This is a genomic window from Serratia sp. CMO1, from assembly GCF_015689115.1.
Classification (GTDB): Bacteria; Pseudomonadota; Gammaproteobacteria; order Enterobacterales; family Enterobacteriaceae; genus Serratia; species Serratia marcescens.
The window spans coordinates 1-230,686 of sequence record NZ_CP065032.1; the positions used below are offsets into that span (position 1 = coordinate 1).

Sequence of the window (230,686 nt, forward strand, 5' to 3'; positions counted from 1 at the left end):
GTGTCACTTTCGCTTTGGCAGCAGTGTCTTGCCCGATTGCAGGATGAGTTACCTGCCACAGAATTTAGTATGTGGATTCGCCCATTGCAGGCGGAACTGAGTGACAACACCCTGGCGCTGTACGCGCCTAACCGTTTTGTGCTGGATTGGGTTCGCGATAAGTACTTAAACAACATCAATGGTCTGCTGAATGATTTCTGCGGCACGGACGCGCCTTTGCTGCGTTTTGAAGTCGGCAGCAAGCCAATCACGCAGGTGATCAGCCAGACCGTGACCGCCAGCGTCAGCAGCGCCCCTGCGGCTCCGGCGGCGCGCACGGCCGCGCCTTCGCGCCCGAGCTGGGACAACGCGGCGGCGCAACCCGAGCTCTCTTATCGCTCCAACGTCAACCCCAAACACACCTTCGACAACTTCGTCGAGGGTAAGTCCAACCAACTGGCGCGCGCGGCGGCTCGCCAGGTGGCGGACAATCCGGGCGGCGCCTACAACCCTTTGTTCCTGTATGGCGGCACCGGCCTGGGTAAAACTCACCTGCTGCACGCGGTCGGCAACGGTATCATGGCGCGCAAGGCCAACGCCAAAGTGGTCTACATGCACTCGGAACGCTTTGTGCAGGACATGGTCAAAGCGTTGCAGAACAATGCCATCGAAGAGTTTAAGCGCTACTACCGTTCGGTCGACGCGTTGCTGATCGATGACATCCAATTCTTTGCCAACAAGGAGCGTTCGCAGGAAGAGTTCTTCCATACCTTTAACGCCCTGTTGGAAGGCAATCAGCAGATCATCCTGACTTCGGATCGCTACCCTAAAGAGATCAACGGGGTGGAAGATCGTCTGAAGTCCCGCTTCGGCTGGGGGCTGACGGTGGCGATCGAGCCGCCGGAGCTGGAAACCCGCGTGGCGATCCTGATGAAAAAGGCCGACGAAAACGACATTCGCCTGCCGGGCGAAGTGGCGTTCTTCATCGCCAAGCGCCTGCGTTCCAACGTGCGTGAGCTCGAAGGGGCGCTGAACCGCGTGATCGCCAACGCCAACTTTACCGGCCGGGCCATCACCATCGATTTCGTGCGCGAAGCGCTGCGCGATCTGCTGGCGCTGCAGGAAAAGCTGGTCACCATCGACAATATCCAAAAGACGGTGGCGGAGTATTACAAGATTAAAGTCGCGGATTTGCTGTCCAAGCGGCGTTCGCGATCCGTTGCCCGCCCGCGCCAGATGGCGATGGCGCTGGCGAAGGAACTCACCAACCACAGCCTGCCGGAAATCGGCGATGCGTTTGGTGGCCGCGACCATACCACGGTGTTGCACGCCTGCCGGAAGATCGAGCAGTTGCGTGAGGAAAGTCACGACATCAAAGAAGATTTCTCCAATTTAATCAGAACATTATCTTCATAGCGCTATGAAATTTATCGTTGAACGTGAGCATCTGCTAAAACCGCTGCAACAGGTGAGCAGCCCGCTGGGCGGCCGCCCGACCTTGCCGATCCTGGGCAACCTGCTGCTGCAGGTGACGGAAGGCTCCCTGCTGCTGACCGGCACCGATCTGGAGATGGAGATGGTGGCGCGCGTCGCCCTGTCCCAGCCGCACGAGCCGGGCGCGACCACCGTGCCCGCGCGCAAATTCTTTGATATCTGCCGTGGCCTGCCGGAAGGGGCGGAGATTGCCGTCACGCTGGAGAGCGAGCGCATGCTGGTGCGGTCCGGCCGCAGCCGCTTCTCGCTGTCCACGCTGCCCGCGTCGGACTTCCCGAACCTGGACGACTGGCAGAGCGAGGTGGAATTCACCTTGCCGCAGGCGACGCTGAAGCGCCTGATCGAAGCCACCCAGTTCTCGATGGCCCACCAGGACGTGCGTTACTACTTGAACGGCATGCTGTTTGAAACCGAAGGCGAAGAGCTGCGCACCGTCGCGACCGACGGCCACCGCCTGGCGGTGTGCTCGATGCCGATCGGCCAGCAGCTGCCGTCGCATTCGGTGATCGTGCCGCGTAAAGGGGTGATGGAGCTGGTGCGCTTGCTGGACGGCGGCGATTCGTTGTTGCAGCTGCAGATCGGCAGCAACAACATTCGCGCCCACGTCGGCGATTTCATCTTCACGTCCAAGCTGGTTGACGGCCGTTTCCCGGACTATCGCCGCGTCTTGCCGAAGAACCCGGACAAAACGCTGGAAGCCGGCTGCGATCTGCTCAAGCAGGCGTTCGCCCGCGCGGCCATTCTCTCGAACGAGAAATTCCGCGGCGTGCGGCTGTACGTCAGCCAGAACCAGCTGAAGATCACCGCCAACAACCCGGAGCAGGAAGAGGCGGAAGAGATCCTCGACGTCAGCTACGACGGCGCGGAGATGGAGATCGGCTTCAACGTCAGCTACGTGCTGGACGTGTTGAACGCGCTCAAGTGTGAAGACGTGCGCCTGCTGTTGACCGACTCGGTCTCCAGCGTGCAGATCGAAGACGGCGCCAGCCAGGCGGCGGCCTACGTTGTCATGCCAATGCGGTTGTAGTCTCGTTACCTTGAATTACAGCACCGTCATCGGTAAAGAGATTGCATGGCTCTGACGCGTTTATTGATTAAAGACTTCCGCAATATCGAGGCGGCGGATTTGGCGCTGGCGCCGGGATTCAACTTCCTGGTCGGCGCCAACGGCAGCGGCAAGACCAGCGTGCTGGAGGCGGTGTATACGCTCGGCCATGGCCGAGCCTTTCGCAGCCTGCAGGCCGGTCGGGTCATTCGCCACGACCAACCGGAGTTCGTGCTGCACGGCCGCATCGAAGGCGCGGAGCGCGAGCTGTCGGTAGGATTGAGCAAGAGCCGTCAGGGTGACAGCAAAGTACGCATCGATGGCAGCGACGGCCACAAGGTGGCCGAGCTGGCGCAGCTGCTGCCCATGCAGCTGATCACCCCCGAAGGTTTTACCCTGCTGAACGGCGGGCCGAAATTCCGGCGCGCTTTCCTGGACTGGGGCTGTTTTCATAACGAACCCGGTTTTTTCACCGCCTGGAGCAACCTGAAACGGTTACTGAAGCAGCGCAATGCCGCGCTGCGCCAGGTGAGTCGCTATGCGCAGATCCGCGCCTGGGATCAGGAACTGATCCCGCTCGCGGAGCGCATCAGCGAATGGCGGGCGGAATACAGCGACGCGATCGCCGCGGATATCACCGCGACCTGCGCGCAGTTTCTGCCTGAATTCGCCCTGAGCTTCTCCTTCCAGCGCGGCTGGGATAAAGAGAGCGATTACGGCGAGCTGCTGGAGCGCCAGTTTGAGCGCGACAGGGCGTTGACCTATACCGCGGTGGGGCCGCATAAAGCGGACTTTCGCATTCGTGCCGACGGCACGCCGGTAGAGGATTTGTTATCGCGCGGTCAGCTTAAGCTGCTGATGTGCGCGTTGCGCTTGGCGCAGGGTGAGTTTCTCACCCGGCAGAGCGGGCGGCGTTGCCTGTATCTGATTGATGATTTTGCCTCCGAGCTGGACACCGGCCGTCGCCGGTTGCTGGCCGATCGCCTGAAAGCCACCCAGGCCCAGGTTTTTGTCAGCGCGGTCAGCGCTGAGCAAGTGACCGACATGGCCGGTGAAAAGGGCAAGATGTTCCGCGTGGAACAGGGTAAAATAGAGGTTCAACCACAGGACTAAACTGAGCGAGAAACGTTGATGTCGAATTCTTATGACTCCTCAAGTATCAAGGTATTAAAAGGGCTGGATGCGGTGCGCAAGCGCCCGGGCATGTATATCGGCGATACCGATGACGGCACCGGTCTGCACCACATGGTATTCGAGGTTGTGGACAACGCTATCGACGAAGCGCTCGCGGGCCACTGTAGCGACATTCAGGTCACCATCCATGCCGACAACTCGGTATCGGTGCAGGATGACGGCCGCGGCATTCCGACCGGCATTCACCCGGAAGAAGGGGTTTCAGCCGCAGAGGTCATCATGACCGTGCTGCACGCCGGCGGTAAATTCGACGACAACTCCTATAAAGTTTCCGGCGGCCTGCACGGCGTGGGCGTCTCGGTGGTTAACGCCCTGTCGGAGAAACTGGAGCTGGTGATCCGCCGCGAAGGCAAAGTGCACGAACAAACTTACAGCCACGGCGAGCCGCAGGCGCCGCTGACCGTGGTGGGCGAAACCGAGCAGACCGGCACTATGGTGCGCTTCTGGCCAAGCCACCAGACCTTTACCAATGTGACCGATTTCGAGTACGACATTCTGGCCAAGCGCCTGCGCGAGCTGTCCTTCCTCAACTCCGGCGTGTCTATCCGCCTGAAGGACAAGCGCACTGACCGTGAAGACCACTTCCATTACGAAGGCGGCATCAAGGCGTTTGTCGAGTACCTGAACAAGAACAAAACGCCGATCCACCCGAACGTGTTCTACTTCTCCACCGTGAAAGACGACATCGGCGTGGAAGTGGCGCTGCAGTGGAACGACGGTTTCCAGGAAAACATCTACTGCTTCACCAACAACATTCCGCAGCGCGACGGCGGCACGCACCTGGTCGGTTTCCGTACCGCGATGACCCGTACGCTGAACAGCTACATGGAGAAGGAAGGCTACAGCAAGAAGGCCAAGGTCAGCGCCACCGGCGATGACGCGCGTGAAGGCCTGATCGCCGTGGTGTCGGTGAAGGTGCCGGATCCCAAGTTCTCCTCTCAGACCAAGGACAAGCTGGTCTCTTCCGAGGTGAAAACCGCGGTTGAAACGCTGATGAACGAGAAGCTGGTGGATTACCTGATGGAAAATCCGGGCGACGCGAAAATCGTGGTCGGCAAAATCATCGACGCGGCGCGCGCGCGCGAAGCGGCGCGTAAAGCGCGTGAGATGACCCGCCGCAAAGGCGCGCTGGATCTGGCCGGCCTGCCGGGCAAGCTGGCGGACTGCCAGGAACGCGATCCGGCGCTGTCCGAACTGTACCTGGTGGAAGGGGACTCCGCGGGCGGCTCTGCCAAGCAGGGGCGCAACCGCAAGAACCAGGCTATCTTGCCGCTGAAGGGGAAAATCCTCAACGTCGAGAAGGCGCGTTTCGACAAAATGCTCTCTTCACAGGAAGTGGCGACTCTGATCACCGCGCTGGGCTGCGGCATCGGCCGTGACGAGTACAGCCCGGACAAGCTGCGTTACCACAGCATCATCATCATGACCGATGCCGACGTCGACGGTTCGCACATCCGTACGCTGCTGTTGACCTTCTTCTACCGCCAAATGCCGGAAATCATCGAGCGTGGCCACGTGTTCATCGCACAGCCGCCGCTGTACAAGGTGAAGAAAGGCAAGCAGGAGCAGTACATCAAAGATGACGAGGCGATGGATCAGTACCAGATCGCCATCGCGATGGACGGCGCCACGCTGCATACCAACGCCAGCGCACCGGCGCTCGGCGGCGAGCAGTTGGAAAAACTGGTGGCCGAGCACTATGGCGTGCAGAAGCTAATCGGCCGCATGGAGCGCCGCTACCCGCGCGCGCTGTTGAACAGCCTGATCTATCAGCCGACGCTGAACGAAGGCGATCTCAGCGATGAAGCCAAGGTGAAGACCTGGATCGCGTCGCTGGTGCAGGCGCTGAACGACAAAGAGCAGCACGGCAGCAGCTATGATTTCGTGATCTTCGAGAACCGTGAGCGCCAGATGTTCGAGCCGGCGCTGCGCATCCGCACCCACGGCGTGGATACCGACTACAAGCTGGACTTCGACTTCATCCACGGCGGCGAATACCGCAAGATCTGCCAGCTGGGCGAGCAGCTGCGCGGGCTGATCGAAGAGGGCGCGTTCATCGAGCGCGGCGAACGCCGTCAGCCGGTAGACAGCTTCGAGCAGGCGCTGGAGTGGCTGGTGAAAGAGTCGCGCCGCGGCCTGTCGGTGCAGCGTTATAAAGGTCTGGGCGAGATGAACCCTGAGCAACTGTGGGAAACCACCATGGATCCGGAAAGTCGCCGCATGCTGCGCGTGACCGTCAAGGACGCCATCGCTGCCGATCAGCTGTTCACCACGCTGATGGGCGATGCGGTTGAACCGCGTCGCGCCTTTATCGAAGAAAACGCCCTGAAAGCGGCGAACATCGATATCTGATGCGTTAATGGTTGTAAAAATCCGCGCCGGGCGACCCGCGCGGATTTTTTTTGCGCCTTTTTTGGCGCTGACAGCCGTGGCTGAAACGCGTTAGCATGGGAAAAAACCACTGGGAGAAGCGTTGAATGGCTATTGAACTGATTGCGATCGACATGGACGGCACGTTGCTGGATCCGCAGCACCAAATCACGCCGGCGGTAAAGCAGGCTATCGCGGCGGCGCGGCGCAAAGGGGTGCACGTGGTGCTGGCCACCGGGCGGCCATATGTTGGCGTGCAGGACTATCTGCGCCAGTTGGACATTCAGGGCCCTGGCGATTTCTGTATCACCTATAACGGCGCGCTGGTGCTGCGTGCGGCTGACGGCGCCTGCATTCTGCAAGAAACGCTGGGCTTTGAGGATTATCTGCACTTTGAGCAGATGGCGCGCGAGTTCGGCGTTCACTACCAGGCGTTTGATTTCGATACCCTGTATACCCCGAACAAGGATATCGGCAAGTACACCATACACGAAGCGGAAATGACCGGCATTCCGCTGAAATACCGCAGCGTGGAAGAGATGGATCGCCAGATGCGTTTCCCTAAAGTGATGATGATCGACGAGCCGGAGCTGTTGGACCGCGCTATCGCGCGCATCCCGGCGGAAACGCGCGAGCGTTATACCATCCTGAAAAGCGCGCCTTATTTCCTCGAGATCCTGCACAAGAACGTCGATAAGGGCGCCGGGGTGAGAATGCTGGCCGAGCATTTGGGCGTGGCGCGGGAAAACATCATGACGCTGGGGGATCAGGCCAACGATACGGCGATGATCGAATATGCCGGCGTCGGCGTTGCGATGGGCAACGCCATTCCCGAACTGAAAGCGGTGGCGCAGTTTGTCACCAGCGCCAATACCGAAGACGGCGTGGCGCGCGCTATCGAGAAGTTCGTGCTCAACGCCTGATAACGCGGGGCGCTGCGGCGCCTCTTTATACTTTCGCCAACACCCCTTTGGCGATCTGCAGATCCTGAATCGCCAGCCCGGTGAGATCGGCGATGGTGATGTGATGCGGCTCGCGTCGCACCCGTCCGCCCTGCGCCAATGCGGCGCCCATTTCGACGATCGGCGTTGAAATCAGCTTGTGCTGCCGATAAGCCGTTGCGATCTCGCCATAGTCTGTACACTGAGCCAGCGCATCGACCAGCAGCGCGTCCGCGCGGGCCACCAGCTCGGTCGCCAGCTCCTGCTTACCGGGCGCGTCGGCGCCCACCGCGGTAATGTGCGTGCCGGGCCGAATATCCGCCGCCTGCAAAATCGGTTCGCGGCTGGGCGTGGTGGTGACGATCAGCTGACAGTGCGCCGCCAGCTCCGCCGCATTCTGCGTGACCCGCACCCGAAAACCCTCGGCCTCGACATCGCGTCGATACGCCGCCAGCGCCTGTTCGTTGCGGCCCCACACCCATACCTCGCGGCAATCGGTCACCGGTTTCAGACATTGCAGCTGCAGCCGCGCCTGCAGGCCGGTGCCGACCATGCCTATCGCCTGAATATGCGGCGGCGCGCACAGATCGGCGGCGATGCGGCCGGCCAGTGCGGTGCGCAGCGCGGTCAGCCAACCCTCATCCTGCAACAGTGCGCGGGGCTCGCCGGTTTGGGCGGAGAACGCCATCATCAGCCCTTGATTGCTCGGCAGGCCTTGTTCGGCATTGCGATAGAAACCGGTAGAGATCTTGACCACGAACAGTTCGTCGCCTTCCAACCAGGCGGATTTGATACAGCAGTCGCCGGCGGCCTGCTCGAACAGGAAATGCTGCGCCGGCGGCTGTTGCACCCGCTGTTGCGAGTAGGCGATAAAACCCTGCTTCAGCAGCGGCGTTATGGCCTCGGCGTCGAACGCGGCGAGAATTTGCTGCCGATTAAGGATGCGCATCGGCGATGGCCTTGAGGTATTTCTCCAGCACGATGTTTTTACCGCACAGCACCACCGCCACCTTTTTACCTCGGTATTCCGGCGCCAGTTTGATCGCCGCCGCCAGCGCTACGCCTGCTGCGCCTTCGATAATCCAGCGATCGCTGGCGGCGATCCGGCGCATCGCGTGTTTAATCTCCGCCTCGCTGACCAGCACTTTGCGGTCAATCAGCTGCTGGCACAGCGGGAAGGTCACGGCGCCCGGCTCGACGCCGCCGGCGGTGCCGTCGGACAGGGTTTCTTGTTCTTCCACCGGGAAGATATGGCCGGCTTCCAACGCGCTGTACAGGCTGGTGGCGTTTTCCGGCCAGCAGGCGATAAGCTGCGTGTTTGGCGACAGTTGCCGCAGAACGGTGCCGATGCCGGCGATATAGCCACCGCCACCGACCGCCACGAACACCGCGTCAAGATCGGCGAGTTGTTCAACCAGCTCCATGCCGCAGGTGCCCTGGCCGGCGATCACCTGTTCGTCGTTATACGGCGAGATATAGGTTTTCCCCTGTTCGCGTGCGGCCAGTTCCCCCGCCAGTTCGGCGTTCAGCGCATCACCCGGCACCAATTCCACGATGCCGCCCAGCGCCCGGATGGTGTCGAGCTTGATGCTCGCCGCCGTCTCCGGCGCATAAACCGTGACGCCAACGCCCATACGCTGCCCCGCCAGAGCGACCGCCTGGCCGTGGTTGCCGGTTGAGGCGGCGATCACGCCGCGCCGGCGTTGCTCGTTATCCAACAGCCGCAGCTTGTTGCTGGCGCCGCGAAATTTAAAGGAACCGGTGTGCTGCAGGTGGTCGCATTTCAGATACAGCTCGCAGCCCAATTGCTGAGAAAGCAGCACGCTGCGCTCCAGCGGCGTGACCCGCACCTGAGGGCGCAGTTGCTGATGAGCGGAAACAATGGCATCGAAGAGGGTGTTCATACCGGCTCCAGAAGATTTGTTTGGACTAAAAATCCAGTTTGTACTTTTTTGTATTAATTGTAAACCCCGCAGCCTGACCCTCGGGCACACCGATCAGAAAACGGCAACGGTCGGAAGGAACATTGCGTTTTCGGTGAAAATAATCATAAACCGGTCGTCTAGTGGCACGATTTTTTATTTATTTGCGTTAAGTAAGGCGCCGCCGCTGCCTTATTCTTATAAGGAAGATGAGAATGAAAAAATAGCGTTTTCATAACCCACCCTATTACATTGGCGCCGTTGAGTTTCGCCGGCAGGAATACAATTGCCTAGTCGGCCGCTTATTTCCTGCCGACGCTGTCGATCGGTTTAAATGATAAGACGCTGAAAAATAATTGCGTGATTTCGAACCGAAAAATTCCTCCCGCCTCACCCTCACAGGCCATATGAAACGCTGCGGGCGATCCGGTAAGATGACGGCTCAGCGCCAGCATGTGCAGGAGAGCCGCCATGAGCCATCGGGAAAAACAACTGACTTTCGACCCACGCGGGCATCAGTTAACCAATATCAACGTCTGGACGCCGGACAGCCAATGGCTGGCTTATGACGTGCGTCCGCGCGGCGCCTCTTTCACCGGCCTCAGCATCGAGCGTGTCAACGTCGCCAGCGGCGCGGTGGAGGTGATTTATCGCGCCCAGCACGGCGCCCACGTCGGTGTGGTCACGGTCAGCCCCGATGCGCCGGCGCGCTATGCCTTTATTCACGGACCTGAGCACCCGGACAGCGCCTGGCAGTATGATTTTCACCACCGCCGCGGGGTGATCGTCAGCGAACCGGATCGCGAGTTGGCCATCACCCTCGACGCGCTGGATATCACCGCGCCCTATACGCCCGGCGCGCTGCGCGGCGGCAGCCATGTGCACGTTTTCAGTCCGGACGGCAGCCGCCTCAGCTTTACCTACAACGATCACGTGATGCATGAACGCGATCCGGCGCGCGATCTGCGCAACGTCGGCGTGGCCGTGCCGCTGCACGGGGTTAACCCGCCAAAACAGCACCCGCGCGAGTACGACGGCAGCCACTATTGCGTGTTGGTCAGCGAGACGGTGCCGCAGCCGCGGCCGGGCAGCGATCAGATTAATCGCGCTTACGAAGAAGGCTGGATCGGCCGCGAAGGCTACCGTAAGGCCGACGGCAGCCGGCAGCGCTGGGCGCTGGCATTTATCGGCGATACGTTGTCCGCCGCCGGAGAGAAGCTGTCTGAGGTGTTTATCGTCGATCTGCCGGAGAACGACGTCGACTACGCCCGGGCGGGCGCTCTGCCGCTGCAGGGGACGGAAAGCGAGCTGCCGGCGCCGCCGCTTGGCGTCAGGCAGCGGCGGGTAACCTTTACCGGGGATCGCCGTTTTCCTGGTGTGGCTGGTGCGCCGCGCCACTGGCTGCGCAGTTCGCCGGACGGCAGCCAGATAGCTTTTCTGATGAAGGACGACGGCGGCGTGGTGCAACTGTGGACGGTGTCGCCGAACGGCGGTGAGCCGCGCCAGGTCAGCCGTGGCGAGCATGACATCCAGTCGGCGTTCAGCTGGCACCCCCAGGGCGGGACGATAGCCTTGGTGTGCGACAACAGCGTGATGCTGTGCGAGGTGGCCAGCGGCCGCCTGCAGCGATTGACGCCGCGCAGCGTGCAGCCGCCGTCGGGGGATGCCGTGGTGTTTTCGCCGGATGGCAAGAAAGTGGCGTTTATGCGCGAGATAGCGGGGTTCAACCAGATCTTTGTGGTTGAGGCGTAAGGCGGGCCTGATGACCCGCTGCGTGTGCGATTAGTGCGTGGCGGTGCTGTCGTCGCCCTGACCGGGATTGCCGGTCGCCGCCAGATTCTGCTGCTCGCTGCGCAGGATACGCGCTTTTGGCGAGTCTGTGGTGGCGTCGTTGCCGGAGCGCAGATAGTCGTAAGGCAGCAGCACGGTATCCATCACCGCGGAGAACGGCAGATCCAGCGCCACCAGCGGCATCATCGCCCAGCTGGTGTTGTCGTCCTTCAGCATGTCCACGCTGGCGCGGGTGCCGGGATAGTAACCCTGATTCGGGCCGGTATGGCTCATTACGCTGGAGCAACCGCTGGTCGCCAACAACATGCAGCCCGTCGCTATCGCTTTCATCGTCGTCATTAATCCATCCTGCAGGGTTGCTGTTCCCCTAAATTAAGCTGATTTATAACATCCTGTTGCTGCTTTAAAAGAAGCAAAATCCCGCTCTGTGGCGGCTCTCTCACTTTAGTGTAAGTGGTAAAAAAAACTTTTACCTTATTGATGCAAATTTTTTTTGATCCTCGCCTGTTGAATTGATGAAAGCAACCCCCATTTTATCATCAGAGCCGAATTGAGAATTCGCCGTAAGGGAATTCTGGCTTAATTAGCCTGTCCAGAGTGGAAGGCGTATTTATTTCAACCTCGCTGAAGTGCCTTAGGAGGCTGTTTTATGCGTAATTTTGATCTTTCCCCGCTATACCGTTCCGCCATTGGTTTCGATCGCCTGTTCAACGCGCTGGAGGCTGGCCAGAGTCAGGGCAACGGCGGTTATCCCCCTTATAATGTCGAACTGGTGGATGAAAATCATTATCGGATCGCCATCGCGGTAGCCGGGTTTGCCGAGCAGGAGCTGGAGATCACCACGCAGGATAATCTGCTGATCGTGCGCGGGGCGCACAACAATGAACCGGCAGAAAAAACCTATTTATACCAGGGCATCGCCGAGCGTAATTTCGAGCGTAAATTCCAGCTGGCCGAACATATTCAAATTAAAGGCGCCAAACTGGAGAATGGCCTGTTGTATATCGACATGCAACGCATCGTGCCGGAAACATTAAAACCGCGCCGCATCGAAATTAAATAAATTTCCGTTTCGCCGGCAGGTACGCTGCCGGTAAATATGAAGTCATGATTAGCCTGCCGTCAGGGGGCTGAATAAACACATCTCGCTTAATGAAAGGAGTTGTTCCTATGCGTAATTACGATTTATCCCCGCTTCTGCGTCAGTGGATTGGTTTTGATAAATTGGCCAGTTCAATGGGCGGCCAGGAACCTCAGGGGTTCCCGCCGTATAACATCGAGAAAAGTGATGACAATCACTACCGCATTTCTCTGGCGCTGGCCGGTTTCCGGCAAAGCGAACTGAATATCGAAGTGGAAGGGCCGCGGTTGACCGTCAGCGGTAAACCCACGCCGCCGGAAAAACAGGTTGAATACCTGCATCAAGGTCTGGTGTGCAAAGAGTTCCAGCTGACTTTCACCCTGGCGGAGCATCTGCAGGTGTCCGAAGCCAAATTTGAAAACGGCCTGTTGCACATCGATCTGGTGCGTCAGGTGCCGGAAGCCTTGCAGCCGCAGCGTATCGCCATCGGTGCGACGCCGGAGCTGGAAGCGAAATAACCGACTGAAAAGCGGTCATCATCATGCGAGGGAGATCCCAACGGATCTCCCTCGCTGCGTTATGTGGCGCGTGCCACAGTCCCCCCTTCGGCCCGATGCCATAATCCTTGTTAATTGTGTGTCTTTGGCCGCAAATCCCGTGTTCAACTTTTTTGGCAAGGATGTGACCTATGAGCGATATCGCCCTGACCGTCAGCATGTTGGCGTTGGCGGCCGTCATTGGGCTGTGGATGGGGAACTGGAAGCTGTATGGCGTCGGGCTGGGCATCGGCGGCGTGCTGTTCGGCGGTATCCTGGTTGGCCACTTTGCCCAGAGCGGGCAAATCAGCCTGAACGGGGACATGCTGCACTTTATCCAGGAGTTTGGCCTGATCCTGTTCGTCTACACCATCGGCATCCAGGTCGGCCCCGGTTTCTTCTCTTCGCTGCGCGTCTCCGGTCTGCGGCTCAACGCCTTCGCGGTGCTGCTGGTGGTGACCGGCGGCATAGTGGCGGCGGCGGTACACAAGCTGTTCGACGTGCCGCTGCCGATCATCCTCGGCGTGTTCTCCGGCGCGGTCACCAACACCCCGGCGCTGGGCGCCGGTCAACAAATCCTGACCGATCTCGGTTCCGATCCGGCGCTGGTGGACGGCATGGGGATGGGCTACGCCATGGCCTATCCGTTCGGCATATGCGGCATCCTGCTGGTGATGTGGCTGATCCGGCTGTTTTTCCGCATCAACATCGAGCGTGAGGCGCAGGCGTTTGAAAGCCGTCTGGGCAATCAGCGCGAGCTGCTGCACGCCATCAACGTGGCGGTGCGCAACCCCAATCTGCAGGGCATGGCGATCAAAAGCGTGCCGCTGCTCAACGGTGAAGCGATCGTCTGTTCGCGCCTCAAGCGCGGGGAGCTGCTGATGGTGCCGGCGCCGCACGAGCGGCTGGAGCTTGGCGACTACCTGCACCTGGTGGGCAAACGCGAAGATCTGGAGAACGCTCGGTTGGTGATCGGCGAAGAGGTGGATGCCTCGCTGTCGACGCGCGGCACTGCGCTGCAGGTGGTGAGGGCGGTGGTGACCAACGAGCAGGTGCTGGGCAAGAAAATCCGCGATCTGAATCTGAAGCAAAAGTATGACGTGGTGATTTCACGCCTCAACCGCGCCGGCGTGGAGCTGGTGGCCGGCAGCAACGTGACGCTGCAGTTTGGCGACATTCTCAACCTGGTCGGCCGGCCGGAGGCCATCGACGCGGTGACGGCGATTGTCGGCAACGCCCAACAAAAACTGCAGCAGGTGCAGATGCTGCCGGTCTTTATCGGTATTGGTCTCGGGGTATTGCTCGGTTCCATTCCGCTGTTCGTGCCCGGCTTCCCGGCGGCATTGCGGCTGGGGCTGGCCGGCGGGCCGCTGGTGGCGGCGCTGATCCTGGGGCGCATCGGCAGCATCGGCAAGCTGTACTGGTTTATGCCGCCGAGCGCCAACCTGGCGCTGCGCGAACTGGGCATCGTGCTGTTTCTGGCGGTGGTCGGATTGAAGTCGGGCGGCAACTTCATCGATACGTTGCTGCACGGCGAGGGGCTGACGTGGGTCGGGTACGGCGCCTTGATCACCGCCATTCCGCTGCTGAGCGTCGGCATTCTGGCGCGCACGGTGGGCAAGATGAACTATCTGACGCTGTCCGGCATGCTGGCGGGATCGATGACCGATCCGCCGGCGCTGGCCTTCGCCAACGGTCTGCATCCCACCAGCGGCGCCGCCGCGCTGTCTTACGCCACCGTATATCCGTTGGCGATGTTCCTGCGCATCATGTCGCCGCAGCTGCTGGCGGTGCTGTTCTGGACGCTGTAATCCAAAAAAGGGCGCCGTGGTGGCGCCCCGATGGGTTGAGCTCAGTTCGCTTCCTGATGCGCGCGTTCGATCTCTTCCGCCAGGATCGCCACGCCGCGCTCGATTTTCTCCGGATCGGGCACGTAGTTCATGCGCATGCACTGGTGAGTGTGCGGCCAGTCGTGCTCCAGCCCCGGGAAGAAGTAGTGGCCCGGCACCATCAGCACGCCGCGCTTTTTCAGGCGCTGATACAGCACTTCGGTGGTGATCGGCAGATCCTTGAACCACAGCCAGAGGAAGATAGCCCCTTCCGGTTTGTGGATCAGGCAGCGCTCCGGCGACAGGTAGCGGCGAATAATCTCGATGGTGTGCTCGACGCGCTGTTTGTAGAACGGGCGAATCACCTCGTTCGACAGTCGCAGCAGATCGCCGCGCGCGATCATTTCCGTCGCCATCGCCGGCCCCATGCTGCCCGGCGACAGGCTGATGATGCCGTTCATGTTGGTCAACGCGGTGATCACCTTCTCGTCGGCGATCACGATGCCGCAGCGCGAGCCCGGCAGGCCGAGTTTGGACAGGCTCATGCACAGAATGGTGTTCGGGTTCCACAGCGGCGTGGCGTCGCTGAAGATAATACCGGGGAACGGCACGCCGTAGGCGTTATCGATCACCAGCGGAATATCGCGTTGCTGCGCCAGCAGGTCGAGCTTCATCAGCTCTTCGTCGGTGATCACGTTGCCGGTCGGGTTGGTCGGCCGTGAAACGCAGATCATGCCGATGTCGTCGCCAAGGGTGAGGTGTTCGAAATCAACGTGATATTTGAACTGGCCGTCCGGCAGCAGCTCGATGTTCGGTTTGGCGGAGACGAACAGCCCTTCGTCCAGCCCGGCGTCGGCATAGCCGATATATTCCGGCGCCAATGGGAACAGCACGCGGCGGCGCGAACCGTCGGCGTAGCGGCCGGCGAACAGGTTGAACAAGTAGAAAAACGCGCTTTGGCTGCCGTTAGTCAGTGCAATATTCTGTGGCGAAATCTCCCAGCCAAGCTCGTCGCGCAGCAGATTGGCCAGCGCTTTCAGCAGCGCGTCCTTGCCTTGCGGGCCGTCGTAGTTGCACAACGCTTCGGTCAGTTTGCCCTGGTCGAGCATCTCCTGGCACAGCTGTTTGAAGTAGGCTTCCATCTCTGGGATCTGCGCCGGGTTGCCGCCGCCGAGCATGATGGCACCGGGGGTGCGCAGGCCTTCGTTCAGGTCGTCCATCAAACGGGTAATGCCCGCATAACGGGTAAATTTTTCGCCGAAAAGTGAGAAAGTCATAGGTGTAGCAGTACTGTTTCTTAGCAGGTAATCCCCCACCATACCGCCAGACAAATCCCGCTGCAATGCGGCCGACAAATCGACCAATGGGCAAAAGCTTCGCTCATTGGCCTATTGTTAGCATATTACGCTGGATTATTGTGACCGTTCGCCGGCCCATACCACCATCACCTTATCGTCGCCGAGCCGACGGCTGAAAGCATAGTAGGCGGCGTGCGGCTGCGGGTTTTGCACGCCGCCGCCGATCGCCGGGTGGCGAGCGCGGAACTGCCCCAACCGTTGCCAGTGGGCCAGCAGCGGGGCTTTTTCCCCCTGCAGATCAGGCCAGTTCATGTCGGAGCGGGTGCCCTGCAGCGGATCGGAGCCGGTTGGGCCGAGCGGGCGGCCGCTTTCATCGCCGTAGTAAATCTGCACCGCGCCCGGCGCCAGCAACAGCAGGTTCGCCGCCCGCTGTTGGCGCACCTGCGAGCCTTTGGCGTCGCTGGCGAAGAACAGCCGGGTGTCGTGTGAAGAGAGGTAGCTCAGCACGTTGAAGTCCTGCAGCCGTTCGGCCATCTGCCGGTAGGTGGCGTCGATATCGGCGAAGCAGCCCAGCGCCTGCGACGCCTGGTCCTGGAAATCGAAGTTGATCATCGCGTCGAAACCGTTTTGGTAATAATCGCTTTTCATCACCCCGTGGCCCCAGGCCTCGCCGGTCATCCAAAACGGCGCATCATCCAGCGCCTGCTGCGGATGCTCCGCTTTCCACGCCGCCAATGCCGCCGTGGCGCGCTGTTTCAACAGCGCCAGCGTCGGTTTTTCCACGTGCTTGGCGGTGTCGACGCGGAAACCGTCGATGCCGTAATCGCGCACCCACTGGCTGAGCCAGACGGTCAGGTAATCGCGGGTGGCGGCGCCGGGCATGTCGCGCGCGGCGGTGTCGGGTTTGTGGCGATAGAACAGCGGCAGGCCGCTGGCGCCGGGCGCTTCGGTTTTGATGTCCGGCAGGAAGGCCAGCGACATAGTCAAATCGTCATAGCCCGGCGCGTCATAGTCGCCGATGTCGGTGCGGATCCAATTTTTCCCCCACCATGGGCGCCAGCCCGCCTTGTCGCTGAAGTTGATGTAGTCGTTGAAGCTGTGCCAGTTTTGCCCTGGCCCGGGGCGCCAGTCGCCCCAGTTTTTCCCCAGGGTTTTCTCCACCTCCGCGCCTTGCAGATACAGCGAGCCGAAGTGGAACGTCTGCATATCCGCCAGCGTGGCGTAGCCGACGTGGTTCACCACCACGTCGAACAGAATGCGAATACCGCGGCGATGCGCCTGCTCGACCAGCGTGCGCAGCTCCTGTTCGGTGCCCATGTTGGCGTCGAGGCGCGTCCAGTCCAGCGCGTAATAGCCGTGATAGGCGTAATGCGGGAAATCGCCTTGGGTACCGCCGCCGACCCAGCCGTGGATCTGCTCCAGCGGCGAGCTGATCCACAAGGCGTTGACGCCGAGCTGCTGCAGATAATCCAGCTTCTGCGTCAGGCCGGCCAGATCGCCGCCGTGAAAGGTGCCTATTTCCTGCAGGCCGTCGCTGCGGCGCCCGTAGCTGTGGTCATTGGCCGGATTGCCGTTCTCAAAGCGATCGGTCAGCACGAAGTAGACCGTGGCGTTATGCCAACTGAACGCCGCCGGTTTCGCCGTGGCGGCGGATTCCAGCAGCAACAGGCCGCCGCTGGCGGCGGCGGGCTGCAGCGTGATTTTCCCCTGGCTCACCTGCGCCGTTTGACCGGAATAGAAATCGCGCAGCGTTTCGCCTTCGGCGAAGGTGGAGGCGACGTCGACCGTGACCGGCTTGCCGTCCCAGCGCGGGCAACTGCGCACGGCAACGGCGGCGTTTTCCGGCGCGCGGCTCAGGCTGAGCTGCAGCGTCGGCGTGCCGCTGCGCGTGTCGATGCGCACCTGATAGTCGCCTGCGCGGAACTGCCGCCAGCTGACCTGCGGATGGGCGCCGCAGGGCTGCAGTGACAGCGCCTGGTTAAGTTTTACCGCCTCGGCCGGCTGCCAGCAGTGGTTATCCTGATACAGGCGCAGCGGCAACTGGCCCTTGGGCAGCGCGGCCTGGCTGGCGAACAGCCCGGCGGCCGTTTCGTCGAAGGCCGGGAATCCCGGCAACGTCCAGCCGGCCAGCGCCGAAGGCGACAGCAGCATCAACAAGGGCAGGGGTAACAGTTTCATGGCTCTCCTTACGCGCGGCAGGAAGCGTTTTTTCCGCTGGGTAGCGCCAGTGTGGCAAACGGCGGAAAAATGGCCTCCTCCCTGAGAGGGTTTTTCGGGGAGGAGAGGAAGGGCGGAGCGTTTTCGGATTGATTCGGCTTGGCTTTGCGCGCGCGCTGCGGCAGATTAAACGATGAACATCAAAGGAGGTTAGCGATGACGGACAAAAACTGGCGAGAAGAGATCGTTCAGGCAATTCAGGATGCCGAATTGCAGCACTTCGCCGAAGAACATCAGCTGCAGGCGCTGTTCGCGCCGCAGCAGGAAGAGCAACACGGCCGGTTATCCGCAGACCACCGGCCGCGCTGAGTTATTTCCGCAACAGCTGCGGGTTGACGCAGTTTTCTTTCACCGTGCCGGTCAACGCGGCGATCAAATTATCCACCGCGCAGGCGGCCATGCCGTAGCGCGTTTCATGGGTGGCGGAACCGATGTGCGGCAGCGCCACCACGTTCGGCATGCTGAGCAGCGGCGAATTGGCCGGCAGCGGCTCTTTCTCGAACACGTCCAACCCGGCGGCGTGGATCACGCCGTTTTGCAGCGCTTCGATCAGCGCCTGCTCATCCACCACCGGCCCGCGGCCGGCGTTGATCAGAATGCCGCTTTTCTTCATCTTCGCCAGCTGATCGCGGCCGATCATGTGGAAGGTTTGTTCGGTCAGCGGCAGCGTGATGCAAACGAAATCCGATTCGGCCAGCAGGGTATCCAGATCGCAGCGGCGCGCGTTGAAGCGCTGTTCCGCCTCTTCGTGCGTGCGGCGGGCGTTGTAGAGCACCGGCATGCCGAAGCCGAAGTGCGCGCGCTGCGCCAGCGCCAGGCCGATGCGCCCCATGCCGAGGATGCCGATGGTTTTGTGGTGCACGTCGACGCCGAACCAGTCCGGCCCGATGCTGCCGCGCCATTCGCCGGCTTTCACCCGCTCCGCCACTTCCACCACCCGGCGCGCGGTCGCCAGCACCAGGCTCATGATGGTGTCGGCGACGGTTTCGGTCAGCACCGTCGGGGTATGCATCAGCAGCACGTTATGGGCGTTGAGCGCCTCGACGTCGAAGTTGTCGTAGCCGACGGAAACGGTCGAGGCCGCGCGCAGTTTGGGCGCCTGCTGCAGGAAGGCTTCGTCAATTTTACCGCCGGAACCGATGATCCCTTCGGCCTGCTGCAGCGCCTGGCGCAGTTCGTCGCGGTTCTCCGGCTGCAGGCCGTTGAAGGCGTGCACGGTGAAGTGCTGTTCCAGACGTTCACGCAGATCGGCGGGCAGGCTTTTGTACAATACGATAGAAGGCTTCATCACGTACTCCAGCTGAGCCAAAGGGGGCATGGCGCCCCCCCCGGTTGGGTTAACAGAGAAAAAGTATAACCGGATCAAGCCAATTGCGGCTGGATCTCGTTGCGGGCGGGCTTGACGATCAGCGTCAGCACCACCGCCACCACCAGTGCGATGGCCATAAACATGTAAGAGGCCGCCGGGCTGCCGGTGGCGCCATTCAGATAGCCGACGAACCACGAACCGAAGAACGAACCCAGCGCGCCCATGCTGTTGATCAGCGCCATGGCGCCGCCGGCGACGTTTTTCGGCAGCATTTCCGGAATGATGGCGAAGAACGGCCCATAAGGGGCATACATCGCAGCGCCGGCGACCACCAGCAGGCCGTAGGAGATCCAGAAGTGGTTGGCGCCGACGGCGTAAGATCCGAAGAACGCCAGAGCGCCGATCAGCAGCAGCGGCCAGACGAACAGCTTGCGGTTTTGCATTTTGTCCGACGCCCAGGAGACGACGACCATGGCGATGGTTGCCGCCAGGTAAGGCACCGCCGACAGCCAGCCGGCTTCCACCATGCCCATCTGCATGCCGCTGCGCAGGATGGAAGGCAGCCACAGCACGAAGCCATACACGCCGATGCTCCAGGCGAAGTACTGCACGCACAACAGGATCACGTTGCGTGAGCGGAAGGCTTCGCCGTAGTTGCGCACGGCCTTGATGCCTTTCTGCTCTTCGTCCAGCTGCTGTTGCAGCGCCTGTTTCTCATCGGCGCTCAACCAACCGGCCTGCGCCGGTTTGTCTTTCGCCAGCACCCACCAGCAGAACGCCCAGATAACCGCCGGAATGCCCTCGATGATAAACATTTCGCGCCAGCCGAAGGCGTGGATCAGGTAGCCTGACACCACCGACATCCACAGCACCGTCACCGGGTTGCCGAGGATCAGGAAGGTATTGGCGCGTGACCGTTCCGATTTGGTGAACCAGTTGCTGATGTAGATCAGCATCGCCGGCATCACCGCCGCTTCCACCACGCCGAGAATAAAGCGGATGGCGGCCAGCATCGGGATATTGCTGACCACGCCGGTCAGCGAGGCGCAACCGCCCCACATGATCAGGCACCAGAAGATCAATTTTTTGACGCTGCGGCGTTCGGCGTAGATGGCGCCGGGAATTTGGAAGAAGAAATAACCGAGGAAAAACAGCGCGCCCAACAGCGAGGCCATGCCCTTGGTGATGCCGAGATCTTCATTGATGCCGGCGGCGGAGGCGAAGCTGAAGTTGGCGCGATCGAGATAGGCCAGGCTGTAGGTGATAAACACGATGGGCATGATGTACCACCAGCGTTTGGCCGCGACAGTCGCTTTGTTCATGTTCAGTATCCTTCAGTGGTGTTGCATCCCCTTCGCACGGCACGCTGGGCGTGAAAGACGAAGGGGCAGATGCTCTCCCGACGCGTCCCGGTTGTAGGGCCAGAGGCTGACGTCATGCGGAGAAGTCGTTTTTTTTATTGTTATTCGGCCAGCGCCGCACGGGTCGGCAGGCCTTCGCTGTCGCCGATGGCCTGGATCGCCAGCGAGCCGATTTTGTTGCCGCGCTGCACCGCCTGTATCAGCGTTTTGCCTTCCAGCAGGGCGCTGAGGGTGCCGACGGCAAAGCCGTCCCCGGCGCCGACGGTATCCACTACGTTGTCGACCTTGACTGCGGCTACCGCCGCCTTATCGCCGGCGGCGGTTTTAAACCAGGCGCCATCCGGGCCGGTTTTGATGATCACCGCCTGCACGCCGCGTTCCAGATAGAAATCGGCGATGCCTTCCGGCGTCGATTGGCCGGTGAGGATCTGCCCTTCTTTCAGCCCCGGCAGCACCCAGTCGGCGGCGAACGCCAGCTGGTTCAGCTGCTCGATCATCACCTCGCGGCTGGGCCACAGCACCGGGCGCAGATTGGGATCGAACGAAATGGTTTTGCCCATGGCGCGCATCTCGCGCGCCGCATGGTGGCACAGCGCCAGCGATTCGCCGGACAGCGCCGCCGCCACGCCGCTCAGGTGCAGGTGGCGCGCGGAACCGAAATACTCGCGGTTAAAATCGGCAATCGACAGGTGGCTGGCCGCCGAGCCCTTGCGGAAGTATTCCACGCTGGGATCGGTACCATCGGTGGTTTTGGATTTCACCTGAAAACCGGTGGGGTAGTGGCCGTCGACCGTCACCTGCCGGTAATTGATGCCTTCTTTTTTCAGCTGCTGCAGGGTGAAGCGGCCGAACGAATCGTTGCCGACGCGGCTGACCCAGCCGACGTTCATGCCCAGACGCGCCAGGCCGATCGCCACGTTCAGTTCGGCGCCGGCGATGCGTTTGGTGAAGGTTTCCACCTCCGCCAAGTCGCCGGTCTGCGCCGCTACGAACATCGCCATGGCTTCACCCAGCGTGACCACATCCAGGGGCGCCTGCTGCGCCGTCGTTGCCGTTAACGTTGTCATCATGGGGTTACTCCGCACGCAAGATATTGACGTAATGGCGGGTGACGGCTTCCAGGTCATCGCCCTGCAACGGGAATTCGATACCGCGCGGCACATCGTGCGGCAGGCGGGCCAGCAGGTCGCGCCAGCTGCCGTCGGTATCGTCCAGCGCGATGGCGCGCCAGCCGCGCGGGCCTTGGGTGGCGGCTTTGACGTGCACGTAACCGACGTGGCGGGCCAGGCGTTCGGCGGCGGCGAAGGCGTCTTGCCCCACCCACAGCCAGTTGGCCATATCGAAGGTCATGCTGACCGGCAGGTGGCTATCTTCCGCGGCGTGGAAAAAGGCGTTCAGCATCGACAAAATGCCGCAGTCCGGCGTTTGGTCGTTCTCGACCACCAGCTTGACCGGGTGTTGCTCCAGCGCCACTTTCAGCTCGGTAAAATCGAAGCCGGGGCGGAAATGGCCGAGGGACAGCTTCAGCTGGCGCGCATTCAGCGTCTGCGCTTCCGCCAGCAGCGCCGGCAGGTTGGGGTTCAGCGTATGTTGCGGGGTGAACAGCGCCTCAGGGGCGGAGTAGACGGCGAACAGCTGCTGGCGATCGATCTCTTGCGCCAGCGCCGGCAGGCTGTCCAGCTCGCCGGCGGTGAACAGTTCGCGGCGGATCTCCACTCCGTCGGCACCCGCGCCGGCGATGAGGGGCAACAGCGCGCGCTGGCCGCCGTGTTGTTTGACGGTATCGGTGCCGTAGGCGCCGGTGACCACGATGATTTCTGTTTTCATTTTGACTCCTGAGGCGGCATTGTCGCCGCCGCTGCTGTTACCGGTACGTTAAATGGAACCGGTTCCAGCGAAAAGCGGCAGAGTGTAAAAATATGATCGCAATCACGAAGCTGAGCAAAAAACAGCCGGCGAGGGCGGGGCGGTCAACGGCCCCGGAAAAGGCGGGTTAGCGGGTGGTGGAGCCTCGGACGATCAGCTCGCCGGAGAACATCTGCTCGCCGCTGGGGGCGGCCAGGCCCTGAATACGTTGCACCAGCCGCTCCAGCGCCGCGTGCCCCATTTGGTAGGTGGGCTGTTTCAGCGTGGTGATGCCGACGCCTGCCAGTTCCGCCCACTCCAGCTCGTCGAAGCCCAGCAGGCCGATGTCGTTGCCCCACTGGATGCCGAGCCGACGCATGGCGCGCGCCACCTGCAGCGTCAGGGCGCCGTTGGCGGAGATCACCGCCTTGCGCATGCCGCGGTGGCGGCCGCTGAAATCGCTCAGCACCTGCTCCAGTTTCTGCCGATCGTTGAGCGGCGTTTCGGCCTGCTCCGCCAACAGCGCGGGGTGCTGCGCCATGGTATGCCTGAAGGCGTGCAGGCGTTCCAGGCGGGTATTGACCGTACCGAGCGGCTCGCTGAGGAACAGGATCGCTTCGAAACCTTGTTGCAACAGGTGTTCGGTGGCGACGGTGGCGGCTTCGCGGTTGTTCAGGCCCACCACATCGCAGGCGAAGTCGGGGATTTTGCGGTCGATCAGCACCATCGGCAGCATCGACTGTTGCAGCGTGGATAACGCTTCCTCGCGCATGCCGACCGCGTTGACCACAATGCCTTCCACCCGGTAACTGCTGAGCAGCTGCAGGTAGTGCTGTTCCTGATTGACTTCGTTGTTGGTGTTACACACCAGCAGGGTAAAACCGTGTTGACGGCAGGCGGCCTCGATGCCGCGCATCACGTCCACTGAATAGGGGTTGGTGATATCGGCGAGGATCAGGCCGATCAGGCGGGTCTGGCCGCCCTTCAGGCTACGCGCCATCTGGCTTGGCCGGTAGTCGAGTTGCTGGATAGCCTGTTCGATGCGCTGTTTGAGATCGTCGGAAAGCAGGTGCTGTTCACCATTCAGATAGCGCGACACGCTGGTCTTGCCGGTTTTGGCGATGCTGGCCACATCGCTGATGGTGGCGCGTCCTGAGGCGCGCGTTGCCTTGCCTGTGCTCACAGCCGATCCCTCCTGCGGTTAATTGCCAAGGAGACTACCATACCCGATGTGCGAGCGGGAATATTGAAGGATAAGGAGAAAGTCGGGAGGAAGCGGCGGGGCGCAGGTGGCGCCCCGCACGGGATTACTGCAGCGGGCTGAGGGTGATCTCGACGCGGCGGTTTTGCGCCTTGCCTTCCGCGGTGCTGTTGGAGGCGATCGGGTTGTCCGGGCCGGCGCCGGTGGTGCGGATACGGTTCGCCGCCACGCCCTGGGTGATCAGCGCGCTGGCTACGCCGTCGGCGCGCTGCTGCGACAGGTTCATGTTGAGCGAGCGGGAACCGGTGCTGTCGGTGTAGCCGACCACGTTGACCGCGGTTTTCGGATACTCTTTCAGCACCATGGCGACGCCGGTCAGGGTGTTGGCGCCCGCCGGTTTCAACGTGGCGCTGCTGCTGTCGAAGGTCACGTTGTTCGGCATGTTCAGCACGATGTTGTCGCCCTGACGGGTGACGCTGACGCCGGTGCCTTTCATCTTGTCGCGCAGCTTGGCTTCCTGCACGTCCATGTAATAGCCTGCGCCGCCGCCGAGGGCTGCGCCGGCCGCTGCGCCGATCAGCGCGCCCTTGCCGCGATCTTTCTTGGAAGAGGACAGCACGCCGACGCCGGCGCCCAGTGCGGCGCCGAGGCCCGCGCCGATGCCGGATTTGCCGACTTCGGATTCGCCGGTGTAAGGGTTGGTGGTACAGGCTGACAGCGTGAGCGCGACGCTCACTGCGCCGGCAATAATTGCAATGCGTTTTTTCATGTTCTTGTCCTTAATGGCATCAATTCTGTACGCGCCGGCCCAACACGGGGGCGCAAAAAGTAGGCGACGCAGGTGGGGCCCGCATCACCGCGCTACTATGACGCGTTGGCTCGCCGGCAGTTCCGGAGAAAAACGTGACAAATGATGAGCGCGGGTAAGTGCTGGGGGAGTTATGCGACAAAACGCCGGGCGGCGCCATGCAGCGGATTCCTAATTGCGCGCCGCCAGGGCGCGAATGCGCCTTTTTTAACCGTAACCGGTTGAATTCTCGATTGCCGGCCAGTTCATGATCAGCGTATAGGCCTGGGTTTCGTCGTTAAACAGGCGTTGCGTTACCTGAAAACCGTGCTTGTGGTAAAACGCGCAGGCGCGCAGGTTTTGCTGATACACCTCCAGGCTGAGCCGACGGTAGCGCTGCTGTACGTGCGTCATCAATGCCTGGGCGACGCCGCGGCCGTGAAACGCCCGATCGACAAACAGCGCGCCGATGAACTGCTCGTCCAGCACGCTGATAAAGCCGACGATTTCGTCGTCATGCCAGCAGGCCCAGCTTTGCGCGCGCGGCAGATAGTTTTCCCGCACCAACGCGGCGCTCTCACGCCAGTATTTTTCCGCCACGAACGGATGGGCGGCGATGGTGCTGGGCAGCCACAGCGCCATCAGCCGTTCGATATCCTCCGGGCCACAGGGGCGGATCACCGTGGCTTTGGGTAACACATGCACCCCGTGAGATGATCGTTCACCAGCCCGCTGGCCTGCATGAAGGCGTAACAGATGGTGGAGCCGATAAACTTGAAGCCGCGCTTTTTCAGCGCCTTGGACATGGCGTCGGACTGCTCGGTTTTGGCCGGCACCTGATTCAGCGCTTGCCAGCGGTTAAGCTGCGGCCGGCCGCCGACGAAGTCCCAAATGAAGGTAACGAAATTCTCCCCGGCCGCCTCCATCGCCAGATAGGCCTTGGCGTTGGTGATGATGGCTTCTATCTTGCCGCGGTGGCGGATGATGCCGCTGTCCTGCAGCAGGTTTTCCACGTCTTGTTCGGTCATGGCGGCGACACGCCGCGGATCGAAATCGTGGAAAGCGCGGCGGTAGTTCTCGCGCTTTTTCAGGACGGTGATCCAGGAAAGGCCGGCTTGCTGCCCCTCGAGGCACAACATTTCAAACAGCTCGCGCGCGTCGGTGGTGGGCGCGCCCCATTCCTTGTCGTGATACTCGAGATACAACGGATCGGCCGTCACCCAACCGCAACGTTCGTCTGCCATCCTGAATGTCCTTATGCTGTGTTTATGAACAGTAATCATCGCTCGAAGCGCCGAACTTGGCAAGCCTCTGATTGTTTTGTCATCGGCCCGCTTGACGTGACGAAAAAGCCGACAATAGTTACTACATGGCCGGTGGAAAACTGACCAACGATAAAAACGACATGGCCTTCATTTGCAGGCTCTCAGGAGTCGATCCATGCCTCTAAAAATAACGTGCATGCCCCGCCCGGCGGCGCTTGCAGTGGCGTTACTTTGCAGTGTGACCCTTCCGGCTCAGGCGTACGATCAACTCTACGTCTTTGGCGACAGCCTGAGCGATACCGGCAACAACGGCCGGTTCACCTATGACGGCAGCCAGCACCTGCTGTACGACGAAGCATTGGCGCAACGCATCGGGGCGGCGCTGGTGGCTTCGGACAACGGCGGTGAGAACTACGCCGCCGGCGGCGCGGTGGCGGTGCCGGGCCTGAACCCGGCCGACAACACCCAGGAGCAGGTGCAGCGTTACCTGAACCGGGTCAATGGCCAGGCCGACGGCGACGGTTTGTATATTCATTGGATCGGCGGAAACGACCTGGCGGCGGCAGCGCTGAATGCCGCTACCGCGCCCGGCGTGGCCTATAACAGCGCCGCGGCGGCGGCGGCGCAAGTGCATTCGCTGCTGAACGCCGGCGCCGGCACGGTGATCGTGCCGACGGTGCCGAACATCGGCTCCACGCCGCAGCTGATGGAATTGATCATTCAACAGGCGCTGTCACCGGTGCAGGGGGCGGCGATCCAGGCGGCCTATGCCACGCTTAGTTCGGTGGCGACGCCGGACAACGCTTCACGCACGCAGGCGATCCACGCGGCGTTGACCGCTGCGGCGAAGCAGGGCAGCGCCATTCCTCAGGTGCAGCAGGCGATCGCCGCGCAGCTTATCGCGGCGTATGACGGCCTGAGCGCGCAGGCCGCTCAACTGACCGATTTCTATAATCAAAGCGAAGACCGTTTGCTGGCGCAGGGGAGCGGCAATATCGTGCGGGTGGACGTCAACAAGCTGTTCGCCGAAGCGATCGCCAATCCGGCGCAGTTCGGCTTCGCCAACACCGCCGGCATGGCTTGTCCGCCGGGCGTTTCCTCGGCGGTCTGCCGTTCCGACATGCCCGGCTTCGACGCCGGCCAGTCCTATCTGTTCTCCGACCATTTCCACCCCAGCCCCCAGGCGCACCTGCTGATTGCGGATTATATCCAGGCGGTATTGGATGGTCCGGCGCAGGTGGTGGCGCTGAATCAGGCGACGGCGGCGATGGCGCGCGACAGCCGCGCCACGCTCGACAGCCGCTTCCAGCAGCTGCGCAACGGCGACAACCCGCAGGGTTCGCTGGGGGTGTTCGGCGGTTACGCCGGCCAGCACTACGACTATGCCGATAACCGGGCCGCGGGGGAAGGCAACGCCACCACCCACAACCTGACCGTCGGCGTGGACTATCAGCTGACCGACAGCTGGTTGATCGGCGCGTTGATCGCCGGTTCCAACGACGATCAGCATCCTTCCAGCCGCTTTGATTACAAGGCGCGCGGGCTGCTGCTGTCGGCTTTCAGTTCACTGGCGATCTTCGAGCACGGCTGGGTCAACGCCGATCTGCACTATGCGACGATGGATTATGACGACATCCGCCGCAGCATGCGGCTGGGGCCGCTGACGCGCACCGAAACCGGTTCGACCACCGGCAGGCAGTGGGGCGCGCGCGTGACCGCCGGCTATGACTTCCCGATCGCCTCTTACCTGACTACCGGGCCGGTGGCGCAGTTCGCCTGGGACTACAGCCGCGTTTCCGGCTACAGCGAAGACAGCGATGACAGCACCGCCATGCGCTTCAACGATCAAACCTACCACTCGCAGATCGGTGCGTTGGGTTGGCGGCTGGATACGCAATTCGGCGTGTTTAACCCTTATGCGGAGGTGAGTTATCAGCACCAGTTCGGTGACGACGTCTACCGCGCCGGCGGCGGCCTGAAATCGACGCAAACCTCGTTCACCCGCGACAGTGCGGGCCAGGACAAAAATTGGGTGGATGTCACGTTGGGGGCCAACATGCCGTTGACGGACCGGGTATCGGCCTTCGCCACCGTCTCGCAAACCGGCGGGCTGAGCAGCGGTGAGCAGTTTATGTATAACGTCGGCGTCAGTGCGCGTTTTTGAATTGGCCATCGGCGCGCTCAAGATAAGCCATAAGGTCTGATAAGGGATTTATGCGGAAGGCGGCCTGGGGAAATTATGCGGGCCGCAATGAGGTTGGCGGAAAGACAAAAAAAAACTGATCCTATGAAAGGATCAGGTAGCCACTTGGCCAACACCAGGGAAAATTTTATTTATTATTGTATAACCAAAGATTAACTGTCAATTTGTTTCTGTGGCCCGTTAGTGTCGTATTTCATCCCTGGCCGTTCCTCCCATGCCCTGCGCGTCGGCACGCCGCGCGATATCACCTTATTTTTCACGATAATAAGAAATAATCCGGCACTTGATCACATTATCTCTCGATGAGGGGAGTTTTTTAGTTGATAAAATTAACAAAAATAACATCGGCGCAACTTTATCTCGTGGGAAATATAAGGATATGCGCACGTAAATCAGCATAAATTTAATCGGTGAAGGGGGAAATAGCGTTCAGCCAATTGATTATTTAAACGGCGGTGAGTGATGTTTTTGTTAAATGCTTCTAATGTGTGTGCCGGGTGTGTTTTTCTGGACGGCGAGGGGACCGGCAGACGCGTTGTTTTTCCCGCTGTGCCCGATGCGTGAAAATCCAGCGTTTCTCACCCCGATTCGCACTTGTTGCCGGATTCTGGCTGTATATCTTACGGTCAAAGGGTATACTGGCGCATTCCATCTAAATCCACTTGTATCGCGTGCGAATTCAACATGCAAAAGTTTGATACCAAGACCTTCCAGGGCCTGATCCTGACACTGCAGGATTATTGGGCGCGCCAGGGCTGCACCATCGTTCAACCATTGGACATGGAAGTCGGCGCGGGAACCTCACACCCGATGACGTGCCTGCGCGCACTGGGGCCGGAGCCGATGGCCGCCGCCTATGTGCAGCCATCTCGCCGCCCGACCGACGGCCGCTACGGTGAAAACCCGAACCGTCTGCAGCACTACTACCAGTTCCAGGTGGTGATTAAGCCATCGCCGGACAACATTCAGGAACTCTACCTGGGCTCGTTGAAAGAGCTGGGTCTGGCTCCGACCATCCACGACATTCGCTTCGTGGAAGACAACTGGGAAAACCCGACGCTCGGCGCCTGGGGCCTGGGTTGGGAAGTGTGGCTGAACGGCATGGAAGTGACGCAGTTCACTTACTTCCAGCAGGTCGGCGGCCTGGAGTGCAAGCCGGTGACCGGCGAGATCACCTACGGTCTGGAGCGTCTGGCGATGTACATCCAGGGCGTGGACAGCGTGTACGATCTGGTGTGGAGCAACGGCCCGTTGGGCGTCACCACCTACGGCGACGTGTTCCATCAGAATGAAGTGGAGCAGTCCACCTACAACTTCGAATACGCCGACGTCGACTTCCTGTTCTCCTGCTTCGAGCAGTACGAGAAAGAAGCCCAATCGCTGCTGGCGCTGGAAAAACCGCTGCCGCTGCCGGCCTACGAACGCATCCTGAAGGCGGGCCATACCTTCAACCTGCTGGACGCGCGCAAGGCGATTTCGGTAACCGAGCGTCAACGCTACATTCTGCGCATCCGCACGCTGACCAAAGCCGTTGCCGAAGCCTACTACGCTTCCCGCGAAGCGCTGGGCTTCCCGATGTGCAACAAGAAGAACGAGAACTAAGAGGCAGCCATGACTCAACAGACTTTCCTGGTGGAAATCGGCACGGAAGAGCTGCCGCCGAAGGCTCTTCGTTCCCTGGCGGAATCTTTCGCCGCCAACTTCACCGCCGAACTGGACAACGCCGGCCTGGAACACGGTGAAGTGAACTGGTTCGCCGCACCGCGCCGCCTGGCGCTGAAAGTGGCCAACCTGAGCGCGGCGCAGGCCGATCGCGAAATTGAAAAACGCGGCCCGGCGATCGCCCAGGCGTTCGACGCCGAAGGCAAGCCGAGCAAAGCGGCCGAAGGCTGGGCGCGCGGCTGCGGCATCACCGTCGATCAGGCTGAACGCCTGGTGACCGACAAGGGCGAGTGGTTGATGTACCGCGCCCACGTCAAAGGCCAGTCGGCGCAACAACTGCTGGCCGGCATGGTCAGCACCGCGCTGGCTAAACTGCCGATCCCGAAACTGATGCGTTGGGGCGACTCTGACGTGCAGTTCGTGCGTCCGGTGCACACCGTTACGATGCTGCTGGGCGCCGATCTGATCCCGGGCACCGTGCTGGGCATCGACTCTGCGCGCACCGTGCGCGGCCACCGCTTCATGGGCGAAGCCGAGTTCACCCTCGATAACGCCGACCAATACCCGCAGATCCTGCTGGAGCGCGGCAAAGTGGTCGCCGACTACGAAGCGCGTAAAGCCCTCATCAAACGCGACGCCGAACTGGCGGCGCAGAAGATTGGCGGCAAGGCCGATCTGAGCGACAGCCTGTTGGAAGAAGTGGCCTCGCTGGTGGAATGGCCAGTGGTGCTGACCGCCAAATTCGAAGAAAAATTCCTGGCGGTGCCGGCGGAAGCGCTGGTGTACACCATGAAGGGCGACCAGAAGTATTTCCCGGTGTACGACGCCGCGGGCAAACTGCTGCCGAACTTTATCTTTGTGGCCAACATCGAGTCGAAAGACCCGCAGCAGATCATTTCCGGCAACGAGAAGGTGGTGCGTCCGCGCCTGGCCGATGCCGAGTTCTTCTTCAACACCGATCGCAAGAAACGCCTGGAAGACAATCTGCCGCGCCTGGAAACCGTGCTGTTCCAACAGCAGCTGGGCACCCTGCGCGACAAGACCGATCGCATTCAGGCGCTGGCGGGCTGGATTGCCGGCCAGATCGGCGCCGACGTCAACCACGCCACCCGCGCGGGCCTGCTGTCGAAGTGCGACCTGATGACCAACATGGTGTTCGAATTCACCGACACCCAGGGCGTGATGGGCATGCATTACGCGCGCCACGACGGTGAGGCGGAAGACGTCGCCGTTGCGCTGAACGAGCAGTATCAGCCGCGCTACGCCGGTGATGCGCTGCCGCAGTCGCTGGTGGCCTGCTCGCTGGCGATCGCCGACAAGATGGATACCCTGGCAGGCATTTTCGGCATCGGGCAGCATCCGAAAGGCGATAAAGACCCGTTCGCGCTGCGCCGCGCCGCGCTGGGCGTGTTGCGCATCATCGTCGAGAAAAACCTGCCGCTGGATCTGCAGACCCTGACCGAAGAGGCCGTGCGCCTGTACGGCAGCAAGCTGACCAACGCCAAGGTGGTCGACGAGGTGGTGGAATTCATGCTGGGCCGCTTCCGCGCCTGGTATCAGGAAGAAGGCCACGCCGTCGATACCATTCAGGCGGTGCTGGCGCGCCGTCCGACCAAACCGGCCGACTTCGACGCGCGCGTCAAGGCGGTATCCCACTTCCGCACGCTGGACGAGGCGGCGGCATTGGCTGCGGCCAACAAACGCGTCTCCAACATTCTGGCCAAGTCTACCGAAACGCTGAACGACAGCGTGCGCGCCTCGGTGCTGAAGGATGCGGCGGAGATCCAGCTGGCGACTCACCTGGTGGTGCTGCGCGACAAGTTGCAGCCGTACTTCGCGGCGGGCAACTACCAGGAAGCGCTGGTGGAACTGGCCGCGCTGCGTGAGCCGGTGGATGCGTTCTTCGACAACGTGATGGTGATGGCGGACGATGCGGAAGTGCGCGTTAACCGTCTGACGCTGCTGAGCAAATTGCGTGAGCTGTTCCTGCAGGTGGCGGATATCTCCGTGCTGCAGTAAGCGGTTCTTTGCTGTGAAAAGGCGCCTGCGGGCGCCTTTTTTATTTCCGAAGCTGGGCTGTGAAGGTAAGCTCGCCCGGCGGCTTGGGGTGACTGACTTGGGAGAATTGCAGCCTCCGCTCGCCGACGGCAATGAACCTCAGTGCGTTTTGCGCACGATGTTCAACCGCCACCGGCCGAGACAATGTTCACCGCAAACGGAATCGCGTATCGGAACGCCGCCAGTTGATCTATTCTTATAGGCGCACGGAGTGCGGAAAAAGGGGCGGAGTCCAATGAAAAAGCAGGTTTATAACAGGAGTTATGTCACATGGCGGTAGGGATCCAGAGCAGAGGTTTCGCGCGTTGGTTGGCACCGGTATTGGCATTGTTGGTGGTCATGCAATTGACCGCCTGCGGCGATAAAGAGCCGGAACAGCGCAAAGCATTTATCGATTACTTACAGAATACCGTGATGCGCAGCGGGGCGAATATCCCCACGCTGAGCGAAGACCAGAAGCAGAAGTTCGGCAACTATGCCGGCGATTACGCGATTTTGGTCGGCTTTTCACAGCAGCTGTCCAAGTCGGTCGGCGCCAGCCTGACCCCGGCGCTGGATCAGATTAACCAGATCCGCACCGCACATGACTATCTGAACAAACGCGATGCGCTGCAGCAATCGGTCGGGGCGTTGAACCTGCTGGGCCAGCAGATCCAGTCCGCCAAGTCGCAGGCGGATACCGCCCGCGCGGCGTTGAAACAGCCCGACGATCTGAAGGCGGTGTACAACCAGGCCTATGACAAAATCGTCACCGCGCCGGCCAACGCCCTGATGCCGGCGATCCCGACCACCGCCAGCTTTGTGCAGGATCTGGTGCAGGTTGGCGATTTCCTGCAGAGCCAGGGCAATCAGGTCAGCTTCAACAACAACGGCGTGCAGTTCCGCACTGCGCAGCAGGTGGCGCAGTACAACACCATGATGTCGAATCTGGTGGCCAAACAGCAGAACCTGGTGAATGCGCAGAAAGCCATTCAAAGCGTGACGCAATAACGCGCCTACGACGATCTACAGGCCGGCATTGCCGGCCTGCTTTATTTCCCCTCAGCGTTTCCAATAGCTTGCTGGTTTATTGCGCAGGCTTCTGTACTACACTTCAATTAATCCATTCATTCGGCAATGTAGTTTTCTTTCATTCATCACTTCGCTAGTTCCCGGCGGGATGAGTGCTCACATGGAAGATCAAACAGAGCGTCGCGATCGGGCGCTGCAGCCAAAAATAAATTGTGATGTTTATCACATTTTAAAAACAAATAACCAAGTTAAAAATGTGATCATTATCACTTTATTGTCGATTTTTGGGCGGTTTTTTTCTCACTGTTCTTTTTTTACACGTCATAAGTGTGATCTTTATCACTATAAATGAGGGTTTGTTGGGGTGTTGTGTGTGACTTGTATCACAAAAAATTCGTGAAGTTCGCGTGACAAAAACAGCGTGATAGAGTCCGTTTCGCATACAGCGGCAACACGGCTGGATCGTCACAACAATAATCACGCGCTCTATTGTCAGCGCGTAACAATAGGGGTGTGTTTTATGTTTTCACCAGACATCAAGGTTAAAGTGCAAAACTTTGGCCGCTTCCTGAGCAACATGGTGATGCCCAACATCGGCGCCTTTATCGCCTGGGGGATTATCACCGCGCTATTCATTCCAACCGGCTGGCTGCCGAATGAAACCTTAGCCAAGCTGGTCGGCCCGATGATCACCTATCTGCTGCCGCTGCTGATCGGCTACACCGGCGGGCGGCTGGTGGGCGGCGAGCGCGGCGGCGTGGTCGGCGCCATCACCACCATGGGCGTCATCGTCGGCGCCGACATGCCGATGTTCCTCGGCTCGATGATCGCCGGCCCGCTGGGTGGCTGGGCTATCAAGCATTTCGACCGCTGGGTGGACGGCAAGATCAAAAGCGGCTTTGAAATGCTGGTGAACAACTTCTCCGCTGGCATCATCGGCATGCTGCTGGCAATCCTGGCTTTCCTGGGCATCGGGCCGCTGGTGGAGGTGCTCTCCAAGCTGCTGGCGGCGGGCGTGCACGTGATGGTGAAGAACAACCTGTTGCCACTGGCGTCCATCTTCGTTGAACCGGCGAAAATCCTGTTCCTGAACAACGCCATCAACCACGGCATCTTCTCGCCGCTGGGTATCCAGCAGGCCACGGAAGTCGGTAAGTCGGTATTCTTCCTGATTGAAGCCAACCCAGGCCCGGGCATGGGCGTGCTGATGGCCTACATGTTCTTCGGCCGCGGCAGCGCCAAGCAATCCGCCGGCGGTGCGGCGATCATTCACTTCCTGGGCGGCATTCACGAAATCTACTTCCCTTACGTGCTGATGAATCCACGTCTGCTGCTGGCGGTGATCCTGGGCGGCATGACCGGCGTATTCACCCTGACGATGCTGAACGGCGGCCTGGTTTCTCCGGCTTCCCCGGGTTCGATCCTGGCGGTGCTGGCGATGACTCCGAAAGGCGCCTACTTCGCCAACATTGCGGCGGTGTGCGCAGCCTTTGCCGTCTCCTTCGTGGTGTCTGCTTTCCTGCTGAAAACCTCCAAAGTGAAAGAGGATGACGATCTGGAAGCCGCGACCCGCCGCATGCAAGAGATGAAATCGCAGTCCAAAGGCGGCGCAGCGGCGCCAGCGTCGGTCGACGGCGATCTGAGCACCGTGCGCAAAATCATCGTCGCCTGCGATGCGGGCATGGGTTCCAGCGCCATGGGCGCCGGGGTGTTGCGCAAGAAAGTGGCGGACGCCGGGCTGAAGAACATCTCGGTGACCAACAGCGCCATCAACAGCCTGCCGGACGATGTGGATCTGGTCATCACGCACCGCGATCTGACCGAGCGCGCGATGCGCCACGCGCCGCAGGCCCAGCACATCTCGCTGACCAACTTCCTCGACAGCAAGCTGTACAGTGATCTGGTCGAGCGTTTGCTGGCGGCCAACCAAACCAGCGACAACCAGCAGAAGGTGCTGGATGACAGCGTCAAAACCGGTGAGCCGAACCTGTTCAAGCTGAGCGAAAGCAACGTGTTCCTCAACCTGCAGGCCAGTGACAAAGAGCAGGCGATCCGCTTCGCCGGCGAGCAGCTGGTGAAGGGCGGCTACGTTGAGCCGGAATACGTGCCGGCGATGCTGGAGCGCGAAAAGCTCACGTCCACCTACCTGGGCGAGTCGATCGCCGTGCCGCACGGCACCATCGAGGCTAAAGACCGGGTGCTGCGCACCGGCGTGGTGTTCTGCCAGTACCCGCAGGGCGTGCGCTTCGGCGATGAAGAGGACGAAGTGGCGCGCCTGGTGATCGGCATCGCCGCGCGCAACAACGAGCATATTCAGGTGATCACCAGCCTGACCAACGCGCTGGATGACGAGAGCGTGATCGAGCGGCTGGCGAATACCACCAGCGTCCAGGAAGTGCTGGACCTGCTCGGCGGCAAAAAAGCCGGATAACAGAATCATTTTAAAGGGTGCAGCTTGCTGCACCCTTCGACATTAAGAAGGTAGAGTTATGAAAGCATTACATTTTGGCGCAGGGAACATCGGCCGCGGTTTTATCGGCAAGCTGCTGGCGGACGCGGGCGTTGAGCTGACCTTCGCCGACGTCAATCAAACGGTGCTGGATCTGCTGAACAGCCGAAAAAGCTACTCGGTGCACGTGGTGGGCGAGCAAGAGCGCGTGGAGAACGTCACCAACGTCAGCGCCGTCAACAGCGGCGGCGAAGCCGCGGTGGCGCTGATCGCCGAGGCGGATCTGGTGACCACCGCCGTGGGTCCGCAAATTCTCGCCAAAATCGCCGGCACGATCGCCAAAGGACTGGTGCTGCGTCATCAGCAGGGCAATGTGCAGCCGCTGAACATCATCGCCTGCGAGAACATGGTGCGCGGCACCAGCCAGCTGAAGCAGCACGTGTTCGCCGCGCTGCCGCAGGACGAGCAGACATGGGTTGAGCAGCATGTCGGCTTCGTCGATTCGGCGGTCGATCGCATCGTGCCGCCGGCGGACAGCAGCGATCCGCTGGAAGTGACGGTGGAAACCTTCAGCGAATGGATCGTCGATCAGACGCAGTTTAAAGGCCAGCCTCCGGCGATCGCCGGCATGGAGCTGACCGACAACCTGATGGCCTTCGTCGAGCGCAAGCTGTTCACCCTCAACACCGGCCACGCGATCACCGCCTACCTCGGCCAACGGGCCGGGCTGCAAACCATTCGCGACGCCATTCTCGATCCGGCGATCCGCCGGGTGGTGAAAGGGGCGATGGAAGAGAGCGGCGCGGTGCTGATCAAACGCTACGGCTTCGACGCCGACAAGCACGCCGCCTACATCAACAAAATTCTCGGCCGCTTCGAAAACCCGTATCTGCACGATGACGTCGAGCGCGTGGGGCGCCAGCCGCTGCGCAAACTGAGCGCCGGCGATCGCCTGATCAAACCGCTGCTGGGCACGCTGGAATACGGCCTGCCGCATGCCAACCTGATCCAGGGCATCGCCGCCGCCATGAGTTACCGCAGCGAACAGGATCCGCAGGCGTTGGAGTTGGCGGAATTGCTGAATACGCTCGGGCCGAAAGCCGCGCTGGCGCAAATTTCCGGCCTGCCGGCGGAAAGCGAGGTTGTAGAAGAGGCCGTTGCTGTGTATAACGCCATGCACAAGTAGAATCGTGATGATGAACACCCGAGCGCAGCTTGCTGCGCTCCTGGAACCCGAGTTCGGCATCGACGGCCCTCCCCACGCCTTTCGAAAAGCGACGATGGAAGAAGCACAGGCATTTGAAAACCAGGTTCTGGAAAAGCTGAACGCGGGCAAAACGGTGCGCAGCTTCCTGATCGCGGCGGTAGAGCTGCTGGCGGAAGCGCTCAACGTGCTGGTGGTGCAGGTATTCCGCAAGGATGACTACGCGGTGAAATATGCCGTCGAACCGCTATTGTCCGGCAGCGGCCCTCTGGGGGAGCTGTCGGTGCGCCTGAAGCTGATGTACGGCCTGGGGGTGATTTCCCGCCACGAATATGAAGACGCCGAACTGCTGATGGCGATGCGCGAAGAGCTGAACCACGACGGGTCGGAATACCGCTTCGTCGACGACGAAATACTCGGGCCGTTCGGCGAGCTGCACTGTGTGGCCGCGCTGCCGCCGGTGCCGACTTTCCTGCAGCCGGGCGAGGCGGATGAAGCGCTGATTGCCATGCAGCGCCAGCGCTATCAGCAGATGGTGCGCTCCACCATGGTGCTGTCCATTACCGATCTGATCGCCGGCATCGGCGCCAAGCAACCCTCCCGGCTCTCTCCTCTCGGCCGCGGCTAGGCAAAGGCCGCGCGCCACTCGTCGAACAACAACCACAGCGCGGTGGCGGCCATCAGCCCGGACATCGCGCCGTTGAACACCCGCAGCTTCCAGGTGACCCGCAGCGCGTTGCGCAAGCGGTCGCCCAGCACCGCCCACAGCAGCACGCAAGGCAAGTTCAGCAGCGCGAAACCGGCGATGACCGACAGCGTATGGACAAAGGTGGCGCCTTCGCGCGGGGTGAACAGGATCGCTACGTTGATCACCATCAGCCAGGCCTTGGGGTTGACCGCCTGAAACAGCGCGCCGTTGAGCAGGCTCATCGGCTGCGCCTGCTCTTTGGCGTCCGGCGAGGCCGCCTGGAACAGTTTCCATGACAGCCACAGCAGATAAGCGCAGCCGATCACCGCCAGCGGCAGGCGGATGACGCCGGCCCAGCTCAGCGCCAGCGCCAGCAGCGGGATAATGATCGCCAGCTGTACCGCACAACCGACGCAGATGCCAAACAGCATCGGCAGGGTGCGTCGCAGGCCGAAGTTGACGCCCGACGAGGCCAGCAGCAGGTTGTTGGGGCCGGGGGTGATCGACATGACGGTGACGTAGCTGACAAAGGCAGAGTCCAGCATGGCAGGTTCCTTGAAAATGACGGTGATGACGAGAGATCAGCATAATCGCTGCAATGGGATGGTGACAGAACCACAAATCGGATATTGTCATGGTTACAGTTGTACAGAATGTAAACTGTACCCATTGACTGGAGAGAAACTGTGACCCTGCTCGATGAAACCCCGGATACCCGTTACCTGCAGCTGGCGGACACGTTGGCCGAAGCCATTCGCCGCGGCACGCTGCAGCCCGGCGACCGCTTGCCTTCGGTGCGGCGCTGTGCGCAAACCCATCGCGTCAGCATCAATACCGTGGTGTCGGCTTACCGCACGCTGGAGGATCGCGGGTTGATCGAGGCGCGACCGCAGTCGGGGTTTTATGTCCGCAGCACGCTGCCGGCGCTGAAGATGGCCTCGGCGCCCTGCGGGCGCATCGAACCGCCGGCGGACGACGTGCTGGCGCTGATCGACACCGTGTTTGCCGCCCAGCAAAACCCGGCCTTCACCAACATTGCGTTGGCTTGCCCGCAGACCAGCGACTTTTATCCCGGCGGCAAGTTGGGGCGCATGCTGTCCTCTCAGCTGCGCCGCCAGCCGGATCTGATCGGGCAGTATCCGTTGCCGCCCGGCAGCCTGCGGCTGCGTCAGCAGATCGCCCGCCGCTCGATGACGCTGGGCATGCTGCTGGAGCCGGGCGACGTGGTGCTGACCCACGGCTGCATGGAAGCGCTGCAGCTGGCGCTGCGCGTCACCACCAAACCGGGCGACTGCGTCGGGCTGGAGTCGCCGACCTATTTCTACCTGCTGCCGCTGCTGGCCAGCCTGGGGCTGAAAGCGTTGGAAATCCCTACCGATCCGCAGTTGGGACTGTCGTTGGACGCGCTGGAGCTGCTGTTGAACGAGAAGCGGCTGAATGCGGTGATCGCCATGCCGACGGTGCAAAACCCGCTGGGCTGCACCATGCCGCTGGCGGCGAAAAAGCGGCTGGCGCGGCTGATGAACGATCATCAGGTGCCGTTGATTGAAGATGGGCTGTATGCCGAGATCCAGTTCGGCGGCGCGCTGTCGCCGGCGGTGAAGGCGTTCGATCGCGACGGCTGGGTGCTGTTTTGCTCCAGCTTTACCAAAACGCTGGCGCCGGATTTTCGCGTCGGCTGGGTCTGCGGCGGCCGCTTCCACGAGGCGTTGCGCAAGCTGAAGGCGGTGTCGTCGATGTCAGAGTCGCAGCTGCTGTCGGAAACGCTGGCGACCTTCCTGGAGAGCGGCGGTTACGATCACCATTTGCGCAACCTGCGCAAGCGCTATGCGGCGCAGGTCGACGAGGCGCGGGCGCTGATCGCCCGGCATTTCCCGCGCGGCACGCTGGCCACGCAGCCGGCGGGCGGCTTCGTGTTCTGGGTCGAATTCCCCCCTGGCGTGGACAGTGTGGCGCTGTTCCATCAGCTGCTGGAGGAGCAGATCTGTTTAACGCCGGGCACCCTGTATTCGCCCAGCGGGCGTTACCGCAACGCGCTGCGGCTCTCCTGCTGCTACCCGTTCAACGCGCGCTACACCCAGGCGTTGGCCCGGCTCGGCGCCAGGGCCTGCGAGATGAGCGGCTTGCCGCCCGGCATTGCGCAGGACGGGTAACGGCGCGCGCCTTTTGCTACAATGCCGGTATCATTGATTAGCGTGCCATTTTGGGCACAACGGGCCAGAGACCATGAAAGAGAAAGAAAAGGCAGAGATCAAGCGCCTGAGCGACCTGCTGGACGCCTTGAACCACAAAGACGCCACCGTGATCCAACAGGGCAACCCTGAGTTGATCGCGCAACACACCAAAGAGAAAGAGAAACTGGCGACGGAGATCGAGCGCCTGAAAAACGTGCGCGGCGAGAAGCTGAGCGCCGAAGCGCAGAAGCTGAGCAAGCTGCCGTTCAGCCGCGAGATCACCAAGAAAGAGCAGGCCGATATGGGCGCGCTGAAGAAAAGCGCGCGCGGGTTGATCGTGGTGCACCCGATGACCGCGCTGGGCCGCGAGATGGGCCTGAAAGCGGTCACCGGCTACGCCAAGAAAGCGTTCTGAACCCCTGGGCGTCAGACCTTGGTGGTGTAATACGCCTTGGTCTGATAGGGCACGGTGACCGTGTCCTGGCCCCGCAGCTCCTCTTCTTCCGCCACCAGTTGGCGCAACCGATCGATAACCTGCTCCTGTTGCGGCTGCGGCAGCGCGGCGATAAAGCTGGTTGAACGCACGCGGTTGTAGATCACGTCCTCCACCGCGCCGCGGTGGCCCAGCATAAACACCTGCTCCTGCAGCGGTTCAAAGCCTTTGAACGGGAAGAACTTGCGCCATTCGCCGGTATAGAAACGCGGCGCATCGCCTTCGTGGCTATCGACGATCTGATTCAGTTTGCGCACCCAGCCGACGCGCGCATCGCGCATGTTCCACACCAGACCGAGTTTGCCGCCGGGCTTGAGAATGCGCTGGATTTCCGCCAGCGCCTGCGGCGTGGCGAACCAATGGAAGGACTGGGCACAGACCACGGCATCGACCGACTCGTCCGGCAACGGGATCGCGTCGGCGGTGCCCGCCAGCGTTTTCACCTGCGGCAGCGCCGCCGACAGTTTTTCCAGCATTTGCGGCACCGGTTCGACGGCGATCACCTGCGCGCCGGTTTCCAGCAGGCGCGGGGTGAACTTGCCGGTGCCGGCGCCGAGATCGATGACCGTCATGCCGGCGTGCAGGCCGATGACGTCACGCAGCCAGACGGCGATTTCCGGCGGGTAATCCGGCCGGCCTTTCACATAGCGATCGGCATTGGCCTGATAGCCTTCGGCGGCGGCGTGATGAATCGAATGGGTCGGGGTGGTCATATACCTGGCTCCTGGCTGAAAAAACGTGCGGCTACAGTATAGGCGGAAGAATAGGGTTAACGCGGCACCCGGCGCACGTTTTTCATCTTTCCGCCGCCGTTTTCAACGGCCGAGCAGGCGGCGGTTGAAATCTTCGAGGCGCCCTTCGGCAAGCCGCGTGAGCATGGTCTTGCTCCAGCTGGCGGAGAGGCCGGCCACCGCCAACAGACGGCGATACTGTTCCGCGTCGAACGGCATGTGCCAGGCGATGGCGATGGCTTCGGCGACCGACACGTCGCTGTTGCGCGCCGCCAGCGCCAGCGGACGATCGCCGCTGACCGCGCCCGGCGACACCACCCGATACAGCCAGCCGCAGCGGCCGCTTTGCTGCATCAGCAGCGAAATGTCCTCGATGGCGAAGTGATAATTGAGCTTGAAGCACGGCGAGCGCGGCTGGGTGACCTGGATCAGCGCCTCGCCCCAGCGGAAGATGTCGCCCATAAACACGTTGTGTTCGGTCAGCCCTTCGGTGGAGATATTCTCGCCGAAGGCCGGGGCGCAAAACTGCTCCGCCTGCGCCGGAAACTGCTCGCGCCAATGGGCGTAATGCTCGCGCGGGTAGTGGCACAGCGCGCGATCCGGCCCGCCGTGATAGCTTTTCTCCGCCTGTTCGTCGCCTTCCAGCCCGAGCGGCGTGAGCCGGACAGCGCCATCCACCTGGCGTTTGGCGATGGCGCTGGGGCGCCCGCCCTCATAGGGTTGAATGCTGCCGATGTAAACGTCTGGGTGATGCATGTGCGCCTCCGTGTCTCGCGTCGAGGGCTCAGCATAGCCTGAGTTGTTCTCGTACACTACCCGGCGTTTACCTGTACGGAAGGATGTGTTTTTCCTGTCTATATTTAGGCTTTTATCGTCGAGAAAAAACCATGCGTTTCATTGTATTGAGGCATGCGGAGTCAGAATGGAACCGCTCGGGGATTATTCAGGGGCGAAGTGACAGTCCGCTGACAGAAGAGGGGCGACGTCAAATCGCTGGGCTTGGCGCTCGCTTGCAAATGTTATCGGTCACTTCGTTGATCAGTTCACCGACTGGTCGGGCTTTTACGACAGCGGAGACGTTGGCTGAGCGATGTGGCTGCACTGTGCAAATGGATGAGCGTTTGCAGGAGCAAGATTTTGGCCGACTGGAAGGATTATCTTATGCGCAGGCCATGCGCGATTATCCTGAAGCGACGCAGTGCCTCTTTGCCGGTAAGGCAGAGGCGTCGGCGCCGGGAGGGGAGAATGCTTATGAGGTTGCCTGGCGCCTGATGGCTTGTCTGTCCGATCTGGCTGTCGATGGACAAAATCAAACGCTTGGTGTTGTTACGCACGGCCATGCTCTGCAGGCACTGATTTGGTGGCTTAAAGGGGCCGACCCGCAGGAGGACCTTCGCAGATACGGTCATCGCAATTGCGGCTATGCAATGCTTGATGTGACCGCCTCTGGTTTTAATTTGTTGAATTGGGGAGTCGCGACCCACCTGTTGCCAAAAAGATAGGGCGAGGAACGGATATTCCTCGCCTGAGGGCGTCAGAAGGTGGTCCAGTTCTCTTCCGCTGCGGCGTTGGCGGCCGGCGCTTTCGGCGCGGCGGCTTTGGCGGCGAGGGGCTCGGTCTGCTCCGCCAAACGGAACACCGAGACGCTCTGCAGCAGCATATCGGCCTGTTCTTCCAGCGAATCGGCGGCGGCGGCGGACTCTTCCACCAGCGCGGCGTTCTGCTGGGTGGTGTGGTCCATTTCGACGATCGCCTGGCCAATCTGGGCGATGCCGCGCGTCTGCTCATCGGAGGCGGCGGCGATCTCGGCCATGATGTCGCGCACGTGGGTGACCGAACGGACGATCTGTTCCATGGTATTGCCGGTGCTTTCCACCAACTCAGTGCCGGTTTTCACCCGGCTGACCGATTCGGCGATCAGCCCTTCTATTTCCTTGGCCGCCTGGGCGCTGCGGCTCGCCAGGCTGCGCACTTCACTGGCGACCACCGAGAAGCCGCGGCCCTGTTCGCCGGCGCGCGCCGCTTCCACCGCGGCGTTGAGCGCCAGGATGTTGGTCTGGAAGGCAATGCCGTTAATCAGGGTAGTAATTTCGGCGATACGCTGCGAACTGCTGGAGATATCGCGCATGGTGCTGACCACGTTTTCCACCAGCTTACCGCCCTGCTGTGCGGTCTGCGAGGCGTCGGTGGCCAGCTGGTTGGCGTGATGAGCATTGTCGGCGTTTTGTTTCACCGTGGCGGTCAGCTGTTCCATGCTGGCCGCGGTTTCCTCGACCGCCGCCGCCTGCTGTTCGGTGCGGGAGGAGAGATCGGTGTTGCCGGCGGCGATTTCCGCCGAGGCGGTGGAGACCTGGCTGACCCCCATCTGGATCTTCTCAATCATGGTGCGCAGGTTTTGGCTCATCGCCGCCACCGCGTTCAGCAGTTGCCCCAGCTCGTCGCGGCGGGTGCTGGTCTGCGCCTGGCGCAGGTCGCCGCCGGCGATGCGTTCCGCCATGGCCAGCGTGCTGTGCAGCGGACGGGTGATCTGCAGGGTGATGCGCCAGGCGATAAGCACCCCGGCGATGATGGCGATCAGGGTGGTGACGCCCATCTGCAGCTGCGCCAGATTGATGTTGTTGCGCGTCTGCACCAGTTCGTCCTGCATAAAGGCGTTCACCAGCGTGCCGATCGCTTGCGCGCGTTCGCCGAGCTGCCGGCTGATTTGCTGTTCGTGCTCATAGGCCGGCAGGTAGGCTGCGATGCGGTTTTTGTAATCGTCCAGCGCGGCCAGCAGCGGTTGCAGCTGCGGGCGCTGCGCGTCGCTGACCCGGCGGCTCAGGGCGTTGGCCGCGTCGCGCGCGTCGTCGATGGCCGCCATCAGCGGCGCTTCGGTTTCCTTGTTCAGGCTCAGCAGCAGACCGCGCGCGCCGTAGCGCACCTGGGTCAGCTTCTGGTTAAGCTGGATGAAGGCCAGCTGCAGATCGCCGTTGGTGAGCTGACGCTCCACCTGGCTCAGGCTGGCCTGCACTTCCGACATGTTCCAGCTCTGGCGCACCGCGTCTTTTGCCGTGACCGCCTGCTCAAAGACTTTTTGCTGCTGTTGATATTCCCCGATCAGCGTCACCAGACGCTGCAGATCCTTGCGGCTTTGGGCGTCCCAGTCCAGCGCCTGCCCCTGGTCTATCAGCTTGACGGCGTTTTCAATATTGGCGCGGTTGTTCTGCAGATACTCCGGCTGGTAGGTCTGGCCGTACATGGCGCGGTTGTATTTGGCCTGGTTGATCTCCTCGTTCAGCCGGTTGCTGAAGTCGATGCGATCGGCGCGGGATTCGATGATATGCAGATATTGCGCCCCGGTGCCGGCGATGACGACCGCCAACAGCAACAACAGCGCGAAGCCGAGACCGAGCTTTTTACCTACGGTGAGATGAGTGAACTTTCCTGCCAATGCTTGCAATGCCGCCATAGCGTTTTTCCTTCTCCGGGCGAACGTCAATTGAACAAACCATCGGCAAGAAGTGGTCAAACTTTAGCGGATTTCAGGCAAAAAAATACCCGCCGGTGGCGGGCATCTTTATCAACGGGGGCGAGTTACTTCTTCGCGGCGAAGCGTGCGGCGGCTTCATCCCAGTTGACCACGTTCCAGAACGCCTTGATGTAGTCAGGGCGTTTGTTCTGATATTTCAGGTAGTAAGCGTGTTCCCACACGTCCAGGCCGATGATTGGGAAACCGGAAGCGCCGGCGACGGCTTCGCCCATCAGCGGGCTGTCCTGGTTGGCGGTAGACACTACGGCCAGCTTGCCGTCTTTCAGCACCAGCCAGGCCCAACCGGAACCGAAGCGGGTGGCTGCGGCTTTCTCGAACTCTTCCTGGAATTTCTCAACGCTGCCGAAATCGCGCTCGATGGCCGCTTTCAGATCGCCGCCCAGCGTGGTGCCGGTTTTCAGGTTTTTCCAGAAGAAGCTGTGGTTGGCGTGACCGCCGGCGTTGTTGCGCATGAAGGTGCGTTTGTCGGCAGGCACTTTGTCCAGATCCTGGATCAGTTCTTCAACGCTGTATTTGGCCAGCTCAGGGTAGGCTTCCAGCACGGTGTTGGCGTTGTTGACGTAGGTCTGGTGGTGTTTGGTGTGATGGATTTCCATCGTCTGCTTGTCAAAATGCGGTTCCAGTGCGTCGTAAGCGTACGGCAGGGATGGCAGTGAATAACTCATAATCATCATCTCCAGTGGTGTATGGGCGGCGCAAAGGGCGAGCACCGCGTAAGCAGTCGGATCATTATAGTTAATTAAATGATATTGAAAATGATTATCAATGCCCTGTGAATTGTGTGGTTAATGAGCAAATCGTTGCGTTAACATGTTGATAGAAGAGGGCGCTGGGTGGCCGGTTCAAACCGTCGCCCCGGCGCGTTGGTTACTCTCTATACTGTAGGGAGCGCCAACGTCGAAATGTATCGAAATGTGCCAATGCGTTCACTGAATGAGCACGAGTGTGTAACAACCACAAGCACGCTGTGGTAATATGGCCGGCGTTCGTAGCAAGCATAACAACAGTGACATTCGCGTTTGCCGCGCTAGCGGGCAGGCGCATTTGAACAATGTGACAATCGAGAGTAAAGGAGACCCCCATGCAGGTCAGCAGAAGGCAGTTCTTTAAGATCTGCGCTGGCGGTATGGCAGGAACGACGGTGGCCGCGCTGGGCTTTGCCCCCGAAGTGGCGTTGGCGGAAACCCGGCAGTACAAACTGCTGCGCGCCCGCGAGACCCGTAATACCTGTACGTATTGTTCCGTCGGCTGTGGGCTGTTGATGTACAGCCTTGGTGATGGCGCCAAAAACGCCAAAGAAAGCATTTTCCATATCGAAGGGGATCCGGATCACCCGGTAAACCGCGGCGCGCTTTGCCCGAAAGGCGCCGGCCTGGTTGACTTCATCCACAGCGAAAGCCGCCTCAAGTACCCGGAATACCGGGCGCCGGGGTCGGACAAATGGCAGCGCATCAGCTGGGACGACGCCTTTACCCGCATCGCCAAGCTGGTGAAAGAAGACCGTGACGCCAACTTCATCAAAACCAACGATCAGGGCGTTACCGTCAACCGTTGGCTGACCACCGGCATGCTGTGTGCTTCGGCCGCCAGCAACGAAACCGGTTTTCTGTCGCAAAAATTTAGTCGCGCTCTCGGCATGCTTGCCGTAGACAACCAGGCGCGTGTCTGACACGGACCAACGGTAGCAAGTCTTGCTCCAACATTTGGTCGCGGTGCGATGACCAACCACTGGGTTGATATCAAGAACGCGAATTTGATTATCGTCATGGGCGGTAATGCGGCGGAAGCGCATCCGGTGGGGTTCCGCTGGGCGATGGAAGCCAAAATACACAACAATGCCAAGCTGATCGTGATCGATCCGCGCTTTACCCGAACCGCATCGGTGGCGGACTTCTACACGCCGATCCGCTCCGGGACCGACATCGCTTTCCTGTCGGGCGTGTTGCTGTATCTGATGACCAACAACAAATTTAACCGCGAATACGTCGAGGCCTACACCAACGCCAGCCTGCTGGTGCGGGAAGACTTTGCCTTCGAAGACGGCTTGTTCAGCGGCTACGACGCGGAAAACCGCAAGTACGACAAAACCACCTGGAACTACCAGTTCGACGAGAACGGCTTCGCCAAGCGCGACGTCACGCTGCAGGATCCGCGCTGCGTGTGGAACCTGCTGAAGCAGCACGTGAGCCGCTACACGCCTGACGTGGTGAGCAACATCTGCGGCACGCCGAAGGACGATTTCCTCAAGGTGTGCGAATACATCGCCGAAACCTGCGTGGCGGATAAGACCGCTTCGTTCCTGTACGCCCTGGGCTGGACTCAGCACTCGGTCGGCGCACAGAACATCCGCACCATGGCGATGATCCAGCTGCTGCTCGGCAACATGGGCATGGCGGGCGGCGGCGTCAACGCGCTGCGCGGCCACTCCAACATCCAGGGTCTGACCGATCTCGGCCTGCTGTCGCAGAGCCTGCCGGGCTACCTGACGCTGCCGTCGGAGAAACAGACCGATCTCGACACCTACCTGAAGGCTAACACGCCGAAGGCGCTGCTGCCGGGCCAGGTGAACTACTGGGGCAACTACCCGAAATTCTTCGTCAGCATGATGAAGACCTTCTACGGCGACAAGGCGCAGAAGGACAACAGCTGGGGCTTTGACTGGTTGCCGAAGTGGGACAAAGGCTACGACGTGCTGCAGTACTTCGAGATGATGGCGCAGGGCAAGGTCAACGGCTACTTCTGCCAGGGCTTTAACCCGGTAGCGTCGTTCCCGAACAAAAACAAGGTGGTGGCTTCACTGTCCAAGCTGAAGTTCCTGGTGACCATCGATCCGTTGAACACCGAGACCTCCAACTTCTGGCAGAACCACGGCGAGTTCAACGAAGTGGATCCGTCGCAGATCCAGACCGAAGTGTTCCGCCTGCCGTCCACCTGCTTCGCCGAAGAGAACGGCTCGATCGTCAACTCCGGCCGCTGGCTGCAGTGGCACTGGAAAGGCGCGGACGCCCCGGGTGAAGCGCTGAACGACGGCGAGATCCTGGCGGGCATCTTCAGCCGCCTGCGCGAGATGTATGCGCGCGACGGTGGCGCGGTGCCTGAGCAGGTGCTGAACATGACCTGGGACTACCTGACGCCGGACAACCCGGCGCCGGAAGAGGTGGCGCAGGAGAACAACGGCAAGGCGCTGGCGGATCTGCTGGATGCCGACGGCAAAGTGCTGGTGAAAAAAGGCGAACTGCTCAGCTCGTTCGCGCAATTGCGCGACGACGGCACCACCGCCAGCGGCTGCTGGATCTTCGCCGGCAGCTGGACGCCGGCCGGCAACCAGATGGCGCGGCGCGACAACGCCGATCCGTCCGGCCTCGGCAATACGCTGGGCTGGGCCTGGGCATGGCCGCTCAACCGCCGCATTCTGTACAACCGCGCCTCGGCGGATCCGCAGGGCAAACCGTGGGATCCGAAACGCCAGCTGCTGGAGTGGGACGGCGCCAAGTGGGTTGGGGCCGATATCCCGGACTACAGCACCGCCGCGCCGGGCAGCGACGTCGGGCCGTTCATCATGCAGCCGGAAGGCATGGGCCGCCTGTTCGCCACCGACAAGATGGCGGAAGGGCCGTTCCCTGAACACTACGAGCCGTTCGAAACGCCGCTCGGCACCAACCCGCTGCACCCGAACGTGGTGTCCAACCCGGCGGCGCGCGTGTTCAAGGACGATCTGGCGGCGATGGGCAAATCCGACAAGTTCCCTTACGTCGGCACCACCTATCGTCTGACCGAGCACTTCCACTACTGGACCAAGCACGCGCGGCTGAACGCCATCGCCCAGCCGGAGCAGTTCGTGGAGATCGGCGAAAAGCTGGCGGAGAAGAAGGGCATCAAGCAGGGCGATACCGTGAAAGTCAGCTCCAACCGCGGCTACATCAAGGCCAAGGCGGTGGTGACCAAGCGTATTCGCACGCTGCAGGTGCACGGCCAGGAAGTCGACACCATCGGCATCCCGATCCACTGGGGTTACGAAGGGGTGGCGAAGAAAGGCTTTATCGCCAACACGCTGACGCCGTTCGTCGGCGACGCCAATACGCAAACGCCGGAGTTCAAGGCGTTCCTGGTCAACGTGGAAAAGGTGTAACGGAGACGAATTATGGCCATGCAATCTCAAGACATCATTCGTAAATCCGCCACCAATGGTTTCACGCCGGCGCCGCGCGCCCGTGACCACCAGGAAGAAGTGGCCAAACTGATCGATGTCACCACCTGTATCGGCTGCAAGGCCTGTCAGGTGGCCTGTTCCGAATGGAACGACATCCGCGACGAAGTGGGGCACAACGTCGGGGTGTACGATAACCCCGCCGATCTGACCGCCAAGTCGTGGACGGTGATGCGCTTCTCCGAGGTGGAGGAAAACGGCAAGCTGGAATGGCTGATCCGCAAGGACGGCTGCATGCACTGCGCCGATCCGGGCTGCCTGAAGGCCTGCCCGTCGGAAGGCGCGATCATTCAGTACGCCAACGGCATCGTCGACTTCCAGTCCGAGCACTGCATCGGCTGCGGCTACTGCATCGCCGGCTGCCCGTTCGACGTGCCGCGCATGAACAAGGATGACAACCGGGTGTACCAGTGCACCCTGTGCGTCGACCGCGTGGACGTCGGCCAGGAACCGGCCTGCGTGAAAACCTGCCCGACCGGCGCCATTCACTTCGGCACCAAGGAAGCGATGAAGCAGGTGGCGGCGGATCGCGTCAGCGAGCTGAATACCCGCGGCTACCAGAACGCCGGTCTGTACGATCCGGCGGGGGTGGGCGGCACGCACGTGATGTACGTGTTGCACCACGCCGACAAACCGCAGCTGTACCACGGTTTGCCGGACAACCCGAGCATCAGCCCGGCGGTGACCTTCTGGAAGGGCGTGTGGAAACCCCTGGCGGCCATCGGCTTTGCCGCCACCTTCGCGGCCAGCGTGTTCCACTATGTCGGCGTCGGGCCTAACCGCGTCGAGGATGAGGACGAGCACGACGAGTCGCACGACGAGGAGACGCGCAAATGAGAAAGGAAAAGCCCATTCAGCGTTACAGCGCGCCGGAGCGCATCAACCACTGGATCGTGGCGTTCTGTTTCGTGTTCGCCGCCATCAGCGGGCTGGGGTTCTTCTTCCCCTCCTTCAACTGGCTGATGAACATCTTCGGGACGCCGCAGCTGGCGCGCATTCTGCACCCGTTTGTCGGGGTGATCATGTTTGCCGCGTTCCTGCTGATGTTCCTGCGCTACTGGAAGCATAACCTGATCAACCGGGAAGATATCGTCTGGGCCAAGAACATCCACAAAATCGCCATGAACGAGGAAGTGGGTGATACCGGGCGCTATAATTTCGGCCAGAAGTGCGTGTTCTGGGCGGCGATTATCAGCCTGGTGCTGCTGCTGGCCAGCGGCGTGGTGATCTGGCGGCCGTATTTTGCGCCGTCGTTCTCCATCCCGCTGATCCGCATCGCGCTGCTGGTGCATTCGCTGGCCGCGGTCGGCCTTATCATCGTGATTATGGTGCACATTTACGCCGCATTGTGGGTAAAAGGCACCATTACCGCGATGGTGGAAGGCTGGGTGCCGGCGGCCTGGGCCAAGAAACATCATCCGCGCTGGTACCGTGAGGTCCGCGAGAAACGACAGGAAGATAAACCCTGATGAGTATCCGCATCGTTCCTAAAGAGCAGTTAGGGGCACAGCGTGAGAAGTCCACAACGGCGGAGAACATCCCGCCGTTACTTTTCGCCAACCTGAAAAGCCTGTACAGCCGCCGCGCCGATCGTCTGCGTCAGCTGGCGGTCGACAATCCGCTGGGCGACTACCTGAACTTCGCCGCCGAGCTGGCGCAGGCGCAGCAGCATGCGCTGCACGATAACCCGCTGCAGCTCGATCTGAGCGAAGCGCTGGCGCAGGGCGCCGCCAGCGGCAAACCGCCGCTCGATCTGAGCGTGTTCCCGCGCAGCGAGCACTGGCGCAAGCTGCTGACGTCGCTGATCGCCGAGCTGCGCCCGCAGGCGCCGGAGCATATCCTGGCGGTGCTGGACAACCTGGAGAAGGCCTCGGCGCACGAGCTGGAGCTGATGGCCGACGCCTTGCTCAACCGCGAGTTCGGCAAGGTGGGCAGCGAAAAGGCGCCGTTCCTCTGGGCCGCGCTGTCGCTCTATTGGGCGCAGATGGCCAGCCTGATCCCTGGCAAGGCGCGCGCCGAATACGGCGAGCAGCGTCAGTTCTGCCCGGTGTGCGGCAGCATCCCGGTCTCCAGCATGGTGCACATCGGCACGGTCAACGGCCTGCGCTATCTGCACTGCAACCTGTGCGAAAGCGAATGGCACGTGGTGCGGGTGAAGTGCAGCAACTGCGAGCAGACCCGCGATCTCAACTACTGGTCGCTGGACAGCGAACAGGCGGCGGTGAAGGCGGAAAGCTGCGGCGACTGCGGCACTTACCTGAAAATCCTCTATCAGGAAAAAGACCCGCAGGTCGAAGCAGTGGCCGACGATCTGGCTTCGCTGGTGCTGGACGCTCGTATGGAAGAAGAAGGCTTCGGCCGCAGCAGCATCAATCCGTTCCTGTTCCCGGCGGAGTAACCGCCCGGCCCCGTTCGCGCGGGGCCGGACCAGCAATTTCAGCACGGGCTTCTGGCAATCGCCCGGGCGAGTTGCTACGTTTAGGCCATAACGCGCCAAGCGAAAGGAACCACGATGTTAAACACCCTGGCAAAACTGACCGCGGTCGCCGTGTTGGCGATCGGACTGGCGGCCTGCGACAACAAGGACGACACCAAACCGGCGGTGCCGCCACCCGACACCAAACCGACCGTGACGCAGCCCGCGCCACCGCCGCCGCCTGCGCCGGTAGAAACCCCGCCCGCGCCGCCGGGGCTGAACGTGTCGCTGCAGAAGGGCAAGATCACCTTCGAGCTGCCGCCGGGCTTTAGCGATCAAACGCTGAACAGCGGCATCATCAACGACAGCACCTCCACCATTCAGCGCTTTCTTGACGGCAAGTCGCGCCAGAGCGCGGTTTCGTCCGAAGTGATCCCGCCTGACGGCATGAAGATCAATACCAGCGACAAAATGCTGAAAGAGCTGACGCAGAGCGCCATCACGGTGCTGGCCGAGCGCTATCAGAATATCCAGACCACCAAAGAAGAGAACTTCAGCGTCGGCAAACAGAAGTTTCGCCGGGTGGATACCGAACAGACCGTCAACGGGCAAAAGGTGGTCTCCACCCTGGTGTTGACGGTGTTCAACAAACGGGTGGTAACGCTGCAAATGCTGTCGCCGGCCAAAACGCCGGAAGTGCATCAGGCGCTGGTGCAGCGGATTATCGATACCCTGGCGGTGAAGTAAGGACGCCGCGGCCAGGACGAAGCGGAGGAGACCGGATGAAGCTTATCGGCAGTTACACCAGCCCCTTTGTGCGCAAGATTTCCGTGATGCTGCTGGAGAAGGGGATTGCGTTCGAATTCGTCAACGATCCGCCGTATGAGCCCGGCAGCCGGGTGAAGGAGCTGAACCCGCTCGCCAAGGTGCCGGTGCTGATCGCCGATGACGGCGAGGTGTTTTACGACTCGCCGGTGGTGGCCGAATACCTCGAGCTGCTGGCGGTGGAGCCGGCGTTTTTGCCGGCCGAACGCGCCGCCGCGTTGCGCGTTCGGCAGGTGGCGGCGTTGGCGGACGGCGTGACCGAAGCGGCGGCGACCCTGTTTCGCGAAAGCCGGCGCGCGCCGGAAAAACAGGACGAAAACTGGATGCTGCGCCAGCGTGACAAGCTGACGCAGGGCCTGGACGCACTGGAGGCGCTGGCGCGGGAAAAAACGTGGCTCAATGCCGAGCGGCTGACGCTGGCGGATATCGCCACCGGCTGCGCGCTGGGCTACCTCAATTTCCGCCGCATCCTGCCCAACTGGTGCGTCGAGCGCCCAACGCTGGTCAAGCTGGCCGAACGCCTGTTCGCCCGCGAAAGTTTCGCCCGCACGGCGCCGCCTTGAGTTTTTTTCTCCCCGCCGCGGCGGGGTCTTGCTATGCCGATACGTCTAAATTGAAAACCGAGCGACCATGAGCACTGAATCCCACCTTCTTTACAGTCAACTGCCCGCCATCGACCGTCTGCTGCGTGAACCCGCGATTGAACCGCTGGTGGCGCAGCATGGCCAGACGCTGATCGGTGAACTGTTGCGCCGGCTGCAGGCCCAGGCGCGCGACGCGATCAAGCAACAGCAACGCTTGCCGGCCTGGTGCGGCGACTGGCCGCAGGCGCTGCGGGCCGAGCTGGCCCGGCAGCAACGCCCGGCGTTATTGCCGGTGTTCAACCTCAGCGGCACCGTGCTGCACACCAATCTCGGGCGCGCCCTGCTGGCGCAGCCGGTGAAAGATGCGGTGAGCGCGGTGATGGGGGAGGCGGTGACGCTGGAGTACGATCTGGACGGCGCCGGGCGCGGCCATCGCGATCGGGCGGTGGCGGATCTGCTGTGCCGGCTGACCGGCGCGGAGGACGCCTGCATCGTCAATAACAACGCGGCGGCGGTGCTGCTGATGCTGGCGGCGATCGCCCCCGGCAAAGAGGTGGTGGTGTCGCGCGGCGAGTTGGTGGAAATCGGCGGCGCGTTCCGCATTCCCGACGTGATGCGCCAGGCCGGCTGTCAATTGGTGGAGGTCGGCACCACCAACCGCACCCATCTGAAGGATTACCGCCAGGCCATCAATGAGCAGACTGGCCTGTTAATGAAAGTGCACACCAGCAACTACAGCATTCAGGGCTTTACCGCGGCGGTCGACGAGGCCGAACTGGCGCAGCTCGGAGCCGAACAGGGCGTGCCGACCGCCACCGATCTGGGCAGCGGTTCGCTGATCGATATGGCGCAGTACGGCCTGCCCGCCGAGCCGATGCCGCAGCGGCTGCTGGCCGCCGGCGTCGATCTGGTGACATTCTCCGGCGATAAGCTGCTGGGTGGCCCGCAGGCCGGCATCATCGTCGGCAAAAAGGCGCTGATCGCCCGTTTGCAGCAGCACCCGCTCAAACGCGCGCTGCGCGTCGGCAAGCTGACGCTGGCGGCTCTGGAGGCCACGCTGCGGCTCTATCTGCAGCCGGAAAAACTGGCAGAGCAACTGCCGACGCTGCGGTTGCTGACCCGCCCGCAGCAGGAGATGCAACAGGCGGCCGAGCGGCTGCTGGCGGCGCTGACGCCGCGGTTCACCGCCGATTTCGAGCTGCGCGCCGAACCTTGCTGGTCGCAGATTGGCAGCGGTTCGCTGCCGGTGGATCGCCTGCCCAGCTATGCGCTGACCTTCACGCCGCGCGACGGCCGCGGCGCCACGCTGGAGGCGCTGGCGGAACGTTGGCGCCGTCTGCCGCAGCCGGTGATCGGCCGCCTCGGCGACGGCCGGCTGTGGCTGGATCTGCGCTGTCTGGAACAGGAAGGGGCGCTGATCGACGCGCTGAGCGCATCATGATCATCGCCACCGCCGGCCATGTCGATCATGGCAAAACCACCCTGCTGCAGGCGATCTCCGGGATCAACGCGGATCGCCTGCCGGAAGAAAAGCGCCGCGGCATGACCATCGATCTGGGCTACGCCTACTGGCCGCAGCCGGACGGCCGGGTGCTGGGCTTTATCGACGTGCCCGGCCACGAGAAATTCCTCGCCAATATGCTGGCGGGCGTCGGCGGCATCGACCATGCGCTGCTGGTGGTGGCCTGCGACGACGGCGTGATGGCGCAGACCCGCGAGCATTTGGCGATCCTGCGCCTGAGCGGGCGCCCGGCGCTGACGGTGGCGCTGACCAAGGCCGACCGGGTGGAGGCGGCGCGTATCGATGAGGTGCGAGTTCAGGTGCGTGACGAGCTGGCGCGTCAGGGCTGGCCCGATGCGCCGCTGTTCGTGACCGCAGCGGCGGCGGGAGTGGGCATCGAGGCGCTGCGCGCGCATTTGCTGGCGTTGTCGCCCGGCGAGCATGCGCTGACGCGCCGTTTTCGCCTGGCGGTAGACCGCGCGTTCAGCGTCAAAGGGGCGGGGCTGGTGGTGACCGGCACCGCGCTCGGCGGCCGGGTGAAGGTGGGGGATACGCTGTGGCTGACCGGCGCCGATGCACCGGTGCGGGTGCGCGGCCTGCATGCCCAGAATCAGACCGTGGAACACGCGCAGGCCGGGCAGCGCATCGCGCTTAACATCAGTGGCGATGTCGATAAAGAGCGGATCGCGCGCGGCGATTGGCTGCTGGCGCAGCGCCCGCCCGAAGCGGCGGAACGCATTCTGGTGGCGCTGGAGACGGATCGGCCGATCCGCCATTGGCAGCCGCTGCATCTGCACCATGCCGCCAGCCACATCACCGGGCGTATTTCGTTGCTGAACGACGGGCTGGCGGAACTGATCCTCGATCGCCCGCTGTGGTTGGCACAGAACGATCGGCTGGTGCTGCGCGATATCGGCGCGCGGCAAACGCTGGGCGCGGCCCGGGTGCTGAAACTGAATGCGCCCAAGCGCGGTAAGCGTCAGCCGGACTATCTGGTATGGCTGCAGGCCTTGGCGCAGGCGCAAGACGATGCGCAGGCGCTGGCGCTTGAGTTGCCGCACGGCGCGCTGTCGCTGGCGGCGTTCGCCTGGGCGCGACAATTGACGGACGATGGCCTGAACGAGCTGTTGGCGAACGGCGATCTGCTGATCGTCGGTGACCGGGCGCTGGCGCAGGATCAGGTGCAACAGGCGGAAAGCCGCCTGCTGCAGGTGCTGACGGACTATCACCAACAGCACGCCGATCAGCTGGGCTTAGGGCGCGCCCGCCTGCGGCGCATGGCCCTGCCTCAGCAGCCGGAAACGCTGGTGTTTATGATGATCGATCGGCTGCTGCGGGCCGGCGCGCTGCGCAATACGCGCGGCTGGCTGCACCTGCCGGAACATGGCCTGGCGTTCAGCGCCGAAGAGGCGCCGCTGTGGGCGCGCATCGAACCGCTGTTCGGCGACGAGCCGTGGTGGGTGCGCGATCTGGCGAGCGAGCTGGGCGAAGAGGAGAGCCGGGTGCGCGCGCTGCTGCGCAAGGCGGCCCAGCTGGGCCATGTGACGGCGGTGGTGGTGGATCGCTACTACCTCAGCCGACGCATCGATCAGTTCGCGGCGCTGATCCGCGAGCTGGATGCGGAGCGCGGGGGCGCCAACGCCGCCGATTTCCGCGATCGGCTCGGCGTCGGGCGCAAGCTGGCGATCCAGGTGTTGGAGTTCTTCGATCGCAGCGGCTTTACCCGCCGCAAGGGCAACGAGCATCTGCTGCGCGACGGCGGGCTGTTCGGTAGCGAGTCCCCTACCCGATAAACCTGACGGCGGCTCGGCTGACGTCGGGCGTTTGGGCGGCGAGAAATGCCTGTAAGCGTTCGATCAGCGGCCGTTTTGCCGATTCTTCCGGCCAAACCAGATAGTAACCGTCGCCGGTGCGCACGGCGACGTCACAAGGCAGCACCAATAATCCCTCCTCAATCGTCCGCAGGCTCAGCGCCAGATCGCCGATCGAGACGCCGTGCCCGGCGATGGCCGCCGCGTTGCCCTGTTCCAGCGAATCAAATACCTGGCCGCGCATGAGATCGATCGGGGCCGCGATGCCGCTTTTCTGCAGCCAGCGCCGCCAGTCGCGCCGATCGGGCGACGGGTGGATCAGCGGGCAGGCGGCGAGATCCCGCTGGCCGTCGGCGAGCAGCGCGGGGGCGCAAATCGGGATCAGCCATTCGTCGAACAGCCTGGCGGCGGCGGTGTTGGCGCCAAAATGGCCGTTGCCGAGCAGGATGGCGCAGTCGTAGGGTTCGCTGAAAAAATCCACGCTGTCGATGTCCATCCAGACGCTGGCTGCCTGCACCTCGAACGCCTGCGCCGTTTGCCGGAACCGGCTCAGGCAGTCCAGCAGCCAGCGCAGGGTCAGGGTGGAGGGCGCCTTCAGCCGCAGCAGATCGCGGTGGCTTCTGAACAGCTCGCAGGCTTGCTCGATGCGGCCAAACCCTTGCTGCAGCTCGGCGGCGAAGATTTTCCCCTGCGGCGTGACCTCGATACGCGGGCCGTTGCGCTGGAACAGCCGGCAGCCGAAGTGCTGCTCCAGCGTTTTGATGTGCTTGCTGACGGCGCTCGGGGTGAGATGCAGCTCCTCGGCGGCCAGCGTGAACGAGCCGGTGCGGGCGGCGCTTTCGAAGGCGCGCAGGGCGTAAAGCGGCGGAAGGGAACTGGCCATCGCGGCGTCTCTAATAATGAGTCTGATTCACAGTAAACGACAGTATTACTCCTTTTTCAAGGCGGGGGCGGCGGCATGATAATGGCGCGACGCCAACTGACTGAATGTGAGTGAAATAAAGATGAACCTATCGTTGCTGGCGGCGTATTTCGCCGCCATTTTGTTGCTGATCGCCACGCCGGGGCCGGTGGTGATGGTGGTGGCCAACACCGCGGCGCGCTTTGGCGCCCGGCGCGCGCTGTTGACCGCGCTGGGCAGCAACGGAGCCTCCTTGTTGCTGATCGGCGTCGCCGCGCTGATTATCACCGGGCTGTTCGCCGTGGATATGCGCTTGCTGCAGTGGATAGGCCTGCTGGGTTGCCTGTTTATTGGCCGTATGGCGATCGTCTCGCTGTATGAGGATTTATCCGCGCGAGCCCCCGATGCGCAGCCCGTTGCGCCGCCGCAAAAACGCCCGGCGATCCTGAACGGTTTTCTGGTGGGCATCGCCAACCCCAAAGACATTATCTTCTTCGTCGCCTTTTTCCCGCAGTTCATCGCCGTCACCCCCTCGATCGGCGCCAGCCTGACGCTGCTGACCGCGCTGTGGGTGCTGGCGGACTTCGCCATTTTGCTGACCTATATCACCCTGCTGTCGGGAACGGCGCTGCAGCGCGCGCGGCGGGCGATCTCTGTCCTGTCTGCGTTGCTGTTGTTGGCGGTGGCGGTGGTGGGAGCGGGGTATGCACTGTGGGGGTTGCTCGGCTGAAGCCGCATAAAAAACGCCGGTCGGGAAACCGGACCGGCGTTTTATCGTCGCGTTTACGCCGCGCCGTTCGGCTGCGGCGTGGGGTCGCCGTTGCGGCGTTTGCCGAGGAACAGCGCCACCAGCGTCAGCCAGCACCGGCCGCTGATGAGGTTGAACAGGTTGAACAGCCCGCTGCCGCCCCAGACGTAGGCGACCTTGGCCAGCTCGATGCCGACGGTGAACACCATCATGCTCAGCATGCCCATCGTGGCCGACACCGTGCCTTTGCTGACATTGCTGGAGAACAGCGTCAGGCGGTACAGCCCGGCGTTGGCGAGGCCGATGCCGAAAGCGTACAGGCTCAGGCCGGCGGTCATCCACAGGTAGGCGTGGCTGGAGAACTGGGTCGCCAGCGCGGCGATCAGCAGCCCCAGCAGCATCGGGCCCGCGCCCAGCTTGATCAGGCGCTCCACGCTGTTTTTGCCGGTCAGACGCGCCAGCGTCAGGTTGCCGAGGATCAGCGCGCCGAACACCGGGATTTGCAGCAGGCCGTAATCCAGCGCCGACAGCGACTCGCCGCTGATCAGGATCACCGGCGACTGTGCGATCCAGGCCAGCAGCGGCAGGCTGGCGAAACCGATCGCCAGGGCGCCGCACAGGAAGCGGCGGTTGCCCAGCACCAGGCGGTAGTCGCGCCACCGGTTGGCGGCGGAAAACGCCTCACCCTGCAGCGTGGCGGTTTCCGGCATGGCTTTCCACAGGCCGTAGAAGGCGATGGCCGCCAGCGCCGCAAACAGCACGAACATGCTTTGCCACGGCGCGACGTGGATCAGCGCCGCGCCGGCCAGCGGCCCCAGCAGCGGGGCGATCAGCGCCACGTTGGCCATCAGGGCGGTGATCTTGATGCACACCGCCTCCTCGAACGACTCCTGGATCGTGGCGTAGCCGACCGCGCCGATAAAGCACAGGCCGATGCCCTGCAGGAAACGCATGGCGATAAACTGCTCGATGGTGGTGACCAGCAGGATCGCCAGGCAGGAGACGATAAAGAACGCCACCCCGGCCAGCATCACCGGACGACGGCCGCGGCGATCCGACAGCGGCCCGAGCAGCCACTGCAGGAAGATGCCGCCGGCCAGATAGGCGGTCATCGAGGTAGGCACCCACTCTTCGCCGGCGTTGAAATCCGCCACGACGGCCAGCATGCCCGGCTGAATCATATCGTTGCCGATATAGGTGGCGAACTCGAACAGCACCAGACAAAGAGGGAATAAAAGCGCCTGTCGGCCCAAACGTGCCGCAGGTGGTAATGTCGTTTTCATATTATTGTACTGATAGTAAAAGAGAAAAAGGAACTGCCAGGGCGGGAAGCGCAAACTGAGCGAGTTGTGGCGGCTATTTTGCCGCCAATTGTTCACCTTCGCAATCATAAGGTGTTGTTTAAGTGCATTCTGATATTTCGCTTTTGGGTTGTCGCCGAACGCCGTGCCCGATAACCTCTTCTTAACATATCAATATGACACAAGATCGGGCGAGCGTTTGAGCGAGAAAATCGGCTGGATAGACAACCTGCGGGCGATGGCGTGCATGATGGTGGTGATGATCCACGCCACCACCTATTACGTCACCAACGGCGCGGCGATAGGGCTGCACAACTGGGATATAGCCAACGTGCTGAACTCGCTGTCGCGCGTGTCGGTGCCGCTGTTCTTTATGATTTCCGGCTACCTGTTCTTCGGCGAAAAGAACGCCGGCCGGCGGCATTTCACCCGCATCGCCTGCTGCATTCTGTTCTACAGCGCCATCGCGCTGATCTACATCGCGGCCTTCACCAAGATCGGTTTCTGGCCGTCGCTGCGCGGCATTTTGCAAAAGCCGGTGTTCTATCATCTGTGGTTTTTCTACGCCATTGCAGTGATTTACCTGCTGTCGCCGCTGATCAGCGTCAAACCGGTGTCGCGCCGCTACCTGGCCGCCGCGCTGGTGGTGTTGGCGGCGATCGCCAACCCGAATACCGACAAGCTGACCTTCGGCAACGCGCATCTGCTGCCGGTTAACCTGTATATCTACGGCGATACCTTCTACTACCTGCTGTATGCGTTGGCCGGGCGGGCGATTGGCATGATGGAGACGCGCGGGCGCGCCGTGGGTTGGCTGGCGGCGTTGGGATTTGCGCTGTGCGTGGCGCTGATCGCACGTGGCACCAAACATCAGCTGTTCATCAACGGCAACTTCGCCGATACCTACTACATCTACAGCGGCCCGCTGGTGTTTATGGCGGCGGTGGCGCTGCTGGTGTGGGTGAAACACTGTCTGCCGCAGCCGATCGGCTGGCTGAGCGCGTTTTCCCGCCATTCGCTGGCGATTTACGGTTTTCACGCCCTGATCGTCAACGTGATGCGCAATCGGCACCTGGATTTCACCGGCCACCCGCTGCTGGATATCTTCTGGGTGTTCGGCGTGGCGCTGGGGCTCAGCCTGCTGCTGTCTGTCGGCCTGCAGCGGCTGGATACCCGCCGGCTGGTGTCATAGCGGCGAGCGCTGGCGCTGCTGGGCGCGGCGCAGCTGCCGCCCGGAGGAAAAACCGGCCGCCAGTGCGGCCTTCTCCAAGCCATATCCTTGCTGCAGGCGCTGTTGCGCCACCGCCAACCGCAGCTGTTCATGATATTCCCGTACGCTGATGCCGACGTGGCTGCGAAACAGCCGCGCCAGATGGCGGCTGCTGACGTGCGCCTTCTCCGCTATCTGCGGCACCGACCAGTCGGCCTCCGGCTCGGCGGCCATCACGTCCTGCGCGCGGTGCACCGCCGGGTGCAGGTGGTTGCGGTAACGCAGCCAGGGCGACAGCTGCGGATCGTCGCCGGCGCGGCGGAAATAGACCACCATGTCGCGGGCGACGTCGCGCGCCCGGCCGGAGCCGCAGTGGCGGTGGACCAGGTGCAGCGCCAAATCGATGCCGGTGGTGATGCCCGCGCTGGTGTAGACGCCGCGGTCTTCAACGAAGATGCGGTTCTCTTTCACCTGCGCCGCCGGCGCCTGCCGGCGGATACGCTCGATAACGTCGTGGTGGGTGGTGCACTGATAGCCGTCGAGCAACCCGGCCTGCGCCGCCAGCAGCGCGCCGGAACAGATGCACACCAGGGTGATGCGCTGCCGCTGCAGATCGGGCCGCAGCGTCGCCAGCCAGCGACGCGCCTGCTCGGCCTCTTCCCCGGCGAAATAGCGCTGCGAATCGCCGACCCCCGGCAGCACCAGGATAGCGCCGTCGTCCAGGCGTTCGGGCAACGGCTGCAGGCCGCTCAGTGTCATGCCGATGGAACAGACGATCTGCGGCGCCGGGCTGAGATAACGCAGGCTGAACTGCCCGGCGAGGCGCAGGGTTTCCGCCGGGCCGCTGACGTCCAGCGACAGCACGTTGGGCAACAGCAGAAAATAGACGGCCTGCGACATGATTACTCCTGTGCGAGTTGCGCCAGCGCCTCATCCACGCTGGCGATGCGGGCGAAACGATCGACCAGTACGGTTTCAGTATGCCGCTTCAACTGCGCGGGGGTAAAGACTTCGCCGTCGGGATGGCGCATCGGGAAGGTCAGCGTCGCCTCGGTGACGAAAGTCACCCGATAACCGAGATCGGACGCCACCCGGGTGGTGGTTTCGCAGCACTGTTCGGTGCGGATGCCGGAGACGATCAGGTGGGTGATGTCCCGCTCGCGCAGCCAGGCGTCGAGGCCGGATTCGGTCAGCGCATTGTGCACATGCTTATGCACGGTGACATCCGCCTGGTGGGTGAGGAACGGCAGGCGCTGCACGTGGCCTGAAGCCAGTGAGAACGGCCCCTGCGGCGAGACGTGCAGCACGTCGACCAGCGCCGCGCCGCGTTGTCGGCAGCCCGCGATCAGGCGGGTCAGAGCCTGTTGAAACGCCGGCAGATCGTCCTCCTGCCAGAATGGACGGTGCTGGAATGATTGCTGGACATCGATGATCAATAACGCGCTCTGTGACATTTTCGGCCCTCCGCCAGTGTGTGTAGCGACCATCTTGCGCCGCGCCTTACTCGGACAGAAGGCCAAAAACGGCCATCATGATGACAACAGCGGACCGACCTTAGGCTTTGCTCACCTGACCGGCCACCAGGCGCCCCCGATGGAAGGTGGCGCTGCGCGCCGGCAGACGGGCGACCGCCTCGGCGGAACAGCTGGCGTTGACCAGCACGAACTCGGCGGCGTCGCCGGCTTTCGGCCAGGCGCGCTGCCCCTTATCGTCCAGCGGCAGCACGCCGCCGGTGGAGATGGCCATGGCGCGCGACAGGTGATACTCGTCGGAGCCACGGTACAGCTGGGCGTACAGGTTGGCCTTCTCCAGGATGTCGCCGGTGCCGAACGGCGACCAGTGATCGATTACGCTGTCGGTGCCGGTCATCACGAACACCCCTTTCTCGCTGAGCTGCGGCAACGGCATCATCAGGCCGCCGATCGGCACCGTGGAGGCGATGGTGATCTGCTGCGCCGCCAGCCGGGTGGCGGTTTCCGCCAGTTCGCCCGGCGTCAGCGTGGTCAGGGCGAAAGCGTGGCTGATGGTGACCTTGCCGCGCAGCGCCGGGTTTTTCTCCACGGTGGCGATCATGTAGTTGATGGCGGCGACCCCGGCCGGGCTGGTTTCATGCAGGTGGATATCCACGCCTTTGCCGGTATCGAGGGCGATCTGGAACATGGCGTCGAGCGATTTCTCCATCGCGCCGTCGACGTTGGTCGGATCCAGCCCGCCGACGTACTGCACGCCCATCTGCATCGCTTCGCGCATCAGCGCGTCAACCTTGGAGTGCAACAGGCCGTGCTGCGGGAAGGCGACGATTTCACAGCTGAAGTCCGCCCGGTGGTTTTCCAGCGCGCGCTGCAGGTGCTCCAGGCTTTTCAGGCCGCTGACCGGATCGATATTGCAGTGGCTGCGCGCCACGGTGCTGCCTTTGGACTGCAGCAGGGCAATCAGGTTTTCCGCCCGCTGCTGCGAGGTGGGCAGCAGTTTCGGGATCAGCGTCTGCTCCAGCGCGATCATGTCCATGATGGTTTTGCCCTGGCGCGGGCGCGGCGCCTGCCACGGGCCGCTGTAGAAGGTTTTGTCCAGGTGGATGTGCATATCGCGGAACGCCGGCAGCAGCAGCTGGCCCTGCGCCTTATAGCGGGGCACGCCGGCGGGCAACGCGGCGTTGGCGGCGTGAATGGCGGCGATCTTGCCGTCTTTGATCTCCAGTGTGTACAGCGCGGTGCGGGTGCCGATCACCGTTTCGCCGTCGTATTCAAAGCCGTCTTCCAGCCGCACCTCACTCAGGCAGTAGTGGCGATCGGTCAGGGTCATCGGCGTTGGCGCACACGGCTCGCCGCCAGGCGAAGCGGCCTGCGCCATGCCGCCTGTCAGGCCGATCACCGCGCAGGCGGTGGTGAGTTTGCCGGTTTGGCTGAGGAAGGCTCTGCGGCCCGGTTGCTGAGGGTTTTCCACGTTCGGTTCCTTAATCCAGAGGTGAGGGGTGAAAACATCCTCCAATTTAGGAGAGGAACCGGCCGGTTGGCAGCGACATTTGCCACTGGTGACTATTCGATTTGGTAATGACCGGCGTGCGCCGGGGCAAGGATTTTCCTGGCTTGCTCTTTCGTAGCTTTAATGGCTACATTTGTAGCCATTAAAGCTACATGAGGTTAGCGTTATGCACGATCCGATGCTCGAGTTGCTGTTCAGCGAATACCGTAGAAAAGTGCTAAGCCTGCTGTTTATTGAGCCCGGGCGAGTGTTTCACGTGCGGGAAATTGCGCGGCGCACCGCAACTCAGGCCGGCACTTTACATAAAGAGTTGAGCAGGTTGGCGGAGAGCGGCATCTTGCTCAGGCAGCGGCAGGGCAACCAAATTTGCTATCAGGCCAACGCCGATTGCCTGATTTTCCCTGAGCTGGCGGCGATTTTCCGCAAGGTTTGCGGGCCGGCGGAGTGCTTAAGGCAGACATTGGCAGCGTTTGGCGAAGCTATTGAACGCGCTTTTATTTTTGGTTCTGTCGCCAGTGGCAAAGCGACGGCGGCCAGTGATATCGATGTTCTGATTGTCGGCAAACTGTCTTTTGCGGAGGTGATTCAGGCGGTTTACCCGCTGCAGGCAACGCTGGGTCGGGAAATTAACCCCAAACTGTACTCGCCAGAAGAGTGGCGAGCGGCTTTGGCCGAGAACTCCGCGTTTATACAGGACATTATGCAGAAACCCCAACTTTGGATTGCGGGAGACAAGGATGACGCTGGACAATCTGGTCGGGCTGGGACTGGAGGTGATAACGCCTGACGCGGGGGCGATTAAAAAATTACTGGCCGCCGCCGCTCGCAATCGACGCGATGCGGGTATCACTCAGCTCAGCAATGAGAGCCGTTTCGACACGGCATATAAAGCGGTCATGCAAATGGCGAATGCCGCTTTGCAAGCCAAAGGATACCGCACGCTGACCAGCAAACCCGGCCATCACCAGATCATGATCCAATCGTTGCCGCTCACCGTAGGGCTGCCGCGAGAGGAAATGATCTGCCTGGATGCATTGCGAAAACAGCGCAACGTGGCGGATTATTCCGGCGACTTGGTGACGGACGCGGCGGTACAGGCTTGCCTTGAGCAGACAGAAGCGCTGTGGGTACGGATTATCGACTGGCTGCAGCACGAACATCCGCAGATAGTGGCGTAAGCTGCCTTACTTCAGCCCGCAAAACACCGTTAGCCGCTGGGCCAGCGCCAGCGTGGCGGCAGGGGCGCCGTCGCGGTAGTAGAGCGCCAGTTCGAAGCTGTCTATCGGCGGCAATCCTTCGGCTCCGCCCAGCACCCGGTGCGTCGGCAAACGGCAGCCGGCCGGCAGCAGGGTGACGCCCAGCCCGGCGGCCGAAGCGGCGGTCAGCGCCGCCAGGCTGGCGCTGCTGTAGCCGATGCGCCAGCGTTTGCCGAGGTTGTCGAGCGCCTGGCACAGCTCGTCGCGGTACAGGCCGTTCAGTGGAAATACCGCCAGCGGCACCGGCGATTGCTCGATGGCCGGGAAGGCCAGGCTGTCCAGCCACAGCAGCGGTTCCGGCCGCGCGGCGCGCGGCGGTTGCCGGCGGCGCTGTTTCACCAGGATCAGATCCAGCTCTTCACGCGCGTAGGCGCTGTGCAGATCGGCGCTCAGGCCGCTGGCGACGTCCAGCCGCAGGTGCGGGTGCTCGCGGCTGAAGTCGGCCAGCAGTTCGGTGGTGGGCACGGCGAAATCCTCCGGCATGCCGATCCGCAGCACGCCGTCGCGCCAGATGCCGGTCAGCGCGTCATGGGCTTCTTCATTCAGCGCGATAATGCGGCGCGCGTAGCTCAACAGCTTGACGCCTTCTTCGGTCAGCAGCACCTGGTGCGAGGAACGCTCAAACAGCGGCTTGCCCAGCATCTCTTCCAGCCGGCGCACCTGCTGGCTGACGGTGGACTGCGACAAAAACACCCGCTCTGCGGCGCGGGTGAAGCTGTTGCTGTCGCACACGGCGACGAAGCTGAGCAGCAGCTGCGGATTGAACATCGGGTAGCGATTCATTTTCCCACTGTTGGCTATTTTATTATTTAATTTCCCAATACTAGCGGCGTTGCCTACAGTAACGCAACGCTGCGGCGATCGCACGGTGACGCCACACTCTTCATTTCGCAGTACCAGGAATATACCGTGTTAAATCATTCTGTTAATTCACCTTCTCCACGTCGCTGGTTCAATCCCCTGTTGCTGGCGCTGGTGTTGATCGGCCTGAACATGCGGCCGCTGTTGACTTCGATCGGCCCGTTACTGCCGACGTTGCGCCAGGCCACCGGGCTGAGTTTTGGCGGCGCGGCGCTGCTGACCACGCTGCCGGTGCTGATGATGGGGCTGATGGCGCTGGCGGGCGGCGCCATCAACCGACTGTTCAGCGAACGCAGCGCCGTGGCGTTGAGCCTGCTGGCGATCGGGCTGGGCGCGCTTTGGCGCGAACTGGCCCCCGGCAGCGTGCAACTGCTGATGAGCGCGGTGCTGGGCGGGCTCGGCATCGGGGTGATCCAGGCGGTGATGCCCGGCATCATCAAGCATCACTTCCTGAAAAGCATGGCGCTGGTGGCCGGGCTGTGGTCGGCGGCGCTGATGGGCGGCGGCGGGCTGGGGGCGGCGATCACCCCGTGGCTGATGAGCGCGGGGCACGACTGGCACAGCGCGCTGGCCTGGTGGGCGTTGCCGGCCCTGGTGGCGCTAGTGGCCTGGTGGCCGGTCAGTCGGGGGCTGTCTCGCCTGGGCGCGGCGGGAGAACACCGCGGCCCAAGCCTGCTGCGCAACCGGCGCGCCTGGCTGCTCGGCGCCTATTTCGGCCTGATCAACGGCGGCTATACCAGCCTGATCGCCTGGCTGCCGCCGTATTACATGCAGCTTGGCTGGCAGCCGCAGGCCAGCGGTTCGCTGCTGGCGCTGATGACCTTCGGCCAGGTATTGGGCGCGTTGCTGCTGCCGGCGCTGGCGCGCAATCATGACCGGCGGCCGCTGCTGCTGCTGGCCTTGATGATGCAACTGATCGGCTTTATCGGCCTGATTTACCTGCCGCAAACGCTGCCGTGGCTGTGGGTGTTGGTTTCCGGGCTGGGGCTGGGCGGCGCGTTCCCGCTGTGCCTGGTGCTGGCGCTCGATCACCTGCACCAGCCGGCGGCGGCAGGGCGGCTGGTGGCCTTTATGCAGGGCGTCGGTTTTCTGCTGGCGGGCGTCACGCCCTACCTCTCCGGCCTGCTGCGCGACTACAGCGGCGGCTTCGTGCTGGACTGGCAAATCCATGCGCTGCTGGTGGTGGTGCTGATCGCTATTACCTGGCGCTTCCACCCGCACAGCTACCGGCGGGCGTTCGCCGAATAATATTTCTGTCATTGCCGCTCCCTATAGTGACGTTGCTTTTACTTCTGGGCGATAACAACGAAAAGGGACAATGACATGCACAACACCAAAACCCGGCTGGCGCTGCTGGTCGGCTGCATGGCGATGAGCGCCAACCTGTGGGCCGAGGCGCAGCCGGTGCAGGCGACGCTGGCCGGGCATGCGCTGCTGCCGGTAAAATCCGCCGTTGCCACACCGAAGGACGCGCCGAGCGATCTGCAGCAGAGCGGCAAATACACCAGCGGCAAACGCGTCACCGAGCTGGGCAGCGTGGCGGGCAAATCCGCCGATCGCCTGACCGGGATCGGCCTGCCGATCAACGGCCAGCCGCTGCAGGGCCACTCCGGCATCAAACACATGCCCGACGGCACCTACTGGGTGCTGACCGACAACGGTTTCGGCAGCAAGGCCAACTCCCCGGACGCTATGCTGTACCTCAACCACTACAAGATCGATTTCAAAGACGGCACGGTTGCGCCGCTGAAGACAGTGTTCCTGCACGATCCGGATAAAAAGGTGCCGTTCCACATCATCAACGAGAGCACCGAGCAGCGCTATCTGACCGGCAGCGATTTCGATCCGGAAAGCTTCCAGTTTGCCGACGATGCCTTGTGGATCGGTGAAGAGTTTGGGCCTTACCTGATCAAGGCCGACCTGAACGGCAAAGTGCTGGCGGTGTTCGACACCCAGGTGGATGGCAAAGTAGTGAAATCGCCGGACAACCCGACGCTGACCCTGCCGGGCGCGCCGGACGGCAAGCAAAACTTCCAGGTGGCGCGTTCCAAGGGCTTTGAAGGCATGGCCGCCTCGCCGGACGGCAGCAAGCTGTACCCGCTGCTGGAAGGGGCGTTGTGGGACGGCGAGCAGTTCGAGAACGTCGGCGGCAAACGCTACCTGCGGGTGCTGGAGTTCGACGTCAAACGGCAGGCCTGGACCGGCCGCAGCTGGCAGTACGTGCTGGAAGACAACCAGAACGCCATCGGCGACTTCAACATGATCGACGCCACCCACGGGCTGGTGATCGAGCGCGACAACGGCGAAGGCACGCCGGACAAAGCCTGCGCCGCCGGTGCGCCGACCGACAACTGCTTCAGCCAGGTAGCCAAGTTTAAGCGAGTGTATAAAATCGCTTTCTCGGACGCCAACGTCGGTAAACCGGTCGAGAAACTGGGTTATATCGACCTGATGAACATTCAGGATCCGAACAAGCTGGCGCGCAAGCCGCTGAACGACGGCGTGCTGACCTTCCCGTTCTTCACTATCGAGAACGTGGACGTGGTGGACGCCAACCACATCATCGCCGGCAACGACAACAACTTCCCGTTTTCCTCCAGCCGCCAGCCCAATATGGCGGATGACAACGAGTTCATCCTGCTGGACGTGAAGGATTTTCTGAAGTAGCGCTCCCCGGCCGCCGAATCGCCGGCGGCCGCCATTTCCCGCTTAGCGCAGCGAACAAACTGCGCTATAATCAGCGCCTTGCTTCCCTCTTCTCCAAGGAAGATCCTCGTCCCCGGTGGGGCGGCCGGACTTCAAATCCGGTTGGGGCCGCCAGCGGTCCTGGGCAGGTTCGACTCCTGTCATCTTCCGCCATTCGAGTTCTTCTGAAATCTCCTCAAGTCCATAAATTCCTTGTTACCCCTAGAAAAATAAACCGTTATCATCCACGGATGTCAACCGACGTCAACTGGAATCAATACGATTCTGGGGGCATAATGGGGGGCATGGAATGGATGCTATTCTGGAGATGCCCCCAATGAAGCTAACAGCACGACAAGTAGACACAGCCAAGCCAAAAGGGAAGCCTTACAAGCTCTCTGATGGCGGCGGTCTGTATCTGGAAGTTGCACCCAATGGCTCTCGCTATTGGCGCATGAAATATCGCATCAACGGTAAAGAGAAGCGTCTTTCCTTTGGTGTTTACCCTATTATTTCGTTGGCGGTTGCACGAGACGAGAGAGAAAAAGCAAAGAGGGTACTCGCTGCCGGTGGTGATCCTGGGGAAGTAAAGAAAGCCGGGAAGTTGGCTCAGAAACTCTCTATAGAGAATACCTTCGAAGCGATCGCCAGAGAGTGGCATAAATCCAAGGCCGATCGTTGGTCACTGCGCTATCGTGATGAAATCATTGATACCTTCGAGAAGGACATTTTCCCCTTTATAGGGAAGCGGCCTATAACAGAAATCAAACCGATGGAACTACTGGAAACGTTGAAGCGTATGGAAAAGCGCGGTGCGTTGGAGAAGATGCGCAAAGTACGCCAGCGCTGTGGTGAAGTGTTCCGTTATGCGATTATCACCGGACGGGCCGAGTATAACCCAGCCCCCGATCTGGCCTCGGCGTTAACCCCACCGAAGAAACAACATTTCCCTTTCCTAACGGCTCAGGAGTTGCCTTATTTTCTCACTGATCTAGCGGGATACACCGGTAGTATCATTACCAAAACGGCTACCAGAATTATCATGCTGACGGGAGTAAGAACCCAGGAACTGAGATTTGCGCGCTGGCAGGATATCGATCTCGACAAAGGGATGTGGAACATACCGCCAGAAGTGATGAAAATGAAGCGACCACATGTCGTTCCATTATCAACGCAAGTGGTCGATCTCTTCACTTCTCTGAGGCCCATTACGGGGGCTTATCCCTTGGTATTCATTGGACGCAACGACCACCGTAAGCCCATCAGCAAAGAAAGCGTGAATCAGGTTATCGAGCTGTTGGGTTACAAGGGACGGCTAACGGGGCACGGTTTCCGCCACACAATGAGTACCATCTTGCATGAGCAAGGCTATAACTCGGCGTGGATTGAGACGCAGCTTGCCCACGTGGATAAGAATAGTATCCGTGGCACTTACAACCACGCTAAGTACCTGGATGGGCGACGCGAGATGCTGCAGTGGTATGCCGACTATATGGACAACTTAGAACACGGTGGGAATGTGGTTCATGGGGAGTTCGGGTGTCGTGCTTAACCCTAAATTTTCTGGTAAAAACCAGTGATGATAAGGGAAGACATTTGTGCCATTGAGTTTAACGAACGTTTATTTTCTAGTTCGAGATGGCTTCGGACTAGATACATAATCTAATATATTTCCTAGCAGTAAACCCACCTTCAATGTGAAGGTGGGTTTCTACATCTATAATATTTTTAATGTCGTAGGCTTTATCAAAGCCATGGTCATTTATTTTCTGCAAGTGGTAATATGCGAAGCCCCAGTTCTTCGAGAAATTTGTTATGCCGCTTGGTTGCGTCACAGATTTTATCTTCAATAGCTACAAGCTCGCTATTTATAACCTGCAAATCTATTTTCTCTTCTGTCTTAGTGGTACTGACGTAGCGCGAGATATTCAGATTGAAATCGTTTTTCTCTATTTCTTCCATCGATACACGACGCGCGTAACGCTCTTCTTCTTTACGGTATTGATAAGTATTTATTATTTTTTCGATATGCTCTGGCAGCAACTGGTTCTGCCGTTTACCTTTCTCAAAGTGTTCAGCTGCATTGATGAAAAGTACGTCATCGAATTTCTTACAACGCTTCAGTATCAGAATACATACTGGAATCCCGGTCGAGAAAAATAGATTCGCTGGTAGGCCAATTACTGTATCGATGTGACCATCTTTTAGTAACTTTGTGCGGATACGTTCTTCAGCGCCGCCACGGAAAAGTACTCCATGTGGCAGAATAATAGCCATTACGCCATCCTCGCTGAGGAAGTGGAAACCATGCAGCAGAAAAGCAAAGTCTGCAGCTGATTTAGGGGCTAGACCATAGTTTTTGAAACGGAAATCGTCAGCCAATGTTTCGGAGGGATCCCAGCGGTAACTGAATGGTGGATTAGCCACCACTGCATCAAATTGCATTTTTTTTGCTGGATTCATTTCATTGAGAATATCCCACTGATTAAGCAGGGTATCTCCATGAAAAATCTCGAACTCAGTATCTTTCACACCATGCAGCAGCATATTCATACGTGCTAGGTTATAGGTAGTGATGTTTTTTTCTTGACCATAAATTTTGCCAATAGCAATACGATTATTATATTGGTCACGTTGATTGCGCACATTTAGCAATAGAGAACCAGAACCACATGCAAAATCAAGAACTTGTCTAATTTTCTTTTTTTTACCTGTAGTTGGATCTTGGCTATCTAGTGTGACGATTGCAGAAAGTACATCTGATATTTGTTGCGGAGTATAAAACTCTCCTGCTTTTTTCCCTGAACCTGCGGCAAACTGGCCAATAAGATATTCATAGGCATCACCTAAAATATCAGTATCACTACTGAACTTTGCAATACCCTCGGCAATTTTCTGAATAATAGTGCAGAGTTTTTCATTGCGTTCTTTTTGCGTTCTTCCCAATTTATCTGAATACAGATTTATTTCAGAAAAGAGTCCTTGGAAATTACGTCCAAATGAGCGCTCTTCAATGTAGTCAAACCCCTTATTTAATGTTATAAGCAGATCAGGGTGCTGAGTTCGTGCCATTTCAGCAATACTGCTCCATAAGAATTGCGGCTCTATTACATAATGCACTTTTAGGCGCATCTGCTTTTCAAAATCAGCTATATCCTGCGTGTTTTCTTCATACCAAACCGCCAGTGGTGCCCGGCGATCATTTTCTTGTGGTTCGCTATAGTCTGAACCTAGTTCCTTCTTAGCTGCTTGCTCATAGTTATCTGATAGGTAACGTAAAAATAGAAAAGACAGCATGTAATCACGGAAGTCGTCGGCATTCATCGCTCCGCGTAAATTATCGGCGATATCCCAGAGGGTTTTACCTAGTTGGTTCAATTGTTCTTTGGTCATATAGAGCCTCTGAGTTAGAATTTAAAGTGATACTGTTGTATAAGGGCGTTAAAAATTTGTATAAAAATTTCTCTCTCAACCTCGCTCATCATCTCCGTTTGGAAATAATATGGTGTTTTATGAGAGTGTGTATTTATTAGATTCATGACATCATCAACCTGTACAATCCCTAATTTTCCCAAAACTCGCCCGGGAGCTCTATCTCCTTGAAATGAAGATATATTTTCAAGTAGCTGCCTTAAAATAGCAAAGTGATAAGTAAATGGTTGATTTTTTATGGCCTCGTCCAAGACTTGCAAAAGATGCAGGTGATAAAGGAAAACATTTTTACCCGGCTTACTCAGTACTAAACCATCACCTTCTTTTCTTAATATTCTTAGGTCAGTTAAGTTCTTATAACGCCCGTCATTTTTGAGTCTATCAGCTAAAATGGAAAACAAACCAATATGGTGAGTTGTTATTATAATTCTTTTATTTTTGTAGTGTTGACCGATCTGACTAAATAAAATGTTAGTGGTTATGAAAATATTATGTTCATCAAGGCTAGAAACAGGGTCATCGATGAAAATATGTGCATCTTGCTCATTTGACCAACCATCAACTTCCAATAATGCGAGAAAGAAGCACCATACAAAAATTCGTTCTTCACCTCGGGAAATTTTAATGGGATCATTCTCATGACCTTCTTTAAAAAAAGTAATAGACTCTATACCTTTCTCAAGATCAGTATAAGGATTTAACCGAAAGCAAAATTTTGGGTTGTATGGATTAAGTTCATTTTTAATAGCTTGTTCATTTTCATACAAAAAACTATGGAATCGATTTAAACTGCTAGGAAATATGTTTAGTTTGATATCTGAACCATCGTTTTCTTCATCATTATCCCATGAGAATAGGTCCTCACTATATGCATTATAGTAGACACCAGCATGCTTTCCATTGTTATTAGCCTTGGTGATGTTTTTATAGGCAACAGATAGCTGTGTCTTTCCTGTTCCATTAAATGCATAGATTAGAACAATGCTCTCATCTAATTGTGTGATTTCTTCTGCGATAGTATTCAAATTCATTATATTACCTCTTCCATCGTAGGGAAAAGTTGCTGCACTAGTCCTTTTTTATGAATCTTAAGGGTTTGTAGTTTTTGAACATATAGGGAAATCAATTCATCGAGAGCGGTAAGGCAATCAGCAATTTTTTGTTGTTCTAAAATAGATGGAAGTGCTACTACCATAGATTTAATAATCTGTAAATTAAGGCCGCCACGACCTTCACCCCCTGCGGATAGTCGTCTTAATTCGTCATATCTGTTATCTAAATTATGATATAGAAAATCACTAGAAAAAATTTCTGGATTAGGAAATATCGCAGCTATTGACTGATTGATACAAAGTTCTACCATGTTCATTGCAACAGTCCCACGAGTTTTTCCCTGTCCTGCCAATCCTATTAATACACACATACTCGGGATTATTTTAGTGCTTGAGTTTTGTAATCCTACCTCTGTGATCCGGCTTTGCACGTCATACACTCTCTTATAATTCAACTCTCCTGAGTTCATCCATTTTATACAACCATCCCAATAAGATTTTTCTGAAGTGCTCGGTGTACCGCCAGTAGTTACATTTGTAGAGATCTGCCCAATTTCCTTTTCCTCCCAATTTCCTTCGTTCAGAAACTCATGGAAGCGCAGTTTAGGCTCAGTTTCACCTTCTGCAGGAAAGAGCTGTTGCACTAGTCCCTTTTTATGAAGCTGAATAGCTTCTAGTTTTTTAGTATTTAAAGTGATCAATTCATCGAGAGCGGTAAGGCAATCAGCAATTTTTTGTTGTTCCTTTGGTGCAGGAAATGCGATAGGGAATTCCTTCATTGAAGAAATATCGCCCCTAGGCATTTTTACACCTTTTGCACCTTTCATGACGTAACTAATAAAGTCGTCATTTTTAAGGATGCCAGTTAAAAATCCGCTTATAACTTCATCTCTAGAGCGAATAACAATTACATCATTCGATGCAGCACCACTTTGATCAGCTAGCCAAACCTTTTTGAGGTATGGACGTATGTTGGAAATGAGAACATCACCTTTCTTATATTTTGTAAAGGATCCTGATGGTGGAAGTTTTGACGCAATAGTAACGCCAGAGAAATCAGGTAGCAAATTCTCAGTGCTTATATATGTATTTAAGGACAGTTCTCCTAATGGAGCCCTTTCCTTGACAAATTCTGCAACTCTTATGCTTCCAAGGGGTTCCCACTCCCATGCTTCACTTTTTTGAAACTCTGGAAACCTTAGTTGCGGCACCAAATTTTTTTTCTGTTGCTTATTCATACACGTTTAACCCCGAAATTTCGCGCCCTTCTGCCTGTTTTTGTAGGTATGGTACCAAATCTTCCATCAATGCTAGTTCGGCTATACGCCGGGCCTTCCAACCTAATCCGAGCGGTGCAAGCAGATCTGTCAGTTGTTCACCGTCAAAAATCATGCGATCAAGAATACCAGCGACAAATGCGTGCAGCGTTGTAGTCTGTAGTCCATGTTTATCCGCAAGTTGATGTAAAACCTCAGCTGCCTTTTGCGCCTTAAAGGTATGATAACCCTCGCGGATTTCCTTCTCGTTCAGAACGTTACCTATTTGTAAGCTATTTATATAGGCGATTATATCGTCACGTTCTTCAATTAAATTGGCACTGGCGCTGATCATATCGATCAGTTCTTGACGCGTCATCTTTTGCTTACCAGTTTTCTGTGTAGATTTGGCAATCAAAGCCATGATGTAGTCGTAGTCAATGACTGCAGAAGAAAACAGCACCAGATCAAACTCCAACTGGCGAACGGCCTCTTCGGCATCTTCATCTTTCCCTTGTTTACGCTTAAGGTCCATCGCGGTGTCGAGATAAATGGCCTTGAAACCACGTAAGGTGTCGGTGGGTAGTTTTTGCTCGATTGCGATTTTACTCTGTGTGTCCAGATCAGTATATTGATCCAATTGGGTTTTAAGCTTTTGTATCTCTTTAAAGTGGTTGATGAATTCAGCTTTAGCTGTGTCTCCTTTCAAGTTATGTACCTGTGATGGTTCACATGCCAATCCTTTAGACGTCATGAAGGTATACAATTCGTCGACTTTCTGGTTAAAGGCTTCTACCACTTTAGGGGCAGGGTCAACCAGCCAAATTTCCCGTGCTTGGCTTTTAGTTGCGTCTGAGAAAAGAGCAATAGCCGCATCAACCTCATGTTCCTGATAACGGAAATCGAGGATATTACCCCAGGGTTTGGTGTCATTAAGAACACGGTTTGTTCGTGAGAAAGCTTGAATCAACCCGTGGTGTTTTAGATTTTTATCTACATACAGTGTGTTCAGATATTTGGAGTCAAATCCAGTGAGAAGCATATCCACTACAATAGTGACGTCGATTTTATTTTTTCGTGGGTAGTCAGCATTGCTGTATTTCTGATCTTTGATGCGTTGTTGCACATCTTGATAGTAAAGATCAAACTCGTTGAAACTATGGTTGGTACCATACTGCTTGTTGTAATCAGCAATAATGGCCATCAATGCAGTTTTTTTCTTCTCTGGTTCGATCTGGTTGTCAGCTTTTTCATGTGGCAAATCATCTTGTAGTTGCTTGATATCAGCTACATTTTTGCTATTGCCTTCTTCATCTTTAGCGGCAACTTGCGCTGGCGGTGAGAAAACACAGGTGACGTTCAACGGTTCGTAATTCTCATCTTCTTTTTGTTTTTTCTCTTGGGTTTCCTTGAAAATATTATAATATTCAATTGCATGATTGATAGAGGATGTCGCTAAAATGGAATTAAAACGGCGCTGGTTAGTAGCATTATTGTGCTTATCCAGAATAGCTTTGACCACTGCTTCGGGGGGCGGAACTTCACCATTCCTTCGCTTTTTGTCACCTTCTTTACCAAAGTAGTCAATGTGAAAACTTAATACATTTTTATCTTCAATAGCGTGGGTGATGGTGTAAGCGTGTAATTTTTTTTCAAAGATATCTTCGGTGGTTTTCAAAGATCCAACATTGCCATCAATTTGCTGATAGCTAGCGTTGACATCAAAAATTGGTGTGCCAGTAAAGCCGAATAACTGTGCTTTGGGGAAAAATTCCTTAATCATCCTATGGTTTTCACCAAATTGTGAACGATGGCATTCGTCGAAAATAAACACCACACGTTTATCTCTTAAGGGCTCCAACCGTTCCTTGTAAGTTTGTTTACCTTGTTTTTTTTTCGATTGATTACGGTTGCTGTTTTCGTCGAGTGCTAAACCCAGTTTTTGTATAGTAGTGACTATGACTTTGTCGGTGTAATCCTCTGACAGCATGCGACGTACTAGTGCTTCGGTATTGGTGTTTTGTTCAACACAGCCTTCTTGGAATTTATTGAACTCTTCACGGGTTTGACGGTCGAGATCTTTACGATCTACAACAAATAGGCATTTCTCAATATCGGGATTGTCCTTTAAAAGCGTTGCTGTTTTAAAGGAGGTTAGGGTCTTACCACTACCAGTGGTATGCCAGATATAACCATTCCCTCTATTTTGATGGATGGTATCAACGATTGCTTTGACAGCATAAATTTGATAGGGGCGCATGATGAGCATTTTCTGTTCACTCTGAACCAGTACCATATATTTGCTGATCAACTGACCGAGGGTGCATTTGATGAGGAAGTCGTCGGCAAACTCATATAAGTGATTTATTTTTTCGTTATTTTTGTCTGCATGTTTGTAAATCGGTAAAAAACGCTCATCGGCATTAAAGCTGAAGTGTTCCTGGCGATTGTTAGCAAAGTAGCGGGTATCATTACCATTACTGATAATAAACAATTGCATGAAACAAAGTAGTGTATTGGTGTAACCATTGCCGGTATCATTTTTGTACTCAACGATCTGCTCCATAGCTCGACGCGGACTAATTTGTAATGATTTCAGTTCGATTTGTACCAAAGGCAAGCCGTTTATCAGTAGGATTACGTCGTATCGGTGGTTGCTATTATCGGTATTGATACGAAGTTGATTGATCACTTCAAAGTCGTTTTTGCACCAATCTCTGATATTGACCAGTGTGTATTCGAATGGAGTACCATCTTCACGGGTGAATTTACCTTTCTCTAGTAGAGCCTGTGCGGCAGCAAAAGTATCCGCAGTTATTATTTCATCACGCAAACGACTGAATTCTGCATCAGTCAAGCTGACCCGGTTCAACACTTCAAACTTCTGGCGGAAGTTCTGCTCAAGGCTGGCTCTATCATGGATGTCGTCACGATAAGTGTACTTTAGATCTTTAAGCTTGCCGATTAGGCCTCGTTCTATCTGTTGTTCTTTGGTCATGGGTTTAGCCTGATGAATTTGCCATTTAGCAGAGCATATCTGCAGTCTAATCTTCCGGAAATTATCCGGAGGTACACGTTCTGCGGTTTAGTGCTGATCATCCACAATTTCTAACATACCACTTACCTCACATTCGAACAGGCGGCAGAGCTTCTCCAGGGCCTCAATATCGATTTTTTGAGCGGTTTCCTTGTACATAAGTGCCACGGTGTTTCGGCTGAGGCCAGTTTCACGTAAAACATCTGATATCTTCATTTTGCGCTCACCCATCAGGCGAGCGAGATGGCAACGTATCATGGCCGAATTCCGCTATATACAGTAAGGAGAAATTATAGCTTTTTGAACTAAAAAATTGAACTTGATATGAAAAATTTTATGTTGGAAAGGAGTAAAAAAGAGTCTATCTGCTAAGGTGAGGTATAAGGTAAGACAGGAGGCTATGTTGGACAATATGGCGCTGATAATGTGATGGACCCACAGGGATAGTGCTGTCTGTTGGCAATAGTATCTGATTGTTGCTGACGCTGCGGTGCTTCTGGCGCATTGCCATCCCTCCGGCCACGCTGAGCCCAGTGTTGCCGACCGGCAAATAACCGGCAAGATTAAAGATGCACTGGCACTGGTTGAGGTCAGGATGCTGGATCACTGTATTGTCGGCGGCATGACGGTGTATTCGTTCGCTGAGCACGGCTTGTTATAGGGGGAGACCTGTGAGGCCGATAGCCTGGGATCACACGGTTATGTGTATCTCGCCATTTATCCTACACCCCAATCCACTGCATAAATTTTCGCCTTTTATACCTATCGATTTCCTCCTGTCATCTAGCTAACTACGAGATAATCCACATGCAGACCTTACCTGTCACCCTTAAACGGGCGGCTCAGCCCTGCCTATCACCCGTTGCCGTCTGGCAGGCCTTACTTACATATCTATTGGATCAGCATTACGGCTTGGCGCTTAATGATACCGAGTTCAGTGATGACGCCGTGATCCACGAACATATTGAAGCCGGTATCTCTCTGGCTGATGCGTTGAATTTCACGGTGGAAAAGTTCGACCTAGTTCGTATCGAACGCCGGGGGTTCTCCTGCAAGGAACAATCTCCCTTCATCACGGCTATCGATATTCTCCGTGCCCGTCGAGCCACCGGTCTGATGGCCCGAATGGGTTACCAGACAATCACCTCAGTTATCCGGGGAGGAAAGCAAACATGAGCCTGTCCGGATTACTGCTGACATGCTTATTACCCGCCCACCCAGATTGGCAGATTTTGTTTTTTGAGGGCAAGCTCGCACTCGATAGGCAATAAAGCTATTAGCCATCTAGGTTTTGCGAAACGCTTTCCGCAATTTCTTTCCTGAGCTTTATCCCCTTTTTATCTGTTGCATAATGCGTCTAACTGACTTGGTAGGCGTGTTTGCTTTTATGTAAGGATTACGATGATGCAAACTGAACCCGAAGTAATAGTTGAACATAGCGAGGTGATTTGTTCGACCAGTGTAGAGCGAATCGTTGCTGGTCGCGATAGTGCTCTGAAACGGATAGAGCAGTTGATCCATCAGCTCAGTGACATTTCTTCACTCACTTCTTCAATTGGTGGGGGGACTGCTGGCGAGTGGGCGATGAGACAGGGAAGTCGCTATGACTGCTGGTTAATGGAAGTGCCAGATAAAGCTATAAAGTTGATCACCCGAAATATCGATCGCAGTATCTGGCGTGATCTGATGATGAAATCTGGCATGCTAGCTCTCATGGATGCTGAAGCTCGCGAGCAGTGGTATAAAAATTTGGAAGAGGGCGACCTACCAGCCATTAATAAAGACAATATCCTCAGCACTTTTGAACAGCTACATCTGAATAAACAGGATGTATTTGAGCGCGGTGTTATCAATGTTTTCAGGGGACTATCATGGGAATATAAAACAAACAGCCCCTGTAAGTTTGGTAAGAAAATCATTGTCAACAATCTGGTAACGCATAACCGTTGGGGGTTCAGCTTAAGCTGGGGCTGGCGGCGGGACCAGTTAGTTGATTTGGAGCGAATGTTGTATCTGTTGGATGGTAAGCCCGTTCCTGACAATCGTGGGGATATCTCTGTGCGGTTAATGGAGTATATCCAGGATAACCCTCGTCAGCAGAGTTACGAGGATGAGCTGTTTGGTATCCGCTATTTTCAGAAAGGTACCGCGCATGTGATTTTCAAACGCTTGGATCTGGTGGAGAAAATGAACGATATCGTGGCGAAGCACTATCCAGGGATGTTAGCTCGAGAAGAGTATGCCCTCTATTCGTTTTGAGCAATAAGTGAGCCTGTTTACCAGATCAAAAATGGAGTAAAATCTGCAAGATCCATGAGTCATTTATTGCCTGTTTTTCATACAAAAATAAGCAAGCAAAAGCATTTGGGGGTGCTTGTGGGGGTTAATTAATTATCCATTTCAAATAACTCCTTTTATATCATGTTAATAAGTCTCTTATGCGACTCCTGTGATCGCCAATCCCTGACCATTTTCCTATGCTGAACGATACGGCTATCTTTAATGCAATGAGCAAGCTCGGCCGTGCGCGTCATTCGGAGGTCAACATGCGAAGTCTGGAAGATCACCTTGCCGCTTATGCCGCCTATCACCGCGATGCGCGCAATATCGCCACGCATTTTATCGGCATCCCCCTGATCGTCGTCAGCCTGCTGGCGCTGCTCTCCCGGCCGGTATGGGGCGCGGGGTGGCTGCCGTTTTCGCCGGCTTGCGCGGCGGTTATCGTTTCGGCCCTTTATTACCTGCGGTTGAATCTGCGCCTTGGCATTCTGATGCTGGCGTTGCTGCTGCTGTGCCTCGTGTTCGGCGCCTGGGTGGCGTCGCTGTCGACGGCGGCGTGGCTGAGCGTCGGCATCGGCGGCTTCGTCATCGGCTGGCTGTTTCAGTTTGTCGGGCACTTTTGGGAGGGGCGAAAACCGGCGTTTATGGACGACGTGACGGGCCTTATCATCGGCCCGCTGTTCGTGCTGGCGGAAGCCTGCTTCCTGGCCGGCGGGCTGCGCGAACTGCAGCGGAACATCGAACTGCGCGCGGGCAAAGTGCGCAATGGGAGGGGATGAGGTGGCGTTGATTCCCACGGTGACGGCATTTCCGCTGCAGCAGGCTTTTATCCCGCTGCTGGAGGCGCTGACGGCGGGGCTGCCGCGCCAATTCCCGGCGCTCATCCACAGCATTTACCTCTACGGCAGCGTCGCGCGCGGCGAAGCCCTTCCCGGCGTGTCCGATCTGGACATCACGCTGCTGCTCATCAAGCCGGCCGATAGCGGGGCGTTGCAGCGCCTTGAAGCGTGGCGGCAAGCCTTTCAGCTGGAGCAGCGGATCGTGAGCAAGGTCGACTTTGACATCGGCAGCGTTGATGAAGCGTTAGCGCCGGAGCATCACGATTCCTGGGGATTTTGGCTGAAGCATCACTGCCGATGCCGGTGGGGCGAAGACGTGTCCGCCGCTTTTTCGCTGTTTCGTCCCGATCGGCGCATCGCGCTGGCGGTCAATGCTGATTTACGGCCCGCGTTGGCGCGCTATCGGGAGCAACTGCTGCAGGCAAGGACGGTATCGGATGAGAGGCGCTTAAAGCGCGAAGCGGCCAGGAAGCTGATCCGCGCCACCAATATGTTGCGCGCCGAGGGGAGCCCGTTCTGGCCGATAACGCTAACCGACTATGCCGATCAGCTGTTGGCGCATTATGCAGAGCAGCGCGATGAAATGGACTATTGGTTAGCGCACGCGGCAGGGGAGGCGAATGACGCGGATTTTAGCGACAAAATGATGCAATTTCTTGACTGGATCGAAACACAGAAAAAAATAACGCCGGCTTGAGCCGGCGTTGTCGGCGATCGTTACCCGATCGCCGGGTAATCGGTGTAGCCTTCCCGGCTGCCGCCGAAGAATTTCTCTTTGATGGGGGCATTCAGCGCCAGCCCGTGTTGCAAACGGTGAGGCAGATCCGGGTTGGCGATGAACGGACGGCCGAAGCCGATCAGATCCGCCCAGCCTTTGGCCAGCGCTTCTTCAGCGCGTTCACGCGTGTATTTGCCCGAGTAAATCAGCGTGCCGCGGAAAATCAGGCGCAGTGATTCTTTGAACGCCGCCGGCATCACCGGGGCGTCATCCCAGTCCGCTTCGGCGATGTGAATGTAAGCGGCGCCGATATCGTTCAGCACGCTGGCCGCCGCCAGATAGGTGGCTTCCGGGGTGTCGTCCTGCGAGCCCATCAGGGTGGTCAGCGGCGCCAGACGCACGCCCAGTTTCTCTTTGCCGATGGCGTCCGCTACCGCCTGCGCCACTTCCCGCAGGAAACGCAGGCGATTTTGCAGTGAACCGCCGTATTCGTCGTCGCGCTGGTTTTCCCGCGAGTCGATAAACTGATTGATCAGATAGCCATTCGCGCCGTGCAGCTCTACGCCGTCGAAACCGGCGGCGATGGCGTTGCGGGCCGCCTGAGCGTAGTCATTGACGATCGCCGGAATTTCTTCCCGGGTTAAGGCGCGCGGTGCGGAGTGTTGCACCATTTCACCCACGCCATGTTCCGGCCCGCGGCCTTCGACATCCACGAACACTTTGACCCCGTCGGCCTGGATGGCGGAGGAGGAGACCGGCGCGGCGTGGCCAGGCTGTAGAATGGTATGCGACACGCGGCCGACGTGCCAAAGCTGCGCGAAGATCTTGCCGCCGGCCTGATGTACGGCGTCGGTGACTTTTTTCCAACCGGCGATGTGTTCCGGGGTGTAAATGCCGGGCGTCCAGGCATAACCCTGGCCTTGCTGGCTAATCTGCGTGCCTTCGCTGACGATCAGCCCGGCGCTGGCGCGCTGGGCATAATATTCAGCCATCATGTCGGTGGCGACGTCGCCGGCGCCGGCCCGAGAGCGGGTCATGGGCGGCATGACGATGCGATTGTTCAGCGATAAACCGTTTAAAGAATACGAGTCAAAAAGCATGGCGCTTCCCTCTGTGTGAATGGGGCCGTAGGGCATTGATGTTTTACTGAGGCCATTATATTTCGTCGTTTAATTCTAAAAACGCGCACAATAACAAAACACTTTTGCTCTGTGTTCAATAGTTGCGGTAGCCGCCGGCTTGCCGCAGGTGGCGGGAATGAACCCGATGTGCGCTCGGGCGACGGCGGCTATTGCCTGTCGGCGCGTGGTTGAGATAGAGTCGGCTGCTGTTTTTCCCCACGATTTTTAACAAAATCGCAAAAGTCTTTTAGCCTCCCGCCTGCTTATCTTTGGTGTGATCAATGTCATACTTTTGGCATCTTAACTTTCCCGCGCTTCGGCAGCGGTTAACCGGAGTTGTTGAATGAAAATTAACTTTCCCTTATTAGCCCTGGCGGTGGGGGCGTTCGGCATCGGCACGACCGAGTTTTCCCCGATGGGGTTGCTGCCGACCATCGCTAAAGGGGTGGACGTCTCCATCCCGATGGCCGGCATGTTGATCAGCGCCTACGCCGTCGGCGTGATGGTCGGCGCACCGCTGATGACGTTGCTGCTTTCTCACCGGGCACGCAGAAGCGCGCTGATCTTCCTGATGGCGATCTTTACTCTGGGTAACGTGCTGTCGGCGGTTGCGCCTGACTACACCACCCTGATGCTGTCGCGCATCATCACCAGCCTGAACCACGGCGCGTTCTTTGGCCTCGGATCGGTGGTGGCCGCCAGCGTGGTGCCGAAGGAGAAACAGGCCAGCGCCGTGGCGACCATGTTTATGGGCCTGACCATCGCCAATATCGGCGGGGTGCCCGCCGCGACCTGGCTGGGTGAAACCATCGGCTGGCGCATGTCGTTCCTGGCGACGGCCGGGTTGGGCGTGATCGCCATGCTGGGGCTGTGGTTCTCGTTGCCGCAAGGCAGCGCCGGCGCGCGCCCTGATGTGAAACGCGAGCTGTCGGTATTGGTGCGCCCGCAGGTGCTGTCCGCCTTGCTGACGACCGTGCTGGGCGCGGGCGCGATGTTCACGCTCTATACCTATATCTCGCCGGTGTTGCAGCACATCACCGATGCGACACCGCTGTTCGTGACGTCCATGCTGGTGTTGATCGGCGTCGGTTTCTCCATCGGCAACTACCTCGGCGGCAAGTTCGCCGACCGCTCCGAAAGCGCGACGCTGAAAGGTTTCCTGTTGCTGCTGGTGGTCATTATGCTGGTGATCCCGTTCCTGGCGCGCAGTGAAATCGGCGCTGCGGTCAGCATGGTGATTTGGGGCGCGGCGACCTTTGCCGTGGTGCCGCCGCTGCAGATGCGCGTGATGCGTGTCGCCAGCGAAGCGCCGGGCCTGTCGTCCTCGGTCAACATCGGCGCCTTTAACCTGGGCAATGCGCTGGGCGCCGCCGCCGGTGGCGCGGTAGTCTCCGCCGGGCTGGGATACAGCTTCGTGCCGGTGATGGGGGCGATTATTGCCGGATTGGCGCTGTTGCTGGTGCTGTTCACCCACCGTCAGGCCGAAAAAGTGGCCTACGCCAACGGTTAAACGATAACGTGCGGCGGGGTTCCCCGCCGCGCTCACTCAAAGCCGAGCAGGCTGAACGCATCGTCCTGCGGGGCGTAGCCGAGCAGGCGACGGGTCTCTTCCAGCGACAAACGCGTATAGCGGTTATTGGAAACCCCGTGCACCACCGCATATTGCACCCCGTCGACACGAATGCAGCGCTCCAGCAGATCGGCGGCGTCGCGATGGCTGAGAAACGCGCTCATGTCGCGGGCGCTGAGCCGATCGCCCGGGCTGAGGGTGGTGAAGTTGGCGATGCGCACCGACAGGGCGGAAAGCCCTTCCTGATGGGCGAAGTAGGCGGCGATGCCTTCGCCGAACGCCTTGCTGGCGCCGTACAGGTTTTTCGGTTTCGGCGCGTCATCCGGGCGGATTTGGTAATCGAGCGGATAGCCTTCCACTGCCTGTGCGCTGCTGGCGAACACCACCCGGCGGCAGCCGGCGTCTTTCGCCGCGCGGAAAATATTGAAAGTGCCGAGAATGTTGTTGTCCATCAACGAACCGCAAAAGTCGGCATCGGGGGAGGGATCGGCGGCCAGATGCAACACGGTGTCGATATTGGCGCAGGCCGCGCGGCAGGCGTCGAGATCGGCGATGTTGAAGCTGATGACTTCGTCGCCGAGCTGCAGATCGCGCAGCAGGCTGACATCCCTTTCCGCCAACCGCAGCGCGTAGCGATCGCCCATCGCCTGGCGAAACGCCGTGGCTACCCGGCCGCCGGCGCCGGTGATCAGAATCCGTCCCAACTCAGTCCGCAACGTCATGGTCGCTGTCATCCTTACAATCGATTACGCGTTGACCAGTAATAATCGCCCGCGTGACTTTTGTCCAGTCGTTTTAATTAGTCATTCTGATGTTTCTTTCACCATCGTCAATTGCGCATGGTGATTTTTGCGCGGGTGAATATCGTGGAATGTTAACGATGTGCAATCAAGTTTGGCGATCTATTTGCCTTATGGATTGCCGATTGTGACTAAAAAGCGGGGATTGACAGTGGATGGACGAGCGCTTTGCTTTCGCCTGACAGTGAATTATTAGGTTAGTTAATCTTATGTTTTTTCCTGAAGCGGGCGATATTCCGCCCCCTCTCTATTCCGCCTGCGCGATATATCACTGCTGTGCTGAAGCCGATAGAGGGCGACAGGCCTTATTTGATACCTCAGGTCGGTTTTGCCCGCCCGATCACAGTTCGGCAATTTGCCGACGCAAAGCCTTGCCCCGGCAAAATCCGCGGTGTTAACGTCATAACTCAACCGATTTAGGGTTGTTACTGCTACGGCAGGCAAAACCTAAACCTCGCGTTTCTGTTCCCCGATGGGGCAGAGGCCGCGAGGTTTAGGTTTTTTTTTGCGCCGAATTTCGCTCCTGCGCCAGGCCAGTGCGGGGCGGGGAGCGGCAGAACGCGAAGTCTAAGGATAACCGTATGAAATATGACACATTAGCCAGTGAGATTTTGGCCGGCGTCGGTGGCCGCGACAATGTGAAAAGCCTGGTGCATTGCGCTACCCGCCTGCGTTTCAAGCTGCGCGACGACAATCGCGCCAACGCGGCAGCGCTGAAGAAAAATCCGGGCGTCATCATGGTGGTGGAGAGCGGCGGCCAGTTCCAGGTGGTGGTGGGCAACCACGTGGCGGAGGTGTTCGACGCGGTCAATCGGGTCGGCGGATTGGCTGACGGTGCGTCGAACGGCAGCGATGCGGACGATAAAAAAGACAACCTGCTCAGCCGCTTTATCGATCTGGTGTCCGGCATTTTTACCCCGCTGCTCGGGGTGATGGCCGCTTCGGGGATCCTGAAAGGCTTCCTGGCGCTGAGCCTGGCCTGCGGCTGGCTGCTGGAGAGCGGCGGCTCCTTCAAAATGCTGTTCGCCGCCAGCGACTCGTTGTTCTACTTCTTCCCGATCATGCTCGGCTACACCGCCGGAAAAAAATTCGGCGGCAACCCCTTCGTCACCATGGCGATCGGCGGCGCGTTGACGCATCCGCTGATGATGGCGGCCTTCGAAGCGGCGCAGCAGCCGGGCGCGGTGCGCGAGTATTTCTTCGGCATTCCGCTGACCTTCATCAACTACAGCTCGTCGGTGATCCCGATCATCTTTGCGGCCTGGGTGTCCTGCCGCCTGGAGCCGTTGTTTAACCGGGTGATCCACAGCGCGCTGCGCAATTTCATCACGCCGCTGCTGTGCCTGGCGATCACCGTGCCGTTGACCTTCCTGCTGATCGGCCCGGCGGCAACCTGGCTCAGCCACCTGCTGGCCAACGGCTATCAAAGCATTTACGCCTTTAACCCGATCATCGCCGGCGCCTTTATGGGGGCGATGTGGCAGGTGTGCGTGATCTTCGGCCTGCACTGGGGATTGGTGCCGTTGATGATCAACAACCTGAGCGTGCTGGGGCGCGACACCATGGTGCCGCTGCTGTTGCCGGCGGTGATGGGGCAGGTCGGCGCCACGCTGGGCGTGATGCTGCGCACCCGCGACGCCAAACTGCGGGCGCTGTCCGCTTCGGCCATCGGCGCCGGGATTTTCGGCATCACCGAACCGGCGGTGTACGGCGTCACGCTGCCGAACAAACGCCCATTCATCTTCGGCTGCATCGGCGGCGCGCTGGGCGGTGCGGTGATCGGCTACTTTCATACCTCGGTCTACTCGTTCGGCCTGGTGAGCGTATTCACCTTCGCGCAAATCATTCCCAACGGCGGCATCGACGCCACGGTATGGGGCGCGATCGGCGGCACCCTGCTGTCGTTCGTGTTCGCCGCGCTGGCCAGCTACCTGTTCGGCGTCGCGCCGGCGGAAGAGACGGCGCAGCCTGAAGCCGCCGCGCCGCTTAACCGCAAACAGACCATCCTCAGCCCGATCGCCGGCGACATCGTGCCGCTGGATCAGGTGAACGACGCGACCTTCGCCAGCGGCCTGCTGGGGAAAGGGGTGGCGATCGCGCCGCAGCAGGGGCGCGTAGTGGCGCCGGTGAGCGGCAGCGTGGCGTCGCTGTTCAAAACCAAACACGCCATCGGCATCGAATCGGACGACGGCGCGGAGATTCTCATCCACGTCGGCATCGATACCGTGAAGCTCGACGGGGCGCATTTCACCGCCCACGTGCGGGAAGGCGAGCGGGTCGCCCCGGGCGATCTGCTGATCGAGTTCGACCAGGCGGCGATCCATGCTGCCGGCTATGACACCACCACGCCGATCATCATCAGCAACAGCGATGACTACGTGGACGTGTTGACCAGCGGCCTGTCTCCGGTGCAGGAACAGGCGCCGCTGCTGACTTTATTACGTTAATTGAGGAGCAAGCGATGAACGGCAAGTTTCCGCAACATTTTCTGTGGGGCGGCGCGGTAGCGGCGAACCAGGTAGAAGGCGCGTATCAGGCCGACGGCAAGGGGCTGTCGACCTCCGATCTGCAGCCGCAGGGCATCTTCGGCGCCATCACGCCGCGCGCGGCGGGCGACAGCGGCATCAAGGACGTGGCGATCGATTTCTATCATCGTTACCCGGAGGACATCGCGCTGTTCGCCGAGATGGGCTTCACCTGCCTGCGCACCTCGATCGCCTGGACGCGCATTTTCCCGCAGGGCGACGAAGAGACGCCGAACGAAGCCGGGCTGGCGTTTTACGATCGGCTGTTCGATGAGATGGCGAAATACGGCATTCAGCCGCTGATCACGCTGTCGCACTATGAAATGCCTTACGGCCTGGTGAAGCGCTACGGCGGCTGGGGCGATCGGCGCACCATCGATTTCTTCGAGCGCTACGCGCGCACCGTGTTTGAACGCTACAAGCACAAGGTCAAACACTGGCTGACCTTCAACGAGATCAACATGTCGCTGCACGCGCCTTTCACCGGCGTCGGCCTGCCGCCGGAGAGCGACAAGAGCGCCATCTATCAGGCGATCCACCATCAGTTGGTGGCCAGCGCCAAAGCGGTGAAGGCCTGCCACGAGATCGTGCCGGAGGGCAAAATCGGCAACATGCTGCTGGGCGGCATTCTGTATCCGCTGAGCTGCAAGCCGGAAGATCTGCTGGAAACCCAGCGGCAAAACCGCGACTGGCTGTTCTTCGGCGATGTGCAGGCGCGCGGCTATTACCCGGCCTATATGCAGCGCTTCTTCCGTGAAAACGGCATTCAGGTGGCGATCACCGAGGAAGATCGGCGAACGCTGCGCGAAACCATCGATTTCATCTCGTTCAGCTACTACATGAGCGGCTGCGTCACCGCCGACCCGGAGCAGCATGAGACGGCGCGCGGCAACATTCTCGATATGGTGCCGAACCCGCATCTGGCCAGCTCGGAGTGGGGATGGCAAATCGATCCGATCGGGCTGCGCTACCTGCTCAACGTGCTGTACGACCGCTATCAGAAGCCGCTGTTCATCGTCGAGAACGGGCTGGGCGCCAAAGATCGCGTCGAGGCCGACGGCAGCATCAACGACGACTACCGCATCAACTACCTCAATGACCACCTGGTGCAGGTGGCGGAAGCGATCGACGACGGCGTCGAGGTGATGGGTTACACCAGCTGGGGGCCGATCGATCTGGTCAGCGCTTCGAAGGCCGAAATGTCGAAGCGCTACGGCTTCATTCACGTCGACAGGGACGATGCCGGCAACGGCAGCCTCGAGCGCCGCCGCAAGAAGAGTTTCTACTGGTACCGCGATGTGATCCACAGCAACGGCGCCAGCCTGAAAGACCGACGCTAACCCTTCAGCCCGGCGGCAAGCGCCGGGCGTTAACTAACGTTATTCGCTGCTGTTCATGATGGGAAATTCTCTCCCAGGGAATGCTGTTGCCCGCAGTCAGCCGTTATGCGGAGAAATATAATAATGATGAAAAGCTTATTACCTCGTTCCATGACCCTGGCGGCGCTGGCGTTGCTCTGTAGCCAGGCGCAGGCGGAAACGCTGCAAACCGGCAAGGACGTCGAAGCCCCCACCGCCAAATGGGAAGGGGTGGCGCTCGGCTTTGAACCGCCGCAGCCCGGGCTGTTGGGGGATATGCTGGGGATCAGGCCGATCCTGGAGGATCATGGCTTCCACTATAACCTCGGCTACCTCAGCCAGCTGTCGTATAACGCTGGCGGCGGTTACAACCACGATAAACAGGCGTCGTATATCGACCAGTTTTCGCTGACCTTCAGCCAGGATTTGCAGGCGCTGACCGGCATTCCGGACGCGGCAATCGAAGGCAATATCGTCAACCGCAACCATGACAACAACCTGACCCGCGATCGGCTGCAGGATCCGCGCGTCGGCCTGACCGATCTGTCGCAGGAGAGCTTTGGCGGGCAGTCGATCACCCGGCTGGGCTGGTTGACCTTCAGCCGCTCCTTCCTCGATCGCCGGCTGCAGTGGCGCATCGGCATGATGAACAAGGTGCAGGATTTCGATCAGATTATCCCCTGCGATTTTCAGACGCTGACGCTGTGCGGCGGCAAGTCCGCCAACTCGTTGACCTGGTACAATTGGAACGTGCATTACTGGGGCACTACGCTGCAGTACAAACTGACCGACGGCCTGACGCTCAAGGGCGGGGTGATGGAACAGAACCCGAGCGCCCCCAGCCGCAGCCACGCCTGGAGTTGGTCCACCAAGGGCAGCAAAGGCTTCCTGTTGCCGATGGAGCTGGAGCTGAAAACCCACGCCGTCAACCAGTTGCCGGGGGTGTATAATCTGGGTGTGCTGTTCACCAACGCGCGCCAGCGCGATCTTTATGAAGGGGTGTCCGGCGGGCCGGGCGCCAGCGATCCGCAGGGCTATCGCAGCCACGATCGCACCTGGTTCCTGTATACCGGTTTCAACCAGCAGGTGACGCGCCATGCGGACGACGTCAACCGCGGTCTGAGCGTGTTTTACAGCCTGGGGCTGGGGGATCAGCGCAGCAACTACCTGCACTGGTCAACCTCGACCGGCATCCGCTATCGCGGTCTGTTCGATGCGCGGCCGGACGACTGGCTGGGGCTCGGCGTCTCGGTGGTGAAACTGAGCGACCGCTACAAAGACAATCAGCGTTATCTCAACCAGATGAGCGGCATCAGCGATTATCACGATCCGAATTACCGGCCGGTGCCGGGCCACTCGGTGACGGCGGAGCTCTATTATCGCGTTAACGTCACGCCGTGGCTGCAGCTGCAGCCGGGCCTGCAATACTGGCATCACCCGGCGGGCGTCAGCGAGACGCAGGACGCCTGGGTGACGGCGTTGAAAACGGTGGTGACCTTCTGATCAGGCCGCGTCGCTCTCGCGGTAGCGCCGGCGGGCGTGCTCAAACCAGCTGGCGGGCACGTTGTGCGGCGGCTGCTGCAACCTGAGCAGCCCCTGTTCAACGATATGGCTGGCCTGGCGCCACAGCGTCGGGTCGCCTTCGGTCAGCACCTCCAGCAGGCGCTGTTTCTCGATCAGGTAGGTCTGGGCGAAGTGGCTGTCGTAGTCCAGCAGCGAGCGGGTGTTATCGATAAGATCCGCCAGCTTGATGGTTTTGGCCTGCGGCGACGCGCCGGCGCTGTGGCGCCGATCGCGGTTTTTGCGCTCGAAGCGGTTGCCGTCCTCGGCGCGGCTGACGTTGGTCAACATCCGCACCAGTTCCGCCACTTTTGGCCCAAAGTGGCTGTCGATATCGCCGAGGGTGGTGGGCGTGTCTTCCACCGTGTCATGCAGCCAGGCGGCCGCCAGCATCTCTTCGGTGTGCGGCACGCTGCGCACCAGCTCCATGACCGCCTGCGGGTGGACGATGTATGGATCGTCGGTGTATTTGCGGCGCTGATCGATGGCCGCATGCGCCTTGGTGGCGTAGCGGCGCGCGCGTTCTGCAAGCGTATTCGTCATTTCCTTTCCCTCCGAGCATCCTCTGCATAAAAAAAAGGTAGCATATCTCACAAGAAATAGCTTGCGATTACATCGTGCACTATCTATATTCACAAGCATGAAAAGCACCGATACCGCACAACCCAACGCGAAGAACCTGCTGCAGCTCGATCAGCAGCTCTGTTTCGCGCTGTACTCCGCCAACCTAGCGCTGCACAAAGTCTACCGCAAGCTGTTGAATCAGCTCGAACTCACCTACCCGCAATACCTGGTGATGATGGTGCTGTGGGAGCGCGATCGGGTGACGGTATCGGACATCGGCGAGCGACTGTTCCTCGATTCCGCCACGCTGACGCCGCTGCTGAAGCGGCTGGAAACCGCCGGTCTGCTGGTGCGCTATCGCGCCACCGCCGACGAGCGGCAGGTGATCATTGCTCTCACCGAAGCCGGCCGCGCGCTGCGTGAGCGGGCGCAATCGGTGCCCGAGGCGGTGATGTGCGCCACCGACTGCAGCCTGGACGAGATCGTCTCGCTCAAACAGCAGTTGGAAAAGCTGCGCGGCAGCCTGATCGATCAGATTTGACCCGCCGCCGCCGGACGCAAGAACGGCAGGGGTGGTCTACACTGGTTAATAAGCGTCAAAAATAAGTAGTGCACGATTTAATCGCAAAAGATAAATATGTGACCGGCTTTACTTCGTGGAAGCCGTAGTCATCTCGCCAACCAGCAAGAAGGAATGAACGATGTCTATTGAGAAAGTGGTTTACCGCGCTCACGCCACCGCAACCGGCGGCCGCGACGGCCGTGCGACCTCCTCCGACGGCGTGTTGGACGTGAAACTGGGCGTGCCGAAAGAGATGGGCGGCGCCGGCGGCGAAGTCACCAACCCCGAGCAGCTGTTCGCCGCCGGTTACTCGGCCTGCTTCCTCGGCGCGTTGAAGTTTGTCGCGGCGAAAGAAAAGGTCAAAATCCCGGCCGAAGCCAAGATCGACGGCACCGTCGGCATCGGTGAAATCCCCAACGGTTTCGGCATCGAAGTGCAGCTGGATATCTCGCTGCCGGGCATCGAGCGCAGCGTGGCGGAAGATTTGGTGAAAAAGGCGCACGTGGTGTGCCCATACTCCAATGCCACCCGTGGAAATATCGATGTGACTCTGAACGTTAAGTAAGATTTTTGCCGAAATCTGGAAAAAATGGAGGGTTTATCCCTCCATTTTCTTGCGTGCCCTGCCTGAAAATCGCTCAAAAAAACGGTAAATTTTGTCCGTTTTGTGAGAATTCTCTTGATTATTACCCGCAAAATAACGCTTATTGCCGGTTGGCTGAACCAGAAGCCGCAATCAGTGTCTGACTGAGTCAGAACCGCTACACCGTCCCCGGAGCCACCGCGTTACATGAACAAAGTTAAATCGCTATCACAGCAGAATTTATCGTTATTGTTAGCGATCTATATCGGCATCTTTCTAAACCTGTCCGTTTTCTATCGCCGTTTTGATTCGCTGGCGCACGGCATTCAGGGAATTAAGCTTATTTCGGCGGTGACGGAAGTCATCGCTATCGTCCTGTTTACGTTCTTCATCATGCGGCTGGTATCGCTCGGCGGCCGGCTGTTTTATCGCATCGTCGCCTCGCTGCTGGTGTTGATTTCGGTTGCCGCCAGCTACTACATGACGTTTTTCAACGTGGTGATCGGCTACGGCATCGTGGTGTCGGTGATGACCACCGATATCGATCTGTCGAAAGAGGTGGTTGGCCTGCACTTCGTGCTGTGGATGGTGGCGCTCAGCGCCTTGCCGCTGCTGCTGATCTGGAAAAACAACCTGCGCTATACCCTGATAGAACAGCTGAAAACCCCTGGTCATCGCATCAAGCCGCTGCTGGTGTTGCTGGCGGTGGTGGCGCTGGTCTGGCTGCCGCTGCGCATGCTGGACGACGAGCAGAGCGTGCAAGAGAAGCTTTCCAACGTCGATTTGCCGAGCTACGGCGGCGTGGTGGCGCACTCGTATCTGCCGTCCAACTGGCTGTCGGCGCTGGGGCTGTTCGCCTATACCCGCTATGACGAAAGCCAGGACCAGAGCACGATGTTCGATCCGGGCAAACACTTCACTTATGTACCGCCGGCGGACATCGACGACACCTACGTGGTGTTTATCATCGGCGAGACCACGCGCTGGGATCACATGGGCATGCTGGGCTACGAGCGCGATACCACGCCGCGGCTGTCTAAAGAGAAGAATCTGGTGGCGTTCCGCGGCGAGTCGTGCGATACCGCCACCAAGCTGTCGCTGCGCTGCATGTTCGTGCGTGAAGGCGGCACCGAAGACAATCCGCAGCGCACGCTGAAAGAGCAGAACGTGTTCGCGGTGCTGAAGGATCTGGGCTTCTCTTCCGAGCTGTTCGCCATGCAGAGCGAGGTGTGGTTCTACAACAACACCGAGGTGAACAACTATTCGTTCCGCGAGATGATCGCGTCCGAGAAGCGCAACGACGGCAAGGCGGTCGACGATATGCTGCTGGTGGACGAAATGAAGGAGTCGCTGGCGCGCTATCCGAAGGGCAAGCACCTGGTGATCCTGCATACCAAAGGCTCGCACTACCTGTACTCGCAGCGCTATCCGCGCAGCTATGCGCGTTATCAGCCGGAGTGCATGGGGGTGGACGATTCCTGCACCAAGGCGCAGCTGATCAATGCGTTCGACAATACGGTGCTGTATACCGACAGCTTTATCAGTAATGTGATCGATCAGGTGCGCGACAAGAAGGCCATCGTGTTCTATGCCGCCGATCACGGCGAATCGATCGGCGAGAATACGCACCTGCACGGCACGCCGCGCGAAATGGCGCCGCCGGAGCAATTCCGCGTGCCGATGATCGTGTGGGCGTCGGACAAGTTCCTCGAAAACCCGCAACACCTCAGTGCCTTTGAGCAGTTGCAGGCGCAGCAGCGCATCGGCAAAACGCATCGCCACGTCGAGCTGTTTGACACCCTCCTTGGCTGCCTCGGATACACGTCTCCCGATGGCGGCATCGTGGACAAAAACAACTGGTGCCATCTGCCGCAGGATAAAACGGCACCTGCCCGCCTGTAACCTCTCCCGCCGGGTGCCTGCCTTGCGCACCCGGTAATTTCACCCAATACATTCTCTTCATCAATTATTCCGGTATGCGCATACGGTATACTTGCGCACTTCCCCTGCTAACCGGAGATTTCCATGACCCTGCGCGTGGCGTTTATCGACGATCATGACATTGTGCGTTCGGGCTTTGTGCAACTGCTGTCGCTGGAGGCCGATATTCAGGTGGTGGGCGAGTTCAGCAGCGCGGCGCAGGCGCGCGCCGGCCTGCCGGGGCTGGAAGCGGAAATCTGTATTTGCGACATTTCGATGCCGGACGGCAGCGGGCTGGATCTGCTGGCGGACATTCCTTCCGGCATCCGCGTGGTGATGCTGTCGATGCACGATAACCCGGCGCTGGTGGAAATGGCGCTGGAACGCGGCGCCAGCGGCTTTCTCTCCAAGCGCTGCAAGCCGGAAGATCTGATCACCGCGGTGCGCACCGTCGCCGGCGGCGGCGTCTACCTGATGCCGGAAATCGCGCAGCAGCTGGCGCGGGTGAGGGTCGATCCGTTGACCCGCCGCGAGCGCGAGATCGCGCTATTGCTGGCGCAGGGCCAGGAGGTGCGTGAGATCGCCGCCGCCTTGGGGCTGTCGCCGAAAACGGTGCATGTGCACCGCGCCAACCTGTTCGCCAAGCTGGGCATCAACAACAACGTCGAGCTGGCCAGACGGATGCTGAACCTGTGACGCAGCGCCTGATCACCCAGCTGGCGCTGTTTTTCATCTACGCCGCCAGCGCGTTTTGCCTGTGGGGCATCGGCACCGCGCTGATCGCCCCCCCCTGGCAGGCGCTGCTGCTGTTTCCGTTCGGCCTGCGCATGGGCATTTTGCTGCAGAGCCCGTACCGTTTCTGGCCGGGGATCCTGCTGGCCGACCTGCTGCTGATGGCATTGCTGGCGGATCAGTTCGGCTACGGCCCGGCGCTGTGGGCGTCGGTGGCGGTGCTGGTGTTGACGGTGTTGCTCAGCCTGCTGGCCTCGCCGTGGCTGTTGCGCCATCAGCAGAGCGACAGCGAATGGCGCTGGCCGCTGTTGCAGGGCGCGGTGGTCGCCATTGCCGCCTTGCTGCAGGCGCTGGTATGGCAGCTGGTGAGCGGCGAAGGCGCCCGCGCGCTGTTGCTCGGCCTGACCGGCGGTTTCACCATCGCGCCAACCTGCCTGCTGTTGTGGCACTATCTGGCGCGCCAAATCTGGGTGCCGCTGGAGCCGGGGCTGATCCACAAGCCGGTGGAGCTGCGTCTGGGCCACCTGGCCAGCTATCTGTTGCTGTTTGCGTTCAGCATCTGGCTGCAGCAGCAGGTTAACGCCGCCGAGCTGCGCCGTTTCGCGCCGTTCTGCCTGGCGATCCCCATCGTGTTCATGTCTTATCGCTATGGCTGGCAGGGCGCGCTGTTGGCGACGCTGCTCAACGGCGTGGCGCTGATGGTCAACGAGCCGCCGCAGCCGGAGTCGCACCGCGATCTGCTGCTGTCGCTGCTGGCCCAAAGCCTGACCGGGCTGCTGCTGGGCGCCGGCATTCAGCGCCAGCGCGAACTGAATCAACAGCTGCGGCTGCGGCTGGCGGAGAATCGGCAGCTGGCGCGGGCGCTGGTGACGGCGGAGGAGCAAACCCGGCGCGAGGTGGCGCGCGAGCTGCACGATGAAGTGGGGCAGACCATCACCGTGATCCGCACCCAGGCCAGCATCGTCAAACGTCTGGCGCCGGAACCGGCGGTGATCGGCTGCGCCGACGCCATTGATGCGTTGGCGCTGCGGGTTTATGACGGGGTACACGATGTGCTGACCCAGCTGTGGCCGGCGGCGCTGAACAACCTGCCGCTGTCGGCGGCGGTGGCGGCGATGCTGCGGGAGTCGCTGCCGCAGGACGCGTCGCTGGTGAGCAGCCTGCAGTGGCAGGTGCCGGACGAGCTGCTGGATGAAACGCTGAAAATTACGCTGTACCGGGTGTGTCAGGAAGGGGTGACCAATGTGTGCCGCCACGCCGGCGCCAGCCGCCTGGAGCTGGATGCGCGCCTGCAGCCGCGCAAAGGCGCCGCGCCGCAGATCGCCCTGACCATCCGCGACAACGGCGTGGGCTTCGATGCGGAAAACCATCAGCCGGGATACGGCCTGCGCGGCATGCAGGAGCGCATCAGCGCCCTCGGCGGCAGCCTGCGGTTCACCGCTGAGCGGGGCGCCTGTTTGAGTGTGATCTTGCCCACAGTTTCACCGGCGCAAACGCAAAACTAGGAAAAACTCCTAACCGCCTCGAGAATCCGGCGTAAGCCCCCTGCGCGCGCGAGGAGCATCATAGCGGCACTTTAATTCAATCCTCTGAGGTTCCACATGTGGTCTTTCCTTAAAAGCCGCCCGGATGCGCCGCAGGTCACCGATCAACGGCAGATCGACGCCAGCTACAAATACTGGCGCATTCAGCTGATGTGCACCATGTACATCGGTTATGCCGCGTTTTACTTCACGCGCAAAAGCTTCAACTTCATCATGCCGGCGATGCTGAGCGATCTGGGTCTGACGATGTCCGACGTCGGCATCCTCGGCACGCTGTTCTACATCACCTACGGCTGCTCGAAATTCATTTCCGGCATGATCAGCGATCGCTCCAACCCGCGTTACTTTATGGGGCTGGGCCTGATCATGACCGGGGTGCTGAATATCTTCTTCGGTCTCAGCTCATCGTTGCTGATGCTGGGCACGCTGTGGATCCTCAACGCCTTCTTCCAGGGCTGGGGCTGGCCGCCGTGCTCAAAAATCCTCACCAGCTGGTATTCGCGCTCCGAGCGCGGCAGCTGGTGGGCGATCTGGAACACCTCGCACAACGTCGGCGGCGCGCTGATCCCGTTGTTGGTCGGCTTTATCTCGCTGCACTTCAGCTGGCGTTACGGCATGATCATTCCCGGCATCATCGGCGTGGTGCTCGGCCTGCTGATGTGCTGGCGCCTGCGTGACAAGCCATCCACCCTGGGGCTGCCGAGCGTCGGCAAATGGCGCAACGACGCCATGGAGCTGGTGCAGGAATCGGAAGGCCAGGGGCTGAGCAACCGCGAGATCATCAAACGCTACGTGCTGACCAACAAGTACATCTGGCTGTTGGCGGTCTCTTACGTGCTGGTGTACATCGTGCGCACCGCGATCAACGACTGGGGCAACCTCTATCTGACGCAGGAAAAGGGCTATTCGCTGATGACCGCCAACTCGGCCATTTCGCTGTTTGAAGTGGGCGGCTTCATCGGTTCACTGGTGGCCGGTTGGGGCTCCGACAAGCTGTTCCGCGGCAACCGCGGCCCGATGAACCTGATTTTCGCCATCGGTATCTTCCTGTCGGTGGCGGCGCTGTGGCTGATGCCGGGCGTGACCTACCTGCTGCAGGCCTGCTGTTTCTTCGCCATCGGCTTCTTTATCTTCGGCCCGCAGATGCTGATCGGCATGGCGGCGGCGGAGTGCTCGCACAAGGATGCGGCGGGCGCCGCGACCGGTTTCGTCGGCCTGTTCGCCTACCTGGGCGCGGCGCTGTCCGGCTACCCGATCGCGCGGGTGATGGAGATCTGGCACTGGAACGGCTTCTTCGTGGTGATTTCCATCGCCGCCTGCCTGTCGGCGCTGTTCCTGCTGCCATTCCTGCGCGCGCAGACGCCGGCGCTGAAACCGGCCAACGCCTGAGTAAAATACGCTGCGCAGCCCCCGGCGCAGCGCATTATGGCGCTTTTATCACCACTTGAAGTGCAGGGGCAAAAAAGTGATTGACGCCTATAACCGCCAGCAGTAAGATGCGCCCCGCATCGGCGAGTAGCGCAGCTTGGTAGCGCAACTGGTTTGGGACCAGTGGGTCGGAGGTTCGAATCCTCTCTCGCCGACCACCATTCGAAAAACCTGCTTTTTTAAAGCAGGTTTTTTTTCGCCCGTCGTTTATGAGGATGAGCACCTCCGCAGGAGGTTCGAGCCTCGCGAAGCGAGACAACGTTGCTTTAGCAACGGCCCGCAGGGCGCGCATCAACGATGCGCGTAATCCTCTCTCGCCGACCACCATTCGAAAAACCTGCTTTTTTAAAGCAGGTTTTTTTTCGCCCGTCGTTTAGGCGGCTTTGCCTACGACGAAGTCAAAATGGATTTCGTCATAGGGGAAAATCACGCCTTGTTCACCTCTATCGACGATGCCACAGCCTAACAGCGACTGCAGATCGGTATGCACCGCTTTCACATCGCGCTTCACTCGGCGCGCGATTTCCCGAATGGAAAGTTCGCCGGCGCCGGTCATGGTATGCAAGATATGCATTTTCTTGGGTGATAAGGTTTTCCACAGACTCTCCCAATCCAGGAATGTGATGTATTGCCCTTGAGCGCTTTGATGACCTGTTGTGGCTTCCTTCAGTGCAAGTTTCATTTCTTCGACTGAAGCGAACCGAATAGTGACTGTGTTCATCATGACTCCTCTGTAAGCTGCATAACCTCGCGCCAGAAACTGTCGAGCAAGGCATCAATGGTCGTGAAATTAAGCGGCTCTTCTTTTCCATCGATATGTTTGTGATCGCCTTTACCCGCTTCATTGTCATAGCGCAGTCGACAAATGCCGTCTTTTACATAAGCAAATCGGTATTTATAACAGTGGCCGCTGGCCCTGACGGGCGGCACCACCCGCCAAATGACGAGCTGCGCAAATGCTGCAGGTGCCAGAGGTATCCTGTCTTGGTAGATTAGCTGCGAAGGCATGCCCTTTCCTTAAGTGTTGTTCACATTACCAACACAGTCAGGGTGTTGTCAATAATGACAACACCCTGACTGAAGAGTGTGGTGCAATACTGATAAATATTTATCTTTCCTTAATAGAAAATTCACTATCCTTATTTGTCATGCTTTCTTTTATTTATATTAAAATAAATTCACGCTTGCTGAATAAAACCCAGTTGATAGCGCTCTTGTTTTTGCGCCTTTTTTATTTATAGTCTGAATGTACGCGGTGGGAATGATTATTTCGCCACGTGGAAAGACGCTGTTGTTATTCATTGATTTTAACCTTCGCGGATTATTGCGGAATTTTTTCGCTTCGGCAATGCATCGCGACGATTAACTCTTTTATGTTTATCCTCTCGGAATAAAGGAATCAGTTATGCGCAAATTTAATAAACCGCTGTTGGCGCTGTTGATCGGCAGCACGCTGTGTTCCGCGGCGCAGGCCGCCGCGCCGGGCAAGCCGACCATCGCCTGGGGCAACACCAAGTTCGCCATTGTTGAAGTTGACCAGGCGGCTACCGCTTATAATAATTTGGTGAAGGTAAAAAATGCCGCCGATGTTTCGGTCTCCTGGAATTTATGGAATGGCGACACCGGCACGACGGCAAAAGTTTTATTAAATGGCAAAGAGGCGTGGAGTGGTCCTTCAACCGGATCTTCCGGTACGGCGAATTTTAAAGTGAATAAAGGCGGCCGTTATCAAATGCAGGTGGCATTGTGCAATGCCGACGGCTGCACCGCCAGTGACGCCACCGAAATTGTGGTGGCCGACACCGACGGCAGCCATTTGGCGCCGTTGAAAGAGCCGCTGCTGGAAAAGAATAAACCGTATAAACAGAACTCCGGCAAAGTGGTCGGTTCTTATTTCGTCGAGTGGGGCGTTTACGGGCGCAATTTCACCGTCGACAAGATCCCGGCGCAAAACCTGACCCACCTGCTGTACGGCTTTATCCCGATCTGCGGCGGCAATGGCATCAACGACAGCCTGAAAGAGATTGAAGGCAGCTTCCAGGCGTTACAGCGCTCCTGCCAGGGCCGCGAGGACTTCAAAGTCTCGATCCACGATCCGTTCGCCGCGCTGCAAAAAGCGCAGAAGGGCGTGACCGCCTGGGATGACCCCTACAAGGGCAACTTCGGCCAGCTGATGGCGCTGAAGCAGGCGCATCCTGACCTGAAAATCCTGCCGTCGATCGGCGGCTGGACGCTGTCCGACCCGTTCTTCTTCATGGGCGACAAGGTGAAGCGCGATCGCTTCGTCGGTTCGGTGAAAGAGTTCCTGCAGACCTGGAAGTTCTTCGACGGCGTGGATATCGACTGGGAGTTCCCGGGCGGCAAAGGCGCCAACCCTAACCTGGGCAGCCCGCAAGACGGGGAAACCTATGTGCTGCTGATGAAGGAGCTGCGGGCGATGCTGGATCAGCTGTCGGCGGAAACCGGCCGCAAGTATGAGCTGACCTCCGCCATCAGCGCCGGTAAGGACAAGATCGACAAGGTGGCTTACAACGTTGCGCAGAACTCGATGGATCACATCTTCCTGATGAGCTACGACTTCTATGGCGCCTTCGATCTGAAGAACCTGGGGCATCAGACCGCGCTGAATGCGCCGGCCTGGAAACCGGACACCGCCTACACCACGGTGAACGGCGTCAATGCGCTGCTGGCGCAGGGCGTCAAGCCGGGCAAAATCGTGGTCGGCACCGCCATGTATGGCCGCGGCTGGACCGGGGTGAACGGCTACCAGAACAATATTCCGTTCACCGGCACCGCCACCGGGCCGGTTAAAGGCACCTGGGAGAACGGTATCGTGGACTACCGCCAAATCGCCGGCCAGTTCATGAGCGGCGAGTGGCAGTATACCTACGACGCCACGGCGGAAGCGCCTTACGTGTTCAAACCTTCCACCGGCGATCTGATCACCTTCGACGATGCCCGCTCGGTGCAGGCCAAAGGCAAGTACGTGTTGGATAAGCAGCTGGGCGGCCTGTTCTCCTGGGAGATCGACGCGGATAACGGCGATATTCTCAACAGCATGAACGCCAGCCTGGGCAACAGCGCCGGCGTTCAATAATCGGTTGCAGTGCGTTGCCGGGGGATATCCTTTCGCCCCCGGCTTTTTCGCCGCCGAAAGTTTTTTTACGCCGCACAGATTGTGGGCCTGCCCGGAGCAAAACGCGCTCATCGGACTCACCCTTTTGGGTAATCCTTCAGCATTTCCTCCTGTCTTTAACGGCGATCACAAAAATAACCGTTCAGATATTCATCATTCAGCAACAAAGTTTTGGCGTTTTTTAACGGAGTTAAAAACCAGTAAGTTTGTGAGGGTCAGACCAATGCGCTAAAAATGGCCGCTTAGCATAAATTTTCATGCTGGAACTGTTAACAAAAGGTTTTTTTTATGTTTGTTTGCTGTTTCTCACAGTCTGCGTAAATCCCCACTGGTTATATTGACGACACCCCAAACAGTTGGCAACTTGATAGCCTCAGGGGTAAGAGCGAGAGTTGTTTGAGTGAATTCCACGCGCTCAGACGTCCCCGCCGCGATGCGTTCCATCCGGCATTCTCTCCTCGTACGCCTTCTGCCTTCGGGCGCCGATCGCACAGGCCACGCAATAAAAAATACAGGCCTGGCGGCAATTACACACATCACATCACACAATGGAGCACTAACGATGACACGTTCCTTGGGTAAATCGGGGATTCTGAAATTCGGTATTGGGCTGATCGCGCTGACCGTGGCGGCCAGCGTACAGGCCAAGACGTTGGTTTACTGTTCTGAAGGTTCCCCGGAAGGGTTCAACCCGCAGCTGTTTACCTCCGGCACCACCTATGACGCCAGCTCGGTACCGATCTACAACCGGCTGGTCGAATTCAAGACCGGCACCACCGAACTGCAGCCGGGCCTGGCTGAGAAGTGGGACGTCAGCGAAGACGGCAAAACCTACACCTTCCACCTGCGCAAAGGCGTGAAGTGGCAGAGCAGCAAAGACTTCAAACCGACGCGCGATTTCAACGCCGACGACGTGGTGTTCTCCTTTGAACGCCAGTTGGATGCGAACAACGCCTATCACAAAGTGTCCGGCGGCAGTTACGAATACTTTGAAGGCATGGACATGCCGAAGCTGATCGCCAAGATCGAAAAAGTGGACGACAACACCGTGCGCTTCGTGCTGAACCGCCCGGAGGCGCCGTTCCTGGCTGACCTGGGCATGGACTTCGCGTCCATTCTGTCCGCCGAATACGCTGACGTGATGATGAAAGCCGGCACGCCGGAGAAAGTCGATCTGAACCCGATCGGCACCGGCCCATTCCAGCTGCTGCAATACCAGAAAGACTCCAAGATCCTGTACAAGGCGTTCGACGGTTTCTGGGGCACCAAGCCGAAGATCGATCGCCTGGTGTTTTCCATCACGCCTGACGCCTCCGTGCGCTACGCCAAACTGCAGAAAAACGAATGCCAGGTGATGCCGTACCCGAATCCGGCCGACATCGCCCGCATGAAACAAGACAAAGCCATCAACCTGCTGGAGAAACCGGGGCTGAACGTGGGCTATCTGTCGTTCAACACCGAGAAAAAACCGCTGGATAACGTGAAGGTGCGCCAGGCGTTGACCATGGCGGTCAACAAACAGGCGATCATCGACGCGGTTTATCAGGGCGCGGGTCAGGCGGCCAAGAACCTGATCCCGCCGACCATGTGGGGCTATAACGACGCGGTGCAGGATTACGCTTACGATCCGGCCAAGGCGAAAGAGCTGCTGAAAGAAGCGGGCATGGCCGACGGTTTCAGCATCGACATGTGGGCAATGCCGGTGCAACGTCCATACAACCCGAACGCGCGCCGCATGGCGGAAATGATCCAGGCCGACTGGGCCAAGATCGGCGTGAAAGCCAAAATCGTCACTTATGAGTGGGGTGAATACCTCAAGCGCGCCAAAGCGGGCGAGCACCAGACGGTGATGATGGGCTGGACCGGCGACAACGGGGATCCGGACAACTTCTTCGCCACGCTGTTCAGCTGCGCGGCGGCGAAAGACGGCTCCAACTACTCCCGCTGGTGCTACAAGCCGTTTGAAGATCTGATTCAACCGGCGCGCGCCGAATCCAACCACGACAAGCGCATCGAACTGTACAAGCAGGCGCAGGTGGTGATGCACGATCAGGCTCCGGCGCTGATTGTCGCACACTCCACCGTGTACGAGCCTGTGCGTAAGGAAGTGAAAGGCTACGTCGTGGATCCGCTCGGTAAGCATCACTTCGAGAATGTCTCTGTAGACTGATTTCGACCGCTTTACCGGAGACGCACGAATGGACTTGCAGGGGCGCAACAGGTTTGCGCCCCTGCTGACCAGTCTCCGGCGTATGGCCGTCGAATCGTTCAAAGGCATGTGAGCGTTAATAAGCCTGGCGGACGATGAGCTGCCGGGCATTGATACAGAGAGTTCGGGATATGTTGCAGTTCATACTCCGACGTTTGGGGTTAGTTATCCCAACGTTTATCGGCATTACATTGCTGACTTTTGCATTCGTCCATATGATCCCCGGCGACCCGGTGACCATCATGGCCGGGGAACGCGGTATCTCCGCCGAGCGCCACGCGCAGCTGATGGCGGAAATGGGGCTGGACAAGCCGCTCTATCAACAATATTTCTCCTACGTGTCCAACGTGCTGCACGGCGATCTGGGCACCTCGCTTAAAAGCCGCATCTCCGTCTGGAGCGAGTTCGTTCCGCGCTTTCAGGCTACGCTGGAGCTGGGCATTTGCGCGATGATCTTCGCGGTGCTGGTGGGCATCCCGGTCGGGGTGCTGGCGGCGGTCAAACGCGGCTCGATCTTCGACCACACCGCGGTGGGCATCTCGCTGACCGGCTATTCGATGCCGATTTTCTGGTGGGGCATGATGCTGATCATGCTGGTGTCGGTGCAGCTTAACCTGACGCCGGTGTCGGGGCGCATCAGCGACACGGTATTCCTCGACGACAGCCAGCCGCTGACCGGCTTCATGCTGATAGACACCCTGATCTGGGGCGAGCCTGGCGACTTCGTCGACGCGGTGATGCACATGATCCTGCCGGCCATCGTACTGGGCACCATCCCGCTGGCGGTGATCGTGCGCATGACCCGTTCCTCGATGCTGGAAGTGTTGGGCGAAGACTATATCCGCACCGCGCGCGCCAAGGGCGTGAGCCGCATGCGAGTGATCGTCGTCCACGCGCTGCGCAACGCGCTGCTGCCGGTGGTGACGGTGATCGGGCTGCAGGTTGGCACCATGCTGGCCGGCGCTATTCTGACGGAAACCATCTTCTCCTGGCCGGGGCTGGGCCGCTGGCTGATCGACGCGCTGCAGCGCCGCGATTACCCGGTGGTGCAGGGCGGGGTATTGCTGGTCGCCTGTATGATCATTCTGGTTAACCTGCTGGTAGACGTGCTCTACGGCGTGGTCAACCCGCGTATTCGCCACAAGAAATAAGGGGCGCTCTCATGTCTCAAATCACTGAGTCTGCAGTTAAAGGTGCGCCGAAGCCGATGACCCCGTTTCAGGAGTTTTGGCACTATTTCAAGCGCAATAAAGGGGCCGTGGTCGGCCTGGTGTATATCGTTCTGATGCTGGTGATAGCGCTCGGCGCCGGCGTGCTGGCGCCGCATGCGCCGGCGGACCAGTTCCGCGACGCGCTGCTCAAGCCGCCGGTGTGGCAAGAAGGCGGCAGCTGGCAATATATCCTCGGCACCGACGACGTGGGCCGCGACGTGCTGTCGCGCCTGATGTACGGTGCACGGCTGTCGCTGTTGGTCGGCTGTCTGGTGGTGGTGCTGTCGCTGATCATGGGCGTGATATTCGGCCTGCTGGCCGGTTACTTCGGCGGCGTGGTGGACGCGATTATCATGCGCATCGTCGACATCATGCTGGCTCTGCCGAGCCTGTTGCTGGCGCTGGTGCTGGTGGCGGTATTCGGGCCGTCGATCGTCAACGCCTCGCTGGCGCTGACCTTCGTCGCCCTGCCGCACTATGTGCGTCTGACGCGCGCGGCGGTGCTGGTGGAGGTCAACCGCGACTACGTCACCGCTTCGCGGGTGGCGGGCGCCGGCGCGCTGCGCCAGATGTTCGTCAATATTCTGCCTAACTGCCTGGCGCCTTTGATCGTGCAGGCTTCTCTCGGTTTCTCGAACGCCATTCTGGACATGGCCGCTCTCGGCTTTCTGGGCATGGGTGCGCAGCCGCCGACGCCGGAGTGGGGCACCATGCTCTCCGACGTGCTGCAGTTCGCGCAAAGCGCCTGGTGGGTGGTGACCTTCCCCGGCCTGGCGATCCTGCTGACGGTGCTGGCATTTAACCTGATGGGGGACGGTTTGCGTGACGCTCTCGACCCCAAACTCAAGCAGTAACAGAGGACGAGAGAGATGGCGTTATTGAATGTAGACAAGCTTTCGGTGCACTTCGGTGACGAAGGCACCCCGTTCCGCGCGGTAGACCGCATCAGTTACAGCGTGGAGCAAGGTCAGGTGGTCGGCATCGTCGGTGAATCCGGCTCCGGCAAATCCGTCAGCTCGCTGGCGATCATGGGCCTGATCGATTTCCCCGGCAAGGTGATGGCCGACAAGCTGGAGTTCAACGGCCAGGATCTGCGCAAGATCTCCGAAAAAGAGCGCCGCCAGCTGGTGGGCTCCGAAGTGGCGATGATCTTCCAGGATCCGATGACCAGCCTGAACCCGTGCTATACCGTCGGTTACCAAATCATGGAGGCGCTGAAGGTGCATCAGGGCGGCAATCGCCGCACTCGCCGCCAGCGCGCTATCGACCTGCTGACCCAGGTGGGCATCCCCGATCCGGCTTCGCGGCTGGACGTATACCCGCACCAGCTTTCCGGCGGCATGAGTCAGCGCGTGATGATCGCCATGGCCATCGCCTGTCGGCCGAAGCTGCTGATCGCCGACGAGCCGACGACCGCGCTCGATGTGACTATCCAGGCGCAGATCATCGAACTGCTGCTGGACCTGCAGCAGCGCGAAAACATGGCGCTGCTGCTGATCACTCACGATCTGGCGCTGGTGGCGGAAGCGGCGCATCACATCATCGTGATGTACGCCGGCCAGGTGGTGGAATCCGGCAAGGCGGCGGAGATTTTCCGCGCGCCGCGCCACCCGTACACTCAGGCGCTGCTGCGCGCGCTGCCGGAGTTCGCCGCCGACAAGGCGCGGCTGGCTTCGCTGCCGGGCGTGGTGCCGGGCAAATACGATCGCCCGACCGGTTGCCTGCTCAACCCGCGTTGTCCGTACGCCAACGAGCGCTGCCGTAACGAGGAGCCGGAACTGCGCAGCATTCCCGGCCGTCAGGTTAAATGTCACACACCGCTGGATGATGCGGGGAGGCCGACCGTATGAGCCAGAATCAACCTTTATTGCAGGCGATTGACCTGAAGAAGCATTACCCGGTGAAAAAGGGTCTGTTCGCGCCGGAGCGGCTGGTCAAGGCGCTCGACGGCGTGTCCTTCACCCTGGAGCGCGGCAAAACGCTGGCGGTGGTCGGTGAGTCGGGCTGCGGCAAATCAACGCTCGGCCGCCTGCTGACGATGATTGAAGTGCCGACCGGCGGCGAGTTGTATTACCAGGGGCAGGATCTGCTGAAGCCGGACGTCTCGGCCGAGAAGCTGCGGCGGCAGAAGATCCAAATCGTGTTCCAGAATCCTTACGGATCGCTCAACCCCCGCAAGAAGGTCGGGCAGATCCTCGAGGAGCCGCTGTTGATCAACACGTCGTTCAGCGCCGCCGAACGGCGGGAAAAAGCGCTGGAGATGATGGCGAAGGTCGGCCTGAAGACCGAGCATTACGACCGCTACCCGCACATGTTCTCCGGCGGCCAGCGCCAGCGTATCGCCATCGCCCGCGGGCTGATGTTGAATCCGGACGTGGTGATCGCCGATGAACCGGTGTCGGCATTGGACGTGTCGGTGCGCGCTCAGGTGCTGAACCTGATGATGGATCTGCAGCAGGAGCTGGGGCTGTCCTATGTGTTCATCTCGCACGATCTGTCGGTGGTGGAACACATCGCCGACGAGGTGATGGTGATGTACCTCGGCCGCTGCGTGGAAAAGGGCAGCAAAGAGGCGATCTTCAACAACCCGCGTCATCCGTACACCCAGGCGCTGCTGTCGGCGACGCCGCGGTTGAACCCGGATATGCGCCGCGAGCGTATCAAGCTGACCGGCGAACTGCCCAGCCCGATGAATCCGCCGCCGGGCTGTGCGTTCAATGCCCGCTGCCGCCGCGCTTTCGGCACCTGCGTGCAGCTGCAGCCGCAGCTCAAACAGTACGGTGAGCAGATGGTGGCCTGCTTTGCGGTCGATCAGGACGAACATCCGGGGGCGTAAAGCGTCGAACGTCATCGCTTAAATTCACGCCGGCATCACGCCGGCGTTTTTTATTACTCAATCAAAGGGTTAATAATTAGAAAACTACCACCGTCCGCCATTTTAATTACCTCACTAATTAAATTCTTATAAGAGTTATTTTTCTAAGAATCTTCGTATGTTAATGGTTGTCGAATAATTGAATTTAACGAATTGTTATTAATAACGTGAGGTTGGCCGATAAGCTTCGCTATATCTATTATAAAAGCCCTAATAAAAAAGCGCGCCGGCGGCGCGCTTTAGGTTGATGAGGCCGCGCTTATTGCGGATAAGGCACCCAGTCGCCGCCGTTCAGGCGAATGTAAGGTTTCCCCTGATATTGCATCACGATGGCGTTGTCGTTTTCAGAGATGACCGGGGTCTGCGGCAGCCCCTGTTTCAGTGTCTGCCAATCGACGCTGGATTCGCTGAAGACCTTGCCGTCCACCAGGCGCGACACCAGTTCAGACAGCGCCAGATAGCTGCTCGGCGTTTTGATCTGCAGCGGGCCGCCCTGATGCGGCGCCTTCATGCCCACCAGTTTGATGCCGACCGGCGTATGGGTAATGTTCGGGCTCGGGATGTCGCGCAGGCCGGACATCTGCATCTTGTCACCCACCAACGCCGCGCCGTGCTCCGGCACGATCACCACCACCACTTTGCGGCCGGATTTTTCCAGCTGATCGAGGAAGGTGTTCAGCTGATCGAACAGCTTCTGCGCGCGCGGCTGATAGTCGGCGCTTTTGTTGGAGCCGACGAAGCGGTTGCCGTCGTGCAACGGGATGACGTTGAGGAAGGTGGCGGTGCGGGCGTCTCCGGCTTTTTGCTGCTGATCCAGCCAGCGGGTCAGCAATTCCAGATCGTTATAAATCGGCTCACCGTCGAACGACGTCAGCTCGTTGCCGATGCCGGCCTGCGACATTAACGGCGCCTGCATGTCGCCCTGTTCACGCAGCTCTTTCAGGTAGTTGCCGAACACTCCGGAGTGATCGAGCATCAGCTGTTGCTTGAAGCCGAGCTTCGCCAGGTTGTCGAACAGGTAACACTGCTGGTTCACCGGCTGGTACAAATCATGATGCGAAAGCTGGCCGCAGCTGGCGCGCAGCAACCGTATCGAGGCCGGGCCGCTGTAGGCGGTGGCCGAGTTGAAGCTGTCGAACATGATGTCCATCTTCGACCACAGCGGATGATTCTGCAGGTTGACCGCCTCCATATCGGCCCAGGCCAGCGAACAGATGTTGATCACCAGCAGATCGAACGGTTGGGCGTCGGCGGGCAAAGTGGCCGGGAACGCGGTGGCGCGGCCTTTTTCCCGCTCGTAGAACTGGTTCAGGTAGGCCGTCAGGTTGGCGCTGGTCGGCGGCAGGCTGTCTGCCGGCGCAGCGCCCCCCGCCGGCGGCGCTGATGTGGCCGGGGTATTGGCGCCGCCGGCGGCAGCCGTGGAAGTGGCGGGCAGCAGTGAAACCGCCGGCCCGGCGATGTTGACGATATTGAGCCACGCCAGCGCCGCCACGGTGAACACCGTGACGCGCACCCACTGTGCGACGAACAGGTAGGCGATAAACAGCACGAAGGCCGCGCCGATCATCTGCCAGTTGATAAAGCGGTTGATCAGCTCCAACAGATACTGGGCGCTGAAACCGGCCAGCTGCGAGCCCTGGCTGAGGATGCTGTTGATGCCCGGCAGCCAGGTGTCGTGGTAGAACAGCACGATGCCGATCGGGATAGCGAGGTAATGGCGCCAGCGATGCAGGCGTTGCGAAGGGATCGGCATCAGCAGAAATGCCATGAACACCAGGTTCGGCAGCGCGTGGAAATTCAGGTAGCCGAACCACAGCAGGGCGAATTTGGCCAGAAAGTAGAGGTTCCAGCCGCCCAGCCCGCGCCAGTAGCGCCACAGAGCGTTATCGGATTGCGTCTTCGAGTTTGGATTCATGGCTGCTTCTTACGTTTAATCTGAGATGAGGAGCCTGTGCGCACCCATAAACCGGCGGATTTCAAATAGCGCGGCGATAACAACAGGTTTTGCCAGTATTGACGCAAATGCGGAAAACGCCGGTGAAAGGCGTAGCCCAGCGGAATGAAGATCAGCGCGCACAGCAGGATCAGTTGCACGATGTCGTTAAGGTTCAGCATGCGGTTCCTCCTGCGGGCCAAGCGGCAGCGTGAAGGCGACCGGCTGCCGCCGTTCCGCGGGCACCTCGGCCGCCGCCACGCGGGGGCGCGGCGCGGCACCGGCGGTGCCGGTGGCCGAAATCTGCCAGCGCCCCTGGGCCATGCGTTTGATTTCCGAAATGATATCGACGTCCTGGTGCCACACCACCCGGTTGCTGAAGGCTTCATCCACCGGCAGGCGGAAGATGAACTTCAGCGCGGTATCCAGATCGTTGATGCGGCAGGTGGAAAGGAACAGCACCAGCCGCCCTTGCACCACGGTCATCACGTCGCCGAACCGCCGCAGGTGGCACAGGGTCATCGCCTGTTCGGCGCGCAGACCGGTGGCCGGGCGCAGCGCCACCATCACGCCTTTGCCATCCTCGGGCAGCAGCGTGTTGCCCATCAGCGAAAGCACCGCCTGGCTGAACGCTTCCGGCCGCATGTAGCCTTTGAGCTGCAGCGGACGCAGCCCGGCCAGCAGCGCATCGATGTCGGCGGGCACATGCCGTGAGAAGCGTTGCCCCTGGATGCCCTCGAGCATGGTCAGAAAACGCGACAGCGGCGCAACGTGTGGCACGATCAGGTTGGCGCCGCAGGCCAGCAGCAGCCGTTCGTCGCTGTAGCGCAGGCTGGCGCTCATCTCGCGCACCGCGATTTTCAGGCCGTTGCCGCGGCTGCGGCGCAGGGTGTGGATCTGGTGCGCCAGATGATCGATTTGGTCGCTTTGATACAACGCGAAAATCAACGTCGCCGAGAGTCTCAGCATGCCGTGCTGCGCCAGTTCATCGTTGCTCTCCAGCAACTGCCAGTTGGCGGACAGCGGCGGCGCGCCTTCGAGGATGCTGCGCTCGGCCAGATACTGGCTTTCGTCGCTGCGCAAGGCGGTGGGGGAGGGTTGGCTATTTTCATCCTCGCCCTGCCAGCCACCTTCCGCCGCATACAAGGTCAGCAGCTGATTGGCGTTGATGCCGTTTTCGGTGCTCCACCAGTTCACCAGGTATTGCGCGCTGTCCTGCTGCCATTGCAGGCTGGACAGGCCGTTCAGGATGCGGTGCTGTGCGCTGAGCTGCCCTTTGAGCTTATTGATGCCGCCGCCGTGGCTGAGGATCAACAGCGTACAGCCCTGCCGCCGCAGCCAGGCGGCGAGGGTGCGCGTCCACTCGCGCAGCTCTTCGGTGGTGAAGGTTTGCCACATGCTGGCGTGGGCCAGCAGGATAAGTAAGCGATTTTGCGGCCGTAGGGCGCGCATCAGATCGTCGTTCAACTGTGTCAGCGCAGCTTTTTTCTCCGGTAATTGATACAGCGGCAGCTTCTGCAACGCGGGCGCAGCCAGCTCGGCCAGCAGGCGCTCGGGTTTGTCTCCGCTGCAGATCAGGGCGACTTTGTGGGTGGCCGGTTGAGCGGCGATGGCCTGGCGACACAGCAGCGCGGCGTCGCTTTGCCTGTCGATATTGATCCAATAAAGCCCGGGGGCCTGCATCACCGACAGCTCTTCCCAAATCTGCCGAATGCCTAGAGAAAAAGAGTGCGCCATAGGATGTGTTCTACTTTCGTTGAAAGCCGACTAAAGGCGTTTATATTTAAAGATAGCCATTTTTACGCTGGCAATAATAAATCTCCGACGCTCTTCAACAATATTTGTTGAGAATCATCTTATTGCCTCTCTCTTTTTGTATCGTTGCTATAGTTAATTAACATAGCCTATTTTCGCCAAGGCGGAAGAATGAATAACGCATCCATCCATTTTCGTGCAGCGGCGCCTGGGGAGAGCCAGGATGACCTGCAGGCGCTCAGCCAGGCTTTTTCATTGCCGAAATTACGCTATGTCGATATTTCACGGCAGGAGCGGTTAACGCAAATGATGACGCGTTGGCCACTGTTGGCCGAATTGGCGCAGACCACGGGGAGCCACTGATCTATGCCGGTGCTCGCGCTGCAAGGGTTGCGGGGTGGAATGGGGACGACCTCGGTCACGGCGGCGCTCGCCTGGGCGTTGCAGCAGCTGGGCGAGTCGGTGCTGGCGATCGACTTCACGCCGGATAATCTGCTGCGCTTGCATTTCAACACGCCGTTCGAGCTGGCGCGCGGCTGGGCCCGCGCGGAGCAGGATGGCGGCGCTTGGCGGGAAGGTGCGCTGCGTTATTGTGAAAACCTCGACTTTCTGCCTTTTGGCCGCCTGAATGGGGCGGAAAGGCTGGAAGTGCAGCGCCAGTGTCGTCAACAGCCGGAGCGTTGGCGCGAGAACCTGCGCCAACTGATCGCCGGCGATCCGCAGCGCTGGATCCTGCTGGATGTCCCGGTCGGGGACGGCGTGTTGGCGCAGCAGGCGCTGCAGCTTGCCGACAGCGTGTTCGTGCTGTTGAACCCCGACGCCAACTGTCAGGTGCGGCTCCATCAACAGACGCTGCCGAATGACTGCCGTTTCCTGGTCAATCACTACTCCTCCGCCAGCCAGCTGCAGCAGGATCTGCATCAGCTGTGGCTGCAAACCCTGAGCGGCCTGCTGCCGGTGGTGATCCACCGCGACGAAGCGTTGGCGGAAGCGCTGGCGGTCAAACAGCCGTTGGGCGAGTATCGCCCCGAGAGCCTGGCGGCGGATGAAGTGCTGACGCTGGCCAACTGGTGCCTGATCAACCTCAAACGGGGCGTTGCGCCATGAGCCGGGTGCTGAGCCTGCTGCTGGTGCCGCCGGTGCGTCAGGCGGTACAGGCGCGCTACCGCGGCTATCGCCGCAACGGCGCGTCGGCGCTGACCGCCTTTTTTGCCACGCTGCTGGTGGTGCTGGGGTGGATGCTGCTGCGCTTCGAGTCACCGGCCTGGCAGCGCGTGCGCGTCGGCCGCGCTTACTGGTTCCCGCATCTGTCCGCCGAACGCCCGCGCCCGGCGGATGCGCTGCGCTATCTGCTGCAGGGTCTGTGGCTGCTGCTGTTTCGCAGCGGCCGCGCGCCGGTGCCGCGCGACTATTTCGCCGGGTGGCGGCGGCTGCAGCAGCGCTACGCCGATTGGCTGCAGAGCCTGCCGCAACGGCTGAAAAACGCCGGCGTGGAACAGCGTTCGGTAGAGCGCCTCGGCCGCATGAACCGCGGCATGCGACGCGCGCTGTTTATTCTGGTCGGCGTGTTGGCGGCGATCCTCGCCATGCTGTGCATCTCGCAACCGTTCGATCTGTCGGCGCAGTTCGTGTTCGTCGTGCTGCTGTGGGGGATCGCGATGGTGGTGCGCCGGGTGCCGGGGCGTTTGCCTGCGCTGATGCTGATCGTGCTGTCGCTGACCGTTTCCTGTCGTTACCTGTGGTGGCGTTATACCGCCACGCTGAACTGGGACGACCCGCTCAGCCTGGTGTGCGGCCTGTTGCTGCTGGTGGCGGAAACCTACGCCTGGGTGGTACTGGTGCTGGGCTATTTCCAGACCGTCTGGCCGCTTAACCGCCAGCCGGTGCCGTTGCCCGCTGACAGCGCCACCTGGCCGACCATCGATCTGATGGTGCCGACCTACAACGAAGATCTCGGGGTGGTGAAGCCCACCATCTATGCGGCGTTGGGCATCGACTGGCCGAAAGAGAAAGTGAACATTTATATCCTCGACGACGGCAATCGCCCTGAATTCCGGGCGTTCGCCGCCGAAGTGGGGGTGAAATACATCGCCAGGCCGACCCACGAACACGCCAAGGCCGGCAACATCAACAATGCGCTGAAGCAGGCCACCGGCGAGTTCGTGGCGATTTTCGACTGCGACCACGTGCCGACGCGCTCCTTCCTGCAACTGACCATGGGCTGGTTCTTCAAAGACAAAAAGCTGGCGATGCTGCAGACCCCGCACCACTTTTTCTCGCCGGATCCGTTCGAGCGCAACCTCGGCCGCTTCCGCCAGACGCCCAACGAGGGCACCTTGTTCTACGGGCTGGTGCAGGACGGCAACGACATGTGGGACGCGACCTTCTTCTGCGGCTCTTGCGCCATCCTGCGCCGCAGCGCGCTGGATGAGATCGGCGGCATCGCGGTGGAAACCGTCACCGAAGACGCCCACACCTCGCTGCGCTTGCACCGGCGCGGACACACCTCGGCCTATATCCGCATTCCGCAGGCCGCCGGACTGGCGACCGAAAGCCTGTCGGCGCACATCGGCCAGCGCATTCGCTGGGCGCGCGGCATGGTGCAGATCTTCCGGCTCGACAACCCGCTGCTGGGCAAGGGGCTGAAACTGGCGCAGCGCATGTGCTACGCCAACGCCATGCTGCACTTTCTGTCGGGCATTCCGCGGCTGATCTTCCTCACCGCGCCGCTGGCGTTTTTACTGCTGCATGCCTACATCATCTTCGCGCCGGCGCTGGCGATCGCGCTTTATGTGCTGCCGCACATGATCCACGCCAGCCTGACCAACTCGCGCATCCAGGGGAAATACCGCCATTCGTTCTGGAGCGAAATCTATGAAACGGTGCTGGCCTGGTATATCGCGCGGCCGACGACGGTGGCGCTGTTCAATCCGCACAAGGGCAAATTCAACGTGACCGCCAAGGGCGGGCTGGTGGAGGAGGAGCACGTTGACTGGGTGATCACCCGTCCTTACATGTTCCTGGTGGTCCTGAACCTGGCCGGGCTGGCGTTCGGCGCCTGGCGGCTGGCCTATGGCCCGACGGACGAGGTGATGACGGTGATCATCAGCCTGGTGTGGGTGCTGTACAACATGACCATTCTCGGCGGCGCGGTGGCGGTGGCGGTGGAGGCCAAGCAGGTGCGTCAGGCGCACCGCGTGGAGATCGCCATGCCGGCGGCGATCGCGCGTGCCGATGGCCACCTCTACCCCTGCACGCTGCGCGATTACTCCGACGGCGGCGTGGGCATTGAGATGCGAGTGGAAAACGCGTTGAAAGACGGCGACAAGGCCTCGCTGCTGCTCAAGCGCGGCCAGCAGGAGTACAGCTTCCCCTGTGTGGTGACGCGCGCCTTCGGCAACAAGGTGGGGGTGCGTCTGGTCAGTCTCTCCACCCGTGAACACATCGATTTCATTCAGTGCACCTTCGCCCGCGCCGATACCTGGGCGCTGTGGCAGGACGGGTTCCCTGAAGACCGGCCGATCGAAAGCCTGCGCGACGTGCTGGCGTTGGGCTTCCGGGGCTATGTGCGCATGGCGGACTACGCGCCGCCGCTGGTGCGCGGTCTGCTGGTCGGGGTCACGTCGCTGACCGCCTGGGTCGTGTCGTTTATTCCGCGCGGCGTCGGCAGGGATCCGACCTTGGATCAACAAGAAACAGTGGGTTAGCTGCGAGTTCAACCGCCCGCTCACTCGCCCGGTGAACAGGCTCCAACATTGATGATGATACGATGACGCGAAAAATAACCTGGTTAACTGCTCTGGCCTTAGGCATCAGTACCCTGTCGCAGGCCGAAACCGCCACTGCGCCGACCGTGGCGGCTCAGCCGCCGATCGCCGCGGCGGCCGATACGGCGACCGCGCCACCGCCGGCCGCCGCGCCGCAGGATCCGAATGCGCCGGTGCGCGACGTATCGCTGCCGTTTGCGCAGATAGCGCCGCCGCCGGGCACCTTTGTTCTGCGCGGCACCCGGCCGGACGGACAGATCGAATTCGGCGTGCGCAGCGATGAGGTGGTCTCGCAGGCGATGCTCGATATGGAGTTTACGCCGTCGCCGGCGCTGATCCCGGTGGAGTCGCACGTCAAGGTCTATCTGAACGACGAACTGATGGGCGTGACCACCCTCGCCAAAGAGCAGCTGGGCAAGCCCAATCGCATCCAAATGGCGATCGATCCGCGCTATATCACCGATTTTAACCGCGTCAGGCTGGTGTTTGTCGGCCATTATCAGAACATCTGCGAAAACCCGGCCAGCACTTCGCTGTGGCTCGACGTCAGCAAGTCCAGCGCGCTGAAGCTGCGTTTCCAGACGCTGCCGGTGAAAAACGAGCTGTCGCACTTCCCTGAGCCGTTCTTCGACAGCCGCGATAATCGGCCGCTGACGCTGCCGATGGTATTCGCCGGCCAGCCTGATCTCGCCCAGCAGCGCGCGGCGGGCATTCTGGCCTCCTGGTTCGGCAGCAAGGCGCAGTGGCGCGGGCAATCCTTCCCGACGCTGTACAATGCGCTGCCGACGCAGCACGCGGTGGTGTTCGCCACCAACTCGCAGCGCCCGGATTTCCTGCGCGATTATCCGGCGGTCAACGGCCCGACGGTGGAGATGATCAGCCACCCCGACAATCCGTACGTCAAACTGCTGTTGATTCAGGGGCGTGACGACAACGATTTGATCACCGCGGTGAAGGGCATCGCGCAGGGTAACATCCTGTTCCGCGGCCAGAACGTGACGGTGGACAAGGTGGAACAGCTCGCGCCGCGCCAGCCTTACGACGCGCCGAACTGGGTGCGCACCGATCGGCCGATGACCTTCGCCGAGCTGCAGCAATATGCCGAACAGCTGCAAACCAGCGGCATCGAGCCCGGCCCGATTTCGCTGACCATGAACCTGCCGCCGGACCTGTTCCTGATCCGCAGCACCGGTATCGATATGCACCTGAAATACCGCTATACCGCGCCGCGCATTCAGGATGGTTCGCGGCTGAGCGTCAGCCTGAACAACCAGTTCGTGCAGGCTTACTCGCTGGTGCCGGAACACGAGCAGGGCGCGCAGCTGCTGCGCCTGCCGTTGACGCAGGGGCTGCTCGACTCCGACAAGAACGTCAGTATCCCGGCGCTGCGGCTGGGCGCCACCAACCAGCTGCGCTTTGACTTTGACTACACCACGCTGCTGGCCAGCGGCGCGGAAGGGCGCTGCGAAACCTACTCCTTCACGCAAAACCACGCGGTGATCGACGGCGCGTCTACCATCGATTTCTCCGGTTATCGCCACTTTATGGCGATGCCGGACTTGCGCGCCTTCGCCAACGCCGGCTTCCCGTTCAGCCGCCTGGCGGATCTGTCGCAAACGCTGGTGTTGGTGAACCAGAAACCGCAGCCGGCGCAGGTCAGCGCGCTGCTGAACGCGCTTGGCGTGATCGGCGCGCAAACCGGCTACCCGGCGCTGGCCTTTACGCTGAGCGACGACTGGTCGCAGGCCAAGGATCGTGACGACGATATTCTGATGGTCGGCACCATTCCGCCGGCGCTGCGCGACGACAAGAAAATCAGCCTGCTGGTGGACGCCACCCAAAGCTGGGTGAAGCAGCCGACGCGACAGCCGCCGCTGCCGAGCGCGGAATTGCTGGCGGAGGACGCCAAGCCGGACAGCAAGACCACCGTCAGTTCCGAAGGCGCGATGTCGGCGATCATCGGCGTGCAATCGCCGTTCAACGATCAGCGCAGCATCGTGGCGCTGCTGGCGGACAGCCCGCGCGGCTATGAGTTGCTGAACAATGCCCTGCTGGACAGCGGCAAGCGCGCCGCGGTGTTCGGCTCGGTGGCGGTGATCCGCGAATCGGGGGTCAACAGCTTGCGCGTCGGCGATGTTTACTATGTCGGCCACCTGCCGTGGTGGGAGCGGCTGTGGTATGCCCTTTCCACCCATCCGGTACTGCTGGCGGTGATCGCGGTGGTGCTGGTGGTGATCCTGGGGCTGATGCTGTGGCGCGGCCTGAAGGCCTTCAGCCGGCGTCGTCTGGCGCCTGAAGATCGGGATTGACGGCGGTGAACGCGATGCTGCAACGCCTGTCGCTCGGCATGCTGCTGCTGTGCGCCTTCAGCGCCGCCGCGGCCTGCGAGTGGCCGGGTTGGCAACAGTACAAGCAATTCTACATCAGCCCGCAGGGGCGGGTGATCGACCCAAGCAGCCCGAACAAAATCACCACCTCCGAGGGACAGAGTTACGGCCTGTTTTTCGCCCTGGTGGCCAACGACCGGCCGACCTTCGACCTATTGTTGACCTGGACGGAGAACAATCTGGCGGCGGGCGATCTCAGCGCCCGCTTGCCCGCCTGGCTGTGGGGCGAGAGCGACGATAAGCAGTGGAAGGTGCTGGACGCCAACTCGGCGTCGGACGCCGACCGGTGGATTGCTTACAACCTGCTCGAAGCCGGCCGCCTGTGGAAAAGCCGGCGTTATCAAACCCTGGGAACGCTGCTGCTGCAACGCATCGGCCGCGAGGAAGTGGCCGACATTCCCGGCCTGGGCCTGATGCTGCTGCCGGGCAAAGTCGGGTTCGTGGCGGAAGATCGCTGGCGGCTGAATCCCAGCTACCTGCCGCCGCAGCTGTTGGCGCGTTTTGCGGCGCTGAACGGCCCATGGCGTGCGATGCGCGAGATCAATCAGCGACTGTGGCTGGACACCGCGCCGCACGGCTTCTCGCCGGATTGGGTGGTGTGGCGGGTCGGCGCCGGTTGGCAGCCGGACACCGTCAAGCCAAACGTCGGCAGCTACGACGCCATTCGGGTTTATCTGTGGGCCGGCATGCTGGCGGACGACGATGAACACAAGGCGGCGCTGCTTGAACGCTTCCAGCCGATGGCGCAGCTCACTGCCAAACAGGGCGTTCCGCCGGAGAAAACCGATACCGCCAGCGGCAAAACTACCGGCGACGGCCCGGTCGGTTTCTCCGCTTCTATGCTGCCGATGCTGGCGACGCAGGCTGAAGCGCTGGCGGTGCAGCGGCAGCGCATCAGCGAGCATCCGCCGGGTGATGACGCCTATTTCAGCGCCTCGCTGACCCTGTTCGGTCAGGGATGGGATCAACAACGTTATCGCTTTAATCGTCAGGGTGAATTGCAACCCTCGTGGGACGGCCAATGCACAACTTCAAAATAAACTGGCTGAATTTGATTCCGCTGAGCCTGGCGATGCTGCCGCAGGCGCGCGCTGCGGAGGCCGTGGCCCCGGAACAGTGGCTGCTGGAACAGGTGCGCATTGGCGAGGCCGGCAACAAGGACGATCTGGTGCGCCAGTCGCTGTACCGGCTCGAGCTGATGGATCCGAACAACCCGGACGTGATCGCCGCGCGCATGCGTTTGGCGCTGCGGCAGGGCAACATGGCGCTGGCGCAGCAGCAGTTGGACAAGCTGAAAACCCTCGCGCCGCAGTCCAGCGCCTATCGCCAGGCGCAAATGAACATGCTGCTGACCCAGCCGGAAACCCGGCAAAAGCTGCAGCAGGCGCGCCTGATGGCGACCGCCGGCCGGTTGCCGGAAGCCAAAGCGCAGTACGATGCGCTGTTTCACGGCGAGCCGCCGACGCTCGATCTGGCGGTAGAATACTGGCGGCTGGTGGCGCGTTTGCCGGGGCAGGAGGCGAAGGCGTTAAAGCAGCTGCAGGCGCTGGATCAGCAATATTCAGGCAATGTGGCGCTGCGCATGTCGCTGGCGCGTATGCTGTTCAGTCAGAACCAGGACGCGCAGGCCTTTGAACTGCTGCAGAAGATCGCCGCCGATCCGGCCGGGCGCGGTGACGCCGCCGATCTGTGGCTGGACAAGGTCAAAGCGATGCCGGTCAGCGCGCAGAGCGTAGCGGCGCTCAACCGTTTCCTCGGCGTATTCGACACCGGCGATCAGGCGACCAGCGCCCGCGAAGAACTGGCCAGACAGCAGAAGCTGTTGGCCGATCCGGCTTATCAGGCGCGGGTGCGCGGTCTGGCGCAGGTGGATAAAGGCGGCAGCCGGGCAGCCATTCCAGAGTTGCAAAAGGCGCTGGCGGCGGCGCCGAACGACGCCGAGGTGCTGGGCGCGCTCGGCCAGGCCTACTCGCGCGCCGGCAACCGCCCGCAGGCGCTGAAGCTGTTTCGCCAGGCGCTGGCCGCCGACAAGAGCGGCTACGGCAGCGGAAAATGGCAGAGTCTGATCAAGAGCACCGGCTACTGGCTGGCGATCGACGAGGGCGACAAAGCGCTCAAGGCCGGCAATCTCGCGCTGGCTCGGCAGAAATATCAACAGGCGCGCCAGCTCGACGACAGCGACGGCGATGCGTTTATCGGCCTGGGCGATGTGGCGGTGGCGAGCAAGGATGACGCCGCGGCGGAAGGGTTTTATCAGCAGGCGTTGCGGCGCGATCCCGGCAACGGCAGCGCGCTGCGCGGCCTGGTGAATATCTATCAACGCCAGTCGCCGGAAAAAGCGCTGGCCTACCTCAACGGCCTGCCGCGCAGCCAACAGGCCAAGCTGCGCAGCACCCTCGAAGGACTGCGGCTCGATATGTTGAAGCAGCAGGCGGAGACGCTGGCGGCACAGCAGCAGTGGCTGCAGGCGGCGGAAATCTATCGTCGCGCCCAGCCGATGGCGCCCGACGACGTCTGGCTGACCTATCGCTATGCGCAGGCGCTGCGTCAGGCCGGGCAGCCGCAGCAGGCGGACGCTCTGTTCCGGCAGCTGGCGCTGCGCCAACATGCCAATCCGCAGCTGACCTACGCCTATGCGCTCTATCTTTCCGGCAGCGATCGCGACAGGCAGGCGCTGGCGCAGCTCAATACGCTGCCTGCGGCGCAATGGAACGACAACATGCGCGAACTGGCGCAGCGGCTGAAAATGCAGGCGGTAATCGAGCATGCCGAACGGCTGCGGGCCGCCGGTGACGAAGCGGCGGCGGAAGCCTATCTGCGTCGGCAGCCGGCGGACACCCGCATCGATTTGCTGCTCGCCGACTGGGCGCTGGCGCGCGGGGAGTATGCGGCGGCGCTGGACGACTATCAGCGGGTGAAACGGCGTGAACCGAACAACCCGGATGCGCAGCTGGGCGAGATCGAAGCCTATGTGGCGCAGGGGGATCTGGACGCGGCGCGTCAGCGGCTGAAAACCGAACCGCAGCCGCAAGACGCTTCGCTCAACAGCCAACGGCGGGTCGCCAACGCCTGGGGCGCGGTCGGCGATCCGCAGCAGGCCGACGCGCTCTTCAGCCGGCTGAAAACGGCGGCGGCTTCGGAGCCCGCCGGGCAGACCAAGGCGCTTGTTTATCGTGACGCCGCCCGGCTGGAACGGGCTCAGCAACAGCCTGAGCGGGCGCAGCAGGATTACCGCCAGGCGATGGTGGCCGGCGGCATCACGCCGACGCTGCCGCAGGATAATGACGGCTACACCTATTTGACGCGCAATAATCCGAACGACGACTGGCTGAAACGCGGCATCCGCTCCGACGCCGCGGATCTGTATCGACAGCAAGACGTGAACGTCACGCTCGATCACGATTACTGGCGTTCGAGCGGCACCGGCGGCATTTCCGACTTCAACGCGCACGACACCATGCTGCAGGTGGACATGCCGCTGTATGACGGGCGCGCCTTCTTGCGGACCGACACCGTGCAGCTGGATGCCGGCCGCTTCTCGACCGACGGCAGCGGCAAGTACTACGAAACCTTCGGCACCTGCCACACGCAAGGGTGCCGCGGCGATGAACACCAGAAAACCACCGGCACCAGCGTGGCGGCCGGCTGGAAAAACGATCGCTGGGCCGCCGACATCGGCACGACGCCGATGGGCTTTGAGGTGGTCGACTGGACCGGCGGCCTGGCCTACAGCGGCGACTGGAACCACATTGGTTGGACGCTGGCGGCCTCGCGGCGGCCGATTTCCAGCTCGCTGCTGGCGTTCGGCGGCGCCAAAGACCCGAATACCGGCATCACCTGGGGCGGCGTGCGCGCCACCGGCGTCAGCCTGAGCGCCAGCTACGATCGCGGCGAGGCGAACGGCGTCTGGGCCGATCTCAGCGCGCATCAGATTACCGGCAAGAACGTGGCGGACAACCAGCGGCAGCGGTTGATGGCCGGTTACTACTACAAGCTGATCAACGAAGACAATCGCCGCCTGAGCGTCGGGCTCAATACCATGCTGTGGCACTACCAGAAGGATTTGAGCGGCTATTCGCTGGGGCAGGGCGGCTATTACAGCCCGCAGCAATATCTGTCGCTGTCGCTGCCGGTCAACTACCGTCAGCGCACCGAGAACTGGTCGTGGGAGCTGGGCGGTTCGGTTTCACTGTCCCATTCCAAAACCGACAGCCAGCGCCGTTATCCGCTGCAGGGACTGATCCCGGATTCGTTGCCCGATAAGTTCGCCGTCGAGGACGGCAGCTCCTCGAGCGGCGTCGGTTATACCCTGCGGGCGATCGTCGAACGCCGTCTCAGTTCGCACTGGACGCTCGGCGCCGGCATCGACATTCAACAGGCGAAGGACTATACGCCGAGCCACGCGCTGATTTATCTGCGTTATTCCCTGGCCGGCTGGCAAGGGGATCTCGATTTGCCGCCGCAGCCGCTGACGCCTTACGCCGACTTCAAGTAGCCGGAAGGGGGAAAGATTCAGAGTGTCGGACGCCGGGGAGTTTTGTTACCCTGTGTGCGGGTCGCGTTTGTTCGCTTTAGGAAAAGACTGAAACCCGCGATTTTCTTGGTTTTGCCTGCGGCATAGCCAGATAAAAACAGCCGATGATCGAGTATACTCAGCCCGGTTCGAGGGGGCGGGTGAGAGTCAGCCCCCTTTTTTGTTTCAGCCCGATTTCACGGAGAGCAGGTTTGCGGGTCAGGCGTTCGTTAACGATTAAGCAGATGGCGACAGTGTCCGGCGTGGCGCTGGTTACGATCTGCATCTTTATCGTGATCCAGTTATTCCACTTTGTGCAGCAGCGCAGGGATGACTACGCCCAGCAACTGGAGAATATCGCCCACTCCGTGCGCCAGCCGCTGGCGGAGGCGGTGCTGCGCATGGACGTGCCGGAAGCCAAAAGGGTGCTGAACACGCTGTTGCCGGTCGGCATTCTCAGCCGGGCGGATATCGTCTTGCCGAACGAGTTTCAGGCGCTGCACGCCAATTTCCCGCCGGAGCGGCCGGTGCCGACGCTGATCGCCCGGTTGTTTGAGCTGCCTATCCAAATTTCCGTGCCGCTCTATTCGCTGGAACGGGTGCCGGCCAACCAGCAGCCGCTGGCCTATCTGGTGCTGCAAGCCGATTCGTTCCGCATGTACCAGTTTATCCTCAGCATTTTGTCGACCATGCTGTCGACCTACCTGTTGCTGGCGCTGATCCTGTCGGTAGCCATCACCTGGTGCATGAACCGGTTGATGGTGCATCCGCTGCGCGCGATGGCCAAAGAGCTGGAGAACATCTCGCAGGACGAAGCGCCCTATCACCAGCTGATGCTGCCGGCGCTGCACCAGGACGATGAGCTCGGCCTGCTGGTGCGCAATTACAACCGCAATCAACAGACGCTGGCCAAGGCGCATGCCGACATGAGCCGCCTGAGCACCCGCCACCCGGTGACCGAACTGCCGAATCCTGCATTGCTGAACGCGTTGCTGGAACAGCATATCGCCTCCAGTCTGCGCCCTGAGCGTTTTAACCTGCTGGTGATCGGCATTGAGACGCTGCATGAAGCGTCTGGCGTGATGAGCCCGGCGATGCGCGAAGCGCTGCTGCTGGCGCTGGCGAAGAAGCTGCGCGGCTGCATCGACGAAAACGGCGTGTTGGCGCAGCTGAGCAATACCGAATTCGCCATTCTGGCCAAGGGTATCGAGCGGCCGTTCCACGCCATGCAGCTGGCGCGGCGCATCATGGCGGAGATCAATGCGCCGTTGACGCTGGAAGGTCTGGCGCTGCGGCCCAACGCCAGCATCGGCATCGCGCACTACCTCAATCAGGGGGAGAGTGCGGAACAGCTGCTGCGCAGCGCCACCTCGGCGATGATGTCCGCGCACCGCGAAGGAAAAAATCAGATCCTGTTCTTCGAACCCAGCCTGACGGAACGCACGCAGAAGCGGCTGACGCAGGAGAGCGAGATCCTGCACGGCATCGAGCAGCGGCATTTCACGCTGTTCCTGCAGCCGCAGATCGACATGCAGTCCAACGAGGTGATCGGCGCCGAAGCGCTGCTGCGTTGGCAGCAGTATGACGGCAGCTATACCCTGCCGGCCGACGTTATCCCGCTCGCGGAAGAGCTGGGCGTGATCGTGCCTCTCGGCAACTGGGTGCTGGAAGAGTCTTGCCGCATCCTGGCGGACTGGCAACAACGCGGCATTGCGCTGCCGCTGGCGGTTAACGTTTCCGGAATTCAGATGCAGGATGAAGCGTTCGTCCCGCATCTGAAAAACCTGCTGGCGCAGTATCGGATCGATCCGCGCAAGCTGCTGCTGGAGATCACCGAGACGGTACGCATCGACGATCTCGATCGCGCCCTGGCGCTGCTGCGCGAGCTGCACGACCTGGGGCTGTCGATCGCGCTGGACGACTTCGGCATGGGCTACTCCAGCCTGGAGTACCTCAACCGCTTGAAATCCCTGCCGATCGATTTGATTAAGATCGACCGCAGTTTCATTCAGGGGCTGCCGGCCGACGATGCGATGGTGCGCATCGTCAGTTCGATCTCCGAAGTGCTGGCGTTGCCGGTAATGGCCGAAGGCGTGGAAAACGCCGAACAGCGCGACTGGCTGCTGCAGCACGGCATTCGCAGTGGGCAGGGATTCCTGTTCGCCCGGCCGCTGCCGCGCGAAGCGTTCGAAGCCGAGTTTTGCCGCGCGGCGCGGTGAGCGTCGCGATACCTTTCCGGTACTTTTCCTCGTCCGAAAATCGCCATTCTTTATCTACCTCTTTTGCGTTAGTGCAAACAAAGGCTTACGCAATTTTCAGCTTTGCACCCCGACTGACGCGTTTCAGCTCTTAAATTCACATCAACCCCACACGGTGGGTGCAACAAATTATTTCCATGTTGTTAAGTGGGTGTTATTTTCCGCGCAAGCGATGAACAGGCTGGATTTTTAGACTGCTGCCTGATGCGTGTCTTCCCCCCATAGGATGTTCATATGAAAACAACGATCTTTAAGAGCCTCTATTTTCAGGTGCTGACGGCGATCACGCTGGGTATCCTGCTTGGCCATTTCTACCCTGACCTCGGCGCCGAGATGAAACCTCTGGGCGATGGCTTCGTCAAACTGATCAAGATGATCATCGCGCCGGTGATCTTCTGCACCGTGGTGACCGGCATCGCCGGCATGGAAAGCATGAAGGCGGTAGGGCGCACCGGCGCCATCGCGCTGCTGTATTTTGAAATCGTCAGCACCATCGCGCTGATTATCGGCCTGGTGATCGTCAACCTGGTGCAACCGGGCGCCGGCATGAACGTCGATCCCGGCACGCTGGACGCCAAAGCGGTAGCGGTCTACGCCGAGCAGGCGCAGCAGCAGGGCATCATCCCGTTCCTGCTGGACATCATCCCCGGCAGCGTGATCGGCGCGTTCGCCAGCGGCAACATTCTTCAGGTGCTGCTGTTCGCGGTGCTGTTCGGCTTCGCCCTGCATCGTCTGGGCGACAAAGGGCAGCTGATCTACAACGTGATCGACAGCTTCTCGCGGGTGATTTTCGGCATCATCAACATGATCATGCGCCTGGCGCCGCTGGGGGCCTTCGGCGCCATGGCGTTTACCATCGGTAAATACGGCGTCGGCACCCTGGTGCAACTCGGCCAGCTGATCGTGTGCTTCTATATCACCTGCATCCTGTTCGTGGTGGTGGTGTTGGGCAGCATCGCCCGCGCCAACGGCTTCAGCATCTTCAAATTCGTCAACTACATCAAAGAAGAGCTGCTGATCGTGCTGGGGACCTCGTCGTCCGAATCCGCGCTGCCGCGCATGCTGGATAAAATGGAGAAGCTGGGCTGCAAGAAATCGGTGGTGGGTCTGGTTATTCCGACCGGGTACTCCTTCAACCTGGACGGCACCTCTATCTACCTGACCATGGCCGCGGTGTTTATCGCTCAGGCGACCAACACCCACATGGATATCATGCATCAGATTACCCTGCTGGTGGTGTTGCTGCTCTCCTCCAAAGGGGCGGCGGGCGTGACCGGCAGCGGCTTTATCGTGTTGGCCGCCACCATCTCCGCCGTCGGCCACCTGCCGTTGGCCGGCCTGGCGCTGATCCTCGGCATCGACCGCTTCATGTCGGAAGCCCGCGCGTTGACCAACCTGGTGGGCAACGGGGTGGCGACCGTGGTGGTGGCCAAATGGTGTAACCAGCTGGATGAAAAACAGCTGAAAGACACGCTGAACAACAAAAACACCGGCGCGGACAAAACGCTGCCTTCCGCCTGATATCGGCGGTAAATCACCGGCCGCATCCGCGGCCGGTGAGCTTCTTCCCCTGCCTCGTAACGATTTTTTGCATTAAAAACCCCGCAATCCATTATTTTTCACTCTAATGAGTGACATCCGCAAAGGCGCGCGGTCTAACACGATGGTACACTTTCTGCTTTCCGCCCCACCGTGAAACTCAGGGCGTATTTTTATGATTCCATTGAATGGAATACACGCATTTGCATAAGAAATTGGATAGTCATTAAGTAGGGGTTCACATGCAGGGCACCAGAATTCATCTTATAGTTGGTGGGCTGCTATTGGCTGCAGCCAGTAGCAGCGTGCAGGCTGAAGCACTACAACCCGATCCTGCCTGGCAGCAGGGGGCGCTGGCCAACGGGTTTTCATGGCAGATTCTCGATACGCCGCAGCGGCCAAGCGACCGCGTGGAACTGCGGCTGATCGTCAATACCGGCTCTTTGGTGGAGTCTTCGCAGCAGACCGGTTTCGCCCACCTGCTGCCGCGGCTGGCGTTGGCGCGCAGCGAAAGCTTTACCGCGCCGCAGCTGCGCGCCCTGTGGCAACAGAGCGTGGATAACGAGCGGCCGCTGCCGCCGGCTATCATCTCGTATGATTTCACCATGTATAACCTCAGCCTGCCGAACAACCGGCCCGACCTGCTGAAAGAAGCGCTGGCCTGGCTGGCGGACACCACCGGCAAACTGGCGATCGACGAGCATACGGTGCATGCGGTGATGAATTCCACCATCAATCCGGTCGGCACTTTCCCGCCCAATACCCAAGATGTCTGGTGGCGTTACCGCCTGAAAGGTTCGACGCTGCTGGCGCACGATCCTGCTCAGCCGGCGAAACGGCCGGTCAACCTCGAGCAGTTGAAGAAATTTTATCAGCAGTGGTATACCCCGGACGCCATGACGCTGTTCGTGGTCGGCAAGGTTGACAGCCGCAGCCTGGGCGAGCAGATCAACAAGGCGTTCTCACCGCTGCAAGGCAAACGTGAAACCCCGGCCCCGATGCCGACGCTGACACCGCTGCCGCAGCAGCCGGTGAGCCTGATCAGCGAGCAGGTGAAACAGGATACGCTGTCGATCATGTGGGATTCGCCGTGGCACCCGATTCGCGATTCGCAGAGCCTGCTTCGTTACTGGCGTGGCGATCTCGCCCGCGAGGCGCTGTTCTGGCATCTTCAGCAGACGCTGGAAAAAAGCGACCAGAAGAGCCTGCATCTGGGCTTTGACTGCCGCGTGCAGTACCAGCGCGGGCAGTGCGCCATCCATCTGGATACGCCGAACAACAACCTGAACGGCAGCCTGGGCTTTATCGCTCGCGAGCTGGCCAACGTGCGTGACAACGGCCTGTCGAAAGAGGAATTCGATGCGCTGCTGGCGCAGAAAAACGATCAGCTGAGCAAGCTGTTCGCGACCTACGCCCGCACCGACACCGATGTGCTGATGAGCCAGCGCCTACGCTCGCAGCAGAGCGGGGTGGTGGATATTGCGCCGGAGCTGTATCAGAAACTGCGCCAGGAATTCCTGTCCAGCCTGACGCTGGAGACGCTGAATCAGGCGCTGAAGCTGCAGCTTTCTCAGGAGGCGACGCTGGTGCTGATGCAGCCGAAGGGCGAGCCGGAAATGAGCATGAAGCAGCTGCAGGAAACCTATGACGGCATCATGATGCCGGCGCCGGCGGTGGTGACGGAAGAAGCCAAGCCGGCCGACGCTGCGGTGGCTGCGCCGGCGACGGACGCCGGCGCGCAGTAATATCGCGACAGGGGGCTCAGGCCCCCTCAGTTGCGATACAGCACCTTGATGATGTGGTAACCGAACTGGGTTTTGACCGGGCCGTAAGGTTTGAGCAGCGGTATGCTGAACACCGCTTTATCGAACGCAGGCACCATCGCGCCCTTGTTGAATTCGCCCAGCGAGCCGCCGTTGCGTTTTGACGGGCAGCTCGAATATTTGCGCGCCAGCGTGTCGAAGCTGACGCCGCGCTTCAGCTTGGCCAGCAGCTCGTTGGCCAGCTTTTCATTGTCTACCAGAATGTGCAGGGCGCACGCCGTTTTTGCCATGGTATTGCCTTTGTCGATGCGAAAATTGCGCTGATTATACCCGCTAAATCTCATCGGCGCTTTCTGCTACAATTCCCTTCCACGTTTTACAGTCGAGCAAGCCAGCACCATGCGATTAAACCCCAGCCAACAACAAGCCGTCGAATTCGTTACCGGGCCCTGCCTGGTGTTGGCCGGTGCCGGTTCCGGCAAGACGCGCGTTATCACCAACAAGATAGCCCACCTGATCCATCATTGCGGCTATCAGGCGCGGCACATCGCCGCCGTGACCTTTACCAACAAAGCCGCGCGCGAGATGAAAGAGCGCGTGTCGCAAACCCTGGGGCGCAAAGAGGCGCGCGGGCTGATGATTTCCACCTTCCACACCCTGGGGCTGGAAATCATCAAGCGGGAATATGTGGCGCTGGGCATGAAGTCCAACTTCTCGCTGTTCGACGACCAGGATCAGCTGGCGCTGTTGAAAGAGCTGACCGAAAAGTGGCTGGAAAGCGATAAAACGCTGGTGGCGCAGCTGATTTCGACCATCTCCAACTGGAAAAACGACCTGATCGATCCCCAGCGCGCGGCGGAGCTGGCGCGCTCGGAGCGCGACAAGCTGTTCGCCCACTGCTACGGCCTTTACCACGCCCATATGCGGGCGTGTAACGTACTGGACTTCGACGATTTGATCCTTTTGCCGACGCTGCTGCTGCAACGCAACGAAGAGGTGCGCGAACGCTGGCAGCAGCGCATCCGCTATCTGCTGGTGGATGAGTACCAGGATACCAACACCAGTCAGTACGAGCTGGTGAAGCTGCTGGTGGGCAACCGCGCGCGCTTTACCGTGGTGGGCGACGACGACCAGTCGATCTACTCCTGGCGCGGCGCGCGGCCGCAGAACCTGGTGCTGCTGAAGGAAGATTTCCCGGCGCTGCAGGTGATCAAGCTGGAACAAAACTACCGTTCCAGCGAGCGCATTCTGAAGGCGGCCAATATTCTGATCGCCAATAACCCGCACGTGTTTGAAAAGCGGCTGTTTTCTGAACTGGGGTATGGCGAAGAGCTGAAGGTGGTGACCGCCAACAATGAGGATCACGAAGCCGAGCGGGTGGTGGGGGAGTTGATCGCCCACCACTTCGTGAAAAAGACCAATTACGGCGACTATGCGATCCTGTACCGCGGCAACCACCAGTCGCGGGTGTTTGAAAAGATGCTGATGCAGAACCGCATCCCGTACAAGATTTCCGGCGGTACGTCGTTCTTCTCTCGCCCCGAGATCAAGGATCTGCTGGCTTATCTGCGCGTGCTGACCAACCCGGAAGACGACAGCGCCTTCCTGCGCATCGTCAATACCCCCAAGCGCGAGATCGGCCCGGCGACGCTGCAGAAGCTTGGCGAGTGGGCCAACCAGCGCAACAAGAGTTTGTTCCATGCCAGCTTCGATCTGGGGCTGAGCCAGCATCTGACCGGGCGCGGGTTGGAATCGCTGCAGCGTTTCACCCACTGGCTGGGCGGCATCGCCCAGCAGGCGGAGCGTGAGCCGGTGGCGGCGGTGCGCGATCTGATCCGCGGCGTGGATTATGAGAGCTGGCTGTTTGAAACCTCGACCAGCCCGAAGGCCGCCGAAATGCGGATGAAAAACGTCAACACGCTGTTCGGTTGGATGACGGAAATGCTGGAAGGCAACGATCTGGACGAGCCGATGACGCTGACCCAGGTTGTGACGCGCTTCACTCTGCGCGACATGATGGAACGCGGCGAAAGTGAAGAGGAGCTGGATCAGGTACAGCTGATGACGCTGCACGCCTCAAAGGGGCTGGAGTTCCCTTATGTGTTCCTGGTGGGCATGGAAGAGGGTCTGCTGCCGCACCAGAGCAGCATCGACGAAGACAATGTCGATGAAGAGCGGCGTCTGGCCTATGTGGGGATCACCCGCGCGCAAAAAGAGCTGATTTTCACCCTGTGCCGCGAGCGCCGTCAGTACGGCGAGCTGGTGCGGCCGGAGCCGAGCCGGTTCCTGCTGGAGCTGCCGCAGGACGATTTGGCGTGGGAAACCGAGCGCAAAGTGGTGAGCCCGCAAGAGCGGATGCAGAAGGGGCAGAGCCATCTGGCCAATATTCGCGCCCAGCTGGCCAAGGCCAAAGGCGGGAATTAAAAAGAAAGGGCGCTCATCGCGCCCTTGTCATGTCAACGTTGTTCTTCCAACCGCAGCGTCCAGTGGACGTAGCTCTGCCAGTGGCTTTCCTGCTCCAGCGCCTCGGCGCGCAGCGGATGCTGTTCCAGCCAACCCGGCGGCAAGATCACCGTCAGTTCATCGTCCTGATTGGCGCGTAATCGCACCGCCGGCAGCGTGTCGTCGCGACGGCGGCTGGCGAAGATGATCGCCAGGCGCAAAATGCGGCACAGACGCTGCGCAGTGCGCGGCGGCAGGGCGTTTTGCTGGTTCAACAGCGACAGGTCGAGGGTGTTGCTCTGGTTTTGCAGCAGGGTGGCCAGCAGTTTTTTCTGCGCCGGGGTAAAGCCGGGTAAGTCCAGGTGGCGGATCAGGTAAGCGGCGTGTTGCGGCGCCTGTTTGAAATCGACGCTAAGGCCGAGTTCGTGAATCAGACTGGCGCTGTGCAACAGCTCGCGACATCGCGCATCCAACTGCCACTCGTTGGCGACTTGCTGCGAGAAGTTGGCGGCGAGCTGGCTGACGCGTTCGGCCTGCTCGGTATCGATCAGGTAACGGCGCTGCAGGTTGCGGATGGTGCGGATGCGAATATCCTGCTCCACCGGCAGATGCAGCATGCCGTAAACCAGGCCTTCACGCAGCGCCCCGCCGGCCAGCATCATGCTCTCGATGCCCAGCTCCTGGAAAATGGCCAACAGAATGGACAGGCCGCTCGGGAACACCAGCGCGCGCTCCAGCGTCAACCCTTCGATCTCCAGCTCTTCCAGCTTGCCGCACTGAATGGCGCGCTGTTTCAGCTGGCGCAGTTTGGGCAGGGTGATGCGCTCATCCATGCCCTGCGCCACCATGATTTCCTGCAGCGCTTGCACGGTGCCGGAAGCGCCGACGCAGATCTGCCAACCTTGCTGGCGCAATTGCGGTGCGATCGGCCGCACCATGTCGCGCGCGGCCTGTTCGGCGCGCTCGAAGTTTTCTTGCCCGAGGTTGCGATCGCTGAAGTAGCGTTCCAGCCAGGTGACGCAGCCCATCGACAGGCTATACAGCTGCGTTGCCTGTGCGCCGGTGCCGGTGACCAGTTCGGTGCTGCCGCCGCCGATGTCGACGACCAGCCGGCGATCCGGCCCGCCGGTGGTGTGCGCGACGCCGTGATAGATCAGCCGTGCCTCTTCTTCGCCGCTGATCACCTGTACCGGGCAGCCGAGGATTTGCTCGGCGGCCTGCAGGAACTCATCGGCGTTGGACGCCAGACGCAGCGTGGCGGTGGCGACGACGCGGATCTGCTCGCGCGGTATGTCCTGCAGGCGTTCGGAGAACAGCCGCAGGCACTGCCAGCCGCGTTGCATGGCTTCATGCGACAGGTGATTGTTCTGATCCAGCCCGGCCGCCAGGCGCACTTTGCGCTTGATCCGCGCCAGAGTCTGAATGCTGCCGGCCACCTCGCGCACTACCAACATGTGGAAGCTGTTGGAGCCGAGATCGATGGCAGCATAAAGCGTGCTGGAGCTGAGCATGGCGATCAGCTCGAACGTTTACGGTTGTTGCGCGGCGCGCCGCCGCGACGAGGCGCGGAGTTGCGACGTGGGCCGTTGCCGCCGCGCGGGCGCGACAGGCGCTTCGGCGCCGGCAAATCGGTCAGCAGCGCATCGCTGTTGTACTTGCTCACCGGAATGCTGTGGTCGATATAGGTCTCGATCGCCGGCAGGTTGAGCGCATACTCTTCACACGCCAGGCTGATGGAGTGGCCGCTGGCGCCTGCGCGGCCGGTACGGCCGATGCGGTGCACGTAGTCTTCGCAGTCGTCAGGCAGATCGTAGTTGAAGACGTGCGTGACGGAAGGGATGTGCAGACCGCGCGCGGCGACGTCGGTGGCGACCAGAATATCGAGGTTGCCTTTGGTGAAGTCGTCGAGGATGCGCAGGCGTTTTTTCTGCGCCACGTCGCCGGTCAGCAGGCCCACGCGGTGACCGTCGGCGGCCAGATGGCCCCAGATGTCTTCGCAGCGGTGCTTGGTGTTGGCGAAGATGATGGCGCGATCCGGCCACTCTTCTTCAATCAGCGTCTGCAGCAGGCGCATTTTTTCTTCGTTGGACGGGTAGAACAGCTCTTCTTTAATGCGGTGGCCGGTTTTCTGTTCCGGTTCCACTTCAACATATTCGGCGTTGTTCATCTGCTCGAAGGCCAGTTCGCGTACGCGATAGGACAGGGTAGCGGAGAACAGCATGTTCAGGCGTTGATCGGCCGCTGGCATGCGGCGGAACAGCCAACGGATGTCTTTGATAAAGCCAAGATCGTACATGCGATCGGCTTCATCCAGCACGACGACCTGCATCGCGCCGAGATCGACATAGTTCTGTTTGGTGTAATCGATTAAACGGCCGGTGGTGCCAATCAGAATGTCCACGCCGCTTTCCAGCACTTTCAACTGCTTGTCGTAGCCGTCACCGCCGTAGGCCAGGCCCAGTTTCAGGCCGGTGCTCTGGGAGAGCGCTTCCGCATCAGAGTGGATTTGCACCGCCAGTTCACGCGTAGGCGCCATGATCAAGGCGCGCGGCTGATTGGTCTGGCGATCCTGTTTCGCCGGGTGAGTCAGCAAATAGTGAAAAGTAGACGCCAAAAACGCCAGCGTCTTTCCGGTACCGGTTTGCGCCTGACCTGCAACGTCACGCCCGGAGAGCGTGAGCGGCAATGCTAACGCCTGGATGGGCGTGCAATTGTGAAACCCTTTTTTCTCAAGGGCTTCAAGGACTAACGGGTGCAGGGCGAAGTCGGAAAACTTCTGTTCGGTCAAGTGTGTTTTGCTCATAGTGTGGTAGAATATCAGCTAACTATTGCTTTACGAAAGCACATCCGTTGAAATAAACGCGGTGCAATAAAATCACCTTGAGTTGGTTAATGCTACACCAACAAGGTAGACATAATCCTGTGGAGTAGAACATGAGCGATAAAATTATTCACCTGACTGACAGCAGCTTCGAAGCTGACGTGCTGAAAGCGGAAGGGCCGATCCTGGTCGATTTCTGGGCTGAATGGTGTGGGCCGTGCAAGATGATTGCTCCGATTCTGGATGAGATTGCCGAAGAGTTCGAAGGCAAACTGACCATCACCAAGCTGAATATCGATCAGAACCCGGCTACCGCGCCTAAGTACGGTATCCGTGGCATCCCTACGCTGTTGCTGTTCAAGAACGGTGAAGTGGCCGCGACCAAGGTTGGCGCGTTGTCCAAAGGTCAGCTCAAAGATTTCCTGAACGCGAATCTGTAATCGGGCGGGAAGCCCAGTATCAGGCGCCTGGCGGTGATGTTCAATTCACCGCTAGACGCCTGCCAAGAAGCGTGTTAAGTTTAACCACACTGCATATAGAACTTGCCCGAAGTTTTAAATCTAAAGAGTTTGAATCTAAAGCTATACTCTGTGTCGAACCACTGGCGTTGAAAGTAAACTGAACTCAGCCCGTGTTTTGGCAATCAAACGGTTTTGCAAAAATCATTTTTAAGGTACCTTCGATCTTCAACCGTCAATGCGTGCGCCCGATGTAAGCCATTTCTTACCGCGACGGCTCTGCGCCCGGTGATCGAACGTCCAGTAAACAGGCACGCATTTCGCTGCCATACCATTCACGATACAAGTTCGAGACATACCCCGAGTTTAAGAACCCACCACTATGAATCTTACCGAATTAAAGAATACGCCGGTTTCTGAGCTGATTACTCTCGGCGAAAATATGGGGCTGGAAAACCTTGCCCGCATGCGCAAGCAGGACATTATCTTCTCCATTCTGAAGCAACATGCGAAAAGCGGAGAAGATATCTTCGGCGACGGCGTGCTCGAGATATTGCAGGATGGATTCGGTTTCCTCCGCTCTGGAGACAGTTCCTACCTCGCCGGTCCCGACGACATCTACGTATCTCCTAGCCAAATCCGCCGCTTCAACCTCCGCACAGGTGACACCATTTCCGGTAAGATTCGTCCGCCAAAAGAAGGCGAGCGCTATTTTGCCCTGTTGAAAGTCAACGAAGTCAACTACGACAAGCCGGAAAACGCCCGCAGCAAGATCCTGTTCGAGAACTTGACGCCGCTGCACGCCAATTCCCGTCTGCGGATGGAGCGCGGCAACGGCTCGACCGAAGACCTGACGGCGCGCGTACTGGATCTGGCGGCGCCGATTGGCCGCGGCCAACGTGGCCTGATCGTGGCACCGCCGAAAGCCGGTAAAACCATGCTGCTGCAGAACATCGCGCAGAGTATCGCCTACAACCACCCAGACTGCGTGCTGATGGTGCTGCTGATCGACGAACGTCCGGAAGAAGTGACCGAGATGCAGCGTCTGGTGAAGGGCGAAGTGATCGCCTCGACCTTCGACGAGCCGGCTTCGCGTCACGTGCAAGTGGCCGAAATGGTGATCGAGAAGGCCAAGCGCCTGGTTGAGCACAAGAAAGACGTGATCATTCTGCTCGACTCCATCACCCGTCTGGCGCGCGCCTACAACACCGTGGTACCGGCCTCTGGCAAGGTGCTGACCGGTGGTGTGGACGCCAACGCCCTGCACCGTCCGAAGCGTTTCTTCGGTGCGGCGCGTAACGTGGAAGAGGGCGGCAGCCTGACCATCATCGCGACTGCGCTGGTTGATACCGGTTCGAAGATGGACGAAGTGATCTACGAAGAATTTAAAGGCACCGGCAACATGGAATTGCACCTGGCGCGTAAAATCGCCGAGAAACGCGTATTCCCTGCGATCGATTACAACCGTTCCGGTACCCGTAAAGAAGAGCTGCTCACCACCTCCGAAGAGCTGCAAAAAATGTGGATCCTGCGCAAAATCATTCACCCGATGGGTGAGATTGACGCGATGGAGTTCCTCATTAATAAGTTGGCGATGACCAAAACCAACGATGAATTCTTCGATATGATGAAACGCTCATAATTCGTTAAAAAATTCGCTGAACGCCACGCCTAGTCGTGGCGTTTTTTGCTTTTGGCGGATACGATAAGTAGCGGTAATGGAAAAGTAAGTTGTTTCTACGACTTATTGAGAATTCTTCTTGTTTTCGATATCTGAGTATGCGGCATGTTACTGCCGGAATTGGCCGCGGTGCTGGGGCGAATGAGAATGAATTCCCGCATCATAAGAAATGACTGAAAGGCAACGGGATCTCATGGCATAGCCTGTCGCCCATGTTAAGCTGCCTATCTTCTTACGAGATCTGTTAATTGTGAACCTACTCACTATGAGTACTGAAATTCTATTTGTTTTCCTATTCTCCTTAGCTTTCCTCTTTGTTGCCCGTAAGGTAGCGAAACGCATTGGGTTGGTTGATAAGCCGAACTATCGTAAACGTCACCAAGGATTAATTCCGTTGGTTGGCGGTATTGCGGTCTATGCCGGTCTATGTTTCGCTTTCTTTATATCGGAACAAAAGATTGCACACAGTGAACTTTACCTCACCTGCGCGGGCATTTTAGTGTTCATCGGTGCCTTGGATGACCGTTTTGATATCAGCGTTAAGATCAGAGCGTTAGTTCAGGCATTGGTAGGCATTGCCATGATGGTGTTCGCCGGTTTGTATCTGCGCAGCTTTGGCCATGTACTGGGGAACTGGGAAGTCTTACTGGGTCCCTTTGGCTATTTGGTGACGCTGTTTGCGGTATGGGCGGCTATCAATGCTTTCAATATGGTTGACGGCATTGATGGCTTGTTGGGTGGGTTGTCGTGTGTCTCCTTCGGTGCGCTGGGCCTGCTGCTGTACCTGAGCGGCCATAACGAGCTGGCGTTCTGGTGCTTTGCGATGATCGCTGCCATCGTTCCCTATATTTTGCTCAACCTCGGTATCCTCGGCCGCCGCTATAAAGTGTTTATGGGTGATGCCGGCAGCACCCTGATCGGCTTTACCGCCATTTGGTTGCTGCTGCAAAGTTCGCAGGGAGCCACTCGCTCGATCAATCCGGTGACGGCGCTGTGGATCATCGCGATTCCGCTGATGGACATGATAGCGATCATGTATCGTCGCTTGCGCAAAGGAATGAGTCCCTTCTCTCCCGATCGTCAACATATTCACCATCTGATCATGCGCGCCGGTTTTACGCCAAGGCAGGCTTTTGTGCTCATCACTCTGGCTGCCGTGTTGTTAGCTGCAGTTGGCGTGATCGGCGAGCGCCTGACTTTTATCCCAGAGTGGGTTATGTTGGCATTATTCTTGCTTGCTTTCTTCCTGTACGGTTACTGCATCAAGCGCGCCTGGCGGGTTGCGCGGTACATTAAGCGTATCAAGCGTCGCCTGCGGCGTTCGAGCGATAACAAGCAAGTATCTTAACCAGAGGCTTTTTGGCTGTGATGAATCCAGAAACAACGTCTGACAAGCATACCCCGGCGGTGGATAACGAACTCGATATCCGCGGCCTGTGCTGCACCCTGGGGCGCGGCAAACCGTGGATTATCGGCATTGCGGTGCTGTTCGCGGCGGTCGCGTTGATCGTCTCTTATCTGGTTAAGCAAGAGTGGAGCGCGACCGCAATCACAGACAAACCCACGGTGAATGCGTTGGGCGGTTACTACTCCCAGCAGCAGTTCCTGCGTAATCTGGATGTGCGCACGCTGCCGGCGACGGCCGGCGATCAGCCGAGCATCGCGGATGAAGCGTACAATGAGTTCATCATGCAATTGGCGGCTTACGATACGCGTCGCGATTTCTGGCTGCAGAGTGATTACTACAAGCAACGTCAGGAAGGGGATGCCCGCGCCGATGCGGCGCTGCTCGACGAGCTGATCAACAACATCCTGTTCACGCCGCGCGACGACAAAAAAGTCCCGAATGACGGCGTGAAACTGACGGCGGAAACCGCGGCGGACGCCAACCGCCTGCTGCGTCAATACGTGACCTTCGCCAGCCACCGCGCTGCCCTGCACCTGAACGAAGAGATCCAGGGGGCGTGGGCCGCTCGTACCACCTCGATGAAGGCACAGGTCAAGCGCCAGGAAGCGGTCGCGGAGTCGGTTTACAAGCGCGAGCTGAACACCACGCAGCAGGCGCTGAAAATCGCCGAGAGCCAGGGGATCAGCCGCACGCAAACCGACACCCCGGCAGAACAGTTGCCGGATTCGGATCTGTTCTTGCTGGGCCGGCCAATGCTGCAGGCGCGTCTGGAAGGCCTGCAGGCCTCCGGCCCGACCTACGATCTGGATTACGATCAGAACCGCGCAATGTTGGCGACGCTGAACGTTGGCCCGACGTTGGATGAGAAGTTCCAGACCTACCGTTATTTGCGCACGCCGGAAGAGCCGGTAAAACGCGACAGCCCGCGCCGGGTATTCTGGCTGATTCTGTGGGGCGCGATGGGCGCTTTGGTTGGCGCGGGTGTTGCCTTGGCGCGTCGGCCGCGTAGTTAAAAATAATATAATAATCTGATGCAGGGCGCGTGAGCGCCCCATTCGCAGGCTGGGCCTGCGATTAACCGACCAAAAGAGATTCGCTGTGAAAGTGTTGACTGTTTTCGGCACCAGGCCTGAAGCCATTAAAATGGCACCGCTGGTACATGCACTGGCCCAGGATGAGGCTTTTGAAGCAAGAGTCTGCGTAACGGCACAGCATCGTGAGATGTTGGATCAGGTATTGCGGTTGTTCGGGATCACGCCGGATTACGACCTGAACATCATGAAACCCGGCCAGGGGCTAACGGAAATCACCTGTCGCATCCTGGAAGGGCTGAAAGGGGTGCTGGAAGACTTTAAACCGGACGTGGTGCTGGTGCACGGCGATACCACCACCACGCTGGCGACCAGTCTGGCAGCGTTCTATCAACGCATCCCCGTCGGGCATGTCGAGGCCGGGCTGCGCACCGGCAATCTGTATTCTCCCTGGCCGGAAGAGGCCAACCGCAAACTGACCGGCCATCTGGCGATGTTCCACTTCGCGCCGACCGAGAACTCGCGCCAAAACCTGCTGCGCGAGCTGCTGCCGGACAACCGTATTTTTGTGACCGGCAATACGGTGATCGACGCGCTGTTCTGGGTGCGCGATCGCGTGATGAGCGATGCTGCGCTGCGCGCTGGCCTGGCGCAGCGTTACCCGTTCCTCGATGCCGACAAAAAACTGATTCTGGTCACCGGCCATCGCCGGGAAAGCTTTGGCGGCGGTTTTGAGCGGATTTGCAGCGCGCTGGCGGAGATCGCCCGCAGCCACCCGGAAGTGCAGGTGGTGTACCCGGTGCATCTCAATCCGAATGTCAGCGAGCCGGTGAATCGCATTTTGAAAGGCATCGACAACGTCATGCTGATCGAGCCGCAGGATTATTTACCGTTTGTCTATCTGATGACCCACGCTTACATGATCCTGACCGACTCCGGCGGCATTCAGGAAGAGGCGCCCTCGTTAGGCAAGCCGGTGTTGGTGATGCGCGATACCACCGAGCGCCCTGAGGCGGTAGATGCGGGCACGGTGCGCCTGGTCGGCACCGATGTGGCCAAAATTGTTGAAGCGGTGACCCGGCTGTTGACGGACGAAAGCGAATATCACGCGATGAGCCGGGCGCACAACCCATACGGCGACGGGCATGCCTGTCAGCGTATCCTCGAAGCTTTAAAGAATCATCAGGTGACACTATGAGTTTTAACACTATTTCGGTTATCGGCCTGGGTTATATCGGCTTGCCAACGGCGGCGGCGTTTGCTTCTCGCAAGAAAAAAGTGGTGGGTGTAGATGTTAACCAACATGCGGTAGATACCATTAACCGTGGCGCGATCCATATCGTCGAGCCGGATCTGGACAAAGTGGTCAAGGCCGCCGTCGACGGCGGTTTCCTGCAGGCGGTGACCAAGCCGCTGGCGGCCGATGCATTCCTGATCGCGGTGCCTACGCCGTTCAAGGGCGATCACGAGCCGGATCTGGCCTATGTCGAAGCGGCGGCGAAATCGCTGGCGCCGGTGCTGAAAAAAGGCGATCTGGTGATCCTCGAATCCACCTCGCCGGTGGGCGCCACCGAACAGATGGCGGAATGGTTGGCGCAGGCGCGCAGCGATCTCAGCTTCCCGCAGCAAGCGGGCGAAGCGGCGGACGTGAATATCGCCTACTGCCCGGAGCGCGTGTTGCCGGGGCAGGTGATGGTAGAGCTGATTCAAAACGACCGCGTGATCGGCGGCATGACGCCGAAGTGCTCGGAACGTGCCAGCGCGCTGTACAAGATTTTCCTCGAGGGCGAATGCGTGATCACCAACTCGCGCACTGCCGAGATGTGCAAGCTGACGGAAAACAGCTTCCGCGACGTGAATATCGCCTTTGCCAACGAATTGTCGTTGATCTGCGCCGAACAGGGGATCAACGTCTGGGAACTGATCCGCCTGGCGAACCGCCATCCGCGGGTGAATATTTTGCAGCCGGGGCCGGGCGTAGGCGGTCACTGCATCGCCGTCGATCCGTGGTTTATCGTGGCGCAAAACCCGCAGCAGGCGCGCCTGATCCACACCGCACGCCTGGTGAACGACGGAAAACCGCTGTGGGTGGTCGACCGGGTGAAAGCGGCGGTGGCCGATTGCCTGGCCGCCACCGATAAGCGCGCGTCCGAGGTGAAAATTGCCTGCTTCGGCCTGGCCTTCAAGCCGAATATCGACGATTTGCGTGAAAGCCCGGCGGTAGAAGTGGCGCACCTGATCGCCGAATGGCACGTCGGCGAAACGCTGGCGGTGGAACCGAACGTCGAACAGTTGCCGAAGTCGCTGGCGGGCCATGTGACGTTGACGCCAATCGCTGAGGCGTTGCAGCAGGCCGATGTGATCGTGATGTTGGTCGATCACCAACAGTTCAAGGCCATCCGGCCGGAAGAGATCAAGCAAAGCTGGGTGGTGGATACCAAGGGAGTCTGGCGTTGAAGCGTATCTTGGTGACCGGTGGCGCCGGTTTCATTGGCTCCGCAGTTGTGCGGCACATCATCGAGGCCACCGGCGACAGCGTGGTGGTAGTGGATAAGCTGACCTATGCCGGTAACCTCGAGTCGCTGGCGGTGGTGGCCGAGAGCGAGCGCTATGCTTTCGAACAGGTCGACATCTGCGATCGTGCTGAGCTGGATCGGGTATTTGCCCGGTATCAGCCGGACGTGGTGATGCACCTGGCGGCGGAAAGCCACGTCGATCGCTCTATCGATGGCCCGGCGGCCTTTATCGAGACCAACGTGGTTGGCACTTACACGATGCTGGAAGCGGCGCGCCATTACTGGCAGCCGTTGGCGGCGGAGAAGAAGCAGTCTTTCCGTTTCCATCATATCTCCACCGACGAAGTGTACGGCGACCTGCACGGCACCGACGATCTGTTCACCGAAACCACGCCATATGCGCCGAGCAGTCCGTATTCCGCCTCCAAGGCGTCGAGCGATCATCTGGTGCGTGCCTGGTTGCGCACCTACGGTTTGCCGACCCTCGTGACCAACTGTTCGAACAACTACGGCCCTTATCACTTCCCGGAAAAGTTGATTCCGTTGGTGATCCTGAATGCGGTAGCCGGCAAACCGCTGCCGGTATACGGCAACGGCGCGCAGGTGCGCGACTGGCTGTATGTCGAGGATCACGCGCGCGCGCTCTATCAGGTCGTGACCGAAGGCGTGGTAGGCGAAACCTACAATATCGGTGGCCATAACGAGCGCAAGAATATCGAAGTGGTGCAGACCATTTGCGATCTGCTGGAAGAACTGGCGCCGAACAAGCCGCAGGGCGTGGCGCACTACCGCGATCTGATCACTTACGTGAAGGATCGCCCGGGCCACGATATGCGTTACGCCATCGACGCCGGCAAAATCGATCGCGAGTTGGGTTGGCGGCCACAGGAAACGTTCGAAAGTGGCCTTCGCAAAACCGTGGTTTGGTACCTGAACAACGAAACCTGGTGGCGCCGGGTGCAAGACGGTTCTTATGCCGGCGAGCGTTTGGGGTTGTCAGATTAATCTAACGCCGCGCCGCTTTGCGGCGGCGCGGCGGGTTTTGGAGTACGTATGAAAGGTATTATTCTGGCTGGCGGTTCCGGTACGCGTCTGCATCCGATTACTCGTGGTGTGTCCAAGCAACTGCTGCCGATCTACGACAAACCGATGATCTATTACCCGTTGTCGGTGCTGATGCTGGCGGGAATCAAAGACATTCTGATTATCTCCACGCCGGAAGATCTGCCTTCATTCAAGAGGCTTTTGGGCAGCGGCGAAGCATTCGGCATTAATCTAAGCTATGCCGAACAGCCAAGTCCCGATGGCCTGGCTCAGGCCTTTTTGATCGGCGAAGAATTTTTGGCCGGTGAGCCGAGCTGCCTGGTATTGGGTGACAATATTTACTTTGGTCAGGGGTTCAGTCCCAAACTGAAAAGCGTTGCAGCGCGCACCACCGGTGCGACCGTGTTTGGCTATCAGGTGATGGATCCCGAGCGCTTTGGCGTGGTGGAGTTTGACGACCACTTCCGTGCGCTGTCGATCGAAGAAAAACCGGTTAAACCGAAGTCTAACTGGGCGGTGACCGGCCTGTACTTCTACGATAGCCAGGTGGTGGAGTTTGCCAAACAGGTGAAGCCTTCTGAGCGCGGCGAGCTGGAAATCACCAGCATTAACCAGATGTATCTGGAACGCGGAGAGCTGGCCGTCGAGCTGTTGGGGCGCGGTTTTGCCTGGCTGGACACCGGCACTCACGACAGCCTGCTGGAAGCCAGCAGCTTCGTGCAGACGGTCGAGAAACGCCAAGGCTTTAAAATCGCCTGTCTCGAGGAGATCGCCTGGCGCAATGGCTGGCTGGATGATGAGGGCGTGAAACGCGCGGCTCAGACGCTGGCCAAAACCGGTTACGGCAAATACTTACTGGATTTATTGCATGCGCGTCCACGCCAGTATTGAACCGCTGAATTGGGAGAGCGACTTCTTCCACTTGAAAAGCGCCAAGTTACATTTCGATAGCTCGGCAGCGCCCGTGGCCGAGGCTGATTTGGATGCTTATACGTTGGTGCAGGCCAAAATCCCCGCTTGCCGCCTGGAGTGGGCCGATGCGCTGTCGGCGCTGGGATTCCGGCTGGTCGAAGGGGAAGTGGACCTGGCAGTGAACGTTGCGTCTGAAAGCACGACGGCCGATGTCGCTTCGGCGGCTGCGGTGCGTCTGGCCGTTCCCGAGGATATCCCGTCATTGCGGGCTGCCGCCGGTGAGGTGTTCGCCGCCAGCCGGTTTCGTGCACCGTGGTACGATCGCGCCGATAGTGGGCGATTCTATGCGGCCTGGATCGAAAAAGCGGTGCTGGGCACCTTTGATCATCAATGTTTGCTGGTACTGAACAACCAGGGGCAACCCGAAGGCTTTGTCAGCCTGCGTGACATTGGCGGCCAGGAAACGCGCATCGGCCTGTTGGCGGCTTTCCCCGGTGCATTCGGCCGGGGCGTGGGCGCCAGGCTGATGACGGCGGCGATCGCCGAATGTCGACGGCAAGGGATGCAGCGCCTGCGGGTCGCGACCCAGGTAGGCAATATCGCCGCATTACGACTCTATCAACGACAGGGTGCCGTGATTGAAAGCACCGCGTATTGGTTATACAGAGGTAGACATGATTCCATTTAACGCTCCACCGGTTGTTGGCACTGAACTGGAATATATGCAGGCTGCCATGGGCAGCGGCAAGTTGTGCGGCGACGGCGGTTTCACCCGTCGCTGCCAGCAGTGGATGGAACAGCGTTTCGGCAGCGCGAAAGTGTTGTTGACGCCTTCCTGCACCGCGTCGTTGGAAATGGCCGCCATCCTGCTGGATATCCAGCCGGGTGACGAAGTGATCATGCCGAGCTTTACCTTCGTTTCAACCGCCAACGCCTTTGTGCTGCGCGGCGCCAAAGTGGTGTTCGTCGACCTGCGTCCGGACACCATGAATATCGACGAAACCAAAATCGAAGCGGCGATCACCGATAAAACCCGCGCGATCGTACCGGTGCACTACGCCGGCGTCGCCTGCGAGATGGATACCATCATGGCGCTGGCGAAGAAATATAACCTGTTCGTAGTGGAAGACGCCGCGCAGGGCGTGATGTCGACCTACAAAGGCAAGGCATTGGGCACCATCGGCCATATCGGCTGCTTCAGCTTCCATGAAACCAAAAACTACACCGCCGGCGGCGAAGGCGGCGCGACGCTGGTGAACGATCCGGCTCTGATCGATCGGGCGGAAGTCATCCGCGAGAAGGGCACCAACCGCAGTCAGTTCTTCCGTGGCCAGGTGGACAAATATACCTGGCGCGATATCGGTTCCAGCTATCTGATGTCTGACCTGCAGGCCGCCTACCTGTGGGGCCAGCTGGAAGTGGCGGAACGCATCAACCAGCGCCGTTTGGCTCTGTGGCAGAAGTACTACGACAGCTTCCTGCCGTTGGCGCAGTCAGGGCGCATCGAGTTGCCGATCGTGCCGGCGGACTGTGAGCACAATGCGCACATGTTCTATATCAAGCTGCGTGATATCGAAGAGCGCACGGCCTTTATCGACTACCTGAAGGAAGCCGAAATCATGGCGGTGTTCCACTATATCCCGCTGCACGCGTGCCCGGCCGGCGAACAGTTCGGCCGCTTTGCCGGCGAAGATCGTTACACCACGCAGGAAAGCGCGCGTCTGGTGCGCTTGCCGCTGTTCTACAATATGTCTGATGTCAATCAGCGTACGGTAATCAATACCATCCTGAGCTTCTTTGCCTGATATGTCGTTGGCAAAAGCATCGATATGGACTGCCGGCTCCACGCTGATCAAAATCGGCGTGGGGCTGTTGGTGGTGAAACTGCTGGCGGTGGCGTTTGGCCCCAGCGGGGTGGGGCAGGCGGGTAACTTCCGCCAGTTGATTACCGTGCTGGGCGTGCTGTCCGGCGCGGGTATTTTTAACGGCATCACCAAATACGTGGCGGAGTACCACCAGGATCCGCAGCGTCTGCGTCTGGCGGTGGGCACCGCGTCGAGCATCGTGCTGGTTTTTTCGACCTTGCTGGCGCTGGTGTTTTTGTTCGCCGCCGAACCGATCAGCATTGGGCTGTTCGGGCATGCCGATTACGTCGGCGTGGTGCGCGCCGTCGCTTTCATTCAGATGGGCATCGCCTACGCCAACCTGTTCATGGCGGTGCTGAAAGGCTATCGCGACGCGATGGGCAATGCGCTGGCGGTGATCGGTGGCAGCCTGATTGGCGTGGTGGCTTATTACCTGTGCTTCAAGCTGGGGGGCTATGAAGGCGCGCTGGCGGGGCTGGCGCTGGTGCCGGCGTTGGTGGTGTTGCCTGCCGGGCTGATGCTGTGGCGGCGCAAAACGTTGCCGCTGCGCTATCTGGCGCCGCGTTGGGACAAACTCGTGGCCGGCAACCTCGGCAAATTCACCCTCATGGCGTTGATCACCTCGGTGACGCTGCCGGTGGCTTACGTGATGATGCGTAACCTGCTGGCCGCGCATTACGGTTGGGATGAGGTGGGGATTTGGCAGGGCGTCAGCAGCATTTCCGATGCCTATCTGCAGTTCATCACCGCCTCGTTTACCGTCTATCTGCTGCCGACGCTGTCGCGGCTGACGGACAAGGGCGCCATCTCGCGGGAGATCGTGCGCTCGTTGAAATTCGTGCTGCCGGCGGTAGCGGCGGCGAGCTTTACGGTGTGGCTGCTGCGTGATTTCGCCATCTGGCTGTTGTTCTCGGACAAATTCGTCGCCATGCGCGATCTGTTTGCCTGGCAGCTGGTGGGCGACGTGCTGAAAGTCGGGGCCTATGTGTTCGGCTATTTGGTGATCGCCAAAGCGTCGCTGCGCTTTTATATCCTGACGGAAGTCAGCCAGTTTCTGCTGCTGACGCTGTTCTCGCACTGGCTGATCCCGCTGCATGGCGCGCTGGGGGCGGCTCAGGCCTATATGGCAACCTACATCGTGTATTTCGCGCTCTGTAGCTGCGTGTTTCTTATTTATCGTAGACGAGTATGACCACACTGATTCACGTTCTGGGATCCGATATCCCGCATCATAACCAGACGGTGCTGCGCTTCTTCAATGACGTGCTGGCGCCGCGTCTGCCGGCTGAGCAGACGCGGCATTTTATGGTGGCGGCCAAGGATGTGGCGGCACTGGGAGATTTCCCCGCCCTGAACATTGAGCCCTACGCGGATAAGAAAAGCCTGGCGGCGGCGGTCATCGCGCGCGCCCAAGCCGATCGCGATACGCGTTTCTTCCTGCACGGCCAGTTCAACCCGGGGCTGTGGCTGGCGCTGCTGAGCGGCAAGATCAAAGCGCGTCAGGTCAGTTGGCATATTTGGGGCGCCGATCTGTATGAAGACGCCGCCAGCTGGAAATTCCGGCTGTTCTATCTGCTGCGCCGCATTGCGCAGGGGCGGGTAGGGAATGTGTTTGCTACCCGCGGCGACGTGATTCACTACCAGCAGCGCCATGCGCGGGTGCCGGCCTCGCTGCTGTACTTCCCGACCCGCATGGATCCGGCGCTGACCGACGTTCACGTCGAGAAAAACCTGGCCGGGCCGATGACGATTCTGGTGGGCAACTCCGGCGATCGCAGCAATCGGCATATCGAAGCGCTGCAGGCGATTCATCAGCAGTTCGGCGCCGACGTGCGCGTGATCCTGCCGATGGGTTATCCGGCCAACAACGATGCTTACATCGAGCAGGTGCGCGCCGCCGGATTGCCGCTGTTCGGCGAGAAAAACCTGCAGCTGCTCACGCAGCAGGTGGCGTTTGAGGACTACCTCAATATTCTGCGCGCCTGCGATCTCGGCTATTTCATTTTCAATCGCCAGCAGGGGAGTGGCACCCTGTGCCTGCTGATTCAGTTCGGCGTGCCTTTCGTGCTCAGCCGGCAGAACCCGTTCTGGCAGGATTTGGCGGAACAGCACCTGCCGGTGCTGTTCTACGGCGACTCGCTCGACGAGGCGGTGGTGCGCGAAGCGCAGCGTCAGCTGGCGGCGGTGGATAAACAGGCGATCGCCTTCTTCAATCCGAACTATGTTGACGGCTGGCAGCAAGCCCTGGCGTTGGCAGCGGGAGAGCATTCATGACGTTGGCGCAATTCGGCGGCCTGTTTGTCGTCTATCTGGTCAGCCTGACGTTTATCCTGACGCTGACCTACCAGGAGTTTCGGCGCGTGCGCTTTAACTTCAACGTCTTCTTCTCGCTGCTGTATTTGCTGACGTTCTATTTCGGCTTCCCGTTAACCTGCCTGCTGGTGTTTCAGTTTGACGTCGAGGTGGTGCCGGTGGAGTTTCTGCTGTACGCCCTGCTGTCGGCGACGGCGTTTTACGCCATCTATTACGTCACTTACAAGACCCGGCTGCGCAAGCGCCGCACTCAGCCGCGCGCGGCGCTGTTTACCATGAACCGGGTAGAGACTCATATGACCTGGGTGCTGCTGGCGCTGGTGGCGATCGGTACCGTGGGCATCTTCTTCATGCAGAACGGCTTCCTGCTGTTCAAGCTCAATTCCTACAGCCAGATCTTCTCCAGCGACGTGTCCGGCGTGGCGCTCAAGCGGTTCTTCTACTTCTTCATTCCGGCGATGCTGGTGGTCTATTTCCTGCGGCAGGATCTGCGCGCCTGGTTCTTGTTCCTGGTGGCGACGGTGGCGTTCGGCATTCTGACCTACGTGATCGTCGGCGGCACCCGTGCCAACATTATCATCGCTTTCGCGCTGTTCCTGTTTATCGGTATCGTGCGCGGCTGGATCACGCTGTGGATGCTGGCGGCGGCGGGCATATTCGGCGTGGTCGGCATGTTCTGGCTGGCGTTGAAGCGCTATAGCCTGGACGTCAGCGGCGCGGAAGCGTTTTATACCTTCCTCTATCTGACCCGCGATACCTTCTCTCCGTGGGAAAACCTGGCGCTGTTGCTGCAAAATTACGACAAGATCGATTTCCAGGGCCTGGCGCCGATCTTGCGTGATTTCTACGTCTTTATCCCAACCTGGCTATGGCCGGGCCGGCCGGACGTGGTGCTGAACTCCGCCAACTATTTCACCTGGGAAGTGCTGAACAACCACTCCGGGCTGGCGATTTCGCCGACGCTGATCGGTTCGCTGGTGGTGATGGGCGGCGCGCTGTTTATCCCGATCGGCGCGATTCTGGTGGGCATGATCATCAAGTGGTTCGACTGGCTGTATGAGCTGGGCAAAACCGAGCCGAACCGCTATAAGGCGGCTATCCTGCAAGGATTCTGCTTCGGCGCGGTGTTCAACATGATCGTGTTGGCGCGCGAAGGGGTGGACTCATTCGTGTCGCGCGTGGTGTTCTTCTGCATTATTTTCGGCGCCTGTCTGGTGCTGGCGAAGTTGCTGTATTGGCTGTTCGATACCGCCGGGCTGATCAAGGCCAGAGTGACGCGTGCCCGCGCGCTGGCGTCTCCGCCTCGGGCCAACGGTCTTTTGTAAGGGTAATGAGAACGATGGAAACAAAGATTTCGGTGCCGCAGTATGAGCTGCGCGGTTTCAGCCGGTGGGGCTTTCGCGATATGGCGCATTGCATGGACTTTCTGTTCGACGGCGGCCGGGTCAAACAGGGCACGCTGGTGGCGATGAACGCGGAAAAGATCCTGAAGGCGGAAGAGGACCAGGCGCTGCATGCGTTGCTGGATGAAGCGGAGTACAAGTACGCCGACGGCATCAGCATGGTGCGCTCAATCCGCCGCAAATACCCGGCGGCGGATGTGTCGCGCGTCGCGGGCGCCGATCTGTGGGAAGCCTTGATGCAGCGCGCAGGCCGCGAAGGCACGCCGGTCTTCCTGGTCGGCGGCAAGCCGGAAGTCTTGGCGGAAACCGAGCAAAAGCTGCGCAGCCAGTGGAATGTCAACCTGGTGGGCAGCCAGGACGGCTATTTCAAACCGGATCAACGAGAGGCGCTGTTCGAGCGTATTCGCGCCAGCGGCGCCGCTATCGTGACGGTGGCGATGGGATCGCCGAAGCAGGAGCTCCTGATGCGCGACTGCCGCAAGGTGTATCCGCAGGCGCTGTATATGGGCGTGGGCGGCACCTACGACGTCTTTACCGGGCATGTGAAGCGTGCGCCCAAGGTGTGGCAGAACCTCGGTCTGGAATGGCTCTACCGCTTGCTCAGCCAACCCAGCCGCATCGGCCGACAGTTGAAGCTGTTGAAGTTTGTCGGCTACTACTACAGCGGCAAGATGTAACCCCTCATCCGGGGTGGAAAGTGCTGTTCCGCTCCGGACTGCTGTACCAATAATCTGCTTTTGCGCGTTTCTCCCGCATATCTATAACCCTCGGCCCTAAACGCCGCCGCATTTATTCCATAAAGTTTTAAATTGCGGTTTGCTTATAGCGGCGAAATGCGAAACGATACCGCCCGGAAATTATCCCTGGCCGCTGAAGCCTGATGCGACAGCGCTGAACGATGTTCTTCTCACGGTAACTTCGCTCCGACTACCCGTTGATGCCAACTCGAACGGCAGGGGATGATTTATTCTTTTAATAATGACAATAACGACCGGCAGCGGCCGGCAGGCAAACACAACCCGAGAAAAACTATTGAGGATTTATGGCACACAAAGAGAAACCGCAAGGGCTACACCGAGGCCTTGAAGCCCGGCACATCGAGCTTATCGCTCTCGGGGGCACCATCGGTGTCGGCCTGTTTATGGGATCGGCCAGTACGCTGAAATGGGCGGGGCCGTCGGTACTGCTGGCTTACATCATCGCCGGGCTGTTCGTATTCTTCATTATGCGTTCGATGGGGGAGATGCTGTTCCTTGAGCCGGTCGCCGGGTCGTTCGCCGTTTACGCGCACAAGTACATGAATCCCTATTTCGGCTACCTGACCGCCTGGGGCTACTGGTTTATGTGGATCGCCGTCGGCATTTCGGAGATCACCGCCATCGGGGTGTATGTGCAGTTCTGGTTCCCGGAAATACCGCAGTGGGTTCCCGCGCTGATCGCCGTGGCGATGGTGGCGCTGGCCAACCTGGCGGCGGTGCGTCTGTACGGTGAGCTGGAGTTCTGGTTCGCCATGATCAAGGTCACCACCATCATCGTGATGATTCTGGTGGGGCTGGGGGTGATCTTCTTCGGTTTCGGCAACGGCGGTGAACCTATCGGTTTCGCCAATCTGACGGCGCACGGCGGCTTCTTTGCCGGCGGCTGGAAGGGCTTCCTGTTTGCGCTGTGCATCGTGGTGGCGTCCTATCAGGGGGTTGAGCTGGTGGGCATCACCGCCGGGGAAGCCAAAAACCCGCAAGTGACGTTGAAACGCGCGATCAACAATATCCTGTGGCGCATCCTGATCTTCTATGTCGGCGCGATCTTCGTCATCGTGACCATCTTCCCGTGGAACGGCATCGGCACCACCGGCAGCCCGTTCGTGCTGACCTTCGCCAAGATCGGCATCGTCGCCGCCGCCGGCATTATCAACTTTGTGGTGCTGACCGCCGCGCTTTCCGGCTGCAACAGCGGCATGTACAGCGGCGGCCGCATGCTGTACGCCCTGGCCAAGAATCGCCAACTGCCGGCGGCGCTGACCAAGCTTTCCGCCAGCGGCGTGCCGGTCAACTGCATCGCCGTCACCATTGGCTGCCTGTTGGTGGGCTCCGCGCTGAACTACATTATCCCTAATCCGGAGCAGGTGTTCGTCTATGTCTACAGCGCCAGCGTGTTGCCGGGCATGGTGCCGTGGTTCGTGGTGCTGATCAGCCAGCTCTATTTCCGCCGCGCGCACAAGGAAGCGATCAAAAACCACAGTTTTAAGTCGATCATGTTCCCGTATGTGAACTATCTGACCATCGCTTTTCTGGTTTGCGTGCTGGTCGGCATGGGAATCAACCCGGATACGCGAATTTCCCTGCTGGTCGGGGCGATTTTCTTAGCGGGCGTCAGCCTGTGCTACTTCGCTTTCGGCATGCATAAGAAACATCATCCGGCTGAAAATCGGGTAGAAACACGGCAATAAACGGTGAAAAGGGGCTACGGAGTGCGCTTTCCTGCGCAGGAGTGAGCAAAGCGTAATCAAACGCAACATTTCTGCGAAAAAGCACTAGACAGGATTGGCGTAAATCCGTAGTATCCCCTCCCGCAACGGCGCTACGCGCCCGTAGCTCAGCTGGATAGAGCGCTGCCCTCCGGAGGCAGAGGTCTCAGGTTCGAATCCTGTCGGGCGCGCCATTAAGTTTGTGCGCAGGAGCTGCGGTGGTAATATTACCGCGTGAGTAAGAAGAAGTAGTAATGGTGGCTATAGCTCAGTTGGTAGAGCCCTGGATTGTGATTCCAGTTGTCGTGGGTTCGAGTCCCATTAGCCACCCCACTTCCTGATGAAGTGAAGATTTAGCAGTATTTTGTGACAGTGCGAAGGTGGCGGAATTGGTAGACGCGCTAGCTTCAGGTGTTAGTGTTCTTACGGACGTGAGGGTTCAAGTCCCTCTCTTCGCACCACGCAAAATGTCTGATAAATATAAGATTTATATGGACAGCGGTCTGATAAATCGGGTAGTATGAGCAACACAAATCGGCGAGTAGCGCAGCTTGGTAGCGCAACTGGTTTGGGACCAGTGGGTCGGAGGTTCGAATCCTCTCTCGCCGACCACATTCGAAAAACCTGCTTTTAAAGCAGGTTTTTTTTCGTCTGTCGTTTATGAGGATGAGTACCTCCGCAGGAGGAGCCTCGCGAAGCGAGACGAGAAGGCAGGCCCGCGCAGCAATGTGCGGGCTTTTTGCATCCATGAGGGCTGGCATCTTGTGCCTGCATGTGAGCGTGTTGGTTTTCAGCGACATGACCATCCAGCGCTGTCGTCAGGTTGAGACAAATAATTTATTGATTTTAAAAGATAAAACCGGATTTGGCTTAAGCCGTCGTTTTGAAGCGACATTCTTATAACGGCCTCTGGCATGGAATGCCAGGGAGAGGTATCAGGCAGGGAGGGTGGGGAGGAAGTATAAATTATTTATATTTCAATGCATTGAATTAAATTTCCTATTGGAGACGGGCTCAATCTAAAAGTTGGCACGTCAAATGCAATATCTATAGCGTAGATGCTCATTCCACCTCTTATGTTCGCCTTAGGCTTCATAAACCCTGGGAATGACGCAGAGCCGATTTAGGGTGCCTATCGCCCACGAGAACGATGACTAACCCGTCATCACGCTCAGGGCAAAACGTTGAGTGAGGCACCGCCCCTGTTGTCCTAGACCTGATTGCTTCTTTATACACTTGCCATACGGCAAGTGTTTTTTTTTGCGCCACAGAAAACCCCGGGCAAAAAAAGCGCGGCATCGGAGCCGCGCTTTTCTCACTTGGGCAGGGCGTTATTCGCCGCCGTTCTGTTTCAGCGTCAACATCAGTCCCTCACGTCGCATCTGCGCCGCTTCATCCGAACGATGCAGTTTTTCCAGCGTATCGGCCAACCAGGCGTAGTCGTAAGCATCCGGGCGCTGTTTCAGCGCTTCGCGGAAGGCGTCGGCCGCTTGCTGCCACTCGCCGTGCTTCATCAGCAGTTGCCCCAGCGTGCTGTTTAACAGCGGCGTCGCGCCGTGTTGTTTCATCTGCTGACGCAGCGCTTTCTCAAGCTGCTCGGGGTTGCCGGACTTCAGCCGCGGCAGCAATAGCACCAGACGCTCGTCGTATTGGCGCTTCAGGCTGTCGAGCACAATCTCCTGCGCCAGTTCGTGGTCGTTGCATTCGATCAGGTGTTCCACCATCGCGATTTGCAGCGGCACCTCGTGACGCGTCTTGCGGCTCTGATCTTTCCACCAGCGCTTCAGGCCTTCGCTGCCTTCGTCCGCCATCGCCTGATTCATCAGCCCGATATAAGCCTGTTGCTGCAATGCCTGCAACTGCTCTTCACTGTGCAGTTCGATTTTACGCATCGACGGCAGCACTTCCAGCAGCGACGCGTAGGCGCCGGTGCGCAGATAGGCTTGTTCCGCCAGGCGCAACACTTCCGGATGGCGCGGCGCCTGGTTCAGCAGGCGATCGACGCCGTGGCGCGCGGCGTGGTTCTCGCCCTGCGCCAGCTGGATACGAACCCGGGTGATATCCACCGGCAGCTGATCGGTGTCGGCGGCTTCAGCGGCGCGCTCCAGATATTGGTTGGTGCGGAAGTCATCGCCGCGTTGTTGTGCGGCCTCGGCGGCCAGCAGGTAGTTCACCACCGGCTGTTCGGCGTGGTCGGCGTTGCGCGTCATCAGCTTTTCAACCTGCTTGTAGTCGCCTTCCGCCAGTTTGATCAGCGCGGCTTTGGTTTGCTGGCGCGCGCGGGTGCGCTTGCGGCCGATAAACCAACCGCGCGTACGGGCGCCGGTACGGAAGATACGGCGCAGGATCCATTCGATCGCCAGCAGCACCACGAACAGCAGCACCAACATGATCACCAGGCCGGTGACGCTGGTTTCGACATTGTAGTTATCGGTCTGGATCAGCACATAGCCCTGATGCCCGGCCAACATCGGCCCGAGCACTACGCTGGCGATCACCACCAGGAACAGAAATAGCACGCGTAACATGGCTTAACCCTCCTGGTGAGCGGCAGGGGACTGGGTCATCAGGTTGCGCACCCGGGTCTGCATCACTTTTTCGAGCAGCGGTTGGCTTTTCAGCTGATCCGGCACGTCCATCGAGATCGACTGTTGGCTCAGGTTGTCCAGCTCTTCCAGGAAGGCCTTGGTCGCCGGATCGGTGGTGTCGAAATAGGCGCGCACCCAGGTGGAGACGGTTTCCAGCGATTGTTTGTAGGTCTCGTTCTGATGGCGCGGGATGGCCTGTGCGGCCACCAGCAGGCGCGAACGGATATTTTCGCGCAGGTAGATGTCCTGGTTCGGCGCCAGCAGCGGTTCGGCGCTGGTGTCGCGGCGGCGGATGGTGATGAAGTCGGCCATGAAATTGCGCCAGCTTTTGGCCAGGTTCTGCCGCCATTCGCCGATCGAGCCGGAGAGCTCGCTGCTGTTTTGATCCATCGGCGCTTCGTCGGTGTCGTTGTCCGCCAGGCGCAGGTTATCCACCTGATTGGACAGCTGATTGACCTTGAGGATGATGCCGTCGTAATCGACCTGGGTCAGCGTGGAAAGCGTGCTGATGTCTTCGGTAATGGCGCGGCGCACATCGAGCAGGCTCGGATCGTTCATATCCGCCAGGCTGGCGTCGGCGCTTTTCAGCAGCGCGGCGGCGCTGGTCACGTCCTGATCGCTCCACAGCTTGCGGCCGGCCATTTTCACCAGGAAATCGGCCTGCGCCAGCAGCCAGGTTTTGGCGTCGCTGCCGGAGATGGTCGCCACTTTTTCCTGCAGCTCGCTCAGTTGGCGCGCCAGGTTCGCCTGCTCGCGATCGGCGGCGTCCAGGGTTTTACCCTGTTGCTGCAGCAGGCCTTCCAGCGCATTTCTTTCCTGCTGTTGGCTCTGCTTCACGCCTTCAAGCTGCTGTTGCAGCGCCTGATTGGCGGCGATCAGCTGTTGCGCCTGCTTGTGCGTGTGGTAATAGCCGCCCGCGCCGAGGGCGATGACCAGCACGATAGCGATCGCGCCGAGCACCGGGCCGGTGTTCTTGCCTTTGCGGCTGGCAGCGGCTGGCTGCTGGGAGCTCTCAACCGCGGTGGTTGGCTCTTCAACCGGGGCGGCTGGGGTATTTTGTTCCGTCATAGTGGCACATCCCATAGTCAGATTATTGTAGCGCGCGGATCAGCGCGTCATTATCGGCGTTGTCAGCTACCCGAATCGTACGCCAGCCCAATTCCCGGGCGAGGGTAGCCAGGCGTTCGCTCACTACTACCAGGCGGCAACGCAGCAGCCATGAAGAACGATAGTAATCAGGAACTAAAGTATAGAGCTGTTGTAACATTTCACCGCTGGTCACCACCAGCGTATCCACACCGGCGCGCTGCCAGTGGGCGCTTTGCTCGCTGCCGTCATAGTGCACCGGGCTGCGTTGATAGCATTCATAATAGCTGACGTCGGCGCCGCGCTCGCTCAGCGTCGACCCCAACAGTTCGCGGCCGCCGTTGCCGCGCAAAATCAACGCGCGTTTGCCCGCCAGCTTTTGCAGCGCCGGCAGCAGCAGCAGCGTTTCGCTGATCTCGCGTTCGCGCGGGTATTCCACCGGCAAACTGCTGATGCGGTGCAGCGCCAGCCCGGTGGTGCGGCCGATGGCGTAATAAGTCAGGTGCGCGGGCCAGCTCAGCCCGGCGCGGCCAATGACCGAATCGGCATAGTTCACCGAATGCTGCGACAGCACGAACACCAGATCGCCGGCGTTCAACTGTTGCAACGCCTGCGGCAGCTGCGGCAGATCGCCGCCGGGGGCGAAGTCGATCAGCGGCGCATGATAGGCAACCCGGCCGAGTGCGCGCAGCCGGCTCACTAACTGCTCTCCCGAAGGCGATGGGCGGGTTACCAGGATCGTCATGCCGGCGGATTTCCCTGATAAACTTCGCGCAGGATCTCGCGCGCGCCGCGCGCCAGCAGCTCTTCCGCCAGCTCAACGCCCATCCGTTCGGCTTCGGCGGCCGGGCCGCGGCGTTCGCCGCGCACCATCTGGCTGCCGTCCGGCGCGCCGACCAGGGCGCGCAGCCACAGGCTGTCGCCATCCAGTTCGGCATAGCTGCCGATCGGCACCTGGCAGCCGCCTTCCAGGCGGGTGTTCATCGCCCGCTCGGCGCGCACGCGGGTTTCGGTGGCCGCATGGTTCAGCGGCGCCAGCAGCGCGCGGGTGACGCTGTCGTCGAGACGGCATTCAATGCCGACCGCACCCTGGCCGACCGCCGGCAGGCACTCTTCGGCGCTCAGCGGGCTGCGGATGCGTTGCTCCAGCCCCAGGCGCTTCAGGCCGGCCACCGCCAGAATAATTGCGTCGTAGTCGCCGTTATCCAGCTTGGCCAGGCGAGTGCCGACGTTGCCGCGCAGGTCGCGCACGATCAGATCCGGGCGGCGTTCGCGCAGCTGGCACTGGCGGCGCAGGCTGGAGGTGCCGACCACGCTGCCCTGCGGCAGCTGATCGAGCGAGGCGAAACGATTGGAAACAAAAGCGTCGCGCGGATCTTCGCGTTCGCAAATGGTGGTCAAACCGAGCCCGGCAGGGAAATCGACCGGCACGTCTTTCATCGAGTGCACGGCGATGTCGGCGCGGCCTTCCAGCAGCGCCAGCTCGAGTTCTTTAACAAACAGGCCCTTACCGCCGACTTTCGCCAGCGGCGTATCCAGAATAACGTCGCCGCGCGTCACCATCGGCACCAACTCGACCTGCAGGCCGGGATGGCAGGCCATCAGACGTTGCTGCACATAATGTGCTTGCCAAAGTGCAAGCGGGCTTTGTCGGGTGGCAATTCGAATAATTTTGTCTAACATGCTTGTTACCGTTTTTATATTTCGCCATCCATCCTACCACTGAGAGCCAATACTGTCAGTGCAAGAAGCCGGAGGCGGAAAAAGGACAACGGAATCAAAGGGACGTGTGATGTGCTTTGGGGCAGTTAACACTGCGGGTAAATCGTTTAGGGAAGCGCTACAATAATTGTGAAGCGTTACCTCCTTTACGGTCAATCAGCAAGGTGTTAAATTGATCACGTTTCCAGCAATAAGTCGCCAAATATTCTTCTTACACTAACGGCGCTTATGGAATACGGGTTTTTTTCTAAACACCGGGATAATCAGGCGAGACGTCTTGTACCTCTACATCGAGACATTGAAGCAGAGACTGGATGCGATCAATCAGCTACGCGTCGATCGCGCCCTGGCGGCTATGAAGCCCGCGTTTCAACGGGTATACAGTCTGCTGCCCACCTTACTGCACCACCACCACCCGCTGATGCCGGGTTACCTGAACGGTAACGTTCCCCACGGCATTTGCCTCTACACGCCTGATGAAACTCAACAAGAATACCTGAACGATTTAGAAGACAAATGGGGCAGCCCGTTTGACAAACCGGCCAGCGGCGAGCTGCCGATCACCGGCGTCTACTCGATGGGCAGCACCTCGTCTATCGGCCAAAGCTGCAGCTCGGATCTCGACATCTGGGTCTGCCACCAGTCCTGGCTGGACAACGAAGAACGCACCCGCCTGCAGCAAAAATGCAGCCTGCTTGAGAAGTGGGCCGCCTCGATGGGGGTGGAAGTCAGCTTCTTCCTGATCGATGAAAACCGTTTCCGCCATAATGAAAGCGGCAGCCTGGGCGGCGAAGATTGCGGCTCGACGCAGCACATCCTGTTGCTCGACGAATTCTATCGCACCGCGGTGCGCCTGGCCGGCAAACGCATCCTGTGGAACATGGTGCCGGGCGAAGAAGAAGCGCACTACGATGAATACGTGCTGTCGCTGTACGCGCAGGGCGCGCTGACGCCGAACGAGTGGCTGGATCTCGGCGGCCTGAGTTCGCTGTCGGCGGAAGAGTACTTTGGCGCCAGCCTGTGGCAACTGTATAAGAGCATCGATTCGCCTTACAAGGCGGTGCTGAAGACCCTGCTGCTGGAAGCCTATTCCTGGGAATACCCCAATACCCAACTGCTGGCGACGGACATCAAACACCGGCTGCATCAGGGCGAGATCGTCAGCTTCGGGCTCGACGCCTACTGCATGATGCTTGAGCGCGTGACCCGCTACCTGACCGACATCAACGACACCACCCGCCTCGATCTGGCCCGCCGCTGTTTTTACCTGAAAGTATGTGAAAAGCTGTCGCTGGCCAAGGCCTGCGTCGGCTGGCGGCGCGAGATCCTCAGCCAGCTGGTCAGCGAGTGGGGCTGGAGCGAAGAGCGTCTGGCGATGCTGGACAACCGCGCCAACTGGAAAATCGAGCGGGTGCGCGAAGCGCATAACGAACTGCTCGACGCGATGATGCAGAGCTACCGCAACCTGATCCGTTTCGCTCGCCGCAACAACCTCAGCGTCAGCGCCAGCCCGCAGGATATCGGCGTGCTGACCCGCAAACTGTATGCGGCGTTCGAAGCGCTGCCCGGCAAGGTGACGCTGGTGAACCCGCAGATTTCACCGGACCTGTCGGAAAACGATTTAACCTTTATTCACGTGCCGGTTGGCCGCGCCAACCGCACCGGCTGGTACCTGTACAATCAGGCGCCGGCCATGGATTCGATCGTCAGCCATCAGCCGCTGGAATATAACCGCTACCTGAACAAGCTGGTGGCCTGGGCCTATTTCAACGGCCTGCTGACGCCGCAGACCCGCCTGCACATCAAGAGCGGCAACCTGTGCGACACCGCCAAGCTGCAGGAGCTGGTGGCCGACGTTTCCCATCACTTCCCGCTGCGCCTGCCGGCGCCGACGCCGAAAGCGCTGTACAGCCCGTGCGAGATTCGCCATCTGGCGATCATCGTCAATCTGGAAAACGATCCGACCGCCGCCTTCCGCAATCAGGTGGTGCACTTCGATTTCCGCAAGCTGGACGTGTTCAGCTTCGGCCAGCAGCAGCAGTGTCTGGTGGGCAGCATCGATCTGCTGTACCGCAACTCCTGGAACGAGGTGCGCACCCTGCATTTCAGCGGTGAGCAGTCGGTGCTGGAAGCGCTGAAAACCATTCTCGGCAAAATGCATCAGGACGCCGCGCCGCCGGAATCGGTGGAAGTGTTCTGCTACAGCCAGCACCTGCGCGGCCTGATCCGCACCCGTATCCAGCAGCTGGTGTCGGAGTGCATCGAGCTGCGCCTGTCCAGTACCCGTTTGGAACCCGGCCGCTTCAAGGCGGTGCGCGTCGCCGGGCAGACCTGGGGGCTGTTCTTCGAGCGCTTGAGCGTATCGGTGCAAAAGCTGGAGAATGCGGTGGAGTTTTACGGCGCCATCTCCAACAACAAGCTGCACGGCCTGTCTATCAAGGTGGAAACCGATCAGGTGCATCTGCCGCCGGTGGTGGATGGCTTCGCCAGCGAGGGGATCATCCAGTTCTTCTTCGAAGACACCTCAGACGACAAGGGCTTCAACATCTATATTCTGGATGAGTCGAATCGGGTTGAGGTGTATCACCACTGCGAGGGCAGTAAAGAGGAGCTGGTGCGCGACGTCAGCCGCTTCTACTCCTCGTCGCACGATCGCTTCACTTACGGCTCCAGCTTCATCAACTTCAATCTGCCGCAGTTCTATCAGATTGTGCAGCTCGACGGGCGCACGCAGGTGATCCCGTTCCGCAGCAACGTGCTGTCCAGCCTGTGCGTGACGGTGGCCGACGGCGCCGCTCAGCCGCTGAAGCAGCAGTTCCAGCTGCATTGACGCCGCAAGGGCTCGGTTGCCGAGCCCTGATTAGCTTCAGGAAAAATGCAGTTCCTCGCCGGCCTGCGCGCTGGCCGCTTCGCTGAGCAGCTGATAAAACGGCTGCCCGCTGCGATCGCATAGCCAAACGCCGTCGCGGTAGTTGAAGTGGTAACCGCCGGCCTTGGTGGCGAGCCACACCTGGTGCAGCGGCTCCTGGCGGTTGATGACGATTTTGGTGCCGTTTTCGAAGCTCAGCGTCATCACGCCGCCATTGGTTTCGTAATCGATGTCCGCATCGCCGTCAAAATCGTCCAGTGTCTCTTCAATATTCAGCATCAGCTGGTCGGCCAACTGGTGAAACTCGCTGTCGTTCATATTCAATTCCTATTGCTTTTCATGATCCACCTGCGATTATAGAGACCTTGGACGCATGAATTACAGGCATTAATGCAAATGAAAAAACAACTACGCTATGCGCTGATGGCAGTTCTGGTTACCGGCCTCGCCGGCTGTGGTCTGAAAGGCCCGCTTTACTTCCCGCCTGCCGATCCCGCCAGCCAGAAACCGGCCAAGCCGCCGGTGCAAACGGGCGATCAGGTGCAAAAGAACCAGCAGGAGCAGTCTGGCTCTCAGCAAAAACCGTCGATGGTTGACCAGTAACACCCTGTTTGCGGTGGCGAGCGCCGCCGTAAAATCAAGACGGATAGCGCGTCCAGATAGCGGAGTATGATATGCAGTTCTCCAAAATGCACGGTCTGGGCAACGACTTTATGGTGGTCGATGCCGTTACACAGAATGTCTATTTTTCACCTGAGCTGATCCGCCGGCTGGCCGATCGGCACCTGGGCGTCGGCTTTGACCAGATGCTGGTGGTAGAACCGCCTTACGATCCCGAACTGGATTTTCACTACCGAATTTTTAACGCCGACGGCAGCGAAGTGGCGCAGTGCGGCAACGGCGCGCGTTGCTTCGCGCGTTTCGTGCGGCTGAAAGGGCTGACCAACAAACGCGACATCCGCGTCAGCACCCAAACCGGGCGCATGGTGCTCAGCGTCACCGACGACGATCTGGTGTGCGTCAACATGGGTGAGCCGAATTTCGACCCGCAGGCGGTGCCGTTCCGCGCCGCCAAGGCTGAAAAGACTTACATCATGCGCGCGGCGGAACATACCGTGTTGTGCGGCGTGGTGTCGATGGGCAACCCGCATTGTGTTTTGCAGGTGGACGACGTAAAAACCGCCAAGGTGGAGCTGCTCGGGCCGGTGCTGGAAGGGCATGAACGATTCCCGGAACGGGCCAACATCGGCTTTATGCAGGTGGTCAGCCGCGATCACATCAAGCTGCGCGTTTATGAGCGCGGCGCCGGTGAAACGCAGGCCTGCGGCAGCGGCGCCAGCGCGGCGGTGGCTGTGGGGATCCAACAGGAATTGCTGTCAGAAGAAGTGCATGTAGAACTGCCGGGCGGCAGCCTGCATATTCGCTGGAAAGGGCCGGGCAACCCGCTGTTTATGACCGGTCCGGCAACCCATGTCTATGACGGATTTATTCATCTATGAAAAGCGTAGAAGAACAGAGCGTCGCCGGCCTGGCGCTGGATGACGACACCGTGATGCAGTACCTGCTGCAGAACCCGGATTTCTTTATTCGCAACGCGCGCCAGGTTGAGCAGATGCGCGTGCCGCACCCGGTGCGCGGCACCGTTTCGTTGGTGGAATGGCATCTGGCCCGCCAGCGCAATCACATCGAACGGCTGGAAGAAGAGATCACGCTGCTGATGGAGCAGGCCAGCGCTAACGAAGGGCTGTTCGCCCGGTTGCTGCACCTGCAGGCCGATTTGGCCACCGCCGACAGCTTGCAGGACATGCTCAACCGGCTGCAGCGCTGGGCGCGCGGCTTCGGTTTGGCCGGCGCCACGGTGCGCCTGTTCGCCGAGCGCTGGAATATCGGCGCGCCTTCCGATTTCACCCATCTGGCGCTGACGCGTTCGGCGTTCGAGCCGTTCCGCATCCAGCGGCTGGGCAGCGAACAACACTACCTCGGCGGCCTGAACGGCCCCGAACTGCTGCTGCTGTTGCCGCAGGCCAAACAGATCGGCCAGATTGGTTCGGTGGCGCTGTCGATGCTTGGCGACGACGGCGAGCTGGGCATGGTGATCTTCAGCAGCCGCGATACGCAACACTATCAGCAGGGCATGGGCACGGTGATGCTCAATCAACTGGCGCGCATGCTGCCGGAACTGCTGGAACGCTGGATCGAACGCGCATGACGCCGATTGCGCCCAGCCTGCAGCAGCCGGTGGACGCTTTTCTGCGTTATCTCAAGGTAGAACGGCAACTTAGCCCACTGACGCAGCTCAGCTATTCACGCCAACTGGCGGCGCTGATGCGCCTGGCGCAGGAGATCGGCGTCACCGACTGGGCGGCGCTGGACGCCGCCCGGGTGCGCATGCTGGCGGCGCGCAGCAAACGCGCCGGCCTGCAGTCCGCCAGCCTGGCGCTGCGGCTCTCTTCGTTGCGCAGTTTCCTCGACTGGCTGGTCAGCCAGGGCGTGCTGCACGCCAACCCGGCCAAAGGCATCCGCACGCCGCGCAGCGGTCGCCATCTGCCGAAAAATATCGACGTCGATGAAATGAACCAGCTGCTGGAGATCGATCTCAACGATCCGCTGGCGGTGCGGGATCGCGCCATGCTGGAGGTGATGTACGGCGCCGGTCTGCGTCTCTCCGAGCTGGTGGGGCTGGATTGCCGCCATGTCGATATGGCGGCCGGCGAGGTGTGGGTGATGGGGAAAGGCAGCAAAGAGCGTAAACTGCCGATCGGGCGCACCGCCGTCACCTGGCTGGAACACTGGCTGGCGATGCGCGATCTGTTCGGGCCGGAAGATGACGCGATGTTCCTGTCCAATCAGGGGCGGCGCATCTCGACGCGCAACGTGCAAAAGCGCTTCGCCGAATGGGGCGTGAAACAGGGCGTCAACAGCCATATTCACCCGCACAAACTGCGTCACTCCTTCGCGACCCACATGCTGGAGTCGAGCGGCGATCTGCGTGCGGTGCAGGAGCTGCTCGGCCACGCCAACCTGACCACCACGCAAATTTATACCCACCTCGACTTTCAACATCTGGCGAACGTGTACGATGCCGCGCATCCGCGCGCCAAACGGGGGAAATCCTGATGCATTTTTATCGCCCGCTGCGCCCGCTGGCGGCGCTGACTTTCGATCTGGACGACACGCTGTATGACAACCGTCCGGTGATCCGGCAAACCGAGCAGCAGTCGGTGGCCTTCCTGCAGAGCTACCATCCCGGCCTGAACAGCTTCCAGTCGGCGGATTTCCACCGCCTGCGCCAGGAGCTGCGCGAGCAGGATCCGGAGATCTACCACGACGTCACCCAGTGGCGCTGGCGCGCCATTCATCTGGCGCTGAGCCGGCAGGGGCTGCGCGACGCCGAAGCGGCGATCGGGGCCGATGCGGCAATGCAAAACTTCGCGCTGTGGCGCAGCCGCATCGAGGTGCCGGAAGCGACCCACGCCACGCTGAAGGCGCTGGCCGCGCGCTACCCGCTGGTGGCGATCACCAACGGCAACGCCGATCCGGCGCAGTGCGGCCTGGACGGCTACTTTCAGTTTGTGCTGCGTTCCGGGCCGGACGGGCGCGCCAAGCCGTATCAGGACATGTATCACCTGGCCGTCGAGCGGCTGGGCGTGGCGCCCGAGCAGATCCTGCACGTGGGCGACGATCTGACTACCGACGTCGCCGGCGCGCTGCGCGCGGGGCTGCAGGCCTGTTGGATCAACGATCGGCAACGCTGCCTGATGCAGGCCGCCGACAGCCGCCTGCTGCCGCATATTGAGATTTCGCAGTTGGCATCGCTGACAGCATTGTTATAATCCCTGCCAGAACTCTGTATAAATTTCCAGTGAAAAACCCGTCACCGGCGGGTTTTCCCTTAACCATTAGTGGTGCCTATGGACGTCTCCGATCTGCTCGACAGCCTGAATGAAAAACAACGTGAAGCCGTGGCGGCGCCGCGCAGCAACCTGTTGGTTCTGGCCGGAGCGGGCAGCGGCAAGACGCGGGTGCTGGTGCATCGCATCGCCTGGCTGCTGTCGGTGGAGAACTGCTCACCGTATTCGATCATGGCGGTGACCTTCACCAACAAGGCGGCGGCGGAAATGCGCCACCGTATCGAACATCTGATCGGCACCAGCCAGGGCGGCATGTGGATCGGCACTTTCCACGGTCTGGCGCACCGCCTGCTGCGCGCTCATCATCTGGAAGCCAACCTGCCGCAGGATTTCCAGATCCTCGACAGCGACGACCAGCTGCGGCTGCTCAAGCGCATCATCAAGGCGCTGAACGTCGACGAGAAGCAGTGGCCGCCGCGTCAGGCGATGTGGTACATCAACGGCAAGAAAGATGAGGGCCTGCGCCCGCAGCACGTCGAAACCTACAACAACCCGGTGGAGGCCACCTGGCTGCGCATCTACCAGGCCTATCAGGAAGCCTGCGATCGCGCGGGGCTGGTGGATTTCGCCGAGCTGCTGCTGCGCGCGCACGAGCTGTGGCTGAACAAGCCGCATATCCTCAACCACTACCGCGAGCGTTTCACCAACGTGCTGGTGGACGAATTCCAGGATACCAACAGCATCCAGTACGCCTGGATCCGTCTGCTGGCGGGCGGCAACAGCAACGTGATGATCGTCGGCGACGATGACCAGTCGATCTACGGCTGGCGCGGCGCGCAGGTGGAAAACATCCAGCGCTTCCTGAAGGATTTCCCCGGCGCGGAAACCATCCGCCTGGAGCAGAACTACCGTTCCACCAGCAACATCCTGAAAGCGGCCAACACCCTGATCGCCAACAACGACGGGCGCATGGGCAAAAACCTGTGGACCGAAGGCGGCGAAGGCGAGCCGATTTCCCTCTACTGCGCCTTCAACGAACTCGACGAAGCGCGCTTCGTGGTCAACCGCATCAAGACCTGGCAAGACAACGGCGGCGCGCTGAACGACTGCGCCATCTTGTACCGCAGCAACGCCCAGTCGCGCGTGCTGGAAGAGGCGCTGCTGCAGACGGCGATGCCGTACCGCATCTACGGCGGCCAACGCTTCTTCGAACGTCAGGAAATCAAGGATGCGCTGGCTTACCTGCGCCTGATCTCCAACCGCAACGACGACGCGGCCTTCGAGCGCGTGGTCAACACCCCGACGCGCGGCATCGGCGACCGCACCCTCGACGTGGTGCGCCAGGCGGCGCGCGATCGCCAACTGACGTTGTGGCAGGCGACGCGCGAACTGATGCAGGACAAGGTTCTGGCCGGCCGCGCCGCGTCGGCGCTGCAGCGCTTCATCGAGCTGGTGGAGTCGCTGGCTCATGAAACCGCCGATATGCCGCTGCACGTGCAGACCGACCGGGTGATCCGCGATTCCGGGTTGTTCATCATGTATGAGCAGGAAAAGGGCGAAAAGGGGCAGGCGCGTATCGAAAACCTTGAGGAACTGGTGACGGCGACGCGCCAGTTCAGCTATCAGGAAGAAGATCAGGATCTGATGCCGCTGCAGGCGTTCCTGTCGCATGCGGCGCTGGAAGCGGGCGAAGGCCAGGCCGACGCCTATCAGGATGCGGTGCAGCTGATGACCCTGCACTCGGCCAAAGGGCTGGAGTTCCCGCTGGTGTTTATCGTCGGCATGGAAGAAGGCATGTTCCCGAGTCAGATGTCGCTGGATGAAGGCGGCCGTCTGGAGGAGGAGCGCCGTCTGGCCTATGTGGGCGTAACGCGCGCCATGCAGAAGCTGACGCTGACCTACGCCGAAACGCGCCGTCTGTACGGCAAAGAGGTTTACCATCGGCCGTCGCGCTTTATCGGCGAACTGCCGGAGGAGTGCGTGGAAGAAGTGCGCCTGCGCGCCAGCGTATCGCGGCCGGTCAATCACCGCCGCATGGGCACGCCGATCAGCGAGAACGACACCGGATACAAGCTGGGTCAGCGCGTGCGCCATCCCAAGTTTGGCGAAGGCACCATCGTCAATCTGGAAGGCAGCGGCGAGCACAGCCGGCTGCAGATCGCCTTCCCGGGCGAAGGCATCAAGTGGCTGGTGGCGGCCTACGCTCGGCTGGAAACGGTATAAAGAGAGGGGCGATTTGCAGGAGTTTCAGCCCCTGCAATCGTTCATCATCAGTGAGGGTAGCGATCGCCGACCTGCGCGGTGGCATACCAGCGCATCACCGCTTCGGTGCCTTCGCCGCCTTCCTGCGGCGCCCACGGCATGCAGTCTTCTTCGGTCAGCGCCTGATACGGACCCCGCTTCACTTCGAACACCACGCCGCCGGCATCGACCGACAGCACCGCATGCCAGGTAAATGCCGGCATCTCCAGCACTTTGGTTTCTTCGCCGAGCAGGGTGCGCTGCGTCACGACGCCGTCATCGTTGAACTGCAGCACGACAAAACGGCCGCGCAGCGGCGTCAGCAGCTCCCAGGTTTGCGGGTGGCGGTGCGGGCGGATATAGGTGCCGGGTTCCATGGCGATCGCCAGGCGTTGCACCGGGTCGCTCAGCTCTTCGTGTAAGGTGCGGTGCGCGCGCAGGCGGGGCACGCTGGCGGCCTGTTCGCTCATCGCGGTCAGTTCATGGGCGGTAATCTGTTTCATCGTTTAAATCCGCATGCTTGTCGTACCATTAGGGTGATGTCATCTTAGCAACATTCTTGGTGGCGGTAAGCGATCGCCGCGACTTTTTCAGTACGGTTTAAGCGCCATTTCTGCCATTGATCATCGTGATGATTTGTTGCGCAATTATCCCGCCTAACGTGTTGACAGGCTTTTTCTTCTCGGCGTAACATGCGCGCACTATTATCATTGAGGACAGACGCCTTGGACACACCCAGTAGATACTGGCTCACTGACCTGCGCCGCAGGTATAACTTCTAAGGCTCTCCGTTTTTGCTGATAGCCTTCGTGGTTGTCGGCGACCCCGCAAAGCGTCGCTATGAGTCAGATCTCTTCATGGTCTGAAACAATCGGTGATACGCATCCCATCTGTTTCTGTGCTTCAACGCGTTGTCCGCACCCGTTACCTTCACGGAGTTTTGGCACATGCTGAGCGCTTTTAAATTAGATAACCGCCGCTTGTCCCGTCTGGAACTGGACGACTCGGATGATCTCACGTCATCGCTGTGGGTTGATCTGGTCGAGCCGGAAGAGGGCGAGCGTGAGCGCGTGCAGAATGAGCTGGGACAAAGCCTGGCGACGCGTCCCGAACTGGACGACATCGAAGCCTCCGCCCGTTTCTTCGAAGACGAAGACGGTCTGCATATCCACTCCTTCTTCTACTTCGAAGATGCGGAAGATCACGCCGGCAACTCCACGGTGGCCTTCACCATCCGCGACGGCCGCCTGTATACCCTGCGTGAGCGTGAACTACCGGCGTTTCGCCTGTACCGCATGCGCGCCCGCAACCAGACCATGCTCGAAGGCAACGCCTACGAACTGCTGCTGGATTTGTTCGAAACCAAGATTGAACAGCTGGCGGACGAGATAGAGAACATCTACAGCGATCTGGAACAGCTCAGCCGGGTGATCATGGAAGGGCATCAGGGCGACGAATACGACGCCGCGCTGTCGACGCTGGCGGAGCTGGAAGATATCGGCTGGAAGGTGCGTTTGTGTCTGATGGATACCCAGCGCGCGCTCAACTTCCTGGTGCGCAAGGCGCGTTTGCCGACCGGCCAACTGGAGCAGGCGCGTGAAGTGCTGCGCGACATCGAATCCCTGCTGCCGCACAACGAATCGCTGTTCCAGAAGGTGAACTTCCTGATGCAGGCGGCGATGGGTTTCATCAATATCGAACAGAACCGCATCATCAAGATCTTCTCGGTGGTGTCGGTGGTGTTCCTGCCGCCTACGCTGGTGGCCTCCAGCTACGGCATGAACTTTGAATTCATGCCGGAACTGAAATGGTCGTTCGGCTACCCGGGCGCCATCACCTTGATGATCCTGGCGGGCCTGGCCCCTTACCTGTACTTCAAGCGCAAGAACTGGCTGTAACCCGGCGGCGCCGGGCTCAGCGCAGCTTGCGCTGGGTATAGAGCGCGTCGAGGGTGAACAGGATCAGCGCCGCCCAGATAAAGCCGAAGGTCACCAGCTTGTCCTGGCCGATGGTCTCGCCGTAGAAGGTGACCGCCAGCAGGAACATCAGCGTCGGGCCGAGATACTGGAAGAAACCGAGCGTCGACAGGCGCAGCCGGGTAGCCGCCGCGGTGAAGCACAGCAGCGGCACGGTGGTGACGATGCCGGCGGCGACCAGCAGCAGATTCAGCGACCACGGGTTGGCGCTCAGGTGGCTGGTGGGGCTGTCGGCGAACAGGAACAGGTAGCCCGCCGCCACCGGCAGCAGCCACAGCGTTTCAATCAGCATGCCGGTCTGCGCGTCGATGGCGATTTTTTTGCGCAGCAGGCCGTAGAAGGCGAAGCTGAACGCCAACCCCAGACCGATGATCGGCAACGAACCGAACTGCCAGAGCTGCACCAGCACCCCGGTGAACGCCAGCGCCACCGCCACCCACTGCATGCGGCGGAAACGTTCGCCGAGAAACAGCATCCCCAGCAGCACGTTAACCAGCGGGTTGATGAAGTAGCCCAGGCTGGCTTCCAGCATATGGTGATTGTTCACCGCCCAGATGAACAGCAGCCAGTTGCCGCCGATCAACAGCGCGGTGACCGCCAGCAACAGCAGCCGTTTGCGGTTTTGGCAGGCGGCGCGCACTTTCGGCCAGTTGCGGCCCAGCGAGATCAGCGCCAGCATGAAGAAAAACGACCAGATGATCCGGTGGGTGAGGATCTCGTCCGCGGACACTTGCTGGATCAGTTTGAAATAGGCCGGGGCGATGCCCCACATAAAATAGGCGGCCAGGGCGAAGAAAATGCCCTGACGCGTTTGCTTTGCGTCCATGACGTCACTCTGGTGGGGAACGTAAGATGCGGTGAGTGTACTGAAGTCGCTCACCGCACACAATCATCAGCCGACCAGATAGGTGGCGGTAGCGGTCGCGATATGCAGGCCGTCGTGGTTATGCAGTTCTACGCGCGCGACGGCGACCTTATTGCCGCTGCGCAGCACGCTGGCGGAGGCGACGAAGTGTTCGCCGCGGCCGGGGCGCAGATAGTCGACGCGCAGATCGATGGTGCCCATGCGCGACAGTTTGGCGGCGATCTCTTCTTCGATCAGCGGTTCCAGGCGCGTCAGCACGCCGCCGGCGCAAGCCAGCCCGGCGGCGACGTCCAGCACCGCGGCGATCACGCCGCCGTGCAGAATTTCCGGTGCGGCGTTGCCCACCAGCTTGCGCTGGTTGGTGAAGCTCAGTTCGACGTAGTCATCGTCGAAGCGGCGCAGCTCCAGGCCAAGCTCGCGGTTGAACGGCATGTGGTAGACAAAAATTTCGCCGATCTTGCGGCGGGCGGCTTCCAGGGTCAGTGGTGTGGTCGACATAGCGGGGTTCCGTTTTTCTTTTGCGTTTTAAGGGAGCTAACTGGTCAGTCCAGGTTAATGGAATGTTGATTTTATGCTTAACCTTTGTTGCTTTCCAGACTATTCCAATAAAACCGGACTGCGCTGCGGTAAAGCCTCCTTTGTGTGTAAAATGGCCTGATTTTTTCCGGGCTTGCCCTTTTTCGTTGGAGTGAGGAGAGGTTATGCGCATTTTGTCAGGGATCGTTTCCGCCACGCTGCTGATGCCGGCGCTGGCATTGGCTGAGGAAGCCAAAGAGCAGCAGATTCACGATAGGCCGGCGGTGCGCGGCAGCATTATCGCCAACCTGCTGCAGGAGCACGATAATCCGTTCACGCTGTATCCTTACGATCCCAATTACCTGTTGTACACCGACACCAGCGATATCAACAAAGAAGCCATCAAGACGTACAACTGGGCCGACAAGGCGCGCAAGGACGAGGTGAAATACCAGCTTAGCCTGGCGTTTCCGCTGTGGCGGGGCATTGCCGGCGACAATTCGGTGCTCGGCGCGTCTTATACTCAGCGCTCCTGGTGGCAATTGTCCAACCGCGGCGAGTCTTCGCCGTTCCGCGAGACCAACTACGAGCCGCAACTGTTCGTGGGGTGGGCGACCGATTACCGCTTTGCCGGTTGGACGCTGCGCGATGTTGAAATCGGCGTTAACCATCAGTCTAACGGCCGCTCGGACCCGACGTCGCGCAGCTGGAATCGCGGTTATGCGCGGCTGATGGCGCAAAACGGCAATTGGCAGGTGGATCTCAAGCCCTGGTTCCGTTTCTCGGAGAGCTCGAGCAACGACGACAACCCGGACATCACCAAATACATGGGATACTACCGGTTGAAGGTCGGTTACGCCTGGGGCGACAGCGTGTTCAGCGTCGACAGCCACTACAACTGGAACAGCGGCTACGGCGGCGCGGAATTGGGCTGGAGCTACCCGATCACCCGCAACGTGCGATTCTATACCCAGGTGTTCAGCGGCTACGGCGAATCGCTGATCGACTACAACTTCCGGCAGACACGGGTGGGCGTTGGTGTCATGCTGAACGATATTATGTAATCATACCCGGTGGGTGTGTACCGATGAAAAAATGGGGAAGTGTGTGTCAACCGCAGCAGTGATTAACAGAGAGTTGCTGGCCGAGCAGGTATTGCGCGATACCTTCGGCTACCAGCAATTCCGTCCGGGCCAACAAACGATTATCAATGCCGCGATCGGCGGGCAGGATTGCCTGGTGGTGATGCCGACCGGCGGCGGCAAGTCGTTGTGCTACCAAATCCCGGCGCTGGTGATGGACGGCCTGACCCTGGTGGTTTCCCCGCTTATCTCGCTGATGAAGGACCAGGTCGACCAACTGTTGGCCTACGGCGTTTCCGCCGCCTGCTACAACTCGACGCAAACCCGCGAGGAGCAGTTGGACGTCATGGCCGGCTGCCGCAACGGCACCATCAAGATGCTGTACATTGCGCCGGAACGGCTGATGATGGAAAGCTTCCTCAACCTGCTCGATCACTGCCCGCCGGCGATGCTGGCGGTGGATGAGGCGCACTGCATCTCGCAGTGGGGCCATGACTTCCGGCCGGAATATCGCGCGCTGGGCCAGCTGAAACAGCGCTTCCCGGCGATGCCGGTGATCGCGTTGACCGCCACCGCCGACGAAGCCACGCGCGGCGATATCGTGCGCCTGCTGTCGCTGCAGGATCCGCTGGTGCAGGTCAGCAGCTTCGACCGGCCGAACATCCGCTATACGCTGGTGGAAAAATTCAAACCGCTCGATCAGCTGTGGCGCTTCGTGCAGGATCAGCGCGGCAAGAGCGGCATTATCTATTGCAACAGCCGCGCCAAGGTGGAAGACACCGCCGCGCGCCTGCAAAGCCGCGGGCTGAGCGTCGGCGCCTACCACGCCGGGCTGGACAACGAGCGCCGCGCCCAGGTGCAGGAAGCGTTCCAGCGTGACGATCTGCAGGTGGTGGTGGCCACCGTCGCCTTCGGCATGGGCATCAACAAACCCAACGTGCGCTTCGTGGTGCATTTCGACATCCCGCGCAATATCGAATCCTATTATCAGGAGACCGGCCGCGCCGGGCGCGACGGCCTGCCGGCCGAAGCCATCCTGCTGTACGATCCGGCCGACATGGCCTGGCTGCGCCGCTGTCTGGAGGAAAAACCCGCCGGGCAACAGCTGGACATCGAGCGCCACAAGCTGAACGCCATGGGGGCGTTCGCCGAGGCGCAAACCTGCCGCCGCCTGGTGTTGCTCAACTACTTCGGCGAAGGCAAACACGAGAACTGCGGCAACTGCGATATCTGCCTCGATCCGCCCAAGCGCTACGACGGGCTGGAGGACGCGCGCAAGGCGCTGTCCTGCGTGTACCGCGTCGGCCAGCGCTTTGGCCTCGGGTACATCGTGGAAGTGCTGCGCGGCTCCAACAACCAGCGCATTCGCGAATACGGTCACGACAAGCTGCCGGTGTACGGCATCGGCCGCGATCAGACCACCGAACACTGGACCAGCGTGCTGCGTCAGCTGATCCACCTGGGCTTTATCACCCAGAACATCGCCATGCACTCAGCGCTGCAATTGACCGAGGCGGCGCGTCCGGTGTTGCGCGGCGAGGTGGCGCTGCAGCTGGCGGTGCCGCGTATTCAGAGCCTGAAGTCGCGCAGCAGCGCCAACCAGAAATCCTACGGCGGCAATTACGATCGCAAGCTGTTCGCCAAGCTGCGCAAACTGCGCAAATCGATCGCCGACGAAGAAAACATTCCGCCTTACGTGGTGTTCAACGACGCCACGCTGCTGGAAATGGCCGAACAGATGCCGATCAAGGCCGGCGATCTGCTGAGCGTCAACGGCGTCGGCCAGCGCAAACTGGAGCGTTTCGGCGCGCCCTTTATGGCGATGATCCGCGACCATCTCGACAATGACGAAGACTGAGGGCGATATATCATGCTGATGCTGTTTCTCACCGTGGCGCTGGTGCATCTGATTGCGCTGATGAGCCCGGGGCCGGACTTCTTTTTCGTGTCGCAAACCGCCGCCAGCCGCTCGCGCCGCGAGGCGATGATGGGCGTGGTCGGCATTTCGCTCGGCATCGTGGTATGGGCCGGCGTGGCGTTGATGGGGCTGCATCTGATCCTGCAGAAGATGGCCTGGTTGCATCAGATCATCATGGTTGGCGGCGGCATTTACCTGTGCTGGATGGGGTGGCAACTGCTGCGTTCCGCGCGGGCGCAGCAAGCGCAGCCGGCGGCGGAGGCCCAGGTGGCGTTGCCGAAGGCCGGGCGCAGCTTTATTCGCGGCTTCCTGACCAATTTGTCCAACCCGAAAGCGGTGATCTATTTCGGCAGCGTGTTCTCGCTGTTCGTCGGCGACAGCGTCGGCGCCGGAGCGCGCTGGGGGCTGTTCTTGCTGATTGTCGCCGAGACCTTCGTCTGGTTCAGCCTGGTGGCGGTGGTGTTTGCGCTGCCGGCGATGCGCCGCGGCTATCAGCGGTTGGCCAAGTGGATAGACGGTGTGGCGGGCGTGCTGTTTACCGGCTTCGGGTTACATCTGATATTTACCCGCTAACCGCAGTGAAATGCCCAAGGCCGAGCAGCGATGCCCGGCCTTTTTTGTCAGGCTTTGCGGGCGGTCGCCAGCAGCCCCGCCACCAGAATGAACAGCGAACCGAACAGTCGGTTGAGCAGCTGCATCTGGCGCGGCGTTCTCAGCCAGCCGGCGATGCGCGTCGCCAGGGTGGCGTAACCGATCATCACCAGAATATCCACCACCACGGTGGTGACGCCGAGCACCAGATACTGCTCAGCCTGGGGCTGATTGGGCAAGATGAACTGCGGGAACAGTGCGGCGAGGAACACGATGCTTTTCGGGTTGGTCAGGTTGACCAGCACCGCGCGGCGGAACAGACGGCGGCGCGGCATGCTGCCCGCCAGCGCATGCAGATCCAGCGCCCCGGCGGCGCGCCATTGCTGGATGCCGAGCCACACCAGGTAGGCGGCGCCCAGCCATTTCAGCAGCTCGAACGCCAGCAGCGATTGCGATATCAGCGCGCCGAGGCCGATGCCCACCAGCACGATGTGCGCGCTCAACCCGACCTGCAGCCCGGCGATCGACGCGGCGGCGCCGCGATAGCCGTGGCTGATGCCGGTGCTCATGGTATTGATGGCGCCTGAACCGGGGGAGAGGCTCAGGATAAGCGTGGTCAGCAGATAGGTTAACCACCAGTCCAAGGTCATGGTGCTTCGGCTCCCTGAAAGTGTCGTTTTGTGCCACAATGCGCCGAGGCGGCGCCGTTTTTGTAAGAATTGAATCACAATACGCTAGTATGATTTCTTGTGCCAGCGGTCACATTTTTCCGCCGGCCCCACAGGGAAAACGCTCTCGATGACCTCGTTCACTCTCAGCTCCGATGACTGGTTAACGCGTGAAACGCAGTTCGCTGCCTTCGCCACCGGGCCGCTGCTGGATTTCTGGCGGCAGCGCGAAGAAGGCGAATTCAGCGGCGTGGACGGCGTGCCGATCCGCTTTGTGCGCTTCAGTTCCGCGCGGCATCAGCGCGTGGTGGTGGTCAGCCCCGGCCGCATCGAAAGCTATGTGAAATACCCCGAGGTGGCCTACGATCTGTTCCACTGCGGCTACGACGTGGTGATCGTCGATCATCGCGGCCAGGGGCGTTCCGGGCGTTTACTGGCGGATACGCACCGCGGTCATGTGGTAAACTTCGCCGACTACGTGGACGATTTCGAGCAGCTGTGGCTGCGCGAGGTCGAATCGCGCGGTTATCGGCAGCGCTTCGCGCTGGCGCATTCGATGGGCGGCGCGATCCTGGCGCAGTTCCTGCAGCGCCGGCCGCAGGCGTTCGACGCGGCGGCGTTTTGCGCGCCGATGTTCGGCATCCGGTTGCCGATGCCGGGTTGGCTGGCCGATCGCATTCTCGACTGGGCGGAGATCCGCCCGGCGATCCGCGATTATTACGCGGTGGGCACCGGCCAGTGGCGTCCGTTGCCCTATGTGGTCAACGTGTTGACCCATAGCCGCGAGCGTTACCGGCGCAGCCTGCGCTATTATGCCGATTACCCCGAGCTGCAGGTGGGCGGGCCGACCTACCATTGGGTGCGGGAGAGCATCCGCGCCGGCCGGCAGATTATCGCGCAGGCCGGGGAGATCACCACGCCGCTGTTGCTTTTGCAGGCCGGTGAAGAACGGGTAGTCGACAACCGTTCGCACCAGGCTTTTTGTCAGGCTCTGTCAGACGCGGGGCGCCCTTGCGAAGGGGGGCTCCCGTGGGTTATCAACGGTGCACGCCATGAGATCCTGTTCGAGCGGGACGCGCTGCGCGCCGAAGCACTGAACGCAATTCTGCGCTTCTTTGCTCAACACTTAGGCGGCGCGCTGCCGCCGACAACTCCATCAGAGGTTAGAACATAACGCTATGTATCACGTCGTCGCTTCCGATTTAGATGGCACGCTGCTGTCTCCCGACCATACCCTGTCGCCGTACGCTAAAGAAACGCTGAAGTTGCTGACTCAGCGCGGCGTGCATTTCGTGTTCGCTACCGGCCGCCACCATATCGACGTGGCGCAGATCCGCGACAGCCTGGAGATCAGCGCCTTTATGATCACTTCCAACGGCGCACGGGTGCACAACACCGCCGGCGAACTGATTTTCAGCCACAACCTGGACGGAGATATCGCCCGCGATCTGTACGGCATGCTGCACGACGATCCGGATATCACCACCAACGTCTACCGTAACGACGATTGGTTTACCAACCGCGAAAGCCCGGAGCAGGAAGAATTCTTCCAGGAGTCGGTGTTCAAATATCAGCTGTTTGAGCCGGGCCTGCTGGAAACCGACGGCGTCTGCAAGGTTTACTTCACCTGTGAAGATCACGAGCGGTTGCTGCAGGTGGAAGACGCCATCAACGCGCGCTGGGGCGATCGGGTCAACGTCAGCTTCTCGTTCCCGACCTGCCTGGAAGTAATGGCGGGCGGCGTGTCGAAAGGGCATGCGCTGGAAGAAGTGGCCAAGATCATCGGCTATACGCTGCAAGAGTGCATCGCCTTCGGCGACGGCATGAACGATCTGGAGATGTTGTCGATGGCCGGCAAGGGCTGCATCATGCGCGACGCGCATCAGCGCCTGAAGGACATGCTGCCGGAGCTGGAAGTGATCGGCTCCAACGTCGATAACGCGGTGCCGCACTACCTGCGCAAGATGTTCCTCTGAAATAACCTTTAAATAATAAGGGCGCCTTGCGGCGCCCTTGGCATTACTTGTGCTGGCCCTGCTTCTGCAGGAACTGCACGCCCTTGTCCGGGAAGTCGGTGAACACGCCGTCGACGCCGGCCTGGTTGTAAATCACGTCATACAGCTGGTTTACGTCGGTCACATACTTCGGCAGCGCATCGGCGCGGATGGTGAACGGATGCACCGCCAGCTTGCTGGCGTGCGCTTCTTTCACCATGTCGGTCAGCACGATGTGGCCCGGCTTGGATTGATCCGCCACCACCAGCATGTGGTAGTCCGGCCCGATGCCGTCGGCATACTGAGCGATTTTCTTCATCGCGCCCGGTTTGAACATCCAGTCGTAGTCGTATTCCACCCACTTGCCGTCGGCTTTCTGCTCGTAGGTTTCCTGCCAGTCGTTATAGGCGATCAGCTGCACCAGCTTCAGATCCATGCCCAGCTTCGGTTCCAGCTCGTTCTTGATGCGTTTGAGCTCGTTGGCGTCGAAGCACTGCAGGTAGACGTTGTCGTTCTTGCCGGTGTAGCCGTACTGCTTGAGCACCGCCAGCACTTTGCTGGAGATGTCTTTGCCTTCCTGTTTGTGGAACCACGGCGCCTTGATTTCAGGGTAGATGCCGATGTTCTTGCCGGTCGAATGGTTCAGACCCTGCACGAACTCGATCTCTTCCTGGAAGGTGTGCACGCGGAAGTCGGATTTGCCCATCGGGAAGCGGCTAGGGTAGCCCTGCACTTTCTTGCCGTTTTCGATTTCAAAGCCTTCGGTGAACTTCAGCGATTTGATCTCCGCTAGCGTAAAGTCGATGGCGTAATAACGGCCGTCTTTGCGCGCGCGGTCCGGGAAGCGTTCGGCGACGTCGGTGACGCGATCGAGGTAATGGTCGTGCAGCACCACCAGCTCGTTGTCTTTGGTCATCACCAGATCTTGTTCGAGGTAATCGGCGCCTTGCGCGTAGGCCATCGCCTTCGCCGGCAGAGTGTGTTCCGGCAGGTAGCCGCTGGCGCCGCGGTGGGCGATCACCACTTTGTCCGCCGCCTGCGCGGCGCTGACCATTGAGGTGGCGAGAATGATCCCTGTCAGCAGGGCTTTGACTTGAGTCCGCATTCCGTTTTCTCCATGTTGTTGGGGGCAGGGTAGTAAAAAGGCCGCAGGGCGGCCTTTAAATCATGCAAAAGTCGTGTGACGCTTAGCCGCGTTTGCCGGCTGCGATTTCCGCGTGGTGTTTCTTTTCGTTCAGCATGGTCAGCAGCAGCAGGATAACCGCCAGCACGCCGCCGCCGATCATCACCATGAAGCCGCCGTCCCAACCGAAGAAGTCTACGGTGTAGCCGACGATGGCACTGGCCGCGACCGAGCCGCCCAGGTAGCCGAACAGGCCGGTGAAGCCCGCGGCGGTGCCGGCGGCTTTCTTCGGCGCCAGCTCCAGTGCGTGCAGGCCGATCAGCATCACCGGGCCGTAGATCAGGAAGCCGATGACCAGCATACAGATCATGTCTACGGTCGGGTTACCGGCCGGGTTCATCCAGAACACCACGGTGGCGATGGTCACCAGCGTCATGAAGAACACGCCGGTGGCGCCGCGGTTGCCTTTGAACACTTTGTCCGACATCCAGCCGCACAGCAGGGTGCCCGGGATACCGGCGTATTCGTACAGGAAGTAAGCCCAGGAAGACTTGTCCAGCGCGAAGTGCTTCACTTCTTTCAGGTAAGTCGGCGACCAGTCCAGAATGCCGTAACGCAGCAGGTAGACGAACACGTTGGCGACCGCGATGTACCACAGCAGCTTGTTCGGCAGGATGTACTGCATGAAGATCTGCTTGGCGGTCAGCTCTTCTTCGTCTTTTTCGCTGTAGTCGTCCGGGTAGTCGTTTTTGTACTCTTCAATCGGCGGCAGGCCGCAGGATTGCGGGGTGTCGCGCATCAGGGCGAAGGCGATCAGAGCCACCAGGATGGCGCCGAAGGCCGGCATGTACAGCGCCGCGTGCCAGTCGTTGAACCAGGCCATGCCCAGCAGGAACAGCAGCGGCGGCAGGCCGCCACCCACGTTGTGGGCGCAGTTCCAGATGGAAACGATGCCGCCGCGTTCTTTCTGCGAGCACCAGTGCACCATGGTGCGGCCGCACGGCGGCCAACCCATGCCCTGGAACCAGCCGCACAGGAACAGCAGGACGAACATGATGGCGATGCTGGAGGTGGCCCACGGCACGAAGCCCATGAACAACATCACCGCCGCCGCCAGGATCAGGCCGGCAGGCAGGAACACTCGCGGGTTGGAACGGTCGGAGACCGAACCCATGATGAATTTGGAGAAGCCGTAGGCGATGGAGATGCCCGACAGCGCGAAGCCGAGGTCGCCGCGGCTGAAGCCTTGTTCGATCAGGTAAGGCATGGCCAGGGTGAAGTTCTTACGCACCAGATAGTAAGCGGCGTAACCGAAGAAGATCCCCAGGAAAATTTGCCAGCGCAGCTTACGGTAGAGCGGGTCTACCTTATCGCTCGGCACACGGGCGATGTGTGCGGCCGGCTTAAAAATACTCAACATGAGCGCCTCCGATGGCTTTATCTGTTATCACATCAATATGACCTTTTACGTTCATTTGATGATTGAGCGGATATCGAATGTGGTGTTTTTGTGTTCCATAACGAGCGCCATTGTCATCAAATACGCCTGGTGTCGCTGTGACGAATGGCGCAATTGTTACACTTTCATGAAACCACGGCGGATTTTGAGCGATTCGTTAACGTTATGAAATAGAAAAACGTCCAAAAATCGTGATTATGATCACATTGATGGTTTTTTGTGGACATTTTTATTTCGTTTTATGTTCGTTCTTGTTCCTTATCAAACAAAGACCCTAATAACCGTGGCTCAATAGGCTCATAACTACCGATCCTGAGGGAGCGACATGAGCAGCTATTTTGACGGCGGCGAAACGGATGTGATCATCATCGGCGGCGGCGCCACCGGCGCAGGCATTGCCCGCGATTGTGCGCGGCGCGGCTTGCGCTGCATTTTGCTGGAGCGTCACGACATCGCCACCGGCGCCACCGGCCGCAACCACGGCTTGCTGCACAGCGGCGCGCGCTATGCGGTGACCGACGGCGAGTCGGCGCGCGAGTGCATCGAAGAGAACCGCATCCTGAAACGCATCGCGCATCACTGTATCGAGCGCACCGATGGGCTGTTCATCACCCTGCCGCAGGACTCGCTGGACTATCAGCAGCAATTTATCGCCGCCTGCCGCCAGGCCGACATCGACGCCGAGGCGATCGACCCGCAGCTGGCGCTGCGGCTGGAGCCGGCGGCTAACCCGGCGCTGATCGGCGCGGTGCGGGTGCCGGACGGCACCGTCGATCCTTTCCGGCTGACCGCCGCCAACATGCTGGACGCGCGCGAACACGGCGCGCAGATCCTGACTTACCACCAGGTGGTGGGGCTGCTGCGCAGCGGCGACCGGGTGACGGGCGTGCGCGTTTACGACCATCAGAATCAGCGGCGCTATGAGCTGCACGCACCGGTGGTGGTCAACGCCGCCGGCATCTGGGGCCAGCAGATCGCCGAATACGCCGATTTGCGCATCCGCATGTTCCCAGCCAAGGGGGCGCTGCTGATCCTCGGTCACCGCATCAACAATATGGTGATCAACCGTTGCCGCAAACCGGCGGACGCCGACATCCTGGTGCCGGGCGACACCATCTCGCTGATCGGCACCACCTCGACCCATATCGACTACGACCAAATCGATAACATGCTGGTGACGCCGCAGGAGGTGGACATTCTGATCCGCGAGGGGGCGCTGTTGGCGCCCACCCTGGCGCAGACCCGTATTCTGCGCGCCTATGCCGGGGTGCGGCCGCTGGTCGCCAGCGACGACGATCCCAGCGGGCGCAACGTCAGCCGCGGCATCGTGCTGCTCGATCACGCCGCCCGCGACGGGCTGGAAGGGTTTATCACCATCACCGGCGGCAAGCTGATGACCTACCGCCTGATGGCGGAGTGGGCCACCGACAAGGTGTGCGAAAAGCTTGGCGTAAACCGTCCGTGCACCACCGCGCAGGACGCGTTGCCCGGATCCCGCCAGTCGGCGGAGGAAACGGTGCGCAGCGTGGTCTCACTGCCCGCCAGCATTCGCGGCTCGGCGATCTACCGGCACGGCGATCGCGCCAGCCAGGTGCCGGCGGCCGATCGGCTCGACACCAGCCTGGTGTGCGAATGCGAGGCGGTGACCGCCGGGGAAGTGCGCTATGCCGTCAACTCGCTGACCGTCAATAACCTGGTGGATCTGCGCCGCCGCACCCGCGTCGGCATGGGCACCTGCCAGGGCGAACTCTGCGCCTGCCGCGCCGCCGGGCTGTTGACGCGTTTTAACGTCAGCACGCCGCAGCAATCCATCGCGCAACTGTCGCAGTTCCTCAACGAACGCTGGAAAGGCGTACGGCCGATCGCCTGGGGCGATGCGCTGCGCGAGAGCGAATTCACCAGTTGGGTTTACCAGGGATTATGCGGGCTTGAAGCCCAGGCCGACCAGGAGCAGGAGGCGGATGATGCGATTTGACGTCGTGGTGATTGGCGGTGGTCTGGCGGGCCTGAGCTGCGCCATTGCCGTGGCCGAACAGGGCAAGCGCTGCGCGGTGGTCAGTTCTGGCCAGAGCGCGCTCTACTTCTCCTCCGGCTCGCTCGATCTGCTGGCGAGATTGCCGGACGGCACGCCGGTCGAGATGCCGCTGGCGGCGTTGCCGCAGCTGGCGCAACAGGCGCCGCAGCATCCGTACGCCCTGATCGGGCCCGGCCGGGTGGCGGCGCTGTCCGCCGCCGCGCAGCGGCTGCTGGAACGCTGCGGGCTGAATCTGCAGGGCGAGGGGGTGAACAACCATCTGCGCATTACGCCGCTCGGCACGCGCCGCGCCACCTGGCTCAGCCCGCAGGCGATCCCGACGCTGCCGCTGACCGGCCAACTGCCGTGGCGGCGCATTGCGGTGATCGGCATCGAAGGGTTCCTCGACTTCCAACCGCAGATGGCCGCCGACGCCCTGAGCCGCGAGCTCGGCGTGCAGACGGACGTGGCCTATCTGCACATGCCGGCGCTGGACAGATTGCGCAATAACCCCAGCGAGTTCCGCGCGGTGAACATCGCCCGGGTTCTGGATTTGATGGAAAGCCTGCCGCCGATGGCCGAGGAGCTGCGGCGGCTGGCGGGCGAGGCCGAGGCGCTCTTCCTGCCGGCCTGTCTGGGCCTGGAGGATGACGCGTCGCTGGCGGTGCTGCAGGATGCGGTCGGCAAGCCGATCCGGCTGCTGCCGACGCTGCCGCCTTCGGTGCCCGGCATGCGCTTGCATCAGGCGCTGCGGCGGCGTTTTCAGCAGCTGGGCGGCGTTTTCATGCCCGGCGACAGCGTGCTGCGCGCCGAGAGCGAGGCCGGTCGCATCACCGGTTTGTACACCCGCAACCACGGCGATATTCCGCTGCGGGCGCAGCAGGTGGTGCTGGCCAGCGGCAGCTTCTTCAGCAATGGGCTGGTGGCCGATTTCGACCGGGTACGCGAGCCGATCTTCGGGCTGGACGTGCACAGCCGCGCCGATCGCGCCGACTGGAGCCGGCGCGAGCTGTTCGCGCCACAGCCTTATCTGCAGTTTGGCGTGCGCACCGACGGCAGGCTGCGGGCGATGAAGCAGGGAATGCCGTTCGACAATCTGTATGCCATCGGCGCGGTCGCCGGCGGCTACGATCCGCTGCAGCAGGGCTGCGGCGCCGGCGTGTCATTGATCGGCGCGCTGCACGTCGCGCAGCAGATCGCCGCGGAGGAGAACGTATGAGCCTGCATCGGGACCACAGCTTTGAAAGCTGCATCAAATGCACCGTCTGCACCACTTACTGCCCGGTCGCCAAAGTGAACCCGCTCTATCCGGGGCCGAAACAGGCGGGGCCGGACGGCGAACGGCTGCGGCTGAAAGACCCGGCGCTGTACGACGAAGCGCTGAAATACTGCACCAACTGCAAGCGTTGTGAAGTGGCCTGCCCGTCCGACGTCAAAATCGGCGACATCATTCAGCGCGCCCGCGCCGACTTCGCCCAGAGCAAGCCGACGCTGCGCGATGCCATCCTCAGCCATACCGATATCATGGGATCGCTGTCGACGCCGTTTGCGCCGATCGTCAACGCCGCCACCGGGTTGAAACCGGTGCGCAAGCTGCTGGACAAGGCGCTGAAGATCGATCACCGGCGCGAACTGCCGAAATATTCCTTCGGCACCTTCCGCCGCTGGTACCGGCAACAGGCGCAGGCTCAGCAGCGTTACGCCGAGCAGGTGGCGTTTTTCCATGGCTGCTTCGTCAACTATAACCACCCGCAGCTGGGCAAGGATTTGGTCCGGGTGTTCAACGCGCTGGATATCGGCGTGCAACTGCTGAAACGCGAGAAATGCTGCGGCGTGCCGCTGATCGCCAACGGGTTTATCGAGCAGGCCAAGAAGCAGGCCAGGGTTAACGCCGAGTCGCTGCATGAAACGGTGCTGGAGCGCGGCATTCCGGTAGTGGCGACCTCATCGAGCTGCACCTTCACCCTGCGCGACGAATACCCCCACTTGCTGGACGTAGACACCACCCCGGTGCGCGATCGGGTGGAGCTGGCGACGCGCTATCTCTATCGCCTGATCAATCAGGGGCGCAGCCTGCCGCTGAAACGCACGTCGCTGCGGGTGGCGTATCACACGCCTTGCCATATGGAGAAGATGGGCTGGACCGCCTACACCCTGGAGCTGCTGCGGCAGATACCGGGGCTGGAGCTGGTGGTGCTGGATTCGCAGTGCTGCGGCATCGCCGGCACCTACGGGTTCAAATCGGAGAACTACGCCACGTCGCAAGGCATCGGCGCGCCGCTGTTCCGGCAGATAGAAGAGAGCGGGGTGGATCTGGTGGTGACCGACTGCGAGACCTGCAAATGGCAGATAGAAATGTCCACCAGCAAGCGCTGCGAACATCCGATCACCCTGCTGGCGCAGGCGTTGGCATAAAACGAAAGGGCCGGCAGGCCGGCCCCTGCGGGATTACTGTTTCAGCTTCAGGGTAGAGATGATGCCTTCGGCTTCAGTCTGCGCCTGCTGCTGATTATCTGCCGGCAGCGTTACCTGGATGGTCAGCATGTTGTTGTTCAGCGAACCGATCAGGACGGAAGAATAAGCCTTTTCACCGCCGCTGGTGATGATGCTGTCCAGCTGACGCAGCGGCACGCCGTTGACGTCGAGCGCCTTGTTGGTGATCACCTGCAGGTTGGCGTCACGCGCGCGCTGGGTATTCTCCAGGCGTTTGGCCAGAGTCTCCAGGCTGTCGGCGGTCTTGTCGCCCAAGATGACGATCACCGCGCGCTGACCGGTGCTGTCTGCGTAAACATGCATGTTGTTGGCCTGGTTGCCCAGCTTGCCGCTCTGATCCGCCATGCCGACCGGCAGGGTGAACGCCAGTTTACCGTCCAGCAGGCTCACCTGCTGCCCGGCCGGCGCGCTGGCCGCCGCGCCGTCTGGCGCTGCCTTGGTGTCTTTGGTTTCGCCGTCGCAGGCCGCGAGGCCAAGCGCCAGCAGGCTGATACCCATCAATTTCGCTACTTTACGCATCGGGCTTCCTTCTTCCTTTCCGGTAGGGATTCACTGTCGTATCGCAACCTATTCCAGGTTGAAATGCAAGGCAGATGTTGTCACAAGTTTTTTTCCAGTAATAGCCGATAATCAGCCACTTCGCCTTTCTTTTCCAGCTGAACAATCTGATAGTGGTGGGCGATCAGCATCGTCAGCATGGCGCGGAACCGGTTACGGGTTTTGACCGTCAGTTGGCGATAGCCCTGCGCCCGCGCCCAACGTTCCTGTTCAGCCAACAAGGCCTGCGCCACGCCGTGGCGACGAAATGCCGGCAGCACGCCGCCCAGCCAGCTGTAAAACACCGTTTCCTGCCGTTGATAACCGAGTTTGAAACCGGCCGGCTGTCCGGCTATCTCGGCGATCAACAGGCTGGCGGGGGCGGCGCCGATACGTTGCTGCAGATCGGCCAGGCTATGCAGGCCGCCGAATTCGGGGATGCGTTGGTAAAGGAGGTGGATGTCTTCGAGCGTGGCGGTGCGGACGATTGGGGTCATGAGCGGCCTCCAAAGGATAAGGCCGCCCAGAATAACACGACTCAGCCCGGCTGCAGGCCGCCGCTGCGCGCCGCGATGCGTTTGAGCAGCATGTTCAGCAACACGCCGTACATCGGCAGGAAGAACAGCAGGCAGATCATCACCTTGAAGCTGTAATCCACCAGCGCGATCTCCACCCAGTTGTTGGCCATGAAGGGATCGCTGCTCTTATAAAAGGCGATGAAGAAGAACGCCAGCGTATCGCTGATGTTGCCGAGGAACATCGCCGCCGCCGGCGCCACCCACCAGGCGCTGCGTTGACGCAGGCGGTTGAAGACGTGTACGTCGAGGATCTGGCCGAGCACATAGGCCATAAAGCTGGCGACGGCGATGCGCGCCACGAACAGGTTAAAACTGCTCAGCGCCGCGAAGCCCTGCCATTCTCCCTGATAGGTGACGGTGGAGATCACATAAGAGATGAACAGCGCCGGCACCATCACCGCCAGGATAATGCGTCGCGCCAGCGGCGCGCCGAAAATGCGTACGGTCAGATCGGTCGCCAGGAAGATAAACGGGAAGGTAAAGGCGCCCCAGGTGGTATGGAAGCCGAAAACGGTGATCGGCAGCTGCACCAGGTAGTTGCTGGAGGTAATGATGGCGATATGAAACAGCGAAAGCCAGACCAACGCGGTGAAGCGCTGCTGTGCGGTAAACGAATACATGTTGTAGCCTTTTTAGCAGTGGGGTGAGGGAACCCAGTGTGTCTTGTCAAAACAGCAAAAAACGCTGCGCGGCGGCATGATACGCGTTTGCGCAACCAATGCAATGGTTAAATTTAACGCAAACGTTAACGCATCTTGCGCAGAAAAACTACCGGCGTAAACTAGGCGCTAATGAGATGCGGCGAGCGTTCGCCGATCGTTTTTGAACGAGAAAAATTGCATGACTGACTTATTTGCCCAGGCAGACCAGACGCTCGACGCGCTGGGGCTGCGTTGCCCGGAACCGGTGATGATGGTGCGCAAAACCGTGCGCCATATGGACAACGGCGAAACGCTGCTGATTATCGCCGACGATCCGGCCACCACCCGCGATATCCCGGGGTTCTGCCGCTTTATGGAGCACACGCTGGTGGCGCAGGAGACCGAGCAGGCGCCATACCGTTATCTGCTGCGTAAAGGCGTCTAACGGCGGCGCGGCCGAGTTAAAAGTTCCCTCCCCCAAATGACAACGGGCGCGGTATGCCGCGCCCGTGTTTGTTTCCAAACTTAGCTGCGCTTTCTCAATAGCCGCAGCGCGTTGGCGGTGACCAGTGCGGTGGCGCCGGAGTCGGCCAGCACCGCTAGCCACAGCCCGGTCAGTCCCAGCAGGCTGGTGATCAGGAAGACCCCTTTCAACCCCAGCGCGATGGTGATGTTTTGCCGGATATTGGCGTGGGTGGCGCGCGAGATGCGGATCATCTCCGCGACGCCCACCAGCCGATTGTGGGTCAGGGCGGCGTCGGCGGTTTCCAATGCCACGTCGGTGCCGCTGCCCATGGCGATGCCGATGCTGGAGGCTTTCATCGCCGGGGCGTCGTTGATGCCGTCGCCGATCATCGCCGTCGGGCGCAGTTCGCTCAGTTCGGTGACCGCGCTGACCTTATCTTCCGGCAGCAGACCGGCGCGATAGTCGAGGCCCAGCTCGCCGGCGATCGCCGCGGCGGCGCGCGGGTTATCGCCGGTCAGCATCACGCCGCGAATGCCCAGCGCGTTCAGTTCGGCTATCGCCTGCCTGGCGTCGCCGCGCAGCGTATCGCGCAGCGCCAGCAAACCGATGGGCGCGCCGTCTTCCAGCACCACCACCGCCGTTTTACCGGCGTTTTCCAGCTTGTCTACCTGGTTCTGCCATTGGGTGGCGAGCAGGCCCGGCGCCAGCTTGCCCGGCGCACTGATCAGCACGGTCTTGCCGTCCACGATCCCTTCCACGCCGACGCCGGCCAGCGCGCGGCGCGCCTGCGCCAGCGGCAACTCAGCCCCGCTTGCGGCGGCGCGGTTGATGATCGCCTGCGCCAGCGGGTGATGTGAACCGGCTTCCACCGCGGCGGCAAGCTGCAACAGCCGTTGTTCGGTCAGCGCGCCGATAGGCAGCACGTCGGTGACCGTCGGCTTGCCTTCGGTCAGGGTGCCGGTCTTATCGAAGGCGATGGTTTGAATCTGGCCCAGTTGCTCCAGCGCCGCGCCGCCTTTAATCAGCGCGCCGCGCCGCGTGGCGGCCGCCAGCCCGGATGTGATGGCCGCCGGCGTTGAGATCACCAGCGCGCATGGACAGCCGATCAGCAGCAGCGTCAGGCCGCGATAGATCCAGGTCTCCCACGGCTGTGAGAACAGCAGCGGCGGTACCAGGATCACCGCGACCGCCAGCAGCATAATGGCCGGGGTGTAGTAGCGGCTGAAGCGATCGAGGAAGCGTTCGATCGGCGCGCGGCGCTCTTCGGCCTCTTCAATCAGCTGCAAAATGCGGTCGATGGCGTTTTTGCCAGGCTCGGAGATCACCTTCATCTGCGCCGCCTGATCGACGGACAGGCTGCCGGCAGCCACTTTCTCACCCTGTTGGCGCTCGACCGGCACCGATTCGCCGGTCAGGGCGCTTTCATCGAAGCTGGCGAACGGATTGAGCAGCTCGGCGTCGGCCGGCAGGCGCCCGCCGGGCGCGATTTCAATCACGTCGCCGGGGCGCAGGCTGGCGACCGGCACGCGTTTGCGTTCCGTGCCTTGCAGCAGCAGCGCATCTTCAGGTACCAGCTCCATCAGCGCCGTCACCCCGCGCCGTGCGCGGTTGGCGGCGTAGGATTCCAGCAGTTCGCCGACCATAAACAGCAGCAGCACCATCGCCGCTTCGGCGGTGGCGCCGATGAACAGCGCGCCGATGGCCGCCACGCTCATCAGCGTTTCGATGGCGAACGGCGTACCGGAACGAATCAAACGCAGCGCCTTGGCGGCGACCGGCGCCAACCCGACCAGCGTGGTGGCGATAAAGGCGATGCGGCCCAGCTCCGGGTTAACCCGATCCAGCGCCCAACTGACCACCATCAGGGTGGTTAACAGCAGCAGCGGCGCGAATTCGCCGAAGCGTGAGGTTTTCGGCGCGGCGGCTTTGGCGGTCTGAGCGCCGAGCAGGGTAAAACCGGCCTGGGCGACCGCGTCCTGGATCCGCAGGCTGATATCGGACTGCGCGTCGACCACCAGTTTCTCGGTGGCGAACAACACGCGCGCGCTGTCGACGCCGGGAAGTGCCGTGACGGCATTTTCGATTTTTTTGGCGCAGCTGGGGCAGTCCATGCCGGTGACTTTCCAGCTGAAACGTTGGCTGCCGGAAGGGGGAGCGGCGGCCAGCCTGTCGCTTTCCTCGTCCGGATCGTCGGGCGCGGCGGTGCAGCAGCCGCTATCGCCATGATCGTGATGATGGTGGGCGTGTTCTGCCTGTGCGGCGGCGTTTTTCGGTTCGCTGCTGCAGCCATGTTGAGTTTTGCTGTGGCTGTGGTTGCAGCCGCATCCGCCTTCGGCGTGGTGATGTTCCTGATGATTATGGTTTTGCTGATTGTGCATAACGTCCCCCTTCGGGCTGTTAAACGGGTTTGCTCAACTGACTCTACACCCTGGAGTCCACTCCAGAGTCAAGCGCCGGATGAGAATTATTGCTAACGGCGTTCAAGCGTAGAAAGGGGGGATCATTCAATAATGAATAATGCGAATTTAAATATATCGGCTTTTCTTATCCCCTATTTGGGCGAAAAGGCTCGCTGCCGTTAGTTTAAATAAGAAAATAATATTCTTATAGAAACTAAAAAATCGCCCGATCTAATAATAAAGAGTTATTAATCTATAACGCTTTAGCAAAATTTACCTTTTACCCCGAGTAAAGCCAGCATGATTCGCTTGAGTCTGCAGGCCGCATTGCTATTGAAGTTTGGTGCCAACTTATCCTCATCAAGTTTCATTTGCTTTGTAAATAAGCCTAAAAAGCAGCATAACAAACTTTCGTTGCGATAATAAATGGTTGATTATTTTATGTGCAGTTTTACGGTCCTGCCTATAATTGGAATCGATTACCATTTTTAATGGTGATCTTATTTGCTGATATATATGCATTAATTCTACCTAACACACTGCCGGTAACGGCGCATAAGCCCCTTCCAGCAAGCTTGAGGTTCATTAACCGTGGCTTACGGGGAGGTTATGTCTATCTGTCTGATTGATATCAATCAGGTAATGAGTGGAATCGAACCAATGCAATCTACTAAAAAGGCAATTGAAATTACTGAATCCAGCCTCGCAGCCGCGACAACCGGTTACGATGCTGTAGACGACCTGCTGCATTATCATGAGCGGGGTAACGGGATTCAGATTAATGGCAAGGATTCATTTTCTAACGAGCAAGCTGGGCTGTTTATTACCCGTGAGAACCAAACCTGGAACGGTTACAAGGTATTTGGCCAGCCGGTCAAATTAACCTTCTCGTTCCCGGACTATAAGTTCTCTTCCACCAACGTCGCCGGCGACACCGGGCTGAGCAAGTTCAGCGCGGAACAGCAGCAGCAGGCTAAGCTGTCGCTGCAGTCCTGGGCCGACGTCGCCAATATCACCTTCACCGAAGTGGCGGCCGGTCAAAAGGCCAATATCACCTTCGGCAATTACAGCCAGGATCGTCCCGGCCACTATGATTACGGCACCCAGGCCTACGCCTTCCTGCCGAACACCATTTGGCAGGGCCAGGATTTGGGCGGCCAGACCTGGTACAACGTCAACCAATCCAACGTGAAGCATCCGGCGACCGAAGACTACGGCCGCCAGACGTTCACCCATGAGATTGGCCATGCGCTGGGCCTGAGCCACCCGGGCGACTACAACGCCGGTGAGGGCAACCCGACCTATAGAGATGTCACCTATGCGGAAGATACCCGCCAGTTCAGCCTGATGAGCTACTGGAGTGAAACCAATACCGGTGGCGACAACGGCGGTCACTATGCCGCGGCTCCGCTGCTGGATGACATTGCCGCCATTCAGCATCTGTATGGCGCCAACCTGTCGACCCGCACCGGCGACACCGTGTACGGCTTTAACTCCAATACCGGTCGTGACTTCCTCAGCACCACCAGCAACTCGCAGAAAGTGATCTTTGCGGCCTGGGATGCGGGCGGCAACGATACCTTCGACTTCTCCGGTTACACCGCTAACCAGCGCATCAACCTGAACGAGAAATCGTTCTCCGACGTGGGCGGCCTGAAGGGCAACGTCTCGATCGCCGCCGGTGTGACCATTGAGAACGCCATTGGCGGTTCCGGCAACGACGTGATCGTCGGCAACGCGGCCAACAACGTGCTGAAAGGCGGCGCGGGTAACGACGTGCTGTTCGGCGGCGGCGGGGCGGATGAATTGTGGGGCGGTGCCGGCAAAGACATCTTCGTGTTCTCTGCCGCCAGCGATTCCGCACCGGGCGCTTCAGACTGGATCCGCGACTTCCAGAAGGGGATCGACAAGATCGACCTGTCGTTCTTCAATAAAGAAGCGCAGAGCAGCGATTTCATTCACTTCGTCGATCACTTCAGCGGCACGGCCGGTGAGGCGCTGCTGAGCTACAACGCGTCCAGCAACGTGACCGATTTGTCGGTGAACATCGGTGGGCATCAGGCGCCGGACTTCTTGGTGAAAATCGTCGGCCAAGTAGACGTCGCCACGGACTTTATCGTGTAACACAGCAACGGAACGCCCGGCGCAGTCTCGGCCGGGCGTGATGCGGGAGCCCGGTATGAAAGGTACTTTAGCGCGCACCGCCTTGGCGGCGGGCGGCATGATGGTGACGAGCGCGGTGATGGCCGGCAGTTTGGCATTGCCGACCGCGCAGTCGCTGGCGGGACAATGGCAGGTGGCCGACAGCGAACGGCAATGCCAAATCGAGTTTCTGGCGGATGAACAAAGCGAGACCAACGGCTATCAGCTGGTGGATCGGCAACATTGTTTGCAGAGCGTGTTTGCGGCGGAAGTGGTGGGCTGGCGCCCGGCGCCGGACGGCATCGCCCTGCTGCGGGCGGATGGCAGCACGCTGGCGTTCTTCTCGCGCGACGGCGATCTGTACCGCAATCAGCTGGGTGCGGATGAGGCTTTGACGTTGAAAGCGCTGGCTTGATGAAGAAACGGGTTCGGCGCGCCGAACCCGCGGCAGGTCTCTACAGGTAGAGCGAACGCACGATCAGGAAGTGGCCGGAGAAGTAACAGAAAGCCACGATGGCGTCCGCCGCGCGGAAGGTGAAGCGGTAGCGGTTGAGCAGCCAAACCACGTTGGCCAGCAGCAGCAGCGAGGTGCCGATCAGCAGCGAGAAGCCGAAATCGGTGCTGCGCAGGAAATATTGTTCGCCCGCCAGCCAGACCATCAGCAGCGTCATCGCCACGTAGGTAACGATCGGCCAGCGCATCTCTTCCAGCCGGGTCCAGACGGTGGCCAGCAGCAGTGCGCCGATCGCCAGCAGCGCCAGCGGCAGCGGCCAGAACAGGCTGAACGTCATCTGGCTGGCGAAACTCAGGGTGTACAGCAGGTGGGACAGGAAAAAGGCGCCGATGGCGTACAGCACCCGTTCGCGCGGCAACAGGAGCAATGCGTCGCCGATCAGCGTCGCCAGCAGGCCGAGTACGATCAGATAACCCGCCGCGCCGAGCACCGGCGCCTGCCAGGCCAACAGCAACAGCAACAGCAGCGTGACGGGTTTGAACACCCAGCGCTGCCAGCGCGGCCCACGGTAAGAGGCGTCGACGAACAGCCAACCGGAAAAGAATACGGCAAGGAACGGCCAACTCATTTATGTCTTCCTTATGTATGAGGGAGCCGCAACCACCGGCTCCAAACTGTCACCCATGTCACTTCTTCATTTCAGTGTAGGTAGCCTGCCGGCGATCGACAATGCTTTCTTGAGAATGCTATGTTTACGCTGATTTAGCCGCGAAGGAAATGGGAAACCGATGAGTAAGCCACCGTTGTTTTTTGTCGCCGTGATGGCGTTGATCGCCGTGTTGGCCACGCAACGCTACTTCAAACAGCGCCAGCAGGAGGCGGAAAACGATCGCGCGCCGATGCGCAGTCTGCAGGTGACGGTGAGCGACAAACGCGCGGTGCCGGTCGCCAAGACCCGTGCGCCGCAGCGCGAACCGCTGGTCAATGAGCCGATGTATTACGAGGTGGTGTTCAGCCCGAACCAGGGCGGTGAAGACATCCAGCTGCGGCTGAAGCAATGGCAGTACAACCCGATTGAAAAAGGCGCGCAGGGCACGTTGAACATGCAGGGCACGCGCTTCGTCTCGTTCACCGCTCAGCCGTAGCGGTCACTTCTTCTTGATGGGCGGCTGTTTCTTTTGCCAGGCCAGCAGCTCGAACACGCCAAAGATAAAGATCTTGGCCTCTTGCCAGTAGCTGATCGGCTGATCCTTCGGCTGGGTGGATTTCAACAGCACCAGCTGCAGACCGTGCATCACCACCATAAAGAACAGCGCCACGTCGATGAAATACTTCAGCGGCTTGGGAAATGGATGGAACAGGTTAGAGAGCAGGAAGCCCCACACGCACAGCATCAGCAGGCGGCCCAGATTAATCAGCATGATCGGTTTTCTCTTGCGAACGAATATAAAGGCGATAGGCCACCTGGCCGGCGACCTTCTCCCGGTGCAGCTGCCAGCTGGCAGGCACGTCCGCCGCGGCGCTTTCCGCCTCGGCTTCTACATAGATCCAGGCCTCGTCGGCCAGCCAGCCGCGCTGTTCCAGCAACAGGGCGGTCTCCGCCAGCAGGCCTTTGCGAAACGGCGGATCGAGGAAGACCACGTCGAACGGTTGACCGTCACCCGCCAGCCAGCTCAACGCGTTGGTGTTGATAACCACCCCTTTGCCCTGCAGCAGCGCCAGATTTCTTTCCAGCTGCTGCGCCACCGGCCGTTCGAATTCCAGCAGCGTGGCGCTGCCGGCATAGCGCGACAGCGCTTCCAGCCCCAATGCGCCGCTGCCGGCGAAGCAGTCCAGACAGCGCGCGCCCTGAATCACCGGCGCCAGCCAGTTGAACAGGGTTTCGCGCACCCGATCGGTGGTGGGGCGCAGCCCCGGGCTGTTCGGCACCGGGAGTTTGCGGCCGCGCCATTGGCCGCCGATGATGCGGATCTGTCCGGCTGCGGCCTGGGGCGGTTTTTTGGCCGCCGCCCGTGGCGAGAGTCTTGTCATAAGCGTTGTTTGGTTTCTTTCGCGGCGCGGGGCCGCCGAGGTTAACGAAAAGTTGTCCCTATTCTACCGGTGACGGGCGTCGGGGGGAACGGTAAAACGTTGTTGTCTGATTTCACGCCGGAAAGCATGCCGGATGCGTGTTGCTGCGCGAGGGAAAGTGATAGACTCGGCGGATTATTGTCAGCATATATCCTTCAGGTATGGAGGGTAAGCGAGCCTTCGGTACGGAGTAGAGTCATAACATGGCAAAAGATAAGAAACGTGGGTTTTTCTCCTGGCTGGGCTTTGGCCAGAAGGAAAAGGAAGAAGAGCAACAGCAACCTGAGCCGTCGGTAGAGCAGGCGGAACCTCAGGCCGCGGAGACGCCGGCTGAACCGGCCGCCGCCAAGCTGGATGACAAGCTCCCCGCCCAGGAATCTGAACCTGCCGCCTCCGTCGACACCCCGGGAGAGTGGGATAACGGTCAGGCCGGTGAACAAATCGCGGAAAACCTACCGGCGGCGGCTGAACATCCGGCGGCGCCGCAAGCGTTAGCTGAAGAGATCGTCAGCGTCACCGAGCAAGTGGCGGCGCAGCAGCAACCGGTGGTCGAGCCAGAGCCGGTGGTCGAGCCAGAGCCGGTGGTTGAACCTGAGCCGGTCGTCGAGCCAGAGCCGGTGGTTGAACCCGAGCCGGTGGTTGAACCTGAGCCGGTCGTCGAGCCAGAGCCGGTGGTTGAACCCGAGCCGGTGGTTGAACCTGAGCCGGTCGTCGAGCCTGAGCCGGTGGTTGAACCCGAGCCGGTCGTCGAGCCTGAGCCGGTGGTTGAACCTGAGCCGGTCGTCGAGCCTGAGCCGGTGGTTGAACCTGAGCCGGTGGTCGAGCCCGAGCCAGTGGTTGAACCCGAGCCGGTCGTCGAGCCCGAGCCAGTCGTCGAACCTGAGCCGGTCATCGAGCCCGAGCCGGAAGAAGAGCCGCTGGAGCCTGTCGTGCCGGCCGTTGCGCAAGAGCAGGAGCGCCCGACCAAAGAGGGCTTCTTCGCGCGCCTGAAGCGCAGCCTGCTGAAGACCAAGCAAAACCTCGGTTCCGGCTTTATGGGGCTGTTCCGCGGTAAAAAGATCGACGACGACCTGTTCGACGAGCTGGAAGAACAGCTGCTGATCGCCGACGTCGGCGTGGACACCACGCGCAAGATCATCACCTCCCTGACCCAGCACGCCAGCCGCAAGCAGCTGAAAGACGCCGAAGCGCTGTACGGCAAGCTGAAGGAGGAAATGTCCGAAATTCTGGCCAAGGTCGATCGGCCGCTGGATGTCAGCGGGAAAACTCCGTATGTCATCCTGATGGTCGGCGTGAACGGTGTGGGTAAAACCACCACCATCGGCAAGCTGGCGCGTCAGTTCCAGGCGGAGGGCAAGTCGGTGATGCTGGCGGCGGGGGACACCTTCCGCGCCGCGGCGGTGGAACAGCTGCAGGTGTGGGGCGAACGCAACCGCATTCCGGTGGTGGCGCAGCATACCGGCGCGGATTCCGCTTCGGTGATCTTCGATGCGGTGCAGGCCGCCAAGGCGCGCGGCATCGATGTGTTGATCGCCGATACCGCCGGCCGTCTGCAGAACAAATCGCACCTGATGGAAGAGCTGAAGAAGATCGTCCGCGTCATGAAAAAACTGGACGACCAGGCCCCCCATGAGGTTATGCTGACGCTCGATGCCAGCACCGGCCAGAATGCCGTCAGTCAGGCGAAATTATTTAATGAGGCCGTGGGCTTAACCGGCATCACGCTGACTAAACTGGACGGTACCGCCAAGGGCGGGGTGATCTTCGCCATCGCCGATCAGTTCGGTATCCCGATCCGCTATATCGGCGTCGGGGAAGGCATCGAAGATTTGCGGCCGTTTAAGGCTGACGATTTTATTGAGGCACTTTTTGCCCGAGAGGATTAATACGGATGATTCGCTTTGAACAGGTCAGTAAAGCTTATCTGGGCGGACGGCAAGCGCTGCAGGGGGTCGATTTCCATCTGCGCCCGGCGGAGATGGCGTTTCTGACCGGCCATTCCGGCGCGGGGAAAAGTACCCTGCTGAAACTGATTTGTGGTATCGAACGGCCCAGCGCCGGCCACATCTGGTTTGGCGGCCACGACATCAGCCGCTTGAAAAACCGCGAGGTGCCGTTCCTGCGTCGGCAGATCGGCATGATCTTCCAGGATCACCACTTGCTGCTGGATCGCACGGTGTATGACAACGTGGCGATGCCGCTGATCATCGCCGGCGCCAGCACCGAAGATATCCGCCGCCGCGTTTCCGCCGCGCTGGACAAGGTCGGTTTGCTGGATAAAGCGAAGAACTTCCCGATTCAGCTGTCCGGCGGTGAGCAGCAGCGCGTGGGCATCGCCCGCGCGGTGGTGAACAAGCCGGCGGTGCTGCTGGCGGATGAACCGACCGGTAACCTGGACGATGCGCTGTCGGAAGGCATTCTGCGCCTGTTTGAAGAATTCAATCGCGTCGGCGTGACCGTTCTGATGGCGACGCACGACACCGGGCTTATCGCCCGCCGCAATTACCGCATCCTGACGCTGAGCCAGGGCCGCATGCAAGGAGGCGCTCACCATGGCCAATAACGCAAAAACCGCCAAGAGCAAGGCGCTGCGCGGCGGCTGGCGCGAACAGTGGCGTTACGCCTGGATGAATGCCATCAAAGACATGCTGCGTCAGCCGTTGGCGACGCTGCTGACGGTGATGGTGATCGCCATTTCCCTGACGCTGCCGAGCGTGTGCTATATCGTGTGGAAAAACGTCAGCACCGCGGCCAGCCAGTGGTATCCGACGCCGCAGCTGACCGTCTATCTGGATAAATCGCTCGATGACGACGCGGCGCTGAAAGTGCTCGACGCCATCAAGGCGGAAGCCGGCGTGGAGAAGGTGAACTACCTGTCGCGTGAAGAAGCGCGCGGCGAGTTCCGCAACTGGTCGGGCTTTGGCGGCGCGCTGGACATGCTGGAAGAGAACCCGTTGCCGGCGGTGGCGATCGTCACGCCGAAGCTGAGTTTCCAGAGTTCGGACACCCTCAACACCCTGCGCGATCGCGTGGCGGCGGTGCAGGGCGTCGAAGAAGTGCGTATGGATGACAGCTGGTTTGCCCGTCTGGCGGCGCTGACCGGGTTGGCGGGCCAGATTGCGGCGATCATCGGCGTGCTGATGATTGTGGCGGTGTTCCTGGTGATCGGCAACAGCGTGCGTCTGAGCATCTTCAGCCGCCGCGACACCATCAACGTGATGAAACTGATCGGCGCCACCGACGGTTTTATCCTGCGGCCGTTCCTCAACGGCGGGGCGATGCTGGGCTTTGCCGGCGCGCTGCTGTCGCTGGTGCTGTCCGGGGCGCTGGTGTGGCAGCTGGAGTCGGTGGTCGCCGGCGTGGCCAAAGTGTTCGGCACCACCTTCACCTTGCACGGGCTGGGCTGGGATGAGGCGCTGTTGCTGCTGATCATCTCCGCGATGATCGGCTGGATCGCCGCCTGGTTGGCGACGGTGCAACATTTACGCCGATTTACACCACAGTAAGATTTTTTTGGTATACTCTTCTCCTGCTGCTTTTGATCGCGTTGCGGGAGAAGAGTGACCTCAAGCGAAGTCAGCACCATCCCTCTCTTCTTAGCGCACAAATTCCCTATCGGCCTGCACCCTCGTCACGTATTGTCAGCGACAATGCTTGCAAAAAAGGGTGAACTTCTAGGGCGGAGTACGGTCAAAAATTGCAGCAAATGTTAAGGTGTCCGGCGTGTGGAACCGCTTTTGCTTCAGCAACTGCCGTAGAATCAATCATTTCCCCGCTGTAATAATCACCTGCATGATTTTGTATTCTCATAGAGAGGGTTTGAATGACCAAAGAAATGCAAACTTTAGCCTTAGTACCCCAAGGTAGCTTGGAAGCCTATATCCGGGCAGCCAACGCCTATCCGATGCTGACGGCAGAGGAAGAGCGGGAGCTGGCTGAACGGCTGCATTATCAGGGCGATCTGGATGCCGCTAAGCAGCTCATCCTGTCTCACCTGCGCTTTGTCGCTCATATTGCCCGCAACTATTCAGGCTATGGTCTGCCGCAGGCGGATCTGATTCAGGAAGGCAACATCGGCCTGATGAAAGCCGTTCGCCGCTTCAACCCTGAAGTCGGCGTGCGTCTGGTTTCCTTTGCGGTGCATTGGATTAAGGCGGAAATCCACGAGTACGTATTGCGCAACTGGCGCATCGTGAAAGTGGCGACCACCAAAGCGCAGCGCAAGCTGTTCTTTAACCTGCGCAAAACCAAACAGCGTTTGGGCTGGTTCAACCAGGACGAAGTGGAACTGGTGGCCCGCGAGCTGGGCGTAACCAGCAAAGACGTGCGCGAGATGGAATCGCGCATGGCGGCGCAGGACATGACGTTCGATCCGACTCCGGACGACGAGGCCCGCGATGGCCAGTCGATGGCGCCGGTGCTGTACCTGCAGGACAAGAGCTCGGACTTCGCCGAAGGCATCGAGGAAGATAACTGGGAAAGCAACGCCGCAGACAAACTGGCCTATGCGCTGGAAGGTCTGGACGAGCGCAGCCAGCATATCATTCGCGCCCGTTGGCTGGACGACGACAACAAGTCGACGCTGCAGGAGCTGGCCGATCAGTACGGCGTTTCCGCCGAACGCGTGCGCCAGCTGGAAAAGAACGCCATGAAGAAACTCAAAATGGCGATCGAAGCCTGAGTCGATGCGAGATTCGATAAAAAAAGCCCGGCAAGCCGGGCTTTTTAGTGCCTGAAATTCGGCGTTATGGCGCCACGGCGGCGAAGTCCGGCGCCGGGCAGTCGTAGCCGAATTTCGCCGCCCACGGATAACGGGTGCCGGTGTTGATATAGCGCTGATAAAGCGCGCGGCCGGTTTTGGCGTCGCGCTTGATAACCCAGCTGGCGGCGTTACACAGCACGGCGGCATAGGCCTGGCTCTTCGGCGGCAGCAGATCGGCCGCCTGTTGCGCCAGCCCCACCGCCTGCCAGCGATAGTGCAGGAAACGGTTGTCTTCCTCCGGTAGCGCCGCCTTGGCGCGCGCCGCTTCTGCGCTGTCGATCCAGCTTTTATGCTTCAGCTCGCGAGTATCGAACGAATCCCCCAGATAGGAATAGCCGGCGCCATAGATGGCGTAATCCGGCGTCATCTCATACCCGGTAAACTCCAGCCCCTGGGCGCGCAGCAGGTTGGCGGCTCGATAGTAAGCCTGTGCGCGCGTCAGCGGCGCGGCGGATTTGTCCTTGGCGGCCTTCAGCTCATCGGCATACTGCTGCGCCGCTTGCCGGTAGTTGGGAATATCGAAATAGGCCAGCGCTTCCGGCGCGCGTCCGACGCGCATCAGCCGCCGCGCCAGCAGTTCGCGCAGCTGCACTTCCGGCGTGATCTGCTGGCCGCCGTAGTCGTCCGGGTTTACCGGCTTGAGCGGCGTCGTCGGCGCCGGGGCGTGCTTATCGACAAAGCCTTTCAACTCATCGACGGTCAGCACCCGCTCCGCCACGTCGGCCACGTCGGCCCAGTAGAGCGCTTTGCCGCGATACAGCAGATCCATCGCCTGCAGATAGTCGCCGCGGTTCAGCGCCAGGATGGCCTGTTCGCCGGCCACCCGGCACTCGGGCACGATGGTTTCCGCGACGAAGTCGGCGTTGCGCTGTTCACCCCAGCTTTCGTCGGCGGGGAACGCGCTTGCCGCCTTGGCGTAGGCGGCGGTGGCGGCTTTCACGTCGCCGTCGCGCAGCGCCATTTTGGCGCGTAGCCACCACGCCAGGCCGCTGTCGCCGGCGTTTTTCAGCAGGCTCGCCGCCATCGGGTATTGCCCCGAACGGTAAGCCAGCGCCGCCAGCCGATCGCTGCCGGCGAAGCCGCTTTTCACTGAGCCGTCCAGCAGCGTCAGGATCTGGCTGATGATTTGCGCGGAGCGGCCGTTGCCGTCGGTATCCGCCATTTGCAGGTTGCCGCTGCGGGCGAACAGCTCAATGGTCACCAGCTGCTGGATCAACGGATCGCCGATAACCTGTTTCAGCGTGTCCAAATGGTCGGGATTGACCAGGAGGCTGGAGACGTACTGCAGCGACTGCCCGCCGCTCGGATCGCCCTGCGCCGCCTGTTGCGCGTACAGGTGGGCGGCGGGGGCGACGTCACCCAGCCACAGGTGAATGCGCGCCTGTTGCCCAAGACTGCTCAGCGCCAGCTGATCGGGATCGGCGACGCCGTTTTTCACCCGATCGATCACCTGCTGGAATGCCGCCAGCGCCTGTTCAAGCGCGGCTTTTGGCGGATGCTCGGCGGCGGGGGCGGTTTCACCAGATTCATTCACCGGCGTCCCGTGGTCCGCCATCAGTACCCGCCCCAGCGAATACTGCGCCCGCAGTCCCCAGTCGCCCTGCTCGGCGGCCGGTAGCTTCAGCACCTGCTGGAAATAGTCTGTGGCGCGCGGATCGTGGCTGGCGAAAGCCACGGCGCCCAGTTGATAGAGACGCGCGGCGTTGGACAACCCCTGCGTATTGACGGCGTCAGCCTCTTCCACCGTTTTGGCGGCGCGCATTTTGCCGATCGCGATCGTTTCCGGCGATTGCGGCATCGGTTTCGGCGGCATCGGCGGCGGCGGGGCTTGCCAGTGCGGCAGCTGTTTATCCATCGGCACCAGCCGGCCGGCTTCGAAGGCGAAATTGCCCTCCGGCATATACAGCAGGGTGCCGTTGCGGTCGATCAGCAGCCGGTTAGGAAAATCCGGGCCGCAGGCATAGCCGTTCAGCGGCAGCGCCAGCGCGGCGCCGATCAGCATGGCCAGCGGAAGAAGGCGGCGGGTGTTCCGTGCCGCGCGCGTATCAAGGTGTGACAAGGGTGCCTCCTGGCGTCAGTTGTTGGCAGCGCAGCCAGCCCAGCGGCCGGGATTGTCCGGCGCGCAGCTGATCGCCGCTGATTCGAATAAAGCGTTGCCGTTGCGGTGCGGACTCCAGCCGGTAGTTGCCGACCGCGTCCGCCGCCAGGCAGTCGTCGGCGCGGATGATGACTTCTTGCGGCAGCGGGGCGTCCACCGGCCCGTTGTTATGAATTATCAGATCATACAGCCCGTTTTGCTGTGGCTGAGGCCTAAATTTTACCTGCCAGTCGACATTCAGCGGCCGCCGTTCGATCACCGCTCGCAGCGTGGCGAGCGACCAGGCGCGCCGATCGTCCGCCAGCGGCAAGCGGAACCAGATAATGCCGCGCAGCCGGGGCGGCGTTTGCTGCGCCAGCGTTTGCAGAAAATCGGCGATCTGCTGCGGCGCGACTGTCAGCTCACGGCCGTTGCCCGCCACGCGCAGCGAGGATTCGCTCTCCACCTGCGCGCCCTGCGCATCAAACCCCAGCAGCGCCATGCCATAAGCCGGCAGCGCGACGCGAAACGGCTTCGGTGTGACGGCGGCGTACTGCCGCACCCAGCGTAGCGCCAAGGGGCCGTCAAACAGCCCCTGCTGCGGCGAGAGCACCGCATGCACCTGCAGGACGGAGCTGTCGGCCTGTTGCAGTACGCCGGGCAGGTCGGGCGAGCCGATCCAGGCCGGCAGGGCGGTGATGCCGAGCTGCACAGCGGCGGGCAGCCGTTGGCGTAACCGCTGCAGAAAGCGTTGGTAGTCCGGCAGGCGGGCGGTGGCGGCGTCATGATCGATCTCGACGCCGGTGACGGGCAGCCCGGCCGCCTGCCAGCGCTGGGTGAGCGCCAGCAGGCGCTGGATAATGGCCGCCTGGTCCAGCTGCGGCAGCTGGCCGTCGAGGCGCGCCACCAGCCAGAGCGGGCGGCCGTCCTGCTTCAGCAGGCTGAGATCGGCCGGGATTTCCCGCCAGCCTTCACGCGGATGCACCTGCAGCGCCAGCACTCGCACCCCGCTGAACAGATCGCGGCTGTGCGCCAGCGCATCGGCGTGCTGCGGCGCCCACACCCGCTGCCAGACATAAACCTGCTGATCCCAGCCTGAGGCCAGGCGCAGCGCCTGCTGATGCCCGGCGAACCAGGCCGCCAACCCCAGCGCAATCAAAACCAGCGCCGCCAACCGGCGTTTCATTTTTGCCAGAGATCGCCCTGCGGTGCAAAGCCGCAGGCGCGCATGAAGTTATCGACTTCCCCGCGTTCGCGCGGCGCCAGACCGGCGGTCGACAGCTGCCAGTGGGTGACCTGCGGCAGCTGACGCTGCGCATCCTGCACCAGGTAAAGACCGACGCCGCGGCGGCGCGTCACTTCGCGCACCAGCAGATCCTGCAGTTCGGCGCGGTCGCCCTGCAGCGCAATTTTCACCGCGCCCAGCAGACGCTCGTTGAAGCGGGCGGCGAACAGCGCCCTACCGTCGCTCAGCCAGCGCTGCCACTGTTCCGGCTGCTGGTGCGGCCAAATTTTACCGAGGTCGATAAGGTCTTGCGGGGATAGCGCGGTCAGGCGCTCGATGGTCAGTTTCATGCAGAATTTCCGCGCAGCTAAATGATGCCGACAGTGTAATAGATCTTGTGCAGAGCGTTGTGTAAGTTTTTCTGTACGATTACTGTTCAATATGTTTTTTGCACGGGGCATTTTCCGAGTAAATAGTTAGTAAAGGGATTGTTAACCAGCACAACGCGCTACGCCTCAAGGTAAACGGCGCAGATTTAATTCGAATTTTATCCTGTTTACACCGCTTGTTTCTGCCTGATGAAGTTGATTTGCAGCAGAAAATTCCTGTTTAATGGCATGAAAAATAAAGTCTTATTAGAAAATAATGCCGACAAAGCGCCTAAATCATTATTACTTATAACAAAAGCGGTCAATAACGATCGGGCGCAGGCAAACACAACAGGTACGTTCACAACGACAGATGGGGATTTGCGGATGAAATTAACAACAGGTAAGGCACTGCTGGCGGGTTGCATTGCGATGGCCATGAGCCAGGCGGCTATGGCGAAAGACATCAAGGTGGCGATCGTCGGGGCGATGTCCGGCCCGGTCGCGCAGTATGGCGACATGGAGTTTACCGGCGCGCGCCAGGCGATTGCCGACATCAACGCCAAGGGCGTCATCAAGGGCGACAAGTTGGTCGGCGTGGAATATGACGACGCCTGCGATCCGAAACAGGCGGTTGCGGTCGCCAACAAGGTGATCAACGACGGCATTCGCTACGTGATTGGCCACCTGTGTTCCTCTTCCACCCAGCCGGCGTCCGATATCTATGAAGACGAAGGCGTGATCATGATTACCCCGGCGGCCACCAACGCCGATCTGACCACCCGCGGCTACAAGATGATCCTGCGCACCACCGGCCTGGATTCGGATCAGGGCCCGACCGCCGCCAAATACATCCTCAGCGACATCAAACCGAAGCGCATCGCCGTGGTGCACGATAAGCAGCAATACGGCGAAGGTTTGGCGCGCTCGGTGCGCGACAGCCTGAAAAAACAGGGCACTGAAGTGGCGATGTTTGAAGGCATCACCGCCGGCGACAAAGACTTCTCCACCCTGGTGGCGCGCCTGAAGAAAGAGAATATCGACTTCGTATACTTCGGCGGTTACTACCCGGAAATGGGCCAGATCCTGCGTCAGGCCAAACAGGCCGGGTTGACGACCCGCTTTATGGGGCCGGAAGGCGTGGGCAACTCCTCACTGTCCAACATCGCCGGCGCCGCTTCGGAAGGCATGTTGGTGACGCTGCCGAAACGCTACGATCAGGTGCCTGCCAACCAGCCGATCGTCGATGCGTTGAAAGCCAAGAAGCTGGATCCGACCGGCCCGTTCGTCTGGACCACCTATGCCGCGCTGCAGTCGCTGACCACCGGGATGGAGCGCAGCGGCAGCCAGGAGCCGGCGGACATCGTCAAGGATCTGAAAACCGGCAAGCCGGTGGACACCGTGATGGGGCCGCTGACCTGGGATGACAAGGGCGACCTGAAAGGCTTCGAGTTCGGCGTGTTCGAATGGCATGCCAACGGCACGTCCACACCGATCAAATAAGCCATAATGATTAGGGTGGGGCGCAGCCCGCTGCGCCCGGCGGGTCGGCTTGCCGGCCCCGTCTCCCTTTACCCGCCGGTTCTCCGCCGGCGGGTTTCGCAGCCAAGGGTTCAGAGTATGTCAGAGCAGCTCCTCTATTTTCTGCAGCAGATGTTCAACGGCTTAACGTTGGGCAGCACCTATGCATTGATCGCCATCGGTTACACCATGGTTTACGGCATCATCGGCATGATCAACTTCGCCCACGGCGAGGTGTACATGATCGGCAGCTATGTCTCCTTTATCGTTATCGCCGCCCTGATGATGCTCGGCATCGACGTCGGCTGGCTGCTGATCGGCGCCGCGTTCCTGGTCTCGATCGTCATCGCCAGCGCCTACGGCTGGAGCATCGAACGGGTGGCCTACAAGCCGGTGCGCAACTCCAAGCGCCTGATTGCGCTGATCTCGGCTATCGGCATGTCGATATTCCTGCAAAACTACGTCAGCCTGACGCAGGGCTCGCGCGATCTGGCGCTGCCCAGCCTGGTGACCGGCCAGTGGGTGCTGGGGGAAAGCAACGGCTTCGCCGCCACCATCAGCACCATGCAGCTGACCATCTGGCTCGTGACCTTCCTGGCGATGCTGGCGCTGACGCTGTTTATCCGCTATTCGCGCATGGGCCGCGCCTGCCGCGCCGGTGCGGAAGATCTGAAGATGGCCAGCCTGCTGGGCATCAACACCGACCGGGTGATCTCGCTGACCTTCGTCATCGGTGCGGTGATGGCGGCGGTGGCCGGGGTGTTGCTCGGCCAGTTCTACGGCGTCATCAACCCTTACATCGGCTTTATGGCCGGTATGAAAGCCTTTACCGCCGCGGTTCTGGGCGGCATCGGCAGCATTCCCGGCGCGATGATCGGCGGCCTGGTGCTGGGCGTGGCGGAAGCGCTGACCTCCGCCTATCTGAGCACCGAATACAAAGACGTGGTGTCGTTCGCGTTGCTGATCGTGGTGCTGCTGATCATGCCGACCGGCATTCTCGGGCGTCCGGAGGTTGAGAAAGTATGAAACTCAATCTGCTCAATGCGCTGATCGCCACGGCGGTGCTGTTCGTGATGGCGTCGTTCCTGATGGGCATGCAGCTCAGCCTGGACGGCACCAAACTGGTGGTGCACGGCGCGGCGGAAGTGCGCTGGATGTGGATCGGCATCGGCTGCGTCATTGTCTTTTTATTCCAGCTGTTGCGCCCGCTGCTGCAACAGGGATTGAAAAAAGTCTCCGGCCCGGCGTTCGTGCTGCCGAGCTTCGACGGCACTACGCCGCGGCAAAAGCTGCTGGCGGCTCTGCTGCTTGTGGCGGCGGTCGCCTGGCCGTTCCTGGTGTCGCGCGGCACGGTGGATATCGCCACCCTGACGCTGATCTACGTGATGCTGGGCCTCGGCCTCAACGTGGTGGTGGGCTTGTCCGGTCTGCTGGTGCTCGGCTACGGCGGTTTCTACGCCATCGGCGCCTACACCTACGCGCTGCTGAATCACTATTACGGTTTCGGCTTTTGGGAGAGCCTGCCGCTGGCGGGCATCGTCACCGCCGCCTTCGGCTTCCTGCTCGGTTTCCCGGTGCTGCGGCTGCGCGGCGACTATCTGGCGATCGTGACGCTCGGCTTCGGCGAGATCGTGCGCATTCTGCTGCTGAACAATACCGAGATCACCGGCGGGCCGAACGGCATCAGCCAGATCCCGAAACCGACCTTCTTCGGCCTGGAGTTCAACCGCAGCGTGCGCGACGGCGGCTGGGATACTTTCCATAACGTCTTCGGCCTGAAATACGATCCGAGCGATCGCATCGTGTTCCTGTACCTGGTGGCGTTGCTGCTGGTGGTGCTGACGCTGTTCGTCATCAACCGCCTGCTGCGCATGCCGCTCGGGCGCGCCTGGGAAGCGCTGCGCGAAGACGAGATCGCCTGCCGCTCGCTGGGCCTCAGCCCGACGCGCATCAAGCTGACCGCCTTTACCATCAGCGCCGCATTCGCCGGGTTTGCCGGCACGCTGTTCGCCGCGCGCCAGGGGTTCGTCAGCCCGGAATCTTTCACCTTCGTCGAGTCTGCCTTCGTGTTGGCGATCGTCGTACTGGGGGGCATGGGCTCGCAGTTCGCGGTCATTCTGGCGGCAATCCTGCTGGTGGTGTCGCGCGAGCTGATGCGCGATCTGAATGAATACAGCATGTTGCTGCTGGGTGCGCTGATGGTGCTGATGATGATTTGGCGGCCGCAAGGGCTGTTGCCGATGAAACGGCCGCAGTTGAAGCTGCAGGCGGCGGACATTCACGCGGGCAAGGGGAAACAGGCATGAGCGTTCAACCTTTACTGCAGGTGGAAGGCCTGTCGATGCGTTTCGGCGGGCTGCTGGCGGTCAACAATGTGGCGCTGACGCTGAACGAAGGCGAAATCGTGTCGCTGATCGGCCCCAACGGCGCCGGTAAAACCACGGTATTCAACTGCCTGACCGGTTTTTACCGCCCGACCGGCGGCACCATCAAATTGCGCGATCGCCACCTGGAAGGGTTGGCGGGGCAGGCCATCGCCCGTATGGGCGTGGTGCGTACCTTCCAGCATGTGCGGCTGTTCCGTGAAATGACGGTGATTGAGAACCTGCTGGTGGCGCAGCATCAGCATCTGAAAAGCGGCGTGTTCGCCGGGCTGCTGAAAACCCCGGCCTTCCGCCGCGCCGAAGCCGAGGCGCTGGCGCGCGCGGCGGAGTGGCTGGAGCGCGTCGGCCTGCTATCGATGGCCAACCGTTCGGCGGGCAACCTGGCCTATGGGCAGCAGCGGCGGCTGGAGATCGCCCGCTGCATGGTGACCCGGCCGGAGCTGCTGATGCTGGACGAACCGGCCGCCGGCCTCAACCCGAAAGAGACCGACGAGCTGGATCATCTGATCGTCGAGCTGCGCGAGCGGCATAAGGTCTCGGTGTTGCTGATCGAGCACGACATGAAGCTGGTGATGGGCATTTCCGACCGCATTTATGTGGTGAATCAGGGCACGCCGCTGGCGCAGGGCACACCGGCGGAGATCCGCAACAACCCGGACGTGATCCGGGCTTATTTGGGCGAGGCTTAAGACTGTGTCCCATCATTGTTCGTGGCATCGTCGCAGACCCAAAAACCCGCTATCAAGGCGGAAGATGAAGAACATAGCGGGACTATGTTCGAATCTGACAACGCAGAGAGCGGGTTTTTGGGGCGCGACCCGCAGGGCTGGGGCTATTTCGCCGCGCCGCTGCGTTACTCACCATTTATTTGGCCCACCAAACCTCACGGCTCGCGCCTTGCTGCGCAGCGAAATAATCACCAGCGATGCTCACGCACAATGACGGGGCGCAGTCTTTATGTTGTCATTCAATCAGGTATCCGCCCATTACGGCAAAATTCAGGCGCTGCATCAGGTCAGTCTCACGATAAGTCAGGGCGAAATCGTGACGTTAATCGGCGCCAACGGCGCCGGTAAAACCACGCTGCTCGGCACCCTGTTCGGCGAACCGCGCGCCAGCGAAGGCAGCATCGTCTTCCAGGGGCAGGACATCACCCAGTGGCAAACCTCGCGCATCATGCGCGAAGCGGTGGCGATCGTGCCGGAAGGGCGGCGCGTCTTCTCGCGCATGACGGTGGAAGAAAACCTGGCGATGGGCGGCTTCTTCGCCGATCGTCACCAATATCAGCAGCGCATCGAACGGGTGTTCACGCTGTTCCCGCGCCTGCTGGAGCGCCGAAGCCAGCGCGCCGGCACCATGTCCGGCGGCGAACAGCAGATGCTGGCCATCGGCCGCGCGCTGATGAGCCAGCCGAAGCTGCTGCTGCTCGACGAACCTTCGCTTGGGCTGGCGCCCATCATCATCCAGCAGATCTTCGACATCATTCAGCAGCTGCGGGAAGAGGGCATGACCATCTTCCTGGTGGAGCAAAACGCCAATCAGGCGCTGAAATTGGCGGACCGCGGTTATGTGCTGGAAAACGGCCGCGTGGTGTTGGAAGATACGGGGGCTGCATTGTTAGCCAACGAAGCAGTGAGGTCGGCGTATCTGGGCGGTTAATCCGCCCCCCTACGAATTAAAATAATCAGGTACGAGAAGAAGAAATGAAGACAGAAGGGTTACTCGCGCAGCGCATCGTTAACGTAAAAAGTTCGGCCATCCGTGAATTGCTTAAGCACAGTAAGATGGAACACGTCATTTCGCTGGCGGGCGGCATCCCCTCTGATGCGCTGTTCGATTTCGAAGGGTTGAGCATCGCCACCCAGCAGGCGATCACCGAACAGCCGAAAAGCGCGTTTCAGTATGGTTTGACCGAGGGCAGCCCGCTGCTGCGTGAGCGCATTTGCGCGCTGTGCGCCGAGCGCGGCGTCACCGCTGGCGCGGAAGAGGTGATGGTCACCGCCGGCTCGCAGCAGGCACTGGATTTGGTGATGCGCGCCATCGTCAACCCGGGCGACGTGTTTGTGGTGGAGCGCCCGACCTACCTGGCGGCGCTGCAAACGCTGGAACTGGCGGAGGCCAACATCATGTCGGTCTCGTCTGACAGCGACGGCATGGTGGTGGAAGAGCTGGCCGAACTGCTGAAAACCCAGCGCATCAAGGGCGTGTACGTGGTGCCGAACTTCGGCAACCCCAGCGGCATTACCCTCAGCGCCGCGCGCCGCGAACTGCTGGTGAAGCTGGCCGCCGAACATAACTTCCTGATCATCGAAGACGATCCGTACGGCGAACTGCGTTTCACCGAAGAGCGCCACCCGACGCTGCATCAGGTGTCGCAGCGGGTGCTGGGCAACACCGACCACATCATCTATACCTCGACCTTCTCCAAGATCCTGGCGCCGGGCCTGCGTTTGGGCTGGGCGATCCTGCCGCCGTTCCTGCTGCATAAAGTGGCGATCATCAAACAGGCGGCGGATCTGCACGCCAGCGCCCTGTCGCAGAGCATCGTCGAATGCTACCTTGGCCTGGATCGCCTGCCGGCGCAGATCGACAAGATCCGCGCCGCCTACAAGCAAAAGGGCGAGATCCTGGCCGGTTTGGTGGAGCAGGAGCTGGGCGACTACATCACCTTCGATAAACCGAAGGGCTGCATGTTCCTGTGGGCGCGTTTCCGCCAGCCGTTCAACGCCACCGAATGGCTGAACACCACGCTGCAGCAGGGCGTGGTGTTCGTGCCGGGGGAATACTTCTTCTCCGACAACCCGGATCGTTCGACCTTCCGCCTGTCGTTCGCCACCGCCACCGAGCAGCAGATGCAAGAAGCGGTGGCGCGCCTGCGCCGTTCGCTGTAATCCTCGCGGCGGCGGAGCCCATGCCCGCCGCCGACATCAAACCGCCATCTTCACTTCACCTTGCCGTCATGTGGCTGTCATCTAACGGTTATTTTTCTGTCATCCGCGCATGGCATGTTATCCCCCGTCATCTTTCGAGCCGCAGCGTTGTTGGCTGCCCGGCTGCCCCCCTGTCACTTAGTTAGCTAAGCTCCAGGGAGCTAGCAGGTTGCCGCCTGGCTGCAACTCGAAAGCTATAGGGGCACTCCCTCATTAAGAATTGATTCTTTTCGCTCACGCGCTTTTACACCAGCTTTTCAGGAGTTAGGCATGCTCACCTACGCTATTCGCAAAACCACGCTGTGCGTCGCATTGACCCTGGCGGTCAGCGCCCAGGCGCTGGCGGCGACAGAAATCCCGTTCTGGCATTCGATGGAAGGCGAACTGGGTAAAGAAGTGGACTCTCTGGCGGATCGCTTCAACCAGTCGCACAGCGACGTCAAGATTGTGCCGGTTTATAAAGGCAACTACGAACAGAGCCTGGCGGCGGGTATCGCCGCTTACCGCTCCGGCAAGGCGCCGGCGATCTTGCAGGTTTACGAAGTGGGCACCGCCACCATGATGGCCAGCAAAGCCATCAAGCCGGTCTACGAAGTGTTTAAAGAGGCCGGCATCAACTTCGACGAATCGGTGTTCGTGCCGACGGTGGCCGGCTATTACACCGACAACAAGAGCGGGCATCTGCTGTCGCAGCCGTTCAACAGCTCCACGCCGGTGCTGTACTACAACAAAGACGCCTTCAAAAAGGCCGGCCTGAACCCGGATCAACCGCCGAAAACCTGGCAGGAACTGGCGGCGGATACCGCCAAGCTGCGCGAAGCCGGCATGAAGTGCGGTTACGCCAGCGGCTGGCAGGGCTGGATCCAACTGGAGAACTTCAGCGCCTGGCACGGCGTGCCGTTCGCCAGTGAAAACAACGGATTTGGCGGCACCAGCGCCAAGCTGGAGTTCAACCAACCGCTGCAGGTCAAGCATATCGCGTTGCTCGAAGCGATGAACAAGAAGGGCGACTTCACCTATTTCGGCCGCAAAGACGAATCCACCGAGAAGTTCTACAACGGCGATTGCGCCATCACCACCGCCTCTTCCGGTTCGCTGGCGGACATCAAGCACTACGCCAAATTCAACTACGGCGTCGGCATGATGCCTTACGACGCCGACGCGAAAAACGCGCCGCAGAACGCCATCATCGGCGGGGCCAGTCTGTGGGTGATGAACGGCAAAGACGCCGCCACCTACAAGGGCGTGGCCGAGTTCCTGCAGTACCTGGCGCAGCCGGAAATCGCCGCCGAATGGCACCAGAAGACCGGTTATCTGCCGATCACCACCGCGGCTTACGATCTGACCAAGCAGCAGGGCTTCTACGACAAGAACCCGGGGGCCGACGTCGCCACTCGCCAGATGCTGAACAAGCCGCCGTTGCCGTTCACCAAGGGCCTGCGGCTGGGCAACATGCCGCAGATCCGCAGCGTGGTGGATGAAGAGCTGGAAGGCGTGTGGACCGGCAAGAAAACGCCTCAGCAGGCGCTGGACGCCGCCGTGCAGCGCGGTGACGTGCTGCTGCGCCGCTTCGAAGCATCGACCAAGTAATCCTGCGTCGCGGGCCCGGCGGACCGGGCTCGCGTCTTCACGCCGATCCTTCTGCACCCGATTAATGGTTTAACGTCTATGTCATCTTCCCGTCCCGGTTTCGGCTGCAGCTGGCTGCCCTATGCGTTGGTGCTGCCGCAGCTGCTGATTACCGCCGTCTTCTTTTTATGGCCCGCCGGCGAGGCGCTGTGGTATTCGGTGCAGAGCCTCGATCCGTTCGGCCTGTCCAGCCAGTTTGTCGGGCTGGATAACTTTAAACAGCTGTTCCAGGATCCTTACTACCTCGACTCGTTCTATACCACGCTGATCTTCAGCTTTCTGGTGGCGGGCATCGGGCTGGCGGTCTCGCTGTTCTTCGCCGCGCTGGTGGACTACGTGCTGCGCGGCAGCCGCCTCTATCGCACGCTGATGATCCTGCCCTACGCGGTGGCGCCGGCGGTGGCGGCGGTGCTGTGGATCTTTCTGTTCAACCCCGGTCTGGGGTTGATCACCCATTTCCTCAACGGGCTGGGCTATAACTGGAACCATGCGCAAAACAGCGGCCAGGCGATGTTCCTGGTGGTGCTGGCTTCGGTATGGCAGCAGATAAGCTATAACTTCCTGTTTTTCCTCGCGGCGCTGCAGTCTATTCCGCGTTCGCTGGTGGAAGCGGCGGCCATAGACGGCGCCGGCCCGGTGCGGCGTTTCTTCCATCTGGTGCTGCCGCTGATCGCGCCGGTCAGCTTCTTCCTGCTGGTGGTCAATCTGGTGTACGCCTTCTTCGATACCTTCCCGGTGATCGACGCCGCCACCGGCGGCGGGCCGGTGCAGTCCACCACCACGTTGATCTACAAAATCTACCGCGAAGGCTTCGCCGGGCTGGATCTCTCCAGTTCCGCCGCGCAGTCGGTGATCCTGATGTTGCTGGTGATCGGCCTGACGGTGATCCAGTTCCGCTTCGTTGAACGTAAGGTGCGCTACCAATGATTGAGAATCGACGCGGGCTGGACATCTTCAGCCATGTGATGCTGATTATCGGCGTGCTGGTGGTGCTGTTCCCGCTGTACGTGGCCTTTGTCGCCGCCACGCTGGACGACAAACAGGTGTTTCAGGTGCCGATGACGCTGGTGCCCGGCGGCCACATGTGGGAGAACATTCGCAATATCTGGCAGGGCGGCGTGGGCAACCTCAAGGTGCCGTTCTCGCTGCTGCTGCTCAACAGCGTGATCATGGCGCTGGCGATCACCTGCGGCAAGATCGCGGTGTCGGTGCTGTCGGCTTACGCCATCGTGTATTTCCGTTTCCCGCTGCGCAGCCTGTTTTTCTGGCTGATTTTCCTCACCCTGATGTTGCCGGTGGAGGTGCGCATTTTCCCGACGGTGGAGGTGATCTCCAACCTCAACCTGCTGGATAGCTACACCGGCCTGACGCTGCCGCTGATGGCCTCGGCCACCGCGACCTTCCTGCTGCGCCAGTTCTTCATGACGCTGCCGGATGAGCTGCTGGAGGCGGCGCGCATCGACGGCGCCGGGCCGATGCGTTTCTTCTGGGACATCGTGCTGCCGCTGTCGAAAACCAATCTGGCGGCGCTGTTCGTCATCACCTTTATCTACGGCTGGACCCAATACCTGTGGCCGATCCTGATCACCAGCGACGCCTCGATGGGCACCGCGGTGGCGGGCATCAAGAGCATGATCTCCACTTCCGGCGCGCCGACCCAGTGGAACCAGGTGATGGCGGCGATGATTCTGACTTTATTGCCACCGCTGGCGGTGGTGCTTCTGATGCAGCGCTGGTTTGTGCGCGGTCTGGTTGATAGCGAGAAATAACGACGATGGCAGGATTAAAACTACAGGCGGTCACCAAGTCTTACGACGGTAAAACGCCGGTGATCAAACAGATCGACCTCGACGTGGCGGACGGTGAATTCATCGTGATGGTCGGCCCGTCCGGCTGCGGCAAATCCACGCTGCTGCGGATGGTGGCCGGGCTGGAGCGCACCACCAGCGGCGATATTTATATCGATACCCGGCGCGTGACCGATCTGGAGCCCAAGGATCGCGGCATCGCGATGGTGTTCCAGAACTACGCGCTCTATCCGCACATGAGCGTGTACGACAACATGGCCTACGGCCTCAAGATCCGCGGTTTCGGCAAGGATCATATCCGCCAGCGGGTGGAGGAGGCGGCGCGCATTCTGGAGCTGGAGCCGTTGCTCAAGCGCAAGCCGCGCGAACTTTCCGGCGGCCAGCGCCAGCGGGTGGCGATGGGGCGCGCCATCGTGCGCGAACCGGCGGTGTTCCTGTTCGATGAACCCTTGTCCAACCTGGACGCCAAGCTGCGGGTGCAGATGCGCCTGGAGCTGCAGCAGCTGCACCGACGCCTGAAAACCACCAGCCTGTACGTGACCCACGATCAGGTGGAGGCGATGACGCTGGCGCAGCGGGTGATCGTGATGAACAAGGGCGTGGCGGAGCAGATCGGCACCCCGAGCGAGGTATATCAGCGGCCGGCTTCGCTGTTCGTCGCCGGCTTTATCGGCTCGCCGGCGATGAACCTGCTGCCCGGCACCCTGAGCGCCGACGGCGGCCAGCTGCTGCTGGCGGACGGCATGGCGCTGCCGTTGCCGGCGGCCAAGCCGCAGTGGGCGGGACGGCAGTTGACGCTGGGCATTCGGCCGGAGCATATTCAGCTGGTGGCGCAAGGCCAGGGCGTGCCGCTGCAGCTGCAGACGCTGGAACTGCTGGGAGCCGATAATCTGGCGCACGGCCAGTGGGGCGGTCACGGGGTGATCGCGCGGCTGTCGCATGAAACCTTGCCGGCGGCGGGCAGTACGCTATATTTGCAGCTGCCTGCTCAGGCGCTGCACTTCTTTGACACCCACAGCGGATTACGGATGGATTGATGACGAGACCCTGGCCTTACCCTCATATTGTCGCCCACCGCGGCGGCGGTTCTCTGGCGCCGGAAAACACTCTGGCGGCGATCGACGTCGGCGCGCGCCACGGCCACAAGATGATCGAGTTCGACGCCAAGCTGGCGCAGGACGGACAAATTTTCCTGCTGCATGACGATACGCTGGATCGCACCAGCAACGGCTGGGGCGTGGCGGGCGAACTGCCGTGGGATAAACTGGTGCAGCTGGACGCCGGCAACTGGTACAGCTCGGCCTTCAAGGGCGAGCGGCTGCCGCTGCTGTCGGAGGTGGCGGAACGCTGCCGGGAACATGGCCTGATGGCCAATATCGAGATCAAACCGACCACCGGCAGCGACGATGAAACCGGCCGGGTGGTGGCGCTGGCGGCGCGGTTGCTGTGGCAAGGGCAGACCGACCCGCTGCTCTCCTCCTTCTCGGTGGAAGCGTTGGCGGCGGCGCAGCGCACCGTGCCGGATTTGCCGCGTGGCCTGCTGCTGGAGGAGTGGGACGACAACTGGCGCGAGCTGACGGAGCGTCTGGACTGCGTCTCGCTGCATATCGACCACAAAGCGCTGACCGCCGAGCGGGTGAACGCGTTGAAAGACGCCGGGCTGCGCATTCTGGTGTATACCGTCAACCAACCGGATCGCGCGCGCCTGCTGCTCGACTGGGGCGTTGACTGCATTTGCACCGACCGGATAGATTTGATTGGCTCGGATTTTTAATCCGGCGCCGATAAATCCCGCGACGACAAGCCTTGCCGCCGCGCCAACGGAAGGAATGCGATGCCAGGCTTTATGATGTCACTGTGGCACCAGATCGTGCTGTCTTTACCGCTGTTCGCCCTGATCGCGTTGGGTTATGGGCTGATTCGCTGGGGGAAATGGCCCTCCAGCATCACCGATGGCCTGACGCGTTTCGTGTTTTCCCTCGCCTTGCCCGCCATGCTGTTTCGCATGATGTGCGACTTCTCGCAGCGCCCGGCGGTCGACGCCCGGTTGTTGATCGCGTTCTTCGGCAGTTGCCTGATCGTGTTCGTGCTTGGCCGCCTGGTCGCCCGGCACCTCTTCCGGCTGGATGGCGTCGCCGGATCGGTGTTTGCGCTGGGCGGTATTTTCTCCAATAACGTGATGCTCGGTTTACCGATCGCCAGCGTAATGCTGGGGCAGGCGGCGATCCCGTCGGTGGCGCTGGTGCTGGTGTTCAACGGCCTGATCCTGTGGACGCTGGTGACGGTGTCGATCGAATGGGCGCGCAACGGCTCGCCGACGCTGGGCGGCTTCGCTAAAACCGCGCGCAGCGTGCTGACCAACCCGCTGATCGTCGGCATTTTGTCCGGCACGCTGTTTAGCCTGACCGGCTTGCCGTTGCCGGACTTCGTCGATCGACCGGTCAGCATGCTCGGCCAGGTGGCGGCGCCGCTGTCGCTGGTGGTGCTTGGCATGGGGCTCGCCGAGTACCGCATCAGCGAAGGCTGGCAGCTGAGCAGCGCCATCTGCGTGCTGAAGTTGCTGGTTCAGCCGTTGGTGATTTGGCTGCTGGCCTGGATGATGGATCTGCCGCCGATGGAGACCCGGGTTGTGGTGCTGCTTGGGTCGATGGCGGTGGGGGTGAACGTCTACCTGATGTCGCGCCAGTTCAATACGCTCACCGGCCCGGCCGCCACCAGCCTGGTGATGTCCACCGTGCTGGCGGCGATCACCACGCCGCTGATCCTCACCGTTATGGGCGTGCGGGCGTAGCCGGCAGCGGCGCCTGCGGCACCGCCGGCGCGGTGCGATTGAACGGATCGCGCGGCTGGTTGCCGTTAGGCAGCAGTTGCCCGCCGCTCGGCGCGGTTTGCAACAGCTGTTGCCGTTGATTGTCGAACTGTCGCTGCTGCTGCAGGCGGCGTTGATCCATTTGCCGGTTGTTCAACAAGCGCTGTTGTTGCGCCTGCTGGCTGTTTTGGTTGAGTAACTGCTGCTGTGAGCGCAGGTCGGTTACGCCGTTGGCCGCCGCCGCCAACCCTGGCAGCAACAGCAAAGCGAACAGAATGTGAGACGTTTTCATGATGGTTACCTCGCCTTTTTATTAAGCCTAACTCAGCGGTGAAATTTTGCTGGTAGTTTGTATTTTGTTCAGATGTAAACCGCCTTTCATCCCCTTATGCGTCCATCTTCCGTTACAATCGCCCTTTCGGTCTTTTTAGGGTGAACCCATCGTGCTGCTTTTGGTTATAACCACCATCCTGTGGGCGTTTTCTTTCAGCCTGATCGGCGAGTACCTGGCGGGCCATGTCGACAGCGGGTTCTCGGCGCTGGTGCGCATCGGGCTGGCAGCGCTGGTGTTCCTGCCGTTCCTGCGCTGGCGCAATATCAAGCCCAGGGTGATCCTGCTGTATATGCTGGTGGGCGCCTTCCAGCTGGGCATCATGTATCTGTTCAGCTTCCGCGCCTATCTCTACCTGGCGGTACCCGAATTCCTGCTGTTCACCGTGTTGACGCCGCTGTACATCACGCTGATCTACGACTTACTGCGCGGCCGCCGTCTGCGCTGGGGTTATGTGTTCAGCGCGCTGCTGGCGGTGCTGGGCGCGGCGATCATTCGCTATCACCAACTGAGCGAACACTTCTGGTGGGGGCTGCTGTTGGTGCAGGCGGCGAACATCAGCTTCGCCATCGGCATGGTCGGCTATAAGCGCCTGATGGAAGTGTACCCCTTGCCGCAGCACACCGCCTTTTCCTGGTTCTACCTGGGGGCGGCGGCGGTGGCGGTAGTGGCCTGGTTCCTGTGGGGCAATCCGCAGCAGCTGCCAACCACCAACCTGCAGTGGGGCGTGCTGATCTGGCTGGGCGTGGTGGCGTCGGGGCTGGGCTATTTCATGTGGAACTACGGCGCGACGCAGGTGGATGCCGGCACGCTTGGCATCATGAACAACATGCATGTGCCGGCCGGCTTGTTGGTCAACCTGGCTATCTGGCAGCAGCAACCGCACTGGCCGAGCTTTATCATCGGCGGGGCGGTGATCGTCGCTTCGCTGTGGGTGCACCGCCGCTGGGTGGCGCCGAAACAGCTCGGCTAAACGGGGGGCCGACAGTTTATACGCCGGCCGCCAACGCTTTGGCGCCGGTCGCGCCGGGGCGTGCCGCATCGCGCACGAACGGCAGATGATCGCAGGCGTGCTGGCGGGCCGAGCGGATAAAGGCTTCGGTCACCGCCTGGCGCTGTTCGCCGTCGCGCACGGCGGCGTACAGGCGGCTCCACAGGCCGTCACCCAGGGTTTTGGTCACCACCAGCCCCTGCCGTTCGAAACTCTCCACCACCCAGTGCGGCAGCGCCGCAATCCCCATCCGCGCCGATACCATCTGGATCAGCAGCAGTGTGTTATCGACGTTCTTCAATGCCGGGTTAACGCCCGCCGGCTGCAGGAAATGCCGCCAGATATCCAGCCGCTGGCGCTGCACCGGGTAAATCAACAGCGTTTCATCGCTCAAGTCTTCCGGCTCGATGTGCGGCTTGCCGGCCAGCGGATGATCCGGCGCCAGCACCAGACGCACCTCGAAATCGAACATCGGCGAATAGTGCAGGCCGCTGCGCGGCAGAATATCCGACGTCATCACCAGATCCAGCTCGCCCTGTTGCAGGGCCGGCTGCGGATCGAAAGTCACGCCGGAAGTGAAGTCCATCACCACCTGCGGGAAACGCTGGCGGAAGTTGTCCAGCGCCGGCGTCAGCCACTGAATGCAGCTGTGGCATTCGATGGCGATGCGCAGCGTGGTCTGGTGCGGCTCGTGGCAGGCCTGCAGCGCCTGTTGGATCTGCGGCAGCACCTGTTCCGCCAGCTGCAGCAGGATCTCGCCCTGGGCGGTGAAGCGCAGCGGTTGGCTCTTGCGGACGAACAGCTTGAAGCCCAGACGTTGCTCAAGATCGCTGAACTGGTGCGACAGGGCAGACTGCGTCTGATGAAGTTGGGCCGCCGCCCCCGCCAGCGAACCGCTGTTGCGCAGAGCCTGCAGCGTCCGTAAATGTTTCAGTTCGATCATGAGAGTCCTTCACATTGACAGTGAATAAATTGCGCTTGTGGTTAATACAGTACCTGCTGATTATGGATGTGTAAACATCTGGACGGCTAAATGGGGAATATGACGATGGCAATTTTGAATCACACACTGGGTTTTCCTCGCGTTGGGCTACGACGTGAGCTGAAAAAAGCTCAGGAAAGCTACTGGGCCGGCAACTCAACGCAGGAAGAGCTGTTGGCGGTTGGCCGCGAGCTGCGCGCTCGTCATTGGCAGCAGCAACAACAGGCCGGGGTGGATTTGGTGCCGGTCGGCGATTTCGCCTGGTACGATCATGTGTTGACCACTAGCCTGCTGCTGGGCAATGTGCCGGCGCGCCATCAGAATGCGGATGGCTCTATTGATCTGGACACGCTGTTTCGCATCGGCCGTGGCCGCGCACCGACCGGCGAGCCGGCGGCCGCGGCGGAAATGACCAAATGGTTCAACACCAACTACCACTACATGGTGCCCGAATTCCAGCAAGGCCAGCAGTTCAAGCTGGGCTGGACTCAGCTGTTGGACGAAGTGGATGAAGCGCTGGCGCTCGGCCATCGCATCAAGCCGGTGCTGCTGGGTCCGCTGACCTATCTGTGGCTGGGGAAAGTGAAGGGTGAGCCGTTCGACCGCCTGTCGCTGCTGAAAGAGATTCTGCCTGTTTACCAGCAGGTGCTGGCCGAGCTGGCGAAGCGCGGCGTTGAGTGGGTGCAAATTGACGAGCCTGCGCTGGTGCTGGAACTGCCGCAAGCCTGGCTGGACGCGTTCAAACCGGCTTACGATGCGCTGCAGGGGCAGGTGAAGCTGCTGTTGACCACGTATTTCGACAGCGTCGGCCATAACCTCGACACCATTCGCACGCTGCAAGTGCAGGGGCTGCACGTCGATCTGGTCGCCGGTCATGACGATATCGCCGCGCTGAGCGCCGCATTGCCGAAAGACTGGCTGCTGTCACTGGGGGTGATCAACGGCCGCAACGTTTGGCGCGCCGATCTGAGCCGCTGGTTTGAGCGCTTGCAGCCGCTGGTGGGTACTCGCCCGCTGTGGATTGGCTCCTCTTGTTCACTGTTGCACAGCCCGATCGACTTGAGCGTGGAAAGCCGTCTGGACGAAGAAGTGAAAAGCTGGTTCGCCTTCGCGCTGCAAAAATGCGCCGAACTGGCGCTGTTGAGCTCTGCGCTGAACGCGCCTGACGCGGCGAAACAGGCTGAACTGGACGCCTACAGCGCGCCGATCCGCGCCCGCCGTCAGTCGAGCCGTGTGCATAACCCACAGGTTGAGCGCCGGCTGGCCGCGATCACCGCGCAGGACAGCGAACGCCACAGCGCTTACGCCGAGCGCGCCAGGGCGCAGCGCGAGCGTTTCAACCTGCCGGCCTGGCCGACCACCACCATCGGTTCGTTCCCGCAGACCACCGAGATCCGCGGCCTGCGTCTCGACTTCAAACAGGGCCGTTTGGACGGCAATAACTACCGCACCAGTATCGGTGAGCACATCAAACAGGCGATTGTCGAGCAGGAACGTCTCGGGCTGGACGTGCTGGTGCACGGTGAAGCCGAGCGCAACGACATGGTGGAGTATTTCGGCGAGAACCTCGACGGCTTCGTGTTTACCCAGAATGGTTGGGTGCAGAGCTACGGCTCCCGCTGCGTGAAGCCGCCGGTCATCATCGGTGACGTCAGCCGCCCGGAAGCCATTACCGTCGAATGGGCCAAATTCGCCCAGTCGTTGACCGACAAGCCGGTGAAAGGCATGTTGACCGGGCCGGTGACCATCCTGTGCTGGTCGTTCCCGCGTGAAGACGTGACCCGCGAAGTGATCGCCAAGCAGATTGCGCTGGCGCTGCGCGACGAGGTGGAAGATTTGGAAAAAGCCGGCATCGGCATCATTCAGATCGACGAACCTGCGCTGCGCGAGGGGCTGCCGCTGCGTCAATCCGACTGGGCCGCCTACCTGAACTGGGCGGTGGACGCCTTCAAATTGAACGCCGCCGTGGCGCAGGATGACACCCAGATCCACACCCACATGTGTTACTGCGAGTTCAACGACATCATGGACTCCATCGCCGCGCTGGACGCCGACGTGATCACCATCGAGACCTCGCGTTCCGATATGGATCTGTTGGAAGCCTTCAAAGAGTTCGAATACCCGAACGAAATCGGGCCGGGCGTCTACGACATCCACTCGCCGAACGTGCCGAGCGTGGAATGGATCGAAGCGCTGCTGCGTAAAGCGGCGCAGAACATCCCGGCGGAACGCCGGTGGGTCAATCCGGATTGCGGCCTGAAAACTCGCGGCTGGCCGGAAACCCGGCAGTCGCTGGCCAACATGGTATTGGCGGCGCAGCGCCTGCGCGAGCACGCGTGATGCCGTGCGGCGGATGAACCGCCGCTTATAGATTTACTGGTGTGATGATTGGGCGCTTCGGCGCCCTTTTTTATGCGAGGGACATTATTTGACGCCGTGCTGGGCGAACCACGCCAGCATGCGCTGCCAGCCGTCCTCCGCCGCTTCGGCGTTGTAGCTGGGGCGATAGTCGGCGTTGAATGCGTGCCCGACGCCAGGATATACCACGATTTCGGCTTCGGCGTTGGCGGCGCGGATCGCCTGACGCATGGTTTCCACCGTCTCCAGCGGAATGCCGTTGTCCTGCCCGCCATACAGCCCCAGCACCGGCGTTGACAGGTGGGTGGCGACATCGACCGGATGCTTCGGTGAATTCAGCGTTTTCTCGCCGACCAGTTTGCCGTACCAGGCGACCGCCGCCTTCAACTGCGGGTTGTGCGCCGCGTACAGCCAGGTAATGCGGCCGCCCCAGCAGAAACCGGTGATCGCCAGCTTGCCGGCGTCGCCGCCGTGGCGAATAGCCCAGTGCGCGGCGTGATCCAGATCGGACAACACCTGACGATCCGGCACCTTGGTCACCAACTGCTGGAACAGCTCGCCGATATCGCTGTAGTCGTTGGCATCGCCCTGGCGGAAATAGAGCTCGGGCGCGATCGCCAGATAGCCCTGCTTGGCCAGGCGACGGCACAGATCCTGAATGTGCTCATGGACGCCGAAGATTTCCTGCACCACCAGCACGATGGGAAAGGGGCCGTTATGGTCGGCGGGTTTGGCGACGTAGGCCGGCAGCGCGTCGCCCTGAGAAGGGATGGTCGTTTGCCCGGCGTGAATGCCCTGTTCGTCGGTGATAATCGCGGAGGTGGCCAACGGCGCGGCGGCCGGGGCGAATCCCCCCTGAGCCTGTTCTAATGTCATCACATGTTCGGTTTTCATTGCGGTCTCCGTGCAATAGAAAAAAGCGCTGAGATTAACTATAGGAAAGATTACCCATTATTGGCGCTGCGTGACGCACTTTCGGACAAGTCGATAAAAAACGGCTAATTATCTGGCTTTGCGGCATTTTTAAGCGCTTTTTATCATGTTATTACGCGTTTTGGCCCGCGTAAGTGCCATAAGGTGCGTTAGAGGGCTTTTTTGTCCCTAAGCAACCGATAAGATGGGGGTATTTCGAATTGATGCGCTAAATAGTTTCAGTCGGCAACCAACGGACAGGGAGCGGCAAGGTTTATCGGCTAGACTGAGGTTTAGCGGTTTGAGGGCGGCTCATTAATGGGGTTTTTTTTGTGACTTAATTCACAAAAAATATGTAGCATGTAATTTGTTTCTCTTTTCATAGTGACTATCGTCACGAAATTAAACGGCGATTTTCAGTAGAGTGCTTTTTTGTTCCTCCCAATAAACATGATCCATGAGGAGTCTCGTATGTCTCAGTCTGACGTTTTTCATCTCGGCCTCACCAAGAACGATTTACAAGGGGCCCAGCTTGCCATCGTGCCGGGCGATCCGCAGCGCGTAGAGAAGATTGCCAAGCTGATGGAAAATCCGGTGCATCTGGCCTCCCATCGTGAATTCACCACCTGGCGCGCAGAGCTGGACGGCAAGGCGGTGATCGTCTGCTCCACCGGTATTGGCGGCCCGTCTACCTCTATCGCGGTGGAAGAGCTGGCGCAGCTGGGTATTCGCACCTTCCTGCGCATCGGCACTACCGGCGCCATTCAGGCCAATATCAACGTCGGTGACGTGCTGGTGACTACGGCGGCGGTACGCCTCGACGGCGCCAGCCTGCACTTTGCGCCGATGGAGTTCCCGGCGGTTGCGGACTTCGCCTGCACCACCGCGCTGGTGGAAGCGGCCAAAGCCAGCGGCGCGACCACCCACATTGGCGTAACCGCTTCTTCCGATACTTTCTACCCGGGCCAGGAACGTTACGACACCTACTCCGGCCGCGTGGTCAGCCGTTTTAAAGGCTCGATGGAAGAGTGGCAGGCGATGGGCGTGATGAACTATGAAATGGAATCCGCCACGCTGCTGACCATGTGCGCCAGCCAGGGCCTGCGCGCCGGCATGGTGGCTGGGGTGATCGTTAACCGCACCCAGCAAGAGATCCCGAACGCCGAAACCATGAAAAACACCGAAAGCAAAGCGGTGCAGATCGTGGTGGACGCCGCCCGCCGTCTGCTGTAATCGCCTCCCCTCAACGGGCCGCCGACGCGGCCCGTTTTTCCATTCGCGGCTAATCTGTTACGGTGATACTCCTCAGCGCTGCGCCGATGGCTGCCGCGCGTTGTCATAACAAAAACAACGAGGACGTTTATGACCGCCCAGATCCTGCTTCATCCTTCGCTTGCGCCGCTCGACGGCGGCATTAACTTCCGTGACTTCGGCGGCAACGGCGTGGCCGACGGGCGCCGCATCAAACGCGGCCTGCTGTTCCGCTCCGGTTCTCTCGAGCGGCTGACGGAAAACGACTGCACTTTCCTCGCTGGAGTGCCGGTGCGTTCGGTGCTGGACTACCGCGATGCCGACGAGGTGCAGGCCAAACCGGATATTCTGTGGAATGGCGCCGACTATCACCATGTGCCGGCCAACCCGCTGAGCAGCGAAGTCAACGCCAACCTGGAAAAGCTCACCAACGAAACGCTGGCCGCTTTCGACGCTCGGGCGTTCATGCTGGAGCTGTATCGCCGTCTGCCGTTCGGCAATGCGGCCTATCAGCGGCTGGCGCAGCTGTTGAGCAACCCTGGCGGCGGCGCGATCGTGCAACACTGCGCGGTCGGCAAGGATCGCACCGGGGTCGGTTCGGCGTTGGTGCTGTTCGCGCTGGGGGCCGACGAAACGACGGTACTGGAAGACTATCTGCTGACCGAAACCACGCTGGCCACTTTCCGCGAACAGATGCTGGATCAGCTCTCTATCAAGCTGAATGCGGCGGCGCTGGAGCAATTCGCCTACGTGCTCAGCGCGCGCGAGGAGTTCCTGATGACGGCGCTGGGCTGCATCCGCCAACAATACGGCTCCACCGACCGCTGGCTGGAAGCGGAATACGGCCTGGGCGCGGCCCAGCGCGAAGCGCTGCAGGCATTCTACCTCGAGTAAATTGCCGCGTGTTTAGCCGGGGTTTAACTCGCCCCGGCTTATCCTAGGCGGCGAACCATCGCGTATCAGGAGCCCCGTATTGAGCCTCAATGACGTTATCAACTGGGTCAGCGACGTCGTGCGTCAGCACGAAGGCTGGGCCATTCCCATCATTTTCTTCCTGGCGTTCGGCGAGTCGCTGGCGTTTTTGTCGCTGCTGCTGCCGGCCACGGTGATCCTGCTGGCGCTGGGCGCGCTGATCGGCGAAAGCGGCATCGCCTTTTGGCCGATTTGGGCCGCTGCCGCCGCCGGGGCGTTTTTCGGCGACTGGCTCTCTTACTGGATCGGCTATCACTATCAGGATCGCGTGGCCCATATGTGGCCGCTGTCGCGCAATCCGCAGCTGCTGGCGCGCGGCCACGCCTTCTTCGAGCGCTGGGGCGTGCTGGGCATTTTCATCGGCCGCTTCTTCGGCCCGCTGCGCGCCGTGGTGCCGCTGGTGGGCGGCATTTGCGGCATGCCGCAGCGCTATTTCCAGCTGGCCAACGTCACGTCGGCGATGATCTGGGCGTTTGGCATTCTGGCGCCGGGGGCATTCGGCATCAAGTGGCTCAGCCAGTGGCTGGGCTGATTTCTCGCTAAATTGCGCAGCGCCGCGCAATATTGTGCGCGGCCGGCAAAATCAGGCTGGACATCCATACAGCCTCCCCTTAACGTGACGGGCAATGGGCGAGCAAAACGCCGCAACGGCTAGGTGCAACAGGAGGCAGGGTGGATACCAGTCTGATTTATGGGATTGGCGGCGTCGCGATCGGCATGCTGTTGGGGTGGCTGATCGCCAGTCTGCGGGTGCAGCAGACGCATGCGCAACATGAAACCGAACTGCGGTTGCTGGAGCAAGCGTTGCAGCAGGCGCAGCAGGAAACGGCCGTGCGGCAGGAAACGCTGCAGCGCCACGAGCAGCAGTTGCGCCAGAGCGAGCTGGAGCTGCGCAATCTGCACAGCCAACTGGCGGCCGGACATGAGAAGCTGCAACAGCTCAACCATTGGCGCAACGAATGCGAGCTGCTCAATCAGGAGCTGCGCGCCCAGCGCGAGGTTAACAGCGCGCAGGAAGCCGAACTGCGCGAAGTCACCATCCGTCTGGAAGAGACGCGTATGGCGGCGGAGGAGAAGCAGCGCCTGCTTATCAACAGCGAACAGCGGCTCACCACCCAGTTTGAAAATCTCGCCAACCGCATTTTTGAACACAGCGGCCGCAAGGTTGACGAGCAAAATAAGCAAAGTTTGGATCGTTTACTGCTGCCGCTGCGCGAACAGCTGGACGGTTTCCGCCGTCAGGTGCAGGACAGCTTTGGCCAGGAAGCGCGGGAGCGCCATACGCTGACGCACGAGATACGCAATCTGCAGCAGTTGAACGCGCAGATGGCGCGCGAGGCGATCAACCTCACCAAGGCGCTGAAAGGCGACAACAAAACGCAGGGCAACTGGGGCGAGGTGGTGCTGAGCCGGGTGCTGGAGGCTTCCGGCCTGCGCGAAGGGCATGAGTATGAAACGCAGGTCAACGTGCGGGTGGATCATCAGAGCCGCATGCAGCCCGATGTGATCGTGCGCCTGCCGCAGGGTAAGGATGTGGTGATTGACGCCAAGATGTCGCTGATCGCCTACGAGCGCTATTTCAACGGCGAGGATGAGGCGGAGCGCGAAGCGGCGCTGAGCGAACATATCGCCTCGCTGCGCGGCCACATCCGCATGCTGGGCCGCAAGGACTATCAGCAGCTGCCGGGGCTGCGTTCGCTGGATTATGTGCTGATGTTCATTCCGGTCGAGCCCGCCTTCCTGCTGGCTATCGATCGCGAGCCAGAGCTGATCAGCGAAGCGCTTAAGCACAACATCATGCTGGTCAGCCCGACCACGTTGCTGGTGGCGCTGCGTACCATCACCAACCTGTGGCGCTATGAGCATCAGAGCCAGAACGCCCAGCGCATCGCCGATCGCGCGGCGAAACTGTATGACAAGATGCGGCTGTTCGTGGACGATATGTCCGCTCTGGGGCAGAGCCTGGACAAGGCGCAGGGCAGTTATCGTCAGGCGATGAACAAACTGAGCGAAGGCCGTGGTAATCTTATCGGCCAAATTGAAGGTTTCCGCGCGTTGGGGGTTGAGGTCAAACGGCCGATAAACCCGCTGCTGGCGCAGCAAGCCGGCGCGCAACACGATGAAGCGGAAGAGGCGAACGACGATGATGTCGCCGCGCTGCCGCAGACGAACGACGATGACGATACCGCCGGGGAACCGGGCTTCGTTTCGCACGGCTGAGGCCGTGGCGAGGTGGGGTATTCACCGGGCTTCTGGTACACTCATCCACACAAAATTGACTGAATAGCAGGCAGGACAATGGCAGATCAATCGCAGGAAACCACCGATTTCGGTTTTCGCACCGTCGCTAGAGACGAAAAACAGGCCATGGTGGCGGACGTTTTTCATTCGGTAGCGGCAAAGTATGACGTGATGAACGACCTGATGTCGTTCGGTATTCACCGTATCTGGAAGCGTTTCACCATTGACTGCAGCGGCGTGCGCCGCGGGCAGCGCGTGCTGGATCTGGCCGGCGGTACCGGCGACCTGGCCGCCAAGTTCTCCCGCATGGTCGGCGAGCAGGGGCAGGTGGTGCTGGCGGACATCAACGATTCGATGCTCAAGATGGGGCGCGAGAAGCTGCGCGATCGCGGCATCGTCGGCAACATCAATTATGTGCAGGCCAACGCCGAAGCGCTGCCGTTCCCGGACAATTACTTCGATTGCATCACCATCTCCTTTGGCCTGCGTAACGTCACCGACAAAGACAAAGCGTTGCGCTCGATGTTCCGCGTGCTGAAACCGGGCGGCCGTCTGCTGGTGCTGGAGTTCTCCAAGCCGCTGCTGGCGCCGCTGAGCAAAGCCTATGACGCCTACTCTTTCCACGTGCTGCCGAAGATCGGCGAGTTGGTGGTGAAAGATCCTGACAGCTACCGTTACCTGGCGGAATCGATCCGCATGCACCCCGATCAGGAAACCCTGAAGGGCATGATGGGCAACGCCGGTTTTGAAAACGTCACCTATTTCAACCTGACCGGTGGGATTGTCGCCCTGCATCGCGGCTTCAAGTTCTGAGAGGGAGATGCCGATGCTGTTTACCCCTCTGCTGACCGGCGCGTTGGAAACCTCGCTGAATAACCTGCTGTTTCGCGATCGCAGCATGAAAGCCGCCCGCCAACGCCTGGCGGGCAAGGTGCTGCGCATCGAACTGGAAGAGCTGGCTTCACCGCTGGTGCTGGTGTTCAGCGAACTGCGCGTGGATGTGCTGGGGCAGTCTGAAGACAGCGCCGATTGCACCGTGCGTAGCCGCATTCCCGCCTTACTTAAGCTGCGCGATCGCCAGCAGTTGCCGGTGCTGATGCGCAGCGGCGAATTGACGGTGGAAGGCGATATTCAGGTGGTGCAACAGCTGGTTGGCCTGCTCGATCTGGCGGAGTGGGATCCGGCGGAGTGGCTGGCGCCCTACATCGGCGATATCGCCGCCCAAGGCATTACACCGGCGCTGGGAAAAGGCGCCTCGCTGCTGAAAGCCGGCTTTATGCGCCGGCAGCAAGACATGGCTGAGGCGTTGACCGAAGAGTGGCGCCTGGCGCCGGGGCCGCTGGAAGTGGTGTGGTTCAACGAAGAAGTTGACGCACTCGCCCGCAGCGCGGAAGCGCTGATTGCCCGTATGGACAAGTTGGAGGGCAAGCGATGACCCCAGGCGAACTGCGCCGTTTGTATTTTATCGTCCGCGTTTTTCTCAGCTATGGGCTGGATGAGCTGATCCCTAAAATGCGGTTGACGCTGCCGCTGCGCTTTGGCCGCCGGCTGCTGTTCTGGATGCCGAATCGGCACAAGGACAAACCGCTGGGTGAACGTCTGCGGCTGGCGCTGCAGGAATTGGGGCCGGTCTGGATCAAGTTCGGCCAAATGATGTCGACCCGTCGCGATCTGTTTCCGCCGCACATTGCCGATCAGCTGACGCTGCTGCAGGATCGGGTGGCGCCTTTCGATGGCGCGTTGGCGCGTAAGCATATCGAGCTGGCGATGGGCGGCCCGCTGGAGACCTGGTTCGATGACTTCGATCAGCAGCCGCTGGCCTCTGCCTCGATCGCGCAGGTGCATACCGCGCGGTTGAAAACCACCGGCCAGGAAGTGGTGCTGAAGGTGATCCGGCCGGATATCGGGCCGATCATCAAGGCCGACGTGCGTCTGATGTACCGGTTGGCAGGCTGGGTGCCGAAGCTGTTGCCGGACGGCCGCCGTCTGCGCCCGCGCGAAGTGGTACGCGAGTATGAGAAAACTCTACTGGACGAATTGAACCTGCTGCGCGAAGCGGCTAACGCCATTCAGCTGCGCCGCAATTTCGACGGCAGCCCAATGCTGTACGTACCGGAAGTTTATTCCGACTACTGCCGCGAAAGCGTATTGGTGATGGAGCGCATTTACGGCATTCCGGTCTCGGACATCGCCACGCTGGAACAGCAGGGCACCAACATGAAACTGTTGGCGGAACGCGGCGTCCAGGTGTTCTTTACCCAGGTCTTCCGCGACAGCTTCTTCCATGCGGACATGCATCCCGGTAATATTTTCGTCAGCTACGAACATCCGGAAGATCCTTGCTACATCGGCATCGACTGCGGCATCGTCGGTTCGCTGAATAAGGATGATAAACGCTACCTGGCGGAAAACTTCATCGCCTTCTTCAACCGCGATTACCGCAAGGTGGCGGAACTGCACGTCGACTCCGGGTGGGTGCCGCGCGACACCAACGTGGAAGACTTCGAATTCGCCATCCGCACCGTGTGCGAGCCGATTTTCGAGAAGCCGCTGGCGGAGATTTCCTTCGGCAACGTGCTGCTGAACCTGTTCAACACCGCGCGACGCTTCAATATGGAAGTGCAGCCGCAGTTGGTGTTATTACAGAAGACCTTGCTGTATGTTGAAGGACTGGGGCGTCAGCTCTATCCGCAGCTGGATCTGTGGACCACCGCCAAGCCGTTCCTCGAGAGCTGGCTGCGCGATCAGGTCGGCATTCCCGCCGTGGTGCGTGCGCTGAAAGAGAAAGCGCCGTTTTGGGCGGAGAAGCTGCCGGAACTGCCCGAGCTGTTTTACGACAGCTTGCAGCAGCATAAACTGTTGCAACAAAGCGTTGATAAGCTGACCAACCAGATGCAGGCTCAGCGGGTTCGTCAGGGGCAGTCACGTTATTTGTTCGGCGTTGGCGCTACACTGTTGGTAAGCGGCACGCTGCTGCTGCTGGGGCAAATCGAGGTGTTTCCCGCCTGGATGATGGCCGCCGGCATCGTATGCTGGGTGATTGGCTGGAAGCGAACCACCTGATTTAATTCGTCACTCTGGTAAAGTCGGCCCTATAATGCGGGCTGGCTTTAAAAGACCCTTTAAAATTAGAGGTAATTAAAATGGGCGGTATTAGTATTACGCAATTGTTGATCATCGCAGTGATCGTGGTGCTGTTGTTCGGTACCAAAAAACTGCGCACGCTGGGCTCCGATCTCGGTGCCTCGATCAAGGGCTTCAAGAAGGCGATCGGCGACGATACGCCGTCGACCCCCAACACGGCTGAGAAAAGCAGCCTGGATGACGCTGACTTCTCGGCCAAGCCTATTACCGAAAAGCAGCCGGAAGTGAAACCGGAAGAGTCGAAGAACAAAGAGCAGGTATAAACCGTGTTTGACATTGGGTTTAGTGAGCTGCTGCTGGTGCTGGTGATCGGCCTGGTTGTTCTGGGGCCGGAACGCTTGCCGGTCGCGGTCAGAACGGTATCGGGCTGGATCCGCGCGCTGCGCTCGCTGGCGGCCTCGGTGCAGCACGAACTGTCTCAGGAGCTGAAGCTGCAGGAGCTGCAGGACAGCCTGAAAAAAGCGGAACAGGCCGGCCTGCAGAACCTGACGCCGGAACTGAAGGCGTCGATGGATGAGCTGAAAGACGCGGCGGAATCATTGAAACGCACCTACCAGGGCGAGAAAGAAGAGCTGGCGAACACCATTCATAACCCGCAGATCACCGATCCGGAAGCCTTGCACGACGGCGTGACGCCGGCGGAAGCGGCAACCCGCGCCAGTGCGCCCGCCGCCGCGCCAAAACCGGCAGCGGAACCTGAAGCCGTCGCGCCGGTGGCGGCGCAACCGGCTAAAGCGCCGGCGGAAACCGCGCCGGCACCTGTCGAACCTGTTGCGGATAAAACCCCAGCGTCTCACCAACCTAGTGGCGATCGTTAATACATGGCTGTTGAAGATACCCAACCCCTTATCAGTCATCTGATAGAGCTGCGCAAGCGGCTGTTGAACTCGATTATTTGCGTGCTGGCGGTGTTCGTGGTGCTGGTGTTTTTCGCCAACGACATCTACCAACTGGTGTCTGCGCCGCTGCTGAAGCAGTTACCGGCCGGGGCGAGCATGATCGCCACTGACGTGGCGTCACCGTTCTTTACCCCGATCAAATTGACCATGATCGTCTCGGTGTTCGTCTCCGCGCCGATGATTTTGTATCAGGTGTGGGCATTCATCGCGCCGGCGCTGTACAAGCATGAACGCCGCCTGATGATGCCGCTGCTGGTGTCCAGCAGCCTGCTGTTCTACCTCGGCATGGCTTTCGCCTACTTCATCGTGTTCCCGCTGGCCTTCGGCTTCTTCGCCAAGACCGCGCCGATGGGGGTGACCATTGCGACCGACATTAAAAACTACCTCGATTTCGTCATGGCGCTGTTTATGGCGTTCGGCGTTGCCTTCGAAGTGCCGGTCGCCATCATTCTGCTGTGCTGGAGTGGCGTCACCTCGCCGGAAGATCTGAAGAAGAAACGGCCGTATGTGTTGGTTGGCGCGTTTGTGGTCGGCATGCTGTTGACGCCGCCAGACGTGTTCTCGCAAACCTTGTTGGCAATACCGATGTATCTGCTGTTTGAAGTGGGGGTGTTCTTCGCTCGCTTCTATACCGGCAAACGTCGTCCGCAAGCGGAAGAAGAAGACGAGGGTGACGAACCCCCAGCCCCCTGATCCACATTGATTGCGAAGCCGCCCATTGGGCGGCTTTTGCTTTGGAAAAAATCATGTTTGATATCGGCGTTAATCTGACCAGCAGCCAATTCGCCAAAGATCGCCAGGCGGTGGTGGAGCGCGCCCGCGCGGCGGGCGTTACCGGGATGTTGATTACCGGCACCGATCTGGCAGAGAGCCGCGAAGCGGCGGAACTGGCGCAGCAACATGCGGGTTACTGTTGGTCTACCGCCGGTGTGCATCCGCACTACGCCAGCGGTTGGGATGAACACGCCGCCGAGCAGATTTATGCGTTAGCCGCACGCCCTGACGTGGCGGCGATCGGCGAATGCGGCCTGGATTTCAATCGCAACTTCTCGACGCCCGCGCAGCAGGAAGCGGCGTTCACCGCGCAGCTGGCGCTGGCGGCGGAGTTGGCGCTGCCGGTGTTTCTGCATTGCCGCGACGCACACGCACGTTTTGCCGAGCTACTGACGCCGTGGTTGGATAAACTGCCCGCGGCCGTGGTGCACTGCTTCACCGGCACCGCCAAAGAATTAACAAGCTGCCTGTCGCTGGGTTTGTCGATCGGGATTACCGGTTGGGTCTGCGACGAGCGGCGCGGCCTGGAACTGCGCGCACTGTTGCCGCAGATCCCAGCCGAGCGTCTGCTGCTGGAAACTGACGCCCCTTATCTGTTGCCCCGGGATTTACAGCCTAAACCCGCATCTCGCCGCAACGAACCCTGTTTCCTGCCCCACATCGTGCAGCAGGTCGCCGTCTGGCGGCGGGAAGAGCCGCAATGGCTGGGGCAAAAAACCGATGAGAACGCCCGCCGGCTATTCCGGCTGGTTTGAGCTAGGAGAAAACTATGAGCTATGCATTTCCGGGCACCTTCCCTGGTCGCCGTATGCGCCGCGTGCGCCGTCACGACTTCAGCCGCCGCCTGGTGGCCGAGAATCAACTGACGGTCAACGACCTGATTTATCCGGTGTTTGTCATGGAAGGCAGCAACCGCCAGGAAGAAGTGGCCTCGATGCCGGGCGTATCGCGCATGACGATCGATCTGCTGGTGAAGGAAGCGGAAACCATCGCCAAACTTGGCGTGCCGGTGATTTCCCTGTTCCCGGTGATCGAACCGAGCCTGAAATCGCTGCATGCGGAAGAAGCCTATAATCCTGAAGGGTTGGTACAGCGCACGGTGCGCGCGCTGAAAGACGCGGTGCCTGAACTGGGCATTCTGACCGACGTGGCGCTCGATCCCTACACCACGCATGGGCAGGACGGGGTGATCGATGAGCAGGGTTATGTGATTAACGACGTGACCAAAGACATTCTGGTGCGTCAGGCGCTGTCCCATGCTGAAGCGGGCGCGGAAATCGTGGCGCCGAGCGACATGATGGACGGCCGCATCGGGGCGATCCGCGATCGTCTGGAATTGCAGGGCCTGGTGAATACCCAGATCATGGCCTACTCCGCCAAGTATGCTTCCTGCTACTACGGCCCGTTCCGCGATGCGTTGGGCTCCAGCGGCAATCTGAAGGGCGGCAACAAGAAGACCTATCAGATGGATCCGGCCAACAGCGACGAAGCGCTGCAGGAGATTGCGCAGGATCTGCAGGAAGGTGCGGACATGGTGATGGTGAAACCGGGCATGCCGTACCTCGACGTTGTGCGCCGCGTGAAGGATACCTTCGGTGTGCCAACCTTCGCTTATCAGGTGTCCGGCGAGTACGCGATGCATATGGCGGCGATTCAGAACGGCTGGCTGCAGGAGCAACCTGCGGTGATGGAATCGTTGATGTGCTTTAAACGCGCCGGCGCCGACGGCGTGCTGACCTACTTCGCCAAGCGTGTCGCCCAGTGGCTGCACGACGACGCGATGCGCCGCTAAGCGTAAAATGAGCCAACAAAAAGGCGCCTGAGGGCGCCTTTTGCATTACATCTTCTGGAACTGTCGGTTGTCGATGCTTTGGCTGACCTGCTTGTTGATCAGGTTCAGCAACAACATGGAACGCGCTTCGCCGTCCGGCTCGGTGTAGATCGCCTGCAGCCCTTCGAACACGCCGTCGACGATCAGAACGGTATCCCCCGGCTGTGGGGTTTCCGGATCGACATAGGTTTCGCAGGCGTGCGTGCGCAGTTCATCGATCACCTTGCTCGGGATGACGCTCGGCAACGCGCCGAAACGCACGAAGTGGCTGACGCCACGGGTGGCGCTGATGGTGGTGGTGTGAATGCGCTCCGGGTCGAACTCCACAAACAGATAGTTGGGAAACAGGGGTTCGCTGACCGCGATGCGCTTACCACGCACGATCTTTTCCAGCGTGATGATCGGGCTGAGGCAGTTTACCTGCTGCCGTTCCAGATGTTCCTGCGCCCGCAACAACTGACCGCGTTTGCAATAAAGTAGATACCAGGATTCCATAGTTTCACATGCCTTTCTGCCAGCCGGTAAGCATATCAAAAGCTATTCCGGATACATAGTGATGCAAGTTTCAGCGTGTAACATCACCTATCTCTATGAATCTGCGGCTATTAGCGAGGGGTCACACACTTATCGATACGGCGCTGGTATAACAGAGGGCTAAAAATTTGTTACCGTCACAGTATGACAGGCGTAGCGCCGCCGGCTGTGACGCTATTCATCGTTTTCGACCGAGGGGGAAAGAAATGGAGCTGTTTCTGTTGAGCAACGGCAAGCTGTCTGGCGAAGCCGAGCTGCTGGGGTACGCTAAAAGCCAGTTGCTGGCGATGATTGCGCGTCGCGGCATCAAATCCGCCGTCTTTATCCCTTACGCCCTGATTCGTTACGACTATGACCAGCGTGCGCAGGAACTGGCGCAAACGCTGGGCATTGAAGTCACCAGCATCCACCATGCCGCTTCACCGGCGGCGGCGATCGCGCAGGCGGAGTGCATTTTGGTCAGCGGCGGCAATACCTGGTTGCTGAACCAAATGCTGCACGAGCAAGGCCTGATCGTGCCCATCCAGCGCGCGGTGCGCGAGCGTGAAGTGCCTTACGTCGGCTGGAGCGCCGGTTGCAACGTGGCCACGCCGAGCATTCGCACCACCAATGACATGCCGGTGCGCTGCAGCGTGGTGCTGCCGGCGCTGGGGCTGTTCCCGGTGCAGATCAACCCGCACTACATCGACGCGCATATCAGCGGCCACATGGGCGAAACCCGTGACGAGCGCCTGGCGGAGTTCTGCGCGATCAACCCAAGCGAATCGGTGGTGGCGCTGCGTGAAGGTAGCCTGCTGCACGTTGAAGGCAATGCGCTGCGTTACTTCAGCGCTAACGGGCAGGGCTTCAAGGTGTTCCGCCACGGTGAGGAGACGCGTGAATATCAGGATACGCGCGCGCTGGCTGCGCTGGTGCCGTTCAACTGCGGCTGAGGGCCACCCGGCGGCGGGCGGCGTTAACAAAATTGCAGCAACAACCGTGAAGAGGGCTTATAATGCCCTCCCCACTGGCCGTTATAATGATCAGCATGAAATACCGTGACTTACGCGATTTCCTCTCGTTGCTGGAGAAGAGAGGGGAACTAAAACGCATCAGCCAGCCGATCGATCCTTACCTGGAAATGACGGAGATTGCCGATCGCACCCTGCGAGCGGGCGGTCCTGCACTGCTGTTTGAAAACCCGAAAGGGTATGACATGCCGGTGCTCTGTAACCTGTTCGGCACCGCCAATCGCGTGGCGATGGGCATGGGGCAGGAAGACATCAGCGCGCTGCGCGAAGTCGGCAAACTGCTGGCGTTCCTCAAAGAACCGGAGCCGCCGAAAGGCTTCCGCGATCTGTTCGACAAAATGCCAAAGTTCAAGCAGGTGCTGAACATGCCGACCAAGGTGCTGGGATCCGCGCCTTGTCAGGAGCAGGTATGGCAGGGTGACGATGTCGATCTCAGCCGTATTCCGGTGATGCACTGCTGGCCGGAAGACGCTGCGCCGCTGATCACCTGGGGGCTGACGGTGACCCGCGGCCCGCATAAGGAACGGCAAAACCTCGGCATCTATCGCCAGCAGGTGCTGGGCAAGAACAAAGTGATCATGCGCTGGCTGTCGCATCGCGGCGGCGCGCTGGATTATCAGGAGTGGTGCCAGGCGCACCCGGGCGAGCGTTTCCCGGTCGCGGTGGCGCTGGGCGCCGATCCCGCTACCATCCTCGGTGCGGTCACGCCGGTGCCGGATACCCTGTCTGAATACGCCTTTGCCGGGCTGCTGCGCGGCAACAAAACCGAAGTGGTCAAGTGCCTTTCCAACGATCTGGAAGTGCCCGCCAGCGCCGAAATCGTGCTTGAAGGCTATATCGAGCCGGGTGAAATGGCGCCGGAAGGCCCCTACGGCGACCACACCGGTTACTACAATGAAATCGACCAGTTCCCGGTGTTCACCGTTACTCACATCACCCAGCGCCGCAACGCGATCTACCACTCGACCTACACCGGCCGCCCGCCGGATGAGCCGGCGATCCTGGGCGTGGCGCTGAATGAAGTGTTCGTACCGATCCTGCAAAAGCAGTTCCCGGAAATCGTCGATTTCTATCTGCCGCCGGAAGGGTGCTCTTACCGCCTGGCGGTAGTGACCATGAAAAAACAGTACGCCGGCCACGCGAAACGCGTGATGATGGGCGTCTGGTCGTTCCTGCGGCAGTTTATGTACACCAAATTTGTTATCGTCTGTGACGATGACGTCAATGCGCGCGACTGGAACGACGTGATTTGGGCGATCACCACACGAATGGATCCGGCAAGGGATACCGTTCTGGTGGAGAATACGCCGATCGACTATCTGGACTTCGCCTCGCCGGTTTCCGGCCTGGGTTCGAAGATGGGGCTGGACGCCACCAATAAATGGCCGGGTGAAACCGATCGCGAATGGGGCCGTCCGATTCAGATGGATGAAAAGGTACGTGCGCGCGTCGACGAAATCTGGGATGAGCTCGCAATCTTCAGTGACAGGGAACCGACGTTATAGCGTCAGGCCCTGTTCTCAGCTTTGCATTGATGACCCGACAGAGGGAACGCATGACAATATTGAGCTGTAAAGTGACCTCGGTAGAGGCCATTACCGATACGGTTTATCGGGTACGTCTGGTGCCCGAGCAGCCGTTTTCTTTCAAGGCAGGGCAATATCTGATGGTGGTGATGGATGAGCGCGACAAGCGTCCGTTCTCACTGGCATCAACCCCGACGCAGCAAGATTATATCGAGCTGCACATTGGCGCTTCGGAACTGAATCTGTATGCCATGGCGGTGATGGATCGCATCCTGAAAGAGCAGGCGATCACCGTTGACGTGCCGCACGGCGACGCCTGGCTGCGGGAAGAGGGCAGCCGTCCGCTGGTGCTGATCGCCGGCGGCACCGGTTTCTCTTACGCGCGTTCAATCTTGTTGACCGCGCTGGAGCAGCAGCCGGATCGCGACATTTCAATCTACTGGGGCGGGCGTGAGCTGAAGCACCTGTACGATTTGAGCGAGCTGGAAGCGCTGTCGTTGCAGCATCCGAATCTGAAGGTGATCCCGGTGGTCAAGCAGCCGGAAGCCGAATGGCGCGGCCGCAGCGGCACCGTGCTCAGCGCGGTGCTGCAGGATTTCGGCACGCTGGCGGAGCATGACATTTACATCGCCGGGCGTTTCGAGATGGCGAAAATCGCCCGCGAGCGTTTCTGCGCCGAGCGCGGCGCGCTGGAAGCGCATATGTTTGGCGACGCGTTTTCGTTTATCTGACCGATGCGATGCGCGGTGAACGGGGTGGCCGAGGGTCGCCCCGTTTTTATTTGGGCGTCGGCAAACTTCAGGCATAAAAAACCCGCCCCTGACAGGCGGGAAGAACGGCAACTAAACTTGGCGGGATGCCGCGATTTGAAGTAGTGACGCGGTCATCCCAAGATAGACACAGCTAAACGCGTTCAAAGACGGTGGCGATGCCCTGGCCCAGGCCGATGCACATGGTCGCCAGGCCGAACTGCGCGTCGCGACGTTCCATGTTGTTCAACAGGGTGGTCGAGATGCGGGAGCCAGAACAGCCCAGCGGGTGGCCGAGCGCGATGGCGCCGCCGTTCAGGTTAATCTTGTCGTCGATGCTGTCCATCAGCCCCAGATCCTTGATGCACGGCAGCGACTGGGCGGCGAACGCTTCGTTCAGCTCGAACAGATCGATGTCCTGCACGCCCAGACCGGCGCGTTTCAGCGCCAGCTTGCTGGCCGGCACCGGGCCGTAGCCCATGATGGAAGGATCGCAGCCGACCACCGCCATCGAGCGGATGCGGGCGCGGGCCTTCAAACCGAGCGCTTTGGCGCGCGATTCGCTCATCAGCAGCATGGCGGAAGCGCCGTCCGACAGGGCGGAGGAGCTGCCGGCGGTGACGGTGCCGTTGACCGGATCGAACGCCGGACGCAGGGCCGACAGACTTTCGACGGTGGTTTCCGGGCGAATGACTTCGTCGAAATCGTAACGGGTCAGCACGCCGTCGGCGTCGTGACCGTTGGTCGGTATGATCTCGTTTTTGAAGTAACCCGCCAGCGTCGCC

At 60.1% G+C, this 230,686-nt stretch carries 199 protein-coding genes, 6 tRNA genes, 1 other RNA gene and 2 pseudogenes (1 of these 208 cut by a window edge); 142 read left to right on the forward strand and 66 right to left on the reverse strand.

What is annotated here, in order from left to right; genetic code table 11:
• From dnaA to yidA, 5 genes are all read left to right on the forward strand, one after another.
• On the forward strand, positions 1-1,395 hold the full coding sequence (dnaA, locus tag IT763_RS00005) for a chromosomal replication initiator protein DnaA (RefSeq protein ID WP_004933889.1): 1,395 nt from the start codon (positions 1-3) through the stop codon (positions 1,393-1,395).
• Between the two features lie 4 nt (positions 1,396-1,399).
• Entirely contained in the window at positions 1,400-2,500 is a 1,101-nt protein-coding gene (dnaN, locus tag IT763_RS00010; RefSeq protein ID WP_206195048.1) for a DNA polymerase III subunit beta, read from the forward strand.
• 45 nt (positions 2,501-2,545) lie between these two features.
• Entirely contained in the window at positions 2,546-3,631 is a 1,086-nt protein-coding gene (gene recF / locus IT763_RS00015; RefSeq protein ID WP_004933895.1) for a DNA replication/repair protein RecF, read from the forward strand.
• Between the two features lie 18 nt (positions 3,632-3,649).
• On the forward strand, positions 3,650-6,064 hold the full coding sequence (gene gyrB, locus IT763_RS00020; RefSeq protein ID WP_016929599.1) for a DNA topoisomerase (ATP-hydrolyzing) subunit B: 2,415 nt from the start codon (positions 3,650-3,652) through the stop codon (positions 6,062-6,064).
• Positions 6,065-6,189: 125 nt separating this feature from the next.
• Positions 6,190-7,005, forward strand: coding sequence for a sugar-phosphatase (gene yidA, locus IT763_RS00025; RefSeq protein WP_016929598.1), 816 nt, complete (start codon positions 6,190-6,192; stop codon positions 7,003-7,005).
• Between the two features lie 25 nt (positions 7,006-7,030).
• Here the strand turns inward: yidA and IT763_RS00030 are convergent, their stop codons facing one another.
• A complete protein-coding gene (locus tag IT763_RS00030; protein ID WP_206195049.1) occupies positions 7,031-7,972 on the reverse strand; it encodes an ornithine cyclodeaminase family protein in 942 nt (313 codons plus the stop codon).
• Entirely contained in the window at positions 7,959-8,927 is a 969-nt protein-coding gene (locus tag IT763_RS00035; protein WP_206195050.1) for a threonine/serine dehydratase, read from the reverse strand. Before IT763_RS00035 ends, IT763_RS00030 begins: the two co-directional genes overlap by 14 nt.
• 489 nt (positions 8,928-9,416) lie before the next feature.
• Here IT763_RS00035 and IT763_RS00040 point away from each other — a divergent pair, with 489 nt between their 5' ends.
• On the forward strand, positions 9,417-10,697 hold the full coding sequence (locus IT763_RS00040) for a DUF3748 domain-containing protein (RefSeq protein WP_049299621.1): 1,281 nt from the start codon (positions 9,417-9,419) through the stop codon (positions 10,695-10,697).
• 30 nt (positions 10,698-10,727) lie between these two features.
• On the opposite strand, the gene IT763_RS00045 is transcribed toward IT763_RS00040, so the two are convergent.
• Complete coding sequence (locus IT763_RS00045) at positions 10,728-11,075, reverse strand: YceK/YidQ family lipoprotein (RefSeq protein ID WP_049299620.1); 348 nt, start codon at positions 11,073-11,075, stop codon at positions 10,728-10,730.
• Positions 11,076-11,385: 310 nt separating this feature from the next.
• On the opposite strand from IT763_RS00045, the gene ibpA reads away from it, so the two are divergent.
• From ibpA to IT763_RS00060, 3 genes are all read left to right on the forward strand, one after another.
• On the forward strand, positions 11,386-11,799 hold the full coding sequence (ibpA, locus tag IT763_RS00050; RefSeq protein WP_004933919.1) for a small heat shock chaperone IbpA: 414 nt from the start codon (positions 11,386-11,388) through the stop codon (positions 11,797-11,799).
• Between the two features lie 107 nt (positions 11,800-11,906).
• The gene (gene ibpB / locus IT763_RS00055) at positions 11,907-12,335 is read left to right on the forward strand and encodes a small heat shock chaperone IbpB (protein WP_004933922.1); all 429 of its coding nucleotides are present in this window, start codon (positions 11,907-11,909) and stop codon (positions 12,333-12,335) included.
• A gap of 170 nt (positions 12,336-12,505) precedes the next feature.
• Positions 12,506-14,164 carry a putative transporter gene (locus IT763_RS00060; protein WP_016929592.1) on the forward strand — a complete coding sequence of 553 codons (1,659 nt, stop codon included), beginning with the start codon at positions 12,506-12,508 and terminating at the stop codon, positions 14,162-14,164.
• Positions 14,165-14,205: 41 nt separating this feature from the next.
• Here the strand turns inward: IT763_RS00060 and IT763_RS00065 are convergent, their stop codons facing one another.
• Entirely contained in the window at positions 14,206-15,459 is a 1,254-nt protein-coding gene (locus IT763_RS00065) for a valine--pyruvate transaminase (protein ID WP_016929591.1), read from the reverse strand.
• A gap of 135 nt (positions 15,460-15,594) precedes the next feature.
• The gene (locus IT763_RS00070; RefSeq protein WP_197817703.1) at positions 15,595-17,658 is read right to left on the reverse strand and encodes an alpha-amylase; all 2,064 of its coding nucleotides are present in this window, start codon (positions 17,656-17,658) and stop codon (positions 15,595-15,597) included.
• A gap of 195 nt (positions 17,659-17,853) precedes the next feature.
• On the opposite strand from IT763_RS00070, the gene IT763_RS00075 reads away from it, so the two are divergent.
• Positions 17,854-18,006: a hypothetical protein gene (locus tag IT763_RS00075; RefSeq protein ID WP_019455508.1), complete on the forward strand. Its 153-nt coding sequence runs from the start codon at positions 17,854-17,856 to the stop codon at positions 18,004-18,006.
• A 1-nt stretch (position 18,007) separates the two neighbouring features.
• Here the strand turns inward: IT763_RS00075 and ghrB are convergent, their stop codons facing one another.
• The 8 genes from ghrB to IT763_RS00115 all read right to left on the reverse strand — a co-directional run bounded on the left by ghrB (position 18,008) and on the right by IT763_RS00115 (position 25,444).
• Positions 18,008-18,985 carry a glyoxylate/hydroxypyruvate reductase GhrB gene (gene ghrB, locus IT763_RS00080; protein ID WP_016929588.1) on the reverse strand — a complete coding sequence of 326 codons (978 nt, stop codon included), beginning with the start codon at positions 18,983-18,985 and terminating at the stop codon, positions 18,008-18,010.
• Positions 18,986-19,059: 74 nt separating this feature from the next.
• The gene (locus tag IT763_RS00085) at positions 19,060-20,328 is read right to left on the reverse strand and encodes an MFS transporter (protein ID WP_206195051.1); all 1,269 of its coding nucleotides are present in this window, start codon (positions 20,326-20,328) and stop codon (positions 19,060-19,062) included.
• Between the two features lie 140 nt (positions 20,329-20,468).
• On the reverse strand, positions 20,469-21,434 hold the full coding sequence (locus tag IT763_RS00090) for a sugar kinase (protein WP_049299634.1): 966 nt from the start codon (positions 21,432-21,434) through the stop codon (positions 20,469-20,471).
• Between the two features lie 7 nt (positions 21,435-21,441).
• Positions 21,442-22,194 (reverse strand): sugar phosphate isomerase/epimerase, encoded by a 753-nt coding sequence (locus IT763_RS00095; protein WP_016929585.1) that lies wholly within the window; start codon positions 22,192-22,194, stop codon positions 21,442-21,444.
• 166 nt (positions 22,195-22,360) lie between these two features.
• Complete coding sequence (locus IT763_RS00100) at positions 22,361-23,395, reverse strand: LacI family DNA-binding transcriptional regulator (protein ID WP_016929584.1); 1,035 nt, start codon at positions 23,393-23,395, stop codon at positions 22,361-22,363.
• Between the two features lie 124 nt (positions 23,396-23,519).
• Positions 23,520-24,182 carry an OmpA family lipoprotein gene (locus tag IT763_RS00105; protein WP_016929583.1) on the reverse strand — a complete coding sequence of 221 codons (663 nt, stop codon included), beginning with the start codon at positions 24,180-24,182 and terminating at the stop codon, positions 23,520-23,522.
• A 246-nt stretch (positions 24,183-24,428) separates the two neighbouring features.
• The gene (locus IT763_RS00110; RefSeq protein ID WP_028128062.1) at positions 24,429-24,881 is read right to left on the reverse strand and encodes an N-acetyltransferase; all 453 of its coding nucleotides are present in this window, start codon (positions 24,879-24,881) and stop codon (positions 24,429-24,431) included.
• Positions 24,878-25,444 (reverse strand): DNA-3-methyladenine glycosylase I, encoded by a 567-nt coding sequence (locus IT763_RS00115; RefSeq protein WP_016929581.1) that lies wholly within the window; start codon positions 25,442-25,444, stop codon positions 24,878-24,880. Before IT763_RS00115 ends, IT763_RS00110 begins: the two co-directional genes overlap by 4 nt.
• 196 nt (positions 25,445-25,640) lie before the next feature.
• Between IT763_RS00115 and IT763_RS00120 the strand changes: the two genes are divergently transcribed.
• From IT763_RS00120 to IT763_RS00150, 7 genes are all read left to right on the forward strand, one after another.
• Positions 25,641-27,629 (forward strand): autotransporter outer membrane beta-barrel domain-containing protein, encoded by a 1,989-nt coding sequence (locus tag IT763_RS00120; protein ID WP_143778361.1) that lies wholly within the window; start codon positions 25,641-25,643, stop codon positions 27,627-27,629.
• Positions 27,630-28,352: 723 nt separating this feature from the next.
• The gene (gene glyQ / locus IT763_RS00125) at positions 28,353-29,270 is read left to right on the forward strand and encodes a glycine--tRNA ligase subunit alpha (RefSeq protein WP_206195052.1); all 918 of its coding nucleotides are present in this window, start codon (positions 28,353-28,355) and stop codon (positions 29,268-29,270) included.
• A gap of 9 nt (positions 29,271-29,279) precedes the next feature.
• Entirely contained in the window at positions 29,280-31,349 is a 2,070-nt protein-coding gene (glyS, locus tag IT763_RS00130) for a glycine--tRNA ligase subunit beta (protein WP_143778362.1), read from the forward strand.
• A gap of 309 nt (positions 31,350-31,658) precedes the next feature.
• The gene (locus IT763_RS00135; RefSeq protein ID WP_206195053.1) at positions 31,659-32,378 is read left to right on the forward strand and encodes a DUF3053 domain-containing protein; all 720 of its coding nucleotides are present in this window, start codon (positions 31,659-31,661) and stop codon (positions 32,376-32,378) included.
• Between the two features lie 541 nt (positions 32,379-32,919).
• Positions 32,920-34,830, forward strand: coding sequence for a PTS mannitol transporter subunit IICBA (locus IT763_RS00140; protein ID WP_176062523.1), 1,911 nt, complete (start codon positions 32,920-32,922; stop codon positions 34,828-34,830).
• A 58-nt stretch (positions 34,831-34,888) separates the two neighbouring features.
• The gene (locus IT763_RS00145) at positions 34,889-36,034 is read left to right on the forward strand and encodes a mannitol-1-phosphate 5-dehydrogenase (protein ID WP_049299616.1); all 1,146 of its coding nucleotides are present in this window, start codon (positions 34,889-34,891) and stop codon (positions 36,032-36,034) included.
• A gap of 94 nt (positions 36,035-36,128) precedes the next feature.
• Positions 36,129-36,680: an MltR family transcriptional regulator gene (locus IT763_RS00150; protein WP_016929575.1), complete on the forward strand. Its 552-nt coding sequence runs from the start codon at positions 36,129-36,131 to the stop codon at positions 36,678-36,680.
• Here the strand turns inward: IT763_RS00150 and IT763_RS00155 are convergent.
• Positions 36,677-37,285: a LysE family translocator gene (locus tag IT763_RS00155; protein WP_016929574.1), complete on the reverse strand. Its 609-nt coding sequence runs from the start codon at positions 37,283-37,285 to the stop codon at positions 36,677-36,679. The two genes, IT763_RS00150 and IT763_RS00155, sit on opposite strands and share 4 nt — an antisense overlap.
• A 141-nt stretch (positions 37,286-37,426) precedes the next feature.
• Between IT763_RS00155 and IT763_RS00160 the strand changes: the two genes are divergently transcribed.
• Positions 37,427-38,893, forward strand: coding sequence for a PLP-dependent aminotransferase family protein (locus tag IT763_RS00160; protein ID WP_033639085.1), 1,467 nt, complete (start codon positions 37,427-37,429; stop codon positions 38,891-38,893).
• A gap of 73 nt (positions 38,894-38,966) precedes the next feature.
• Entirely contained in the window at positions 38,967-39,329 is a 363-nt protein-coding gene (locus IT763_RS00165; RefSeq protein ID WP_004933989.1) for a YibL family ribosome-associated protein, read from the forward strand.
• Between the two features lie 11 nt (positions 39,330-39,340).
• On the opposite strand, the gene IT763_RS00170 is transcribed toward IT763_RS00165, so the two are convergent.
• Together IT763_RS00170 and yiiM are read right to left on the reverse strand one after the other, a co-directional pair.
• Positions 39,341-40,120 carry a class I SAM-dependent methyltransferase gene (locus IT763_RS00170; RefSeq protein WP_049299615.1) on the reverse strand — a complete coding sequence of 260 codons (780 nt, stop codon included), beginning with the start codon at positions 40,118-40,120 and terminating at the stop codon, positions 39,341-39,343.
• A 102-nt stretch (positions 40,121-40,222) separates the two neighbouring features.
• On the reverse strand, positions 40,223-40,894 hold the full coding sequence (yiiM, locus tag IT763_RS00175) for a 6-hydroxyaminopurine reductase (RefSeq protein ID WP_016929571.1): 672 nt from the start codon (positions 40,892-40,894) through the stop codon (positions 40,223-40,225).
• Between the two features lie 131 nt (positions 40,895-41,025).
• Here yiiM and IT763_RS00180 point away from each other — a divergent pair, with 131 nt between their 5' ends.
• Positions 41,026-41,640 carry a histidine phosphatase family protein gene (locus IT763_RS00180; RefSeq protein WP_028128060.1) on the forward strand — a complete coding sequence of 205 codons (615 nt, stop codon included), beginning with the start codon at positions 41,026-41,028 and terminating at the stop codon, positions 41,638-41,640.
• Between the two features lie 32 nt (positions 41,641-41,672).
• Here IT763_RS00180 and IT763_RS00185 read toward each other — a convergent pair whose 3' ends face one another.
• Positions 41,673-43,586 (reverse strand): methyl-accepting chemotaxis protein, encoded by a 1,914-nt coding sequence (locus IT763_RS00185; RefSeq protein WP_206195054.1) that lies wholly within the window; start codon positions 43,584-43,586, stop codon positions 41,673-41,675.
• 125 nt (positions 43,587-43,711) lie between these two features.
• A complete protein-coding gene (gene sodA / locus IT763_RS00190) occupies positions 43,712-44,332 on the reverse strand; it encodes a superoxide dismutase [Mn] (protein ID WP_004934003.1) in 621 nt (206 codons plus the stop codon).
• Positions 44,333-44,748: 416 nt separating this feature from the next.
• Here sodA and fdnG point away from each other — a divergent pair, with 416 nt between their 5' ends.
• The 8 genes from fdnG to selB all read left to right on the forward strand — a co-directional run bounded on the left by fdnG (position 44,749) and on the right by selB (position 54,993).
• Positions 44,749-47,796 (forward strand): formate dehydrogenase-N subunit alpha, encoded by a 3,048-nt coding sequence (gene fdnG / locus IT763_RS00195; protein WP_154871863.1) that lies wholly within the window; start codon positions 44,749-44,751, stop codon positions 47,794-47,796.
• A gap of 12 nt (positions 47,797-47,808) precedes the next feature.
• Positions 47,809-48,711: a formate dehydrogenase subunit beta gene (gene fdxH / locus IT763_RS00200; protein WP_206195055.1), complete on the forward strand. Its 903-nt coding sequence runs from the start codon at positions 47,809-47,811 to the stop codon at positions 48,709-48,711.
• A complete protein-coding gene (gene fdoI, locus IT763_RS00205; protein WP_004934017.1) occupies positions 48,708-49,343 on the forward strand; it encodes a formate dehydrogenase cytochrome b556 subunit in 636 nt (211 codons plus the stop codon). Before fdxH ends, fdoI begins: the two co-directional genes overlap by 4 nt.
• Positions 49,343-50,272 (forward strand): formate dehydrogenase accessory protein FdhE, encoded by a 930-nt coding sequence (gene fdhE / locus IT763_RS00210; RefSeq protein ID WP_033639080.1) that lies wholly within the window; start codon positions 49,343-49,345, stop codon positions 50,270-50,272. The genes fdoI and fdhE overlap by 1 nt, the downstream gene beginning before the upstream one ends.
• Before the next feature lie 114 nt (positions 50,273-50,386).
• Positions 50,387-51,037 carry a DcrB-related protein gene (locus IT763_RS00215; RefSeq protein WP_117287571.1) on the forward strand — a complete coding sequence of 217 codons (651 nt, stop codon included), beginning with the start codon at positions 50,387-50,389 and terminating at the stop codon, positions 51,035-51,037.
• 35 nt (positions 51,038-51,072) lie between these two features.
• Complete coding sequence (locus IT763_RS00220; RefSeq protein WP_004934025.1) at positions 51,073-51,678, forward strand: glutathione S-transferase; 606 nt, start codon at positions 51,073-51,075, stop codon at positions 51,676-51,678.
• A 67-nt stretch (positions 51,679-51,745) separates the two neighbouring features.
• A complete protein-coding gene (selA, locus tag IT763_RS00225; RefSeq protein WP_016929563.1) occupies positions 51,746-53,140 on the forward strand; it encodes an L-seryl-tRNA(Sec) selenium transferase in 1,395 nt (464 codons plus the stop codon).
• Positions 53,137-54,993, forward strand: a complete 1,857-nt coding sequence (gene selB / locus IT763_RS00230) for a selenocysteine-specific translation elongation factor (protein ID WP_206195056.1) — start codon at positions 53,137-53,139, stop codon at positions 54,991-54,993. The genes selA and selB overlap by 4 nt, the downstream gene beginning before the upstream one ends.
• Here selB and IT763_RS00235 read toward each other — a convergent pair.
• A complete protein-coding gene (locus tag IT763_RS00235) occupies positions 54,983-55,894 on the reverse strand; it encodes a LysR family transcriptional regulator (RefSeq protein WP_206195057.1) in 912 nt (303 codons plus the stop codon). The two genes, selB and IT763_RS00235, sit on opposite strands and share 11 nt — an antisense overlap.
• A 121-nt stretch (positions 55,895-56,015) precedes the next feature.
• Between IT763_RS00235 and IT763_RS00240 the strand changes: the two genes are divergently transcribed.
• Complete coding sequence (locus IT763_RS00240; protein ID WP_143778366.1) at positions 56,016-56,642, forward strand: LysE family translocator; 627 nt, start codon at positions 56,016-56,018, stop codon at positions 56,640-56,642.
• A 53-nt stretch (positions 56,643-56,695) separates the two neighbouring features.
• On the opposite strand, the gene IT763_RS00245 is transcribed toward IT763_RS00240, so the two are convergent.
• Complete coding sequence (locus IT763_RS00245; RefSeq protein WP_206195058.1) at positions 56,696-57,943, reverse strand: MFS transporter; 1,248 nt, start codon at positions 57,941-57,943, stop codon at positions 56,696-56,698.
• Between the two features lie 217 nt (positions 57,944-58,160).
• Between IT763_RS00245 and IT763_RS00250 the strand changes: the two genes are divergently transcribed.
• Positions 58,161-59,153, forward strand: coding sequence for an acyltransferase (locus tag IT763_RS00250; protein WP_197759014.1), 993 nt, complete (start codon positions 58,161-58,163; stop codon positions 59,151-59,153).
• On the opposite strand, the gene IT763_RS00255 is transcribed toward IT763_RS00250, so the two are convergent.
• The 3 genes from IT763_RS00255 to IT763_RS00265 all read right to left on the reverse strand — a co-directional run bounded on the left by IT763_RS00255 (position 59,148) and on the right by IT763_RS00265 (position 62,114).
• On the reverse strand, positions 59,148-60,071 hold the full coding sequence (locus tag IT763_RS00255; RefSeq protein WP_049299609.1) for a GlxA family transcriptional regulator: 924 nt from the start codon (positions 60,069-60,071) through the stop codon (positions 59,148-59,150). The genes IT763_RS00250 and IT763_RS00255 overlap by 6 nt on opposite strands.
• A gap of 2 nt (positions 60,072-60,073) precedes the next feature.
• Entirely contained in the window at positions 60,074-60,625 is a 552-nt protein-coding gene (locus IT763_RS00260) for a cysteine hydrolase family protein (RefSeq protein ID WP_016929556.1), read from the reverse strand.
• A gap of 100 nt (positions 60,626-60,725) precedes the next feature.
• Positions 60,726-62,114 carry an amidohydrolase family protein gene (locus IT763_RS00265; protein ID WP_049299608.1) on the reverse strand — a complete coding sequence of 463 codons (1,389 nt, stop codon included), beginning with the start codon at positions 62,112-62,114 and terminating at the stop codon, positions 60,726-60,728.
• 205 nt (positions 62,115-62,319) lie between these two features.
• Between IT763_RS00265 and IT763_RS00270 the strand changes: the two genes are divergently transcribed.
• Together IT763_RS00270 and IT763_RS00275 are read left to right on the forward strand one after the other, a co-directional pair.
• A complete protein-coding gene (locus IT763_RS00270) occupies positions 62,320-62,940 on the forward strand; it encodes a nucleotidyltransferase domain-containing protein (RefSeq protein WP_206195059.1) in 621 nt (206 codons plus the stop codon).
• On the forward strand, positions 62,891-63,331 hold the full coding sequence (locus tag IT763_RS00275; RefSeq protein ID WP_033639069.1) for a hypothetical protein: 441 nt from the start codon (positions 62,891-62,893) through the stop codon (positions 63,329-63,331). Before IT763_RS00270 ends, IT763_RS00275 begins: the two co-directional genes overlap by 50 nt.
• Before the next feature lie 6 nt (positions 63,332-63,337).
• On the opposite strand, the gene IT763_RS00280 is transcribed toward IT763_RS00275, so the two are convergent.
• A complete protein-coding gene (locus tag IT763_RS00280) occupies positions 63,338-64,192 on the reverse strand; it encodes a LysR family transcriptional regulator (protein WP_033639068.1) in 855 nt (284 codons plus the stop codon).
• 210 nt (positions 64,193-64,402) lie between these two features.
• Between IT763_RS00280 and IT763_RS00285 the strand changes: the two genes are divergently transcribed.
• The 4 genes from IT763_RS00285 (at position 64,403) to IT763_RS00300 (ending at position 68,507) form a co-directional block, all read left to right on the forward strand.
• A complete protein-coding gene (locus IT763_RS00285; RefSeq protein ID WP_305792063.1) occupies positions 64,403-65,518 on the forward strand; it encodes a cyanate transporter in 1,116 nt (371 codons plus the stop codon).
• 75 nt (positions 65,519-65,593) lie between these two features.
• A complete protein-coding gene (locus IT763_RS00290) occupies positions 65,594-66,937 on the forward strand; it encodes an esterase-like activity of phytase family protein (RefSeq protein WP_206195061.1) in 1,344 nt (447 codons plus the stop codon).
• 97 nt (positions 66,938-67,034) lie between these two features.
• Positions 67,035-67,129 (forward strand) — tRNA-Sec (locus IT763_RS00295).
• 163 nt (positions 67,130-67,292) lie between these two features.
• A complete protein-coding gene (locus tag IT763_RS00300; RefSeq protein ID WP_206195435.1) occupies positions 67,293-68,507 on the forward strand; it encodes an integrase arm-type DNA-binding domain-containing protein in 1,215 nt (404 codons plus the stop codon).
• Between the two features lie 206 nt (positions 68,508-68,713).
• On the opposite strand, the gene IT763_RS00305 is transcribed toward IT763_RS00300, so the two are convergent.
• From IT763_RS00305 to IT763_RS00325, 5 genes are all read right to left on the reverse strand, one after another.
• Positions 68,714-70,348, reverse strand: coding sequence for a type I restriction-modification system subunit M (locus tag IT763_RS00305; RefSeq protein ID WP_206195062.1), 1,635 nt, complete (start codon positions 70,346-70,348; stop codon positions 68,714-68,716).
• Positions 70,349-70,362: 14 nt separating this feature from the next.
• Positions 70,363-71,418, reverse strand: a complete 1,056-nt coding sequence (locus tag IT763_RS00310; RefSeq protein ID WP_206195063.1) for an AAA family ATPase — start codon at positions 71,416-71,418, stop codon at positions 70,363-70,365.
• Positions 71,418-72,677, reverse strand: coding sequence for a restriction endonuclease subunit S (locus tag IT763_RS00315; RefSeq protein ID WP_197799074.1), 1,260 nt, complete (start codon positions 72,675-72,677; stop codon positions 71,418-71,420). The genes IT763_RS00310 and IT763_RS00315 overlap by 1 nt, the downstream gene beginning before the upstream one ends.
• Positions 72,670-75,693 (reverse strand): type I restriction endonuclease subunit R, encoded by a 3,024-nt coding sequence (locus IT763_RS00320; RefSeq protein WP_206195064.1) that lies wholly within the window; start codon positions 75,691-75,693, stop codon positions 72,670-72,672. The genes IT763_RS00315 and IT763_RS00320 overlap by 8 nt, the downstream gene beginning before the upstream one ends.
• 87 nt (positions 75,694-75,780) lie before the next feature.
• The gene (locus IT763_RS00325; protein WP_197799072.1) at positions 75,781-75,990 is read right to left on the reverse strand and encodes a helix-turn-helix transcriptional regulator; all 210 of its coding nucleotides are present in this window, start codon (positions 75,988-75,990) and stop codon (positions 75,781-75,783) included.
• 226 nt (positions 75,991-76,216) lie between these two features.
• On the opposite strand from IT763_RS00325, the pseudogene IT763_RS00330 reads away from it, so the two are divergent.
• From IT763_RS00330 to IT763_RS00355, 6 genes and pseudogenes are all read left to right on the forward strand, one after another.
• Positions 76,217-76,393 (forward strand): annotated as a pseudogene (locus tag IT763_RS00330) (JAB domain-containing protein); the annotation flags it as partial.
• Positions 76,394-76,477: pseudogene (locus tag IT763_RS00335) on the forward strand (type IV toxin-antitoxin system YeeU family antitoxin); the annotation flags it as partial.
• A 62-nt stretch (positions 76,478-76,539) separates the two neighbouring features.
• Positions 76,540-76,908, forward strand: a complete 369-nt coding sequence (locus IT763_RS00340; protein ID WP_197799071.1) for a TA system toxin CbtA family protein — start codon at positions 76,540-76,542, stop codon at positions 76,906-76,908.
• A 228-nt stretch (positions 76,909-77,136) separates the two neighbouring features.
• Complete coding sequence (locus IT763_RS00345; RefSeq protein ID WP_197799070.1) at positions 77,137-77,991, forward strand: DUF4942 domain-containing protein; 855 nt, start codon at positions 77,137-77,139, stop codon at positions 77,989-77,991.
• Positions 77,992-78,278: 287 nt separating this feature from the next.
• A complete protein-coding gene (locus IT763_RS00350) occupies positions 78,279-78,791 on the forward strand; it encodes a DUF962 domain-containing protein (protein ID WP_143778371.1) in 513 nt (170 codons plus the stop codon).
• Position 78,792: 1 nt separating this feature from the next.
• A complete protein-coding gene (locus IT763_RS00355) occupies positions 78,793-79,548 on the forward strand; it encodes a nucleotidyltransferase domain-containing protein (RefSeq protein ID WP_241005485.1) in 756 nt (251 codons plus the stop codon).
• A 20-nt stretch (positions 79,549-79,568) separates the two neighbouring features.
• On the opposite strand, the gene IT763_RS00360 is transcribed toward IT763_RS00355, so the two are convergent.
• Positions 79,569-80,669 (reverse strand): alkene reductase, encoded by a 1,101-nt coding sequence (locus IT763_RS00360; protein ID WP_004934091.1) that lies wholly within the window; start codon positions 80,667-80,669, stop codon positions 79,569-79,571.
• Positions 80,670-81,033: 364 nt separating this feature from the next.
• Here IT763_RS00360 and IT763_RS00365 point away from each other — a divergent pair, with 364 nt between their 5' ends.
• Entirely contained in the window at positions 81,034-82,200 is a 1,167-nt protein-coding gene (locus tag IT763_RS00365) for an MFS transporter (protein ID WP_004934092.1), read from the forward strand.
• 32 nt (positions 82,201-82,232) lie between these two features.
• Here the strand turns inward: IT763_RS00365 and IT763_RS00370 are convergent, their stop codons facing one another.
• The gene (locus IT763_RS00370) at positions 82,233-82,982 is read right to left on the reverse strand and encodes an NAD(P)-dependent oxidoreductase (RefSeq protein WP_206195066.1); all 750 of its coding nucleotides are present in this window, start codon (positions 82,980-82,982) and stop codon (positions 82,233-82,235) included.
• A 659-nt stretch (positions 82,983-83,641) separates the two neighbouring features.
• On the opposite strand from IT763_RS00370, the gene bglF reads away from it, so the two are divergent.
• The 3 genes from bglF (at position 83,642) to IT763_RS00385 (ending at position 88,446) form a co-directional block, all read left to right on the forward strand.
• Complete coding sequence (bglF, locus tag IT763_RS00375) at positions 83,642-85,507, forward strand: PTS beta-glucoside transporter subunit IIABC (protein ID WP_016929538.1); 1,866 nt, start codon at positions 83,642-83,644, stop codon at positions 85,505-85,507.
• Between the two features lie 14 nt (positions 85,508-85,521).
• A complete protein-coding gene (locus IT763_RS00380; protein WP_115435362.1) occupies positions 85,522-86,925 on the forward strand; it encodes a glycoside hydrolase family 1 protein in 1,404 nt (467 codons plus the stop codon).
• A 150-nt stretch (positions 86,926-87,075) separates the two neighbouring features.
• Complete coding sequence (locus IT763_RS00385; protein WP_370530997.1) at positions 87,076-88,446, forward strand: carbohydrate porin; 1,371 nt, start codon at positions 87,076-87,078, stop codon at positions 88,444-88,446.
• On the opposite strand, the gene IT763_RS00390 is transcribed toward IT763_RS00385, so the two are convergent.
• Positions 88,447-89,046 carry an HD domain-containing protein gene (locus IT763_RS00390; RefSeq protein ID WP_016929535.1) on the reverse strand — a complete coding sequence of 200 codons (600 nt, stop codon included), beginning with the start codon at positions 89,044-89,046 and terminating at the stop codon, positions 88,447-88,449.
• 97 nt (positions 89,047-89,143) lie between these two features.
• On the opposite strand from IT763_RS00390, the gene IT763_RS00395 reads away from it, so the two are divergent.
• The 8 genes from IT763_RS00395 to IT763_RS00430 all read left to right on the forward strand — a co-directional run bounded on the left by IT763_RS00395 (position 89,144) and on the right by IT763_RS00430 (position 96,160).
• The gene (locus IT763_RS00395) at positions 89,144-89,608 is read left to right on the forward strand and encodes a MarR family winged helix-turn-helix transcriptional regulator (RefSeq protein WP_016929534.1); all 465 of its coding nucleotides are present in this window, start codon (positions 89,144-89,146) and stop codon (positions 89,606-89,608) included.
• A 160-nt stretch (positions 89,609-89,768) separates the two neighbouring features.
• Positions 89,769-90,194 carry an organic hydroperoxide resistance protein gene (locus IT763_RS00400; protein ID WP_004934114.1) on the forward strand — a complete coding sequence of 142 codons (426 nt, stop codon included), beginning with the start codon at positions 89,769-89,771 and terminating at the stop codon, positions 90,192-90,194.
• A 225-nt stretch (positions 90,195-90,419) separates the two neighbouring features.
• Entirely contained in the window at positions 90,420-92,114 is a 1,695-nt protein-coding gene (gene eptB, locus IT763_RS00405) for a kdo(2)-lipid A phosphoethanolamine 7''-transferase (protein WP_016929532.1), read from the forward strand.
• A gap of 123 nt (positions 92,115-92,237) precedes the next feature.
• The gene (gene uhpA / locus IT763_RS00410) at positions 92,238-92,828 is read left to right on the forward strand and encodes a transcriptional regulator UhpA (protein ID WP_004934117.1); all 591 of its coding nucleotides are present in this window, start codon (positions 92,238-92,240) and stop codon (positions 92,826-92,828) included.
• The gene (uhpB, locus tag IT763_RS00415; protein WP_049299603.1) at positions 92,825-94,369 is read left to right on the forward strand and encodes a signal transduction histidine-protein kinase/phosphatase UhpB; all 1,545 of its coding nucleotides are present in this window, start codon (positions 92,825-92,827) and stop codon (positions 94,367-94,369) included. Before uhpA ends, uhpB begins: the two co-directional genes overlap by 4 nt.
• A 96-nt stretch (positions 94,370-94,465) precedes the next feature.
• Positions 94,466-95,797 (forward strand): MFS transporter, encoded by a 1,332-nt coding sequence (locus IT763_RS00420; RefSeq protein WP_004934121.1) that lies wholly within the window; start codon positions 94,466-94,468, stop codon positions 95,795-95,797.
• A 120-nt stretch (positions 95,798-95,917) separates the two neighbouring features.
• A tRNA-Pro gene (locus tag IT763_RS00425) sits at positions 95,918-95,994 on the forward strand.
• Between the two features lie 37 nt (positions 95,995-96,031).
• Positions 96,032-96,160: non-coding RNA, RtT sRNA (locus tag IT763_RS00430), on the forward strand.
• 49 nt (positions 96,161-96,209) lie between these two features.
• Here the strand turns inward: IT763_RS00430 and IT763_RS00435 are convergent.
• Both IT763_RS00435 and IT763_RS00440 read right to left on the reverse strand, forming a co-directional pair.
• Positions 96,210-96,557, reverse strand: coding sequence for a glycosyl transferase family 1 (locus IT763_RS00435; protein ID WP_206195067.1), 348 nt, complete (start codon positions 96,555-96,557; stop codon positions 96,210-96,212).
• Entirely contained in the window at positions 96,557-96,844 is a 288-nt protein-coding gene (locus IT763_RS00440) for a DUF6516 family protein (protein ID WP_048796360.1), read from the reverse strand. The genes IT763_RS00435 and IT763_RS00440 overlap by 1 nt, the downstream gene beginning before the upstream one ends.
• 397 nt (positions 96,845-97,241) lie before the next feature.
• On the opposite strand from IT763_RS00440, the gene IT763_RS00445 reads away from it, so the two are divergent.
• The 6 genes from IT763_RS00445 (at position 97,242) to dppF (ending at position 105,228) form a co-directional block, all read left to right on the forward strand.
• Complete coding sequence (locus IT763_RS00445; protein ID WP_049300325.1) at positions 97,242-98,933, forward strand: glycosyl hydrolase family 18 protein; 1,692 nt, start codon at positions 97,242-97,244, stop codon at positions 98,931-98,933.
• A 601-nt stretch (positions 98,934-99,534) separates the two neighbouring features.
• Positions 99,535-101,142: a dipeptide ABC transporter periplasmic-binding protein DppA gene (gene dppA, locus IT763_RS00450; protein ID WP_033639032.1), complete on the forward strand. Its 1,608-nt coding sequence runs from the start codon at positions 99,535-99,537 to the stop codon at positions 101,140-101,142.
• 170 nt (positions 101,143-101,312) lie between these two features.
• Entirely contained in the window at positions 101,313-102,332 is a 1,020-nt protein-coding gene (gene dppB, locus IT763_RS00455) for a dipeptide ABC transporter permease DppB (RefSeq protein ID WP_033634229.1), read from the forward strand.
• An 11-nt stretch (positions 102,333-102,343) separates the two neighbouring features.
• Positions 102,344-103,246, forward strand: a complete 903-nt coding sequence (dppC, locus tag IT763_RS00460; protein ID WP_004934130.1) for a dipeptide ABC transporter permease DppC — start codon at positions 102,344-102,346, stop codon at positions 103,244-103,246.
• A gap of 15 nt (positions 103,247-103,261) precedes the next feature.
• Complete coding sequence (dppD, locus tag IT763_RS00465) at positions 103,262-104,242, forward strand: dipeptide ABC transporter ATP-binding protein (RefSeq protein WP_004934132.1); 981 nt, start codon at positions 103,262-103,264, stop codon at positions 104,240-104,242.
• Positions 104,239-105,228: a dipeptide ABC transporter ATP-binding subunit DppF gene (gene dppF / locus IT763_RS00470; protein ID WP_016929525.1), complete on the forward strand. Its 990-nt coding sequence runs from the start codon at positions 104,239-104,241 to the stop codon at positions 105,226-105,228. Before dppD ends, dppF begins: the two co-directional genes overlap by 4 nt.
• A gap of 298 nt (positions 105,229-105,526) precedes the next feature.
• Here the strand turns inward: dppF and bcsG are convergent, their stop codons facing one another.
• The 3 genes from bcsG to bcsE are packed head-to-tail and all read right to left on the reverse strand — an operon-like array spanning position 105,527 to position 108,937.
• The gene (gene bcsG / locus IT763_RS00475) at positions 105,527-107,182 is read right to left on the reverse strand and encodes a cellulose biosynthesis protein BcsG (RefSeq protein ID WP_206195068.1); all 1,656 of its coding nucleotides are present in this window, start codon (positions 107,180-107,182) and stop codon (positions 105,527-105,529) included.
• The gene (bcsF, locus tag IT763_RS00480; RefSeq protein WP_004934139.1) at positions 107,179-107,382 is read right to left on the reverse strand and encodes a cellulose biosynthesis protein BcsF; all 204 of its coding nucleotides are present in this window, start codon (positions 107,380-107,382) and stop codon (positions 107,179-107,181) included. Before bcsF ends, bcsG begins: the two co-directional genes overlap by 4 nt.
• Positions 107,369-108,937 (reverse strand): cellulose biosynthesis protein BcsE, encoded by a 1,569-nt coding sequence (gene bcsE, locus IT763_RS00485; protein ID WP_206195069.1) that lies wholly within the window; start codon positions 108,935-108,937, stop codon positions 107,369-107,371. The genes bcsF and bcsE overlap by 14 nt, the downstream gene beginning before the upstream one ends.
• Positions 108,938-109,126: 189 nt before the next feature.
• On the opposite strand from bcsE, the gene bcsR reads away from it, so the two are divergent.
• From bcsR to IT763_RS00530, 9 genes are all read left to right on the forward strand, one after another.
• Positions 109,127-109,318 (forward strand): cellulose biosynthesis protein BcsR, encoded by a 192-nt coding sequence (bcsR, locus tag IT763_RS00490; protein ID WP_016929521.1) that lies wholly within the window; start codon positions 109,127-109,129, stop codon positions 109,316-109,318.
• Between the two features lie 3 nt (positions 109,319-109,321).
• Entirely contained in the window at positions 109,322-110,062 is a 741-nt protein-coding gene (gene bcsQ, locus IT763_RS00495; RefSeq protein ID WP_206195070.1) for a cellulose biosynthesis protein BcsQ, read from the forward strand.
• Positions 110,059-112,662 (forward strand): UDP-forming cellulose synthase catalytic subunit, encoded by a 2,604-nt coding sequence (gene bcsA, locus IT763_RS00500; RefSeq protein WP_206195071.1) that lies wholly within the window; start codon positions 110,059-110,061, stop codon positions 112,660-112,662. The genes bcsQ and bcsA overlap by 4 nt, the downstream gene beginning before the upstream one ends.
• 62 nt (positions 112,663-112,724) lie before the next feature.
• Complete coding sequence (bcsB, locus tag IT763_RS00505; protein WP_048796355.1) at positions 112,725-115,031, forward strand: cellulose biosynthesis cyclic di-GMP-binding regulatory protein BcsB; 2,307 nt, start codon at positions 112,725-112,727, stop codon at positions 115,029-115,031.
• A gap of 5 nt (positions 115,032-115,036) precedes the next feature.
• Positions 115,037-116,149: a cellulose synthase complex periplasmic endoglucanase BcsZ gene (gene bcsZ / locus IT763_RS00510; protein WP_206195436.1), complete on the forward strand. Its 1,113-nt coding sequence runs from the start codon at positions 115,037-115,039 to the stop codon at positions 116,147-116,149.
• Complete coding sequence (bcsC, locus tag IT763_RS00515; protein WP_143778378.1) at positions 116,131-119,604, forward strand: cellulose synthase complex outer membrane protein BcsC; 3,474 nt, start codon at positions 116,131-116,133, stop codon at positions 119,602-119,604. The genes bcsZ and bcsC overlap by 19 nt, the downstream gene beginning before the upstream one ends.
• Before the next feature lie 230 nt (positions 119,605-119,834).
• Positions 119,835-121,841 carry a biofilm formation regulator HmsP gene (gene hmsP / locus IT763_RS00520; RefSeq protein ID WP_028127370.1) on the forward strand — a complete coding sequence of 669 codons (2,007 nt, stop codon included), beginning with the start codon at positions 119,835-119,837 and terminating at the stop codon, positions 121,839-121,841.
• A 273-nt stretch (positions 121,842-122,114) separates the two neighbouring features.
• Positions 122,115-123,401, forward strand: a complete 1,287-nt coding sequence (locus IT763_RS00525) for a dicarboxylate/amino acid:cation symporter (protein WP_016929514.1) — start codon at positions 122,115-122,117, stop codon at positions 123,399-123,401.
• 260 nt (positions 123,402-123,661) lie between these two features.
• Positions 123,662-125,164, forward strand: coding sequence for a pitrilysin family protein (locus IT763_RS00530; protein WP_116403981.1), 1,503 nt, complete (start codon positions 123,662-123,664; stop codon positions 125,162-125,164).
• Between the two features lie 26 nt (positions 125,165-125,190).
• On the opposite strand, the gene ppiC is transcribed toward IT763_RS00530, so the two are convergent.
• Positions 125,191-125,472, reverse strand: coding sequence for a peptidylprolyl isomerase PpiC (gene ppiC, locus IT763_RS00535; RefSeq protein ID WP_004934175.1), 282 nt, complete (start codon positions 125,470-125,472; stop codon positions 125,191-125,193).
• 109 nt (positions 125,473-125,581) lie between these two features.
• Here ppiC and rep point away from each other — a divergent pair, with 109 nt between their 5' ends.
• A complete protein-coding gene (rep, locus tag IT763_RS00540) occupies positions 125,582-127,606 on the forward strand; it encodes a DNA helicase Rep (protein WP_004934177.1) in 2,025 nt (674 codons plus the stop codon).
• 32 nt (positions 127,607-127,638) lie between these two features.
• Here rep and ppx read toward each other — a convergent pair whose 3' ends face one another.
• Both ppx and rhlB read right to left on the reverse strand, forming a co-directional pair.
• Positions 127,639-129,135: an exopolyphosphatase gene (gene ppx / locus IT763_RS00545; RefSeq protein WP_016929512.1), complete on the reverse strand. Its 1,497-nt coding sequence runs from the start codon at positions 129,133-129,135 to the stop codon at positions 127,639-127,641.
• Positions 129,136-129,140: 5 nt separating this feature from the next.
• Complete coding sequence (gene rhlB, locus IT763_RS00550) at positions 129,141-130,427, reverse strand: ATP-dependent RNA helicase RhlB (RefSeq protein WP_015376249.1); 1,287 nt, start codon at positions 130,425-130,427, stop codon at positions 129,141-129,143.
• Between the two features lie 131 nt (positions 130,428-130,558).
• Between rhlB and trxA the strand changes: the two genes are divergently transcribed.
• From trxA to IT763_RS00645, 19 genes are all read left to right on the forward strand, one after another.
• A complete protein-coding gene (gene trxA / locus IT763_RS00555; RefSeq protein WP_004934187.1) occupies positions 130,559-130,885 on the forward strand; it encodes a thioredoxin TrxA in 327 nt (108 codons plus the stop codon).
• 400 nt (positions 130,886-131,285) lie between these two features.
• The gene (gene rho / locus IT763_RS00560; RefSeq protein ID WP_004934188.1) at positions 131,286-132,545 is read left to right on the forward strand and encodes a transcription termination factor Rho; all 1,260 of its coding nucleotides are present in this window, start codon (positions 131,286-131,288) and stop codon (positions 132,543-132,545) included.
• Between the two features lie 289 nt (positions 132,546-132,834).
• Positions 132,835-133,932: a UDP-N-acetylglucosamine--undecaprenyl-phosphate N-acetylglucosaminephosphotransferase gene (gene wecA, locus IT763_RS00565; protein ID WP_028127624.1), complete on the forward strand. Its 1,098-nt coding sequence runs from the start codon at positions 132,835-132,837 to the stop codon at positions 133,930-133,932.
• Between the two features lie 20 nt (positions 133,933-133,952).
• Positions 133,953-135,005 (forward strand): ECA polysaccharide chain length modulation protein, encoded by a 1,053-nt coding sequence (wzzE, locus tag IT763_RS00570; RefSeq protein WP_206195437.1) that lies wholly within the window; start codon positions 133,953-133,955, stop codon positions 135,003-135,005.
• A gap of 85 nt (positions 135,006-135,090) precedes the next feature.
• Positions 135,091-136,221 (forward strand): non-hydrolyzing UDP-N-acetylglucosamine 2-epimerase, encoded by a 1,131-nt coding sequence (gene wecB / locus IT763_RS00575; RefSeq protein WP_049300316.1) that lies wholly within the window; start codon positions 135,091-135,093, stop codon positions 136,219-136,221.
• Entirely contained in the window at positions 136,218-137,480 is a 1,263-nt protein-coding gene (gene wecC, locus IT763_RS00580; RefSeq protein WP_049300315.1) for a UDP-N-acetyl-D-mannosamine dehydrogenase, read from the forward strand. Before wecB ends, wecC begins: the two co-directional genes overlap by 4 nt.
• Positions 137,477-138,544: a dTDP-glucose 4,6-dehydratase gene (gene rffG, locus IT763_RS00585; protein WP_049300314.1), complete on the forward strand. Its 1,068-nt coding sequence runs from the start codon at positions 137,477-137,479 to the stop codon at positions 138,542-138,544. Before wecC ends, rffG begins: the two co-directional genes overlap by 4 nt.
• Positions 138,545-138,592: 48 nt before the next feature.
• Complete coding sequence (rfbA, locus tag IT763_RS00590) at positions 138,593-139,474, forward strand: glucose-1-phosphate thymidylyltransferase RfbA (protein WP_016929505.1); 882 nt, start codon at positions 138,593-138,595, stop codon at positions 139,472-139,474.
• On the forward strand, positions 139,452-140,183 hold the full coding sequence (rffC, locus tag IT763_RS00595; protein ID WP_016929504.1) for a dTDP-4-amino-4,6-dideoxy-D-galactose acyltransferase: 732 nt from the start codon (positions 139,452-139,454) through the stop codon (positions 140,181-140,183). The genes rfbA and rffC overlap by 23 nt, the downstream gene beginning before the upstream one ends.
• Complete coding sequence (gene rffA / locus IT763_RS00600; RefSeq protein ID WP_033634227.1) at positions 140,170-141,300, forward strand: dTDP-4-amino-4,6-dideoxygalactose transaminase; 1,131 nt, start codon at positions 140,170-140,172, stop codon at positions 141,298-141,300. The genes rffC and rffA overlap by 14 nt, the downstream gene beginning before the upstream one ends.
• 1 nt (position 141,301) lies before the next feature.
• Positions 141,302-142,552 carry a lipid III flippase WzxE gene (wzxE, locus tag IT763_RS00605; RefSeq protein WP_016929502.1) on the forward strand — a complete coding sequence of 417 codons (1,251 nt, stop codon included), beginning with the start codon at positions 141,302-141,304 and terminating at the stop codon, positions 142,550-142,552.
• The gene (locus IT763_RS00610) at positions 142,549-143,634 is read left to right on the forward strand and encodes a TDP-N-acetylfucosamine:lipid II N-acetylfucosaminyltransferase (RefSeq protein WP_206195072.1); all 1,086 of its coding nucleotides are present in this window, start codon (positions 142,549-142,551) and stop codon (positions 143,632-143,634) included. The genes wzxE and IT763_RS00610 overlap by 4 nt, the downstream gene beginning before the upstream one ends.
• A complete protein-coding gene (wzyE, locus tag IT763_RS00615) occupies positions 143,631-144,998 on the forward strand; it encodes an ECA oligosaccharide polymerase (RefSeq protein ID WP_016929500.1) in 1,368 nt (455 codons plus the stop codon). Before IT763_RS00610 ends, wzyE begins: the two co-directional genes overlap by 4 nt.
• Before the next feature lie 14 nt (positions 144,999-145,012).
• A complete protein-coding gene (wecG, locus tag IT763_RS00620; protein WP_206195073.1) occupies positions 145,013-145,753 on the forward strand; it encodes a lipopolysaccharide N-acetylmannosaminouronosyltransferase in 741 nt (246 codons plus the stop codon).
• 365 nt (positions 145,754-146,118) lie between these two features.
• Complete coding sequence (locus tag IT763_RS00625; protein ID WP_004934226.1) at positions 146,119-147,522, forward strand: amino acid permease; 1,404 nt, start codon at positions 146,119-146,121, stop codon at positions 147,520-147,522.
• Between the two features lie 135 nt (positions 147,523-147,657).
• Positions 147,658-147,734: transfer RNA gene (locus tag IT763_RS00630), tRNA-Arg, on the forward strand.
• 63 nt (positions 147,735-147,797) lie between these two features.
• Positions 147,798-147,873 (forward strand) — tRNA-His (locus IT763_RS00635).
• A gap of 41 nt (positions 147,874-147,914) precedes the next feature.
• Positions 147,915-148,001: transfer RNA gene (locus tag IT763_RS00640), tRNA-Leu, on the forward strand.
• 74 nt (positions 148,002-148,075) lie between these two features.
• Positions 148,076-148,152: transfer RNA gene (locus IT763_RS00645), tRNA-Pro, on the forward strand.
• A gap of 719 nt (positions 148,153-148,871) precedes the next feature.
• Here the strand turns inward: IT763_RS00645 and hemY are convergent.
• From hemY to hemC, 4 genes are read right to left on the reverse strand one after another with little or no spacing between them, the layout of a single operon-like run.
• On the reverse strand, positions 148,872-150,068 hold the full coding sequence (gene hemY / locus IT763_RS00650; RefSeq protein WP_033639014.1) for a protoheme IX biogenesis protein HemY: 1,197 nt from the start codon (positions 150,066-150,068) through the stop codon (positions 148,872-148,874).
• A 3-nt stretch (positions 150,069-150,071) separates the two neighbouring features.
• The gene (gene hemX, locus IT763_RS00655; protein WP_016929498.1) at positions 150,072-151,196 is read right to left on the reverse strand and encodes a uroporphyrinogen-III C-methyltransferase; all 1,125 of its coding nucleotides are present in this window, start codon (positions 151,194-151,196) and stop codon (positions 150,072-150,074) included.
• A gap of 22 nt (positions 151,197-151,218) precedes the next feature.
• Positions 151,219-151,959, reverse strand: coding sequence for a uroporphyrinogen-III synthase (hemD, locus tag IT763_RS00660; RefSeq protein WP_049299799.1), 741 nt, complete (start codon positions 151,957-151,959; stop codon positions 151,219-151,221).
• Positions 151,956-152,897, reverse strand: a complete 942-nt coding sequence (hemC, locus tag IT763_RS00665; RefSeq protein WP_004934233.1) for a hydroxymethylbilane synthase — start codon at positions 152,895-152,897, stop codon at positions 151,956-151,958. Before hemC ends, hemD begins: the two co-directional genes overlap by 4 nt.
• Positions 152,898-153,213: 316 nt before the next feature.
• Between hemC and IT763_RS00670 the strand changes: the two genes are divergently transcribed.
• Positions 153,214-155,766 carry a class I adenylate cyclase gene (locus tag IT763_RS00670; RefSeq protein ID WP_004934235.1) on the forward strand — a complete coding sequence of 851 codons (2,553 nt, stop codon included), beginning with the start codon at positions 153,214-153,216 and terminating at the stop codon, positions 155,764-155,766.
• A gap of 36 nt (positions 155,767-155,802) precedes the next feature.
• Here IT763_RS00670 and cyaY read toward each other — a convergent pair whose 3' ends face one another.
• Positions 155,803-156,123, reverse strand: coding sequence for an iron donor protein CyaY (gene cyaY / locus IT763_RS00675; RefSeq protein ID WP_004934237.1), 321 nt, complete (start codon positions 156,121-156,123; stop codon positions 155,803-155,805).
• Positions 156,124-156,201: 78 nt separating this feature from the next.
• Here cyaY and IT763_RS00680 point away from each other — a divergent pair, with 78 nt between their 5' ends.
• From IT763_RS00680 to uvrD, 6 genes are all read left to right on the forward strand, one after another.
• The gene (locus tag IT763_RS00680) at positions 156,202-156,408 is read left to right on the forward strand and encodes a lipoprotein (RefSeq protein ID WP_004934241.1); all 207 of its coding nucleotides are present in this window, start codon (positions 156,202-156,204) and stop codon (positions 156,406-156,408) included.
• A gap of 71 nt (positions 156,409-156,479) precedes the next feature.
• Positions 156,480-157,304, forward strand: coding sequence for a diaminopimelate epimerase (gene dapF / locus IT763_RS00685; protein WP_206195074.1), 825 nt, complete (start codon positions 156,480-156,482; stop codon positions 157,302-157,304).
• Entirely contained in the window at positions 157,301-158,014 is a 714-nt protein-coding gene (locus tag IT763_RS00690; RefSeq protein WP_004934247.1) for a DUF484 domain-containing protein, read from the forward strand. The genes dapF and IT763_RS00690 overlap by 4 nt, the downstream gene beginning before the upstream one ends.
• Positions 158,011-158,922: a tyrosine recombinase XerC gene (xerC, locus tag IT763_RS00695; protein ID WP_016929495.1), complete on the forward strand. Its 912-nt coding sequence runs from the start codon at positions 158,011-158,013 to the stop codon at positions 158,920-158,922. The genes IT763_RS00690 and xerC overlap by 4 nt, the downstream gene beginning before the upstream one ends.
• Positions 158,922-159,638, forward strand: coding sequence for a 5-amino-6-(5-phospho-D-ribitylamino)uracil phosphatase YigB (gene yigB, locus IT763_RS00700; protein ID WP_016929494.1), 717 nt, complete (start codon positions 158,922-158,924; stop codon positions 159,636-159,638). Before xerC ends, yigB begins: the two co-directional genes overlap by 1 nt.
• A 78-nt stretch (positions 159,639-159,716) precedes the next feature.
• Positions 159,717-161,879, forward strand: a complete 2,163-nt coding sequence (gene uvrD / locus IT763_RS00705) for a DNA helicase II (protein WP_025304874.1) — start codon at positions 159,717-159,719, stop codon at positions 161,877-161,879.
• Between the two features lie 47 nt (positions 161,880-161,926).
• On the opposite strand, the gene IT763_RS00710 is transcribed toward uvrD, so the two are convergent.
• Complete coding sequence (locus IT763_RS00710) at positions 161,927-162,400, reverse strand: WbuC family cupin fold metalloprotein (RefSeq protein ID WP_016929492.1); 474 nt, start codon at positions 162,398-162,400, stop codon at positions 161,927-161,929.
• A 444-nt stretch (positions 162,401-162,844) separates the two neighbouring features.
• Between IT763_RS00710 and corA the strand changes: the two genes are divergently transcribed.
• Positions 162,845-163,795, forward strand: coding sequence for a magnesium/cobalt transporter CorA (gene corA, locus IT763_RS00715; RefSeq protein ID WP_004934262.1), 951 nt, complete (start codon positions 162,845-162,847; stop codon positions 163,793-163,795).
• Positions 163,796-163,811: 16 nt separating this feature from the next.
• Here corA and rarD read toward each other — a convergent pair whose 3' ends face one another.
• Together rarD and IT763_RS00725 are read right to left on the reverse strand one after the other, a co-directional pair.
• Complete coding sequence (gene rarD / locus IT763_RS00720) at positions 163,812-164,699, reverse strand: EamA family transporter RarD (protein ID WP_016929490.1); 888 nt, start codon at positions 164,697-164,699, stop codon at positions 163,812-163,814.
• A gap of 66 nt (positions 164,700-164,765) precedes the next feature.
• A complete protein-coding gene (locus tag IT763_RS00725; protein WP_206195075.1) occupies positions 164,766-165,236 on the reverse strand; it encodes a thioesterase family protein in 471 nt (156 codons plus the stop codon).
• A 203-nt stretch (positions 165,237-165,439) separates the two neighbouring features.
• Between IT763_RS00725 and pldA the strand changes: the two genes are divergently transcribed.
• From pldA to rhtC, 3 genes are read left to right on the forward strand one after another with little or no spacing between them, the layout of a single operon-like run.
• Positions 165,440-166,318 (forward strand): phospholipase A, encoded by an 879-nt coding sequence (gene pldA / locus IT763_RS00730; protein ID WP_016929488.1) that lies wholly within the window; start codon positions 165,440-165,442, stop codon positions 166,316-166,318.
• A gap of 43 nt (positions 166,319-166,361) precedes the next feature.
• Positions 166,362-168,194, forward strand: coding sequence for an ATP-dependent DNA helicase RecQ (gene recQ, locus IT763_RS00735; RefSeq protein ID WP_028127631.1), 1,833 nt, complete (start codon positions 166,362-166,364; stop codon positions 168,192-168,194).
• Between the two features lie 12 nt (positions 168,195-168,206).
• Positions 168,207-168,827: a threonine export protein RhtC gene (gene rhtC, locus IT763_RS00740; RefSeq protein WP_016929486.1), complete on the forward strand. Its 621-nt coding sequence runs from the start codon at positions 168,207-168,209 to the stop codon at positions 168,825-168,827.
• A 47-nt stretch (positions 168,828-168,874) separates the two neighbouring features.
• Here the strand turns inward: rhtC and rhtB are convergent, their stop codons facing one another.
• Positions 168,875-169,495 (reverse strand): homoserine/homoserine lactone efflux protein, encoded by a 621-nt coding sequence (gene rhtB, locus IT763_RS00745; RefSeq protein ID WP_004934282.1) that lies wholly within the window; start codon positions 169,493-169,495, stop codon positions 168,875-168,877.
• Between the two features lie 148 nt (positions 169,496-169,643).
• On the opposite strand from rhtB, the gene pldB reads away from it, so the two are divergent.
• Positions 169,644-170,687, forward strand: coding sequence for a lysophospholipase L2 (gene pldB, locus IT763_RS00750; protein ID WP_016929485.1), 1,044 nt, complete (start codon positions 169,644-169,646; stop codon positions 170,685-170,687).
• A gap of 4 nt (positions 170,688-170,691) precedes the next feature.
• Positions 170,692-171,489 carry a sugar/pyridoxal phosphate phosphatase YigL gene (gene yigL / locus IT763_RS00755; protein WP_004934290.1) on the forward strand — a complete coding sequence of 266 codons (798 nt, stop codon included), beginning with the start codon at positions 170,692-170,694 and terminating at the stop codon, positions 171,487-171,489.
• 43 nt (positions 171,490-171,532) lie between these two features.
• On the opposite strand, the gene glpQ is transcribed toward yigL, so the two are convergent.
• Positions 171,533-172,612 (reverse strand): glycerophosphodiester phosphodiesterase, encoded by a 1,080-nt coding sequence (glpQ, locus tag IT763_RS00760; RefSeq protein ID WP_206195076.1) that lies wholly within the window; start codon positions 172,610-172,612, stop codon positions 171,533-171,535.
• Positions 172,613-172,694: 82 nt separating this feature from the next.
• Complete coding sequence (glpT, locus tag IT763_RS00765; protein WP_206195077.1) at positions 172,695-174,050, reverse strand: glycerol-3-phosphate transporter; 1,356 nt, start codon at positions 174,048-174,050, stop codon at positions 172,695-172,697.
• 364 nt (positions 174,051-174,414) lie between these two features.
• Between glpT and glpA the strand changes: the two genes are divergently transcribed.
• From glpA to glpC, 3 genes are read left to right on the forward strand one after another with little or no spacing between them, the layout of a single operon-like run.
• Entirely contained in the window at positions 174,415-176,064 is a 1,650-nt protein-coding gene (gene glpA / locus IT763_RS00770) for an anaerobic glycerol-3-phosphate dehydrogenase subunit A (RefSeq protein ID WP_164053841.1), read from the forward strand.
• The gene (glpB, locus tag IT763_RS00775; RefSeq protein ID WP_206195438.1) at positions 176,054-177,322 is read left to right on the forward strand and encodes a glycerol-3-phosphate dehydrogenase subunit GlpB; all 1,269 of its coding nucleotides are present in this window, start codon (positions 176,054-176,056) and stop codon (positions 177,320-177,322) included. The genes glpA and glpB overlap by 11 nt, the downstream gene beginning before the upstream one ends.
• On the forward strand, positions 177,319-178,518 hold the full coding sequence (gene glpC / locus IT763_RS00780) for an anaerobic glycerol-3-phosphate dehydrogenase subunit GlpC (protein WP_143778382.1): 1,200 nt from the start codon (positions 177,319-177,321) through the stop codon (positions 178,516-178,518). Before glpB ends, glpC begins: the two co-directional genes overlap by 4 nt.
• Positions 178,519-178,551: 33 nt before the next feature.
• On the opposite strand, the gene IT763_RS00785 is transcribed toward glpC, so the two are convergent.
• The 3 genes from IT763_RS00785 to IT763_RS00795 all read right to left on the reverse strand — a co-directional run bounded on the left by IT763_RS00785 (position 178,552) and on the right by IT763_RS00795 (position 180,331).
• Positions 178,552-179,115 (reverse strand): DcrB family lipoprotein, encoded by a 564-nt coding sequence (locus IT763_RS00785; protein ID WP_016929481.1) that lies wholly within the window; start codon positions 179,113-179,115, stop codon positions 178,552-178,554.
• A gap of 80 nt (positions 179,116-179,195) precedes the next feature.
• On the reverse strand, positions 179,196-179,630 hold the full coding sequence (locus tag IT763_RS00790) for a GNAT family N-acetyltransferase (RefSeq protein ID WP_049299804.1): 435 nt from the start codon (positions 179,628-179,630) through the stop codon (positions 179,196-179,198).
• A 41-nt stretch (positions 179,631-179,671) separates the two neighbouring features.
• Complete coding sequence (locus IT763_RS00795) at positions 179,672-180,331, reverse strand: 7-cyano-7-deazaguanine/7-aminomethyl-7-deazaguanine transporter (RefSeq protein WP_016929479.1); 660 nt, start codon at positions 180,329-180,331, stop codon at positions 179,672-179,674.
• Between the two features lie 220 nt (positions 180,332-180,551).
• Between IT763_RS00795 and tusA the strand changes: the two genes are divergently transcribed.
• The gene (gene tusA / locus IT763_RS00800) at positions 180,552-180,797 is read left to right on the forward strand and encodes a sulfurtransferase TusA (protein ID WP_025304890.1); all 246 of its coding nucleotides are present in this window, start codon (positions 180,552-180,554) and stop codon (positions 180,795-180,797) included.
• Positions 180,798-180,877: 80 nt separating this feature from the next.
• Here the strand turns inward: tusA and IT763_RS00805 are convergent, their stop codons facing one another.
• The gene (locus IT763_RS00805) at positions 180,878-183,196 is read right to left on the reverse strand and encodes a zinc/cadmium/mercury/lead-transporting ATPase (RefSeq protein ID WP_016929477.1); all 2,319 of its coding nucleotides are present in this window, start codon (positions 183,194-183,196) and stop codon (positions 180,878-180,880) included.
• Positions 183,197-183,877: 681 nt separating this feature from the next.
• Between IT763_RS00805 and IT763_RS00810 the strand changes: the two genes are divergently transcribed.
• Both IT763_RS00810 and IT763_RS00815 read left to right on the forward strand, forming a co-directional pair.
• A complete protein-coding gene (locus IT763_RS00810; RefSeq protein WP_016929476.1) occupies positions 183,878-185,341 on the forward strand; it encodes a serralysin family metalloprotease in 1,464 nt (487 codons plus the stop codon).
• A 55-nt stretch (positions 185,342-185,396) separates the two neighbouring features.
• Positions 185,397-185,774 (forward strand): AprI/Inh family metalloprotease inhibitor, encoded by a 378-nt coding sequence (locus IT763_RS00815; protein ID WP_016929475.1) that lies wholly within the window; start codon positions 185,397-185,399, stop codon positions 185,772-185,774.
• Positions 185,775-185,814: 40 nt separating this feature from the next.
• Here the strand turns inward: IT763_RS00815 and IT763_RS00820 are convergent, their stop codons facing one another.
• Positions 185,815-186,441, reverse strand: coding sequence for a lysoplasmalogenase (locus IT763_RS00820; RefSeq protein WP_016929474.1), 627 nt, complete (start codon positions 186,439-186,441; stop codon positions 185,815-185,817).
• A 160-nt stretch (positions 186,442-186,601) separates the two neighbouring features.
• Between IT763_RS00820 and IT763_RS00825 the strand changes: the two genes are divergently transcribed.
• A complete protein-coding gene (locus tag IT763_RS00825; protein WP_028127633.1) occupies positions 186,602-186,958 on the forward strand; it encodes a DUF2500 domain-containing protein in 357 nt (118 codons plus the stop codon).
• Between the two features lie 3 nt (positions 186,959-186,961).
• Here the strand turns inward: IT763_RS00825 and IT763_RS00830 are convergent, their stop codons facing one another.
• On the reverse strand, positions 186,962-187,234 hold the full coding sequence (locus tag IT763_RS00830; protein ID WP_004934327.1) for a DUF1145 family protein: 273 nt from the start codon (positions 187,232-187,234) through the stop codon (positions 186,962-186,964).
• Positions 187,224-187,844, reverse strand: a complete 621-nt coding sequence (gene rsmD, locus IT763_RS00835) for a 16S rRNA (guanine(966)-N(2))-methyltransferase (RefSeq protein WP_016929471.1) — start codon at positions 187,842-187,844, stop codon at positions 187,224-187,226. The genes IT763_RS00830 and rsmD overlap by 11 nt, the downstream gene beginning before the upstream one ends.
• 242 nt (positions 187,845-188,086) lie before the next feature.
• On the opposite strand from rsmD, the gene ftsY reads away from it, so the two are divergent.
• The 4 genes from ftsY (at position 188,087) to rpoH (ending at position 192,564) form a co-directional block, all read left to right on the forward strand.
• A complete protein-coding gene (gene ftsY, locus IT763_RS00840) occupies positions 188,087-189,769 on the forward strand; it encodes a signal recognition particle-docking protein FtsY (RefSeq protein ID WP_123867935.1) in 1,683 nt (560 codons plus the stop codon).
• Between the two features lie 5 nt (positions 189,770-189,774).
• Positions 189,775-190,446 carry a cell division ATP-binding protein FtsE gene (gene ftsE / locus IT763_RS00845; RefSeq protein ID WP_004934337.1) on the forward strand — a complete coding sequence of 224 codons (672 nt, stop codon included), beginning with the start codon at positions 189,775-189,777 and terminating at the stop codon, positions 190,444-190,446.
• Positions 190,436-191,389: a permease-like cell division protein FtsX gene (gene ftsX, locus IT763_RS00850; protein WP_004934340.1), complete on the forward strand. Its 954-nt coding sequence runs from the start codon at positions 190,436-190,438 to the stop codon at positions 191,387-191,389. The genes ftsE and ftsX overlap by 11 nt, the downstream gene beginning before the upstream one ends.
• A gap of 317 nt (positions 191,390-191,706) precedes the next feature.
• Positions 191,707-192,564: an RNA polymerase sigma factor RpoH gene (gene rpoH / locus IT763_RS00855; RefSeq protein ID WP_004934345.1), complete on the forward strand. Its 858-nt coding sequence runs from the start codon at positions 191,707-191,709 to the stop codon at positions 192,562-192,564.
• A gap of 64 nt (positions 192,565-192,628) precedes the next feature.
• On the opposite strand, the gene IT763_RS00860 is transcribed toward rpoH, so the two are convergent.
• Genes IT763_RS00860 through panM form a run of 3 tightly spaced genes read right to left on the reverse strand, consistent with a single transcriptional unit; the run spans position 192,629 to position 196,297 of the window.
• Positions 192,629-194,647, reverse strand: coding sequence for a hypothetical protein (locus IT763_RS00860; protein ID WP_206195439.1), 2,019 nt, complete (start codon positions 194,645-194,647; stop codon positions 192,629-192,631).
• A gap of 43 nt (positions 194,648-194,690) precedes the next feature.
• Positions 194,691-195,908, reverse strand: coding sequence for a DUF3142 domain-containing protein (locus IT763_RS00865; protein ID WP_143778384.1), 1,218 nt, complete (start codon positions 195,906-195,908; stop codon positions 194,691-194,693).
• Entirely contained in the window at positions 195,905-196,297 is a 393-nt protein-coding gene (gene panM, locus IT763_RS00870) for an aspartate 1-decarboxylase autocleavage activator PanM (RefSeq protein ID WP_206195078.1), read from the reverse strand. Before panM ends, IT763_RS00865 begins: the two co-directional genes overlap by 4 nt.
• A 405-nt stretch (positions 196,298-196,702) precedes the next feature.
• On the opposite strand from panM, the gene IT763_RS00875 reads away from it, so the two are divergent.
• The 12 genes from IT763_RS00875 (at position 196,703) to IT763_RS00930 (ending at position 209,378) form a co-directional block, all read left to right on the forward strand.
• Positions 196,703-197,818: a branched-chain amino acid ABC transporter substrate-binding protein gene (locus IT763_RS00875; protein WP_206195079.1), complete on the forward strand. Its 1,116-nt coding sequence runs from the start codon at positions 196,703-196,705 to the stop codon at positions 197,816-197,818.
• A 117-nt stretch (positions 197,819-197,935) separates the two neighbouring features.
• Complete coding sequence (gene livH / locus IT763_RS00880; protein ID WP_206195080.1) at positions 197,936-198,862, forward strand: high-affinity branched-chain amino acid ABC transporter permease LivH; 927 nt, start codon at positions 197,936-197,938, stop codon at positions 198,860-198,862.
• Complete coding sequence (locus tag IT763_RS00885) at positions 198,859-200,142, forward strand: high-affinity branched-chain amino acid ABC transporter permease LivM (RefSeq protein WP_115116322.1); 1,284 nt, start codon at positions 198,859-198,861, stop codon at positions 200,140-200,142. The genes livH and IT763_RS00885 overlap by 4 nt, the downstream gene beginning before the upstream one ends.
• Positions 200,139-200,909, forward strand: a complete 771-nt coding sequence (gene livG / locus IT763_RS00890; protein WP_143778386.1) for a high-affinity branched-chain amino acid ABC transporter ATP-binding protein LivG — start codon at positions 200,139-200,141, stop codon at positions 200,907-200,909. The genes IT763_RS00885 and livG overlap by 4 nt, the downstream gene beginning before the upstream one ends.
• Before the next feature lie 268 nt (positions 200,910-201,177).
• Positions 201,178-201,879: a high-affinity branched-chain amino acid ABC transporter ATP-binding protein LivF gene (gene livF / locus IT763_RS00895; RefSeq protein ID WP_206195081.1), complete on the forward strand. Its 702-nt coding sequence runs from the start codon at positions 201,178-201,180 to the stop codon at positions 201,877-201,879.
• Between the two features lie 44 nt (positions 201,880-201,923).
• On the forward strand, positions 201,924-203,111 hold the full coding sequence (locus IT763_RS00900; protein ID WP_206195082.1) for a PLP-dependent aminotransferase family protein: 1,188 nt from the start codon (positions 201,924-201,926) through the stop codon (positions 203,109-203,111).
• Positions 203,112-203,420: 309 nt separating this feature from the next.
• Positions 203,421-204,740: a sn-glycerol-3-phosphate ABC transporter substrate-binding protein UgpB gene (gene ugpB / locus IT763_RS00905; protein ID WP_004934396.1), complete on the forward strand. Its 1,320-nt coding sequence runs from the start codon at positions 203,421-203,423 to the stop codon at positions 204,738-204,740.
• A 78-nt stretch (positions 204,741-204,818) separates the two neighbouring features.
• Complete coding sequence (gene ugpA, locus IT763_RS00910; RefSeq protein WP_015376293.1) at positions 204,819-205,706, forward strand: sn-glycerol-3-phosphate ABC transporter permease UgpA; 888 nt, start codon at positions 204,819-204,821, stop codon at positions 205,704-205,706.
• Positions 205,703-206,548: a sn-glycerol-3-phosphate ABC transporter permease UgpE gene (gene ugpE / locus IT763_RS00915; protein ID WP_206195083.1), complete on the forward strand. Its 846-nt coding sequence runs from the start codon at positions 205,703-205,705 to the stop codon at positions 206,546-206,548. The genes ugpA and ugpE overlap by 4 nt, the downstream gene beginning before the upstream one ends.
• Before the next feature lie 5 nt (positions 206,549-206,553).
• Positions 206,554-207,624, forward strand: a complete 1,071-nt coding sequence (locus IT763_RS00920) for a sn-glycerol-3-phosphate import ATP-binding protein UgpC (protein ID WP_038874163.1) — start codon at positions 206,554-206,556, stop codon at positions 207,622-207,624.
• Entirely contained in the window at positions 207,624-208,361 is a 738-nt protein-coding gene (gene ugpQ / locus IT763_RS00925; protein WP_016929459.1) for a glycerophosphodiester phosphodiesterase, read from the forward strand. Before IT763_RS00920 ends, ugpQ begins: the two co-directional genes overlap by 1 nt.
• Positions 208,362-208,421: 60 nt before the next feature.
• Positions 208,422-209,378, forward strand: a complete 957-nt coding sequence (locus IT763_RS00930) for an AEC family transporter (RefSeq protein ID WP_016929458.1) — start codon at positions 208,422-208,424, stop codon at positions 209,376-209,378.
• Here the strand turns inward: IT763_RS00930 and IT763_RS00935 are convergent.
• The gene (locus tag IT763_RS00935; protein ID WP_049299739.1) at positions 209,359-209,688 is read right to left on the reverse strand and encodes a hypothetical protein; all 330 of its coding nucleotides are present in this window, start codon (positions 209,686-209,688) and stop codon (positions 209,359-209,361) included. The genes IT763_RS00930 and IT763_RS00935 overlap by 20 nt on opposite strands.
• Before the next feature lie 151 nt (positions 209,689-209,839).
• On the opposite strand from IT763_RS00935, the gene IT763_RS00940 reads away from it, so the two are divergent.
• Positions 209,840-210,700: a carboxylate/amino acid/amine transporter gene (locus IT763_RS00940; protein ID WP_206195084.1), complete on the forward strand. Its 861-nt coding sequence runs from the start codon at positions 209,840-209,842 to the stop codon at positions 210,698-210,700.
• 16 nt (positions 210,701-210,716) lie between these two features.
• Here the strand turns inward: IT763_RS00940 and metR are convergent, their stop codons facing one another.
• Entirely contained in the window at positions 210,717-211,661 is a 945-nt protein-coding gene (gene metR, locus IT763_RS00945; RefSeq protein ID WP_016929455.1) for an HTH-type transcriptional regulator MetR, read from the reverse strand.
• Between the two features lie 90 nt (positions 211,662-211,751).
• Here metR and metE point away from each other — a divergent pair, with 90 nt between their 5' ends.
• Positions 211,752-214,040: a 5-methyltetrahydropteroyltriglutamate--homocysteine S-methyltransferase gene (gene metE / locus IT763_RS00950; RefSeq protein ID WP_206195085.1), complete on the forward strand. Its 2,289-nt coding sequence runs from the start codon at positions 211,752-211,754 to the stop codon at positions 214,038-214,040.
• Positions 214,041-214,124: 84 nt separating this feature from the next.
• Here metE and IT763_RS00955 read toward each other — a convergent pair whose 3' ends face one another.
• On the reverse strand, positions 214,125-214,952 hold the full coding sequence (locus IT763_RS00955; protein ID WP_079450407.1) for a dienelactone hydrolase family protein: 828 nt from the start codon (positions 214,950-214,952) through the stop codon (positions 214,125-214,127).
• Between the two features lie 489 nt (positions 214,953-215,441).
• Here IT763_RS00955 and udp point away from each other — a divergent pair, with 489 nt between their 5' ends.
• From udp to hemB, 12 genes are all read left to right on the forward strand, one after another.
• Positions 215,442-216,203 (forward strand): uridine phosphorylase, encoded by a 762-nt coding sequence (gene udp / locus IT763_RS00960; RefSeq protein ID WP_004934432.1) that lies wholly within the window; start codon positions 215,442-215,444, stop codon positions 216,201-216,203.
• Between the two features lie 129 nt (positions 216,204-216,332).
• On the forward strand, positions 216,333-217,115 hold the full coding sequence (locus IT763_RS00965; protein ID WP_197759063.1) for a tyrosine-protein phosphatase: 783 nt from the start codon (positions 216,333-216,335) through the stop codon (positions 217,113-217,115).
• Positions 217,116-217,194: 79 nt separating this feature from the next.
• Positions 217,195-217,725, forward strand: coding sequence for a DedA family protein (locus IT763_RS00970; protein ID WP_004934438.1), 531 nt, complete (start codon positions 217,195-217,197; stop codon positions 217,723-217,725).
• Positions 217,726-217,865: 140 nt separating this feature from the next.
• A complete protein-coding gene (gene rmuC, locus IT763_RS00975) occupies positions 217,866-219,413 on the forward strand; it encodes a DNA recombination protein RmuC (RefSeq protein ID WP_206195086.1) in 1,548 nt (515 codons plus the stop codon).
• Between the two features lie 78 nt (positions 219,414-219,491).
• Positions 219,492-220,247, forward strand: coding sequence for a bifunctional demethylmenaquinone methyltransferase/2-methoxy-6-polyprenyl-1,4-benzoquinol methylase UbiE (gene ubiE / locus IT763_RS00980; protein ID WP_004934443.1), 756 nt, complete (start codon positions 219,492-219,494; stop codon positions 220,245-220,247).
• Between the two features lie 13 nt (positions 220,248-220,260).
• Complete coding sequence (locus IT763_RS00985) at positions 220,261-220,869, forward strand: SCP2 domain-containing protein (protein WP_206195087.1); 609 nt, start codon at positions 220,261-220,263, stop codon at positions 220,867-220,869.
• On the forward strand, positions 220,866-222,497 hold the full coding sequence (gene ubiB / locus IT763_RS00990) for a ubiquinone biosynthesis regulatory protein kinase UbiB (protein ID WP_004934451.1): 1,632 nt from the start codon (positions 220,866-220,868) through the stop codon (positions 222,495-222,497). Before IT763_RS00985 ends, ubiB begins: the two co-directional genes overlap by 4 nt.
• An 80-nt stretch (positions 222,498-222,577) precedes the next feature.
• Complete coding sequence (tatA, locus tag IT763_RS00995; protein ID WP_016929449.1) at positions 222,578-222,841, forward strand: Sec-independent protein translocase subunit TatA; 264 nt, start codon at positions 222,578-222,580, stop codon at positions 222,839-222,841.
• Between the two features lie 3 nt (positions 222,842-222,844).
• Entirely contained in the window at positions 222,845-223,396 is a 552-nt protein-coding gene (gene tatB / locus IT763_RS01000) for a Sec-independent protein translocase protein TatB (RefSeq protein WP_021504797.1), read from the forward strand.
• Positions 223,397-223,399: 3 nt separating this feature from the next.
• Positions 223,400-224,170 carry a Sec-independent protein translocase subunit TatC gene (gene tatC, locus IT763_RS01005; RefSeq protein ID WP_004934456.1) on the forward strand — a complete coding sequence of 257 codons (771 nt, stop codon included), beginning with the start codon at positions 223,400-223,402 and terminating at the stop codon, positions 224,168-224,170.
• Between the two features lie 53 nt (positions 224,171-224,223).
• Entirely contained in the window at positions 224,224-225,006 is a 783-nt protein-coding gene (tatD, locus tag IT763_RS01010) for a 3'-5' ssDNA/RNA exonuclease TatD (protein ID WP_197759067.1), read from the forward strand.
• A 14-nt stretch (positions 225,007-225,020) separates the two neighbouring features.
• Positions 225,021-226,043, forward strand: a complete 1,023-nt coding sequence (gene hemB / locus IT763_RS01015; protein WP_004934463.1) for a porphobilinogen synthase — start codon at positions 225,021-225,023, stop codon at positions 226,041-226,043.
• A gap of 45 nt (positions 226,044-226,088) precedes the next feature.
• Here hemB and rfaH read toward each other — a convergent pair whose 3' ends face one another.
• Positions 226,089-226,577, reverse strand: coding sequence for a transcription/translation regulatory transformer protein RfaH (gene rfaH / locus IT763_RS01020; RefSeq protein WP_016929445.1), 489 nt, complete (start codon positions 226,575-226,577; stop codon positions 226,089-226,091).
• Between the two features lie 245 nt (positions 226,578-226,822).
• Between rfaH and pepE the strand changes: the two genes are divergently transcribed.
• The 3 genes from pepE to fre all read left to right on the forward strand — a co-directional run bounded on the left by pepE (position 226,823) and on the right by fre (position 229,883).
• Positions 226,823-227,548, forward strand: a complete 726-nt coding sequence (pepE, locus tag IT763_RS01025; RefSeq protein ID WP_004934469.1) for a dipeptidase PepE — start codon at positions 226,823-226,825, stop codon at positions 227,546-227,548.
• Positions 227,549-227,610: 62 nt separating this feature from the next.
• On the forward strand, positions 227,611-229,131 hold the full coding sequence (ubiD, locus tag IT763_RS01030; RefSeq protein ID WP_015376309.1) for a 4-hydroxy-3-polyprenylbenzoate decarboxylase: 1,521 nt from the start codon (positions 227,611-227,613) through the stop codon (positions 229,129-229,131).
• Positions 229,132-229,181: 50 nt separating this feature from the next.
• On the forward strand, positions 229,182-229,883 hold the full coding sequence (gene fre, locus IT763_RS01035) for an NAD(P)H-flavin reductase (protein ID WP_206195088.1): 702 nt from the start codon (positions 229,182-229,184) through the stop codon (positions 229,881-229,883).
• Positions 229,884-230,055: 172 nt separating this feature from the next.
• Here the strand turns inward: fre and fadA are convergent, their stop codons facing one another.
• Positions 230,056-230,686: the 3' portion of an acetyl-CoA C-acyltransferase FadA gene (gene fadA / locus IT763_RS01040; RefSeq protein WP_033638974.1), read on the reverse strand. It continues 533 nt past the right edge of the window; only the last 631 of its 1,164 coding nucleotides appear in the window; its start codon lies beyond the right edge, outside the window; its stop codon occupies positions 230,056-230,058.

Bases quoted from the DNA above. Each gene is read 5' to 3' on its own strand.
- rsmD (WP_016929471.1), bottom strand. From the start codon at position 187,844: ATGACAAGACTCTCGCCACGGGCGGCGGCCAAAAAACCGCCCCAGGCC.
- IT763_RS00270 (WP_206195059.1), top strand. From the start codon at position 62,320: ATGCACGATCCGATGCTCGAGTTGCTGTTCAGCGAATACCGTAGAAAA.
- IT763_RS00300 (WP_206195435.1), top strand. From the start codon at position 67,293: ATGAAGCTAACAGCACGACAAGTAGACACAGCCAAGCCAAAAGGGAAG.
- wecG (WP_206195073.1), top strand. From the start codon at position 145,013: ATGGAAACAAAGATTTCGGTGCCGCAGTATGAGCTGCGCGGTTTCAGC.
- IT763_RS00690 (WP_004934247.1), top strand. From the start codon at position 157,301: ATGAAAAGCGTAGAAGAACAGAGCGTCGCCGGCCTGGCGCTGGATGAC.
- IT763_RS00085 (WP_206195051.1), bottom strand. From the start codon at position 20,328: ATGAACAAAGCGACTGTCGCGGCCAAACGCTGGTGGTACATCATGCCC.
- IT763_RS00365 (WP_004934092.1), top strand. From the start codon at position 81,034: ATGAAAATTAACTTTCCCTTATTAGCCCTGGCGGTGGGGGCGTTCGGC.
- IT763_RS00445 (WP_049300325.1), top strand. From the start codon at position 97,242: ATGCGCAAATTTAATAAACCGCTGTTGGCGCTGTTGATCGGCAGCACG.
- wzxE (WP_016929502.1), top strand. From the start codon at position 141,302: ATGTCGTTGGCAAAAGCATCGATATGGACTGCCGGCTCCACGCTGATC.
- IT763_RS00965 (WP_197759063.1), top strand. From the start codon at position 216,333: ATGACCGCCCAGATCCTGCTTCATCCTTCGCTTGCGCCGCTCGACGGC.
- hemC (WP_004934233.1), bottom strand. From the start codon at position 152,897: ATGTTAGACAAAATTATTCGAATTGCCACCCGACAAAGCCCGCTTGCA.
- corA (WP_004934262.1), top strand. From the start codon at position 162,845: ATGCTGAGCGCTTTTAAATTAGATAACCGCCGCTTGTCCCGTCTGGAA.
- glpB (WP_206195438.1), top strand. From the start codon at position 176,054: ATGCGATTTGACGTCGTGGTGATTGGCGGTGGTCTGGCGGGCCTGAGC.
- sodA (WP_004934003.1), bottom strand. From the start codon at position 44,332: ATGAGTTATTCACTGCCATCCCTGCCGTACGCTTACGACGCACTGGAA.
- yigL (WP_004934290.1), top strand. From the start codon at position 170,692: ATGTATCACGTCGTCGCTTCCGATTTAGATGGCACGCTGCTGTCTCCC.
- IT763_RS00065 (WP_016929591.1), bottom strand. From the start codon at position 15,459: ATGACTTTCTCACTTTTCGGCGAAAAATTTACCCGTTATGCGGGCATT.
- dppB (WP_033634229.1), top strand. From the start codon at position 101,313: ATGTTGCAGTTCATACTCCGACGTTTGGGGTTAGTTATCCCAACGTTT.
- IT763_RS00390 (WP_016929535.1), bottom strand. From the start codon at position 89,046: ATGACGAATACGCTTGCAGAACGCGCGCGCCGCTACGCCACCAAGGCG.
- ubiE (WP_004934443.1), top strand. From the start codon at position 219,492: ATGGCAGATCAATCGCAGGAAACCACCGATTTCGGTTTTCGCACCGTC.
- IT763_RS00345 (WP_197799070.1), top strand. From the start codon at position 77,137: ATGCAAACTGAACCCGAAGTAATAGTTGAACATAGCGAGGTGATTTGT.
- IT763_RS00315 (WP_197799074.1), bottom strand. From the start codon at position 72,677: ATGAATAAGCAACAGAAAAAAAATTTGGTGCCGCAACTAAGGTTTCCA.
- rfaH (WP_016929445.1), bottom strand. From the start codon at position 226,577: ATGGAATCCTGGTATCTACTTTATTGCAAACGCGGTCAGTTGTTGCGG.
- rhtC (WP_016929486.1), top strand. From the start codon at position 168,207: ATGCTGATGCTGTTTCTCACCGTGGCGCTGGTGCATCTGATTGCGCTG.
- rpoH (WP_004934345.1), top strand. From the start codon at position 191,707: ATGACCAAAGAAATGCAAACTTTAGCCTTAGTACCCCAAGGTAGCTTG.
- IT763_RS00185 (WP_206195054.1), bottom strand. From the start codon at position 43,586: ATGGCGGCATTGCAAGCATTGGCAGGAAAGTTCACTCATCTCACCGTA.
- livH (WP_206195080.1), top strand. From the start codon at position 197,936: ATGTCAGAGCAGCTCCTCTATTTTCTGCAGCAGATGTTCAACGGCTTA.
- rhlB (WP_015376249.1), bottom strand. From the start codon at position 130,427: ATGAGCAAAACACACTTGACCGAACAGAAGTTTTCCGACTTCGCCCTG.
- hemD (WP_049299799.1), bottom strand. From the start codon at position 151,959: ATGACGATCCTGGTAACCCGCCCATCGCCTTCGGGAGAGCAGTTAGTG.
- IT763_RS00680 (WP_004934241.1), top strand. From the start codon at position 156,202: ATGAAAAAACAACTACGCTATGCGCTGATGGCAGTTCTGGTTACCGGC.
- rarD (WP_016929490.1), bottom strand. From the start codon at position 164,699: ATGGACGCAAAGCAAACGCGTCAGGGCATTTTCTTCGCCCTGGCCGCC.
- IT763_RS00045 (WP_049299620.1), bottom strand. From the start codon at position 11,075: ATGACGACGATGAAAGCGATAGCGACGGGCTGCATGTTGTTGGCGACC.
- hemB (WP_004934463.1), top strand. From the start codon at position 225,021: ATGAGCTATGCATTTCCGGGCACCTTCCCTGGTCGCCGTATGCGCCGC.
- bglF (WP_016929538.1), top strand. From the start codon at position 83,642: ATGAAATATGACACATTAGCCAGTGAGATTTTGGCCGGCGTCGGTGGC.
- ibpA (WP_004933919.1), top strand. From the start codon at position 11,386: ATGCGTAATTTTGATCTTTCCCCGCTATACCGTTCCGCCATTGGTTTC.
- IT763_RS00340 (WP_197799071.1), top strand. From the start codon at position 76,540: ATGCAGACCTTACCTGTCACCCTTAAACGGGCGGCTCAGCCCTGCCTA.
- IT763_RS00115 (WP_016929581.1), bottom strand. From the start codon at position 25,444: ATGGCAGACGAACGTTGCGGTTGGGTGACGGCCGATCCGTTGTATCTC.
- IT763_RS00220 (WP_004934025.1), top strand. From the start codon at position 51,073: ATGAAGCTTATCGGCAGTTACACCAGCCCCTTTGTGCGCAAGATTTCC.
- IT763_RS00070 (WP_197817703.1), bottom strand. From the start codon at position 17,658: ATGAAACTGTTACCCCTGCCCTTGTTGATGCTGCTGTCGCCTTCGGCG.
- IT763_RS00290 (WP_206195061.1), top strand. From the start codon at position 65,594: ATGCACAACACCAAAACCCGGCTGGCGCTGCTGGTCGGCTGCATGGCG.
- IT763_RS00170 (WP_049299615.1), bottom strand. From the start codon at position 40,120: ATGACCACCCCGACCCATTCGATTCATCACGCCGCCGCCGAAGGCTAT.
- udp (WP_004934432.1), top strand. From the start codon at position 215,442: ATGTCTCAGTCTGACGTTTTTCATCTCGGCCTCACCAAGAACGATTTA.
- IT763_RS00785 (WP_016929481.1), bottom strand. From the start codon at position 179,115: ATGCGTAAAGTAGCGAAATTGATGGGTATCAGCCTGCTGGCGCTTGGC.
- metE (WP_206195085.1), top strand. From the start codon at position 211,752: ATGGGGAATATGACGATGGCAATTTTGAATCACACACTGGGTTTTCCT.
- dppD (WP_004934132.1), top strand. From the start codon at position 103,262: ATGGCGTTATTGAATGTAGACAAGCTTTCGGTGCACTTCGGTGACGAA.
- trxA (WP_004934187.1), top strand. From the start codon at position 130,559: ATGAGCGATAAAATTATTCACCTGACTGACAGCAGCTTCGAAGCTGAC.
- IT763_RS00095 (WP_016929585.1), bottom strand. From the start codon at position 22,194: ATGAAAACAGAAATCATCGTGGTCACCGGCGCCTACGGCACCGATACC.
- rep (WP_004934177.1), top strand. From the start codon at position 125,582: ATGCGATTAAACCCCAGCCAACAACAAGCCGTCGAATTCGTTACCGGG.
- tatC (WP_004934456.1), top strand. From the start codon at position 223,400: ATGGCTGTTGAAGATACCCAACCCCTTATCAGTCATCTGATAGAGCTG.
- hemX (WP_016929498.1), bottom strand. From the start codon at position 151,196: ATGACGGAACAAAATACCCCAGCCGCCCCGGTTGAAGAGCCAACCACC.
- IT763_RS00035 (WP_206195050.1), bottom strand. From the start codon at position 8,927: ATGAACACCCTCTTCGATGCCATTGTTTCCGCTCATCAGCAACTGCGC.
- IT763_RS00285 (WP_305792063.1), top strand. From the start codon at position 64,403: ATGCGGCCGCTGTTGACTTCGATCGGCCCGTTACTGCCGACGTTGCGC.
- tatD (WP_197759067.1), top strand. From the start codon at position 224,224: ATGTTTGATATCGGCGTTAATCTGACCAGCAGCCAATTCGCCAAAGAT.
- IT763_RS00530 (WP_116403981.1), top strand. From the start codon at position 123,662: ATGCAGGGCACCAGAATTCATCTTATAGTTGGTGGGCTGCTATTGGCT.
- IT763_RS00240 (WP_143778366.1), top strand. From the start codon at position 56,016: ATGAACCTATCGTTGCTGGCGGCGTATTTCGCCGCCATTTTGTTGCTG.
- IT763_RS00120 (WP_143778361.1), top strand. From the start codon at position 25,641: ATGCCTCTAAAAATAACGTGCATGCCCCGCCCGGCGGCGCTTGCAGTG.
- IT763_RS00710 (WP_016929492.1), bottom strand. From the start codon at position 162,400: ATGAAACAGATTACCGCCCATGAACTGACCGCGATGAGCGAACAGGCC.
- IT763_RS00420 (WP_004934121.1), top strand. From the start codon at position 94,466: ATGTGGTCTTTCCTTAAAAGCCGCCCGGATGCGCCGCAGGTCACCGAT.
- rffA (WP_033634227.1), top strand. From the start codon at position 140,170: ATGATTCCATTTAACGCTCCACCGGTTGTTGGCACTGAACTGGAATAT.
- IT763_RS00350 (WP_143778371.1), top strand. From the start codon at position 78,279: ATGCGAAGTCTGGAAGATCACCTTGCCGCTTATGCCGCCTATCACCGC.
- wzzE (WP_206195437.1), top strand. From the start codon at position 133,953: ATGAATCCAGAAACAACGTCTGACAAGCATACCCCGGCGGTGGATAAC.
- IT763_RS00875 (WP_206195079.1), top strand. From the start codon at position 196,703: ATGAAATTAACAACAGGTAAGGCACTGCTGGCGGGTTGCATTGCGATG.
- IT763_RS00830 (WP_004934327.1), bottom strand. From the start codon at position 187,234: ATGCTGATTAATCTGGGCCGCCTGCTGATGCTGTGCGTGTGGGGCTTC.
- yiiM (WP_016929571.1), bottom strand. From the start codon at position 40,894: ATGCATCACCCAGACGTTTACATCGGCAGCATTCAACCCTATGAGGGC.
- ibpB (WP_004933922.1), top strand. From the start codon at position 11,907: ATGCGTAATTACGATTTATCCCCGCTTCTGCGTCAGTGGATTGGTTTT.
- recF (WP_004933895.1), top strand. From the start codon at position 2,546: ATGGCTCTGACGCGTTTATTGATTAAAGACTTCCGCAATATCGAGGCG.
- IT763_RS00380 (WP_115435362.1), top strand. From the start codon at position 85,522: ATGAACGGCAAGTTTCCGCAACATTTTCTGTGGGGCGGCGCGGTAGCG.
- wecC (WP_049300315.1), top strand. From the start codon at position 136,218: ATGAGTTTTAACACTATTTCGGTTATCGGCCTGGGTTATATCGGCTTG.
- IT763_RS00440 (WP_048796360.1), bottom strand. From the start codon at position 96,844: ATGCCTTCGCAGCTAATCTACCAAGACAGGATACCTCTGGCACCTGCA.
- IT763_RS00865 (WP_143778384.1), bottom strand. From the start codon at position 195,908: ATGAAACGCCGGTTGGCGGCGCTGGTTTTGATTGCGCTGGGGTTGGCG.
- IT763_RS00040 (WP_049299621.1), top strand. From the start codon at position 9,417: ATGAGCCATCGGGAAAAACAACTGACTTTCGACCCACGCGGGCATCAG.
- ugpQ (WP_016929459.1), top strand. From the start codon at position 207,624: ATGACGAGACCCTGGCCTTACCCTCATATTGTCGCCCACCGCGGCGGC.
- IT763_RS00235 (WP_206195057.1), bottom strand. From the start codon at position 55,894: ATGGCCAGTTCCCTTCCGCCGCTTTACGCCCTGCGCGCCTTCGAAAGC.
- livG (WP_143778386.1), top strand. From the start codon at position 200,139: ATGAGCGTTCAACCTTTACTGCAGGTGGAAGGCCTGTCGATGCGTTTC.
- IT763_RS00795 (WP_016929479.1), bottom strand. From the start codon at position 180,331: ATGTATTCGTTTACCGCACAGCAGCGCTTCACCGCGTTGGTCTGGCTT.
- yidA (WP_016929598.1), top strand. From the start codon at position 6,190: ATGGCTATTGAACTGATTGCGATCGACATGGACGGCACGTTGCTGGAT.
- IT763_RS00725 (WP_206195075.1), bottom strand. From the start codon at position 165,236: ATGTCGACCACACCACTGACCCTGGAAGCCGCCCGCCGCAAGATCGGC.
- ftsY (WP_123867935.1), top strand. From the start codon at position 188,087: ATGGCAAAAGATAAGAAACGTGGGTTTTTCTCCTGGCTGGGCTTTGGC.
- IT763_RS00105 (WP_016929583.1), bottom strand. From the start codon at position 24,182: ATGAAAAAACGCATTGCAATTATTGCCGGCGCAGTGAGCGTCGCGCTC.
- pepE (WP_004934469.1), top strand. From the start codon at position 226,823: ATGGAGCTGTTTCTGTTGAGCAACGGCAAGCTGTCTGGCGAAGCCGAG.
- ugpB (WP_004934396.1), top strand. From the start codon at position 203,421: ATGCTCACCTACGCTATTCGCAAAACCACGCTGTGCGTCGCATTGACC.
- glyS (WP_143778362.1), top strand. From the start codon at position 29,280: ATGACTCAACAGACTTTCCTGGTGGAAATCGGCACGGAAGAGCTGCCG.
- ugpE (WP_206195083.1), top strand. From the start codon at position 205,703: ATGATTGAGAATCGACGCGGGCTGGACATCTTCAGCCATGTGATGCTG.
- uhpA (WP_004934117.1), top strand. From the start codon at position 92,238: ATGACCCTGCGCGTGGCGTTTATCGACGATCATGACATTGTGCGTTCG.
- IT763_RS00625 (WP_004934226.1), top strand. From the start codon at position 146,119: ATGGCACACAAAGAGAAACCGCAAGGGCTACACCGAGGCCTTGAAGCC.
- wzyE (WP_016929500.1), top strand. From the start codon at position 143,631: ATGACGTTGGCGCAATTCGGCGGCCTGTTTGTCGTCTATCTGGTCAGC.
- panM (WP_206195078.1), bottom strand. From the start codon at position 196,297: ATGAAACTGACCATCGAGCGCCTGACCGCGCTATCCCCGCAAGACCTT.
- IT763_RS00370 (WP_206195066.1), bottom strand. From the start codon at position 82,982: ATGACGTTGCGGACTGAGTTGGGACGGATTCTGATCACCGGCGCCGGC.
- selA (WP_016929563.1), top strand. From the start codon at position 51,746: ATGAGCACTGAATCCCACCTTCTTTACAGTCAACTGCCCGCCATCGAC.
- livF (WP_206195081.1), top strand. From the start codon at position 201,178: ATGTTGTCATTCAATCAGGTATCCGCCCATTACGGCAAAATTCAGGCG.
- bcsA (WP_206195071.1), top strand. From the start codon at position 110,059: ATGAGCCGGGTGCTGAGCCTGCTGCTGGTGCCGCCGGTGCGTCAGGCG.
- IT763_RS00885 (WP_115116322.1), top strand. From the start codon at position 198,859: ATGAAACTCAATCTGCTCAATGCGCTGATCGCCACGGCGGTGCTGTTC.
- selB (WP_206195056.1), top strand. From the start codon at position 53,137: ATGATCATCGCCACCGCCGGCCATGTCGATCATGGCAAAACCACCCTG.
- pldB (WP_016929485.1), top strand. From the start codon at position 169,644: ATGACCTCGTTCACTCTCAGCTCCGATGACTGGTTAACGCGTGAAACG.
- glpT (WP_206195077.1), bottom strand. From the start codon at position 174,050: ATGTTGAGTATTTTTAAGCCGGCCGCACACATCGCCCGTGTGCCGAGC.
- dapF (WP_206195074.1), top strand. From the start codon at position 156,480: ATGCAGTTCTCCAAAATGCACGGTCTGGGCAACGACTTTATGGTGGTC.
- IT763_RS00360 (WP_004934091.1), bottom strand. From the start codon at position 80,669: ATGCTTTTTGACTCGTATTCTTTAAACGGTTTATCGCTGAACAATCGC.
- IT763_RS00815 (WP_016929475.1), top strand. From the start codon at position 185,397: ATGAAAGGTACTTTAGCGCGCACCGCCTTGGCGGCGGGCGGCATGATG.
- IT763_RS00140 (WP_176062523.1), top strand. From the start codon at position 32,920: ATGTTTTCACCAGACATCAAGGTTAAAGTGCAAAACTTTGGCCGCTTC.
- IT763_RS00030 (WP_206195049.1), bottom strand. From the start codon at position 7,972: ATGCGCATCCTTAATCGGCAGCAAATTCTCGCCGCGTTCGACGCCGAG.
- xerC (WP_016929495.1), top strand. From the start codon at position 158,011: ATGACGCCGATTGCGCCCAGCCTGCAGCAGCCGGTGGACGCTTTTCTG.
- IT763_RS00810 (WP_016929476.1), top strand. From the start codon at position 183,878: ATGCAATCTACTAAAAAGGCAATTGAAATTACTGAATCCAGCCTCGCA.
- IT763_RS00395 (WP_016929534.1), top strand. From the start codon at position 89,144: ATGAAAAGCACCGATACCGCACAACCCAACGCGAAGAACCTGCTGCAG.
- ubiB (WP_004934451.1), top strand. From the start codon at position 220,866: ATGACCCCAGGCGAACTGCGCCGTTTGTATTTTATCGTCCGCGTTTTT.
- IT763_RS00155 (WP_016929574.1), bottom strand. From the start codon at position 37,285: ATGCTGGACTCTGCCTTTGTCAGCTACGTCACCGTCATGTCGATCACC.
- tatA (WP_016929449.1), top strand. From the start codon at position 222,578: ATGGGCGGTATTAGTATTACGCAATTGTTGATCATCGCAGTGATCGTG.
- fre (WP_206195088.1), top strand. From the start codon at position 229,182: ATGACAATATTGAGCTGTAAAGTGACCTCGGTAGAGGCCATTACCGAT.
- IT763_RS00310 (WP_206195063.1), bottom strand. From the start codon at position 71,418: ATGAATTTGAATACTATCGCAGAAGAAATCACACAATTAGATGAGAGC.
- pldA (WP_016929488.1), top strand. From the start codon at position 165,440: ATGCGCATTTTGTCAGGGATCGTTTCCGCCACGCTGCTGATGCCGGCG.
- IT763_RS00280 (WP_033639068.1), bottom strand. From the start codon at position 64,192: ATGAATCGCTACCCGATGTTCAATCCGCAGCTGCTGCTCAGCTTCGTC.
- IT763_RS00525 (WP_016929514.1), top strand. From the start codon at position 122,115: ATGAAAACAACGATCTTTAAGAGCCTCTATTTTCAGGTGCTGACGGCG.
- IT763_RS00075 (WP_019455508.1), top strand. From the start codon at position 17,854: ATGACGGACAAAAACTGGCGAGAAGAGATCGTTCAGGCAATTCAGGAT.
- ftsX (WP_004934340.1), top strand. From the start codon at position 190,436: ATGGCCAATAACGCAAAAACCGCCAAGAGCAAGGCGCTGCGCGGCGGC.
- IT763_RS00805 (WP_016929477.1), bottom strand. From the start codon at position 183,196: ATGCACAATCAGCAAAACCATAATCATCAGGAACATCACCACGCCGAA.
- IT763_RS00955 (WP_079450407.1), bottom strand. From the start codon at position 214,952: ATGAAAACCGAACATGTGATGACATTAGAACAGGCTCAGGGGGGATTC.
- ppiC (WP_004934175.1), bottom strand. From the start codon at position 125,472: ATGGCAAAAACGGCGTGCGCCCTGCACATTCTGGTAGACAATGAAAAG.
- IT763_RS00090 (WP_049299634.1), bottom strand. From the start codon at position 21,434: ATGACAACGTTAACGGCAACGACGGCGCAGCAGGCGCCCCTGGATGTG.
- glpC (WP_143778382.1), top strand. From the start codon at position 177,319: ATGAGCCTGCATCGGGACCACAGCTTTGAAAGCTGCATCAAATGCACC.
- IT763_RS00165 (WP_004933989.1), top strand. From the start codon at position 38,967: ATGAAAGAGAAAGAAAAGGCAGAGATCAAGCGCCTGAGCGACCTGCTG.
- IT763_RS00305 (WP_206195062.1), bottom strand. From the start codon at position 70,348: ATGACCAAAGAACAATTGAACCAACTAGGTAAAACCCTCTGGGATATC.
- IT763_RS00275 (WP_033639069.1), top strand. From the start codon at position 62,891: ATGACGCTGGACAATCTGGTCGGGCTGGGACTGGAGGTGATAACGCCT.
- ppx (WP_016929512.1), bottom strand. From the start codon at position 129,135: ATGCTCAGCTCCAGCACGCTTTATGCTGCCATCGATCTCGGCTCCAAC.
- fdxH (WP_206195055.1), top strand. From the start codon at position 47,809: ATGGCCATGCAATCTCAAGACATCATTCGTAAATCCGCCACCAATGGT.
- bcsE (WP_206195069.1), bottom strand. From the start codon at position 108,937: ATGGCGCACTCTTTTTCTCTAGGCATTCGGCAGATTTGGGAAGAGCTG.
- bcsQ (WP_206195070.1), top strand. From the start codon at position 109,322: ATGCCGGTGCTCGCGCTGCAAGGGTTGCGGGGTGGAATGGGGACGACC.
- IT763_RS00930 (WP_016929458.1), top strand. From the start codon at position 208,422: ATGCCAGGCTTTATGATGTCACTGTGGCACCAGATCGTGCTGTCTTTA.
- ghrB (WP_016929588.1), bottom strand. From the start codon at position 18,985: ATGAAGCCTTCTATCGTATTGTACAAAAGCCTGCCCGCCGATCTGCGT.
- IT763_RS00610 (WP_206195072.1), top strand. From the start codon at position 142,549: ATGACCACACTGATTCACGTTCTGGGATCCGATATCCCGCATCATAAC.
- metR (WP_016929455.1), bottom strand. From the start codon at position 211,661: ATGATCGAACTGAAACATTTACGGACGCTGCAGGCTCTGCGCAACAGC.
- rho (WP_004934188.1), top strand. From the start codon at position 131,286: ATGAATCTTACCGAATTAAAGAATACGCCGGTTTCTGAGCTGATTACT.
- IT763_RS00920 (WP_038874163.1), top strand. From the start codon at position 206,554: ATGGCAGGATTAAAACTACAGGCGGTCACCAAGTCTTACGACGGTAAA.
- eptB (WP_016929532.1), top strand. From the start codon at position 90,420: ATGAACAAAGTTAAATCGCTATCACAGCAGAATTTATCGTTATTGTTA.
- IT763_RS00400 (WP_004934114.1), top strand. From the start codon at position 89,769: ATGTCTATTGAGAAAGTGGTTTACCGCGCTCACGCCACCGCAACCGGC.
- glpQ (WP_206195076.1), bottom strand. From the start codon at position 172,612: ATGCGGACTCAAGTCAAAGCCCTGCTGACAGGGATCATTCTCGCCACC.
- bcsR (WP_016929521.1), top strand. From the start codon at position 109,127: ATGAATAACGCATCCATCCATTTTCGTGCAGCGGCGCCTGGGGAGAGC.
- IT763_RS00145 (WP_049299616.1), top strand. From the start codon at position 34,889: ATGAAAGCATTACATTTTGGCGCAGGGAACATCGGCCGCGGTTTTATC.
- dnaN (WP_206195048.1), top strand. From the start codon at position 1,400: ATGAAATTTATCGTTGAACGTGAGCATCTGCTAAAACCGCTGCAACAG.
- IT763_RS00135 (WP_206195053.1), top strand. From the start codon at position 31,659: ATGGCGGTAGGGATCCAGAGCAGAGGTTTCGCGCGTTGGTTGGCACCG.
- bcsC (WP_143778378.1), top strand. From the start codon at position 116,131: ATGCACAACTTCAAAATAAACTGGCTGAATTTGATTCCGCTGAGCCTG.
- IT763_RS00985 (WP_206195087.1), top strand. From the start codon at position 220,261: ATGCTGTTTACCCCTCTGCTGACCGGCGCGTTGGAAACCTCGCTGAAT.
- ubiD (WP_015376309.1), top strand. From the start codon at position 227,611: ATGCCCTCCCCACTGGCCGTTATAATGATCAGCATGAAATACCGTGAC.
- dppF (WP_016929525.1), top strand. From the start codon at position 104,239: ATGAGCCAGAATCAACCTTTATTGCAGGCGATTGACCTGAAGAAGCAT.
- tusA (WP_025304890.1), top strand. From the start codon at position 180,552: ATGACTGACTTATTTGCCCAGGCAGACCAGACGCTCGACGCGCTGGGG.
- IT763_RS00935 (WP_049299739.1), bottom strand. From the start codon at position 209,688: ATGAAAACGTCTCACATTCTGTTCGCTTTGCTGTTGCTGCCAGGGTTG.
- glpA (WP_164053841.1), top strand. From the start codon at position 174,415: ATGAGCAGCTATTTTGACGGCGGCGAAACGGATGTGATCATCATCGGC.
- glyQ (WP_206195052.1), top strand. From the start codon at position 28,353: ATGCAAAAGTTTGATACCAAGACCTTCCAGGGCCTGATCCTGACACTG.
- IT763_RS00900 (WP_206195082.1), top strand. From the start codon at position 201,924: ATGAAGACAGAAGGGTTACTCGCGCAGCGCATCGTTAACGTAAAAAGT.
- bcsB (WP_048796355.1), top strand. From the start codon at position 112,725: ATGACGCGAAAAATAACCTGGTTAACTGCTCTGGCCTTAGGCATCAGT.
- IT763_RS00325 (WP_197799072.1), bottom strand. From the start codon at position 75,990: ATGATACGTTGCCATCTCGCTCGCCTGATGGGTGAGCGCAAAATGAAG.
- rffC (WP_016929504.1), top strand. From the start codon at position 139,452: ATGCGCGTCCACGCCAGTATTGAACCGCTGAATTGGGAGAGCGACTTC.
- IT763_RS00150 (WP_016929575.1), top strand. From the start codon at position 36,129: ATGGAAGAAGCACAGGCATTTGAAAACCAGGTTCTGGAAAAGCTGAAC.
- IT763_RS00245 (WP_206195058.1), bottom strand. From the start codon at position 57,943: ATGAAAACGACATTACCACCTGCGGCACGTTTGGGCCGACAGGCGCTT.
- dppA (WP_033639032.1), top strand. From the start codon at position 99,535: ATGACACGTTCCTTGGGTAAATCGGGGATTCTGAAATTCGGTATTGGG.
- ftsE (WP_004934337.1), top strand. From the start codon at position 189,775: ATGATTCGCTTTGAACAGGTCAGTAAAGCTTATCTGGGCGGACGGCAA.
- cyaY (WP_004934237.1), bottom strand. From the start codon at position 156,123: ATGAACGACAGCGAGTTTCACCAGTTGGCCGACCAGCTGATGCTGAAT.
- fdoI (WP_004934017.1), top strand. From the start codon at position 48,708: ATGAGAAAGGAAAAGCCCATTCAGCGTTACAGCGCGCCGGAGCGCATC.
- IT763_RS00385 (WP_370530997.1), top strand. From the start codon at position 87,076: ATGACCCTGGCGGCGCTGGCGTTGCTCTGTAGCCAGGCGCAGGCGGAA.
- IT763_RS00860 (WP_206195439.1), bottom strand. From the start codon at position 194,647: ATGCTGATCGGCGCCGCGCTGGCGCTGCCGCTGAACGGCTATGCCTGC.
- bcsF (WP_004934139.1), bottom strand. From the start codon at position 107,382: ATGCTGAACCTTAACGACATCGTGCAACTGATCCTGCTGTGCGCGCTG.
- bcsG (WP_206195068.1), bottom strand. From the start codon at position 107,182: ATGAATCCAAACTCGAAGACGCAATCCGATAACGCTCTGTGGCGCTAC.
- IT763_RS00820 (WP_016929474.1), bottom strand. From the start codon at position 186,441: ATGAGTTGGCCGTTCCTTGCCGTATTCTTTTCCGGTTGGCTGTTCGTC.
- uvrD (WP_025304874.1), top strand. From the start codon at position 159,717: ATGGACGTCTCCGATCTGCTCGACAGCCTGAATGAAAAACAACGTGAA.
- IT763_RS00260 (WP_016929556.1), bottom strand. From the start codon at position 60,625: ATGTCACAGAGCGCGTTATTGATCATCGATGTCCAGCAATCATTCCAG.
- gyrB (WP_016929599.1), top strand. From the start codon at position 3,650: ATGTCGAATTCTTATGACTCCTCAAGTATCAAGGTATTAAAAGGGCTG.
- IT763_RS00180 (WP_028128060.1), top strand. From the start codon at position 41,026: ATGCGTTTCATTGTATTGAGGCATGCGGAGTCAGAATGGAACCGCTCG.
- IT763_RS00215 (WP_117287571.1), top strand. From the start codon at position 50,387: ATGTTAAACACCCTGGCAAAACTGACCGCGGTCGCCGTGTTGGCGATC.
- IT763_RS00435 (WP_206195067.1), bottom strand. From the start codon at position 96,557: ATGAACACAGTCACTATTCGGTTCGCTTCAGTCGAAGAAATGAAACTT.
- fdhE (WP_033639080.1), top strand. From the start codon at position 49,343: ATGAGTATCCGCATCGTTCCTAAAGAGCAGTTAGGGGCACAGCGTGAG.
- IT763_RS00255 (WP_049299609.1), bottom strand. From the start codon at position 60,071: ATGTCGCAGGCCGTCTATTTTCTGCTGTTGCCCAACGTGCTGTCGCTG.
- IT763_RS00060 (WP_016929592.1), top strand. From the start codon at position 12,506: ATGAGCGATATCGCCCTGACCGTCAGCATGTTGGCGTTGGCGGCCGTC.
- hemY (WP_033639014.1), bottom strand. From the start codon at position 150,068: ATGTTACGCGTGCTATTTCTGTTCCTGGTGGTGATCGCCAGCGTAGTG.
- IT763_RS00790 (WP_049299804.1), bottom strand. From the start codon at position 179,630: ATGACCCCAATCGTCCGCACCGCCACGCTCGAAGACATCCACCTCCTT.
- dppC (WP_004934130.1), top strand. From the start codon at position 102,344: ATGTCTCAAATCACTGAGTCTGCAGTTAAAGGTGCGCCGAAGCCGATG.
- IT763_RS00320 (WP_206195064.1), bottom strand. From the start codon at position 75,693: ATGACCAAAGAACAACAGATAGAACGAGGCCTAATCGGCAAGCTTAAA.
- rfbA (WP_016929505.1), top strand. From the start codon at position 138,593: ATGAAAGGTATTATTCTGGCTGGCGGTTCCGGTACGCGTCTGCATCCG.
- rhtB (WP_004934282.1), bottom strand. From the start codon at position 169,495: ATGACCTTGGACTGGTGGTTAACCTATCTGCTGACCACGCTTATCCTG.
- yigB (WP_016929494.1), top strand. From the start codon at position 158,922: ATGCATTTTTATCGCCCGCTGCGCCCGCTGGCGGCGCTGACTTTCGAT.
- IT763_RS00825 (WP_028127633.1), top strand. From the start codon at position 186,602: ATGAGTAAGCCACCGTTGTTTTTTGTCGCCGTGATGGCGTTGATCGCC.
- ugpA (WP_015376293.1), top strand. From the start codon at position 204,819: ATGTCATCTTCCCGTCCCGGTTTCGGCTGCAGCTGGCTGCCCTATGCG.